General features: G+C 46.6%; 192 protein-coding genes and 2 pseudogenes (2 of these 194 only partly in view). 72 read left to right on the forward strand and 122 right to left on the reverse strand.

Going from position 1 to position 230,686, the window contains the following annotated elements:
* The 3 genes in view from ileS to murJ are tightly spaced (at most 53 nt apart) and all read right to left on the reverse strand, a layout consistent with a single transcriptional unit that may run on beyond the window.
* A protein-coding gene (ileS, locus tag OM978_RS16660; RefSeq protein WP_264343393.1) for an isoleucine--tRNA ligase crosses the window boundary here: on the reverse strand, window positions 1–2,725 show its 5' portion. The gene continues 104 nt to the left of window position 1, outside the view; only the first 2,725 of its 2,829 coding nucleotides appear in the window; its start codon is at window positions 2,723–2,725; the stop codon falls past the left edge of the window.
* Window positions 2,726–2,778: 53 nt separating this feature from the next.
* On the reverse strand, window positions 2,779–3,711 hold the full coding sequence (gene ribF / locus OM978_RS16665; RefSeq protein WP_264343395.1) for a bifunctional riboflavin kinase/FAD synthetase: 933 nt from the start codon (window positions 3,709–3,711) through the stop codon (window positions 2,779–2,781).
* A 51-nt stretch (window positions 3,712–3,762) separates the two neighbouring features.
* Complete coding sequence (gene murJ, locus OM978_RS16670) at window positions 3,763–5,337, reverse strand: murein biosynthesis integral membrane protein MurJ (protein WP_264343396.1); 1,575 nt, start codon at window positions 5,335–5,337, stop codon at window positions 3,763–3,765.
* 172 nt (window positions 5,338–5,509) lie between these two features.
* On the opposite strand from murJ, the gene rpsT reads away from it, so the two are divergent.
* Window positions 5,510–5,785, forward strand: a complete 276-nt coding sequence (rpsT, locus tag OM978_RS16675; protein WP_008900529.1) for a 30S ribosomal protein S20 — start codon at window positions 5,510–5,512, stop codon at window positions 5,783–5,785.
* 354 nt (window positions 5,786–6,139) lie between these two features.
* On the opposite strand, the gene OM978_RS16680 is transcribed toward rpsT, so the two are convergent.
* Window positions 6,140–6,439 carry an ArsR/SmtB family transcription factor gene (locus OM978_RS16680; protein WP_053425924.1) on the reverse strand — a complete coding sequence of 100 codons (300 nt, stop codon included), beginning with the start codon at window positions 6,437–6,439 and terminating at the stop codon, window positions 6,140–6,142.
* A 237-nt stretch (window positions 6,440–6,676) separates the two neighbouring features.
* Here OM978_RS16680 and OM978_RS16685 point away from each other — a divergent pair, with 237 nt between their 5' ends.
* Window positions 6,677–8,014: a M20/M25/M40 family metallo-hydrolase gene (locus OM978_RS16685; RefSeq protein ID WP_264343399.1), complete on the forward strand. Its 1,338-nt coding sequence runs from the start codon at window positions 6,677–6,679 to the stop codon at window positions 8,012–8,014.
* A 308-nt stretch (window positions 8,015–8,322) separates the two neighbouring features.
* Window positions 8,323–8,511 carry a hypothetical protein gene (locus OM978_RS16690; protein WP_264343400.1) on the forward strand — a complete coding sequence of 63 codons (189 nt, stop codon included), beginning with the start codon at window positions 8,323–8,325 and terminating at the stop codon, window positions 8,509–8,511.
* A gap of 14 nt (window positions 8,512–8,525) precedes the next feature.
* Here OM978_RS16690 and OM978_RS16695 read toward each other — a convergent pair whose 3' ends face one another.
* A complete protein-coding gene (locus OM978_RS16695) occupies window positions 8,526–8,885 on the reverse strand; it encodes a hypothetical protein (protein ID WP_264343401.1) in 360 nt (119 codons plus the stop codon).
* Window positions 8,886–9,128: 243 nt separating this feature from the next.
* Between OM978_RS16695 and smrA the strand changes: the two genes are divergently transcribed.
* On the forward strand, window positions 9,129–9,707 hold the full coding sequence (gene smrA / locus OM978_RS16700; RefSeq protein ID WP_264343403.1) for a DNA endonuclease SmrA: 579 nt from the start codon (window positions 9,129–9,131) through the stop codon (window positions 9,705–9,707).
* Window positions 9,708–9,743: 36 nt separating this feature from the next.
* Here smrA and OM978_RS16705 read toward each other — a convergent pair whose 3' ends face one another.
* The 3 genes from OM978_RS16705 to OM978_RS16715 form a co-directional block, all read right to left on the reverse strand.
* Complete coding sequence (locus OM978_RS16705; RefSeq protein WP_264343405.1) at window positions 9,744–9,887, reverse strand: hypothetical protein; 144 nt, start codon at window positions 9,885–9,887, stop codon at window positions 9,744–9,746.
* Window positions 9,888–10,074: 187 nt separating this feature from the next.
* Window positions 10,075–10,839, reverse strand: a complete 765-nt coding sequence (locus OM978_RS16710) for an enoyl-CoA hydratase-related protein (RefSeq protein WP_264343406.1) — start codon at window positions 10,837–10,839, stop codon at window positions 10,075–10,077.
* A complete protein-coding gene (locus OM978_RS16715; RefSeq protein ID WP_264343407.1) occupies window positions 10,839–11,759 on the reverse strand; it encodes a 2-hydroxyacid dehydrogenase in 921 nt (306 codons plus the stop codon). The genes OM978_RS16710 and OM978_RS16715 overlap by 1 nt, the downstream gene beginning before the upstream one ends.
* Before the next feature lie 102 nt (window positions 11,760–11,861).
* Between OM978_RS16715 and OM978_RS16720 the strand changes: the two genes are divergently transcribed.
* From OM978_RS16720 to OM978_RS16730, 3 genes are all read left to right on the forward strand, one after another.
* Entirely contained in the window at window positions 11,862–12,665 is an 804-nt protein-coding gene (locus OM978_RS16720) for a UDP-2,3-diacylglucosamine diphosphatase (protein WP_264343409.1), read from the forward strand.
* Between the two features lie 100 nt (window positions 12,666–12,765).
* Window positions 12,766–14,472 carry a lysophospholipid acyltransferase family protein gene (locus OM978_RS16725; protein ID WP_264343410.1) on the forward strand — a complete coding sequence of 569 codons (1,707 nt, stop codon included), beginning with the start codon at window positions 12,766–12,768 and terminating at the stop codon, window positions 14,470–14,472.
* Between the two features lie 190 nt (window positions 14,473–14,662).
* Complete coding sequence (locus OM978_RS16730) at window positions 14,663–15,364, forward strand: OmpW/AlkL family protein (RefSeq protein WP_264343411.1); 702 nt, start codon at window positions 14,663–14,665, stop codon at window positions 15,362–15,364.
* A 61-nt stretch (window positions 15,365–15,425) separates the two neighbouring features.
* On the opposite strand, the gene OM978_RS16735 is transcribed toward OM978_RS16730, so the two are convergent.
* Together OM978_RS16735 and purL are read right to left on the reverse strand one after the other, a co-directional pair.
* A complete protein-coding gene (locus OM978_RS16735) occupies window positions 15,426–16,088 on the reverse strand; it encodes a PilZ domain-containing protein (protein WP_264343412.1) in 663 nt (220 codons plus the stop codon).
* Between the two features lie 218 nt (window positions 16,089–16,306).
* Complete coding sequence (gene purL / locus OM978_RS16740) at window positions 16,307–20,200, reverse strand: phosphoribosylformylglycinamidine synthase (RefSeq protein ID WP_264343413.1); 3,894 nt, start codon at window positions 20,198–20,200, stop codon at window positions 16,307–16,309.
* A 151-nt stretch (window positions 20,201–20,351) separates the two neighbouring features.
* Between purL and mltF the strand changes: the two genes are divergently transcribed.
* Complete coding sequence (mltF, locus tag OM978_RS16745) at window positions 20,352–21,803, forward strand: membrane-bound lytic murein transglycosylase MltF (RefSeq protein WP_264343414.1); 1,452 nt, start codon at window positions 20,352–20,354, stop codon at window positions 21,801–21,803.
* A 56-nt stretch (window positions 21,804–21,859) separates the two neighbouring features.
* The gene (locus OM978_RS16750; RefSeq protein WP_264343415.1) at window positions 21,860–22,027 is read left to right on the forward strand and encodes a hypothetical protein; all 168 of its coding nucleotides are present in this window, start codon (window positions 21,860–21,862) and stop codon (window positions 22,025–22,027) included.
* Here the strand turns inward: OM978_RS16750 and tadA are convergent.
* Entirely contained in the window at window positions 22,017–22,538 is a 522-nt protein-coding gene (gene tadA, locus OM978_RS16755) for a tRNA adenosine(34) deaminase TadA (protein ID WP_264343416.1), read from the reverse strand. The two genes, OM978_RS16750 and tadA, sit on opposite strands and share 11 nt — an antisense overlap.
* A gap of 211 nt (window positions 22,539–22,749) precedes the next feature.
* Here tadA and OM978_RS16760 point away from each other — a divergent pair, with 211 nt between their 5' ends.
* On the forward strand, window positions 22,750–22,968 hold the full coding sequence (locus OM978_RS16760) for a hypothetical protein (protein WP_264343417.1): 219 nt from the start codon (window positions 22,750–22,752) through the stop codon (window positions 22,966–22,968).
* A 161-nt stretch (window positions 22,969–23,129) separates the two neighbouring features.
* Here the strand turns inward: OM978_RS16760 and guaA are convergent, their stop codons facing one another.
* Together guaA and guaB are read right to left on the reverse strand one after the other, a co-directional pair.
* Window positions 23,130–24,707: a glutamine-hydrolyzing GMP synthase gene (guaA, locus tag OM978_RS16765; RefSeq protein WP_264343418.1), complete on the reverse strand. Its 1,578-nt coding sequence runs from the start codon at window positions 24,705–24,707 to the stop codon at window positions 23,130–23,132.
* A 74-nt stretch (window positions 24,708–24,781) separates the two neighbouring features.
* Window positions 24,782–26,251: an IMP dehydrogenase gene (gene guaB, locus OM978_RS16770; protein WP_233081624.1), complete on the reverse strand. Its 1,470-nt coding sequence runs from the start codon at window positions 26,249–26,251 to the stop codon at window positions 24,782–24,784.
* Between the two features lie 255 nt (window positions 26,252–26,506).
* Between guaB and xseA the strand changes: the two genes are divergently transcribed.
* From xseA to OM978_RS16805, 7 genes are all read left to right on the forward strand, one after another.
* Window positions 26,507–27,859, forward strand: a complete 1,353-nt coding sequence (xseA, locus tag OM978_RS16775) for an exodeoxyribonuclease VII large subunit (protein ID WP_264343419.1) — start codon at window positions 26,507–26,509, stop codon at window positions 27,857–27,859.
* A complete protein-coding gene (locus tag OM978_RS16780) occupies window positions 27,846–28,298 on the forward strand; it encodes a hypothetical protein (protein ID WP_264343420.1) in 453 nt (150 codons plus the stop codon). Before xseA ends, OM978_RS16780 begins: the two co-directional genes overlap by 14 nt.
* A 148-nt stretch (window positions 28,299–28,446) precedes the next feature.
* Window positions 28,447–29,043, forward strand: coding sequence for a TetR/AcrR family transcriptional regulator (locus OM978_RS16785; protein ID WP_264343421.1), 597 nt, complete (start codon window positions 28,447–28,449; stop codon window positions 29,041–29,043).
* A 64-nt stretch (window positions 29,044–29,107) separates the two neighbouring features.
* Window positions 29,108–29,818: an SDR family oxidoreductase gene (locus OM978_RS16790; RefSeq protein ID WP_264343422.1), complete on the forward strand. Its 711-nt coding sequence runs from the start codon at window positions 29,108–29,110 to the stop codon at window positions 29,816–29,818.
* 107 nt (window positions 29,819–29,925) lie between these two features.
* Window positions 29,926–30,459, forward strand: coding sequence for a dihydrofolate reductase family protein (locus OM978_RS16795; RefSeq protein WP_264343423.1), 534 nt, complete (start codon window positions 29,926–29,928; stop codon window positions 30,457–30,459).
* A gap of 576 nt (window positions 30,460–31,035) precedes the next feature.
* Entirely contained in the window at window positions 31,036–31,392 is a 357-nt protein-coding gene (locus OM978_RS16800) for a hypothetical protein (protein ID WP_127025614.1), read from the forward strand.
* Between the two features lie 66 nt (window positions 31,393–31,458).
* The gene (locus tag OM978_RS16805) at window positions 31,459–32,232 is read left to right on the forward strand and encodes a hypothetical protein (protein WP_264343425.1); all 774 of its coding nucleotides are present in this window, start codon (window positions 31,459–31,461) and stop codon (window positions 32,230–32,232) included.
* 388 nt (window positions 32,233–32,620) lie between these two features.
* Here OM978_RS16805 and OM978_RS16810 read toward each other — a convergent pair whose 3' ends face one another.
* From OM978_RS16810 to trmJ, 19 genes are all read right to left on the reverse strand, one after another.
* The gene (locus tag OM978_RS16810; RefSeq protein WP_264343427.1) at window positions 32,621–33,025 is read right to left on the reverse strand and encodes a VOC family protein; all 405 of its coding nucleotides are present in this window, start codon (window positions 33,023–33,025) and stop codon (window positions 32,621–32,623) included.
* 157 nt (window positions 33,026–33,182) lie between these two features.
* Entirely contained in the window at window positions 33,183–34,655 is a 1,473-nt protein-coding gene (der, locus tag OM978_RS16815) for a ribosome biogenesis GTPase Der (RefSeq protein WP_264343428.1), read from the reverse strand.
* A gap of 185 nt (window positions 34,656–34,840) precedes the next feature.
* Window positions 34,841–36,025, reverse strand: coding sequence for an outer membrane protein assembly factor BamB (gene bamB, locus OM978_RS16820; protein ID WP_233008356.1), 1,185 nt, complete (start codon window positions 36,023–36,025; stop codon window positions 34,841–34,843).
* 9 nt (window positions 36,026–36,034) lie between these two features.
* Window positions 36,035–36,673, reverse strand: coding sequence for a YfgM family protein (locus tag OM978_RS16825; RefSeq protein WP_264343429.1), 639 nt, complete (start codon window positions 36,671–36,673; stop codon window positions 36,035–36,037).
* Between the two features lie 11 nt (window positions 36,674–36,684).
* Complete coding sequence (hisS, locus tag OM978_RS16830) at window positions 36,685–37,959, reverse strand: histidine--tRNA ligase (RefSeq protein ID WP_264343430.1); 1,275 nt, start codon at window positions 37,957–37,959, stop codon at window positions 36,685–36,687.
* A 44-nt stretch (window positions 37,960–38,003) separates the two neighbouring features.
* Entirely contained in the window at window positions 38,004–39,119 is a 1,116-nt protein-coding gene (ispG, locus tag OM978_RS16835) for a flavodoxin-dependent (E)-4-hydroxy-3-methylbut-2-enyl-diphosphate synthase (protein WP_264343431.1), read from the reverse strand.
* On the reverse strand, window positions 39,119–40,315 hold the full coding sequence (locus OM978_RS16840) for a RodZ domain-containing protein (RefSeq protein WP_264343432.1): 1,197 nt from the start codon (window positions 40,313–40,315) through the stop codon (window positions 39,119–39,121). Before OM978_RS16840 ends, ispG begins: the two co-directional genes overlap by 1 nt.
* A complete protein-coding gene (pilW, locus tag OM978_RS16845; RefSeq protein WP_264343433.1) occupies window positions 40,312–41,709 on the reverse strand; it encodes a type IV pilus biogenesis/stability protein PilW in 1,398 nt (465 codons plus the stop codon). Before pilW ends, OM978_RS16840 begins: the two co-directional genes overlap by 4 nt.
* A 23-nt stretch (window positions 41,710–41,732) precedes the next feature.
* Window positions 41,733–42,857, reverse strand: a complete 1,125-nt coding sequence (locus OM978_RS16850; RefSeq protein ID WP_233008350.1) for a bifunctional tRNA (adenosine(37)-C2)-methyltransferase TrmG/ribosomal RNA large subunit methyltransferase RlmN — start codon at window positions 42,855–42,857, stop codon at window positions 41,733–41,735.
* 162 nt (window positions 42,858–43,019) lie between these two features.
* Window positions 43,020–43,451 (reverse strand): nucleoside-diphosphate kinase, encoded by a 432-nt coding sequence (ndk, locus tag OM978_RS16855; RefSeq protein ID WP_233008349.1) that lies wholly within the window; start codon window positions 43,449–43,451, stop codon window positions 43,020–43,022.
* A gap of 181 nt (window positions 43,452–43,632) precedes the next feature.
* Window positions 43,633–43,971 (reverse strand): ISC system 2Fe-2S type ferredoxin, encoded by a 339-nt coding sequence (gene fdx, locus OM978_RS16860; protein WP_008900497.1) that lies wholly within the window; start codon window positions 43,969–43,971, stop codon window positions 43,633–43,635.
* A gap of 1 nt (window position 43,972) precedes the next feature.
* Window positions 43,973–45,829, reverse strand: a complete 1,857-nt coding sequence (gene hscA, locus OM978_RS16865; protein WP_264343436.1) for a Fe-S protein assembly chaperone HscA — start codon at window positions 45,827–45,829, stop codon at window positions 43,973–43,975.
* 8 nt (window positions 45,830–45,837) lie between these two features.
* Window positions 45,838–46,359, reverse strand: a complete 522-nt coding sequence (gene hscB, locus OM978_RS16870) for a co-chaperone HscB (RefSeq protein WP_264343437.1) — start codon at window positions 46,357–46,359, stop codon at window positions 45,838–45,840.
* A gap of 12 nt (window positions 46,360–46,371) precedes the next feature.
* Complete coding sequence (gene iscA, locus OM978_RS16875; RefSeq protein ID WP_264343438.1) at window positions 46,372–46,695, reverse strand: iron-sulfur cluster assembly protein IscA; 324 nt, start codon at window positions 46,693–46,695, stop codon at window positions 46,372–46,374.
* Window positions 46,696–46,698: 3 nt separating this feature from the next.
* Window positions 46,699–47,082, reverse strand: a complete 384-nt coding sequence (iscU, locus tag OM978_RS16880) for a Fe-S cluster assembly scaffold IscU (protein ID WP_264343439.1) — start codon at window positions 47,080–47,082, stop codon at window positions 46,699–46,701.
* A gap of 29 nt (window positions 47,083–47,111) precedes the next feature.
* Window positions 47,112–48,326, reverse strand: coding sequence for an IscS subfamily cysteine desulfurase (locus OM978_RS16885; protein WP_233008345.1), 1,215 nt, complete (start codon window positions 48,324–48,326; stop codon window positions 47,112–47,114).
* Between the two features lie 19 nt (window positions 48,327–48,345).
* Window positions 48,346–48,828 carry a Fe-S cluster assembly transcriptional regulator IscR gene (gene iscR, locus OM978_RS16890; protein WP_264343441.1) on the reverse strand — a complete coding sequence of 161 codons (483 nt, stop codon included), beginning with the start codon at window positions 48,826–48,828 and terminating at the stop codon, window positions 48,346–48,348.
* Between the two features lie 131 nt (window positions 48,829–48,959).
* Complete coding sequence (gene cysE, locus OM978_RS16895) at window positions 48,960–49,769, reverse strand: serine O-acetyltransferase (RefSeq protein WP_233008343.1); 810 nt, start codon at window positions 49,767–49,769, stop codon at window positions 48,960–48,962.
* Window positions 49,770–49,779: 10 nt separating this feature from the next.
* Window positions 49,780–50,502 carry a tRNA (cytosine(32)/uridine(32)-2'-O)-methyltransferase TrmJ gene (gene trmJ / locus OM978_RS16900; protein ID WP_264343442.1) on the reverse strand — a complete coding sequence of 241 codons (723 nt, stop codon included), beginning with the start codon at window positions 50,500–50,502 and terminating at the stop codon, window positions 49,780–49,782.
* Between the two features lie 262 nt (window positions 50,503–50,764).
* Between trmJ and OM978_RS16905 the strand changes: the two genes are divergently transcribed.
* From OM978_RS16905 to OM978_RS16915, 3 genes are all read left to right on the forward strand, one after another.
* Window positions 50,765–51,589 carry a class I SAM-dependent methyltransferase gene (locus OM978_RS16905; RefSeq protein WP_264343443.1) on the forward strand — a complete coding sequence of 275 codons (825 nt, stop codon included), beginning with the start codon at window positions 50,765–50,767 and terminating at the stop codon, window positions 51,587–51,589.
* A 74-nt stretch (window positions 51,590–51,663) separates the two neighbouring features.
* Complete coding sequence (gene purD / locus OM978_RS16910) at window positions 51,664–52,962, forward strand: phosphoribosylamine--glycine ligase (protein ID WP_264343444.1); 1,299 nt, start codon at window positions 51,664–51,666, stop codon at window positions 52,960–52,962.
* Window positions 52,963–53,246: 284 nt separating this feature from the next.
* Window positions 53,247–55,025 (forward strand): ExeM/NucH family extracellular endonuclease, encoded by a 1,779-nt coding sequence (locus OM978_RS16915; RefSeq protein ID WP_264343445.1) that lies wholly within the window; start codon window positions 53,247–53,249, stop codon window positions 55,023–55,025.
* Here OM978_RS16915 and OM978_RS16920 read toward each other — a convergent pair.
* A complete protein-coding gene (locus OM978_RS16920) occupies window positions 55,022–55,891 on the reverse strand; it encodes a hypothetical protein (RefSeq protein WP_264343446.1) in 870 nt (289 codons plus the stop codon). The two genes, OM978_RS16915 and OM978_RS16920, sit on opposite strands and share 4 nt — an antisense overlap.
* A gap of 108 nt (window positions 55,892–55,999) precedes the next feature.
* Between OM978_RS16920 and OM978_RS16925 the strand changes: the two genes are divergently transcribed.
* Window positions 56,000–56,893: a phosphoribulokinase gene (locus tag OM978_RS16925; RefSeq protein ID WP_233008337.1), complete on the forward strand. Its 894-nt coding sequence runs from the start codon at window positions 56,000–56,002 to the stop codon at window positions 56,891–56,893.
* A gap of 142 nt (window positions 56,894–57,035) precedes the next feature.
* Here the strand turns inward: OM978_RS16925 and speD are convergent, their stop codons facing one another.
* The 11 genes from speD to rpe form a co-directional block, all read right to left on the reverse strand.
* Window positions 57,036–57,842: an adenosylmethionine decarboxylase gene (speD, locus tag OM978_RS16930; protein WP_264343447.1), complete on the reverse strand. Its 807-nt coding sequence runs from the start codon at window positions 57,840–57,842 to the stop codon at window positions 57,036–57,038.
* A 64-nt stretch (window positions 57,843–57,906) separates the two neighbouring features.
* Complete coding sequence (locus OM978_RS16935) at window positions 57,907–58,335, reverse strand: OsmC family protein (protein ID WP_264343448.1); 429 nt, start codon at window positions 58,333–58,335, stop codon at window positions 57,907–57,909.
* 69 nt (window positions 58,336–58,404) lie between these two features.
* Entirely contained in the window at window positions 58,405–58,755 is a 351-nt protein-coding gene (locus tag OM978_RS16940) for a DUF3802 family protein (protein ID WP_233008334.1), read from the reverse strand.
* A gap of 174 nt (window positions 58,756–58,929) precedes the next feature.
* Window positions 58,930–60,402 (reverse strand): succinylglutamate-semialdehyde dehydrogenase, encoded by a 1,473-nt coding sequence (astD, locus tag OM978_RS16945; RefSeq protein ID WP_264343449.1) that lies wholly within the window; start codon window positions 60,400–60,402, stop codon window positions 58,930–58,932.
* Between the two features lie 19 nt (window positions 60,403–60,421).
* The gene (gene astA / locus OM978_RS16950; protein WP_264343450.1) at window positions 60,422–61,438 is read right to left on the reverse strand and encodes an arginine N-succinyltransferase; all 1,017 of its coding nucleotides are present in this window, start codon (window positions 61,436–61,438) and stop codon (window positions 60,422–60,424) included.
* A 103-nt stretch (window positions 61,439–61,541) separates the two neighbouring features.
* Window positions 61,542–62,759, reverse strand: a complete 1,218-nt coding sequence (locus tag OM978_RS16955) for an aspartate aminotransferase family protein (RefSeq protein ID WP_264343451.1) — start codon at window positions 62,757–62,759, stop codon at window positions 61,542–61,544.
* Window positions 62,760–63,081: 322 nt separating this feature from the next.
* Window positions 63,082–64,197, reverse strand: coding sequence for an HDOD domain-containing protein (locus OM978_RS16960; RefSeq protein ID WP_264343452.1), 1,116 nt, complete (start codon window positions 64,195–64,197; stop codon window positions 63,082–63,084).
* A 30-nt stretch (window positions 64,198–64,227) separates the two neighbouring features.
* On the reverse strand, window positions 64,228–64,824 hold the full coding sequence (locus tag OM978_RS16965) for an anthranilate synthase component II (protein ID WP_264343453.1): 597 nt from the start codon (window positions 64,822–64,824) through the stop codon (window positions 64,228–64,230).
* 31 nt (window positions 64,825–64,855) lie between these two features.
* On the reverse strand, window positions 64,856–65,887 hold the full coding sequence (gene trpS / locus OM978_RS16970; protein WP_264343454.1) for a tryptophan--tRNA ligase: 1,032 nt from the start codon (window positions 65,885–65,887) through the stop codon (window positions 64,856–64,858).
* Window positions 65,888–66,571, reverse strand: coding sequence for a phosphoglycolate phosphatase (locus OM978_RS16975; RefSeq protein WP_264343455.1), 684 nt, complete (start codon window positions 66,569–66,571; stop codon window positions 65,888–65,890).
* Window positions 66,571–67,245, reverse strand: a complete 675-nt coding sequence (gene rpe, locus OM978_RS16980; protein ID WP_264343456.1) for a ribulose-phosphate 3-epimerase — start codon at window positions 67,243–67,245, stop codon at window positions 66,571–66,573. The genes OM978_RS16975 and rpe overlap by 1 nt, the downstream gene beginning before the upstream one ends.
* 241 nt (window positions 67,246–67,486) lie before the next feature.
* On the opposite strand from rpe, the gene OM978_RS16985 reads away from it, so the two are divergent.
* The 3 genes from OM978_RS16985 (at window position 67,487) to OM978_RS21540 (ending at window position 68,870) form a co-directional block, all read left to right on the forward strand.
* Window positions 67,487–68,239: a TorF family putative porin gene (locus OM978_RS16985; RefSeq protein WP_264343458.1), complete on the forward strand. Its 753-nt coding sequence runs from the start codon at window positions 67,487–67,489 to the stop codon at window positions 68,237–68,239.
* 168 nt (window positions 68,240–68,407) lie between these two features.
* Window positions 68,408–68,674 carry a hypothetical protein gene (locus tag OM978_RS16990; RefSeq protein WP_264343460.1) on the forward strand — a complete coding sequence of 89 codons (267 nt, stop codon included), beginning with the start codon at window positions 68,408–68,410 and terminating at the stop codon, window positions 68,672–68,674.
* Window position 68,675: 1 nt separating this feature from the next.
* Entirely contained in the window at window positions 68,676–68,870 is a 195-nt protein-coding gene (locus tag OM978_RS21540) for a DUF2970 domain-containing protein (protein WP_413690726.1), read from the forward strand.
* On the opposite strand, the gene OM978_RS16995 is transcribed toward OM978_RS21540, so the two are convergent.
* The 9 genes from OM978_RS16995 to OM978_RS17035 form a co-directional block, all read right to left on the reverse strand.
* Entirely contained in the window at window positions 68,789–69,688 is a 900-nt protein-coding gene (locus OM978_RS16995) for a Dam family site-specific DNA-(adenine-N6)-methyltransferase (RefSeq protein ID WP_264343462.1), read from the reverse strand. The genes OM978_RS21540 and OM978_RS16995 overlap by 82 nt on opposite strands.
* Window positions 69,689–69,724: 36 nt before the next feature.
* Window positions 69,725–71,536, reverse strand: a complete 1,812-nt coding sequence (locus OM978_RS17000; RefSeq protein WP_264343464.1) for an SPOR domain-containing protein — start codon at window positions 71,534–71,536, stop codon at window positions 69,725–69,727.
* Window positions 71,533–72,600 carry a 3-dehydroquinate synthase gene (gene aroB / locus OM978_RS17005; RefSeq protein WP_264343466.1) on the reverse strand — a complete coding sequence of 356 codons (1,068 nt, stop codon included), beginning with the start codon at window positions 72,598–72,600 and terminating at the stop codon, window positions 71,533–71,535. The genes OM978_RS17000 and aroB overlap by 4 nt, the downstream gene beginning before the upstream one ends.
* Window positions 72,601–72,638: 38 nt before the next feature.
* Window positions 72,639–73,157, reverse strand: a complete 519-nt coding sequence (aroK, locus tag OM978_RS17010; protein WP_008900467.1) for a shikimate kinase AroK — start codon at window positions 73,155–73,157, stop codon at window positions 72,639–72,641.
* 158 nt (window positions 73,158–73,315) lie between these two features.
* Complete coding sequence (locus tag OM978_RS17015) at window positions 73,316–74,956, reverse strand: type IV pilus secretin PilQ (protein WP_264343468.1); 1,641 nt, start codon at window positions 74,954–74,956, stop codon at window positions 73,316–73,318.
* Between the two features lie 81 nt (window positions 74,957–75,037).
* Window positions 75,038–75,583 carry a pilus assembly protein PilP gene (locus tag OM978_RS17020; RefSeq protein ID WP_264343469.1) on the reverse strand — a complete coding sequence of 182 codons (546 nt, stop codon included), beginning with the start codon at window positions 75,581–75,583 and terminating at the stop codon, window positions 75,038–75,040.
* Window positions 75,580–76,179, reverse strand: a complete 600-nt coding sequence (locus OM978_RS17025) for a type 4a pilus biogenesis protein PilO (protein WP_233008318.1) — start codon at window positions 76,177–76,179, stop codon at window positions 75,580–75,582. The genes OM978_RS17020 and OM978_RS17025 overlap by 4 nt, the downstream gene beginning before the upstream one ends.
* Window positions 76,176–76,787, reverse strand: a complete 612-nt coding sequence (locus OM978_RS17030) for a PilN domain-containing protein (RefSeq protein ID WP_264343470.1) — start codon at window positions 76,785–76,787, stop codon at window positions 76,176–76,178. Before OM978_RS17030 ends, OM978_RS17025 begins: the two co-directional genes overlap by 4 nt.
* Window positions 76,775–77,854, reverse strand: a complete 1,080-nt coding sequence (locus tag OM978_RS17035) for a pilus assembly protein PilM (protein WP_264343471.1) — start codon at window positions 77,852–77,854, stop codon at window positions 76,775–76,777. Before OM978_RS17035 ends, OM978_RS17030 begins: the two co-directional genes overlap by 13 nt.
* A gap of 151 nt (window positions 77,855–78,005) precedes the next feature.
* Here OM978_RS17035 and OM978_RS17040 point away from each other — a divergent pair, with 151 nt between their 5' ends.
* The gene (locus OM978_RS17040) at window positions 78,006–80,630 is read left to right on the forward strand and encodes a penicillin-binding protein 1A (protein WP_264343472.1); all 2,625 of its coding nucleotides are present in this window, start codon (window positions 78,006–78,008) and stop codon (window positions 80,628–80,630) included.
* Window positions 80,631–80,701: 71 nt separating this feature from the next.
* On the opposite strand, the gene OM978_RS17045 is transcribed toward OM978_RS17040, so the two are convergent.
* The 4 genes from OM978_RS17045 to OM978_RS17060 all read right to left on the reverse strand — a co-directional run bounded on the left by OM978_RS17045 (window position 80,702) and on the right by OM978_RS17060 (window position 86,149).
* The gene (locus OM978_RS17045) at window positions 80,702–81,187 is read right to left on the reverse strand and encodes a RidA family protein (protein WP_264343474.1); all 486 of its coding nucleotides are present in this window, start codon (window positions 81,185–81,187) and stop codon (window positions 80,702–80,704) included.
* A 14-nt stretch (window positions 81,188–81,201) separates the two neighbouring features.
* A complete protein-coding gene (locus tag OM978_RS17050; RefSeq protein WP_264343476.1) occupies window positions 81,202–81,852 on the reverse strand; it encodes a c-type cytochrome in 651 nt (216 codons plus the stop codon).
* Entirely contained in the window at window positions 81,849–83,465 is a 1,617-nt protein-coding gene (locus OM978_RS17055; RefSeq protein ID WP_264343477.1) for a flavin monoamine oxidase family protein, read from the reverse strand. The genes OM978_RS17050 and OM978_RS17055 overlap by 4 nt, the downstream gene beginning before the upstream one ends.
* A gap of 110 nt (window positions 83,466–83,575) precedes the next feature.
* A complete protein-coding gene (locus OM978_RS17060; protein ID WP_264343479.1) occupies window positions 83,576–86,149 on the reverse strand; it encodes a TonB-dependent receptor plug domain-containing protein in 2,574 nt (857 codons plus the stop codon).
* Window positions 86,150–86,637: 488 nt separating this feature from the next.
* Here OM978_RS17060 and OM978_RS17065 point away from each other — a divergent pair, with 488 nt between their 5' ends.
* Window positions 86,638–87,336: a tellurite resistance TerB family protein gene (locus tag OM978_RS17065; protein ID WP_264343481.1), complete on the forward strand. Its 699-nt coding sequence runs from the start codon at window positions 86,638–86,640 to the stop codon at window positions 87,334–87,336.
* Between the two features lie 69 nt (window positions 87,337–87,405).
* Here the strand turns inward: OM978_RS17065 and argH are convergent, their stop codons facing one another.
* From argH to metB, 10 genes are all read right to left on the reverse strand, one after another.
* Window positions 87,406–88,785: an argininosuccinate lyase gene (gene argH, locus OM978_RS17070; RefSeq protein WP_264343482.1), complete on the reverse strand. Its 1,380-nt coding sequence runs from the start codon at window positions 88,783–88,785 to the stop codon at window positions 87,406–87,408.
* A gap of 69 nt (window positions 88,786–88,854) precedes the next feature.
* Window positions 88,855–90,069 carry an argininosuccinate synthase gene (locus OM978_RS17075; RefSeq protein ID WP_264343483.1) on the reverse strand — a complete coding sequence of 405 codons (1,215 nt, stop codon included), beginning with the start codon at window positions 90,067–90,069 and terminating at the stop codon, window positions 88,855–88,857.
* 2 nt (window positions 90,070–90,071) lie between these two features.
* The gene (locus OM978_RS17080) at window positions 90,072–90,986 is read right to left on the reverse strand and encodes an ornithine carbamoyltransferase (RefSeq protein ID WP_264343484.1); all 915 of its coding nucleotides are present in this window, start codon (window positions 90,984–90,986) and stop codon (window positions 90,072–90,074) included.
* A gap of 100 nt (window positions 90,987–91,086) precedes the next feature.
* Complete coding sequence (argB, locus tag OM978_RS17085; RefSeq protein WP_264343485.1) at window positions 91,087–91,857, reverse strand: acetylglutamate kinase; 771 nt, start codon at window positions 91,855–91,857, stop codon at window positions 91,087–91,089.
* Entirely contained in the window at window positions 91,854–92,894 is a 1,041-nt protein-coding gene (gene argC / locus OM978_RS17090; protein ID WP_264343486.1) for an N-acetyl-gamma-glutamyl-phosphate reductase, read from the reverse strand. The genes argB and argC overlap by 4 nt, the downstream gene beginning before the upstream one ends.
* Window positions 92,895–93,113: 219 nt before the next feature.
* Window positions 93,114–94,868 (reverse strand): C4-dicarboxylic acid transporter DauA, encoded by a 1,755-nt coding sequence (gene dauA, locus OM978_RS17095; protein WP_264343488.1) that lies wholly within the window; start codon window positions 94,866–94,868, stop codon window positions 93,114–93,116.
* Between the two features lie 77 nt (window positions 94,869–94,945).
* On the reverse strand, window positions 94,946–95,479 hold the full coding sequence (thpR, locus tag OM978_RS17100) for an RNA 2',3'-cyclic phosphodiesterase (protein WP_264343489.1): 534 nt from the start codon (window positions 95,477–95,479) through the stop codon (window positions 94,946–94,948).
* Window positions 95,480–95,492: 13 nt separating this feature from the next.
* Window positions 95,493–96,395, reverse strand: a complete 903-nt coding sequence (metF, locus tag OM978_RS17105) for a methylenetetrahydrofolate reductase (RefSeq protein ID WP_264343491.1) — start codon at window positions 96,393–96,395, stop codon at window positions 95,493–95,495.
* An 8-nt stretch (window positions 96,396–96,403) separates the two neighbouring features.
* Window positions 96,404–98,791: a bifunctional aspartate kinase/homoserine dehydrogenase II gene (gene metL, locus OM978_RS17110; protein WP_264343492.1), complete on the reverse strand. Its 2,388-nt coding sequence runs from the start codon at window positions 98,789–98,791 to the stop codon at window positions 96,404–96,406.
* Between the two features lie 13 nt (window positions 98,792–98,804).
* Window positions 98,805–100,079 (reverse strand): cystathionine gamma-synthase, encoded by a 1,275-nt coding sequence (metB, locus tag OM978_RS17115; RefSeq protein ID WP_264343493.1) that lies wholly within the window; start codon window positions 100,077–100,079, stop codon window positions 98,805–98,807.
* A 202-nt stretch (window positions 100,080–100,281) separates the two neighbouring features.
* On the opposite strand from metB, the gene metJ reads away from it, so the two are divergent.
* Window positions 100,282–100,617: a met regulon transcriptional regulator MetJ gene (gene metJ / locus OM978_RS17120; protein WP_008900448.1), complete on the forward strand. Its 336-nt coding sequence runs from the start codon at window positions 100,282–100,284 to the stop codon at window positions 100,615–100,617.
* A 65-nt stretch (window positions 100,618–100,682) separates the two neighbouring features.
* Here metJ and OM978_RS17125 read toward each other — a convergent pair whose 3' ends face one another.
* Window positions 100,683–101,924, reverse strand: a complete 1,242-nt coding sequence (locus OM978_RS17125; protein WP_264343494.1) for a malic enzyme-like NAD(P)-binding protein — start codon at window positions 101,922–101,924, stop codon at window positions 100,683–100,685.
* A 764-nt stretch (window positions 101,925–102,688) separates the two neighbouring features.
* Between OM978_RS17125 and ybaL the strand changes: the two genes are divergently transcribed.
* Window positions 102,689–104,401: a YbaL family putative K(+) efflux transporter gene (ybaL, locus tag OM978_RS17130; RefSeq protein WP_264343495.1), complete on the forward strand. Its 1,713-nt coding sequence runs from the start codon at window positions 102,689–102,691 to the stop codon at window positions 104,399–104,401.
* A gap of 70 nt (window positions 104,402–104,471) precedes the next feature.
* On the opposite strand, the gene secF is transcribed toward ybaL, so the two are convergent.
* From secF to queA, 5 genes are all read right to left on the reverse strand, one after another.
* Window positions 104,472–105,413 carry a protein translocase subunit SecF gene (secF, locus tag OM978_RS17135; protein ID WP_264346965.1) on the reverse strand — a complete coding sequence of 314 codons (942 nt, stop codon included), beginning with the start codon at window positions 105,411–105,413 and terminating at the stop codon, window positions 104,472–104,474.
* Window positions 105,414–105,422: 9 nt separating this feature from the next.
* Window positions 105,423–107,273, reverse strand: a complete 1,851-nt coding sequence (secD, locus tag OM978_RS17140; protein ID WP_264343496.1) for a protein translocase subunit SecD — start codon at window positions 107,271–107,273, stop codon at window positions 105,423–105,425.
* Window positions 107,274–107,285: 12 nt separating this feature from the next.
* A complete protein-coding gene (gene yajC / locus OM978_RS17145; protein WP_233081393.1) occupies window positions 107,286–107,624 on the reverse strand; it encodes a preprotein translocase subunit YajC in 339 nt (112 codons plus the stop codon).
* 36 nt (window positions 107,625–107,660) lie between these two features.
* Window positions 107,661–108,794 (reverse strand): tRNA guanosine(34) transglycosylase Tgt, encoded by a 1,134-nt coding sequence (gene tgt, locus OM978_RS17150; protein WP_264343497.1) that lies wholly within the window; start codon window positions 108,792–108,794, stop codon window positions 107,661–107,663.
* 271 nt (window positions 108,795–109,065) lie between these two features.
* Complete coding sequence (gene queA / locus OM978_RS17155; protein WP_264343498.1) at window positions 109,066–110,100, reverse strand: tRNA preQ1(34) S-adenosylmethionine ribosyltransferase-isomerase QueA; 1,035 nt, start codon at window positions 110,098–110,100, stop codon at window positions 109,066–109,068.
* 304 nt (window positions 110,101–110,404) lie between these two features.
* Here queA and OM978_RS17160 point away from each other — a divergent pair, with 304 nt between their 5' ends.
* Window positions 110,405–111,154, forward strand: coding sequence for a transporter substrate-binding domain-containing protein (locus tag OM978_RS17160; RefSeq protein ID WP_264343499.1), 750 nt, complete (start codon window positions 110,405–110,407; stop codon window positions 111,152–111,154).
* Window positions 111,155–111,157: 3 nt separating this feature from the next.
* On the opposite strand, the gene OM978_RS17165 is transcribed toward OM978_RS17160, so the two are convergent.
* The 8 genes and pseudogenes from OM978_RS17165 to OM978_RS17200 all read right to left on the reverse strand — a co-directional run bounded on the left by OM978_RS17165 (window position 111,158) and on the right by OM978_RS17200 (window position 121,090).
* Window positions 111,158–112,069, reverse strand: coding sequence for a hydrogen peroxide-inducible genes activator (locus OM978_RS17165; RefSeq protein ID WP_264343500.1), 912 nt, complete (start codon window positions 112,067–112,069; stop codon window positions 111,158–111,160).
* Window positions 112,070–112,198: 129 nt separating this feature from the next.
* Window positions 112,199–113,467: an inorganic phosphate transporter gene (locus OM978_RS17170; RefSeq protein WP_264343501.1), complete on the reverse strand. Its 1,269-nt coding sequence runs from the start codon at window positions 113,465–113,467 to the stop codon at window positions 112,199–112,201.
* A 19-nt stretch (window positions 113,468–113,486) separates the two neighbouring features.
* Window positions 113,487–114,161: a TIGR00153 family protein gene (locus OM978_RS17175; protein ID WP_264343502.1), complete on the reverse strand. Its 675-nt coding sequence runs from the start codon at window positions 114,159–114,161 to the stop codon at window positions 113,487–113,489.
* A 152-nt stretch (window positions 114,162–114,313) separates the two neighbouring features.
* Entirely contained in the window at window positions 114,314–115,024 is a 711-nt protein-coding gene (gene phoU, locus OM978_RS17180; protein WP_127025683.1) for a phosphate signaling complex protein PhoU, read from the reverse strand.
* A gap of 26 nt (window positions 115,025–115,050) precedes the next feature.
* Window positions 115,051–115,863 carry a phosphate ABC transporter ATP-binding protein PstB gene (pstB, locus tag OM978_RS17185; protein ID WP_233008289.1) on the reverse strand — a complete coding sequence of 271 codons (813 nt, stop codon included), beginning with the start codon at window positions 115,861–115,863 and terminating at the stop codon, window positions 115,051–115,053.
* 76 nt (window positions 115,864–115,939) lie between these two features.
* A pseudogene (pstA, locus tag OM978_RS17190) lies at window positions 115,940–117,618 on the reverse strand (phosphate ABC transporter permease PstA).
* Between the two features lie 15 nt (window positions 117,619–117,633).
* Window positions 117,634–119,922 carry an ABC transporter permease subunit gene (locus OM978_RS17195; RefSeq protein WP_264343504.1) on the reverse strand — a complete coding sequence of 763 codons (2,289 nt, stop codon included), beginning with the start codon at window positions 119,920–119,922 and terminating at the stop codon, window positions 117,634–117,636.
* 187 nt (window positions 119,923–120,109) lie between these two features.
* Window positions 120,110–121,090, reverse strand: a complete 981-nt coding sequence (locus OM978_RS17200) for a PstS family phosphate ABC transporter substrate-binding protein (RefSeq protein ID WP_264343505.1) — start codon at window positions 121,088–121,090, stop codon at window positions 120,110–120,112.
* Between the two features lie 398 nt (window positions 121,091–121,488).
* Here OM978_RS17200 and OM978_RS17205 point away from each other — a divergent pair, with 398 nt between their 5' ends.
* From OM978_RS17205 to OM978_RS17225, 5 genes are all read left to right on the forward strand, one after another.
* Window positions 121,489–121,989: a glycine cleavage system protein R gene (locus OM978_RS17205; RefSeq protein ID WP_233008285.1), complete on the forward strand. Its 501-nt coding sequence runs from the start codon at window positions 121,489–121,491 to the stop codon at window positions 121,987–121,989.
* Between the two features lie 109 nt (window positions 121,990–122,098).
* Window positions 122,099–124,219, forward strand: coding sequence for a polyphosphate kinase 1 (gene ppk1 / locus OM978_RS17210; RefSeq protein WP_264343506.1), 2,121 nt, complete (start codon window positions 122,099–122,101; stop codon window positions 124,217–124,219).
* Window positions 124,216–125,799, forward strand: a complete 1,584-nt coding sequence (locus OM978_RS17215) for an exopolyphosphatase (RefSeq protein ID WP_264343507.1) — start codon at window positions 124,216–124,218, stop codon at window positions 125,797–125,799. Before ppk1 ends, OM978_RS17215 begins: the two co-directional genes overlap by 4 nt.
* A 37-nt stretch (window positions 125,800–125,836) precedes the next feature.
* Window positions 125,837–126,934, forward strand: coding sequence for an AI-2E family transporter (locus tag OM978_RS17220; protein ID WP_264343508.1), 1,098 nt, complete (start codon window positions 125,837–125,839; stop codon window positions 126,932–126,934).
* Between the two features lie 90 nt (window positions 126,935–127,024).
* Window positions 127,025–128,335: an amidohydrolase gene (locus tag OM978_RS17225; protein ID WP_264343509.1), complete on the forward strand. Its 1,311-nt coding sequence runs from the start codon at window positions 127,025–127,027 to the stop codon at window positions 128,333–128,335.
* Here OM978_RS17225 and OM978_RS17230 read toward each other — a convergent pair.
* Window positions 128,304–129,263: a YeiH family protein gene (locus OM978_RS17230; RefSeq protein WP_264343510.1), complete on the reverse strand. Its 960-nt coding sequence runs from the start codon at window positions 129,261–129,263 to the stop codon at window positions 128,304–128,306. The two genes, OM978_RS17225 and OM978_RS17230, sit on opposite strands and share 32 nt — an antisense overlap.
* A 95-nt stretch (window positions 129,264–129,358) precedes the next feature.
* Here OM978_RS17230 and OM978_RS17235 point away from each other — a divergent pair, with 95 nt between their 5' ends.
* A complete protein-coding gene (locus OM978_RS17235) occupies window positions 129,359–130,231 on the forward strand; it encodes a LysR family transcriptional regulator (protein ID WP_264343511.1) in 873 nt (290 codons plus the stop codon).
* Here the strand turns inward: OM978_RS17235 and phoR are convergent.
* The gene (gene phoR, locus OM978_RS17240; protein ID WP_264343512.1) at window positions 130,218–131,537 is read right to left on the reverse strand and encodes a phosphate regulon sensor histidine kinase PhoR; all 1,320 of its coding nucleotides are present in this window, start codon (window positions 131,535–131,537) and stop codon (window positions 130,218–130,220) included. The genes OM978_RS17235 and phoR overlap by 14 nt on opposite strands.
* A gap of 120 nt (window positions 131,538–131,657) precedes the next feature.
* Window positions 131,658–132,344 (reverse strand): phosphate regulon transcriptional regulator PhoB, encoded by a 687-nt coding sequence (gene phoB, locus OM978_RS17245; protein ID WP_008900420.1) that lies wholly within the window; start codon window positions 132,342–132,344, stop codon window positions 131,658–131,660.
* 403 nt (window positions 132,345–132,747) lie between these two features.
* Here phoB and OM978_RS17250 point away from each other — a divergent pair, with 403 nt between their 5' ends.
* Window positions 132,748–135,420 (forward strand): hypothetical protein, encoded by a 2,673-nt coding sequence (locus tag OM978_RS17250; RefSeq protein WP_264343513.1) that lies wholly within the window; start codon window positions 132,748–132,750, stop codon window positions 135,418–135,420.
* Window positions 135,421–135,531: 111 nt separating this feature from the next.
* Window positions 135,532–138,183 carry a TonB-dependent receptor domain-containing protein gene (locus OM978_RS17255; protein WP_264343514.1) on the forward strand — a complete coding sequence of 884 codons (2,652 nt, stop codon included), beginning with the start codon at window positions 135,532–135,534 and terminating at the stop codon, window positions 138,181–138,183.
* A 60-nt stretch (window positions 138,184–138,243) separates the two neighbouring features.
* Here the strand turns inward: OM978_RS17255 and OM978_RS17260 are convergent, their stop codons facing one another.
* Entirely contained in the window at window positions 138,244–139,719 is a 1,476-nt protein-coding gene (locus tag OM978_RS17260; RefSeq protein ID WP_264343515.1) for a SulP family inorganic anion transporter, read from the reverse strand.
* A 280-nt stretch (window positions 139,720–139,999) separates the two neighbouring features.
* On the opposite strand from OM978_RS17260, the gene OM978_RS17265 reads away from it, so the two are divergent.
* Window positions 140,000–140,707: a glutathione S-transferase family protein gene (locus OM978_RS17265; protein ID WP_264343516.1), complete on the forward strand. Its 708-nt coding sequence runs from the start codon at window positions 140,000–140,002 to the stop codon at window positions 140,705–140,707.
* Here the strand turns inward: OM978_RS17265 and soxR are convergent.
* The gene (soxR, locus tag OM978_RS17270; RefSeq protein ID WP_264343518.1) at window positions 140,668–141,150 is read right to left on the reverse strand and encodes a redox-sensitive transcriptional activator SoxR; all 483 of its coding nucleotides are present in this window, start codon (window positions 141,148–141,150) and stop codon (window positions 140,668–140,670) included. The two genes, OM978_RS17265 and soxR, sit on opposite strands and share 40 nt — an antisense overlap.
* 71 nt (window positions 141,151–141,221) lie before the next feature.
* Between soxR and OM978_RS17275 the strand changes: the two genes are divergently transcribed.
* Window positions 141,222–141,632 carry a nuclear transport factor 2 family protein gene (locus tag OM978_RS17275; RefSeq protein WP_233008271.1) on the forward strand — a complete coding sequence of 137 codons (411 nt, stop codon included), beginning with the start codon at window positions 141,222–141,224 and terminating at the stop codon, window positions 141,630–141,632.
* On the opposite strand, the gene OM978_RS17280 is transcribed toward OM978_RS17275, so the two are convergent.
* The 3 genes from OM978_RS17280 to OM978_RS17290 form a co-directional block, all read right to left on the reverse strand.
* Complete coding sequence (locus OM978_RS17280) at window positions 141,629–142,366, reverse strand: substrate-binding periplasmic protein (RefSeq protein WP_264343520.1); 738 nt, start codon at window positions 142,364–142,366, stop codon at window positions 141,629–141,631. The two genes, OM978_RS17275 and OM978_RS17280, sit on opposite strands and share 4 nt — an antisense overlap.
* 161 nt (window positions 142,367–142,527) lie before the next feature.
* Complete coding sequence (locus tag OM978_RS17285; protein WP_264343521.1) at window positions 142,528–143,433, reverse strand: porin; 906 nt, start codon at window positions 143,431–143,433, stop codon at window positions 142,528–142,530.
* Between the two features lie 215 nt (window positions 143,434–143,648).
* Entirely contained in the window at window positions 143,649–145,379 is a 1,731-nt protein-coding gene (locus OM978_RS17290; RefSeq protein ID WP_264343522.1) for a phosphoethanolamine transferase, read from the reverse strand.
* A 338-nt stretch (window positions 145,380–145,717) separates the two neighbouring features.
* Between OM978_RS17290 and OM978_RS17295 the strand changes: the two genes are divergently transcribed.
* Window positions 145,718–148,315: a TonB-dependent receptor gene (locus OM978_RS17295; RefSeq protein WP_264343524.1), complete on the forward strand. Its 2,598-nt coding sequence runs from the start codon at window positions 145,718–145,720 to the stop codon at window positions 148,313–148,315.
* A gap of 56 nt (window positions 148,316–148,371) precedes the next feature.
* On the opposite strand, the gene OM978_RS17300 is transcribed toward OM978_RS17295, so the two are convergent.
* Window positions 148,372–149,307, reverse strand: coding sequence for a GGDEF domain-containing protein (locus OM978_RS17300; RefSeq protein ID WP_264343525.1), 936 nt, complete (start codon window positions 149,305–149,307; stop codon window positions 148,372–148,374).
* Window positions 149,308–149,449: 142 nt separating this feature from the next.
* Complete coding sequence (locus OM978_RS17305; RefSeq protein ID WP_264343526.1) at window positions 149,450–150,079, reverse strand: TetR/AcrR family transcriptional regulator; 630 nt, start codon at window positions 150,077–150,079, stop codon at window positions 149,450–149,452.
* Between the two features lie 452 nt (window positions 150,080–150,531).
* Between OM978_RS17305 and OM978_RS17310 the strand changes: the two genes are divergently transcribed.
* The 7 genes from OM978_RS17310 (at window position 150,532) to OM978_RS17340 (ending at window position 160,425) form a co-directional block, all read left to right on the forward strand.
* Window positions 150,532–151,791, forward strand: coding sequence for an efflux RND transporter periplasmic adaptor subunit (locus OM978_RS17310; RefSeq protein WP_264343528.1), 1,260 nt, complete (start codon window positions 150,532–150,534; stop codon window positions 151,789–151,791).
* A gap of 9 nt (window positions 151,792–151,800) precedes the next feature.
* Window positions 151,801–154,986 carry an efflux RND transporter permease subunit gene (locus tag OM978_RS17315; RefSeq protein ID WP_264343529.1) on the forward strand — a complete coding sequence of 1,062 codons (3,186 nt, stop codon included), beginning with the start codon at window positions 151,801–151,803 and terminating at the stop codon, window positions 154,984–154,986.
* Complete coding sequence (locus OM978_RS17320; protein WP_264343530.1) at window positions 154,979–156,403, forward strand: efflux transporter outer membrane subunit; 1,425 nt, start codon at window positions 154,979–154,981, stop codon at window positions 156,401–156,403. Before OM978_RS17315 ends, OM978_RS17320 begins: the two co-directional genes overlap by 8 nt.
* A gap of 225 nt (window positions 156,404–156,628) precedes the next feature.
* Window positions 156,629–157,546 (forward strand): subclass B3 metallo-beta-lactamase, encoded by a 918-nt coding sequence (bla, locus tag OM978_RS17325; RefSeq protein WP_264343531.1) that lies wholly within the window; start codon window positions 156,629–156,631, stop codon window positions 157,544–157,546.
* Window positions 157,547–157,666: 120 nt separating this feature from the next.
* A complete protein-coding gene (locus OM978_RS17330; RefSeq protein ID WP_264343532.1) occupies window positions 157,667–158,818 on the forward strand; it encodes a PepSY-associated TM helix domain-containing protein in 1,152 nt (383 codons plus the stop codon).
* A complete protein-coding gene (locus tag OM978_RS17335; RefSeq protein WP_264343533.1) occupies window positions 158,818–159,276 on the forward strand; it encodes a hypothetical protein in 459 nt (152 codons plus the stop codon). The genes OM978_RS17330 and OM978_RS17335 overlap by 1 nt, the downstream gene beginning before the upstream one ends.
* Before the next feature lie 135 nt (window positions 159,277–159,411).
* Window positions 159,412–160,425 (forward strand): alpha/beta hydrolase family protein, encoded by a 1,014-nt coding sequence (locus tag OM978_RS17340; protein WP_264343534.1) that lies wholly within the window; start codon window positions 159,412–159,414, stop codon window positions 160,423–160,425.
* On the opposite strand, the gene OM978_RS17345 is transcribed toward OM978_RS17340, so the two are convergent.
* Window positions 160,422–161,432, reverse strand: a complete 1,011-nt coding sequence (locus tag OM978_RS17345) for a sensor domain-containing diguanylate cyclase (protein ID WP_264343535.1) — start codon at window positions 161,430–161,432, stop codon at window positions 160,422–160,424. The genes OM978_RS17340 and OM978_RS17345 overlap by 4 nt on opposite strands.
* Window positions 161,433–161,612: 180 nt before the next feature.
* On the opposite strand from OM978_RS17345, the gene OM978_RS17350 reads away from it, so the two are divergent.
* Genes OM978_RS17350 through OM978_RS17365 form a run of 4 tightly spaced genes read left to right on the forward strand, consistent with a single transcriptional unit; the run spans window position 161,613 to window position 164,073 of the window.
* The gene (locus tag OM978_RS17350) at window positions 161,613–162,041 is read left to right on the forward strand and encodes a YybH family protein (protein ID WP_264343537.1); all 429 of its coding nucleotides are present in this window, start codon (window positions 161,613–161,615) and stop codon (window positions 162,039–162,041) included.
* A 26-nt stretch (window positions 162,042–162,067) separates the two neighbouring features.
* The gene (locus OM978_RS17355; RefSeq protein WP_233008255.1) at window positions 162,068–162,412 is read left to right on the forward strand and encodes a YciI family protein; all 345 of its coding nucleotides are present in this window, start codon (window positions 162,068–162,070) and stop codon (window positions 162,410–162,412) included.
* A gap of 1 nt (window position 162,413) precedes the next feature.
* Window positions 162,414–162,821 carry a YciI family protein gene (locus OM978_RS17360; protein WP_264343538.1) on the forward strand — a complete coding sequence of 136 codons (408 nt, stop codon included), beginning with the start codon at window positions 162,414–162,416 and terminating at the stop codon, window positions 162,819–162,821.
* Between the two features lie 4 nt (window positions 162,822–162,825).
* Window positions 162,826–164,073, forward strand: a complete 1,248-nt coding sequence (locus OM978_RS17365; protein ID WP_264343539.1) for an RNA polymerase sigma factor — start codon at window positions 162,826–162,828, stop codon at window positions 164,071–164,073.
* Window positions 164,074–164,131: 58 nt separating this feature from the next.
* Here OM978_RS17365 and OM978_RS17370 read toward each other — a convergent pair whose 3' ends face one another.
* Genes OM978_RS17370 through OM978_RS17380 form a run of 3 tightly spaced genes read right to left on the reverse strand, consistent with a single transcriptional unit; the run spans window position 164,132 to window position 165,982 of the window.
* Entirely contained in the window at window positions 164,132–164,776 is a 645-nt protein-coding gene (locus OM978_RS17370) for a reverse transcriptase domain-containing protein (protein WP_264343540.1), read from the reverse strand.
* 11 nt (window positions 164,777–164,787) lie between these two features.
* Window positions 164,788–165,072, reverse strand: a complete 285-nt coding sequence (locus tag OM978_RS17375; RefSeq protein WP_264343541.1) for a hypothetical protein — start codon at window positions 165,070–165,072, stop codon at window positions 164,788–164,790.
* Entirely contained in the window at window positions 165,062–165,982 is a 921-nt protein-coding gene (locus OM978_RS17380; RefSeq protein ID WP_264343542.1) for a retron St85 family effector protein, read from the reverse strand. The genes OM978_RS17375 and OM978_RS17380 overlap by 11 nt, the downstream gene beginning before the upstream one ends.
* A gap of 329 nt (window positions 165,983–166,311) precedes the next feature.
* Here OM978_RS17380 and OM978_RS17385 point away from each other — a divergent pair, with 329 nt between their 5' ends.
* From OM978_RS17385 to OM978_RS17405, 5 genes are all read left to right on the forward strand, one after another.
* Entirely contained in the window at window positions 166,312–167,520 is a 1,209-nt protein-coding gene (locus tag OM978_RS17385) for a DNA-processing protein DprA (protein ID WP_264343543.1), read from the forward strand.
* Window positions 167,521–167,608: 88 nt separating this feature from the next.
* The gene (locus OM978_RS17390; RefSeq protein WP_264343544.1) at window positions 167,609–169,093 is read left to right on the forward strand and encodes an NAD-dependent succinate-semialdehyde dehydrogenase; all 1,485 of its coding nucleotides are present in this window, start codon (window positions 167,609–167,611) and stop codon (window positions 169,091–169,093) included.
* A gap of 179 nt (window positions 169,094–169,272) precedes the next feature.
* Window positions 169,273–169,890 (forward strand): ECF-type sigma factor, encoded by a 618-nt coding sequence (locus OM978_RS17395; protein ID WP_264343545.1) that lies wholly within the window; start codon window positions 169,273–169,275, stop codon window positions 169,888–169,890.
* Window positions 169,891–169,896: 6 nt separating this feature from the next.
* Window positions 169,897–172,725: a serine/threonine-protein kinase gene (locus tag OM978_RS17400; protein ID WP_264343546.1), complete on the forward strand. Its 2,829-nt coding sequence runs from the start codon at window positions 169,897–169,899 to the stop codon at window positions 172,723–172,725.
* 168 nt (window positions 172,726–172,893) lie between these two features.
* Window positions 172,894–179,859, forward strand: a complete 6,966-nt coding sequence (locus OM978_RS17405) for a M36 family metallopeptidase (RefSeq protein ID WP_264343548.1) — start codon at window positions 172,894–172,896, stop codon at window positions 179,857–179,859.
* 75 nt (window positions 179,860–179,934) lie between these two features.
* On the opposite strand, the gene OM978_RS17410 is transcribed toward OM978_RS17405, so the two are convergent.
* The 13 genes from OM978_RS17410 to OM978_RS17470 all read right to left on the reverse strand — a co-directional run bounded on the left by OM978_RS17410 (window position 179,935) and on the right by OM978_RS17470 (window position 198,671).
* A complete protein-coding gene (locus OM978_RS17410; protein WP_264343550.1) occupies window positions 179,935–180,378 on the reverse strand; it encodes an anti-virulence regulator CigR family protein in 444 nt (147 codons plus the stop codon).
* A gap of 188 nt (window positions 180,379–180,566) precedes the next feature.
* On the reverse strand, window positions 180,567–181,373 hold the full coding sequence (locus OM978_RS17415) for a restriction endonuclease (RefSeq protein ID WP_264343552.1): 807 nt from the start codon (window positions 181,371–181,373) through the stop codon (window positions 180,567–180,569).
* 280 nt (window positions 181,374–181,653) lie between these two features.
* Entirely contained in the window at window positions 181,654–182,700 is a 1,047-nt protein-coding gene (locus tag OM978_RS17420) for a LacI family DNA-binding transcriptional regulator (protein ID WP_264343554.1), read from the reverse strand.
* A gap of 44 nt (window positions 182,701–182,744) precedes the next feature.
* Window positions 182,745–184,190, reverse strand: coding sequence for an MFS transporter (locus OM978_RS17425; RefSeq protein ID WP_264343556.1), 1,446 nt, complete (start codon window positions 184,188–184,190; stop codon window positions 182,745–182,747).
* Window positions 184,191–184,292: 102 nt separating this feature from the next.
* Complete coding sequence (locus OM978_RS17430) at window positions 184,293–186,896, reverse strand: glycoside hydrolase family 5 protein (RefSeq protein WP_264343557.1); 2,604 nt, start codon at window positions 186,894–186,896, stop codon at window positions 184,293–184,295.
* A gap of 2 nt (window positions 186,897–186,898) precedes the next feature.
* Entirely contained in the window at window positions 186,899–188,461 is a 1,563-nt protein-coding gene (locus OM978_RS17435) for a sodium/sugar symporter (protein WP_264343558.1), read from the reverse strand.
* Between the two features lie 96 nt (window positions 188,462–188,557).
* A complete protein-coding gene (locus tag OM978_RS17440; protein WP_264343559.1) occupies window positions 188,558–189,517 on the reverse strand; it encodes an aldose epimerase family protein in 960 nt (319 codons plus the stop codon).
* Window positions 189,514–190,668 (reverse strand): galactokinase, encoded by a 1,155-nt coding sequence (galK, locus tag OM978_RS17445; RefSeq protein WP_264343561.1) that lies wholly within the window; start codon window positions 190,666–190,668, stop codon window positions 189,514–189,516. Before galK ends, OM978_RS17440 begins: the two co-directional genes overlap by 4 nt.
* 5 nt (window positions 190,669–190,673) lie before the next feature.
* A complete protein-coding gene (locus OM978_RS17450; RefSeq protein ID WP_264343562.1) occupies window positions 190,674–191,753 on the reverse strand; it encodes a UDP-glucose--hexose-1-phosphate uridylyltransferase in 1,080 nt (359 codons plus the stop codon).
* A gap of 19 nt (window positions 191,754–191,772) precedes the next feature.
* Window positions 191,773–192,789 (reverse strand): UDP-glucose 4-epimerase GalE, encoded by a 1,017-nt coding sequence (gene galE / locus OM978_RS17455; protein WP_264343563.1) that lies wholly within the window; start codon window positions 192,787–192,789, stop codon window positions 191,773–191,775.
* A 4-nt stretch (window positions 192,790–192,793) separates the two neighbouring features.
* Window positions 192,794–195,163 (reverse strand): glycoside hydrolase family 2 protein, encoded by a 2,370-nt coding sequence (locus tag OM978_RS17460; RefSeq protein ID WP_264343564.1) that lies wholly within the window; start codon window positions 195,161–195,163, stop codon window positions 192,794–192,796.
* 41 nt (window positions 195,164–195,204) lie between these two features.
* A complete protein-coding gene (locus OM978_RS17465; RefSeq protein ID WP_264343565.1) occupies window positions 195,205–195,912 on the reverse strand; it encodes an SDR family NAD(P)-dependent oxidoreductase in 708 nt (235 codons plus the stop codon).
* Between the two features lie 80 nt (window positions 195,913–195,992).
* Window positions 195,993–198,671 carry a TonB-dependent receptor gene (locus OM978_RS17470; protein ID WP_264343566.1) on the reverse strand — a complete coding sequence of 893 codons (2,679 nt, stop codon included), beginning with the start codon at window positions 198,669–198,671 and terminating at the stop codon, window positions 195,993–195,995.
* Window positions 198,672–199,217: 546 nt separating this feature from the next.
* Here OM978_RS17470 and OM978_RS17475 point away from each other — a divergent pair.
* Window positions 199,218–201,578, forward strand: a complete 2,361-nt coding sequence (locus OM978_RS17475; RefSeq protein ID WP_264343567.1) for an EAL domain-containing protein — start codon at window positions 199,218–199,220, stop codon at window positions 201,576–201,578.
* On the opposite strand, the gene OM978_RS17480 is transcribed toward OM978_RS17475, so the two are convergent.
* The 5 genes from OM978_RS17480 to OM978_RS17500 form a co-directional block, all read right to left on the reverse strand.
* Complete coding sequence (locus OM978_RS17480; RefSeq protein WP_264343568.1) at window positions 201,544–202,857, reverse strand: ABC1 kinase family protein; 1,314 nt, start codon at window positions 202,855–202,857, stop codon at window positions 201,544–201,546. The two genes, OM978_RS17475 and OM978_RS17480, sit on opposite strands and share 35 nt — an antisense overlap.
* 217 nt (window positions 202,858–203,074) lie before the next feature.
* Window positions 203,075–203,284, reverse strand: a complete 210-nt coding sequence (locus tag OM978_RS17485) for a cold-shock protein (protein WP_008897616.1) — start codon at window positions 203,282–203,284, stop codon at window positions 203,075–203,077.
* 325 nt (window positions 203,285–203,609) lie between these two features.
* Window positions 203,610–203,942: a response regulator gene (locus tag OM978_RS17490; protein WP_413690727.1), complete on the reverse strand. Its 333-nt coding sequence runs from the start codon at window positions 203,940–203,942 to the stop codon at window positions 203,610–203,612.
* A gap of 200 nt (window positions 203,943–204,142) precedes the next feature.
* The gene (locus OM978_RS17495) at window positions 204,143–205,429 is read right to left on the reverse strand and encodes a protein kinase (protein WP_264343571.1); all 1,287 of its coding nucleotides are present in this window, start codon (window positions 205,427–205,429) and stop codon (window positions 204,143–204,145) included.
* Between the two features lie 66 nt (window positions 205,430–205,495).
* Complete coding sequence (locus OM978_RS17500) at window positions 205,496–205,942, reverse strand: glycine zipper 2TM domain-containing protein (RefSeq protein WP_264343572.1); 447 nt, start codon at window positions 205,940–205,942, stop codon at window positions 205,496–205,498.
* A 181-nt stretch (window positions 205,943–206,123) separates the two neighbouring features.
* Between OM978_RS17500 and yghU the strand changes: the two genes are divergently transcribed.
* Window positions 206,124–206,969 carry a glutathione-dependent disulfide-bond oxidoreductase gene (gene yghU / locus OM978_RS17505; RefSeq protein ID WP_264343573.1) on the forward strand — a complete coding sequence of 282 codons (846 nt, stop codon included), beginning with the start codon at window positions 206,124–206,126 and terminating at the stop codon, window positions 206,967–206,969.
* On the opposite strand, the gene OM978_RS17510 is transcribed toward yghU, so the two are convergent.
* The 5 genes from OM978_RS17510 to OM978_RS17530 all read right to left on the reverse strand — a co-directional run bounded on the left by OM978_RS17510 (window position 206,959) and on the right by OM978_RS17530 (window position 212,371).
* Window positions 206,959–208,134, reverse strand: coding sequence for a GNAT family N-acetyltransferase (locus OM978_RS17510; RefSeq protein ID WP_264343574.1), 1,176 nt, complete (start codon window positions 208,132–208,134; stop codon window positions 206,959–206,961). The two genes, yghU and OM978_RS17510, sit on opposite strands and share 11 nt — an antisense overlap.
* A 1-nt stretch (window position 208,135) precedes the next feature.
* Window positions 208,136–209,488: a ribonuclease J gene (locus tag OM978_RS17515; RefSeq protein WP_264343575.1), complete on the reverse strand. Its 1,353-nt coding sequence runs from the start codon at window positions 209,486–209,488 to the stop codon at window positions 208,136–208,138.
* Window positions 209,489–209,620: 132 nt separating this feature from the next.
* Window positions 209,621–210,112 carry a DUF962 domain-containing protein gene (locus tag OM978_RS17520; protein ID WP_264343576.1) on the reverse strand — a complete coding sequence of 164 codons (492 nt, stop codon included), beginning with the start codon at window positions 210,110–210,112 and terminating at the stop codon, window positions 209,621–209,623.
* Window positions 210,113–210,193: 81 nt separating this feature from the next.
* Window positions 210,194–210,880 (reverse strand): Crp/Fnr family transcriptional regulator, encoded by a 687-nt coding sequence (locus OM978_RS17525; protein ID WP_264343577.1) that lies wholly within the window; start codon window positions 210,878–210,880, stop codon window positions 210,194–210,196.
* A gap of 96 nt (window positions 210,881–210,976) precedes the next feature.
* Window positions 210,977–212,371, reverse strand: a complete 1,395-nt coding sequence (locus OM978_RS17530; RefSeq protein ID WP_264343579.1) for an ADP-ribosylglycohydrolase family protein — start codon at window positions 212,369–212,371, stop codon at window positions 210,977–210,979.
* 379 nt (window positions 212,372–212,750) lie between these two features.
* Here OM978_RS17530 and OM978_RS17535 point away from each other — a divergent pair, with 379 nt between their 5' ends.
* The 7 genes and pseudogenes from OM978_RS17535 to OM978_RS17565 all read left to right on the forward strand — a co-directional run bounded on the left by OM978_RS17535 (window position 212,751) and on the right by OM978_RS17565 (window position 220,075).
* Window positions 212,751–215,219, forward strand: coding sequence for a TonB-dependent receptor (locus OM978_RS17535; protein ID WP_264343580.1), 2,469 nt, complete (start codon window positions 212,751–212,753; stop codon window positions 215,217–215,219).
* Between the two features lie 63 nt (window positions 215,220–215,282).
* A complete protein-coding gene (locus OM978_RS17540) occupies window positions 215,283–216,863 on the forward strand; it encodes a tetratricopeptide repeat-containing sulfotransferase family protein (protein ID WP_264343581.1) in 1,581 nt (526 codons plus the stop codon).
* Between the two features lie 192 nt (window positions 216,864–217,055).
* Complete coding sequence (locus OM978_RS17545) at window positions 217,056–218,033, forward strand: sensor domain-containing diguanylate cyclase (protein ID WP_264343582.1); 978 nt, start codon at window positions 217,056–217,058, stop codon at window positions 218,031–218,033.
* Window positions 218,034–218,371: 338 nt separating this feature from the next.
* Window positions 218,372–218,623: a DUF2798 domain-containing protein gene (locus OM978_RS17550; RefSeq protein ID WP_264343583.1), complete on the forward strand. Its 252-nt coding sequence runs from the start codon at window positions 218,372–218,374 to the stop codon at window positions 218,621–218,623.
* A 15-nt stretch (window positions 218,624–218,638) separates the two neighbouring features.
* Window positions 218,639–218,971, forward strand: a pseudogene (locus OM978_RS17555) (DUF2938 family protein); the annotation flags it as partial.
* 22 nt (window positions 218,972–218,993) lie between these two features.
* On the forward strand, window positions 218,994–219,131 hold the full coding sequence (locus tag OM978_RS17560; protein ID WP_264346966.1) for a DUF2938 domain-containing protein: 138 nt from the start codon (window positions 218,994–218,996) through the stop codon (window positions 219,129–219,131).
* Window positions 219,116–220,075, forward strand: a complete 960-nt coding sequence (locus tag OM978_RS17565; RefSeq protein WP_413691241.1) for a LysR family transcriptional regulator — start codon at window positions 219,116–219,118, stop codon at window positions 220,073–220,075. Before OM978_RS17560 ends, OM978_RS17565 begins: the two co-directional genes overlap by 16 nt.
* Before the next feature lie 55 nt (window positions 220,076–220,130).
* Here the strand turns inward: OM978_RS17565 and OM978_RS17570 are convergent, their stop codons facing one another.
* Window positions 220,131–221,054, reverse strand: coding sequence for a LysR family transcriptional regulator (locus tag OM978_RS17570; protein WP_264343584.1), 924 nt, complete (start codon window positions 221,052–221,054; stop codon window positions 220,131–220,133).
* Window positions 221,055–221,287: 233 nt separating this feature from the next.
* Here OM978_RS17570 and OM978_RS17575 point away from each other — a divergent pair, with 233 nt between their 5' ends.
* The 4 genes from OM978_RS17575 (at window position 221,288) to OM978_RS17590 (ending at window position 224,436) form a co-directional block, all read left to right on the forward strand.
* A complete protein-coding gene (locus OM978_RS17575; protein ID WP_264343585.1) occupies window positions 221,288–222,322 on the forward strand; it encodes a quinone oxidoreductase family protein in 1,035 nt (344 codons plus the stop codon).
* Between the two features lie 39 nt (window positions 222,323–222,361).
* Window positions 222,362–222,568, forward strand: a complete 207-nt coding sequence (locus tag OM978_RS17580) for a tautomerase family protein (RefSeq protein ID WP_233008219.1) — start codon at window positions 222,362–222,364, stop codon at window positions 222,566–222,568.
* 75 nt (window positions 222,569–222,643) lie between these two features.
* A complete protein-coding gene (locus tag OM978_RS17585; protein WP_264343586.1) occupies window positions 222,644–223,306 on the forward strand; it encodes a DsbA family oxidoreductase in 663 nt (220 codons plus the stop codon).
* 74 nt (window positions 223,307–223,380) lie between these two features.
* Window positions 223,381–224,436 carry an NAD(P)H-dependent flavin oxidoreductase gene (locus tag OM978_RS17590; RefSeq protein ID WP_264343587.1) on the forward strand — a complete coding sequence of 352 codons (1,056 nt, stop codon included), beginning with the start codon at window positions 223,381–223,383 and terminating at the stop codon, window positions 224,434–224,436.
* A gap of 17 nt (window positions 224,437–224,453) precedes the next feature.
* On the opposite strand, the gene OM978_RS17595 is transcribed toward OM978_RS17590, so the two are convergent.
* On the reverse strand, window positions 224,454–225,986 hold the full coding sequence (locus tag OM978_RS17595) for an amidohydrolase family protein (RefSeq protein ID WP_264343588.1): 1,533 nt from the start codon (window positions 225,984–225,986) through the stop codon (window positions 224,454–224,456).
* Window positions 225,987–226,133: 147 nt separating this feature from the next.
* Here OM978_RS17595 and OM978_RS17600 point away from each other — a divergent pair, with 147 nt between their 5' ends.
* Window positions 226,134–227,195 carry an AraC family transcriptional regulator gene (locus OM978_RS17600; protein WP_264343589.1) on the forward strand — a complete coding sequence of 354 codons (1,062 nt, stop codon included), beginning with the start codon at window positions 226,134–226,136 and terminating at the stop codon, window positions 227,193–227,195.
* 259 nt (window positions 227,196–227,454) lie between these two features.
* On the forward strand, window positions 227,455–229,092 hold the full coding sequence (gene mqo / locus OM978_RS17605) for a malate dehydrogenase (quinone) (RefSeq protein WP_264343590.1): 1,638 nt from the start codon (window positions 227,455–227,457) through the stop codon (window positions 229,090–229,092).
* Window positions 229,093–229,182: 90 nt separating this feature from the next.
* On the opposite strand, the gene OM978_RS17610 is transcribed toward mqo, so the two are convergent.
* Complete coding sequence (locus OM978_RS17610) at window positions 229,183–229,635, reverse strand: DUF4826 family protein (RefSeq protein ID WP_264343591.1); 453 nt, start codon at window positions 229,633–229,635, stop codon at window positions 229,183–229,185.
* 109 nt (window positions 229,636–229,744) lie between these two features.
* On the opposite strand from OM978_RS17610, the gene OM978_RS17615 reads away from it, so the two are divergent.
* A complete protein-coding gene (locus OM978_RS17615) occupies window positions 229,745–230,413 on the forward strand; it encodes an RluA family pseudouridine synthase (RefSeq protein ID WP_264343592.1) in 669 nt (222 codons plus the stop codon).
* 13 nt (window positions 230,414–230,426) lie between these two features.
* On the opposite strand, the gene OM978_RS17620 is transcribed toward OM978_RS17615, so the two are convergent.
* Window positions 230,427–230,686, reverse strand: partial view of a helix-turn-helix domain-containing protein gene (locus OM978_RS17620; RefSeq protein WP_264343593.1) — the 3' portion only. 52 nt of this gene lie beyond the right edge of the window; only the last 260 of its 312 coding nucleotides appear in the window; its start codon lies beyond the right edge, outside the window — the gene reads right to left on this strand; it ends in the stop codon at window positions 230,427–230,429.

A 230,686-nucleotide genomic window follows, 5' to 3' on the forward strand; every position in this document is an offset into this window, starting at 1 on the left:
AGCAACGGTCACACTTAGGCGCAGTGGAAGCATTTAGCACCACAAACAGGTTATCCATTTCGGTCGCTACTGCATCAGCAGGAGCAGCTTCGGCGGATACCACAGCAGTGGAGGTTAACAAGGCAAAACGTAACTCATCACCGATAGAGGTCAGGTCTGTTGCCAGCTGGCCTTTAGCATACAACGTCACTTCAGCTTGTAATGACGCACCAATTTTGCCATCACGACGGCCTACTTCCAGCACCTTGTTGACTGCATCACGCACTTCCAGCAGTTGTTGCCAGAAGGCATCATCAAACTGACCTGCAGGCACTGTGTCTAAGCCCTGGTACCAGACTTCAGTAAAGACAAACTCACTGTGCTGACCTGGCATCACTTCCCAGATTTCCTGCGCAGTGAAGCTCATGATAGGCGCCATCCAGCGCACCATGGCCTGTACCACATGGAATAAAGCAGTCTGACAAGAACGACGGGCTAAACCATCGGTTTTTGCCGTGTACTGACGGTCTTTAATCACGTCTAAGTAGAAACTACCCAACTCCACGGTACAGAAATTCATTAACTTCTGGCTGACCTGATGGAACTGATAGTTTTCATAGGCATCGACAATTTCCTGCTGCAATTTGGCAGCACGTTGCACCAGCCATAAATCCAATTGCACCATCTCTTCAAATGGCACCAGTTGCGTCTCTGGTTCAAAACCTTTTAAGTTCGCCAAAAGGAAACGGGCTGTATTACGGATACGACGGTATTTGTCGGCAGCGCGGTTTAAGATTTCATCAGAGACTGTCATCTCTGAGGTGTAATCCGTAGTGGCAACCCATAAGCGCAGGATATCGGCGCCTAACTTGTTCATCACGTCCTGCGGCGACACCACATTGCCCAACGACTTGGACATTTTGCGGCCTTCACCGTCCACAGTAAAACCATGGGTCAGTACTTGTTTGTATGGGGCATGGTGTTTAATTGCCACACCAGTCATCAGGGACGACATAAACCAGCCACGGTGCTGATCCGAACCTTCTAAATACAGGTCGGCCTGAGTGGCACCATGGAATTCAGCGCGAGGCTCAATCACACAAGCGTGAGTCACACCTGAGTCAAACCAGACGTCCAGTGTGTCTGTTACTTTGACGTACTGAGCCGCATCAGCGCCCAACAAAGTTTCAGCTTCTAAATCAAACCAGGCCTGAATACCAGATTGCTCAACTAATTTTGCGACCTGCTCCATCAGTGCCTGAGTATTCGGGTGCAGAGCGCTGGTATCTTTATCAACAAACAGAGCAATAGGCACACCCCAGGTACGCTGACGGGAAATACACCAGTCCGGACGACCTGCCACCATGTTTTCAATACGCTGCTGACCCCAGTCCGGGATCCAGCGGGTTTTGCCAATCTCTTCTAAAGAAGTGCTGCGCAGCCCTTTTTGTTCCATGCTGATAAACCATTGCGGCGTAGCACGGAAAATAATAGGGGTTTTATGGCGCCAGCAATGTGGGTAGCTGTGCGTTAAGGCTTTATGCACTAAGAGCTTGCCTGCTTCTTTTAAAGCTTCAACCACAGAGTCGTTGGCTTTAAACACATGCTGACCAGCAAAAAGTGGTGTATCCGGCAGATAGACACCGTTCGCGCCTACAGGGTTAGCCACTTCTAAGTTGTAGAGCTTACCAACAGTAAAGTCTTCCGGACCATGGCCAGGCGCCGTATGCACAGCACCTGTACCAGAATCAGTCGTGACGTGATCACCTAAAATCACCGGCACTTCAAAGTCATACAGCGGGTGCTTTAACTTCACCAGCTCCAGTGCCTGACCTTTACAGAACCCTAAATTATGGTAATGCTCAACACCAGCACGGGCCATCACAGCAGTGACTAAATCTGTGGCTAAAATTAAACGCTCAGGGCCATTTGGACCTTGTTCGACTTGCACCAGGCTGTAATCGATTTTGGCGTTCAGTGCCACAGCGCGGTTAGCAGGAATAGTCCAGGGTGTGGTAGTCCAGATCACAACAGACACAGGGCCAGAACCTGTATGACCTTCAGGGTGATCGAATTTATTCACATCAGCTTCGTTCACCAGGGTGAAACGAACATCAATGGCTGGTGATACTTTATCCTGATATTCCACTTCAGCTTCAGCCAAAGCAGAACCACAGTCTGTACACCAGTGCACAGGCTTAAAGCCTTGCTGTAAATGACCGTTGTCGATGATACGACCTAAAGAGCGGATGATATTGGCTTCAGTGGTGAAATCCATAGTGCGGTATGGATTGTCCCAATCGCCTAAAACACCTAAACGGATAAAGTCGACTTTCTGTGCTTCGATTTGCGTCAATGCATAATCACGGCATTTTTGACGGAATTCAGCAGCGCTCAGCTTCACGCCTGGCTTGCCGTATTTCTTTTCAACGACCAGCTCAATAGGCAAGCCATGACAGTCCCAACCCGGCACATAAGGGGCATCGAAGTCAGACAAGGTCTTGGCTTTAACAATCATATCCTTGAGGATTTTATTGACCGCGTGACCAATGTGAATGTTACCGTTGGCGTATGGAGGGCCATCGTGCAGGATAAAGGTTTTTTTACCTTGTTTGGCCTGACGAATTTTCTGGTACAGATTTTTTTCTGTCCAGCTGGCTAACATCTGTGGCTCACGCTGCGCAAGGTTGGCGCGCATGGCAAAAGCCGTGTCCGGTAAATTCAAAGTCTGCTTGTAGTCAGTCATCCGTTGTTGTTCCGTCTTCTTTAAGTTTAAATTCGTGTCGCTTTGCAACTAGCTTAAGCGGGTGGCAAAGCAAAATAATCGCGCGCCTGCTGCGCATCTAATGCAATTTGTTGCTGCAACTGAGCAAGGCCGTCAAAACGTCGTTCCGGCCTGATTTTCTTTTTTAAAATCACTTCAATCTGCTGGCCGTATAAGTCGCCGTTAAAATCAAAAAAATGAGCTTCAAGCTGCTCTTTTTTACCCTGTAACGTCGGCCTGGAACCAATATTGGCAACGCCATGGTAACGCCCCATTTGGGTCACAGCTTCAATGGCATAAACACCATGCACAGGTAAATTTTTACGATAGAGCCAGACATTAGCAGTCGGAAACCCAAGCTGACGCCCAACTTTCTGACCGTGTCTAACCCGACCCATCAATGAAAATGGCCGGCCTAACATTTGTGCAGCCAGTTCTAACTGATCGTGCTCTAAGGCCTGCCGAATTAAAGTGCTGCTAACCCGCTGGTCATTTTGTTTCAGGCTGGCCGTACTACCCAAACCAAAACCATGCTTCGCTGCTGCTTGCTGTAACAAAGCAAAATTACCGGCACGGTTTTTACCAAAACAAAAATCATCACCGACAATCAGATGCTTGACGCCGAGTTTATTCAGCAATAAATCCTGAATAAACTGCTCTGGCTCCTGACCAGCAAACTCACGGGTAAAAGGCACACAGAGCATGCGATCCACACCTTGTTGTGCCAGCCAGTGGTATTTTTCCCGAAAACGGCATAAACGCGCAGGTGCACCTTCAGGGTTAAATAACTCCAGTGGCTGGGGTTCAAACACCATCACCACTGCAGGTAAATTTAACTCTGCCGCTATAGCTTTTAATTGCGTCAGTACCGCCTGATGCCCCAGATGTACGCCATCAAAATTGCCAATAGTTAAGACGCAGCCCTGATGTCTGGGTTGAATTGTATGTAAGCCGCGAATTAACTCCATTCGGTATTCTTACTCTGCTGCTGCAAAAAGAGCCTGATTATACCCATATAATCATTTGCTTTCAGCATTTGTCTGGCGTTTAAAATCGTTCAAACGCACACCAAACACAAAAAGTAAAACAAAGTAGGCCACAATAGCAAAGCCAAAATAGGCCAACAAATGCAGCACCTGGCCTGATAAACCTAAGGCTATCCAGCCTGTCAGATCCGGTATGACATAAAACAAAGAGCCCGCCATTAGCGCTGCGGCGATAAAAGCCTTAGCGATAAACCAGCTGGTTTTGCTGCTAAAACTATAGATATCGCGCTGCTTTAAACCGCGATACAGCAAATACGCATTTAAAGTACCGGATAAGGCTGTCGCTAATGCCAGACCGACATAACTTAAAAAAGGTGCCAGCATCAGGTTAAACACCATATTGGCGACCATAGCTATAATGGCGATCCGCACCGGAGTTTTTATATCCTGGCGCGCATAAAAAGCAGGGGCCAGCACTTTAATCAGCATCAGCGCCACCAAGCCAGTGTTATAAGCAATAAGGCTATGCGAAGTTTTTATCACATCATCCGCCGTGAATTCACCGCGCATAAAGACCGAAGCAATAATAGGTTCAGCCAGCACTATTAAACCCAGCATGGATGGAATACCAAACAAACAAATAAAACGCACAGCCCAATCGAGGGTGTATTTAAAAGCCTCTTCGCTGGCTGAGGCGTAATGACGTGACAAGCCTGGCAAAATCACAGTGGCAATAGCAATACCAAATAAACCTAAAGGAAACTCCAGTAAACGGTCAGAGTAATACAACCAGCTGACAGCGCCTGTCATTAAAAAAGACGCAATAATTGCATCCAGTAATAAGTTAATCTGACTGACTGAGACACCAAATAAAGCTGGGATCATTAAAGTGCGGATTTTCGTGACGTTTGGATCTTTCCAGCCCCAGCGTGGCATTACCAGTAATCCGGCTTTGGCTAAAAACGGCAACTGGAATAAAAACTGAATTAAACCACCTAAAAATACCCCCCAGGCAATGGCTTCAGCCGGGTCCTGCATTTGCGGTGCAAGATAAATAGCAGCCCCTATCATGGCGATATTTAAAAATACCGGTGTAAAAGCCGCGACCGCAAACTTGTTATAGGTATTCAGCACAGCACCAGATAAAGCGACAAAGGTGATAAACCACAAATAAGGAAAAGTGATTTTTAGCAAGAAACTGGCTTGCAGGTATTTATCACCTTCTGGTGCGCCGTCTAAATAAGCGCTAAACCAGCCGGCACCAAATAACATCATCAACACAGGAGAACCAATCACAGCGACTAAAGTGACGCCTGTGACAATAAAACCCAGAGTCCCTGCAGCTTTGGCAATCAGTTCACGTACTGCATCGTCGCCATGTTTTTCTTTTACTTCAGCCAGTACAGGCACAAAAGCTTGTGAAAAAGCCCCTTCAGCAAATAAACGTCGCAAAAAATTAGGAATACGGTTGGCCATAAAAAATACGTCGGCCATAGCACCTGCGCCCAATACGTTGGCGACAATCACATCCCGGACTAAGCCAAGTACCCGTGAAATAAGGGTCATAAAGCTTACGATCATGCCTGATTTTAATAATTTTCCTGACACAGACTGCTCCTGCAACGACATTTCTGCTATTTTCACCCGAGTCAGAGTGGATTACCAGCGAAGGGCTAATTTTATTCTGTAATCTGTCAAGGAAACCATTTGACAAGGGCCTACAAAATAGGCATATTATGCGGCCTTTAAAGGTCCCGGTTTAGTTTTTAGGAGTGTTACCTTGGCTAACATCAAGTCTGCTAAGAAGCGCGCTATTCAATCAGAAAAGCGTCGTCAGCAAAACGCAAGTCAGCGCTCAATGATGCGTACTTTCATGAAGAAAACATACGCTGCAGTGTTAACTGCTGATCTGGCTGCTTCACAAGAAGCGTTCAAAAAGATGGTTCCAATTTTGGATCGTATGGCAGACAAAGGTCTGATCCATAAGAACAAAGCTGCCCGTCATAAGTCACGCTTAAATGCACACGTTAAAGCTTTAGCTACTAAAGCAGCTTAATTTCAATTCGCTGTTGTTCGCAGCAGCTTATTGTGACAGTGCAATAAAAAAACCACCGCAAGGTGGTTTTTTTATTCGCCGTCATCCATGACGCTCACCCTTCGGGCCATCGTCGCTTCGCTCCAATGTTAACAATTGCTCCATGCAATTATTTATTCGTTACCATCCATGGTGCTCACCCTATCGGGCCAACGCGTTGCGTTGTTCAAAATTGCTCCTGGCAATTTTGTATTCGCCGTCATCCATGACGCTCACCCTCCGGGCCATCGTCGCTTTGCTCCGATGTTAAAAATCGTTCCTGACGATCTTTTATATTCGCTACCATCCGTGGAGCTAAAAACCTCAGACCGTCCTTTATTTCTTCTCACAATAGAGTTTATGCAGCAGTCCAATCAAAGCGACAGCTTCTTCACTATGAATACGATAAAACACGGTTTGAGCTTCTTTACGGGTTTTGACCAGTTTTTGCCGTCTAAGCACGGCTAAATGCTGAGACAAAGCAGACTGACTTAAACCTAACTTATCATTCATCTCTGTGACTGATAACTCAGACTCCAGCAAATAACACAAAATCAGCAAACGGCGTTCATTGGAAACCGCCTTCAGCAGCTTGGCTGCCTGCGCCGAATTCTTCAGCATTTCTTCCAATTTCATTTTGTTGCTTCTTACAGGTGAAAAAAAAGCATTATGCCGCTGGGTAGATGACTGAAACAATACGATCTATTCTCATCTGTCGTATTTCAGGCTGTACCTGACTCATAGAAGCAAAGTCGCATGCTTTCGACTCACAACTGACCTCCGGCTTTGGCTTTTTGTCGCAATCTAAAGATTTGCTTTGATGCAGGCATGCTACATTGGCCGCATTATTACAATACAGGGTGCATATTACAGATGAAGCTTTGGCAAAAAATCATTTCGGGCGCTTTATTTGCTCCAGCAGCATGGGCCGCCACTACTCCAGCTACTTTGGATCAGGATTTAGCTTATAAACTGGTGGAGTCTTTAACAGTGGAAGTGGGTCCGCGTATAGCAGGCAGCGAAGCAGACCGTCGCGCCGTGCAATGGGCTGTGGCTAATTTAAAACAGCTGGGTTATGACAAAGTCTGGACTGAAGAATTTGAAATGCCAGGTTGGACTCGTGGGCAGGCCAGCCTTGAAGTGATTAGCCCTTTCGCTCAACCTTTTGTATTAACCTCCTTAGGTGGTTCGGTGGGAACGCCAGCACAGGGCATTACAGCTGCTGTGGTGATGTTTGACAGCATTGAAGCTTTGGAAAAAGCCGATGCAGCCTCAGTCAAAGGCAAAATTGTTTTTATCAACAAACCTATGGCCAAAGACAAATCCGGATCTTTTTATGGCCAGGTGGTAGCAGCCCGCTCTCGGGGAGCTGTTGAGGCTGCCAGGTTAGGTGCTGTAGCTATAGTGATTCGCTCAGTTGGCACCAGTAACAACAGATTTGCTCATACAGGCACTATGAAGTACGACGAAGCCATCCCTAAAATTCCTGCCGTGGCTATTTCCGTACCTGATGCGCAGAACCTGGCAAAAATGCTGGAACGTTCACCAAAAGTAGAATTAAAACTACAAATGGATAACCAACTGCAAACTGCGACCAGCCATAACGTGATAGCGGAAATCACCGGCACAGAAAAGCCTGACGAAATTGTGCTGATCAGTGGTCACCTGGATTCATGGGATCAAGGCACTGGCGCTTTAGATGATGGTGCAGGCGTGGCTTTAGCTATGGCCACCGGCGCTTTAATTAAACAAAAAGGCAAACCTAAGCGCACAATCCGCGTTGTACTCTATGGCAACGAAGAAGGTGGATTGTTAGGAGCAAGGGCTTATGCCGCTAAGCACCATAAAGATTTAGGGAAACATATTTTAGCTGCTGAATCTGACTTTGGTGCAGGTCGTATCTGGCAAATTGAAAGTCGGTTTGGCGACAAAGCTCTGCCCTTTGCCAAAGAGTTACAACAGAAACTGGCACATCTGAATATTGCTTTAGGTGGCAATACAACTTACGGCGGTCCTGATGTTTCTGTATTGGCTCAGGCAGGTGTTCCAGTAGTGGCTTTATCACAGGATGGCACCGACTATTTTGACTATCACCACACGCCAAATGACACACTGGACAAAATAGACCCTGACTCCTTAAAACAAAACTTGCAAGCATGGCTCATCATGACCGAAACTGTTGCCAACAGCACAGTTAACTTACGTCACTAATGGCCAAACAAATCAAAAAGGCCTCGCTTTTAAGCGAGGCCGACAAACAAAAACTATTAAAAAAAGCCGGCAACAAAAAGCCACTGACTCAACCGCAAACAACAGCTACACCCACTTCGGTTACGCGGACGGTTTCACGTTCTGCAGCGCGGCTTACTCCTGCAGAAGAGCAGTCAAGCACTTCGACAGCCAAAACTATTAAACTATGGAGTGGCTTAGCCGCGTTTGTGCTCGCCGCTTTTATCATAGCCCCTACACCTCAATTGCTTGAATACCATAGCGCTGGTTTAACCACTCAAAGTGTATACATGCCAGGTTGGTTTGGAAAAGCAGGCACTATCCTGGACACCAATCAACGCGCAGTGCTGTCAGAAGAAGAGCAGACGTTGTATTTATGTTTTGAAGGCCAGAGCAATGAGCAGTGTGCTAAATACCAGTTGCGTAAACAACAGGGTTTGATTGCCGCAGCTATCTTCTGGTTTTCCTCACGCCCTTAACCCAGAGGCTGACTTCAGGACTGCCGGCGCCAGCAAATCCGGCACAACCAAAGTTGTATACCCAGCACCAGCAAAATCATCGCAGACGGATACAACAAAAAACTCTGCGCATAGCTAAACAACAAAACACCACTGCTCAGATAAATAAATGGCTGCAGTTCATAACACCAAAATGGCAAAGCGCCCTGCTCTTTAAATTTGATACCGTATGGGCTGCGGCGCTTGTCGGTGCGTATAACCCAGACCACAGCACCAACAAATATCAGTACGACACCAAATAATGTAGCAGTCCAATGCGGCAGCCATAACACGCTTTGTGAACCACTGATCACATAAAGGTAAGGTAAAGTTTCATAAAGCCGTTCGGGGATCATGATGCTCTCCTTGCAGGAATGAAAGTCACTTTAAGCATAGCTTAAGGTTAATTATTTGTTATAAATAATCACTTTTTGTATCAGAGCACAACCTAAATTATTGAGTTTGAAACAAAGTCTTTTTCGATGATTTGAGGTTACTGTCAAAGGCTGACGAAAAACCCGGATATCCCTACTGCGACTTCAAATAGGGCAGGTATATAATACGGCAATTCACGGTCAGCTTAAGCTGGAGTAGTACCAATGCATGACGATGAGCTGGACTTATTTTTACAGGAAATGGCTGGAGTAAAACGCTTAAATGCCGATGCGCTAGCCGATCCTAATGGAGAACATAACCCAAGCCTTGCGCAGCTGGCACGGCGTAAAGCTGCAGAGCAGGAAATGGAATACGATCCTAACTATCTGAGTATGGAGTACGTCGATTTGGTTGCACCTGACGATGAGATTGCTTATAAAAAAGATGGTGTACAGGACGGTGTCTACAAGAATCTGCGGCTGGGTAAATACCAGATGGATGCGACCCTGAATCTGCTTGGCAAAACCTTAATTGAAGCCAGGGCTGCTTTGTATAGTTTTATCGCAGATTGTCATCAGCGTGGTATCCGGACTTTATTGATCCACCACGGTATGGGGCGTGACAGTAAACCTCATCCGGCTATTTTAAAAAGTTACTGTTTCAAATGGTTACCACAAATGCCGGAAGTATTAGCTTGTCATACCGCCTTAAAACCTCATGGTGGTTATGCAGCCACTTATGTGCTTTTGCAGAAAAATGCAGAACAAAAACGGGAAAACCGCGAGCGGCATCAGAAGAAATAACAAATACCCCCACAAGGTGGGGGCATTTGATTCGAGCTATCCTTCGATGGATTGCTGTTCTTGTAAATAATGAGTCACTTGTGTAGCTTCAGCCTTCGTTAAAAAAGCCGACAATGCCATTAATAACACCAAAATGGCGATTGCAGTAAAGCCAAAACCGCGACTGGACGCTTTACGCATACAAAACCTCAGACTAAAAAATATTGTTATTGTTCTTGCTTTTTTGTGGATCTTGAGCAATCCAAAACCAGTGTAGACAACTTGTTGTTTAGTTACAAGATTTACAATCATTTACAGATGATTTTCTGATAAAGAGACAAGCAGAGTCACACAATGGCCTCTGCTTTTTGACTTTTAATGGCAAGTTTTAGCTTTTAGTCGCCAGTTTATGCTGCAAAGCGGCTATAGCCTGACGTGCGGCGTCCTGCTGCAAACTATAAAATTGTTGCTGATACTCAAACTCTACTGCCTGACTATGTTCTTTACAGTGCAATAGCTGACGCATTGAGCTTTTGGTCTGTCGCACTAATGCCGTAGGGACGGCGGCCAAATCAGCAGTCATCGCCAAAGCTCTTGGTAATAATTGATCAACAGCCAACACTTCTTTGACTAAACCATACTGCCAGGCCTGTTCGGCAGTTAAACGCTCACCACAAAACAACATCGCCATAGCTTGTTGCCAACCGATCAGTTGAGGCAGTAACCAGCCATGCCCTCCACCCGGATGCAAAGCCAGCTGGAAAAAACGACTGTCAAACCAGGCTTCTTTGCTGGCTAAACGAATATCACAGACCATCGCCAGATTCATGCCAGCCCCCACAGCTGGACCATTGACCAAGGCTATGGTCAGCAGTGGAGAATCTGCCACCTGACTAAAAGCCTGATACAGCTGTTTGAGCTCTGTACCATCGCCATCTGCCGCATGCTGCAATACATCCAAATCAGCGCCAGCGCAAAAAGCCCGCTCTGTGCCCATCACACACAACACTTTGAGTTCATCATCCAAACTCAATTGATGCACAGCTGCTGCAATTTGTAGCGCAATGTCAGGTGTTAACAAATTACGTTTTTCAGCCGCTGTCAGTTGTAATAGTGCAACATGACCATGTTTCTCAATGATAAAACCATCCATCAGTAGCCTCTTTCCCTGTTGACCAGATGCTTTAAAGGTAGCCCATTTAGCGTACGCTGATAGTTTTCAACAATCTGATGAATAGCAGTGTCCACATTGGTCACTGCTGAACAATGCGGAGTGACCAATACAGCCGGATGCTGCCAATATGGATCAGTCGCAGGCAGAGGCTCCTGACGGAATACATCCAGACAAGCAGCCTGTAAATGGCCAGAGTCCAAAGCCGCCAATAATGCGGCATCATCTACTATGGCACCACGGGCTACGTTAACGAGAATTGCGCCCGGTTTAAAAGCACTAAGACGCTCTGTATTTAAAAAGTTGTTGGTATCAGGTGTCAGAGGCAATAAACAAATCACCAGATCGGCATCAGAGACTGCCTCTTTAAAACCAGCGTCACCGGCGTAGCACTGGATAGCCTCCAGCTGTTTTAAGCTACGTGACCAGCCACTGACCCGGTAACCCTGCAGCTGAAAGTGATTCGCTGCCGCCTGTCCTAATTCACCTAAACCCAATACACAAATCTGTTTAATCGAGCGTGGGCTTTTCGGCTTCCACAGTTGTTGTTGCTGCTGACGCTGAAATAAATCCAGCCGTAACTGGTAATGCAGCACTATACCAGCCAGATAGTTGACCATAGAGGAGGCCAAAGCCGGATCAACAATGCGGCTTAACGGCAAGTCCGGCAAAGTTGGATCAGACACAATGCTGTCGACACCGGCACCAAAAGACTGCAGGCTTTTTAAATGACTTAACGCCGCTAACGAACCATGGGGCTGCTTCCAGACCACCGCCATCTGCACCTGTTCAGGTGCGCTGTAATCCGGCCATTGTTGGATTAAAACTCCAGGCAATAAGGCACTTAACTTTTCAACTAAAGCATCTAACTTACGATCGGGGATCACCAGGGCTATAGACATCTGTTCACCAAAGCTTCAAGTTTTCGTCATATCTCTGACATGGGTAAACCCCATTCTACCCGAGCCTGAAGAACCAAGGCCAACAATTCGCAGGAGCTTTGTATGCTGCATTGTCGAACGATCTTCTTGTCTGACATTCATTTAGGAAATAAAGACTGTCAGGCGACCTATCTGTTGAACTTCCTCAATCAAACCAAAGCTGACACCATTTACCTGCTGGGCGATATCCTCGACTTGTGGGCCATGCAAAAACAAGTGTGTTGGAGCCCGGAGCAAAACGCCGTGATCCAAAGCCTGCTGGCCAAAGCCGATCAGGGCACTGAAGTCATTTATATTCCGGGCAACCATGATGAAGAATTCCGCCACTGGGCAGGTCGCCAGTTTGGCACCATCAAATTACAATTACGCGGCTGCCATACTACGGCTTTAGGGAAAAAGCTGCTGTTATTGCACGGCGATGAGTTTGACAAAGAAGTGAACTTTGGTCGTTTTCACGCCTGGCTGGGTGACAATCTGTATGACTTCTTACTGTTTTTAAATCGCTGGAGCAATCGTATTCGCCGTGCTTTAGGTGGACGTTATTTCAGTTTGGCTGCCTTTATCAAAAGCAAAGTACCAGGTGCTCAGCAGGCGATTGCCCGCTACCGTGACGCAGCTGTGGCGAAAGCCAAACGTTCAGGTTTTGATGGTGTGGTCTGTGGCCATATTCATCATCCGGAAATCAGCCTGCAGGATGGTATTATTTACTGCAACGTCGGCGACTGGATTGATAACTGCACAGCCTTGATAGAGCAGCAGGATGGCTCATTAACGCTGTATCACTGGACAGAACAAAGCCATACGCTGGCTGCCATGCCGATGGCCGTGCTTAGCGAGGAACAACCTGCTCAGAGCAAAGTCGCCTGAGCAGGCTAAAATTTCCACAAAAAGCCATAAATCTGACGCATTTTTGTCATGTTAACCCCCTACTCTCTGCATAGACAGTGGCTCTTACAGAGGTATCGCTATGATCAGTGTTGACCAAATGATGCAAACGCATCTGCCAAAACTCGAACAAAAACCCTGGTTAGCCAAACCGGTCAAAGGCGCCTTACGCCATCTGCTACACGAACAGGAATTTATCGCCTTCGCCAAACGTTATCCGCATTTGCAGGGTATTGAATTTGTAGAACAAGTGCTGGATTACTTTAACTTCGCCTACGCAGTACGTGACAACGAAGTGGAGCGTATTCCAAGTACTGGCCGTGTCGTGATTATCGCCAACCACCCTATCGGATCTTTAGATGGTTTAGCTTTGATTAAACTGGTGCGGGATATACGTCCTGATGTCAAAGTGATCGCCAATCAGCTATTAATGGCCGTTGAACCTCTGCATTCTCTGTTGTTGCCTGTAAATAACATGAGTGGTGGTACTGAACGCAGTCGTATCGATCGTATCAGTGATCACTTAGCAGCCGAAGGTGCGCTGATTCTATTTCCAGCCGGTGAAGTATCACGCTTAAAACCCAATGGTATTCGTGATGGCAAATGGCATGGCGGTTTTTTACGTTTTGCGATGAATGCCAAAGCCCCTATTTTGCCTATTTATATAGACGGCCGTAACTCTGCGATGTTTTATGGCGCTTCGATGATTTACAAGCCACTGGCTACTATGTTGCTGGTGCAAGAGATGTTTAATCAGAAGCATAAAAACATCGCTATGCGAATTGGTGAACAAATTCCTTATGACAGCTTTGCTCATCTGCAATTAGAAACTCAGGCCAAAGTAAAACTATTTAAAAAACACTTGTATCGTCTGGCCAAAGACAAATCGCCGCTGTTTAAGACTCAAACTGCGATAGCGCATCCTGAAGACCGTATTTTGCTGAAAAAAGCAGTTGAAGCCTGCCCTCTGTTGGGTGAAACCAGCGATGGCAAACAAATTTATTTATATCAGTATCAGCAAAGCTCGCCTGTACTGCGCGAAATTGGCCGTTTACGTGAAATTGCCTTTCGGGCCGTAGGTGAAGGCAGCGGTCAGCGCCGTGATATCGATCAGTACGACAGCTACTACGAGCAACTGATTTTATGGGATAAAGACGATTTAGAAATAGTCGGAGCTTACCGTTTTGCTAACACAGCTAAAGTAATGGCGGAGAAAGGCCTTGCAGGCTTGTATACGGCATCTTTATTCCAGTTTAACCCTGCGATGACGCCCTATTTAGATCAGGGTCTTGAGCTGGGTCGCAGCTTTGTGCAACCCCGTTACTGGGGCAAACGTAGTCTGGATTATTTGTGGTACGGCATAGGGGCTTACTTAAAACAAAATCCGGATATCCGTTATTTATTTGGTGGTGTCAGCTTATCTAATAGCTACCCTAAAGCCGCACGGGATCTGATGGTGTATTTTTACAGCCTGTATTTCCGTTGCCCTGAACAAAGTGCTGTGCCAAATATTCCTTACGAATTGCCTATGGATACCTTAAGTCAGCTACAGCAACATTTTACCGGGGATAGCTACAGTCAGGACTTTGTCCAGTTAAAGCATTTATTGGCCAATATGGGCGTCAGCATCCCTACTTTGTATAAACAATACAGTGAACTGACCGAACCTGGTGGTGTGCGCTTTCTGGCTTTTGGTGTGGATCCTGATTTTGCTGACTGTGTAGATGGTTTAGTACTGGTGGATATGACCATGCTGAAAGAAAATAAAAAAGCCCGCTATATTTCCTGACATCTTATGAAGAGCAACCTGAATAGCTGTATTCCGGTTGCTTTTATTCCTTTCCCCTTCCATTTTTTGTTTTATATCAATAAAAACCTTAAAGAGACTAAGGGTTTATAGCAACTATTGATCTGGGGCAAAGTTTAACCACAGCAGAAGCGCAGAATGACGCCAGTTTCTCAAGCTAAGGATCATTCTGATGAAAACAAGTTACAAAACAATCGCTTCTTTATTGTTAGCCGCCTCTGCCGCTCCGGCTCTGGCTAACTGGTCAGTGAATGTTGGCGCCATTACTGTGGCACCTCAAGAGTCCAGCGGTCATTTGAATGTGGTCGAGACTGTGGCTGGCTTACCAGCAAATTCCACTGAAGTGGCGGTGGACAACAATACCCAATTGGGCATTACCATTGACTATCAACTGAATAAAAACTGGACCCTGGAGTTGATTGCTGCCACCCCATTTAAACATGATATGCAGGTCAAAGGTTCAGCCATTGATGGCTTAGCACTGGGCAGCAGTAAACAATTACCTCCCACCTTATTAGCCCAGTATCATTTTGATTTAGGTGACAGCAGATTCGACCCCTTTATCGGTTTAGGTCTGAATTACACTAACTTCTTTCAGGAAAAAGTCTCTGGCGAATTAGTCAGTACCTTGCAAGCACTGAATGTGGCAGATGCAGATGACAAAGTAGAACTGAAGTTAAAAGATTCATGGGGACTGGCTATGCAGGCAGGTGTTAATGTGAAACTGGCAGACAGCTGGGGTGTACATCTGATGCTAAGTAAAATGGATATAGATACCACTGGTCGTGTGCTGGTGAACAATAACACCATTCAGTCAGTCGATGTCAGTATCGATCCTTATGTATGGATGATTGGTGCCCGTTATTCGTTTTAATAGCCAATGCTTTAAAAGCGTCCTTCTGACTCAACGAATTGTCGGGTCAGAAGGGCTTTTCTCAGGAAGCAACCGCCAACTTATCCAGGTACAGCTGTGGCAGGTTAAACTGAATACCAATAGAGAGCCCACGTTCCTCTAGTCTGGAGTTACGTACTTCACCTTGAATTTGTTGATCAATACCTACTTTTTCACATTGGATATGCAGAACTATAGGCGCCAGATTGACCTTGCTGCCCTGATGAGAAGGGTCAAACAAAAAACGGCAACCACCGCTGGATACATCAATCACGTGGCCACGAAAACTGCGGGCACTTTGCACAACTTCCAGATTGAGCCGCACCGAAGCTGGGATAAAAATACTGTTACGTCTTTCGTTACGTAAAGCACGACGTTGTATCGCGGAAGGAAAGCTGATTACAGCCAATTTATCAGGAAAACGGATCAACTGCAGCAATTCAGATTTAAAAGCAAAACATTCGCCGACCGAATTTTCGACTAAAAACCGACAGACCACAGCCAAACCGTTAATAAAAAAGCGATCCGGCAGAGTGTCGTCTTCTACTCTGAACAATACATATTTACCAGCTTTGTAGCCAACCAGTTCGCAGCTACAGCGGCTTTTGCGTTGATCCAATAACTCAAGGTCAAAGCGCTGACCAATTTTAACATGGGACAGCCATTCTTTATTGTCAGGTTGTTCGGAGCTAACTACAACTTCCATACCTTATCCTTCAGGCCTCACCGACTTCATGTCGGACATCTCACTCAAACAGGTGAATAAACAGAGATGGAGCTAGTTTGTAAAAAAACCGAAGAAGGATCAAGGATAAAACGAAAATATCTGCAAATATAGTAAATTCACACACAAAATTTAAAATAAACGTTACATAAAATACAAAACCTGCCGAAGCAGGTCTTGTTTATATCACTTTTACGGTATTAACCTAACCAGACGCGAGCATTACGGAACATCCGCATCCATGGGCTGTCTTCCTGCCATTCATCCGGATGCCAGCTGTTTGCTACAGTGCGGAATACCCGCTCAGGGTGAGGCATCATAATGGTGACACGACCATCAGTGGTCGTTAACGAAGTAATACCCAGCGGTGAACCGTTTGGATTCGATGGGTATTGGGTCGTCACATTGCCGTAGTTATCGACAAAACGTAAGGCCACTGTACCGCTTTGATCAGCTGCCTGCAGTGCTGTTTGCGATGCAAACTCTGCATGACCTTCACCGTGTGATACAGCGATAGGCATACGGGATCCTGCCATACCTTTAAAGAATAAAGAGGCACTTTCCTGTACTTCCACCAGGCTGAAACGGGCTTCAAAACGCTCAGACTTGTTACGGACGAAACGTGGCCATAAATCAGCACCTGGGATCAGGCTCTTCAGATTCGACATCATCTGACAACCGTTACAGACCCCTAAACTGAAGGTGCTTTCACGTTCAAAAAACGCAGCAAATTCAGCGCGGGCTTTGTCGTTAAACAGCACAGACTTAGCCCAGCCTTCGCCGGCACCCAGTACGTCACCGTACGAGAAGCCACCACAAGCCACTAAGCCGTTAAATTCAGCCAATGAACGACGGCCTGACAGTATGTCGCTCATATGCACGTCAACCGCATTAAAGCCTGCTCTGTTGTAGGCAGCTGCCATTTCAACATGAGAGTTCACACCCTGCTCACGCAGAATAGCCACTTTAGGCTGTGCGCCTTTCAGGATATAAGGGGCAGCCACATCTTCGTTCAGGTCAAAGCTTAATTTTGCATTTAAGCCAGGGTCTGTGACATCAGCTTTAGCTACAAATTCCTGACGGGCTCCTTCAGGGTTATCACGCATCAACTGCATTTGATAGGTAGTTTCAGCCCAGATGGTACGTAAAGTAGTACGGCTGTTGCTATACACCAGCTGATCACCGTGACTGATCTGAATTTGATCGTCCGTGGTGACTTCACCTAATAAATGCGCCACAGCAGATAAATCATGCTGAGCCAAAATCGCTTGAACTACTGGTAAATCGCTGTTCGCCACTTGCAGCACTGCGCCTAACTCTTCACTGAACAGCACAGCCAGGTTATCCGTACCTAAGCTCTGGATATCCACTTTCACACCAGCTTTACCGGCAAATGCCATTTCAGCTAGTGTGACAAATAAGCCACCGTCAGAACGGTCGTGGTAGGCCAGTAATTTCTGCTGAGCCACTAAAGCCTGTACTGCCTGATAGAAGTTCATCAGTAATTCAGGGCTTTCCAGATCTGGTGCTGTCTGGCCTAACTGCTTATAGACCTGAGCTAAACAGGATGCGCCTAAACGATTGGCACCCTGACCTAAATCCAGCAGGATCAGGCTGCTTGCGCCTTTGTCAGTACGCAGCTGTGGTGTCACAGTACGACGCACATCTTCAACACGGGCAAAAGCTGTGATAATCAAAGATAAAGGTGAGGTGACTGTCTTCTGTTCACCATCCTGTTGCCAGCTGGTTTTCATCGACATCGAATCTTTACCTACAGGGATAGTTAAACCCATAGCAGGACATAACTCTTCACCTATGGCTTTGACTGCCTGATACAAACCAGCGTCTTCACCAGGGTGACCTGCAGCAGACATCCAGTTGGCCGACAGTTTGATATGTTTAATATCACCAATCTGAGTCGCCGCAATGTTAGTAATAGATTCAGCCACAGCCAAACGGGCCGAAGCAGCAAAGTCTAATAACGCGACAGGCGTACGTTCGCCCATCGACATGGCTTCACCATGGTAAGTGTCATACGAAGCTGCAGTCACACCGCAGTTCGCTACAGGCACCTGCCATGGACCCACCATCTGATCACGCGCCACTAAACCTGTGACTGTGCGATCGCCAATGGTGATCAGGAAAGTTTTTTCAGCAATGGTAGGTAAACGTAATAAACGCTCAGCGGCATCGGCCACTGTCACGCCGTTCAGGTCTAAAGCTTTGCCTTCTGTGACTTGAGTTTTCACATCACGGTGCATTTTAGGCGCTTTGCCCAGCAACACGTTCAGTGGCAGATCAATAGGTGTATTGCCAAAATGCTGGTCCGACAAGGTCAGGTGGTGTTCAGCAGTGGCTTCACCCACTACAGCATAAGGTGCACGTTCACGCTTACAAATTTCCTCAAACACTGGCATTTGATCGGCAGGAATGGCCATCACATAACGTTCCTGTGATTCGTTACACCAGATTTCCAGTGGCGACATGCCTGGCTCGTCGTTTGGCACGTTACGTAATTCGAACTTACCACCAACACCACCGTCGTTCACCAGCTCAGGGAAGGCGTTGGACAAACCACCAGCGCCTACGTCATGGATAAAACAAATAGGGTTTTTATCGCCCAGCTGCCAGCAGCGGTCGATCACTTCCTGACAACGGCGTTCAATTTCAGGGTTTTCACGTTGTACTGAGGCAAAATCTAAATCTTCAGCCGATTGGCCTGAAGCCATAGAAGAAGCAGCTCCGCCACCTAAACCAATGTTCATGGCCGGGCCACCCAGCACTACTAACTTGGCGCCAACAGGTAACAAACCTTTTTGTACGTGTTCAGCACGGATATTACCTAAACCACCGGCAATCATAATAGGCTTGTGGTAACCACGTACTTCTTCGCCATTGTGACTTGGTACTTTTTCTTCGTAGGTACGGAAGTAACCCAGAATATTTGGACGACCAAATTCGTTGTTAAAGGCGGCACCACCTAAAGGACCATCAGTCATGATGTCCAAAGCAGTCACTATACGGTCTGGTTTACCAAAGTCGGTTTCCCACGGTTGTTCAAAACCAGGAATACGTAAGTTGGATACAGAAAAACCTGACAAACCGGCTTTTGGCTTAGCGCCTACACCTGTAGCACCTTCGTCACGGATTTCACCACCAGAACCAGTAGCAGCACCAGGGAATGGAGAAATAGCTGTTGGGTGGTTATGAGTTTCCACTTTCATCAACACATGAATATCTTCATGGTTGTAGCCATATTCCTGAGTGTCAGCAGATGGGAAAAAACGACCGGCTTTAGAGCCTGTCATTACAGCAGCATTGTCTTTATATGCAGACAACACGTGTTCCGGTGTTTTTTCAAACGTATTTTTAATCATTTTAAACAGCGACTTCGGCTGTTGTTCGCCATCTATGGTCCAGTCGGCGTTAAAAATTTTATGACGGCAGTGCTCAGAGTTGGCCTGCGCAAACATATAGAGTTCGATATCATTTGGGTTACGACCCAACTGATTAAAATTCGTCACCAGATAATCGATTTCATCGTCGGCTAAGGCCAGACCCATGTCGATATTGGCTTTGACTAAAGCCTCGCGGCCACCAGCGATAATATCCACTGAACTTAAAGGTGCTGGTTCAGCTTTACGGAATAAGGCAGAAGCTTGTTCAAACTCGCTGAACACCACTTCCATCATGCGGTCGTGTACTAAGCCTTTTAACTGCTGCAGCTGAGTTTCAGTCAAAGTTGCTGTGGTCTGGATATAATAAGCCACACCACGCTCTAAACGTTTTACCTGACTCAGGCCACAGTTTTTGGCAATATCAGTCGCTTTAGACGACCAGGGAGAAATAGTGCCAGGGCGCGGCGTCACCACCAGCAATAAACCTTCTGGTGTATGGCTGACGATAGTAGGTCCGTAAGTCAGCAATTTGCTTAAAGTCGTCTGTTGTTCAGCCGACAGTTCGCTGCTTAAATCAGCAAAATGCATAAATTCGGCATAAACACCATTCACAGGCAAATTGGTTTTGACACAAAGATCGATGAACTTCTGAACTCTAAACTCGGACAGTGCAGGTGCACCACGCAGGATCAACATAGGTTTTTTTTCCGTTGGTTGAGCGACAATGGAACCCAAAATCAGGCGCCGCATTATAAAGAAAAAACCGCTGTAATGGTATGAATAAGATCTGACGACCAGCAGGAATTTTGGTATAAATGGCGCTCTTTGTGATGAAAGGCATAACCGGATGATTCGATTTGGTATTTTAGGAGCTGTATTAACAGCAGTAGTTTCTTGTACTCCGGTGCAGGAACCTGTTCAGCTTCATGAAATTTATCAAAGAGATAGCATTCGTGTTGGCATTTTAAACAGCCCTACCAGCTATTATGTCGGCGCTGATGGCCCAACGGGCTACGACTATGAACTGTCACTGGCATTAGCAGAAAAATTAGGTGTTGAACTGGAGTTATTCCCCAGTTATCAGCGTGAAGAATTACTGCAAAAGCTCGACTCCGGTCAGGTTGATTATATAGCGGGCGGTTTGGCTGTAACAGAAAGCCGGAAACAGAAGTATCGCATAGCGCCAGCTTATTTATGGCGTAACGAAGTGCTGGTGTACCGTAAGGGCCAGAAAAAGCCAAATAGCTTCAAAGATATCAAAGAACCAGTGCTGGTACCCAAAGACAGCTCTTTGGCAGAAACCTTAAGTGCTGTGCAAAAAGACCATCCACAGTTGCAGTGGCAGGAAAGTGAATCCGAAGATGCCGATGAACTGCTGCAACAGGTCGAAGACGGCAAAATTCCTTATACCCTGGTCGATTCCAACTTACTGGCCGTCAATCAGCGTTTTTTTCCTAACTTAACAGTCGCCTTTAAAGTGAAAGAACAACAGCCTGTGGCCTGGCTTTTGAGTAACAAAGCAGACGACTCATTCTGGGCCGTGTTGATTGAATTTTTTGGTCAGAATTATCAGTCCGGCGATTTATTAAGTCTGGAAGATAAATACTTTGGTCATATCCGCCGTTTTGATTACGTCGCGACTCTGGACTACATCAAAGCCATTGAAAAAGACTTACCCCGTTATCAGCCCTTATTTGAAAAGTATGCCGGTAACTTTGATTGGCGCCTACTGGCTGCTATTGGTTATCAGGAGTCGAATTGGCGCCCTGAAGCCCGCAGTTCGACTGGTGTGGTGGGAATGATGATGCTGACCGTCGGGACAGCGCAAATAATGGGCGTCAGCAGTCGCTTAGACCCGGCACAAAGCATCAAAGGCGGTAGTAAATATCTGCAACGCATGCTTGAGAGTATTCCTGAGCGAATTCAAATGCCGGACCGGCTTTGGTTTGCCATCGCCGCCTATAACATTGGCTGGGGTCATGTTGAAAGCGCCAGGGTGCTAACAGAACGGGATGGCGCGAACCCGGATCAATGGCATGAAGTCAAACAACGCTTACCTTTACTACAGCAAAAACGTTATTACCAGAACACCAGGCTGGGTTACGCCCGCGGTGCTCAGGCTGTTTATTATGTTGAAAACGTCCGTCGTTTCTACGATACGCTGTTATGGGTTGATGAAAAGAAAAAAACTGAGCAAAGGTTAGATCAGCAAAAACAGCGGCTTAACGAGCAGTTTGGCGATAAAGCCGTAAATTCAGCAGAAAAGTCAGGGAACATCGGCACTCCTAAGCAGTCTTAATCTTGTAACTGCATCGCTAAGCTTTTATATTAGCGAAAATAATTTGGAGTCATTGAATGTTAAAACGTAAAAAACCAACAATGCAGCGCAAGCGGCGATTAATGGATGTTGCATCCAGCAGAAGACGAGTGAGCCGTAATATGACAATGTTAAAGTTAAACAGACGTCGCCGCTCTTTCCAATCTATCCAGGATTTAGCCAGCGCCACTGAAGCTACTGCTTAAACTGCCCTTCCCTAACACTCTGTTGTTTTTCCAGCTGTTTTAATGCCTTTTGTTCTGCCCTGCGACGGCGGAAAAATTCAGAGAGTTTGTCTGCGCATTGCTGCGCCAAAGGACCATCCAGGACATCCAACTGGTGATTCAACACCGGATGCCGCACTATATCCAGCACAGAGCCCGCAGCGCCGGTTTTTGCATCTTTAGCGCCAAACACCAGGCGTTTTACTCTACTGTGCACTAAAAGACCAGCACACATAGCACAAGGCTCTAAAGTGACATACAAGGTGCAATCAATCAGGCGGTAATTGCCAATTTTTGCTGCAGCCTGCCGGATGGCGAGCATTTCAGCATGAGCAGATGGGTCATTCAGTTGAATCGACTGATTCCAGCCTTCCCCCAGCACCACACCGTCTTTAACCAGCACAGCACCTACCGGAATTTCACCACTTTGTTCAGCCTTATCAGCCAGCTGCAAGGCATACTGCATCCAGTGTAAATCGTCTTGTTCTGTCACCTTTTCTCCTTGCGCTGCTGTTGCATGTGGCTAATTTTACCAGCTCTGGTTAAGCTTTTGACTATCTTTTAGCAAGTTTGCTTAACGCTGCCTCTATAGAAATAGGTTAAGCATTTGAAAATAAACAAGATAGTAACTATGGTATAACACTTGCTGCTTGTTGTAGGCTTATTATTCAGTTTAGTTAATACAGACTTAGGGAAGGAAAATCATGGGACCATTTGAAATAGGTTTTGTCGCTGTTGTTGGCGCTTTTGGTTATGCTTTTTATGAAAACTACACCAAAACACAAATCAAACTAAAAAGCGCTGGTCAGTCGAGTGACGAAATAAAACAGCAATTAGATCAATTAAAAGAGCGGGTAGCCACTTTAGAAGCCATAGTGACGGATAAGTCCTACCAGCTGAAACACGAAATCAATAAGCTGTAAAAAGCGAAAGGGGCAGATTAAATCTGCCCCTTTTCTATCCAAAGTAATTGGAGTTGCAGCTAGGCAACAAGTGTTCGAGACCCAAGGAGCATAGTTGTCCTATGTGACTGGGGCAAGAACGCGCAGTCAACAAAGCTGCAGCTTCAAGTAAGAAGGATAAATTATTCCCACTCAATAGTTGCTGGTGGCTTACCGGAGATGTCGTAGACCACACGGGAAATACCGTTCACTTCATTGATAATGCGGTTAGACACCTGACCTAACAACTCGTATGGCAAATGCGCCCAATGTGCTGTCATAAAGTCGATGGTTTCTACGGCGCGGATCGACACAACCCAGTCGTATTTACGGCCATCGCCCATTACGCCCACAGATTTCACTGGCAGGAATACGGTAAAGGCCTGACTGACTTTGTCATACCAGCCTGAATTACGCAGCTCTTCGATAAAAATCGCGTCGGCTTTGCGTAATAAATCACAGTATTCTTTTTTCACTTCACCTAATACACGAACACCTAAACCAGGGCCTGGGAAAGGGTGACGGTACAGCATGTCGTAGGGCAAACCTAAAGCTAAACCCACTTTGCGCACTTCATCTTTAAAGAGTTCACGCAGTGGCTCGACTAAACCCATTTTCATATCAGCAGGTAAACCACCAACATTATGGTGCGACTTAATCACATGAGCTTTACCGGTTTTAGAAGCTGCTGATTCAATCACGTCAGGGTAAATAGTACCCTGAGCTAACCAGCGGGCATTGCTTAGTTTTTTCGCTTCTTCGTCAAATACTTCAACAAATACACGACCGATAATTTTACGTTTGGCTTCAGGTTCTGCTTCACCTTTTAAGGCGTCGAGGAAACGGTTTTCAGCTTTGACATGGATAATGTTCAGACCAAAATGGTCACCAAACATTTCCATCACTTGGGTGCCTTCGTTTAAACGTAATAAACCGTTATCGACAAAGACACAAGTCAGGTTTTTGCCGATAGCGCGGTGTAATAACATCGCCACTACGGAGGAGTCGACACCACCTGATAAACCTAAAATCACCTGATCATCACCGACCTGCTTTTTGATATTGGCAATAGCGTCATCAATAATGGTGGCCGGAGTCCAGAGTTTTTCACAACCACAGATATCGACCACAAACTGCTCTAACATGCGCAGGCCCTGACGGGTATGAGTTACTTCAGGGTGGAACTGTACGCCATAGAACTGACGGGCTTCATCAGCCATAGCAGCATGAGGGCAAGTTGGTGTTTGCGCTGTAGTGACAAAACCCTGTGGGATTTGCACTACTTTGTCGCCATGACTCATCCAGACATCCAGTAAACCGCGGCCTTGTTCGTTCAGATGATCTTCAATACCGGTGAACATGGCATTTTCTGCAATCAGTTCAACCTGAGCATAACCAAATTCACGGTGATCGGAGCTGGACACTTTACCGCCCAGTTGTTCAGCCATGGTCTGCATGCCGTAGCAAACACCCAGCACAGGCACACCGGCTTCAAATACATAAGATGGCGCACGAGGCGAGCCGGCTTCAGTCACACTTTCAGGACCACCAGATAAAATAATACCGGTTGGAGCAAATTCAGCGATTTGTTCAGCAGTAACGTCCCATGCCCACAGCTCACAATAAACGCCAATTTCACGCACACGACGGGCGATCAGCTGAGTGTATTGCGAACCGAAGTCGAGGATCAGAATTCGATGGAAGTGAATGTTTTTGCTCATAATCACCTTGTAGTAACAAATGTCGAATGGATAAAACACAGAGGCTGGCAAAACGCCAGCCTCTGATTAAGCGGTTAACCTAAGCGGTAGTTTGGTGCTTCTTTGGTGATTTGCACATCATGCACGTGCGATTCACCCATACCAGCAGAAGTTACTTTGACAAAGACCGGCTTAGTGCGGACTTCAGCAATAGTAGAGCAACCTGTTAAGCCCATAGAAGAGCGCAGGCCACCCATTTGCTGGTGAATAATAGTGCCGATTGGGCCTTTGTACGCTACACGGCCTTCAATACCTTCAGGCACTAACTTCTCAGCGTTGTTGCTGCCCTGGAAGTAACGGTCAGATGAACCATTACGTTGTGCCATAGCACCTAATGAACCCATACCACGGTAGGATTTGTAGTAACGGCCCTGATACAGCTCAACGTCGCCCGGCGCTTCTTCAGTACCAGCAAACATTGAACCTACCATCACGCAGTGCGCACCAGCCACTAAAGCTTTGGCGATGTCACCTGAGAAGCGGATACCGCCGTCAGCGATAATACAAACGTCCATACCCTGTACGCCATCTACTGCATCAGAGATAGCTGTCAGTTGCGGTACACCACAACCAGTGACAATACGGGTGGTACAAATAGAACCTGGGCCTATACCCACTTTCACAGCGTTGGCACCAGCCAGAGCTAAAGCTTTTGCGCCTTCAGCTGTGGCAACGTTACCGGCAACTATTTGTAAATCAGGGTATAAAGCACGGGTTTGACGCACGCGATCTAACACGCCTTCAGAGTGACCGTGTGAGGTATCTATTAATAAAATATCCACACCGGCCTCTACTAAAGCGGCAATACGTTCGTCGGTGCCTGGGCCTACGCCCACAGCAGCACCAACGCGTAAGCGACCAAATTCGTCTTTACAGGCGTTTGGTTTGCTGGCGGCTTTGTTGTAATCCTGTACTGTGATCAAACCTTTTAGCTTAAAGCCATTGTCGACCACTAATACTTTTTCGATACGGTGTTTGTGCATTAAAGCTAAAGCTTCAGCACGTGGGCCAGCTTCGTTCACTGTGACTAAACGCTCTTTTGGCGTCATCACAGAAGAAATAGCCAGTTGTGGGTTAGTTTCAACGTTCAGGTCACGACCTGTCACAATGCCAACCAGATTGTTGTCAGCATCTACTACAGGGAAACCAGAGAAACCATGCTGAGCTGCCAGTTGCTGCACTTCACGGATACTTTGTTCCGGACGTACAGTGACAGGGTCTGATACCACACCACTTTCGTATTTTTTTACTTTACGAACATTGGCTGCCTGCTCTTCGATGGTCATATTTTTGTGAATAAAACCTAAACCGCCTTCCTGTGCTAAAGCAATAGCTAAACGAGCCTCGGTGACAGTGTCCATAGACGCCGATACCATAGGAATATTTAACGTAATTTTGCTGGTCAATTGAGTCCGCAGGTCTGCGGTATGGGGTAACACAGTGGAGTGCGCCGGTACAAGTAACACGTCGTCAAATGTAATGGCTTCTTTCACGATCCTGAGCATTGCAACAATCTCGCTGTTAAAAAAAGAGGGGGGAATGTTGCGGCGCAATTTTATCCGCTTTTGCGCCTTGCCACAATCAATTTTTCGCTTTTGTGTTACATTAACCACAAAATACGCCCCAAAGTAATTGGAGTTGCAGCGCGACGACAAGTGCTCGAGACCCCAGGAGCATAGTTGTCCTATGTGACTGGGGCGAGAGAACGCAGTCAACAAAGCTGCGGCTTCAAGTAAGAAGGGGATTGAGGAATCCAAGCCATGTCGCAAGCTGATATCTACACTGTCTCCCGCTTAAACTCTGAAGTTCGCCTGACTCTTGAGCTGCAATTTCGTCAGCTTTGGTTAGTGGGTGAAGTGTCCAATTTTATCGCAGCTTCCTCCGGTCACTGGTACTTTTCGTTAAAAGATCAGGCCGCTCAGGTCAAAGTGGCGATGTTTAAACAAAGCAACAGATACGCCAGCTTGCAGCCAAAAAATGGTCAGCAAATTCTGATCCGCGCCCGTATCAGTGTGTATGAACCACGGGGTGAATATCAGTTACTCGCCGATATGCTGGAACCAGCCGGTGACGGCCTACTCAAGCAACAATACGAACAAATCAAAGCCACGCTGGCCGCTGAAGGTTTACTGGCGCCAGAGCGCAAAAAGCCGCTGCCGAAAAAAGTACAAAAAGTTGGGGTGGTCACCTCCCCTACCGGCGCTGCCATTCGCGATATCATCACAGTACTGCAACGCCGCGCTCCGGCCCTGGAAGTGATTATTTATCCTTGTTTAGTGCAAGGCACTCAGGCTCCGGCGCAAATTTACAATGCCATCCAAAAAGCTATATCCCGCAATGAAGTGGATGTATTGCTAATTGGCCGTGGTGGTGGTTCGCTGGAAGATTTATGGTGTTTTAACGATGAACAGGTGGCACGCTTAATAGCCCACTGCCCTATTCCAACCGTCAGCGCTGTAGGTCATGAAATTGACTTTACCATAGCCGACTTTGTCGCCGATGTGCGTGCAGCCACGCCATCTGCCGCAGCTGAGCTGGTATCTCCGGATCAGCAGCAACAACTGCAGTCAGTGCTATCAGCAGAGCAACGGCTGCAACGTTCGATGCAAAGCTATTTACGGCAGCAGCAACCTCGTTTAACAGCTTTAGTGCACAGATTGACCTTGCTTGACCCGGCAAGGCGTTTACAGCAACAGCAGCAGTATCTGGATGAACTGCAGATGAGGTTGCAAAATGCCTTGCTACGCCGTATCGACAAAGCGGCACAACAGCAGCAGTTTTTGCAACATCGCTTGCAACAGCTGACGCCACTGGTGCGGATTAAACAGCAGCAACAAAAGCTGGATCAGCACAACCATCAGTTACAGCAATCTATGCAGCAGTTGCTCAAGCAAAAGCAGCAGCAGTGGTTATTGCAAAGCAGCCGTTTGCATACCGTAAGCCCCTTAGCCACTTTAGAGCGCGGCTACAGCATTAGCTTTGACGAACAGCAACAAGTGATTACGGACGCGTCGAAGTTACAACCGGGCCAACAGGTGAAAACCCAACTGGCGAAGGGGTATTTTATCGCCCGTATAGAACAGATTTCTGCAAATTCTGATGCAACAAACTGATATCAAACAAGTCGCCACAGAATTAGTGCAACTGCTTGGGCCAACCGACTGGGCCATAGGCGGCAGCTTTTTACTGCAGTGTTATGGCATTGAGCCACAAGCCCGGGATTTAGATTTGGTCTGCACGCTTGAGCGCTTTGAACAGTTCAAAACCCTGCTAAGTCAGTATGCTCACACTGTGCCTGTATCACTCCACCCCATTTATCGCAGCAAGGGGTTTGCCCGTTTTAGCAAAAATGGCCTTGTGATCGAACTGATGGCGGGCATACAGGTGCTCAAAGACGACGGTTTGCAGGCGTTTGAGTTTCTGCCTGAAAAAACCAGCTGGCAACAGGATTTACCGCTGATGCAGTTAGCTGACTGGCTGGAGCTGTATCAGTTGTTTGAGCGGCCAAAGCGGGTGCTACAACTGCAGCACTACTTAAACTCAGACCGCTGAGTTATTATTTTTCCACTATAAACACAAACAGTTCAACGACTTAACTCTAACCGCCCTCAAATGTATAAATCTGTTCAAAAAAAGTACTTGCCAGCAGGCACAATTAAAAATATGATGATCATCATATAATCAACTGCAGGCCACTTTGATGACAGCTTTAAGTAAAAAAGAGATGACCCACCAGCGAATTCTGCAGACTGCTGCAAAAATTATTCGCAGAGATGGCTTTGACTCTTTGGCTGTCGCAGACGTGATGAAACAAGCGGGTTTAACTCATGGTGGCTTCTATGCGCATTTCTCCAACAGAGACGCATTGCTGGCCGAGGCTTTGGGTTATGCAGGCGCTGAATCTGCAGAATTGCTCAGGCAAAATCTGGCACAAAGTATCAGTGAAGGCGTTCAGCCACTCACCGCCTTTATCGAAACCTACTTGTCGGAGCAACACCTGAACAATTGCACTGAAGGTGCAGGTTGCCCTGTGGCAGCGCTTGGTTCAGATTTTTTCCGGCTGGACGCAACAACAAAAGCTGTAGCAGGCAAACTTATTGAAGCTTATGTAGAAAAAGTGCAGCAGCTAAGCAATCAGAAGCTAAACCGCGAGAGTGCGTTTTTACTGATCAGCACATTGATTGGTTCGCTTCAGCTGGCACGAGGTTTAAAAGGCACAGACCAGGCAAGCTTTTATTTAACAGCAAGCCGTGAAAATTTAGTTCGACGTTATTCAGAGAGCCAACAACACCAATAGCCGGGTTCGCCCGTTTTTTTAATTACAAATATGATGATCGTCATATTTTATAAAGGTAAATGATATGAAACTTGAAAATGCAGTGGTATTAGTGACAGGTGCTAACCGTGGTTTAGGTTTGGCTTTTGCAAAAGAAGCACTGGCCCGTGGCGCCCGCAAAGTATATGCCGCAGCACGCAACCCGGATAGCATCACACTGGAAGGTGTAATTCCGGTGAAGTTAGATGTGACTAACAAAGACGATATAGCAAAGCTGGTTGAACAATGTTCAGATCTGACCTTGTTAATCAATAACGCTGGTGTAGCAGAACTTGGCGCCATGCTGACCGAAGATGCTGAAAGCATGATGCGTCGCCAGCTGGAAACTAACCTTTATGGCCCACTGCGTTTAACTCAGAGTTTTGCCCCAGTACTGGCGAACAACGGCGGCGGTGGCATTATCAATGTGTTGTCTATTGCCAGCTGGATCACAGGCCCATTATTAGCCACCTACTCTGTAACTAAATCTGCAGCCTGGTCTATGACCAACGCAGTGCGTCAGGAGCTGGCAGCTCAGCAAACTCAGGTGTTGGGTTTGCACGTAGGTTTTATCGATACCGATTTAACCAAAGGTTTAGATGTACCTAAGGTATCAGCAGAGCAAGTGGTTAACCGTACTTTTGATGGTTTAGAGCAAGGTGCCGATCAAGTGCTGGCCGATGAACCTACCCAAATGATCCATCAGGCGCTGTCTTCAGCCCCACAAGTGTATTTACATGCCTTAGCAGGACATTAATGCTAACAAAGTCCTCCGGCTGAACTACAAGTTTTTACTGTTCGCCGGGGGTGTTTTCTGTTCTGATGGTTGCTGCTGTAACTTGTCATTTAAAGGGCGGAAGACCAATGAAAGTAAAAGTATTTATAGCCACCAGCCTGGACGGTTTTATCGCCAAAAAAGATGGTGACATCAGTTGGTTAACCTCGGCCACAGACTCAACAGACGACCATGGCTACAGTGCTTTTATGTCTGAGATTGATGTCATTTTAATGGGCAGGGCAACCTTCGAAAAAGTGCTGAGTTTTGGCATCGACTGGCCCTATCCGGTGAAAACTGTGGTGTTGAGTCATCAGCTAAGCTCCGCTGATTTAGCGCCTGAACTACAAGACAAAGTAGAAATCCGTCAGGGCGCTATGGTGGATATTCTTCATCAGCTTAAGCAGCAAGGTTACAAAGCTGTTTATCTGGATGGCGGTAACATTATCCAGCAAAGCCTGCGCCATAATCTGGTGGATGAACTGACGCTAACCCTTATTCCGGTGCTGATAGGTGAAGGTATACCGCTGTTTGGTACTTTAGCTGCGGATATAAAACTACAACATCTGGAAACCCGGGTGTACCAGAGTGGTTTTGTGCAGAGCAGGTATAGTTGCAAATAAGCTGAGGTTGAAATGCATCCGGAGTTACAGGCTATTTTTCTGGCCTGTGGTAGTTTCTGGTTACCTAATACTTATGTTTAAAGCGTTTCGCCTTTGGCGAGATACTTTCTTTTGCTTCGCCAAAAGAAAGCTATCCAAAGAAAAGGCGACCCCAGGTCGCAGCGAAAGCCCGGCCCAAAATCGCGCGTCCAAGGCGACTCGGCAACTCGTTCGTCGCTACCGCTCCTCGCTCAAACACTCCTCGTCTTAAAACCTTGGCCACCCAATTTTGTCCGGCTCGCGCCCTAATGGGGATTTGGTGCCAGTAGTTAGTATGGCCTTTGCTGATTGGCAGTTAAGAGCGAAAAGCGACATTAGGGCACATCACAAGACCTAACCCTAGCGTCCCTCTAGGGTCCATTCTGGCATGTATAAAGTTTGTGTGGCCCATTTTAGGCATTTTAGAAAAAGTTGTTGAAATAGAGGTATGTCAGCGTTAGTTTGGTATGAGTGAAAATCAGGAGATAAGGCTGGAAAAGTTCTGCGTGTTAGCAGGCTGCCTTTGAAAAATCATTGTTACAACTACATGGAGTAGCTATGCAAATTTGGAGTGCTTTGCTGTTAGTGCTTTTGCTGTCCGGATGTGCAACACCCGTGAGTCACACAAACATACCGCTTTCAACCTATGACAAAGATACCGAGTATGGTATAGAAAAAAGGGACGATGGATTCGCAATTACCGTTTTCTACTCACGCTATCAATTCATACCTGAAAGTGATGTTTTAGCAACAGCTTGCAAGAGCCAGCTAACCTCCATCGCTTGGGAACATGCAGATAACGAGGGGCGTGAAATTGAACCAGTCAACGAGCAAAGAATTCGCATTTCAATGGGCCGCAATGAGTTAACAGGTATAACCTCTTGCCAGGCCAATGCCATCGCTAAGTGGAAGTAGATTAAATTGAATCGCTGCGATCTCAATTTATCGGATAGTAGGGCTTGAACTTCGTTTGGAGGTACAGTGGGTTATTTCCCGAAAGTTCATTTTGAAAATGCTAGAGCTCTTTCTGAGAGTAAAGAAGATAGCCAACTTCGATATTGTTGCTTAGAGCTTCGCTACTGTATTGAAGCAATTGTATACAAGAAGTTATCTTCTTTTCGTGATATTCCAAACACTATTACAGAAACTTGGCAACCGCATAAAGCTATCAAAATGCTGAGTAAGATTGATGAGTTTGCAGACAAATACTGTAAAGTAGAAATAAATTTTTGTCAGTCAAATATTCCGCCGATAGATGGTTGGATCGCTCTGGGAGAACAAAAGATACCATCCGTACAATGGCTGACTAAAAATTACAGCAAGCTTGGAAATTTTCTGCACTTACCTAAGCCTAATGAGAGCGAGTCATTCAATACTGAAAAGATAAAAAAGTGTGTAATTGATGTACTTGACGGCATAGAACAATATGTAAACACGGATATTTGGATTAGGGCGTCTGGTATTGAACTTCAGGCTTGTCTAGAGTGCTCCGAAGATCTTATTTTTGATCGTAACCAACTTAAAGAAGGTGATGTTGTCGAGTGTGACTCATGCAAATTTCGCTATCGAGTAAAGTCGAAAGGTGGTAACAAACTTACCTTGTCATATACGGTGCATGACGTTAAATGTGGTCGGTGTGGTGAGATGCTACAAATTGATGACCAGAAAATCATGAAAAATCGTGAGTTCGTATGCGGGTTTTGTGGAGAAGATCATGTTGTTGTCCAAGCATATCGCCGCAGCTCTCAGACCTAAGCTACCAACTACTGGCACCAATCCCCCATTAGGGCGCGAGCCGGACAAAATTGGGTGGCCAAGGTTTTAAGGCTGGGAGTGTTTGAGTAAGGAGCGGTAGCGACGAGCGAGTTACCCAGCCGCCTTGGACGCACGATTTTGGGCCGGGATTTCGCTGCGACCTGGGGTCGCCTTTTTTTTGCGCCGCTTTCTTTTGGCGACGCAAAAGAAAGCGGCTCGCCACAGGCGAAAGCTTTAAAGTAAAACATGTAGCAATCAACGACAGTTACAACTACAGGCACTCCCTAGCAGTTACATTGTTGTACTGCCGCTGCGCGTCGAGTACAACCTACCGCACGGCGAGTGCAACCTACAACGCGGCATACACAAGCTACCGAATGCGTAACACTTATACCTGTTCAGCCCCATTAATCACAGCTTCAATATGATAGCCATCCGGGTCAATCACAAAAGCCGCATAATACTGATCACCATAATCTGGCCTCAGGCCCGCAGCACCATTGTCTTTGCCACCATGTTGCAATGCGGCTTTATGGAACTCATCCACAGCACTACGGCTTGGTGCAGCAAAGGCCAGATGAAAGCCAGGTACTGAGCCTGATAAAACTTGTGCTCTGAGTTTGATGGCAAACTTATCACCACCGTTGCTGTAGCCATAACCTACAGCACAATCCGGGTCATCATCGCTGATATCATCCCAAACGCGGACATAACCTAAAGCGGATAACACAGCATCGTAAAAAGCTGCTGAACGATAAATATCAGAAACACCAAAAGAAACATGATGCAGCATAAAACCTCAGAGTAAGGATGGTTGATTAAGGAATGGCGGTATATCACAACCCGCATATTGGACACTATTTAGCGGACAGGGACAAACCCTCCCCCTACATTCGAATCGACGAGAAGTCCACAAACAACAAGGCCAGCTTTCGCTGGCCTTGTAAAACTTACTTCTTATTCACCAGATTCGCTCTGGCTTTTAAGATGCGGTCACGTTTGTACTGCTGATTGGGTGTCAGCATACTACGTTTGCCGGCAAATGGGTTTTCGCCTTCGCGGAATTCAATCCGCACTGGTGTGCCCATCATTTGTAAAGATTTACGGAAATAGTTCATCAGATAACGTTTGTACGAATCTGGCAGGTCGTCTACCTGAGTACCGTGAATCACGATCAGAGGCGGATTGTAACCACCGGCGTGAGCATATTTCAGCTTCACACGACGGCCTCTCACCATAGGTGGCTGGTGATCTTCCACTGCCATTTTCATAATACGGGTTAAAAGCGCAGTGCTGACACGACGGGTGGCCGAGTCGAACGCTTCTTCTACCGATTCAAATAAGTTACCTACACCTGAGCCGTGTAATGCCGAGATAAAGTGCAGACGGGCAAAGTCGATAAAACCTAAGCGTCTATCCAGCTCACGTTTCACATCTTCTTTAACACGTTCGTCCAGGCCATCCCACTTGTTGACAGCCAGCACCAAAGAACGACCGGCATTTAACACAAAACCTAAAATGCTTAAGTCCTGGTCGGAAATACCTAAACGGGCGTCCAGCACTAAAATCACTACGTTGGCATCTTCAATAGCCTGCAGAGTTTTAATGACAGAAAACTTCTCAACCATATCGTCAATTTTGCCACGACGACGTACACCAGCTGTATCAATCAGGGTGTATTCGCGTTCACCACGGGTCATAGGGATATAAATTGAATCCCGTGTGGTGCCTGGCATGTCGAATACCACAACACGTTCTTCACCTAAAATACGGTTGGTTAAAGTAGATTTACCGACGTTTGGACGACCTACTATGGCCAGCTTGATATGCTGATCCTTTGCTTGAGTAATGTCCTCTTCGCTTTCTTCTTCCAGCTCTTCCGGTAATTCTTCGCCCTTTTCAATAGCGGCAATGCGCTGTTGTTGCTGTTCAGACAACATAGGCAATAACGCATGTTGCAGCAAAGACAACACACCACGACCATGCACAGCAGCTATAGGATAAACTTCACCCTGCGCCAGGCTATAGAAGTCTGCAGTGGCTGTATCTGCATCTAAACCATCAGTTTTGTTAGCGACTAAAAACACCTTTTTATTGATACGACGTAAGTGTTGCGCTATCGCATCATCGGCCACAGTAGCGCCAGCACGGGCGTCCACCATAAACAGCACTATGTCAGCTTCGTCTATCGCTTTGAGTGACTGTTCGGCCATTTCTACTTCAATGCCTTGCTCATTGCCGTCGATACCACCGGTATCCACCACAATAAATTCGTAACCTTCGTATTTGACTGAACCGTATTTACGGTCACGCGTCAGGCCCGGAAAATCCGCCACTAAGGCATCACGGGTGCGGGTCAAACGGTTAAATAATGTTGATTTTCCAACGTTGGCTCTGCCAACCAAAGCCACTACAGGTAACATGGTTTTACCTCAAATAAAATTACTATGTATCCTTGTGGATACCGCAGGCCAACTGGCCTTCTTACTCTGTGACGCCAAGCTTTTCAGCCATGACAGCTACATAAATCACTAAACTTTATTAAACAACAAGGCCGGAGGCGATGGTTTATCGGCTCCGACCTTGTCTTATTCCATACTCAGCTGGTTTAAGGTAAGCGTATTAAACTTAGCTCACCATCCCGGGTTTGGATCACTAATTCATCGGCTGAGCTGACGCCCTGCACGTAAAAACCAGAGCCGTACGATTCCTGCGCAACAAACTCACCGGTATTTTTATCTAACCAGAACAAGTTGCCTTCGACATCACCCACTGCCAGATAATCTTTGTAGACTGCAGGTCCTGTCAGGAAATGTTTGTGTAAGCCTAACTGTGCCCATTGCTCTAAGCCGTTACGACGGTCAATCGCAAAGATTTTACCTACGCTGTCGACCAGATAAATGGTATTACCTTCAACCACCATATCGCGGAAGCTGGCATATTCACGTTTCCACATCACACGGCCTGTACGCAGCTCAAGCGCCACTAACTCACCATTAAAGGCAATGGCGTAAATAGTGCCATCTACTACGATAGGAGTTGCATCCACATCGACCATACGGGACAAGTCGGTTGCACCTTTTGGCACAGCAATAGCCGCATCCCATGCCAATATGCCTTTATCGGCAATGACTACAGAGACTTTGCCTGCACCACTACCAAAAATAACACCACCATTGGCCATAACAGGCTCACTGGTACCACGTAAGCTTAACAATGCGCTTTCCTGCTCATGCATCCAGCGTTGTTCACCTGTATCCGGATGCAATGCAAACAAATAACCGGCTGAGGTATTCACCAGCACATAACCTTCGCCTGCAGCAGGACTGGCAATCACTTCACCTTTGACTTTAACGCGCCATACCAGCTCGCCGGTTTCAGGATTTAAAGCGACTACGTCGCCATTCTCAGTGCCGATAAAGATCTTATCGTAACCCTGGCTGATACCACCTGAAACACGGGCAGTTTCAGAACTCCAGAATTTCAGACCATCCAGAAAACTACCAGTGCCATCATCACGCACATCGAAAGTCCAAAGACGGTCGCCGCTTTCACGGTCAAAAGCCATCACTAAACCAGCGCGGCTGGCAGCAAAAACTTTGTCTTTATAAATTAATGGACGCAGCGCTGAATCATAATGTTCAACGCCATCACCGACAGACGCACTCCAAATTTCTTCGGGTTCAATTTTGTTGTTAATTTCCGGATAAACCAATTCTTCTTTGGAAGAACAAGCAGCCAAAGTCGTCAACAACACCAGCATTAAGCCGATACGGGACCTGAATAACTTCACTCTTACACCTTAAGCAGCAGTTACGTGCGCCAGTTCATCTAATTTCACTTTCAGAATTGGATTCTGAGCATCTTTTGTAGCGGCAACAGCAGCCTGATAAGCAGTTTTAGCTTTGGCCAGTTCACCTGAATTCAGCAGCACGTCACCTGTCAGCTCTTGCTGTTGTGCTTTAAATGCCTCAGGCACAGCCAAAGCTAATGTAGCTAAGGCAGCCGGATAATCTTTTTGTTCGTTTTGTACACGAGCCAGACGCAACTGCGCCAGAGCTTTGATTTCTGGTTGTTTAGCAGTAGTTACTACCCAGTTCAGCTGTTTGGCTGCACTAGCGTAATCTTCTTTTGCAACAGCTTCTTTGGCAGCTACAAAAGCAGCCAGCAGAGCGTAAGAAGAGTCACTGTTTTTATCAACAAAAGTTTGGAACTGCGCTAATAACTCAGGGTTATCTGCGGCTTTTTGTTGTTGTTCCAGCAATTGGGTATAAGCGCTTGAAGCGGCCATAGTGGTTTCCAGCTGCTGGTCCTGGAAATAACGCCAGCCGTACAAACCACCTAAACCTAACACTACACCAGCGATAATAGCGGTGCCGTTTTCTTTCCAAAAGCGCTTAATTGCTTCGACTTGTTGTTCTTCGCTGTTGTAAATTTCCATCTTCGATCCCTTTAAACCAGCTGCTTTATAAAAGCGCTTAATTCAGTCAATTTAATATTTTGTTGTGGCTTTTCTTCTCTGAGCCATTTCAGCGTAATTTCGCCTGCAGCCAGTTCAGTTTCACCTAATAACAGCCCAAGGCCAGCACCAGATTTATCCGCTTTTTTCAGTTGTTTCTTCAAATTGCCACCACCTGAATGCGTCATTAAACGCAAGTCAGGTAAATCATTCCGCAGGCCTTCGGCAATAGAAACTGCGGCAAGTTCCGCGCTCTCGCCTAAGGCCATCAGATAAATATCAGTTTGGGCCTGGGCTTGTGGCAATAAGTCTAAGGTTTGCAGCAATAATACCAGCCGCTCCATACCTAAGGCAAAACCAACTGCAGGAGTGGCTTTACCACCCAGCTGTTCCACTAAACCATCGTAGCGGCCACCGGCGCACACTGTGCCTTGTGAACCTAAGCTGCTGGTAACCCATTCGAATACAGTTTTGTTGTAATAATCCAGGCCACGCACTAAACGTGGGTTGATGACAAACTCTACGCCAGCGGCTTTTAAACGCTTTTGCAGACCATCAAAATCAGCTTTGGATTCATCATCTAAATAATCTAACAACTGTGGCGCTTTGCCCAGCATGTCTTGCATCACCGGATTTTTGCTATCCAGTACCCGCAGCGGATTGCTGTACATGCGGCGTAAGCTGTCTTCATCCAGCAGTTCTTTATGCAGCTCTAAATACGCCACTAAAGCAGCGCGGTAATCAGCACGAGCCTGATTCGAACCTAAAGAGTTCAGCTCCAGAGTCACATGAGCAGATAAACCTAATGTTTTCCACAAACGGGCACTGAGTAAAATCACCTCAGCATCAATGTCCGGACCTGCCATACCAAAAGCTTCTAAACCAAACTGGTGGAACTGGCGGTAGCGGCCTTTTTGCGGACGCTCATGGCGGAACATTGGGCCCATATACCACAGGCGTTGCTCCTGGTTATACAACAAACCATTTTGGTTGGCTGCACGCACGCAAACTGCAGTGCCTTCAGGGCGTAAGGTCAGGCTGTCACCATTGCGATCGGCAAAGGTATACATTTCTTTTTCAACGATGTCAGTCACTTCACCGATAGAACGCTTAAACAGTTCCGTCATTTCGACTATAGGAAAACGAATTTCTTCGTAACCATAGTTGCGCACTGTTTTACGTAAAATCTGTTCCACGTACTGCCACGCCGGGGTATCCGCAGGTAAGCAGTCGTTCATGCCACGAATGGCCTGGATATCTTTTGACACGGGTTTTATCTCTTTATCCTAAGCGGAGGATGCAGCGAGGCTGCTCAGTCCAGCTGTTTAATTTCAATCAGTCGTTTTTGCTCTTCCAGATACAAACGTATCTGAGCTTCCAGCTGTTCTGCGACAGTGTTGTTATCAATACGTAATTTCTGGCGCTGACCTTTGAGGTAAAAACCACTCATACGGTTCGCACCAGCTACACCTAAATCAGAAACTAAGGCTTCACCAGGACCATTCACTACACAACCAATGACGGATACAGTCACAGGGTCGATGATATCTTCCAGTCGCTGTTCCAGCTCGTTCATGGTTTTGATCACATCAAATTCCTGACGGGAACAGCTTGGGCAGGCAATAAAATTAACACCGCGGGAACGAATGCGTAGTGATTTTAAAATATCAAAACCCACTTTCACTTCTTCAACCGGATCAGCCGCCAGTGAAATACGTAAGGTATCGCCTATGCCTTCAGATAACAGCATACCAAGACCAATAGCAGATTTAACTGAACCAGCACGAGCACCGCCTGCTTCAGTAATACCCAAATGCAGCGGTTGTTTAATTTGTTTCGCCAGCAAACGGTATGCACCTACAGCTAAAAATACGTCTGATGCTTTGACACTGACTTTAAACTGGTCGAAGTTCAGACGGTCCAGAATTTCGACATGGCGCATTGCTGATTCCACCAAAGCTTCTGGTGTAGGTTCGCCGTATTTTTCCTGTAAATCTGCTTCAAGCGAGCCGCCATTCACACCAATACGGATAGGAATATTTTTATCGCGTGCCGCTTCAACCACAGAGCGGATACGGTCTTCACGGCCTATATTGCCCGGGTTGATACGTAAACAGTCGACACCGTATTCAGCCACTTTCAGCGCGATACGGTAATCAAAATGAATATCGGCCACCAACGGAATAGGCGATTGCTGTTTAATCAGCTTAAAGGCTTCTGCCGCTTCCATCGTAGGCACAGACACACGCACCAAATCAGCGCCCGCTTTGGCAATGGCATGAATTTGCGCCACTGTAGCTGCCACATCTGTGGTTTTGGTATTGGTCATTGACTGCACTGCAATAGGGGCATCACCACCTATCAGTACATTGCCTACTTTGATCTGGGTCGACTGGCGTCTTTTAATAGGATTTTCTGCGTAACTCATCAGTTTTGTCCGAGGGTTAACCGGGCGACCCGACCTGTTGGATAACCTGACAGGTCAATGGCTTCGCCATTAAAGCTAAGAGTGGCTGCGGCTGCGTTGCCTAATAAAACTTTGACTGGCGCAACACCACGTAAATTTAACTGTTCACCGGCCTGACGACTACCAAACACCAAACGTTTGCCCGTCGCATCAACCACATCCACCCAACACTCTGCATTCAGTGACAAATTGATAGTGGCATTAGCCGATGCATCAACAGCTGCTGCAGTCTGAGTTTCTGTAGCTGAGGATTCAGTTTGAGTCGTAGGCTGATCAGTTGCAGTATCAGCAGTTGCAACAACCGGAACGTCATTTGTTACCGGTACTGATGTCTGAGATTCGTTCTGAACCGGAGTGGTGACTGCAGGAATTGATTGCTGCAATTGTGGTTCACTCTGAACCGGTAATGTCACAGCATCTGCGTTAGTAGTTGCGGAATTTGAATCTGTTGTAGTCTGCGGCACTGTTGCAGCAGGTTGCGTCACTATGGCTTGTGACTGCGACGGTATCACAGTAGGAACATCTGCGTTTAAACTAGTTTGTGGCGCAGTGGTAAGAGCTGGTGTATCAGTCGCTGTTGGCGAATGATCCAACTGAGTGACAGGAATGCTGTTCTGTTGCGTCTGTGGCTGTTCGGTTGGCTGATACGACTGAGTTTCGACAGGCTTCGCCTCTTCACTGGCCAGCATAGTTTCATCCGTTTGTGCCATAGGCAAAGCAGAACCTGAAGCTGAGCCACCAAAACGACTTTGCCAGAAGCCTAACACTAACAACACAACAAAGACGGCAATAACAAAATAAGTCACCCACATAAAGCGGTTTTCTGTGGCTTCTTTGGCGGTGCGTTTAGAGAAACTCCGGGTCAGGCTTGGTACCTGATGTAAACCTTTGGAGTTACTGCTATAGGCATCCAATACTTGTTGGGCTGGTATTTTCAGTAATTTGGCATAAGAACGTAAATAGCCACGAACAAAAGTTGAGGACAGCTTGGCATCGACCTGATCCATTTCCAGATCGTCTATCAGGCTTTTACCTAAATTCAGTTGCTGTGCCACTTGCGCCACGGTCAGATTTTGTTGCTCTCTGGCCTGGCGTAGGATTTGGCCTGCGCTTAATGCTGTTGGTGCGCTGCTAGGCTGCGTTAATTCAGTCGTCATAATTCCAATTGTGCCGGATCTTTTAAGTAGATAAATTGCCCAGCCCGTATCGGGCTTTGCTCAGTTAAGTTGTTCCATTGCAGCAGGCTGGTTAGTTTCACCCTGTAACGCATCGAAATCCGGAATAAGGTGTCGCCATACTGGATTTGATAACGTTCTGGTACTTCAATTTGTGGTTCGATCTGCCGGGGTGCTTGTTGTCCAATCCAAAGGACCATGCCCCTGACTATAGGCTGATTATCACGCAAAGAGTTCCAGCTGATTATATCGCTAATAGTAACACTGTAACGCTCCGCTATGCCATACAAGGTTTCATCTTGTTGCACTTCGTGTTGCCGGACCTGCCCTTCTGACTCTGGTTGTGTCACTTCAGCCTGATTTTCTGCTACTGCAACAACTTCTGTTTCAGATAGATTCTCAGACAAGATGCGTGCTTCCGGTAAAGGTTCTGCAGCTGGTGCCGCGCTAAGCTGGGCTTGTTCTGTCGCCACAGCGGCTGGTGGCTTTTTACGGGTGATTTTGATTTTGGGCTGCACCACACCCGCTTTGACTTGTTCAGCAGGTTGTTGCAGCAACTGTTTTTTATAGTCTTGTCTGAGCAAGCTAAATTCGGACTCACTCAACTTGCCCTGACTAAACAACAAGGTTTCCTGGCTTTGCGGATAAGTGGTCAGCAATAACTGCTCTGCCGTTTGCATCCGACTGTAGTCTTGCAGCTCCTGAGCAATCAAATAACCCAGCAACACAGAACGGGGCGAAATTTGTGAGGCACTTTGCATTCGATCCAGCAGCACCTGCGCCGCTGGTAAATCTGCCATCGCGTAATTGACCGAAGCTAAGTTAAACAAAGCACTGGGACGGCTGGCATTGTGTTTAATGGATAAATCCAGGTAGGTTTTGGCCTGAATAAAGTCTTTTTGCTCTAGGCGGCACAAGGCGATATTTTCATAGCTGTCAGCAGCGCGGATATAACCAGGGCGGCTTATCGCTTGCAGCAATAATTGTTCGGCTTGATCATATTTGCCACGCTGACATAAAAAAGCGCCGTAGTTGTTGTAGGAGTCAGCGTTGTTGGGTTCGAGATCTATGGCTGTTTTGTAGGAGGTTTCGGCGGCTTCGAATTCTGCCACCTGCTGATAATAATAGGCCATAGCGTTATGCACTTCGGCCAGTTCAGGCGCTAAGCTTTTGGCTTTTTCCAGATTAAACTTGGCCTGCGCATTATCACCCCGTTGCAGGTAGTTAATGCCAAGCGCTATGCGGGTACGGGCAGCTTCCTTTTGATCCATCTTAGGACGAATTTGCCGGTCACTGCCCACTACTGTGGTTTCAGTGACGCAAGCTGCCAACTGTAAACTGAAAATAACACAAGCCAGGAGCCTGAGTTTTTGCATAGGGGTACCAGTTGAATGGAGTGTTACACCATTTTTACTGAAATCTCCTGACCTTTCATCTGTTTTTTTTCTAAACGCTTGGTACGGTCAATCACATCACCCACTAACTGACCACAAGCAGCGTCAATATCGTCGCCGCGGGTCTTACGCACCATCACTGTATAACCATGTTCCTGCAGCACTTTATTAAAGCGGTCGATGCGGGAATTGCTAGAACGTTTGTACGGTGAACCAGGGTATGGGTTAAATGGGATCAGGTTCACTTTAGATGGCGTACCTTTCAGGGCATGCGCCAGTTCATGGGCTTGTTCCATGCTGTCGTTAACACCATCCAGCATTACATATTCGACTGTGACTTTATCGTTGGCACGTGAATCTGTGACATAACGCTTCGCCGCAGCCAGGAATTCTTCCATAGGGTATTTTTTATTAACAGGCACTAACTCATCACGCAGGGTGTTATTCGGCGCGTGTAAAGAAATAGCCAAGGCCACATCGATACGCTCTTTCAGCATATCTAAAGCTGGTACTACACCTGAAGTACTTAAAGTGACGCGGCGTTTGGATAAACCAAAACCAAAGTCTTCCAGCATCAGCTCCATGGCAGGCACTACGTTGTTTAGATTCAGCAAAGGTTCGCCCATGCCCATCATTACCACGTTGGTGACTGGTTTTTCACCTGTATCGCCGTAGCTGCCGATGATTTGAGCTACACGCCAGACCTGACCAATAATTTCAGACACTTTCAAATTGCGGTTAAAACCCTGCTGGGCGGTAGAACAAAAGGTACATTCTAAAGCACAGCCAACTTGCGAAGACACACATAAAGTGCGGCGGTCTTTTTCCGGGATCCAGACAGTTTCAACTTCCTGACCACCCACCAAACCCATCACAAACTTGATAGTGCCATCGGCACTGTCCTGACGAGTCACCACAACTGGTGCTGCAATCACGGCTTTTTCTTTTAATTTGTCACGCAACTTCTTGTTGATGTTGGTCATTTTATCAAAGTCGTCGATGCAGAAATGGTAGATCCATTTCATCACCTGATCGGCTCTGAAGCCTGCTTCACCAATAGAGACAAAAAACTCCTTCATCTGGGTACGGGTCAGATCAAGCAGATTGACTTTGTTTTCTGTTTGGCTCATTTGGGCTTTTCCTCACAACATAGATAGATAAAAAATAGGACAGTTTAAATAGATAGAAAGGGAGCTAAGCTCCCTTTTCTTATTCATCGTCCTTGTAACGCATTCTAAACTTGTGTAATTGAAGCTGCAGATGCACTGCTGCTTCAAGAACGACAGTTTAAATTAACGAGTGCGTGAGCAAAGTTCCGCTTCAGTGAAGAAGAATGCGATTTCACGGGCAGCAGAAGCAGCAGCGTCTGAACCGTGAACAGCGTTTTCGTCAATACTTGCAGCGTAGTCAGCACGTAAAGTACCGGCAGCAGCGTCTTTAGGGTTAGTAGCACCCATGATTTCACGGTTTTTACGAACAGCGTCTTCGCCTTCTAACACCTGAACCATTACTGGGCCAGAGGTCATGAAAGATACTAAAGCTTTGAAAAATGGACGCTCTTTGTGCTCACCGTAGAAGCCTTCAGCCTGTTCCTGGCTTAAGTGCAACATTTTAGCTGCAACAATACGTAAACCTGCAGACTCAAAACGGTGGTAGATAGCGCCGATGTGGTTCTTTGCTACTGCATCTGGTTTCACGATTGAAAAAGTACGTTCTAAAGCCATGACAGACTCCTGTAATCAAAAGGGTGAATAAATTTAAGGCCGCGAATTATACGCTAAGCAAAATAAAAAACCTATTTTTTCTAAATACAGAGGATAAAGCATTTATTCTGTGATCAGAACCAGTGCTGCAACTAGTAAAAAAGCAGCCCGAAGCTGCTTTTTTTGTATCACCAGACCAGACTTAATGCCCTTCGCTGACCATATTGACTGTGTATTTCGGGATTTCGACTGTTAAATCTTCGTCCGCGATACGGGCCTGACAGCCTAAACGTGAGTCTGGCTCTAAACCCCAGGCTTTATCCAGCATATCGTCTTCCAGCTCATCGCTAGGATTCAGAGAGCGGAAGCCTTCACGAACTATGACGTGGCAGGTAGTACAGGCACAGGACTTTTCACAGGCATGTTCAATAGAGATACCACAACGTAAAGCGACATCCAGCACAGTTTCACCTGTTTGGGCTTCAACTGCGACACCTTCAGGACATAATTGTGCATGGGGTAAAAAGATGATTTGTGGCATATCAGACCTCGTCGACCTTATGACCTTGCAATGCCTTGCGGATAGAGATATCCATCCGGCGTGCTGCAAACTCATCCGTTATATGATTGGTATGTTCAATGGCAGCTTTAATAGCGGCCGTGTTGTCGCCTTGTTTGACTGTCGCAAGTTCAGCAAGGGCTTGTTCTACACTTAATTTTTCTTCTGCAGTTAAAAGTGCCGCATCGGCATTTAGGGCTACAGTGACAGCTTCAAGCACTCGCTCGGCTTCCACTTGTTGCTCTTTTAACAAACGTAGTTGCATATCCTGTTTGGCATACAACATAGAGCTTTGGATCATGGTCGCGACCTGATCGTCACTTAAACCGTATGAAGGTTTGACCTGAATACTGGCGCTGACCCCTGTCGATTTTTCCGCAGCTGTGACACTCAATAAACCGTCGGCATCGACCTGAAATGTCACCCGAATATGAGCTCCACCAGCGGCCATAGCAGGGATATTGGTCAGGTTAAAACGAGCCAGAGAACGACAAGCATCTACCAGTTCACGTTCACCTTGCAGCACATGAATAGCCATAGCGGTCTGGCCATCTTTAAAGGTGGTGAATTCCTGAGCTCGGGCCACAGGGATCACTGTGTTGCGTGGAATAATTTTTTCCACTAAGCCACCCATAGTCTCCAAACCTAAAGACAGCGGTATTACATCAAGCAGCAAAGTATCGTGATCAGATTTATTGCCGACCAGCACGTTGGCCTGAATAGCAGCACCTATGGCCACTACTTTATCCGGGTCTATAGACGTTAAAGGCTCTGCAGCAAAAAACTCCGCCACAGCGCTTCGCACTAATGGTACGCGGGTAGAACCACCGACCATTACGACTTGTTGAATTTCTTCGGTGTCTAAACCGGCATCACGCAGCACTTGTTTACAAGCGCGAATGGTCTTGCGTACTAAAGGCTGAATTAAAGCATCAAAGTCTGAGCGACTGATTTGGCCTTTAAATTCACCAGAGGCTAATGGCAGGACAAAATCCAGCTGCTCTGTTGCACTTAAGTTTTCTTTAATTTGACGGGCTGTGACCAGATACTGGCGCAGCTCTGAATGCGAAAGTGTGCTTTGGCCAGTTTGCTGCTGTAACCAGTTGACTAAAGTGTGATCAAAATCATCACCACCTAAAGCCGAGTCGCCACCTGTGGCCAGCACCTCAAACACACCACGCTTTAAACGCAGGATAGAGATATCAAAAGTGCCACCACCTAAATCGTAGACAGCAACCACGCCTTCCTGACCTGAATCCAGGCCATAAGCTAAAGCGGCTGCGGTAGGCTCGTTTAATAAACGTAATACAGTTAAACCAGCCAGCTTGGCGGCGTCTTTGGTCGCCTGACGTTGCGAGTCATCAAAATAAGCAGGCACAGTAATAACCACACCTGTCAGCTCGCCACCTAAGGTCTGGCTTGCTGTATCTGCTAAAGTCGCCAGAATTTCAGCTGAGACTTCAACCGGGTTTTTAATGCCCTGAATGGTGTTTATCGCCACTAAACCAGACTGGTCGACCAGCTCATACGGAATATGTTCTGCGTCGGCGTTGATTTCAGCAAAACCACGGCCCATCAGACGTTTGACTGACACTATAGTGTTGTGTGGATCCAGCACAGCATCCGCTGCTGCAGCATGGCCGACTATGACGTTGTCTGCGGTGTAACGCACCACAGAAGGCAACATGTCCTGGCCTGCTTTATTAAACAGAGTTTTGGCTTCGCCACTGCGAACAGTAGCAACCAGCGAATTGGTGGTACCGAGATCAATACCTGCGGCTAACTTGTGCTGATGTGGAGCCGCGCTTTGACCGGGCTCTGCAATTTGTAATAACGCCATGCTGCTCTTTAATCTTGTGTTTGTTCAATCAGCTCCAGCTCTTGCTGCAGCTTAAAGAAAAATTTGAGTTTGCGGATTATATCAGCCGCCTGATGATCGTGCTCAGGGTTGTTGGCGTCCAGTGCCGATTGCAACTGTCGTAATAAGGCTTTTTTCTGCTGCTGAATTTGCTGGTCGGCTTCATCAATTAACGCATCAGGATCCACTGCATCGCTAATCTCTGCCAGCAACTCACGTAATTCCATTTGCTGCATTAAAAAAGCAGGTTCCATAAAGCTACGCTGCTCGTTACTGATTTTTAAACCCCGTAACGCCAGTAAATGTTCAGCACGTAACAACGGCTGTTTTAAGCTGTGATACGCATCGTTGATATTGGCCGCCTGTTGCACCGCCATCAGCTTATCGCGCTCAGAGCCAGCTGCATGTTTATCCGGATGAAACTGACGCTGCAGTTCCAGATAACGTGTGCCTAATTCAGTCAAATCCAGCTCAAACTGAGCTGGCAGATGAAAAAGCTGAAAGTAATTCATCTGCGCCCTTCGTTAAACGGTGAAGCTTTCGCCACAACCACATTCGCCATTGACGTTTGGGTTGTTAAACTGGAACCCTTCGTTTAAACCTTCTTTGACAAAATCAAGCTGAGTGCCGTCTATATAGACCAGACTTTTACCGTCAACTATGAGTTTCAGATCGTTGTATTCAAACACCTGATCGTCAGCGTTTAACTCGTCAACAAACTCCAGCACATAAGCTAAACCTGAACAGCCTGTGGTTTTTACACCCACACGCAAGCCAAGGCCTTTGCCTCTGTTGGCCAGGAAGCTTCTGACGCGATCCGCTGCCGCTGGTGTCATTGAAATAGCCATAACTTAGTTCCCGTGACGTTGTTTGTAATCAGCAATGGCTGCTTTGATTGCATCTTCCGCCAGAATAGAGCAGTGAATTTTTACCGGAGGTAAAGCCAATTCCTGTGCTATATCGGTGTTTTTGATTAAAGCAGCTTCGTCGATGCTTTTGCCTTTAACCCATTCAGTCACTAATGAGCTGGATGCAATAGCACTGCCACAGCCATAGGTCTTGAACTTGGCATCTTCAATAATGCCCTCTGCGTTAATTTTTAACTGTAACTTCATCACGTCACCACAAGCCGGTGCGCCAACCATACCTGTAGCTATAGTTGGGTCGTCTTTAGCGAATGAACCGACGTTACGCGGATTTTCATAATGGTCTATGACTTTAGTACTGTATGCCATGATTCTAAGTCCCTAATTTGATTAATAACTTAGTGTGCAACCCAGGCTACGCTGCCTAAATCCACGCCGTCTTTGTACATTTCCCACAGAGGTGACATGTCGCGTAATTTACCAATGGCGTCATGCACAATCTTAATGGTGTGATCAATTTGCTCTTCCGTGGTGTAACGGCCGATGCTGAAACGAATAGAACTGTGTGCCAGCTCGTCGGTTAAACCTAAAGCACGTAAGACGTACGAAGGTTCCAGACTGGCTGAGGTACAAGCTGAACCTGAAGATACGGCGATGTCTTTTAACGCCATAATCAAGGACTCACCTTCAACATAGTTAAAGCTGACGTTGGTAATACCCGGCACACGTTGCACAGCATCACCATTTAAAAACACCTGTTCGATGTCTTTAATACCATCCAGCAGACGGTCACGTAACACCGCAACACGTTCACGCTCAGCGTGCATTTCTTCTTTGGCAATACGGAAAGCTTCACCCATAGCCACAATCTGGTGCGTGGCTAAAGTGCCTGAACGCATACCACGCTCATGACCACCACCGTGCGTCTGAGCTTCTAAACGAATACGTGGCTTACGACGCACATACAAAGCGCCAATACCTTTAGGACCATAAGTTTTATGACCAGAGAACGACATCAGATCTACTTTTAGCGTCTCTAAATCTATATCCACTTTGCCTGTAGCCTGAGCCGCATCAACATGGAAAATAATACCTTTGCTGCGGCACAACTCGCCGATAGCGGCGATATCCTGAATCACACCAATTTCGTTGTTGACGAACATGATGCTGATCACTGTGGTATCAGGGCGGATAGCGGCAGTTAACTTGTCTAAATCAACTAAACCACTGGCTTCCACGTCCAGATAAGTCACTTCAAAACCTTCACGTTCCAAAGAGCGCATGGTATCCAGCACAGCTTTGTGTTCGGTTTTGACGGTGATCAGGTGTTTACCTTTTTTATGGTAAAACTGCGCTGCGCCTTTGATAGCTAAGTTGTTTGATTCGGTCGCGCCCGAAGTGAATACAATTTCACGTGGGTCGGCGTTGACCAGTTCGGCAATTTGCGCACGGGCAATTTCTACCGCTTCTTCTGCCTGCCAGCCGAACTTGTGCGAACGTGACGCCGGATTACCAAAAGAACCATCCATAGTCAAAAATTGCATCAGTTTCTCGGCCACCCGCGGATCGACCGGGGTTGTGGCTGCATAATCTAGATAAATAGGTAGCTTCATTTTCTGCTCCGGCTTTTGCCTACAACTGGCAACTGACTTCGATTTCAGTTGCTGGATTTTTTAACACACGGCCATCTTGCCGTTTCGCCACTTTTTTCACTTCATTCTGGCGAACCAGTTCACCTAAAGTGATACCGGTGAGGAAGTCTTCGATACGATCGCTTAAGTCTGTCCACAAGGTGTGGGTTAAACATTTAGCGCCGCTTTGACAATCAGATTTACCCTGACAACGTGTTGCATCTACGGACTCATCGACCGCACTGATCACAGCAGACACCGATATTTGCATCGGATCTAACCCCAGTTGGTAACCACCACCTGGACCACGCACGCTGCTGACCAGACCTTGTTTGCGTAAACGGGCAAACAGCTGTTCAAGGTAAGACAGGGAAATACCCTGACGTTCAGAGATATCCGCCAATGATACCGGGCCAGATTGTGCATGTAATGCAACATCCAGCATAGCTGTCACAGCGTAACGGCCTTTTGAAGTTAAACGCATAACGGACTCCCTGAAACGAATGGCGCAAATTGTACATTCTTGACTGTTTTAGTCAAGTATTAATCCTACCGTTTTAGTCAGGTATTATCCGTTTAGGTTCAACTCTTTTTCCGATGATTCGCTCTGATTGCTTAAATAGTCGGATCAAAAGCATCTACAGCTTTTTTACGATGTTCAGCTGCTTCACGTTCGGCCTGAATAAAAGCCTCATCTTCAATAGCAATCTCCGGCACTATGTCGCAGACATTGCCACCAAGCTTGTTGACGCTTTGGCAGAGCTCCGTCACTTTGTTATCCAGAAAGTGCATATGATCCAGCATCCGGCCCATGGCATTAGCCACTGGATCCGGGTTATCGCTGGAGACAGCATACGCATCAAAACCAAACTTTTTCGCCATTTGCTGACGCTGTTCAGTCAGCGCCATATCTTGTTTAGCGACAATACGGCCAGGAATACCGACCACTGTTGCACCTGCCGGTACATCTTTGACGACGACAGCATTTGAACCAATACGGGCACATTCACCGACATACAAAGGCCCCAGTACTTTGGCACCAGCACCTATCACCACACCATTGCCTAAAGTTGGGTGACGTTTCCCAGGATTCCAGCTGGTACCGCCTAAGGTCACACCATGGTACAAAGTGACGTCATCACCTATTTCGGCGGTTTCACCTATCACTACACCCATACCATGGTCGATAAAAAAACGACGGCCAATTTTTGCGCCAGGATGAATTTCGACCCCAGTTAACCAACGGGCTATGGTGCTTAAAAAACGCGCCAGCCATTTCCAGTTCGCTTTCCATAGACGGTGATTCATCCGATGCCACCAGATGGCATGTAAACCAGGATAGTTAGTCAGTACTTCAAAAGCACTGCGCGCCGCTGGATCCCGCTCGAACACACTTTTAATGTCTTCTTTGATACCTGCAAACATCTTACAAATCCTATTGCTTGGTGGTGCGTTGAATCGAGGCCAGAATGCCACGCAAAATATTCAATTCTTGATCATCAGGTCTGGAACGGGCGAATAACCGGCGCAGACGAGCCATCACAATGCCTGGGTGCTGCTTAATAATAAAACCTGTGTCGCTCAGGGTTTGCTCCAGATGAACATAAAACTTCTCCATCTGGTCAATTTCCGGATACACAGTTAAATCTGTTTCCGGGGTTTTATCCTGCTGCGCTAAAAAGGCTACCCGAACTTCATAAGCGATAATTTGGACTGCCATAGCTAAATTCAAGGAGCTGTATTCAGGATTCGCCGGAATACAGACATGGTAGTTACACATTTGCAGCTCTTCATTGGTCAGGCCATTGTTTTCACGGCCAAATACCAATGCCACTGGTTTTTGTGTGGCTTCCAGCACAGCTTTTTCGCCACATTCACGTGGCTCCAGCATAGGCCAGGATAAAGTGCGGGAACGGGCACTGCTGCCCACCACTAAACCACAATCGAATATGGCCTGCTCTAAAGTGTCCACCACTTGCGCATTAGCTAAAATATCACTGGCTCCTGCAGATAATGCATAAGCCTGACCGTCTGGTAATTCTTTTGGTGAAACCAGCACCAGCTTGCTCAGACCCATAGTTTTCATGGCGCGGGCAACTGAACCTATGTTTCCGGTATGAGAAGTACCCACTAAGACAATACGGATATGCTCTAACATGCCCACTCCAGCTAATGCTTTGGCGATAAGGCTGCCGCTGTTCTGAAGTCATCTTCAGCAGGGCCGCCCAGCGTAAAAATTCAAGGGGCGGCATTTTATCACAGCGTAAAAATTTTGTTGATTGAAATTTGGCAGTCCAGCCATCTAAAATTAGGTGCTTTAGTCTGTCGTCCCACAAATATCGCCGCTGGTGATTTCTCACTGCAAAAGATGTTGTGCTTTGTTACACTAGCGCAGGTTTTTAACTCAGAAGGATCGTGTTATGAAGGCGTTATCGCAATTCGTTTTAGTATCCAGTTTAGTGCTTAGCCAGTTTTCTTTTGCAAACACCGATACCACAGCTTTACAGCAGGCGGTGCAAAACCCAGCCCGTACTGAAGCCAATAAAGCGCGAGACCCATACCGACACCCGGTTGAAACCTTAGCTTTTTTTGGGGTGACACCACAAAGTACACTAGTTGAAATATCCCCTGGCGGTGGCTGGTACACAGAAATTCTGGCTCCGTTACTCGCCAAAGAAGGCAAGTACTACGCGGCTCATTTTCCGGCCAACAGTACCTCAGAATACGCAACACGCAACCTCAAAGCATTTAAAGAGAAGCTGGCTGCCAGTGATGCTTACTCCCAGGTCGTAGTCACAGAATTCTCTCCGTTACCTAATCAACAAGTCGCTCCTGCTAACAGCGCTGATGTGGTTCTGACCTTCCGTAACCTGCACAACTGGTATATGCAAAAAGGTGAACAAGGCATGATCGATGCTTTTGCTTCCTTTTACGCAGCTTTAAAACCGGGTGGTGTATTAGGTGTAGTCGAACACCGTTTACCAGAAGATAAAAAGACAGCCGACTGGTTAAAATCAGGCTACTTCCCGCAAAGTCTTGCGGTTGAATTGGCACAAAAAGCTGGTTTTGTTTTAGAAGAGAGCAGCGAAATTAACGCCAATCCAAAAGATACAGCGGATCACCCGGGTGGGGTCTGGACTTTGCCTCCTACTCTGTCACAAAAAGAGCAGGATAAAGACAAGTATCTGGCCATTGGTGAAAGTGACCGTATGACTCTGAAATTCCGCAAACCAGCAGCCAAATAGGCTGCTGTTTGTTTTAGTAACACTGATTTTTTAGTTTTTGATATTTTTAGTTTTTGATTGAGGCGAGACTGACGATGAAAGTATTAGTGATAGGTGGTGGTGGTCGTGAACATGCTCTGGCATGGAAAGCAGCACAATCGGCTCATGTGACACAAGTCTTTGTAGCTCCGGGCAACGCAGGTACTGCGCTGGAAGCTAATCTGACCAACGTGGCTATTGCAGCAGACGATGTGCCTGCCCTGACCGCTTTTGCCAAAAGCGAAGGCATAGCTTTGACTATAGTGGGTCCTGAAGCACCACTGGCCAAAGGTGTGGTTGATACCTTCCGTCAGCAAGGCTTAGCTATTTTTGGCCCAACTCAGGCCTCTGCTCAGTTAGAAAGCTCAAAGGCTTTTGCCAAAGACTTTTTAGCCCGTCATAAAATCCCAACTGCGTCTTACGCTAACTTTACTGACGTAGAACCAGCTAAAGCTTATGTGAAAGCTTATATCGAAAAGCAGGGCACTCCTATAGTGATCAAGGCCGATGGTTTAGCTGCAGGCAAAGGCGTGATTATCGCCCAAACTGAAGCTGAAGCTTTTGCAGCCATTGACGATATGCTTGCTGGCAACAAGTTTGGTTCAGCTGGCAGCCGTGTGGTGATTGAAGAGTTTTTAACAGGTGAAGAAGCCTCCTTTATTGTGATGGTCGACGGAACTCATGCATTAGCTTTTGCTTCGTCTCAGGATCACAAAGCCCGTGATGATGGCGACAAAGGTCCAAATACCGGTGGTATGGGTGCTTATTCCCCGGCGCCAGTTGTGACTCCTGCTGTCCATGATTGGGTCATGCAAAATGTAATTTACCCAACAGTGAATGGAATGGCGTCTGAAGGTCATATCTACACAGGTTTCCTGTATGCAGGTTTGATGGTATCGCCTGATGGCACCTGTAAAGTGCTGGAATTTAACTGCCGTTTTGGTGACCCTGAAACTCAGCCTATCATGATGCGTTTACAGTCCGACTTAGTGGAACTGTGCCAGGCCGCTGTGGAAGGTAAATTAGCCCAGCAAGAAATTAAATTCGACAGCCGTGCCGCTGTAGGCGTTGTGCTTGCTGCTGGTGGTTATCCGGATGATTACCGCAAAGGTGATGTGATTTCAGGTTTACCTACAGAAGACAGCCGTGAAGCCAAAGTATTCCACGCTGGCACTGTATTAAAAGACGGTCAGGTGCTGACAGCCGGCGGTCGTGTATTGTGTGCCACAGCCTTAGGAGCGAACGTAACTGCTGCACAAAAAGCGGCGTACGAGCTAACTGATAAGGTGCAGTGGGAAGGCGTCTTCAGCCGCAGGGATATAGGCTATCGTGCCATAGCTCGCGAGAAAAATTAAATCCCCGTCGTACTTGAAGCCGCAGTGTTGTTGACTTCGCCTCTCGCCCCAGTCACATAGGACTACTATGCTCCTGGGGTCTCGCTGGCTTGTCGCCTAACTGCAACATCAATTACTTAGGGTATTATTTTATCTTTAAGGCGCCGTTTGGCGCCTTTATTCTTTTTGTTCCGCCGTTCACAGCAATTTCATACGAAATTCAACGATTTACCCTTGTAGATTTTTCTGACTGCCTTAGGCTGTACACATCTGTACTTATGTATTTGTACCCAAGGACGCTTTTAATGAAACTCTCTGTATTTACCTTACTGGTGCTTGCCACTGGTTCATTTGCTGTTTCTGCTGCATGTCAGACTGAAACCACTATTGCAGCAATTCAGGGCGATGTTAAACAAAGCCCGCTGTTAAATAACACTGTGTCTACATCAGGTGTAGTGACTGCCCTGCTTTATCCAGATAGCAAAGCAGCTGGTGTTTTGCTGCAAAGCCTGACTCCAGACAACAATCCCAAAACCAGCGAAGCTTTATTTATTGCTGATAAAGAGATAGCTCGAACCGCTAAACCAGGTCAGCAATTGCTAGTGAAAGGTAAAGTCGCTGAACTCAATGGCATGACAGCTTTGGTGGACGTAACCAGTTCGGTATGTGGCCAACAAGCCAAACCAACACCTGTGGTAGCTAAATTACCAGTGCAATCCAGGCAAGACTGGGAAGCTTTGGAAGGTCAGTATTTGTCTTTTCCTCAGCAGTTAGTCGTCAATGACAGTTACGGCTTGTCGCGGTATGGCGAGTTGTTGCTGGCCGATAAAAGACTCTGGGTTGCTACTGAATTATACCGACCAGGCCAAGCTGCCACAGCCTTTGAACAGCAGCAGCGTTTAAGCGAGCTAACGCTGGACGATGGTATTTTTAAACAAAATCCAGACCCTGTGATTTTCCCTGACGGCAATTTATCGGCCAAGAATACTGTACGGGTGGGTGACACAGTAAAAAACCTGCAGGGTTATCTGATTGAAACCAAACAAGGTTATCGATTAGTTGCGGCACAAGTGCCTGATTTTGAAGCCAGCAATGCAAGAACCGAAGCCCCTAAAGCCAAAGCTGCCGATCAAATCCGGGTTGCCAGTTTTAATGTGCTGAACTTTTTTACCGGTGAAACCGCAACCAATCCTTTCCCAACACGCCGTGGCGCTACAAATGCCAATGAGCTGCAGCGCCAGCAAGCAAAAATGATAGCGGCTTTATCCCGCATGGACGCTGACGTGATAGGTTTGCTGGAAGTAGAAAATAATGGTTTTGAAGAGCGCAGTGCTTTAGCCACTATAGTGCGCGAACTGAATAAAGCTTTAGGTGAAGAGCGGTATGCCTTTGTAAAACCAGAGGCTTCACAAGGCAATGATGCGATTAAAGTGGCTATTATCTATAACCAGCAAAAAGTGATTCAAGCAGGTAAAGCTGCGGTGACAGCGCAAGGGCCATTTGCTTATGGTTCACGTGCACCTTTAGCGCAGAGCTTTAAAGCCAAAACAGCTTCAACAACCTTTACCGTCAGTATTAATCACTTTAAATCCAAAGGCAGTTGCCCTGAACAGCACGCTAGCGCACTAGACAAGGCGAATAGTGATAACAAAGATGGCCAGGGCTGCTGGAATCAATCCCGTGTTGAGGCGGCTAAAGCCTTAACTGCCTGGTTGCAGACTCAGCCGACAGGCGTCAATACACCGCATCAGTTGGTGATTGGCGATTTAAATGCCTATCGTCAGGAAGACCCAGTGTATGCTCTGGAACAAGCAGGTTGGGTGCATTTAGCGCCAACAGGTGAAGCGGGCCATTATTCTTATGTCTACAAAGGTCGCACCGGTTCTTTAGACCATGCCCTTGCCAGCAAAAGCATGGCCAAACAGCTGACTCAATTCCAGCACTGGAATATCAATGCAGACGAGCCTGCCGTTTTGGATTACAACACAGAGTTTAAATCAAACACTCAGCAACAAAACTTGTATGCACCGGATCCGTTCCGCTCATCGGATCATGACCCTGTGCTGATCGACTTTAAGTTTTAAGCCTTACAAACAAAAGCCAGCTGGTTGCGCTCTTTATTGAGCGCAAAACGGCTGACTTCAGTGCCACAGTCTTTGGATAAATCTAGCCACAAAGTCCAGCCTTGTTTACCTGTGGCTTGCCACTGATAAATTTGCGGACCGGCAGACACCAGTAAAGTATCGGCCGACCACCAGACTAAATCTTGTCCTCCTGCCGGCAGTGCCAGTTCAATTTCAGTGGCTGTTTTCGTCTTTACATCATAAAAACTTAAATACAGCTGATTATCCTTTGCCTGAGTGTAATAAGCTTTTTGAGTGCCCGGCTGCCAGCTTAAAGCACGGCCTACACCTGTCGCCAGCGTCGTCAGCTTGCCGTTTTTATCCAGATAACGCACTGTATGGTTATCTTCTTTATCGCCCAGAATAAACAACAATAAATCCTGCTCGGGTCCCCATGCATGGTAACCCACCCCTTTGGGTTCAGCCTTGAGCAAGCTAGCGTTACCTTGCCAGTCCAGCTTCCATAATCGCTGCGTTTGATCCGCTTCCACTACCACCACAGAGACACCTGAACCATCAGGCAATAAAGTCGGTGAATATTCACTTAAGGCTGTTTTCGTCAGCACATCTTGTTTTTTATCCGCGATACGATAACGCCCAATATCGGTTTGCACCGCTGCATCTTTGCCCTGCTCTAGCGTAAAAAACAAGCTCTCCCCATCACCACTAAAAGCTGGCTGGTTGATATAAGTTGCAGTGCTATTAATCTTTACGGTGTTGGAAACAGACAAATCTTTTGATAAATCAGTCAGATATAAATTGTATTGCGGCAAGGCTGCTGCCACTGGCAAAGCCATAACAGCCAAAGCAAGAGAAAGTAGTCGCACTTGATAGTCCTTGTGGGTTAATGAGCAGCAGCTTCATCACTGTGCTTGCAGTGACCTTACTTTATCCTTTATGGTAGTCGGCTGACAATCAACACAACCTGGCTTTTTATGTCTCACAAAAACCCCATTATTGCGGTCACAGGTTCCTCAGGTGCTGGCACTACGACTACCATGAGTGCCTTTTCGCATATATTCCGCAGCCTTGGTATTGATGCAGGTTTTGTTACTGGCGACTGTTTTCACAAATACAGCAGACCAGAAATGGATCTGGAAGTACGTAAGGCTAAAGAGAAAGGCAAACATATCAGCTACTTTGGCGCCGAAGCCAATGACTTTGCCGCTTTAGAATCGCTGTTCTCAAGTTATGCCGAAACAGGCACAGGCAAAGTCCGACAGTATTTACATACCTTTGATGAAGCTGTGCCTTATAACCAACTGCCAGGTACTTTTACGCCATGGCAGGATTTAAGACCCAACACTGACTTGTTGTTTTATGAAGGTTTGCATGGCGGTGTGGTAACAGAACAAAACAATGTGGCTCAGCATGTGGATTTGCTGATCGGCATGGTGCCTATAGTTAACTTAGAGTGGATTCAGAAAATTATCCGCGACACATCAGAACGGGGCCATAGCCGCGAAGCTGTGATGTCTAGCATAGTGCGCAGTATGGATGACTACGTGAATCAAATAACACCGCAATTTTCCCGCACTCATATTAATTTTCAGCGTGTGCCTACTGTTGATACCTCCAACCCATTCAGTGCTAAAGATATTCCGTCTTTAGATGAAAGCTTTGTGGTGATCCGTTTTCGCGGCATTAAACATGTCGACTTCCCTTATTACCTGCAAATGATCAACGGCGCTTTTATGTCGCGCGTTAATACACTGGTGGTGCCAGGCGGGAAAATGAATTTAGCGATGGAGCTGATTTTAACGCCGCTGGTAGAGCAGCTGATTATTAAGCGTCGTCAGGCCAGGGGGCAAATTAACTGGCTAGAATAAATCCCCTTCGTACTTGAAGCTGCAGCTTTGTTGCCTGCCTGTTTCCGGCACTGGTTTGGCTTCGGAACGGGCGCGGATAAACCACGCCCCTACGTGCCGCCGATCTGCAACTCCAATTACTTTGGGTATAGCAGGGTCAGAGTTATTCCATTTCCGGTAAATTGCGGCCGTAAAAGATTTCCCGCATTTCGCGTTTCACTTTTTTGTTGATGGCTTTACGCTCACCATCATCCAGCTCGCCTACACCAGTACCAAACAGATAGTTGTTCAAGTCATACTCTTTGAGCATCATTTTGGTGTGGAACAGGTTTTCCTGATACACATTCACATCCACCATCTGGAAAGCATTTTTAGTCTGCTCGTCCATAAAATTCTGAATCGAATGAATAGGATGGTCTATGTAGTGTTTGACACCTTTCACATCACGGGTAAAACCACGCACCCGGTAATCTATGGTCACTATGTCTGATTCAAAGCTGTGGATCAGGAAGTTCAGCGCCTTCAGTGGCGAAATTAAACCACAAGTTGAGACCTCAATATCCGCACGGAAGGTACAGATGCCATCCTGTGGATGCACTTCAGGGTAGGTATGCACACAAATATGGCTTTTATCCAGGTGAGCCACCACAGAATCAGGTAATGGGCCCGGGTTTTCTGAGTTGTCCGGTGAACCTTCAATAGGTTCTTCACAAACCAGAATAGTTACGCTGGCGCCTTGTGGGTCGTAATCCTGCCGGGCAATATTTAAAATGTTAGCACCGATAATATCCACCACTTCACTCAGAATATCGGTCAGGCGGTCAGCATTGTATTGCTCGTCGATGTAGGAGATATACTCCTGACGGTGCTGCTCAGTCTGGGCATAACAGATATCGTAAATGCTGAAACTCAGGCTCTTGGTCAGGTTATTAAAACCATGCAGTCTTAGTTTTTCAAAAGGTTTAACCACGTCTTCTTTACCTCAATAGTCAGCGCTGTTGTTCAGTATAGAACAGCGCTGATGCAATCCTTATTCATTCAGCTGATGGCTGTACTTCGGATTGTTTCACGCTAAAAGAATGCGTCACTTCGACACTTTGTGACAACATAATAGACACTGAACAGTATTTCTCAGCCGACAGATTCACCGCTTTCTCCACATGCTTTTCGCTGACATCAAAACCTGTCACCACAAAATGCAGATGAATTTTACTGAATACACGAGGAATGGTTTCTACACGCTCGCCCGTTAAAATCACTTCACAATCCGTGACTTGCTGTCTGGCTTTTTGCAAAATACTGACCACGTCAACAGAAGAACAGGCACCAGCCGCCATCAGCACCATTTCCATAGGGCTTGGAGCAGCGCTGCCTTCTTTATGAGCATCAAACACCACATTGTGGCCACTGTCAGAACGACCAATAAAGGTCTGGTCACCGGCCCATTTTACGCTGGCTTGCATAGGAGATCCTGTTATCCGTAATAAAGAATAGTTATTTTACGGAAAACAGTCAGATGAGGCTAGTTAAGATTAATCCATCAGAGCTGCAATAGCGGTATCAAACAGGTTTTTGATCAACAATGATATTTCCTGGATCAGCTCAGTTTGTTGTGCTGTGGCGGGCTCTTCCAGCACAGAAGCCAAAACTTCCTGGAAGTCATACAAAATACCATCCACTTCACGCACTATCATGCTGCGATGGTTCATTTCCAGTTCGGTATGCTGAGTACAGAGCTGGATAATTTGTTCAGCGATGGACTCTTCCAGCACTTCACCCAGAGTTTTAGCTCCAGCGACGACAGGGCCACGTTGTTCGAACAGCGACAAATGCTCTGTCAAAAACTGGATCAGATGCTCATAGCCGGGTTTATCAGTTACCATACAAAAAGGACACCTATAGTGCACAAAACTGGATACTAGACTCTATCTGAGCATGGCACAAAAGCCCAGACAAGTTGTCGTTAAGTGAGTGTCATTTAAGCAAATTTTTTTTCATAAAACAAATCGGGGCTATGCCCCGATTGAAATAAAACTAAAAAACAGCTTTTGCCGGGATCAGAAGTGCAAACCCGGTGACAACTGCGCAGGAAGCTGTAATTGTTCCAGCTCCACAGAGGCGACCGGATAAGCACAATAATCAGCGGCGTAATAAGCGCTGGCTCTGTGATTGCCACTACCGCCTATGCCACCAAATGGAGCAGCAGAGCTCGCACCTGTGATAGGTCTGTTCCAGTTGACTATGCCTGCGCGGATTTTGCGGAAAAACAACTGATACAAGTCTTCATCATCCGACAATAAACCTGCAGACAAACCAAAGCTGGTGTTATTGGCCGCTTTGATTGCATCACTGAAATCAGCAAAACGGAATACTTTTAACAGCGGTCCGAAATGCTCTTCATCCGGCATATCATTTACCGTGCTGCAATCCAGAATACCAGGGCTTAACATAGCCGGGCTTTGAGCTTGTTGCTGCATAGACAACAACACTTGAGCACCACGTTCTATTAAATCCTGCTGCGCTTTGAGCATGCCTGAAGCGGCTTTTTCAGAAATTAATGTGCCCATAAATGGCTGATCAGCATCATCATACAAACCCACTTTCAACGCTTTAGTCACTTCCAGCAAACGGGCCAGTATTGCATCGCCTTCAGCACCTACAGGCAAATACAAACGGCGGGCGCAGGTACAGCGTTGACCGGCAGAAATAAAAGCTGACTGGATAATGTCATGCACAGCAGCATCGATATCTTTCACATTCTGCACTATCAGAGGGTTATTGCCGCCCATTTCCAGCGCCAGAATTTTATGTGGCTGACCGGCAAACTGCTGATGCAAATAATGACCAGTACCAGAGCTGCCGGTAAAAAATAAACCATCAATGCCCGGATGACTGGCAATGGCTTTGCCTGTGTCAATTTCCCCCTGCAGTAAATTCAGCACACCAGCAGGTAAACCTGCTTTTTGCCATAACTGCACAGTCAGCTCTGCCACTTTAGGTGTCAGCTCACTGGGTTTAAACACCACTGTGTTACCCGCCAATAAAGCAGGCACTATATGACCATTGGGTAAATGGCCTGGAAAGTTATAAGGACCAAACACAGCGACCACACCATGAGGTTTGTGGCGGATCCAGGCCTTGCCTTGTGGCATAGGGTTTTCTTTCACCCCTGTTCTTTCCTGGTAAGCACGGGCGGAAATGTCGATTTTGCCTATCATAGCCGCCACTTCTGTACGGGTTTCCCACAACGGCTTGCCCGTTTCTTCAGCGATACACAAAGCGAGCTGTTCTTTGTGCTCGGTCAGTTGCTCAGCAAAAGCACGGGCTATCTGTAAACGCTGATCAAAACTTAATTCGCTCCAATGTTCAAACGCTGCTCTGGCGGCTTCGATAGCACTGCTGACCTGAATGGAGTCAGCACTCTGGCCTTGCCATATAACCTGTTGTTTCGCCGGATTTGTTGATCTGAATAATGGGCCCGCACCTTGTTGCCACTGGCCATTGATAAATTGTACTGCGAGTTCTGTCATGATCCTGGTCCCTTAAAGATTAAATCCGGGCTAAACGCACCCAGTCGCCGTTACCCACCTGCAATAGTTGCGCACATTCAGCAGGTAAGATCACCTGGGTGCTGTCTTCTTCCAGTTGCAGATAAAGCCAGGTCGCTCTGAAGTCTTCCAGTTTGGTGTTTGACACCATATAGGATTGACCACCTGTGACAGTACCAATCTGAACTTGCAGCTTACGACTGCCCCGCACACTGCGGATATGCTCTACTTTGGCTTCAACTGTAGGGCCTGCATCAAAAATATCGACATAACCTGTATTGGAAAAACCTTCCGATTGCAGCAAGGCTAAAGCCGGACGGGTTTTTTCGTGCACTTTACCAATGACAGCCTGAGCTTCTTTACTTAATAAGGTGACGTAAATCGGATATTTTGGCATCAGTTCGGCAATGAATACCTTCTGGCCTATACCTGTCAGGTAGTCAGCTGTGGGGAAATCAACTGAGAAGAAGCTGTCCTGCAGCCATTTCCAAAACGGAGAGTGACCATCTTCATCCGACACGCCACGCATCTCAGCGATGACCCGGTCAGCAAAACGCGAACGGAATTCGGCGATAAACAAAAAGCGGAACTTCGATAGCAAACGACCATTGTTTTTCTTACGGCTCGACTCGCGTAAAAACAAAGTACAAAGCTCTGACACTCCGGTGTAGTCATTACACAACGTCAGAATATCTACCGGGTTGTAGACACCTAAAGCGCGGGACGTATGCACTACTTTACCTAAATGGTAATGATAAAACGCATCTTCCAGACCTACAGCAGCTTCGATAGCACTGGTGCCAACTACAGCGCCGGTTTCAGGGTCTTCCAGTACAAACAGATAGCCTTCATCACCTGGCTTCTCAACCTTTTTGGCAAAGGAGGCTTCGGATCGGCTGATCTTACGTTGTAACAACTCATCATTGACGGGCAACGAAGTAAAGCCATGACCTGATTCGACAGCAATGTCGTACAGTTCAGCATAATCTTCGGCTCGGATTGGGCGAATGACCATCATAGTCGCTTACTCCAGTTATTTTGCTTCAGAGCGCCCGATCGTAGCGGGCGCTTCATTTTTTGCTTTATTGTATTAGTAGTCACTCAGTGTACAGAGGCAAAAATTAGCCTTGTTTCACTTGTGCTACTGCTTTTTCAAAACGCTTAAAACCTTCGATAATGTCTGCTTCAGGGATCACTAACGAAGGGGCAAAACGAATAACATCCGGGCCTGCAACTAAAGCAAATAAGCCTTGATCAGCAGAGGCAAGGAAAAAGTCACGTGAACGGCCTTTAAACTCATCGTTTAATACAGCACCCAGCAACATACCCTGACCACGCACCGTACTGAATACATTGTGTTTTTCGTTGATAGCAGCCAGTTCACGGCGGAACAGTTTTTCCCGCTCCAGTACGCCATTTAAGACTTCAGGCTGGTTGATAGTATCCAAAGCGGCTTCGGCTACAGCACAAGCCAGCGGGTTGCCGCCATAGGTACTGCCATGAGTGCCTACTTTTAAATGACTGGCAATAGCAGTAGTGGTCAACATAGCGCCAATAGGGAAACCACCGCCTAAAGATTTAGCCGTGGTCAGAATGTCAGGCACTACATTGCTATGCATGTATGCATACAATTTACCGGTACGGCCTACACCAGATTGCACTTCATCGTAAATCATCAGTGCATTGAACTGATTACATAAATCACGCACGCCTTGCAGGAAAGCCGGGTCGCCCGGAATAATACCGCCTTCACCTTGCAGAGGCTCTAATATCACAGCACAAGTGTTGTCCGACATCAGCGCTTTTAAGCTTTCAAGGTTATTGTATTCGGCATGCTCAATTCCACCAGGTTTAGGACCAAAACCATCTGAATACGCAGCCTGTCCACCCACTGTCACAGTGAAAAAAGTACGGCCGTGGAAACTTTTGCCAAAAGAGATAATTTGCTGTTTTTGCGCACCAAAATTATCCAATGCCCAACGACGAGCCAGCTTTAAAGCGGCTTCGTTCGCTTCAGCACCAGAGTTGGCAAAATAGACTTTTTCAGCAAAGGTACTGTTGACTAACTTCTGTGCCAGACGCAAAGCCGGCTCGTTGGTCATGACATTGCTCAAATGCCATAACTTATCGGCTTGCTCTTTTAAGGCGGAAACTAACGCCGGATGGCAATGACCTAAGGCATTCACTGCTATACCACCTGCAAAATCAACGTATTCACGACCCGCCTGATCCCAGACACGAGAGCCCTGACCACGGACCGGAATAATAGGTGCCGGTGCATAGTTTGGAACCATCACTTCATCAAAAAGTGCACGGGTGACCTGAATATGTTCTGCCATTTTTTACCTCTGCTGCAATAAAAGTCCGCAGTTTGCTCTGGCTGATTTTTCAGCGAAAAAACGGCGGACGGAAAAAGATGCTTCACCGCATTATTGCAGATAAAAAATGAAAAGTCTTGCTGTCGAAACCTCTAAAAGCCTTGAAAAATAAGGCTTTCAGATAGTTTTGCATAGGATGTGAATAACTAGTTATTAGCTTCAGTGAGGAAACAGAGCAGAAAAACATCAAGCAACGAATAGCCCTGCTGATCTGCTTTGTTTTTTAGTGTGGCAGAAGTACTGTCGAAAAAAACTGCATGTTTATTGACTAATTTTTTTGAAATTATTCAAAAGACAGCTTTTTCAGGTCAATCTGAGACAACATTTTACGCATCTCATTGTGAACACCAGCCTCATTCAGCGCTTTATTCGCATCATCAACATCCATGCGTTGCTCCTGAATTAAAAACTTCACCTGCACATAGGTATTGGCTTGTTTAACAACACGGGTTAAATCCGTGCAGCTACTTAATGGAGTTTCATCAACAATTTGGTCCAGAATAGCAGCCAGCGGCATACGTTTCAGTTGCCAGCGGGCAATTAAATCGGCACTGATGATGCCAGCAAACTCTTCAATGCTGCTGGATAAGAAACCAGCGTCAGCGTCTAAAGCTTCCAGAGCATCCGTCAATTCATTATCGCGGGCATCACGGGCACGCAACAATTCCGTGCGTTTTACCTGAGCATAACTGCGCAGATAGTTACGGATCACCACCATATGACCCATGGTCTGGAACATAGCAGCACAAAAAGCCACAAAGCCATTCAAACCTTGGGAATCAGCAATAGCGCGCGCCGCCAAAGCAGTGGCTAAAGAGTAATCCCAGATTTTCACTTTAAACTGAACAAAAGGATCTGTTGAATGCGGAATGCAGTGACGAAACGCATAGACAGGCACCAAAGACTGCAGGGCTTCCACCCCTAAAAAACGCAATGCGGTTTTTATATCTTTAACCATATTGCCTGAGCTGGTTTTGTTGCGGTAGCGCGGCTGGTTGACTAAACGCAGTACATCTTCTTTCAGCCATTCTACATTGCTGATCAGCGGATCCAGCTGGTTTAACGTCACAGCCTTTGCACTTAAGGCGTCGATGAGTGCCGGAAAATTTGGCCCTAAATCAAACAAGGAACTGCTGACCACTTCAATGCTGCTCAGGCGCTGCATTAGCTCTTGGGCAACTTCATCATGCAAGTGAGCCTGAGTAAAATCGAGGAAGATTTTTTTCGCATTCTCACCGGACTGACGAGCTTCCAGTGCTTTACGTTCAACTTCCAGCATCTGACGACCATCAGTTTCTTGCTGCTGGTTTTTCAAATAACGTAAGCGTTTCTGATTAGGGTCAACACCAATCAGATTATCTATAAACAACTGCTCCAATGAGGAGGAAGACAAAGACATAACTACCCTTTACTCGTGTGTGTACACACCTTATTTATCATTATTGTTCAGACCTTTGCACAATGTCAGAAAATTCTGTAATAACTGATGTCCTTGCTCAGTTAAGATGGCTTCGGGATGAAATTGCACCCCATACACAGGCAATTTTTTATGCGACAACGCCATAATTTCCGATTCGTCTGCTGCAGTCCAGGCCTCGATATTAAAATCATCCGGAACTGACTCTTTATCGACCACCAAAGAGTGGTAACGTGTCACACTCAAGGGATTATTTAACCCTTTGAACAGGCCTTGATCCCGATGTTTAATCAGCGAGTTTTTGCCATGCATCACGGTTTTAGCCCGAACTACCTTGGCACCAAAGGCCTGAGCTATCGCCTGATGCCCCAGACAAACCCCCAATATAGGAATTTGCCCGGCAAAATGTTGAATAGCGGCCAGTGAAATACCAGCCTGGTCCGGACTACAAGGGCCTGGTGAGATCACCAGATACGAAGGCCGGATGGCGGCTATTTGCGTCAGGCTGATTTCATCATTACGACGCACCAGCACCTGCTCACCTAATTCAGCAAAATACTGAACTAAATTGTAGGTAAAAGAATCGTAATTATCTATCAATAAAATCATAACAATCCGGCTTTTACAGCACTATTATCAATTACGTTGGTAAAACAAAACCTACAGCGTCATACACTTTCTGCAGTGTGACAGAAGCACGGGCTCTTGCCTCTGCTGCACCTTGTTTTAATACCTGATTCATCAGGCTTTGATCCTGACGGATTTCATGGAATTTGGCCTGCACAGGTTCTAATAACGCAATCACAGCATCTGCCACGTCACCTTTTAAGTGACCGTACATTTTGCCTTCGTACTCAGCGACCAGGCTGTCAATTGGCTTACCCGTAACGCCACTTAAAATACTCAACAGGTTGGCTACACCTGCTTTGTTTTCCAGATCATAAGTGACACGAGGTGGATCTTCTGAGTCCGTCATAGCCTTTTTGAATTTCTTGCTGATCATCTTTGGATCTTCCAGCAAACCAACAAAATTCCATGGATTCTCATCCGACTTGGACATTTTTTTTGTTGGCTCCTGCAAACTCATCACGCGCGCCGCTACACCCGGGATATAAGGTTCTGGCACAGTAAAAATATCACCGTGCAGCGCGTTAAAACGTGTAGCAATGTCACGAGCCAGTTCCAGGTGTTGTTTCTGATCATGACCAACCGGAATTTGATGCGCGTTATACACCAGTATATCGGCCGCCATCAGCACAGGATAAGTAAATAAACCCGCATTGACGTTATTGCTGTGACGTTCAGATTTATCTTTAAACTGCGTCATACGGCTTAATTCACCAAACTGGGTGTAGCAATTTAAAATCCAGTTTAGCTGGCTGTGCTCCGGCACGTGAGATTGCATAAAGACGCTGGAGCGATTTGGATCTATACCACAGGCCAGATACAAGGCCAGACTATCCAGCGACGCATTACGCAGTGCCGCAGGGTCCTGACGCACAGTGATAGCGTGCAAATCCACGATACAGTACAAACAATCGTAGTCGTCCTGCATCCTGTCCCACTGGCGCAAAGCTCCCAGATAATTGCCTATGGTGAGCTGACCTGAAGGCTGAGCACCACTTAAGACTATAGGTTTTGCTTTTGGCGTAATGGATTTTGACTCTGACATCTATCTTTCCTGTTCTAAACTACAAATGGCATCTGGCAGCAGAGAAAAACACTCCAACACCAGATCCGGCTGACTATGCGTAATGGATTGGCCGTGATTATACCCGTAGCTCAGCGCAATAACAGGCATACCAGCGGCGCGGGCAGCAAATATATCGTTTTCGGAATCCCCTACCAGTAAAATATCCGCAGGTAACAGCTGTTGCTGCTTTGCCAGCGCAAGCAGCATATCGGGTTCAGGTTTGGCTTTAGCCACATCATCAGCACACCAGACGGCTTTAAAAAAGTGCCTGATACCCAAGTGCTGTAACAAAGGTTCTGTGAATTGCCGGGGTTTATTGGTGACCAGAGCGAGCGGATAAAGCCTGCTTAAGTGCTCTAACACTTCTGGAACCTGATCAAACAAGCGGGTCGCAGAGCCGTTGCTTTGTTGGTAAAAACCAATAAATAACTGCTGGGCCTGCTCAAACTGCATTGCATCCCATTGGGCCGGATGAAGCTCGCCTGTTAGTGCTCTTTTAATCAGTATGGCCATCCCATTGCCGAGCCAATGCTGAACCTGCGTCAGACTGACCTGCTCTTTACCGAGCTTTGCCATCATCTGATTTAAAGCGGGTAAAATATCGGGGGCACTGTCGACCAAAGTGCCATCTAAATCAAAAGCTAATAACTGAAAAGACCGCACTAACTGACTCCGGCCAGTTCTGCACGCATTTGATCTATGACTTTTTGATAGTCGCTCTGGCTGAAAATAGCAGAACCTGCCACAAAAGTATCAGCGCCTGCTTCTGCTATCTCGCGGATATTTTCAACCTTCACACCACCATCAATTTCCAGCCGGATGGGGAAACCACTTTGATCGATGATCTGTCGCGCCTGTTGCAACTTCTTTAAGGTAGCGGGAATAAATGACTGGCCGCCAAAACCCGGGTTTACCGACATCAACAGCACTAAGTCCACTTTATCCAGCACATAGTCTAAGTATGTGAGTGGCGTGGCCGGATTAAACACCAGACCTGCTTTACAGCCGTGTTGACGAATGAGCTGCAAGGTACGATCGACGTGTTTCGAGGCTTCAGGATGAAAACTGATCATAGAAGCACCAGCCTCTGCAAAAGCAGGCACCAGGCTGTCTACATTTTCTACCATCAGATGCACGTCCACCGGAGCTGTCACGCCATAATTGCGTAAGGCGCTGCAAATCATAGGGCCAAAAGTAAGATTCGGCACATAGTGATTGTCCATCACATCAAAATGCACTATGTCTGCGCCGGCTGTTAAAACACGGCTGACATCTTCCCCCAGACGGGCGAAATCTGCAGATAAAATTGACGGAGCAATCCAATTCGGTTGGCGCATCTAATCTCCAAAAAGCTGTTGTGATGAAGCAAGGCCCAGACTTTACTGAATCGTTAAGAAAAAATCACCTTTGTCGACAAGACCCACCTGCACAAAAAAAAGGCAACAACGCACCAACTTTGCGCATAAATCACAAAACCCTGTAATACTATTTAAACATCTAATTGATTTAATTGAAAATAATGCAATGGCACAAAAAATGGACTGTATTCACGGGAACTAATAGATAAGGGCAAATAAAATGACAAAAAAAGTAACACTGGGATCAAAAGCAACAAGTAAAACAATTCGCCGTAGCCTCGTAGCATTACTCATTGCGGGCAGCAGTTTCGGTGTTGGTGCCGCAAGCCTGACGGGTAACGTGGCCTTTACCTCTGATTATTTATTCCGCGGTATTTCTCAAACGGATGAAGGTCCTGCTGTGCAGGGTGGTTTTACCTTAAGCGGAGAATCTGGCTTTTATTTGTCTGGCTGGGGTTCCAATATCAAATTTGGTGAAGGCAGTATGGAGCTGGATATTTTAGCCGGCTGGACTGGTGCTTTAAACAACAGCTGGAATGTTGACGTCGGTGTGATGCAATACCGTTATCCAAAAGGCGACAATGCCGTTGATGAATTTAACTTCTACGAAGGTTATGCCAAGTTTTTTTATGACAGCTGGACTTTAGGTGTTGCCTACTCTCCGGACTACTTTGGCGCTGGTGTTGAAGACTATTACTACCTGTCTGCAGATTACAAATACAGCCTGGTGGAAAACATTGCATTAGATTTACACTTTGGCTACAACGCTTTTGAAGACGAAGCTGAGTTTGAAACTTTTTTAGCAGCTGGTCCTGTCGACAGCGATACTTACATTGACTGGAGCATTGGCTTTAGTACTGAAGTCTTAGGCGCTGGTGTATCACTGAAGTATGCAGACACCGACATCGACGGTTCAGCAGACTGTAACTTATGTGACGGTCGTGCAGTATTAACCTTAAGCAAAACCTTCTAAGCTTACTCTACAGGGCAAAACTCAGGTTTTGCCCTGACTATTCTGTGTATTTCCCCAAAATATTTGCTATGAAAGTGACTTTTGTCACTATCAGTTAAGGTTATAAACTTGTAACTTAGTCTCAACTTGAGTATCATCCAGCACATAATTCAACCAGTTGAGGTTCGTATGAAGCAACTAGCAAACCGCAAAATAATGTCCGCTCTGGCCATTTGTTTGTGTCTTGGTGTTTTTGCTCATCAACATAACTCTTCAAGCGCTGAATTATGTCAGGCTTCAGTACAAGCCGATCCAACCAAGCCATTAGCGATGAATTCCTTGTGTAAACCATCACAACAAAGCTGGTTTAGCTGGTTACAAGGTAATAGCCGTTCTACCCAATTTCATTTTGTTGATTTACTGGAATTACTGAACCGTTTTGACCGCAGAGGTTAAAATGACAAAAGCCCCTGGCTTTAAGCAAGTACTCAAAGCTGTATTCGGCGCTATTGTTGGAGTGCAGTCTGAACAACAACGTCAACAAGACTTTCAAACCACTACTATATGGCCCTACTTAGTTGCAGGTATCTTAGCTGTTGTTGCTTTTATTGTGCTATTGCTGCTATTAGTCAGTTGGGTAGTGCCAGGCTGATTGCTTGTTAGGTATAACGCAAAAAGCTCAGCGACTTTGCCACGTGTTGCCCCCTTCTGGCTAATGGAGCGTCCTACCTGAATAGAGGTAAGCTTCGCTTTTTCATACAACTTTCGGGTTAAGGTGGTGTCGTGATTACTGATCACTACACTCACACCACGGCTTTGGCAATTTTCCGCTAAATTAGCCAATTGCGCCTGATCATCTAAATCAAAACTGTTTTTCGCATAAGAGGTAAAACTGGCAGTGCGGCTCAGTGGTACATAAGGCGGATCACAATACACCACAGCTGGTGCATTGATTTGCTGCATCAGTTCGTTGTAATCCATACAAACGAACTTAGCTTTTTGTGCTTTTTCAGCAAAAAACCATAACTCAGCTTCCGGGAAGTACGGCTTTTTATAGCTGCCAAAAGGCACGTTAAATTTACCACTGCTGTTATAACGGCATAAACCGTTGTAGCCATGACGATTTAAATACAAAAACAACAAGGAGCGCTGATAGCTGTCTGTGCTTTGATTAAACTCTTCCCGAAATGACAGATAACTGCTTTTCTCATTGCTGCTTTGTACAAATAAATTTTGGGCATCCGCAATAAAATCAGCAGGTTTAGTTTGCAGCAACTGATAGAGGTTAATCAGATCCGCATTGATATCATTCAGCAGATAGTGCGGGTAATCGGTGTTTAAAAACACCGAACCAGCGCCGACAAAAGGCTCAACCAATAATGGCGCCTTAGGCAGTTGCAGAGAAATGGCATCCACTAAATTGTATTTGCCGCCAGCCCATTTCAGGAAGGCTCTGGACTTCTTTAGCATACGCCAGCCACCACAGCGCCCTTCAGCTTCATCACATCAGTTTGCATTGGCGGAACGGATCTCACGCTGAATATCGCTTAAAGGCTTCACGAATGGTGTTTGTTGCCTTAGCTCTTCCGGCAAAGACTTTACTTGCTGACGCGCTGCGCCACCATTGACATAAGAAGCCGAAACCACGACAAATTGCGTTTTCCCTTGCTGCTGACGCTTATAAAGCTGCAGATTTAAGCTGGAGTACTGCTGCAAAAACTTTTTCGCAGCCGCTTCCTGGGAGAACACACCTAACTGAATCGCCACAGTATCAGGCAACATCCCTAATAAAGTTGCAGCATCATGTCCGGCAGAAGCATCAGTTGCCGCAGGACTAGTAGTAGCCGGAGCCGCCTCAGGCAAAGTCTCTGGCACAGCTTCTGCTGCATCAGCTTCCATTTCCGCTACTAAGTCATTTTGTTCTGGTGCCGTTTCAACAGCTGCTGGTTTTACAGGAGTTTCAGCTACAGGCTCTGGATCAGTTGCCGCAACTTCTTCGCCTGCTGCTGGTAATGCAGGGATCACCGGCTGTTCGCGCATAGGCTCAGATTCAATAGTCATGGAGACAATTTGCTTCTGAGGCAAGCCGTTATCATCTTTCGCCACTTCTTGCTGAACCGTCATACTGGCGGTATCGGTGTTTTTTGCCAGCGCCATTTGTGGCATGCCCTGCTGCGCAGCGTCAGGCGTCGCTTCAGTAGTTTTGGCCGCAGTTTGAGTCACGGCACCAGAAGCTGTCTCTGCGGGAACTTCTTGTTTTATCTCTACTGTAGGTTCGAACTGGCGATCTTTTTGCAGACGGGATGCGGCACTTGTATCTGTGGATGATGGGTAATAAGGCACCATATCGTCAGCTATAGGCTGACGGAATTGCTGCTCAGTCCACAACCAGAACATCACTACAGCTGCAATCAAACCAAAACCCAGGCTCAACACTAAAAAGGGCGAAAAGAACTGACCTGAAGCCTGCTTTGCTGGTTTTTTCTGTTCAGCGCTGGCTGGACGATAATCGCTGCGTCGCTCTGTTTCTATTGAAAAGGATGGCTGCTCGTCTGCTGTGTCTATAGCGCGCAGACCTAAAGGATTGTCTTTGTTATTAAAATCAAAATGGCTATCCGCTGCACTGGCCACAAAAGCAGGAGCTTCAACCTCTTCACGGGCTGAAAATGCCAGAGGCGAGGCTGAAGTTTCAGCCTTTGGTTTTGCGATAACGGCGGCTTTACGAGGCGGGCTGACACTCAAACCATGCAGCAGTAAATGCAAATCACCGGCACAATCTTCAATACGTTCACGTTGTTCACGGCCAGCTAAATTATAGGGAGCCAATAATTCAGCGGCTTCGTCTTCGCTAAAGGCAGGAATATTCATCGCCAGACGAATATCACTTTTTGCTTTTAAGCTGCTGATAAACACACTGACAGGCAATTGTTGAATGAGTTGCCAACTGGTTTCATTCAGTTGGTCTGCATCATCAACCAATAACAGGTATTGCTCTGTTTTACTCAGCTGAGCCACAAACTCAGTCAGAGTGCGGGGCATAGATGCTGAGCCAATCCATTGTTGCTGCAGTACTTTTAATACATCCACAGGTGCCAGACCCGCATCAGCCTGCAACAAAGCCACATTAAACTGCTCAGAACAAATTTCAGCTAAAGTCAGGATCAGTGTTGATTTTCCGCTGCCGCTTGAACCTACCAGTTGTAAACGATCTGGCTGGTTAAACTCCAGTTGCAGCAATAAACGTTGCAATAACTGACGCTGAGAGGCTAAAAGGCCTGAATATTGGGTTAAACGCTGTTGCAGAGCTTGTTTACTCATATGCTGAAGAGAGCCATTAGTTCTTGTTCGGTCACGTCATCGACTATTGCACTTTGTCCCAAGGCGGTAGGGACGATAAAGCGCATTTTGCCGGCCTGTACTTTCTTATCTGTTTTCATATAGGGCATAAAATCCGCAATGCTCATTTGCACCGGAGGCGCCACAGGCAAATCAAAAGCAGACAATAAACCAATAATACGTTGTAATTCTTCTTTGCTGACATCACCACGGCTGACCGCCAGTTGTGTTGCCATCACCATGCCCACTGCTACAGCTTCACCGTGTAACCATTGGCCATAGCCTAAAAAGGCTTCAATAGCATGACCAAAGGTATGGCCTAAATTTAATAAAGCCCGCTCGCCCTGCTCTGTCTCATCGCGGCTGACAATGTCGGCTTTCATCTGGCAACAATGACGGATCATTTCACCTAACACAGCAGGTTGCAGTTCACGGATAGCCTGTTGATTTTGCTCCAGCCAATTGAAAAATGCCAGATCGCTTATCAGCGCATACTTGATGACTTCCGCCATACCGGCTGCGAATTCAGAGGCAGGCAAAGAGCTTAAAACAGAGGTATTAATAAGCACCAGATCGGGTTGCTTAAAAGCACCTATCATATTTTTACCCAACGGATGATTGACCGCTGTTTTACCGCCAACAGAAGAATCCACCTGAGATAATAAAGTGGTCGGCAGTTGAATAAAACGCACACCACGCTGGTAACAAGCTGCAACAAAGCCGGTCAGATCGCCTATCACTCCGCCACCTAAAGCCACCAGCAATACATCACGGTTGATTTTGTGCTCAAGCAAAAAGGACATCACCTGTTCAAAAGAATTGAGAGTCTTGTAGGCTTCACCATCTGGTAAAATAAAGGAGTGCACAACAGAGTCGGGAAATAATGCAGTGACAGCAGGCAAATAAAGCCCTGCAACCACTGGATTAGAAACGATCACCACCTGACGGGCTTGAGGTAAAAACTCCGTCAGAGGTTGGGTAAATAACTGGGGACTGATCAGGATAGGGTAGCTGCGCTCTCCAAGTTGTACTGCAACTTTTTGCATCAACAGCTCTCCTTATATCCCTGAAAAGTTATCTCAAACTAGAAACCAAGTTGTTCAACGATTTGATTCGCCACTGAACGGGCACTTTGCTCGTCTGTACGTACGGTAAAATCAGCGATCTCTTCATACAGAGGATTACGCTCAGCCGCCAGACGTTCCAGCACCTCTTTTGGTGCCTCTTCGGTTTGTAACAACGGACGTCTTTTGTCACGTTGAGTACGAGCCACTTGTTTCTCTATAGGGGTTTCTAAATAAACCACTATGCCACGCGCGGATAAACGGTTGCGGGTTTCTTTGCTCAGCACTGAGCCACCGCCAGTCGCCAGTACTATGCCTTGTAATTCTGTTAAGTCCGAGATCACGTTTTCTTCGCGAACACGGAATCCCTCTTCGCCTTCCAGATCAAATACCCAGGCTATATCTGCACCAGTGCGGCGTTCAATTTCCTGATCTGAGTCGTAGAATTCGAGATGAAGCATGTCTGCTAAATGACGGCCAATTGTACTTTTGCCTGCACCCATTGGGCCTACCAGGAAGATATTGCGTTTTTCTGCCATAGTTCGTAATGCTGCTGCGCTAACTTAGAAGGTTAATTTCAGGACCCGAAAGCTCCCACGAAAATTTGAAGCGGTGAATTATGTCAGCAATAGGCTTGGCTTGGCAAGCGAATTTTCTGCCGGAGCCTGCGTCAGCTCCGGCCTTGCTTTGGATCCTGCTACAAGCTTTCAGTCAGAATTTTTGGTGTGACAAAAATCAGTAATTCGGTTTTTTCATTAAAGTCATTACGGCGTTTAAATAAATTCCCTAAATACGGAATGTCGCCAAAAACCGGCACTTTTGAGGTGGTGTTGGTCATCTGCTGCTGATAGATGCCCCCCAAGACTACTGTAGCGCCATTATCGACCAGCACCTGGGTCTGGATGCGCTGAGTGTCTATCGCCTGTGCAGGGCCATTGCCTGTCGATACAGTTTCACCCCTTGTGTCCTGCGTGATCTCTAAATCCAGAATGATTTTATTGTCAGGTGTAATTTGGGGCGTCACTTCAAGGCTTAATACCGCCTTTTTAAAGGTGACTGTGGTAGCTCCACTGCTGGATGCTTCCAGGTAAGGAATTTCAGTGCCCTGCTCTATCCGGGCTTTTTTCTGATTGGCTGTAGTAATACGTGGGCTGGCAATAATTTCACCTTTATTTTCCTGCTCGAGTGCAGACAACTCCAAATCCAGCAAGGTGCCATCGGCAAATTTAGTTACATGAAAAGCTATACTACCGGCAGGATTCGCTACAGGTAAATTCACATTCCATCTGTCATTCAGCGCTGGTACTGTGCCGCCTGCCAGATCATTGGCACCAGGTGCATTGCCAGACCAGGCTCTGTCATTTTGCTGATCACTAAAACCCCAGCGTAAACCTATCTCGTCCCGCACATTGTCTTTGACTGTCACCATGCGGGATTCAATCAGCACTTGTTTCACCGGCACATCCAGCCGTCTTAATAAACGCCGAACGTTTTCAATAGTGGTCGCTGTATCTTTCACCAATAAGGTATTGGTTCTGTCATCCACTGCCACATTGCCACGGGCAGATAATAAGGTCGCTTCTTTATTGTTGAGTAAAGCAGCTATATCCGCCGCTTTGGCGTAATTAATAGGTAGAAACTCGGACATTAAAGGCTCCAGTTGCTCTACCTGTTGCTGAGCCTGCAGCTCTTTGGCTTCACGCGCGGCGAGCTCATCGGACGGCGCTATCATCAGAATATTGCCGTCCATACGTTTATCCAGTCCACGCACTTTCAGCACTATATCCAGCGCCTGATCCCAGGGTGTGCCGTCCAGCCGTAAAGTGATATTGCCTGTCACTGAGTCGCTGGTCACCAGATTAAAGCCGTTGTAATCCGCAATGATCTGCAGCACGGTGCGGACCGGAATATCCTGGAAATTTAGAGAAATAGCCCGACCGACATACTGGCCTGCTGCAGCTGTTTTGGTTTGTTCTGCAGATTTTTTCTGCACGACCAGATGAAATACCTCGTCAATTTGCTGGTAGCTGTAGGTAAAAGCGTCCAGGGTTTCAATCACTAACCTGGCTTTGTTGCCTTCGCGGAAAGTTTCAATGCCTTTGACCACAGTGGCAAAATCCAGCACATCCAGTTGGTACAACAGCTCATCGCTGATTTTAGTGTCATGGAAATCCAGCTGAATTTGGCCATTTTGCTCAACAACATCCACAGCAGCCGAGTTTTGTTGCAGGAACACCAGTACCTTGCCTTCGCCTTGTTCACCACGGCGAAAATCTATCGAATCAATTTCATTAATAAAGTCTTTGCTGTCTTGCTGTGCGAAAGCCCAAGCCGTCACAAACAGGCAAAGCAAACACAGGGCTTTACTAAAGCGGAGGAGCCTGCAGCTTGTTTTAATTTTTATCATCATTCAGCTCGCTCAGTTAGTTTCGGCTGCATCGACGGACGCATCCAACAATTGCAATTTGCTGTTTCTCTGCACAGTGCAACCACTGCCATCAGGAATAAATTCAGTGATCTCAATATAGTCTGGCTTTACAGCTATCACCTTGCCATGAAACAAACCCAGCCGATCGTTGATACTGATCCTATGCATGCTTTGATCAGATGCCTCAATCAAAGCCCACAACTGATCGGCATGTCCCAAAGTGCCGCGCATTTTCAGGTTATCTATAGCGTATTGTTCCAGTGCTTGTTTTTCGCGTTGATTATCCAGTTGAATACAACCGGGCTGATGCAGGGGCTGCTGATTGTAAGCCTCCGGCGACGGCACACTAAAAGGGCTACGCAACTCTGAGCTGGTGTAAGGTAAATGTTCAAAGGCTTTGACAGGAGGCAGAGGAGGAATTTTTGCATTAGAATTTGCTTTCACATCCGCCATAAACTGCTGAATATCAGTGGTGTCATCAAAACATCCAGTGAGCATTAGCAATGCGAGAATAACCACAACAGGAGTCCGTTTCATTTTTTCAGCTCCTTGTACCTGTAGGTTTTAGCAATAACACTAAAACTCTGATTACCCTCTTCTCTGCTTTGGATCACAAAATCATGCAAACTGACAATACGGGGTAATTTGGCGATTTCACTGACAAAGTTACCAATCTGGTGATAATCCCCTATGACTTCAATTTGAATTGGCAGCTCGGTGTAGAACTCTTTTTCAATTTCAGGCATCCAGTTAATACGGACAAAAGTAAGCCCTACTGAAGTGCCGGCAAAAGTAATATCATCTAACATGCCCGGCGTTTCATGGGTTGCTGGCAACTGTTTTAATAACACCGAAAAGGTTTTTTCCATTTCCAGCATTTGTTGCTGGTACAACTCCAGATTGATTGCCATCACATATTTTTTTTGGTAATCAACCCGCAGATCCAACTCTTTTTGTTGTGCTGTTTCGAGGTTCGTCACCTGAGTTTCAATCAGGAAAAAGTAACTCAGCAACATGACGGTTACGGCGACCACCAAAGCCAGCCCTACTTTTCCGGCCTTAGGCCAGGCGCCCATGTTATTAAAATCAATTTCAGATAAATCTATATCGGACAAGTTAATGTTCAGGCTCATTTGCTTGCTCCGGTTTTATTAGCAGCACCAGCCTTGCCTTTAGGTTCTGGCGGCGGTGGTGGAGCTTCTGCGCCCACTAAACCTAAGTGCATTTTGAAATCACTCAATAACCCACTGTCATCTTTGCTGGCCTGAATAAACTCCAGTACAGGCTGAGTAAGTAAAGGAGACTGCTCAATCACCCGCAGTAAACTGGATAATCTGTTGTTCGATTCACTTTTCCCTGTAACCAGTAATCTGTTAAATTTTTTATCCAAAGACACCAGATAAACGCCTGCTGGTACAGTTTTAGCCACTTCATCCATAATCTGAGTGCCCAGATTTCTGCTGCGCTGCAACTGCTCTATCAATGACATGCGTTGCTGCAAACCGGCTTTTTGTTTTTCCAGCGCCCTGATTTGAGCGATGCGCTGGTCCAACACCTGAATTTCTGTCTCAAGCAATGCATTACGACTGATTTGCCCTTCGACCCGAGCCTGATACAACCAGTAGACAAAAAACATCAGCACAAAAGCCAACACCGCAACTTGCGCTAACACTGTCAGATAATTCAGTTGTTGTTGTTTGCGCGCGGCTTCACGCCATGGCAGCAGGTTTATTGATGCCATGAGTTAAAACTCCGCAGTGCCAGCCCGGTCGCAATCATTAAATAGGGCGCTTTTTCGGTCAGCTCCTGACGATTGACTGTCGCAGCAGATTCCATATAACGAAATGGATTGGCAATCACAGTCTGGATCGCGAGCTCATCGCTGATCAGTTTATCTATGCCATCCAGCAAGCTGGTGCCGCCACTGACCAGTAAATAATCCACCTGCTCTTTGCCACTGGTGGTCAGGTACATTTGAATTGCACGGCGAATTTGTTGTAATAACATGGTCTGAAAAGGCGCCAGCACTTCAAAGCTGTAGCTCGGAGGCAAGTCAGCCAGGATTTTCGCCTGCTCCGCTTCTTCGTAGGTTTTATTGTAGTAATTCATAATGCTGCGGCTGTAATGCTCGCCACCAAAGGCAATATCTCTGGTATAGAGGTTTTTATCCCCTTCCACTATGCTCAGCAAGGTCATAGTGGCACCTATATCCAACACGGCCACCACTTTTTGTGCGGCATCTTCAGGCAATTGATCCAGGCATAATTCGGCAGCGCGACTTAAGGCTGAACTTTCAACATCTATGACTTTGGCGGTAAATCCAGCGGACTCCAGCGCAGTCACTCTTGCCTGTACGCTTTCGGTGCGGGCGGCACTCAAGAGCACATTGACTTTACTTGGGTCGGTTTCATTGGCTTCGAGCCGTTCAAAATCTAAACTGACTTCGTTTAGCGGGTAAGGAATTAAACTATCGGCTTCTAATTCAATCTGACGGGCTAATTCAGTGTCTGTTAAACTGGCATCCATAAAAATTACTTTACTGATCACCAAAGAACCTGACACGGCAGCTGCAGCATACTTGATTGATTTATCTATTTTTTTCCTGATATTTAATAAAGCATGGGCAACAGCTTCGATATCCTGAATTTCACGATCCACCATTGTGCCTTTCAGCATAGGTTCTATTGCAAAGGCTTCTACTTTATAATGCTGGTTGTGTTGGCTCAATAACACAGCTTTCACAGCATGTGAGCCAATATCGACCCCTAACATCAAAGTTTTTTTTGTTTGAAACAGCTGTTTTAGCATAGCGTCCCGTGCACAGGTCAATGATTTATATTGATCTTCTGTCAAGAGCTTAGTCGTTTCATACAAGATTGCGTAGGGTAGGCAAAAAGCTTTTTAAAAAAAATAGACTAGCATTCCCGCTAGATCCGAAAATATACATTGAGGTTAATCAGTGTCGTGGTTTAAAAAACTAATCATTCTGGTGATTGCAGGTGCTTTTTCCGTTGTAGCTTTGGTTGCAGCAAGTTACTGGTACGTCAAAGATGACCTGCCAAGTGTAGCCACATTAAAAGATGTGAAGCTGCAAACACCTATGCGTGTCTTTAGTCAGGACGGCGAGCTTATTTCACAATTTGGTGAAAAGCGCCGTATTCCATTAAAACTGGAAGAAATGCCTGATTTATTGATTAAAGCTGTGCTCGCAACCGAAGATAACCGCTTTTATGAACACCCTGGCATTGATGTGATAGGTATGTTCCGCGCTGCGACCGTAGTGGCATTCAGTGGTGAAGCCAAACAAGGCGCCAGTACTATTACTCAGCAGTTGGCCCGGGTGTTTTTCCTGACCCGCGAGAAAAAACTGATCCGTAAAATTAAAGAAATCTTTTTAGCTTTACGTATTGAACAAGAGCTGACGAAAGACGAAATTCTGGAACTGTATTTAAACAAAATCGAGTTAGGCCAGCGCTCTTTTGGTGTTGGTGCTGCAGCCCAGGTCTATTTTGGTAAAAACATTCAGGACTTAACTTTATCTGAAATCGCTATTATTGCCGGTTTGCCACAAGGCCCTTCGGTACTGAACCCTGTACGTTCACCAAGCCGTGCCCGCGCCCGTCGTAATATAGTCTTGGGTCGTATGCTGAATGAAGGCTATATCACTCAGGCCCAGTACGATGAAGCATTGCAGGAACCTATTTTATCCAAACTGCACGGCGCACAAATCACAGCTTCTGCACCTTATATTGCAGAAATGGTTCGTCAGGAAGTGGTCGATAAATACGGCGAAGAAGAAGCCTATTCCAAAGGTTTTCAGGTATTTACCACTGTAGATTCCAGATTACAGGGCAAAGCCGTCGCTGCGGTGCAAAAAAATGTTGTAGGTTATGACGAACGTCACGGCTACCGTGGTCCTGTTGCAACCTTATGGCAAGCCACAGCAGAGCCACAACAAGATGGATCTGTGAAGTTCGCTGAAAAAGATCGTCTGAGCGATGAAGCCATTTTGGCTTATCTGGATACACAAGATGGCTTAGAGGATTTAATCCCAGCCGTGATCACTGAAGTAGCAGGTCAACAGGCTGAAGCCATTTTATCCGGTGGTCGTAAAATTACTCTGCCATGGCAAGGTTTGAACTGGGCCCGTGCTTTTATCAGCCACGACAGACAAAGCCACGCCCCTAAAGCCGCAGCTGATGTATTAGCACCAGGTATGCATGTGCTGGTGCGCCCTGCAGCAGGCGAATGGCGTTTAGGCCAAATTCCTGGGGTCAGTGGCGCTATTGTGGCTATTAATCCAAAAGATGGCGCTGTACAGGCCTTAGTAGGTGGTTACAGTTTTGCCATGACACAGTTTAACCGCGCCACTCAGGCGAATCGTCAGGTCGGTTCAAACATTAAACCTTTTATTTATTCGGCGGCTTTGGAATCCAATCTGACGCTGGCGACTTTAATGAACGATGCGCCTATTCATGAATGGGATGAAGGGTCAAATCAGGCATGGCGGCCTAAAAACTCACCTGAAGTTTATGACGGTGCTATCCGTATTCGTGAGGCGTTAGCCAAATCGAAAAACGTGGTAGCGGTGCGCTTATTGCGCGCTGTGGGTATAGAGAAAACCCGCCAGCATCTGACGAAGTTTGGTTTCAGAGACAAAGACTTACCTCACAGCGAAACTCTGGCTTTAGGTTCTGCGTCACTGACTCCGCTTGAACTGGCGACAGGTTATGCCGTATTCGCGAACGGCGGCTATTTAGTGAAGCCTTATGTCATTACCAAAATTCTGGATGATCAAAACAACCTGATATTCGAGCATGTGCCTGTGCCTGTATGTTCCGACTGCGAACAACAAGACTTAGCAGCCAAAGCGGCTGCAGAACAAGCGGCAAAAGAAGCCGCCGCTTTGGCTGAAACGGCCGATCCTGAAGCTCAGTTGGAGGCTACCTTTGCAGAGCAAACCGCAGCCACTGAACAAGCGGCTGTTGCTGAAGCTCCGGCTTATGCTCCACGGGTTTTATCAGCGCAAAATTCCTTTTTAATTGCTGACGCGCTAAAAAGCTCGATTTGGGGTGGCGGTGACTGGAAAGCTGGTACTGGCTGGAACGGCACAGCCTATAAGTTAAAAGAGTTAAAACGTCAGGATTTATCCGGTAAAACCGGTACCACCAATGATGTGAAAGATGCCTGGTTCTCTGGTTTTTCACCTGATTTAGTGGTGACATCCTGGGTCGGTTTTGATGATGCTGAAAGCCGCTTAGGCAAAACAGCCTGGAATAATAATCTGGGTAAAGATCAGATCGCTGGCGGTGAGTCAGGTGCGAAAACCGCATTACCGGCCTGGCAGGAATTTGTTGGTTTTGCCTTAAAAGACAAACCTCAGGTTTTTGTACAACCCCCTGTAGGTATTACCTCAGTGCGCATTGATTTGAAAACTGGTTTGCTGACTCAGGCAACAGATAACAGCAGTGGTTTTGAGTTTTTTATTCAGGGCACAGAACCTAAAACTTATATCAATTCGTCAGTACAGCAGCTGCCTACACAAAATAATCAGCAACAGCAGGAAGAAATCGAGTTGTTCTGATGGCTGACACCAGCTAAAAAACAGGCCGCTTTTGCGGCCTTTTTGTCACCAATACTGTATACCCATAGGGATTAAGGTCTGGCGGCGATCACTTCTATCTCAACCAACATCCCCTCTGCCACTAAACCTGCGATTTGAACCGCAGAGCGGGCTGGTAAAGCAGGTTGCTCTTTAGTACCAAAATATTGGGTATAGCCTTTCATAAAACCGGCAAAATCCATTTTTCCACCCAAAGCCGGGTCACCCACCAGAAAGACAGTCATTTTAATCACATCGCCCATACCCAAACCTTTTTGCTTTAAGGAGCTTTCAATCTGGCTCAGCACACTTAAGGTTTGCTCTTCCGTATTGCCCCAAAACTCCACACTACCCTTGGCAGCTTTTGGATCTTTAGGCGCTGGCACCTTGCCACTTTCAAACACCAGTTTGTTCACTTCCACCGCATTGGCTATAGGAAAGGTACTGTTGTCAGGTAAAGGATAACGTTTTACTTCAGCCAGCAGGCTGCCGCTTGCAACACAAAGTGATAACAAAGCTAATTTGGTCAGGCTTTTCATTCGGTAGTTTCCTCTTATTTTTTACTATCCGTGGTTTGAATTTTTGTGGTTTGCATGTCGGTGTTTGGCAGGCTCAGCGTATTGATATAAGCCACAAGATCATTCAGATCCTGTTCCTGTTGCAGCGTCGCTGCGATTTGTTTCATCACAGCGCCACGGGCATCTTTTTCGTCAGTCCCCCGCTGTCCGCTGCGGTATGCTTGTAACTGACGTACTAAATACCAGCTGTATTGACCAGCCAGAGGCGGAGCGCCCATCGGCTGATTCCCTTGCGCTGCAGCACCATGGCAAGCGGCGCAAGTCTGAAACAGCTGCTTACCATGACTGATATCTCCAGCTACAGTTTCAACCGCTTTGCTGGCCTGAAAGCCCGTGATAAAACCAATAGCACGTTTTACGTCCTCCGCACTCATACTTTTAGCCACTGCCATCATTTCTTTGCTGTAGGTATCTGTTGTTTGATGACCCCGCCAACCAGATTGAAAAGCCTGTAGCTGAGCGGATAAATACCAGTCAGGTAAAATAGCCAGATTCGGTGCACTGATGGCTTCGTTGCCTTGTGCATTGCTGCCATGACAGACCAGGCAGTACTGCGCATCCTGATGAAAAGTCTCAGCCTGAACAGAAGCACAAATCAACATACAACCTAAGATCCAGTCCTTCATACAGACACCTGCTGCTGTTTTTGTTGCTCTTGCTGCTGAATACTTTCCATCGCATACCAGGCAGAGCGCACGGCCCCTTCCTGCCAGCCAGGGTGATAACTGACCTGATCACCGACCATATAATGCCTTCCTACAGGAGCTTGTAAGGTGGCAAAACTGGTTTTCAGCAAATCTTCCGACCAGACAGCGCCACAACCCAGCATATGATTCATACGTTGCCAGCAAATGCTATTACCCTGCTCTATGTATTTGCCATAATCCGGATGCAGTTTCGAGCCCTGACTGATAGCTGCGGCTATACGTTCTTGATTGGTCATCGCAGAAAAACGATCCGATATGGCCGGGTCCCAACTATAAGCTCCCAGTAAAATACCTTTGGTTTTAAACATGCCATGTGACGGATACCAGATTTGAGTGATGTCCTGATTGGTCCAACTGATGCCGGAATAAATCTGCTCTTTCTCCCAAAACCGTTCTTTGGCCTGCAGGGCTATTTTCGATAACTTTCCACGCTGTAACTGACGCATCACGCCGACATAATCAGCCGGGAAATTGTTTTCTATGCCTGCCATCAACTGAGCAGGAATGCAGTTCAGGCAATAATCGGCCTGCTCCACCTGCAACTGCCCATCCAACCAATAGCTGACTTCAACCCCTTGTGGCAGCAGCTGCACTTTCTGTACCTGAGCTTTTAACTGTACCTTGCCAGCTAAGCGACTTAAAAAAGCATCAACAATTTTGTCCATACCACCAACAGGCGTCATCAATGCAGCAGACTGATCCGATATTTCGCCAAAATGCATAGCACCAGCCCAGAAATTACTTTGCAGTAAATCAGCAAAAGCTCTCGGTTTTTTCAGCACACCAGGCGATAAAATACCTCCAGACTGATAACCGGCTCTTTCGCTGCCTTCATAAGTAAAATCACTGGATAAATCGCCGTAAGCACGACAAAATTCAATCAGTTTTTGTTTGTCGATATCATCAAAAGGAGCATCCAGTTTGGTTTGTGCCTGAATAGATTTCGCCATCAGTTCACTGAAAAAACCACGGGTATCCGCTTCGTATTCACGAATACGCACAGGTTTTCCGGCAAAGGCATTGTCATCCTGGGTGTAGCAGTTTTTGTTGTAGTTGCAAAACATCTGCATCTCAACAGCAAACTCGCGACAGTAATGCAAAATCGCAGTGTGATGGGCCGGAATACGGGCTGGACCTGCATTAAAATACAGATCGGGGTCTTTATCAAAGTTACAAAATTGCGGGGTTCCTAGCTCATCGATAAAATCGCCATGACGAATGGTGAAGTTTCGGCCACCAGCCCTGTGAGACGCTTCAAGGATTTTGCACTGGTACCCTGCTTTGCCCAGTTCATAAGCAGCCACCAGACCGCTGATGCCAGCTCCGAGTATCAGAACAGTTTTACGCCCTGTGGTCAGAGGTTTCAGCTTTACCAGTTCAGGTTGAGCCGCAACTGGTGCTGTCGCAAGTAAGCCAAATAAACCTGCTGCCTGTAACATGGCGGCTGAACCACCGACTTTCCCTATCCACAGCAAGGCTTCTCTTCGGCTTAAGCCTTTATTATTTATATGTTTTTGTTCTGGATTTGTCATAGGCTTTGTTACCTCAACATCCTGCAAAAAGCAGACGGGTCAACATGAAAGAAAACAGAACTCAGGTTGTGGTATCCCTGATGCAGCCTGAGCTCTGTCCTACTGCTAAATCAGAAGGTGTAAACGCCACGGAAGTAGTAATAACCGCCGTTAAAACCATAAGGCGAAGTGACAGGGTATTTAGCCCCTACAGAATCACCGTACGGGTTCAATCCCGGATATTCATCAAAGGCATTTTGTGCACCCACTATCAGTTCTATGTTGTTGCTGAGCATGTAACCCAATTCAAGATCAACCAGAAATGCTGAACCTTCTGACATGCCCTGAGTGGCGTCGTAGGTATCGTCCACTTCCCAGAAAGAACCAAAGTAGTTCACCCTTGCCAGCGCACGCCAGTTGTCTTCAGAGTGATTAAAGCTGATGCTACCGCGGGTTTTAGGTAAGTTCTCTTCCAGAGTGCGGATTTTGACGTCGTCAATATTGGTGGTCAGTGGATCAACAGTAACTTCAGTTTTGTTCCAGTTCATCACAAAACTTAATTTGGACGCACCTGATCCCAAATCCAGATCCTGGCTGACGACTAAGTCTGCGCCTGTGGTTTCAGTATCAAAGTCGTTGGTGAAAAAGGTAATAGTGGAATAACTGGTGGCATCGTTAATGCCCATCGCCAGCAACGCAGCCACATCCTCTGCTGTCAGTTCCAGCGCAGAGGTTTGGCTTAATCTGTCTTCCACATCAATACGGTACATGTCTAACGAAACATGGGTAGAACCAAACTCACCCACCAGACCAAAGGAGACGTTTTCCGACTCTTCCGGTGTTAAAGGTTTACCGCCTTTTTGGATAGAAATAGGGTTATCAGGCGGCAAAGTGGCCTGATCCACCAAACCGTTTGGACCAAAAAGTGTACTGACGTTCACTACTTTACTTTGACCTATAGTAGGAGCACGGAAGCCTGTACCAGCTGCTGCACGAACTGACAGACTGTCGGTCATTTTAAATAAACCTGATACCTTCCAGTTGGTGGTATTGCCAAAGTCGGAGTAGTCTTCATAACGCACAGCAGCGTTGAGCATCAGGCTCTCAGAAACCCAGCTGGACGCATCGGTATAAAAAGATAAATTGTGACGACTGAACACCCCAGCAGTTTCAGGTTTAAAGCCCGGAAAACCGTTAGAACCAATACCAAAACCCTGGTCAGCTAACACACCCACAGAATAAGAGGCGACATCACCGGCCTTCACTTCAAAGGTGTCTTCACGCCATTCCATACCACCGGCCAGCACCAGCGCATCGTAGAGGCCCACTTCAAACTCGCGGAACAAATCCATATTTAACCCGAGTTCACTTTGTACATAAGTACCAGGACTAAAACTGGTCGGCGAATTGGCACCTAAAGACGCGTTCACTGTGTTATTGATTTTAAACTCAGCCTCGTTACGGCCGTAAGATGCACTTAAGTCAAAAAACACTTCATCAACCAGCTCGCCCTTCACGCCACCGGCTATCGCGCTGTCGGTGACTGTGCCGCCAAATCTTGGTGTAAAACCACCAGGGAACATTTCAACAAAAGACCAGCAATTCGGATCTGCAGTGACGGCGGCCAAGTCGGAAGCAATAGGAATACCGTTGGCATCCAGACGCAATGGACCACAGCTGTTGCCATCATCCGGCGTCATATCGCCGACCAATACCGAATCGTAATCGACCCCATCCACAGTGACTTCGGGACCAGCATAAACCCCGCCTCTGGTATTGGGGTTACGGTAATAAAAACCACCATCCACATCACGCGAAGCGTGGTTACCAAAAGCGTAAGCTTCTTTACCGTTCTTTAAATCAAGTTCCAGATTGGCGAAAAGTTTGTAGTCGTCTTTGATTTCCGGTGAACCCCAGACCTGAGCTGGATTTTGCACTGCGGTATTGCCGGCTTCAATCAAAGCGGCTGCATCAGAGCGCTGCACACTGCGATCGGTTGGATCGGCGTTTTTGTATTCAAAACTGAAGTTGGCAGACCCTGTATCTGTTAAAGGTAAACCTATATTACCGGCCAGGGTTTCACTGGCACCGTCGCCTTCATAATGCTGGCCCCACTTGGCTTCCAGCACACCACCTTCATTATCATTTTTTAGCTGGAAGTTCAGTACACCAGCTATCGCATCAGAGCCATACTGAGCGGCAGCACCATCGCGCAGCACTTCGACTTGTCGTATCGCCACCGCAGGGATCACAGAGATATCCGGGCCCTGAGCGCCGTCAGAAATACCACCACCAGCAAAGGCAATAACAGAGGCTCTGTGCCGTCTTTTGCCATTCACTAACACTAGCGTTTGATCAGGACCCAGACCACGTAAATTGGCGGGGCGGATTAAGGTTGCGGCATCGCTGATAGACTGGGCATTGATGTTAAAGCTTGGAACCAGGGTACTCAGCATATTGAGCATATCCGGGTTGCCCTGATTAGCAAACTCTTCAGCCCCTATAATATCAATAGGCACAGGAGACTCACCGACAGAACGTGGCGCAGCACGGGAACCGACCACCGCAATTTTCTCTACATTTTCTTTCTCTTTGGCAGCATCATCTTCTTCGGCCGCCAAAGCCAAACCACTATAGCCCAGTAAAACAGCACCTTGTAATGCGGCACCTATCTGCAGACATAACGTACTTTTTTTTATTTTCATAGTTTTTATCCAGGGTGAGAGGTATGATGTTCCTGCACTACGCGACAAAAACTGCAACGCCGCCTGCTGATTTTCCATTCACTTAATCAACATATAAATACAGTCCTACTTAGTTCCACTCACGTCAATTGAATAAAAATTAACCATCAGATGAAAATTAGTATTTTATATAACACGATGTTTACAGTGAGTTTTTACTGAAAATAACAAAGAATAATTGCTGCACCACAATAAAACAGCGACAGAAGCACCTCGTTACCAAAATGAATATAAATGCACCACTGCGGTTCATTAATTTGCGCTTTGCTCTTCTTAGTGCAGCCTGCTCAACCCTATTTAGTGCATATTTTTCAAGCAGAACATCTGTATTAAAAATAGCTATTTTTAGCCCGTCATCCGTCAGCCCTGATACATTCACTTACACAAGCCAATGAATTTTTTAAGAAAACAGCGGTCAGACCTATTAATACAATTCAGGATGATAAAAGATGATAAATACAAAAGGTTTGTTAGAGCAGTTGTTAAAAGCTGGCTCTGATGTGGTACAGAAAAAAACGTCGGGCACCTCGGGTGCTAAAACTGCGGATTTATCCTCTGTCAGTAGTTTACTGTCAGGTTTTGGTGGAGGAGCTTTGTCAGGCGGCGCTTTAGCTATGTTACTTGGCTCAAAAAAAGGCCGTAGTATGGGTGGTAAAGTCATTACTTATGGTGGTCTGGCGGCTTTGGGTGTGCTGGCTTATAAAGCCTATGGTAACTGGCAACAGCAAAACAAAGGCAAAGTTGATCAACACGAACCGCAGACTGTGGATCGCTTACCGGCTCCAGAGGCAGAGCTGCACAGTAACGCTATTTTAAAAGCGCTGATTGGTGCAGCTAAAGCTGATGGTCATATTGATCAACAGGAACGCGAATTGATCGACAGCGAAATAGCAAAATTGACGTCGGATTTAAGCCTGCAGCGCTGGTTTGATCAGGAGCTGGCCAAAGCTTTAGACCCTGCCGATATCGCAAGTGCGGCTACTACACAGGAAATGGCTGCTGAGATGTATCTGGCGAGCCTGCTGGTGATCAACGAGCAAAACTATATGGAAGGTGCTTATCTGCAGGAACTGGCACGTCAGCTTCAATTGCCGGTTGAACTGAAAGCTGAGCTGGATTTTCAGGCTAAGCAGGCGTTAGCCGCTTAACTTTTGGCTACGGTAAAAAGCAAAAGAGCCGGATAAAAAATCCGGCTCTTTTCGTTGGAACAGATTAATTCAGAGTGCTTCGAACCATACTTTGGTTGCATCCAGCGCTTCTTTAACTCTATCAGGACTGGTACCGGCTAAAGAAGCACGTTTCGCCAGACCTGCTTCAATGGTCAGGGCGGCAAAAACATCATCGCTGATTAAAGGCGATACCTGCTGCATTTCAGCTAAAGCTAAAGCTTCCAGTGGTTTTTGCTGTTTCGAAGCCACCAGCACCAGCTCACCTGATAACTCATGAGCATCACGGAAAGCGATGCCTTTACCGACCAGATAGTCAGCCAGATCTGTGGCATTGCTGTAGCCCAACTCTGCAGCTAAACGGCAACGTTCCACATTAACCGATAAATGCGGCAGCACTGTCGCCAGCACCAGCAAACATTGTTGCCAGCTTGCCACTAAATCAAAAAAGCCTTGTTTGTCTTCCTGCATATCTTTGTTGTATGCCAAAGGCAAACCTTTAAGTACATGCAAAATAGCCACTAAATGACCCAGCACCCGGCCGGTTTTGCCACGTAATAACTCAAACACATCAGGGTTTTTCTTCTGTGGCATCAAGGACGAGCCGCTACTAATCGCATCACCCAGCTTAAAGAAAGCCGCTTCGCCTGAGCAGAAGAAGATCACGTCTTCAGATAAACGCGATAAATGTGTCATACACAAAGAGGCAGTGGCAGATAACTCCACCACATAATCCCGGTCCGACACTGCATCTAAGCTATTGAGCGCAGCTGATTTAAAACCTAAACGCTGGGCTAAAGCTGTGCGGTCGATTTGAATACCAGTACCAGCTAAAGCACCACAGCCTAAGGGGCAGACGTCCATCCGCTCTAAAGCATCGTCAATACGGCTTAAATCCCGTTTAAACATTTCGATGTAAGCCAAAGCCCAGTGACTGACCAGCACAGGTTGAGCCCGTTGCAGGTGAGTAAAGCCCGGCATCACAGCACCAAAATGCGCATCAGCAAAAGTAATAAGGGCACCAATGGCGGTGATTAAAGTGCTGCGAACCTGACTGGCATTCAGTTTGGTCCACAAGCGTAAGTCGGTCGCCACTAAGTCGTTACGGCTGCGGCCTGTGTGCAGCTTTTTCGCCACCGCACCAATTTTTTGCTGCAACTGAGCTTCCACCCAGCTATGAATATCTTCTTCCTGTGTCTGCAACGGCAGCTTAGGATTAGATTCCAAAGCTAAAGCTAAATCAGCCAAGGCATGATCCAGTTGCTCTGCTTCGGCAGCGCTAATAATGCCGGCTTCAAGCAAACCTATGGTCCAGGCACGGGAGGCCTGAATATCCTGTTGCGCCAGCTGATAATCAAAACTTAATGAGTCATTAAATTCACTGAACTCGGCCAGACTGGCTTCGGTAAACCGACCACCCCACATCGCCATGATAAATACCTCTTATCCAAATAGAATGGGCGGCTTGATAGCCGCCCTAATAATCATCAAACCCAAAGATTACTGGCCGGCTTTAGTGTGCAAAGCACGAATACGGCTGGCTAAGCTATACAGGCGGATAAAACCTGCAGCATCTTTTTGGTTGTACACTTCATCGCCTTCAAAAGTCGCGAAGGCTTCAGAGTACAGGCTGTTTGGTGAACGGCGTTGCGTCACAGTTACGTTGCCTTTGTACAGTTTGACGACTATGTCACCTGTCAGTTGGTCGGCTAAAGAAGTCGCAGCGGCTAACAAGGCATCTTTTAACGGCGTGAACCAGCGACCATCGTACACCAGCTGAGCAAACTCTAAGCCCACTTCTTCACGGTATTTCAGTGAAGTACGGTCATACACCAGCGATTCCAGTGCACGTAAGGCCGCCACTAAAATAGTGCCGCCAGGAGTTTCGTAACAACCACGGGATTTCATGCCCACTAAACGGTTTTCAACGATGTCGATACGGCCTATGCCATGCTCTGAACCAATAGCGTTCAGCACTTCAATGGCTTTGACCGGAGCTACAGCTTCACCGTTTAATTGGGTCAGTTCGCCTTTTTCAAAACTTAACTGAATATGTTCGGCTTTATCCGGCGCCTGCTCTGGTGATTTAGTCCACATCCAGATTTGGTCTGATGGCTCATTCCACGGGTTTTCAATCTCACCACCTTCGTGCGAGATATGCCATAAGTTGGCATCACGGCTGTAAATTTTGGTGGCAGAAGCTGTGGTTGGCACATTTTTCTCAGCCAGGTAATTCAGCAGCGACTGACGTGAGTTAAATTGCCATTCACGCCATGGCGCTATCACTTTTAACTGCGGTGCTAAGGCGGCAAAAGCACCTTCAAAACGCACCTGATCATTACCTTTACCGGTACAACCGTGGCATAAAGCATCAGCACCTAATTTCAGCGCCAACTCAACCTGAGCACGGGCAATCACAGGGCGTGCCATAGAAGTACCCAGCAAATACTGGCCTTCATACACTGCACCTGTTTTTAAGGTGGGGTAAATCACTTCTTTGACTAACTCTTCGCGCAAGTCGACCACGTAGCAAGAGCTGGCACCTGACTTAATAGCTTTTTCTTCCACACCAGCCAGTTCTTCATCGCCCTGACCTACGTTGGCAACAAAAGCTATCACTTCACAGTCATAGTTATCTTTTAACCAAGGCACAATGGCTGATGTGTCTAAACCACCTGAATACGCTAACACTACTTTTTTGATACTCATGTCCAACCTCAACTAAATAAACTGACTAATACGGCATTCTGAGCGTGCATACGGTTTTCTGCCTGTTGCAACACTAACGAATTATCGCTGTCCAGCACTTCGCTGGTCACTTCATGCCCACGGTGTGCAGGCAGGCAGTGCATAAAATGTTTGATGGCTAAACGCTGCATCACTGCAGTATTGATCTGATAAGGCGCAAACAGGTTCTCGACCAGTTTAGGGTCGGCCTTCGCGCCCATCGACAACCAGGTGTCGGTGTAAATAGCATCCGCACCAGCAGCAGCTGACACATGCTGACTTAAGGTCAGTTTAGCGCCACTTTTTTCTGCTATCGCCTGAGCTTTTAACAATACATGAGCATCAGGACCAAAACCTTGTGGTGTGACCACAGTCAGCGTCATGCCCATAATGGCAGCGCCTAACATCAGCGAGTGGCAGACATTGTTACCGTCGCCAACAAAAGCCAGATGCACCTGACTTAAATCGCCATAATGCTCTTTTAATGTCAACAAATCGGCCAGCGCCTGACAAGGATGGTACAAATCGCTCAGTGCGTTAATCACTGGTTTTTTGCTGCTTTGCGACAGTTGCACTAATGTTTTCTGAGAATAAACCCGCGCCACTATGGCATCACACCAACAGGCCAGATTACTGCCAAAATCTTCCACTGATTCGCGTACGCCCATAGCTCCGTTTTGCTGATCCAGATACACACTGTGACCACCCAATTTATTGATCCCTACATCAAAGCTGACGCGGGTTCGCAAAGAAGGTTTTTCAAACAACAAGGCAATGCTTTTACCTTTGAGCGCAGAGCTGTAGTGCTCTGGATTTTGTTTGATCTGAAGTGCAAGCTCCAGCAGGTCGGATAATTGGGTCTGGTCTAATTCAGCTAAACATAAAAGCTGGGTTAATTTACTCATAAAAACACACTGCATGTCCGCTAGGCGGCATCCTTATCGTTACAACAGGCTCAGCTTCTGTTGGAGTCAACAGGGTATCAGGCGCTGTTTTGTTTCGGGATCAATACACGATGCAAGTACCTACTGCTTCTTGTTGCATCAACTTTAATAAATCGTCCGGATGCTGCCATCCTGCCACTGTAATATTACGTTTCAGTGCTTGGGCAGTTTCGAGCGCAGCATCCAGTTTTACTTTCATGCCACCTTTAATCACGCCATCAAGCACCAGTTGCTGGGCTTCTTCGGCAGTTAAGGTGGGGATAAGCTGCATATTGGCATCGAGAATTCCTGGCACATCGGTCAGCAATACCAGTTGGCCTTGTACCAGCTGACAAATAGCAGCAGCTGCGATATCGGCATTCACATTCAGTAGCTGACCATCGGCACTTAAACCAATAGAGCTGAATACAGGAGTAAAGCCCTGAGCCAATAAGGTATTCAGCAGTAGTGGATTATTAGGTTTGGCAATACCAACAGCGCCTAATTTATGATTAATATCAAAAGCTAAACTACCACCTGCTGCCAGACTTAAACCCACTGGATTTAAACCCTGTAATGTCGCCCGAGCCACCATATCAGCGTTGACTGCTCCATCTAAAGCACCTGTGATCACTGGCATTTGTTCAGCTGGAGATACCCGTTGGCCATCAATTTTTTCAGTGGTAAACCCAAATTTAGCCAGCCACTGATCCACCTGATCGCCACCGCCATGCACCAACACTATTGGATACTGAGTTTTTAACTGGGCACAGACTTTTAATAAGGCATCTAAAGCGGTCTGATCCTGTAATAAACGGCCACCCATTTTAAGTACTAAAGGTGTCTGGCTCATTCTGCTGCTCCTGCAAATAAACCTGCGGTTTCAGGAGCACCAAATTTGATATTGGCCGCCTGCATCGCCTGTGCAGCAGCACCTTTGAGTAAGTTATCAATAGCGGACACAATCACCAGTTGCTCACCATCCTGTTGCCAGTGGATATCACAAAATGGCGTGCCTGCCACATCAGCCACATTGGGCGAATGTTTGACTAAACGTACTAATGGCTTAGCTGCATAAGCCTGCTGGAAAGCGGCAGCCACTTGCTCTGCAGTAACGCCAGACTTTAAAGTCACCACGCTGGTGGCCAAAATGCCACGTTTAAAGTTGCCTAAATGTGGCGTAAACACCACTTTTCGGCCTAAATTCTGCTCAATTTCAGGTCTGTGTCTGTGTTTAAAGAAGCCATAAGCATTCAGGCCCACTTCGCAAAATGATGTACTTAATGCTGCTTTACGGCCCGCACCTGACACACCGCTGGTGGCGTTGATCACAGGAATACAGCCATCGGCCACTAAACCTGCTTTTAACAAAGGCAATAACGCCAGCGAACAGGCAGTTGGGTAACAACCAGGCACAGACACCAGCTGTGGCAACGGCTTATCCAGCCATTCCATCAGTGAATACACAGCTTGATCCAGTAATTCCGGATGCTGATGCTCATAGCCATAATATTTAGGATACAAAGCCGGGTCTTTTAAACGGAAAGCGCCGGATAAATCAAACACGGCTATGCCTTTGGCCAATAACAAAGGCGTGACAGCTTCACTGACTTCATGTGGTAAAGCTAAAAAAGCCACATCCAGTTTGCCTGCTAACTCTTCCACTAAATCATCAGTCCACGGCTGTACCACTACATCCACAACGTTTTGATAACGTGGATATAAATTCGAAAAAGGTTCAACAGCACGGCCAGCGGAAGCAAAAGCGTAACTCAACTCAAAATACGGATTCCGTGCCAACATAACGGCCAATTCGGCGCCGCTATAGCCGGCAGCACCTAATACAGCGCTGCGCAGTTTGGTGGTAGGGGAAGTGGATTGAGTGGACATAGATCGCTGAGTCTCCGAAAACAAAAATAATAAATTAAGGCCACGCCAAAAAAGTGTGGCCAGTGTAGTGGCTTCGCCATGCAGTTTCAAGAATTATTATGCTGAATTAGTGAATTTTTATTTTATTTAATTCATAAATTCAAACAAGCACCAGATCCACTGCAGAAAGACCACAGCTTAGACCAAAATGGCCCAAGGCAGAAGTCAAACAGACTTAAATCAAAGACCCACTGCTTCACCTTGAGGATCGATGTTCTGGCCTGGCAGGCTGTTTAGCGCATCAGCTAAGGTTGAATAAAAACTCAAAATACCAGGCAAAGGTTGCACCTTAGCTTTTGCCAGAGTTTTTAGCGGTTGAAAGGTTAAGTCTGTCACCAATAAATGAGTGCCCTGCTTTTCAGCCAGACTGACCAGTTTGGTAAAAGCTGAGAGTCCACCTGCATCCATCAGCGTCACGGCATCCATCACTAAAATAGCGCCTTGCTGTTGCTTGAGTTTGACCGATAGCTCACCAAAAACCCGGTCTGCTGCAGCAAAAAACAAAGGACCACTGACCCGAAATGCTTTCCAGCCTTCGGGCAAAGGCTCCGTCAGGTATTTTCTGTTATGACTGATATCCGCCACGCGAGTCATATCAGCCACTTGTTTAACAAAGAAGAAGGCCGCTATGACCATGCCACAGCTGATGGCGATGACCATATCAAACAGCACTGTAAAGCCAAAACAAATCAGGAAAATAATGATGTCGTTACGGGGCGCTGTTTTTAACAGATGCACAGCTTTAGGCGCTTCACTCATATTCCAGGCGACAACCAACAGTAAAGCTGCCATAGCCGCCATAGGCAGATAGGCCAATACAGGCGCCAGTACCAGCAAGGCCAATAACACCACCAGCGCATGGATCATGCCGGCTATGGGCGATTGAGCACCAGCACGCACATTGGCAGCAGAGCGGGCTAAAGCAGCTGTTGCAGTAAAACCGCCTAAAAATGGCGCCACTATATTGCCAATGCCCTGGCCTAATAATTCGCTATTCGCGCTGTGCCTGCGCCCTGTCATACCGTCCAAAACTACCGCGCACAGTAAGGATTCAATAGCGCCTAACATCGCCATTGCAAAAGCTGCTGCCAATAAGTCTTTCACCATTTGAGTACTGAACTCTAAGGCTTGCCCGCCAGGGCCTGCCTGCAACCAGGGCCAGGTCAGTTCGGGTAATACAGCAGGTATGCCCTGCCCTTGCGAGCCATCAGGCAATAGATAACTAAATCGACTACCTATGGTATCCAGCTCCAGCCCAAACTGAGCCAACGCTAAGGCCAAAGCTGTTGCAATCACTATGGCGGGTAAATGGGGTGGTAAAGGCAATTTGAGTTTAGGCCAGAGCCACATCACAACTAAAGTGACAACAGCCACCAGCAAGGATGGCCAGTGCAGATCGGGTAAAGCAAAAGACAGTTGCTGTAATTTCTCTAAATAGTGCTCAGACAGCTTGTCTATCGGCAAACCAAAGACGTCTTTAATTTGCAAAGTCGCAATCACCACAGCAATACCGCTGGTAAAACCTAAGGTGACAGCTTCGGGAATATATTCGATAAAACGGCCAAAACGCATAGCGGCCATGATGATCAACATCACACCAGACAAAATGGTCGCAAGCAGCAAGCCCGCCAGACCATAACTTTGGGCAACAGGGTATAAAATAACCACAAAAGCCGCGGTAGGCCCGCTAATGCTGTAACGTGAGCCACCGGTCAGGGCTATCAGAAAACCTGCGATAACTGCTGTATACAAACCGTATTGCGGCGGTACACCACTGGCAATAGCCAGCGCCATCGCCAGAGGAATGGCGATAATACCGACAGTGATACCGGCCATTAGATCCAGCTTAAAAGCGCCAAAGCTATAACCTTCAGCCAGACACTCCCGCAGCGCATGACCCATACGCAAAGAAAATAAATATGAGCGGTGCGACATCTGAATCCGTCCAGTGGCAAAACACAAGCTGAGTGTAACTAAGTCTAGCTGCTAAGGTGTTGATCTAGTGTAAAGATTCAGCTCTTTGGGACTAAAGTATAAGTTTCGACACTCTGATAGCTCACGCCCTGCTCAGTGCTGATGGAGTGATACAAAGCCACTTCTGTACAAAGCAGGCGTAATGGCTGAACAGATAAAGGAAAAGCGTCTGCAGACTGAAACTTACGCGCCAGGGTGACATGAGGTACGAAAATTTCCGGCACTGGCGCATTCAGAAAAGGCAACGCCAGCTGTTGCAGCTGTTGTTGTAAGGCCATCAGAGCTTCGGGTGGTTGAGAGATACCGAGATATAGCACTTGGGCCTGCCTAAACTGATTCAGCTGGTCAAAACAAAGTTCAAAAGGATGTAGCTCGTGAAGCACTTCCAGGCTTTGTAACCATAACTGCTGTTGCACAGCTAAAGCTTGCTGACCTAAAAATACCAATGTCAGATGCAGGTTGTTGGCTGGGTGCCATTTAGCATCCTGACAAAAAGCCGGCTGCTGATAAGCATGCAACAGCCGCTGTTGTTCTGGGCTGAACTTCAGACTGAGGAAACATCTGTCGTTCATGCTATGCATGACGTCAGGCAATGGCACTCTGCGGCCGCACGCCTAACAAGTGGCAGATGGCATAACTCAATTCGCAGCGGTTTAAAGTGTAGAAGTGGAAATGATTCACCCCTTCACGGCTTAACACTTTGACCATATCCATAGCGATGTTAGCTGCCACCAAATTACGGGTGGTGGCGTCTTGATCCAGGCCTTCATAGGCTTTATTCATCCAGCCTGGTATAGCTACGTTAGTCATGTTGGCGAATTTAGTCAGTTGCTGAAAGTTCGTCACAGGCAAAATGCCCGGTACTATTTCGACATCTATCCCAATAGCGGCGCAACGGTCGCGGTAGCGTAAGTATTTTTCCGGTTCAAAAAAGAACTGGGTAATAGCACGGGAAGCACCGGCATCCACTTTGCGTTTTAAGTTCAGTAAATCAAACTGAGCGTTTGGTGATTCAGGGTGTACTTCAGGGTAAGCCGCCACTGAAATATCAAAGTCGGCCACTGAACGTAAAATTTCTACTAAATCTGCTGCATACAAAGCTGGTTTTTCTTTGTTGCCCGGCGGTAAATCACCACGCAAAGCGACAATATGACGAATGCCATTGTCCCAGTAGTCTTTGGCAATACGCTCAAGTTCAGCACGGCTGGCATCAACGCAGGTTAAATGCGGTGCAGCTATTAAGCCGGTGCGCTGTTTAATCGACTTAATAATGTCATGGGTACGGTCACGCTCACCTGAATTCGCACCATAAGTCACAGAGACAAAAGAAGGTGCCAAAGGCGCTAAACGTTCAATCGATTGCCATAAGGTGTTTTCCATCTGCTCGGTTTTTGGTGGGAAAAACTCAAAGCTGACGTTGACCTTGCCTGCCACATCCTGCAGGTTGCGGTTAATAGACTCTAGATACTGTGCGCTGACAAAAGACATATTATTTCTCACTTCACCCAGGCTGCGGCCTGAGCCTGACTATGTTTAGCTGCTTTGGCAGCGGCAATTTTTTGTTTGGCTAAAATGGCTAAGTCGGCATGAACACCACCAGCCGTCACCTGACGACCAGCGCCAGGGCCTTTTAACACCAATGGATTCTGTTGATACCAGTCGGACTCAATGACAAAAATATTGTCACAAGGCAAAATGGCCGCCAGCGGATCAGTCTGCTCTACAGCCACTAAAGACACCTGCGCCTTGGCTTTGCCTGCTGCTATCTTTAAATCGGCGACATAACGTAAGACTTTACCCGCAGCCTGAGCTTGTTGCTGTAGCTTAGCTAATTCCTGATCAAGCACTTCACGCCCTGCCCAAAAGTCATCAATGCTGCCACCGCTTAACGAAGCGGGTAATAAAGGCTCCAATTCAATCTGATCAATATCCAAATCTAAATCCAGCTCACGGGCCAGCACCAGCAATTTACGTTGTACGTCTTTACCCGATAAATCATCGCGTGGATCAGGTTCAGTTAAACCTAGTTGCTGCGCTTCTGAGACAAAGTCGGAAAAGGCTTTGCTGCCGTCAAATTTTGCCAGTAACCAGGACAAGGTACCGGAGAAAATACCGCTGATCCTATGTACTGTATCGCCGCTGCTTTTTAATTCCTGCAATAAACGCTGTACCGGTAAACCTGCACCTACAGTGGTATTACTCAGCCACTGCACCTGCTGCTGTTCAGCCGCTTGTTTAATCTGCTGATACTGCGCCAGTGGCAAGGTCACACCTTGTTTATTGGCACTGATTAAATCTAAACCTGCGTTGATAAACTGCGGATAACGTTCAGCAAAAGCCCGGCTTGGCGTTAAATCCACCAGCACTTTAGGTTCAGGCAACTGCTGCAGTGCCAGCTCCAACTGAGCTTCAGTATAAGCAGGAGCCAAAGACAGCGCCTGCTGCCAGTTGTGAATATCAATTTTTTCGGCAAAAAGCGCCTGACGGGAATTCAATAAACCCGCCAGCTTTAAATTGATCTGACCAGCAAAGGCTTGCTGCTGCTTCGCCAATAAAGCTAAAAACTCAGCGCCGACATTGCCTGTGCCCGCCACGACTATATTCAGCTGCACTTGAGTTGGCAGTAATAGCTGATGCAGCTCTGTCAGCTCCAAAGAGGTTAAAGCGCTTTGGAATAACCATAAAGCCAGCTGTTCGTCTTCAAAACTAAAAGCTGCTTGCTGACGGTCTAACCAACGCCCTGCTGCTGCATTAACTTGTTTTTGCTGACGGGCTGCAGGTTTCACCCAGACCACCGCATGAAATGCCTGAGGATTCACCCGTGCAAATACTTGCTGACCAGCCAGATAACTTAATAAGCTATCCACCTGATTGCTGGCCACTATCCACTGATCCGCAGCTTTAGGTGCTGCAAAGACAGTAATTTGTAAGGCGGAAGCCACAGCTGCAGCAGTTAATTTGCAACTTGCAGGCACAGTCACTAATGCAGCTTGTGTTAAGTCAGTTAAAAACTGCACTTCAATAGCGGCTTGTTGGCTGACTTTGCAGCCAGGGTGATTCGGTTCAAAACTGCTGCGTACTATTAAATCGGCTGGAGCATCCAATAAAGGACTTAAAGTTTTGGCGTGTAACACCGGATTACCAAGCTGAGCCAAAGTTAAAGCCTGTTGCCATGGCACCTGACGGTAAGCCCGGGCTGAAGGCACTTTACGTGGGTCGGCGCTGTAAATTGCATCCACATCAGTCCAGATATGAATAGCCTGAGCCTTCACTAAACGGCCCACTATAGTGGCTGAATAGTCACTGCCATTACGGCCTAAGGTGATGCTGTTGCCTTGTAAATCACGGGCTATATACCCAGTCACCACTTTAATGCCTGTGCTTTCAAAAGGAGCCAGCCATGAAGAGGACACTTCGTATTGCACTTCGCTGCCATCTAAACGTAAAAAATCACGGGCATCAATAGCAGTGGCGGTCAGACCTTGTTGATTCAGTAAAGCCGCCAATAACTGGCTGGATAAACGCTCACCTATCGCCAGCACATCGTTAAACTGAGCACTAGCTAAAAAGCCCGGCACTTCAGCGAACCAGCTTTGCACTTTGCTGATAAGCGCAGCCGCGTTTTGTTCATTTAAAGTGCGCTGAATAAGTAAACCCAGCTTTTCCGCCAGTTGCTGTAACAGTACAGCAAAAAGCTCTGGTTGTTCGCGGCTGTCGATTAAAGCTAATAACTCATCAGTGGTGTCGCCAGGTGCTGATACCACCACCCAGGCTTCTGGCTCTTTTGCCACAATAGCGGCGACCGCAGAAAAACGCTCAGCACTGGCTAAGCTGCTGCCGCCAAATTTATGCACTGTGTTTTTATGATTTAATGGACTACTCATCACTCACCACTACTTACCACAACACGCTAAGCGCTGGGTTTAATCTGAATTGCTGTTGTTCGTCTTTTGCTTTGTCTGCGGTTGCAGGCTCTGACAGAACCTTTTGTGTTTTAGTGTTTTGTTTTACCGCCGCATCTACAGCAGCAAAAGCCTGCGCCAGATCGGCTATTAAATCTTGTGCTTCTTCAATACCCACAGATAAACGAATTAAAGTCGGGCCTATACCAGCGGCTTTTTGTGTGGCTGCATCTAAAGAGGCATGAGTCATAGAACCAGGGTGACAAATTAAGCTTTCAATGCCACCTAAAGACTGAGCCAAAGTGAAACACTGCAGGGCTTCAAAAAATACTGCTAAATAGACTTCATCGGCGGCTAAATCAAAACTCAGCATGGAACCAAAACCGTGCTGCTGTGCTTTGGCAATGGCATGACCCGGATGATCTTTTAAACCAGGGTAATAGACGCGGCCCACCAGTGGCTGTTTTTGCAGGAAATCCACCACCAGTTGTGCATTGTGCTGATGTTGTTTAATACGGGGTAATAAAGTGCGCAGGCCACGTAAAGTCTGATACGCATCAAAAGCGCCACCAGTGACACCTAAACAATTCGCCCACCATTTCAGCTCATCACCCACTGCAGCGTCTTTGGCAATTAAAGCTCCACCTATGATATCGCTGTGGCCATTAATAAATTTGGTCGTGGAATGAATCACTATATCAGCGCCCAAAGCTATCGGGTTTTGCAAAGCCGGTGATAAGAAAGTGTTGTCTACCACCAAAATCGCATTCAGTGTTTTTGCCAGCTCTGCAGCGGCTTTGACATCAGTAATTTGCAGCAATGGGTTACTTGGGGTTTCAACCCAAATCATTTTTGGCTGCGCCGCTTTAATTTGTTCAGCCCAGTCGGCTTGCTGGAAATTTACCACTACCAGCTTAAAGGCTTTTTTACGAGTGGCTAAATTCAGGAATAAACGATAACTGCCACCGTAACAATCATGAGGAATGACTAAAGTATCTTCCGGGCCAATCAATTGCAGCGCCAGCAGACAAGCTGACATGCCAGTGCCGGTAATTAAGCCTTTAGCACCACCTTCCAGCTCTGCCAACGCATCGCCTAACAAATCCCGCGTTGGGTTATTCGAGCGTGAATAATCGTATTTGCCCGGTTGTCTAAAAGCTTTGAGTTCATAAGTTGAGGTTAAATACAAAGGCGGCGTAACAGCACCATATGCAGAGTCCTGCGCTATTCCGGCGCGGGCAGCTACTGTGGCTGAGTGTTGTTTGCTCATAAAAAACCTCAAATTTAGATGTTTAGACGTCTAAAAGTATACCCAGAAAAAATAAGAAGTCAAAACATTTAGACGTCTGTACTATTAAATCTTGCGCAGAGTTTGTACTCGGGAGTATAAAGAAGTAAAATTTCGTCCAATTACGTGCGCAACGTAGCAAAGGTCAGCAGACCATATAACTAAATTCAATCAAGGTATCCCTATGGCAAAGTGGAATGGTGAGTATGTTCACCCTTATGCGGAACACGGAAAGAAGTCCGAACAGGTGAAAAAGATTACAGTCTCTATCCCGTTGAACGTATTGAAAGTGTTAACAGATGAAAGAACCCGCCGCCAGGTCAACAACCTGCGTCATGCCACCAACAGCGAATTATTATGTGAAGCTTTTTTGCATGCGTTCACTGGCCAGCCTTTGCCTGCAGATGAAGATTTACGCAAAGACAATCCACATCAAATTCCAGTGGAAGTGCGTAACATTTTAACCAGTATGGGTAAGCCAATTCCTGTGATCCAGGAAGCGGATTCAGACGAAGAGTAAGCTGAATAATTGGGGTCAGAGTAAAATTAAATCAAAGATTTAATTTTACTCTGACCCCTTTCTATTTACTGCATATAGTTTTCTGGTAATGGCAAACGCGCCACTCCTGATGCCACAGCAGCTTCTGCCACAGCTCGGGCAACACGGGATAATAAACGTGGGTCCATTGGCTTTGGAATAATATACTGTGCACCAAACTCCAGCGACTCAACCTGAGCAGCTGTCAAAACTGCCTGCGACACCTGCTCTTTGGCGATAGCGCGAATGGCATGCACTGCTGCCAGTTTCATCTCATCGTTAATGACCTTGGCACGCACGTCCAAAGCACCACGGAAAATAAATGGGAAACATAAGACGTTGTTGACCTGGTTCGGGTAATCCGAACGGCCTGTCGCCATAATTAGATCGCTACGCTGGGCATGCGCCAGTTCAGGTTTAATTTCCGGATCCGGGTTCGAGCAGGCAAAAATCACCGGCTTGTCCGCCATCAGTTTTAAGGCTTCGGCTGGCAAAGCATCAGGTCCAGACACACCGACAAATACGTCAGCGCCATCCATTGCATCTTCCAGCGTGCGCTTGTCGGTATTATTGGCAAATAGCTCTTTGTATTTATTTAAATCATTACGGCGGGTGTGGATCACACCTTTGGTGTCGAGCATATAAATATGTTCGCGTTTCGCACCACATTTGATCAACAGTTCCATACAGGCAATAGCAGCTGCACCAGCACCTAAACAGACAATCACCACTTTACTGATGTCTTTGCCCTGAATTTCAAGCGCATTCAATAAACCTGCAGCAGTAACAATAGCTGTGCCGTGCTGATCATCATGAAAAACCGGAATATTGCAGCGTCTGATCAGCTCTTTTTCGATTTCAAAACATTCAGGCGATTTAATATCTTCAAGGTTAATACCACCAAAGGTATCGGCGATATTGGCCACTGTATCGATAAACTCTTCTGTAGTGCGATGAGTCACTTCGATATCAATAGAATCCAGGCCAGCAAAACGTTTAAACAACAAAGCTTTGCCTTCCATTACGGGTTTAGACGCCATAGGGCCTAAGTTACCTAAACCTAAAATAGCAGTACCATTGCTGATCACAGCCACCAGATTGCCTTTGCCTGTGTACTTGTATACATCATCTATATTGTTGGCAATTTCGCGCACTGGTTCAGCCACACCCGGGCTGTATGCCAAAGCAAGATCTCTGACGGTTTCAGCTGGTTTACTGATTTCAATACTGATTTTGCCCGGTTTAGGCTCGGCGTGATACTTCAGCGCCTGTTCTCGAAAATCTGACATAGGTAAGAGGTTCCATGAGTAAGTATGCCCTGTGGGCTATAGTGTTTTATTTGCTATGAGCTGTGGTGCAACCCAAAAGGTGGCTCATTCTAAAGAGCAAGCCTGTTCTTTAGAACCACTAATTTTCAGATCGTACCAGTGAGCAAGCTTACATTTTCAGACTCTGTTCTGATGTTTTCTCTGCTCCGTCAGGCATTTTTGTAGGGTGTGCCAGTACGGTTCAGACTGCTGAAAACTTCAACAATAGAGCTCTGCACGTCTGTTATAACAAGTTTAACTCAGAGCGCCAAGGGCTAAACCCACACTGGACAGACCTCTTTAGGCTAAATTTCACAGCTATGCAGTTTTTCGGCATCTTTAAGCAGATAAAGATGCAGACTCTTTGGCTCTTTATGCATAAAGTTCAGCTGACGATTTAAATTATCTATTAATTTCAAACAGATGAAATAAAAAAGCACAAATATCAACCAATCAGCTTATGCAGATAATAAAAATTTCAATATCAATAAACTCTCTTCACACAACTGCTAATCTCTTTATGGAATAAAAAAACATATACATATAACTATTGACGATTAGCAGTTCGGCAGGCAGAATAAAATTTATACGCAATTTCTGTCTCTTTACCACGCACTGTGGTGACAGAAGCATTTCTTCCAACTCAAGTCTTATCACACCTGAGTCGCTGTGAATTAGTGTACGAAAACACTATCAGTTTTATAGTTTCAGGTCCCTGCAACAGGCTTATTACTTGAGGGCTCTGCATGGAACATAATGTCTCCTTAATTACCACTATTGCCGCCGCTTTTGGCTTGGCACTTATTTTAGGTGTAATAGCTGCGCGCCTGAAACTGCCCGCTTTGGTCGGCTATTTGTTGGCCGGTATCATCATAGGCCCGGCAACCCCTGGTTATGTTGCTGATCTGCATATAGCTTCACAATTGTCTGAAATTGGTGTGATGCTGCTGATGTTTGGCGTTGGCTTACATTTTTCTGTCAAAGATCTGATGTCGGTAAAAAATATCGCTGTGCCGGGCGCCATAGTGCAAATGGGTTTGGCCACTTTGCTTGGCTTTTTTGTCGCTCAATCCTGGGGCTGGACCTTTGGTGAAGCCCTGGTCTTTGGTTTGTGTTTATCCTGCGCCAGTACAGTGGTGCTGTTAAAAGCACTGGAAGCTAAAGGTGTGCTGGAGAGCAGAAATGGTCAAATTGCCGTCGGCTGGCTGGTGGTGGAAGATTTAGCCACAGTGTTAGTGCTGGTGTTGCTACCGCCTTTAGCCACCTTGTTGGGTGGCACTGCAACAGTAGAGACAGAAACTGGTCCTTTATGGTGGACCATCAGCCAAACCTTGTTGCAAGTTGTGGCTTTTGTGGTCTTGATGCTGGTGGTAGGACGCAGAGTTTTCCCCTGGCTGTTATGGCAGGTTGCCAGCACAGGTTCACGCGAACTTTTTACGTTGGCTGTGATAGCCGGAGCTATCAGTATTGCTTATGGCGCGGCAGAACTCTTTCATGTGTCTTTTGCTTTAGGTGCATTTTTTGCCGGCATGGTGATGCGGGAATCGGAATTCAGCCACAGAGCAGCTGAAGAGTCTTTGCCGCTGCGTGATGCCTTTTCCGTGCTGTTTTTTGCCGCTGTGGGTATGTTGTTTGAGCCAGCGATTTTAGTAGAGCAACCTTTGCATGTACTGATAGTACTGGCCATTATTGTATTGGGTAAGTTTTTTGCCGCCTTTGTGCTGGTGTTGCTGTTCCGCTACCCGCTGAATTCAGCACTGACAGTGGCTGCAAGTCTGGCTCAGATAGGTGAATTCTCCTTTATTCTGGCTGGTCTTGGTATGACGCTGGGTTTATTGCCGCAGGAAGGCATGAGCTTAATTCTGGCCGGTGCCTTATTGTCTATAGCACTGAACCCCTTGCTGTTTGCTATGGTGTCACCGTTAAATACATGGGTATTAAAACGCTCAGCCTTGGCGCGTAAGTTGGATAGCAGAGCTGACCCTTTCAGTGAATTGCCTATGGATACGGATAGAAAATATCTGGAAAATCAGGTGGTACTGGTTGGTTATGGCCGGGTAGGTCGCAGGATAGCTGCAGGTCTGTCAGCACAAAATATTCCTTTTGTCGTTGCCGACAAAAATCATGACAGAGTGGAGCAGTTGCGACAGCAAGGAATTCCGGCCGTGTTTGGGGATGCCACTGAAGTAGAAGTGCTGATCCAGGCGCATATTCTGCACGCAGCAGTACTGGTGATTGCCACACCTGAAACCATAGATGTGCGTAAAACGGTGCACAGCGCCCGACTGGTCAACCCTGACATTCAGGTGATACTGCGCACACACAATGAAGATGAAGTAGAGCTGCTAAAACAAGACCAATTGGGACAGGTTTTTTTAGGTGAGGATGAGCTGGCACAGAGTATGACTCTTGCTACTCTGACTTATTTCGAAACCTCGGTAAAAACAGCCAGTCATTAAAGTTCTACTTTTCTTGAGCTATAAAAAATGGGAGTGCAGTGCACTCCCATTTTTTTAACGCAAAACACCCTTAAAGCGAAGGAGTATTCTCGCCTTCTTTTTCAATCACTTCAGGCAATAAATCCTCACGGCTTGCGCCCAGGAATACTGCGATTGAACTCGCGACGAAAATGGACGAATAAGTACCTACAGCAATACCAAACAATAAAGCTGCGGCAAAACCGTGCAGCAGCGGACCGCCCATATAAAACAAGGCAACCAGTGATAATGCAGTAGTACCGGAAGTAATAGTGGTACGGCTTAAAGTAGAGGTAATAGCGTCGTTGACCGTTTCTTCCACTGTAGCATCCCGTAACTTACGGAACATTTCACGGATACGGTCAAATACTACTATGGTGTCGTTAATGGAGTAACCCACTAATGCCAGTAAGGCTGCCAGCACCGTCAGGTCAAATTCCATCCCAGTGATAGCAAACAAGCCCATAGTGACAATAACGTCATGTACCAAAGCCATGACAGCACCCACTGAATAACGCCATTCAAAGCGGAAGGCGACATACATCATGATACCGATAAAGGACGCCAATAACGCCAGCATACCGTCATCTTTTAGTTCATCACCTACTGAAGCACTCACGTTTTCAACGCGACGCTTGGTTACCTCACCCTCTTCCACTTTCTGGATGACTTCAATGATTTGATTGCCTACCACAGCCTGGTCAATATCTGCACGAGGTGCAATACGGATCATCACTTCAGTCGTAGTGCCGAAGTACTGCACTATAGCGTCAGGGAAACCATTGCCAGCTAAAGCATCACGAATTTTATTCAGGTCCGCCTGCTTTTCAAAACCAGCTTCAACCACTATACCGCCGGTGAAATCCAGACCAAAGTTAATGCCTTTAGTGAATACAGCAAACAATGAGCCTAATACCAATAAGGTAGAAAAGGCGAGTGCCGGCCACTTAAAGCGCATAAAGTTGAGTGGTTCTTTAAAATGAAGAAGTCTCATCATAATTCCTTATATAGGTAACTTATCAACTTTACGACCACCCCAGATCAGATTGACAAACAATCTCGACACTGTGACTGCGGTAAAAATAGAAGTGATAATACCCAAGGCCAAAGTCACGGCAAAACCTTTGACCGGACCAGAACCTAAACCAAACAGTATTAACGCGACCAGGAAGGTTGTGATATTCGAGTCGGTAATAGTGGCAAATGCCCTGTTATAACCTTCATGTATAGCTTGCTGCACCGAACGGCCTGCTTCAAGCTCTTCACGAATACGCTCGTTAATCAACACGTTGGCATCAATGGCCATACCTATGGTCAACAGGATACCCGCCATACCAGGTAACGTCAGAGTAGCGCCAGGCACCATAGACAATACGCCGATCAGCAACACCACGTTACTGGCCAACGCCAGGTTGCCCACCATACCTACGCCTTTGTAGTAAATGCCCATAAACACTACAGTCAGGATCATACCCCACATAATGGCGTTAGTACCCAGCTCAATGTTTTCCTGACCCAGACTTGGACCTATGGTACGTTCTTCTACAATCTGGATAGGAGCAATCAAAGCACCAGCACGTAATAACAGCGCCAGGTTTTGTGCTTCAGCCGGACTGTCTACCCCTGTGATACGGAAGCTACGACCTAAACGTGCCTGAATAGTGGCGACGTTAATCACTTCTTCTTTTTTCTCAAGAATAGTGCGGCCCTGCGCATCTTTTTTATCTGTAGGTTTGTATTCAATGAACACGGTCGCCATTGATTTACCAATAGCTTCTTTAGTGGCTTGCGAGAAGGTATTACCCCCTTTCGCATCCAAATCGATATTCACCTGAGGACGGCTGTATTCGTCGTAGCTGCTGTTGGCACCGATAATATGGTTACCCGTCAGCATCACACGTTTTTGCAACAGTACAGGGCGACCCTGACGGTCTTTGTACAACTGAGCATTCGGAGGTACACGGCCATCAATAGCACTTTGTAAATCGCCTGCCTCATCCACCATACGGAATTCAAGAGTCGCTGTTGCACCTAAAATTTCTTTGGCACGGGCCGTATCCTGCACACCTGGCAATTGAACCACAATACGTTCAGCGCCCTGGCGCTGCACTAAAGGTTCTGCCACACCAATGGCATTTACGCGATTACGGATGATAGTGATGTTTTGTGCCACCGCATCTTCACGTAAAGCTTTGATTTTTATTTCGCTAAAAGCTGCGATCAGTGTCAGATCATCAGCTTCAGTAAAAGTCATATCACGGTCTTTTGCACTTAATAAAGTTTTAGCTGCGGCTAAATCTTCAGCAGTACGGAAACTCAGATTGACACGTAAATTTGGTACATCGGCGGTCACGGCACGGTAACGTACTTTGCCTTCACGTAAATCTGAACGATAAGCCTGCACTAAATCGTTGACGTTTTTTTCCATCGCAGTTTTCATGTCCACTTCCATCAGGAAATGCACACCACCACGTAAGTCCAGACCCAGCTTCATTGGGGCTGCACCTATAGCATCCAGCCATGCCGGAGTTGCCGGAGCCAGATTTAATGCGGTTACAAAGTTATCACCCAAAGTTTTGGTTGCCACTTCACGGGCAGCCAACTGGTCTTCTGTATTTAAAAAACGAACCAGCACCTGGCCTTTTTCCAATACAGCTGATTTAGGTGTTAAACCTTGTTCAGTAAAAGATTTTTGCAGCTGATCCACAGTTTGCTGAGTAACATCAGCACCACGTGTCGCACTGATTTGTAAGGACGGATCATTGGGATACAAATTCGGTAGGGCGTACAGCATGCTGACGCCCATCACGATGATCACCAATAAATACCGCCAGATGGAGTTCTGGTTTAACACATTAAAATCCTTTTACAGTGATTTCATCGTGCCTTTCGGCAGTACGGCAGCGATAGCAGATTTCTGCACTGTCACTTCAGTGGTATCGTTTAATGCGATAGCAACAAAGTCTTTATCGTCAGCAATTTTAGCGATACGGCCAACTAAACCACCTTGTGTTAATACTTCATCGCCTTTGCCTAAAGCAGACATCAGGTTTTTATGCTCTTTTACGCGTTTAGCTTGTGGGCGGTAGATCAGGAAATAGAAGATCAGACCAAAGGCCACCAGCATAATCAGTAAATCCCAGCCACCACCAGCAGGTGCTGCAGCTGGTGCGTTGGCGTATGCATTAGAAATAAATAAACTCATAACATGTCCCCTAAAGTTTTAATTGAAAATGAAATCTTATTGTTCTGTAAGGCTAGCTTCCAGCGAAGGTACTTCCATACCCCGTTTCTGGTAAAACTCAGCCACAAACTCTTCCAGCTTTTGTTCAGCTATAGCTGCACGTAAGCCCTGCATTAATTTCTGATAATGATGCAAGTTGTGCATGGTATTCAAGCGAGCGCCCAAAATCTCATTGCATCTGTCCAGATGGTGTAGATATGACCGAGAATAATTTTTACAAGTGTAGCAATCACATTCTGCATCTAAAGTAGATGGATCATCTTTGTGTTTGGCGTTGCGGATCTTAATCACACCAGTGCTGACAAACAAATGACCATTACGGGCATTACGGGTTGGCATCACACAGTCAAACATATCAATACCACGGCGCACCGCTTCAACTATGTCTTCAGGTTTACCCACACCCATTAAATACCGTGGCTTGTGTTGCGGCATCTGGCCTGTGGTGTGATTAAGAATTTTAATCATATCCTCTTTCGGCTCACCAACGGATAAACCGCCAATGGCATAACCATCAAAGCCAATCTCTTCAAGGCCCTGTAAAGAGATATCACGCAGCTGCGGGTACATACCGCCCTGAATAATACCAAAGAGCGCAGACGGGTTATCACCATGCTCATCTTTGCTGCGTTTAGCCCAGCGCAGTGACATTTCCATCGACTTTTTCGCTTGCTGCTCTGTCGCAGGGTACGGCGTACATTCGTCAAAAATCATTACGATGTCTGAGCCTAAATCACGTTGCACCTGCATAGAACGCTCAGGAGTTAACATGATTTTTTCACCATTTAGCGGCGAGCGGAAGGTCACACCTTCTTCTTTAATTTTGCGCAGTTCACCTAAACTGAACACCTGAAAACCACCAGAGTCGGTCAAAATAGGTTTGTGCCAGTTCATAAAGTCATGCAAATCACCATGTTTTTTGATGATTTCAGTGCCTGGACGCAGCATTAAATGGAAGGTATTGCCTAAGCAGATCTGTGCACCTGTAGCGTCCAGCTCTTCAGGTGTCATACCTTTGACTGTGCCATAAGTGCCCACTGGCATAAATGCAGGAGTTTCAACAATGCCGCGCTCGAATACAAGACGGCCACGACGGGCTTTACCGTCGGTTTTTAATAATTCAAATTTCACGTTCTACCTCAGTATCTGCCAGAAAAACAGTCCGGCTTTTTTCGCGCCCGATTGTAGCAGAAGCAAAGGCCAAACCCCACCCTTAAAGCGGTATAGCCTTTGTACTTGACGCTACATCGAAATGGGCGCGGCCAAACCGCGTGAGATTGAATTGCAATTGGAGGTCGGAGGGTTTGCAGGGGTTGCGGCTTGCCCCAACCCGCCGATGGACATCGCGGTATTAATAGACGGGCGGGTACAAGACCCGCCCCTACGATCGATTGAGAAAAATTTACAGGATCAGCATCGCATCGCCGTAGGAATAAAAGCGATATTCTTGTTCTATGGCAGTTTGATAGGCCTGCATCACATAGTCTTTTTGACTAAAGGCGCTGACCAGCATAATCAGAGTAGATTCAGGTAAATGGAAGTTAGTGACTAAACCATCAATGACCTGGAACTGGTAACCAGGATATATAAAGATTTTGGTATCGCCGCTGTATGGCTGTAAGTTCTTGCCTTGCTGTAATGCGATTTGAGCAGCAGATTCCAGTGAACGCACCGACGTAGTGCCTACCGCAACTACCCTGTTACCACGGGTTTTACAGGCGTGAATCGCATCAACCACAGCCTGATCCACTTCGATGTATTCAGCATGCATCTGGTGGTCCAGCACATTGTCCACCCGCACCGGCTGAAAAGTACCAGCCCCAACATGCAAAGTGACATAAGCAAACTCAACACCTTTGTTTTTTAACGCCGCCAATAAAGGCTCATCAAAATGTAAACCCGCAGTGGGTGCAGCTACAGCACCAGGTTTCTGGTTATACACCGTCTGATAACGTTGTTTGTCTTCGTCGCTGTCTGGTCTGTCTATGTAAGGAGGCAGCGGCATATGCCCCAACCTGTCCAGCATCCCAAGCAAAGGTTCTTCGCCTAACAGCTCCAGCTCAAACAAAGTATCGTGACGCTGCAGCATTTTCAGCTTTGTGTTGTCATCGACCAGAATAATAGTATCTGGTTTAGGCGCTTTACTGGCGCGCACATGAGCTAAAAAGCGCTGGCTATCAAGTACCCGCTCAACCAGAATTTCAACTTTGCCACCTGACTCTTTTTGGCCAAATAAACGGGCCGGTATCACGCGGGTATTATTAAATACCAATAGATCGCCACTATTGAGTTCAGCCAATAAATCAGTGAACACCAGATGGGATAACTCACCAGTCTGGCGCTGCATTTTTAATAAACGACTGCTGGAACGTTCAGCCTTAGGGAAACTTGCGATCAGCTGCTCTGGCAGCTCGAAGGAAAAATCTTTTACTTGCATATGTCTAGTCCGCTTTACCGACAAACTGTTTACCCTTCGTACTTGAAACCGCAGCTTTGTTGACTAAGCTCTCTCGCCCCAGTCACATAGGACAACTATGCTCTAGGGGACTCTTTCACTTGTCGCCGCACTGCAATTCCAATTACTTTGGGTACTAAACCGGCATTGATGCCGATACCAAAAGCGCTTTGATAGCGCGGCGGCAGTCTACAAAGATGTTTTTTTCAACACAAGCTATTTTTCCGCCAGACTACGCTATGCAGAATTTCAGCTAAGCTTTAGAAAAGCCCAGAGACATTACCGGATGATTTACCGCTTCTATTTACTCTGTTGTTTTTTAGCCTTCCAACCTGCTTTTGCTGAGCAAAGAGTCCCTGCTGAACTTCAGATCAGCACACCTATCTGGCCTGGTTTTACCAATGCGGATGGTAGTGGTGCTTATGTGGATTTGTTCCAGTTCGTTTATCCAAAAGATCAGGTACAACTGGTATGGAATTTTAGTAATTACAGCCGGGCTATCGCTCTGGTGCAACAAGGTAAACACCATATGGTACCTGGCTTGTCAGCTCATGAGTCCATCAGTCAGCGCGAGATATTACTACTCTCTACCCACCCTTTTGATTTTGATTTAATAGTGGCTATTTATCATCCGGAACACACAGCGCCACCCAGGTTGGAACAGTTAAAACAACATAAATTGGCTTGGGATCTGGCCTACGATTTACATTTATTGCTGGATCTGCCGGCAAAAGGTTATGAGGTGCTGGACATTAAACAAGGGCTGGAATTAGTGAAGAATCGTCGGGTTGATATTTATCTGGCAGAAAAAAGTGAGCTGTTGCAATACCTGCAAGGTGAAACGCCAGTCAAGTTACAACCTCTGCACTACAAAGAATTGCTACGGGACCCAATTTATCTGGCCTTTGCTAATAATGAAGCTGGACAGGCATTTAAAGAAATTTGGGATCGACGTTTTATCGATTTATATAAAACAGGTCAGTTGAAACAGTTTTATCGTCACTATCCGCAACTGACCTTACCCACACTAGATTAATCTTTAGTCACTGCATTTTTGCTGCAATACTTCTGTGATTAACTGTGCCATCTGACGGTAACTACGTAATTTACTGGACGTAGGACGCCATGCGATACCTATATCCCGGTAGGCCTGACCTGAACTTGGTTTCTGCGCTACTAATTCAGTGCCGCGCAATAAACCACTGTTGATCGCCATCTGAGGCATAAAAGTTACGCCCAGCTTGTTGTTTACCATCTGACTTAAGGTATGCAAACTGGTAGCAAAAAACGGATTTACCTTACGACTGTCATCCAACTCACAGGCTTTTACCGCATGACCTGTCATGCAGTGCTCCCGCTCTAACAGGAAGATACTTTCATCTGGCCACTGACTGATATCCTGCTGAAAACCCCGGTCAAGCCAGTCTTTATGCAGCACCAGCTTAAAGGCGTCCTGGGCCAGTACTTCGGCATGCAAAGTGCCGGTATCATAAGGCAGAGCTAACAACACTAAATCCAGGCGGCCTTCACTCAATGACTGTAAGGAGTTTTCCGTCGTATCTTCCCGCAGCAATAATTGCAGTTCAGGAAAACGCTCACGGGTCAGCGCCATCACTTCACTCAATACAAAAGGTGCAATGGTTGGAATACAACCTAAACGCAGCGGCCCCGCCATTGGCTTGCCCTGAGATTTGGCAAATTCAGTTAGCTCTTCACATTGCTCCACTATGTACCGCGCCTGACGCACCACATCTTCGCCCAGCGGGGTAAAAATAAAAGTCTTATGATCGCGCTCCAACAACTGCGCATCCATAGTTTCTTCTAAGTTGGCAATGGCAGCGCTTAAAGTGGACTGGCCTATATAACAAGCTTCAGCAGCACGGCCAAAATGCTGATGTTCATGCAAGGCCAGCAAATACTGCAGCTGTTTGATACTGGGAACTCGTTTCATCTTTAATTCCGATGACTAAACTTGATTAAAACCAATTTAAGCGAATAGCTCCAAAAAGCAAAGTGACATTTAAAATAATAAAAAAATCCCGGCATCAAGCCGGGATTTTTTATCAAACTACAGATGGCATCAAGCGCCAAAAATTGCTTTGATGATATAGAAAAATACGATAGCTAAACCAGCGCCTACAGGCAAAGTAACAACCCATGAAATAAAGATGTTACGGATAACTCCAAGGTTCAGTGCAGCTATACCACGAGCCATGCCGACACCTAAAACCGCCCCCACTAAAGTTTGAGTGGTAGAAATAGGTAAACCTATACCAGAGGCAATCACCACTGTACTGGCAGCTGCAATTTCAGCAGCAAAACCGCGGCTTGGCGTCAGGTGAGTAATGTTTTCACCAATGGTGCGTATTACTTTAGCACCTAAAGTTGCTAAACCCAGCACTATACCGACAGCGCCTAAAGGCAGGATCCACCAGTCTAATGCGACTTTATCCAGGATTTGACCACCGGACTGAATGATACCCACCACAGCAGCCAAAGGACCTATAGCATTGGCTACATCGTTTGAACCATGAGCAAAAGCCATACAACAAGCAGTGAAAATCATCAGAATACCGAAGATACGCTCTACGTTATTGAAATGCATTTCCTTGTCAGCTTCAGGGTCTATTTTCAGACGACTAATGGCAATTTTACCAATGATACCCACCACTAAGGCGATGGCTACACACAACATGAAACCTTCAGTGGACGTCAGGTTCAGGCCTACATGCTTTAAGCCTTTGCTGACGGTGACAAAAGCCATCATAAAAGCAGCGAACACCATGTAGAAAGGCACATATTTTTTCGCAGCTTCGAGTGGATTATCTGTATCAAAAATCAGGCGCTGCGCACTCATAAAGATCAGATATGCCAGAATACCAGCCAACACAGGAGTCACAACCCAGCTGCCTACTATGCTGCTGACTTCATCCCAGCGCACATATTCCATACCCACGCCAACCGAAGCGAAGCCAATGATAGCGCCAACAATAGAGTGAGTGGTAGAAACAGGCCAGCCAAAATGAGTTGCCACTAATAACCAGGTACCAGCAGCTAATAAAGATGCAATCATGCCGTACACCAGCAATTCAGGCACAGCTTTAAAAGCTTCAGCATCAACTATGCCGCTGCGGATAGTTGAAGTCACTTCACCACCAGCCAACCAGGCACCGGCGGCTTCAAAAATGGCAGCAATAATTAAGGCTTGTTTCAGAGTTAAAGCTTTAGAGCCAACTGAAGTCCCCATAGCGTTGGCAACGTCATTCGCCCCCACACCATAGGCCATAATAAAGCCGAATACAGCGGCAATAATAATCAGCAATAAGCCGTATTGAGAAATAATTTCCATCGTTGAATTACCTTAAGAATTAACGGGCTAACATGATTTCGAGTCGAGAACCTACTTTTAAAGCTGAATCAGCTAAATCGCCAACCCACTCTAAAGTGCGGTACAGGAACATCACATCAACCGGATTCATTTCGGCTTCAGCTTTGCGTACATACTTGCGCAGACTGATTTGCAGTTGGTCAGTGTCGTGTTCAATTTCGTCGATACGTTCAACCATTTTGATGACTAACTCGACTTCACGACCACGGAAACCAGTTTCCAGCAGTTCGTCCAGCTCGTTGATCGCTTCACAGGCTAATTCAACGGCGTCGATACAACGCTGTAAATACGCCTTAAATTCCACCTGAATAGGCAGAGGAATTTCTAACTCACGACCTAACACACGGCCGGTGATGTCTTTGGCTTTGTTAGCAATTTTATCTTGCTGAGAAACCAGCTCTAACAAGTCCGTTCTGTCTACAGGTAAAAACAATCCACGTGGTAAATGCACACGGATATCACGCTTTAATTTGTCAGCATCCTTTTCTAACGCTACAAGTGCCTTACGAACTTCAGCCGCCTGTTCCCAATCCTTTAAAAATACTGCGTCAAAAAACGGCAGTAATAACAGACTGGCATCAAATACCTTCTTGATGTGTTCTTCTAAAGGCTTGATTGGTGATTTCGCAAAAACCGCCAAAAAGTGATTTGGCATAAGTGTGCCTCTTGCTGTTGAGTTAATGAAAACCGGCGCGCATTGTACTGCAATCAAAGTGTAATAAAAACTTCTTAAAAGCCAGTAATAAAAAAAGCCTGATAAAACATAGGTTTTATCAGGCTTTTATGACAACTTTATGGGTAAGTTTTTTAACTGCGCGCGTCTTGCTCCAATTTTTCATCATCAGCATGGCGCACATCTTTACCTTTCACCAGAAAGACGATGTATTCAGCGACGTTTTTACAACGATCGCCAATACGTTCCATCGAACGGGCTGACCACAATACGTTCATGATCTTAGGAATAGAGCGTGGGTCTTCCATCATATAAGTCATCAGCTGACGGGTGATAGCTTCGTATTCACGGTCTACTTTTTTATCTTCACGGTGCACAGCTAAAGCCGCTTCCACATCCATACGGGCAAAAGCATCTAATACATCGTGCAGCATCTGCGCGACATGGCGGCCCATATTATCCAGATTGACCAGCAAGTCCTGCTGCGCACTGTTAAAGGACTCCAGTGCCACTTTAGCAATACGTTCAGCTTCGTCGCCAATACGCTCTAAATCAGAAATCGTTTTGATAATAGCCATAATCAAACGTAAATCGCTTGCAGCAGGTTGACGCTTTGCAATAATACGGGTGCACTCGTGGTCAATTTTGATTTCCCAGTCGTTTACCTTTAAATCGTTAGCAATCACCTGACGAGCTAAGTCAGCATCACTGCTGGCAATAGCATTCAGTGCATCAGCCAGTTGCTGCTCAATTAAGCCGCCCATCGCCATCACATGGTTGCGAACCTGTTCAATTTCTTCATTAAACTGGCTGGAAATGTGTTTAGTTAAATTCATTTTGTCCATCGCTTTCTCCTCCTGGGGCTAATCCGTTAACCAAAACGGCCTGTGATGTAATCTTCAGTTTGTTGCTGCGATGGATTGGTAAACATCTTATTAGTGGCATCAAACTCAATTAAATCACCCATATACATAAAAGCAGTATAGTCGGATACACGGGCGGCCTGTTGCATATTGTGGGTAACAATCACAATAGTGTATTTATCTTTGAGCTCATAAATCAGCTCTTCAATTTTCAGCGTGGAAATTGGATCCAAAGCTGAAGCTGGTTCATCAAGCAATAACACTTCTGGTTCAATGGCAATAGCACGGGCAATCACCAAACGTTGCTGCTGACCACCTGATAAACCAAAGGCATTGTCGTGCAAACGGTCTTTTACTTCGTTCCACAAGGCCGCACCTTTTAATGAAGTTTCTACCACTTCATCCAGAATACGTTTGTCTTTGACGCCTTGTAAGCGCAGGCCATAAGCCACGTTTTCATAAATACTTTTTGGAAAAGGGTTAGGTTTCTGGAATACCATACCGACCTGACGGCGCAGCTCAGCCACGTCAATTTTCGGGTCATAAATATTCTGGCCATCCATTAAAATCTGGCCTTCAATACGGCAGATATCTACTAAGTCGTTCATCCGGTTAAAGCAGCGCAATAAGGTAGATTTACCACAACCTGAAGGGCCGATAAAAGCAGTTACGCGTTTTTCCGGGATCGTCATATTGACGCTTTTTAATGCCAGCGCATCACCGTAGTACAGCTTCAGATCATTGACCTGAAGTTTGATTTTTTCATCCGACAGTTTCAATTCGGTTTCTACTGGTGGAGCTGTTAATTTATCTTGATTCATCTTCATTACCATTCTATGAAATTGGTCTGCGAAATTGGGTTAGCATAAAAGGCCTGCCATGCAGGCCAGTCGCTTTCTAATCTGTATCGCTGCGGTATTTCTCACGTAATCTGTTACGCATATAAATAGCCGCCATATTCAGCACCACAATCAATAACACCAGCACCAGTGCTGTGGCATAGAGTAAAGGACGCGAGGCTTCAACGTTTGGACTCTGGAAACCCACATCAAACACATGGAAACCTAAGTGCATAATTTTTTGGTCTAAGTGAACAAAAGGGAAGTTGCCATCTATAGGTAAAGTAGGAGCTAACTTCACCACCCCTACCAGCATCAGTGGCGCGACTTCACCTGCAGCTCGGGCCACAGCCAGAATTAAGCCAGTCATCATAGCCGGAGTAGCCAGTGGCACTACGACTTTCCATAAGGTTTCAGATTTAGTGGCGCCCAACGCCAGGCTACCCATACGAATAGTACTTGGAATACGGGATAAACCTTCTTCTGTGGATACAATCACCACCGGAAGCGTAAGCAGCGCCAGCGTTAATGAAGCCCAGAACAGACCCGGAGTACCAAAAGTCGGGCTTGGTAAAGCTTCAGGGTAAAACAACTGATCGATGCTGCCACCCATAATGTAAACAAAGAAACCTAAACCAAAGACACCATAAACGATTGAAGGTACACCAGCCAGGTTGTATACCGAAATCCGGATGATCTTCAACAGTGGACCTTGTTTGGCATATTCACGCAGGTAAATAGCTGCCAGCACACCAAAAGGCGTCACGATAATGGCCATTAAGATAACCATAGTGACAGTACCAAAAATGGCCGGAAAAATACCGCCTTCGGTATTGGCTTCACGTGGCTCTTCAGTCAGGAAGTTACCAATGCCTTTGACATAGTGTTTGGTTTTCTGCCAGACCGACATATCGTTGGGTGCATAAGCATGAACAATATTAGCCAGTGAAACTGTCACTTCACGGCCTTCCGCAGAACGAACTACTAAGCTGTCACGATTAGATTCAGCACGCAGTTGATCCAGCTTTTGCTGGATCACTTCGTATTCATCACTCAGTATTTTGTTTTCTGCAGCGGCCTGAGCTTTAAACTCTGCCATTTCAGCGTCAGACACTTTATCCAACACCAGCCGACGTTCAGCTAAACGTAGCTCTTCAATCTGGTTGTTGATGCGGCTGATGTCATTTTTTTCGATATCTTTCATCTGCTGGAAAATAGCGTTGGCGCGTTCAACCCGCTGCAACAGCTCTGGCCACATGGCCACACCTTCAGCAATCAGTTTGTCGCCTTCAGTTAATTTCAGCGGAAAACCATAAAAGTTACCACGCTCACGACGCTCCAACGCAATAGCACCTTCAGGCACAGACCAACCGCTAATTTCATAATCCATATACCAGGAGAAATCACGGCCATATACATCGCGGTTGCCTACTTTCACCAAATAACGGGTGACCGCCTCCAGCTCTGCTGGCACTGTAGCGCCCGACTCACGCAACATCACAGCTGACACTGTTTCAGCGCGCACCAGTTCACCCAGAATAACTTTTTTTGACCGGATTCAGGTGCCCACTCGGTCTGCTGTAAATCCGCAGGCCAGAAATGACTGCCACCACGCACCACAATCAAACCTAACACGCCCACCACCATCACCAGACACAAGGCGATGGCACCGGCGTTTAACCAAATCCAGGGAGTCCCTGATCTGAACCAGGCTCTTACGCCAAATAAAGATTTCATCAAAGTGCCCCTTAATTACAGATTGCTGAAGCGTTGACGTAAACGCTGCCGTATCACTTCGGCGAGAGTATTAAATACAAAGGTAAATACAAAGAGCACCAGCGCTGCCAGGAACAACACACGGAAGTGAGTGCTGCCTACCGCAGTTTCAGGAAGCTCAACCGCAATATTGGCGGATAAAGTACGCATACCTTCGAAGATATTAAAGTTCACTACAGGGCTGTTACCTGTTGCCATCAGCACGATCATGGTTTCACCCACAGCGCGGCCAAAACCCACCATGACCGCAGCGAACACACCTGGACTTGCGGTTGGCAATACCACACCAACCATGGTTTGCCATGGTGTGGCGCCCAAAGCTAAAGAGCCCTGAGTTAAGTGGCGAGGCACGTTAAAAATGGCATCTTCAGCAATAGAGAAGATATTCGGAATAACAGCAAAGCCCATAGCTATACCTACAATCAATGCATTACGCTGGTCGTAGTTAATGCCATTGTCGGTAAACCACTGACGTAAGCTGCCATCAAAGAAAGTGTTGTCAATCATTGGGCTGGCACTGATAGCCAGGTAACCAAACAGAATAATTACAGGTACTAAAAACGCTGCTTCCCAGCCTAAACCAAAACGGTTACGGATAGATTCCGGCATATACCGCCATAAGTAGGCAGCTGCAAGCATCATAAATGGCATCAGGAACAGGATGGCAAATACAGCGCTTAAATACTCTTCAATAAAAGGCGCCAGCCATAAACCAGCCAGGAACCCCAAAATAACTGTAGGTAAAGCCGCCATAATTTCGATGGTAGGTTTTACCTTACCACGCAGCACTGGCGTCATAAAATAAGCCACGTAAATCGCGCTCATAATCGCCAGCGGAGTGGCAAATAACATGGCAAAAAAGGCGGCTTTTAAAGTACCAATAGCCAGCGGCACCATGCTCATTTTCGCTTCAAATTCATCCGAACCTGCCGAGGCCTGCCAAATGTATTTAGCTTCATCACGGCCTTCGTACCATACCTCGTTCCACAGTGCTTTATAAGATACGTCAGGATGAGCATTTTCCAGCTCAAACTTATGCATCTGACCTTTATCATCCAGCATCAGGAAATTGGTATTGATAGGCGATATAGCAATTTGTTTTGCGATCAGACTATCGTCAAAGGCTTCTAAAAATAAAGTGCGGGCTGAAGTACCGTAATGAATGCCTAAATGACCTTTATCATCGATAGCCATAAAGCCTTTACGGGAATATTCAGATTCAATTTGAGTGATAGCGCCTGGGTGCTGCTCAAAGTCACGGATTTGTTTTAAGTCGAAGTTGTTGTGCTGATCGCGCACTAAAAACCACTGACTCAATTCACCTTTAGAGGACCCCACCACCAAAGACACAGTACCCACCAGAAACTCCATAGCGGTAATTTGTGCGCTTGATGCAACTGCATTCACACTTTGTACTAAGCGCGCTTCTTGTGGGTTATTGATGGCGTAATAATGAATGTGACCTGTTTTATCAGAGACAAATAAATTCTGGAAGGTGTTATCGATCAGTATTTTAGTCGCAGACGCTGGTGCATCTGGCAAACTGTAATCGGTGCGAACTACTGTAGTTTCACCGGTCAGGAATACAGTTTCAGCCACCATATTCGACAGCACTAAACGACCGTCAGCCGTGTAGGCGCTCAACATGCGGTTTTCGTCTTTTTCCTGAATAGCAACAGCCAATAAAGCCTGGCCCTGAGCATCGACCTGCACAGGATTTTCACCTAAAGGAAAACTAATCTTAGGATTGACCTGGCGCTGGTCGTTTGGGTAACTCAACAGGTATTCGTGCTTGGCAATTAAAGCCTGACCGTTGGATAAACCTAAAATGATGGTACCAGTACGAGGGTCTGCTTTACCAAAAGCTGTGACTGTCACACCAGCAGGCAAAGCCAGCTGAACCTGTTGCTTTAGCTCACCTGTATCTGCATTAAAAAATTGCAACTTCGCATCAGAGGTAATGGTTAAACCCACTTCACCGTAACGCTCAATATTGCTGTGCAAAGGTTGTGCGCTTGGGCTTTGGTAGCTGGTTTTCTGTTCGACTGAAGCGGAGGAGAATAAAGGCCCTACTTCAGAAAACAGATAAACAAATATAGTAGCAAAAGCCAGCACCACACTGATGCCGGCAAAGCTGATGCCATATTTGGAGATTTTATCTTTAATAGCACGCCAGCGCCGTAAGCGGGCCCGACGTTCACCAGTTGGCAGCAAAGAACGCGGTGAATCACCGGCTGACTGCTGACTTGGATGGGTTGAGTGCATAGTTGCGATACCACCAGTTACTTTAAGATGCTGGCAACTATAGTAGAGTTTTATGACGGAAATATTACAGAGTGGTTTTTTGTCATATAAATGACACAAATCAAGTCAGGCAGAAAAAATCAAACATTTGTTTTTAATAGAAAAAAACAAGGCACCTTTCGGCGCCTTGTTTTCGTATCGTTCAGACTTATTTGATACCTAAGTCAGCCAGAGCTTTTGCAGCTACTGTTGCTGGTACTGGCACATAACCGTCATGAGCTACTACGTCCTGGCCATTTTTTGACAGTACGAAGCGAACAAATTCACGCTCTAAAGGCAGCATTTCTTTGTTTGGGTGCTTGTTGATGTAAACGTACAGGAAACGGGATAACGGGTATTTACCATCTAAAGCGTGATCCGCATTTGGTGCATAAAACGGTTCGCCTTCTTTTTTCGCTAAAGGTAAAGCACGCACGCTTGATGTGATATAGCCGATACCTGAGTAACCGATACCGTTAATAGACTCACTGATACCCTGCACTACAGAAGCAGAACCTGGCTGTTCGTTGATGCTGGATTTAAAGTCACCGCCACATAAAGCAACATCTTTAAAGTAACCATAAGTACCAGATACAGCATTACGGCTGTATACAGTGAAATCACGGTTCGCCCACGCGCCTTCCATGCCTAACTGGCCCCAACGTGTCACGTCTTCTTTGTAACCACATTTACGGGTTGCAGAGAAAATAGCATCCACCTGAGCAATAGTCAGACCTTTTAACGGGTTGTCTTTGTTCACGTATACAGCTAACAAGTCGATAGCGACCGGAATAGCCATTGGTTTATAGCCGTACTTGGCTTCGAAATCCTGAACTTCTGATGGCTTCATCGCACGGCTCATTGGGCCAAAGTTCGATGTACCTTCAGTTAAAGCTGTAGGAGCAGTAGAAGAACCAGCACCCTGGATTTGGATGTTCACGTTCGGGTATTGCTTACGGAACTCTTCTGCCCATTTGGTCATCAGGTTGTTTAACGTATCAGAACCGATGCTGGAAATGTTGCCTGAAACACCAGTGGATTTTACATAGGCTGGTAATTTAGGGTCGGCTTCGATAATGGCTGCCTGAGCTGTCAGGCCTAAAGTGGCTGCGATCAGACTTAATGAAGTTAATAACTTTGCTACTTTCACGTTGCTCTCCTCACAACAGACAGATGCCTGTTCGTGGTTCAGGTTGTTTTCTGGGACTCATCATAAGAAAGAAATATGACACTAATATGACGAAATAAAAGAACTCCAACCTAAACTCATTGAAGTTGTAGCAAAGCATCCATTTAGTCATAACAGCGAAGCTGGTTTTGATAAGGTACGAAAGTACATTCGTGAACACAGGCAAGAGTATCAACCAACACGCATAAAGCTGAGCTAGATCATTTTTTTTTAATTTGTCAGGAGAATTGCGACGACTTGACTGTCAAAAACTGGCCAGAGGTCTACAATGGGGTAAGCCAAATCTGGCTAACCCACTGTTTTTCAAAAGGTGTTTTGCATTTTTATCAGTTTTCCGCCGTTTCCGGGAGTAAGGTTGTATGAAGCAGTTGATTTTAACCGTTATAGGTCAGGATAAAGCAGGTTTAGTAGAACAACTCGCCACAGTCATTGCCAGTCATCAAGGCAACTGGATGGCCAGTAACTTAAGTCACTTGGGTGGCTACTTTGCGGGTATATTGCAACTGGAAGTCCCTGAAGAACATCTGTTTGCACTGACAACAGAACTGGAACGTATGGCTGATCTGGATATTAAAATTCAGCAAGGCCTACATTCTGAAGTTCATCTGGATAAACAGCTGCAATTTGTCATCACAGGGAACGACAGACCCGGCATAGTGCGCGAGCTGTCCAGCGTGATCAAACACAAAGGTGCCAATATTATTCACTTCGAAAGCTCTAAACAAAGCGCACCCAACTGGGGAGTACCTTTGTTTCATGCGATAGCTACAGTAGAACTGCCTGCAGGTCTGAATAAAGATGAAGTAGTGAAAGCTCTTGAGGCTATAGCATCTGACGTAGTGGTTGATATTGAACACTAAATTCTCTGAAAAAAATATTTCTGTAATAGAGGATCAAGCCCTTGATCCTTTCATCAGTCTGTCATAAAACTGCCATAGAGTAGCTCCAGAACCCGATCAGGAGCGCGTTATGGTCATTACAGAGCTAATACATACTGTGAGCGATACGAATTATTTTCCCCGCGAATTAAGCTGGCTGTCATTTAATGGCCGTGTACTGCAGGAAGCAGCTGACGAACGTAACCCTTTAATTGAACGTTTACGTTTTCTAGGTATTTATTCTAATAACATGGATGAGTTTTTCCGGGTCCGGGTAGCGGATGTGAAACGCCGTATCCTGCTGAAAAAATACCATGCCAATGAACAGGAAGATGCTGAGCAGTTATTACACGATATTCAGAATATCGTGCTGCACATGGGCGAGCGCTTTAATAAAATTTATGACGATTTACAGCAGGAACTGCGTAAACACAATATTGAACTGATAGATAACTTTAAGCTGACAGACGCTCAGGCACAGTGGGCCAGAAGCTATTATCGCAGTGAAATACAGCGGCATTTATCGCCTATTATCCTTTCGGCCGAAGAAGTGAAACTGGCCAAGCATTTAGAAGACAACGCCACCTACCTGATGGTGGAAATGACCGGCTCTAATAAAGCTGAATACGCCATAGTGCAAGTACCTACTGGTGTGATGTCACGTTTTGTTGAACTGCCGCTGCATTTAAATAAAAGCAAAAAGAAAGGCCGCTACCGCCGACAGATTATTTTGCTCGACGACATCATAGTGCACTGTTTAAAAGACTTGTTTAACGGCTTTTTTGACTTCTGCGAAATTCAGGCCTTTTCACTGAAACTGACCCGTGACGCCGAATACAATATCAGCGATACGCTGGACCAGTCCCTGATCGACAAAATGTCCAAAGGCATCAAACAGCGCTTAAAATCTGAGCCAGTGCGTATGGTGTACGACAGCCATATGCCTGAGCATATGCTGAAAATGCTGAAAAAATTACTCGGCTACAGCTCTTATGACTCCTTAATTCCTGGCGGTAAGTACCGTAACTTTAAAGACTTTATTGGTTTTCCAAATATTGGCCATCCGTCTTTAGAATTCCCAGCCATGCCGGTATTAAAAAGTCCGGAATTTGAGCGTCATACCACCAGCTTTGAAGCAATACGCACCTGCGACATTCTGCTGTATTACCCTTATCACAGCTTTGGCTATTTTACCGAGTGGGTGCGTCAGGCCTCCTTTGACCCTAAAGTCACCACTATCAAAATGACCATGTACCGTGTCGCAAAAAATTCACGGGTCATTCGCTCCTTGCTGGATGCTGTGCGTAACGGCAAACAAGTGACAGTAGTGGTTGAGTTAAAAGCCCGTTTTGATGAAGAAAATAACATCAACTGGGCGCGGCGCATGACCGAAGCCGGTATTGAAGTGATCTTTGGCCTGCAAACCTTAAAAATTCACTCAAAACTCTGTTTAATCACGCGGCAGGAAAAAGGCAAAACAGTGAAGTTTGCCCATATAGGCACAGGTAACTTTAACGAAAAAACCGCCCGTATTTACACCGACATGAGCTTATTCACCTGCCACAGTGAAATTTGTGACGAAGTGGATCAGGTGTTTGAATTTATTCAGTACAGCTATAAGCCGTTCCAGTTTAACCATTTGATTGTCTCCCCAACCTGGAGCCGGCCTAAACTCAGTGCCTTGATAGAGCGGGAAACCAGTTTTGCCACTTCTGGCCGAAAAGCTGAAATCACGCTAAAAATCAATAATCTGGTCGACAACCAAATCATTGATTTGCTGTATAAAGCCAGCATGGCAGGCGTTAAAGTCCGTATTATGGTACGGGGTATGTGTTCGCTAATTCCTGGAGTCAAAGGCCGTAGTGACAATATCCACGTATTAAGTGTGCTGGACAGATACCTTGAACACGCCAGGGTTTATGTATTTAACAATGGCGGTGAAACGGATTTATATATCTCATCAGCCGACTGGATGACCCGTAACCTGGATCAGCGGGTAGAAGTAGGTGTGCCTATTTATGATGCGGCTATTAAGCAGCAAATCATGACCACACTGGATATTCAGTGGCACGACAACGTCAAAGCCCGGATTATTGATAAAGATCAAAGCAACCACTATGTAAAAAGAGGCAATAAGCGTAGCATTCGCTCCCAACAGGAAATCTACGATTATTTTGCTCAGTTGCAGCAATCCACTCAGGCCGGAACATGACCCACTGGACCAGCGCAGACGCTACTACAGATACACAAAAAGCCGCTTCTTATATGGCGGCTGTTGATTTAGGCTCGAACAGCTTTCACATGGTGATAGCTCGTGTGGTAGACGGTGCATTACAACTGCTACACCGCGAAAAACAAAAAGTGCAGCTGGCCGAAGGTTTAACAGAAGATTTATTGCTCACCGAAGAAGCCATGTTACGTGGTCTGGCCGTGCTGGCTCAGTTTGCTGATACCTTAAAACCTGTACCGACACAATCGGTGCGGGTTATTGCTACTTACACCTTAAGACGGGCGAAAAATAGTGCTATGTTTTTACGTCGCGCTCAAGCCGTATTTCCCTTCCCTATTGAAGTGATTTCGGGTCAGGAAGAAGCACGTTTTATTTATCAGGGTGTGGCCCATTTTGAACATTATCAGGGCCGTCGACTGGTAATGGATATTGGGGGCGGCAGCACTGAGTTTGCTATAGGAGAAGGTTTCCAGCCGCTCAAACTGGCAAGCCGTAATATGGGCTGCGTCAGTTATGCTCAGTTTCATTTCCCCAATGGCCGCATCAGTGCCAAGAAGTTTGAACGCGCCATTTTACAGGCTGAACAGGAACTTGAACCTATAGTCTCAGCTTACCGTGAAACCGGCTGGCAACAGGCGGTCGGTACTTCAGGCACAATAAAAACCATTCGCGACATTATTGTCGGTTTAGGTTGGCATCCGGTTTGTATTGAACTCGAACACCTACTGCAATTAAGAGACCTGCTGATAGCGCAGGAAAATAGCCTGCAGCTTGACTTACCAGGTTTAGCTGACGATCGGAAATTACTGATCTGCTCCGGTTTAGCTATTCTGATTGCGGCTTTTAATATGCTTGGCATTTCACAAATGTATTATGTGGATGCGGCACTGCGTGAAGGCGTACTCTATGAAATGAGTGACCGCCTGCACCACCATGATATTCGTGAACATACCATTCAAAGTCTGATTAAAAGATACAGCATAGATACAGCTCAGGCCGACAGAGTGCGTCGCACAGCGCTGGAGTTATTTGCTCAGCTAAGGGCGAACTGGCAGTTGACGGATGAAATGGCAGATTTATTAAGTTGGGCAGCCACTGTGTATGAAATTGGCCTGCATATCAATTCGTCCAGTGTGCAGCGGCACTCGTCTTACATCTTAAAAAATGCCAATTTGCCTGGTTTTAACCAGGAACAGCAACAGCTTATCGCCACCCTGGTGCGCTCACATCGTCGTAAAATTAAAAGCGAAGATTTGTCACAGTTTTATTTGTATAGCTCAAGTCAGGTGGTGTCTTTATTGGTATTGCTGCGCATGGCGGTGTTACTCAATCAAAAACGCCGTGACGACTTTTTGCCTGAACTTAAAGCCCAAGGCCAAAATCAGCACCTTAGTCTGCACCTGCCTAAAGAATGGCTGGAACAACAGCCTTTATTGGTTGCTGATCTCCAGCAGGAGCAATTGCATCTGAAAAAGATTGCCTTTGTGCTCGACTGCCCCTATTTAGTAGAGTGCAGTTTGCAAAGTCCGGGTTTTGATCCATCCAGTTTGGATGAGGAGTAATCACATAACGCCCAACAGGCAAAAGGAAAAGTTACAGATGCCACAGATTTTTAGTAACGACGCTATTAGCAGAGCTTTATTGTTAGTGATCCTCTGTGCCGGCGTATTCTTTTTTATCGGCTTTCTGGTTCCTGTACTGGCTGCTTTGATTATTTGTTTTGCCAGTTGGCCTTTGTACCGTCATTTGCTGAACTACTGCCACAATAACTCAGCCTTAGCAGCCAGCGTCGCTATTATCGCCATTTTGCTTGGTCTGGTGATCCCGCTTGCTTTGGTATTCAGTTATGCAATGGAGGAAATACGCGCCTGGATTGAGTGGTTGAAGTATGCCAACGAACACGGTGCTGCTGTGCCAGACTGGCTCAAAGCATTGCCTGGAGTTGGGGAAACCTTAGCAGCTTATTGGCAAACCTACTTAGGCGAACCTCATCAGTTAGGCCAGGTGGTCAGTTTAGTCAGCGGCGAGCAAATAGGTGGTATATCCAAGTGGGTGCTGAATTTTGGCTGGACCACGGCAGGCTTTATGCTGACCTTGTTGTTTATGCTGATCACCTTGTTTTTTCTGTACAAAGACGGAGAAAGGCTGGCCTGGCAACTGGATACTGTTGGCGAACGTATTTTGCCTGATCGCTGGAACCGCTTTTCCCGTGTTGTGCCTGCCACCGTCAGCTCGACTGTGATAGGTATGACCATTATCGCTATAGGCGAAGGTGTGGTGCTGGGCATAGCGTATTGGATAGCTGGTGTGCCCTCCCCTGTAGCTTTTGGTGTGCTGACAGGTTTTATGGCGCTTATTCCGGGTGGTGCGCCTTTGTCTTTTAGTTTAATTTCTATTTATCTGATTGGCACAGGCGATTTAACAGCTGGGGTTGGCCTATTTTTATGGGGCAGCATTGAGCTTTTTATTGTCGATAAAACCATCAGGCCTAATCTGGTGGGCGGTCCTGTTAAACTACCGTTTTTACCCACCTTTTTTGGTTTAATAGGTGGTGTTAAAACTATGGGCATGGTCGGTTTATTTGTTGGCCCTGTACTGATGGCGCTGTTAGTGGCGATTTGGCGCGAATGGCTCAGAGAACCCAAAATAATAGTTGAAGCCGCAGAGGCAACAGCCGCACCCACTAAGCACGAATAATAGTGAGGTTGTCGAGCTAACAGCTTCTGACGCTTTGCTTTTTTTACCACAAGCAGTATGGTAAGGCTCAAAGACTTTAAGGACCTTACCATGCTCAGAACTTTAGTTTCATTGCTGGTTGCCAGTGCGTTTTCAGCCCAGGCAGCCATTGATTTAAAACCTCAAACCGAATCCGCTATTAAGACGATTCAGCCACAGATGCTGGAATGGCGCCGTCATTTCCATCAGCACCCTGAATTATCTAACCGAGAAGTCAATACAGCCAAAAAAGTAGCTGACCACTTAAAAGCCCTTGGTCTGGAAGTGCAAACCGGCATTGCCCATCATGGTGTGGTGGGTGTATTAAAAGGCGCTAAACCTGGCCCTACGGTGGCTTTAAGGGCGGATATGGATGCCTTACCTGTCACTGAGCAGGTCGACTTACCTTTTGCGTCTAAAGTGCGCAGTACCTTTAATGGTCAGGATGTAGGTGTGATGCATGCCTGTGGTCATGATGCCCATACTGCGATGTTGATGGCGACAGCCTCAGTGCTGACAAAGCTGAAAGCTGACCTTGCCGGCACCATTTTGTTTGTATTTCAACCCGCAGAAGAAGGCCCGCCTGCAGGTGAAGAAGGTGGAGCCAAGTTAATGCTCAAAGAAGGGGTGTTTGCTAAATACAAACCCGATGCCATTTTTGGTCTGCATGTCTGGCCAGGCCCGGCAGGACAATTACAAGTTAAAAGCGAAGGCATCATGGCCGCAGCTGACAGTTTTAATATCACAGTCAAAGGCAAGCAGGTGCATGGCTCCAGCCCGTGGCGTGGTGTTGACCCTATAGCGGTCACAGGTCAGCTCATCACCGCCTTACATCAAATTCCAGCCCGTCAGCTGGATGTGACTCAGGCTCCGGCTGTGTTATCTGTAGGTCAGGTGCATGGTGGCGTGCGCTGGAACATTATTCCGGATGAAGTAAAACTTGAAGGCACTATACGGACTTTTGATCCTGTTATGCGTGAGCAGTTACTACAAAAAATGCAGCACACCTCAGAGCATATAGCGGCGGCCAGTGGCGCTACCGCAGAATTTCATAACCATGGTTTTGCCGCTGTGACCTGGAATGATGCCAAACTAACAGAATGGGCTATGCCGAGCCTAGAATGGGCAGCAGGCAAAGCTGGTGTGGCACCAATCAAACCTATCACCGCCTCTGAAGACTTTTCATTTTTCCAGCAAGAAGTACCAGGCGTATTTTTCTTTTTGGGCATAGCGCCAGACAATACTCCGGTCGACAAAACCGCACCTAACCATTCACCATTTTTTCAGGTGAATGAACAAGCGTTGGAAAATGGTGTTCGGGCTTTAACTGGCCTGGCTTTAGATTATTTGGCTAACCCGGCAAAAACAGATAAGAAAAGCTAAAGAGTAAAACCATCACCACAGCGGCAAAGCCAAACACTTTGCCGCTGCATTGCATTAAATCCTGCCAGCTGGTTAAAAGCCCTGTGACTAACATCGCAAAAATCAGGCAACTTTGTGATAGCACAACAGCGCTCTGACTGAACCAGACAGGCACGGCAAAGCCGATATTGATCAGCACCACCACAATAAAACCAAGTACAAACCACGGAAAAACAAAGCCCTCTTTATCTTTGCTGTTAAAACTTAGCAAAAGTAAAAAAGGCACCAGTAAACAAACCCGGAATAATTTAGCAATCACAGCTTGTGGCGCTGCATCGCCTAACTGACTGCCTGCAGCCACAGCTTGTGACACTTCAGGTGCCGTGCTGCCAATCAGCCAGGCCAGTTGTACGTCAGGTAAAAAACCTGCGTGCATCAGCAATGAATACCCCAGCAAAGCCAGCAAGCCCATCAACAAAACCATAGCCAGGCTTTGAGTTAACGTAGCTTCGTCACTTTTGCGCACAGACCAGGTGGCAAAAATGGCCGAAGTTCCACAAAAACTTAAACCACAACTGACTAAAAGTACCAGCTCTTTGGGCAATTTAAACACTTTAACCCCAAGCCATAATGCAGTGGCCAGCACCAACAACACCAAGGCTGCCAGCTGCAATAAAGCCAGCGGGCTGGTTTGCAGCACCAGTTCAGAATCGACACTAAAAGCAAATAAAACGATGCCAAAACGCAGTGCTTTTTGCTGAAACAGCGCCAGTTTATCCAGTTGTGAAGCCAGCAGCTCACGAGGTTGAATCGAACACAAAGGCAATACAAAAGCAGCTGACAATCCCAGCAGCAAAGCAACAAACACAGGACTGACCCATTGATGCAGTACAGGCGCTGCCAGATAACAGAGTTGTAACAGAAGACTAAGCAGAAGTAATACCAACATAATGATGTCATCTTTGTTGTATAAACGACGCTATTGTAATGCGTGATAAAAATAAGAATAATGGATTTATCTTATTACTCAGATTAGATAAACAAATGAATTACCCCAGCCCACGCCATTGGTTGTTATTGGATGCCATTTGCCGTCAGCACAGCCTGACCAAAGCCGCGGATCTTTTAGCATTAAGTCAGTCAGCAGCGAGTCAGGCCTTAAAAGAGCTGGAACAACGCCTGGGCCAGCCGTTATTTTTACGTCAGGGCCGACAGCTAATCCCTACCCAACATACACTGGATCTATTACCCAAACTGCAGGTGTTTCTTGAGTTGCAGCAAGAATTGGTGAATTCAGAGCCTGACAAAGGCGAACTTAGGCTGGTGGCCAGTGAAACTGTAGGCTGCTATTTGTTGCCCGGCTTACTGGCTCAATTTACTGCTCTTTATCCACAAATTGATTTTAAATTAAGGCTTTGCAACAGCAGCGAAGTACTGCATCTGATGCACCAGCAACAGGCTCAGCTGGGTTTTATCGAAGGCCCGGTACTGAGCGCTGAGTTTCATATTCAGCATTGGCGACAGGATCTGACCGTACTATTTGGCAGCCCTAAGCTGCATCAGAATTTATCGACAGAACAGTTATTGACACAACGTTGGATAGTGCGGGAACAAGGCTCAGGCACCCGGGCTGTATTGGAGCATGAACTGGCACGACTACAGTGGGCCCCCAACAATCTGTTGGAGTTGGAGCGACCTGAAGCTATTAAACAAGCTGTTAAACAAGGCCTGGGTATTGGTTGTTTGCCTTTGCTGGCAGTGCAGGATGAAATTAATGCAGGTCAGTTGGTGTTGCTGCAAAGCCCTTTGCAGCTTCAGCGGCATTTCAGATTGGTGCAACATAAAAACTATCAGCCGCCGCTGCTGCAAAAATTTTTGCAATTTCTGCAGCAGGAGGCGCCCGTTAACGGACTTTAATAGTTTTACGTTTGGGTTGAGATTCAGCAGGCAAGCTAAAAGAAAAACTGCTGCCTTTTTTCGGCTCACTGAAAATCATCAGTTTGCTGTTATGGCGTTGCAGCACGTGTTTTACAATAGCTAAACCAAGACCTGTGCCACCTGTAGCACGGGCTCTGGCCTGATCAACACGGTAAAAACGTTCTGTCAGCCGTTTCACATGCTGCGGCGCTATACCTTCACCATTATCGCTGACACTGAACACAGCTTTCTGATGTTGGCGTACCCAGCTCACCTGAATTTCGCCGCCATTCGGAGTGTATTTAATCGCATTGGTGATCAGGTTAGAAAAGGCACTGCGCAGCTCTTCGCGAATACCGGATACCACCAGATCAGGCTCAACTGAAAAGCTGATCTGATGATGTTTATCACGATTTAAGGTTTGAGATTCTTGCTCCAACATCGCCAACATCGCAGGCACATCGATATGATCTTCAAACTGCACTTTAGCTGCAGCTTCAATGCGTGACAAAGTTAACAGTTGCTGCACCAGCGCATCCATACGTTTGGTTTGCTCCAGCATCACAGTGTGAGCTTTTAGCCAGATACCGGCGTTGGGGAGATTATCCGCATCCATCACTTCCAGATATCCCTGCAGTACAGTTAAAGGAGTACGCAGCTCATGTGAAACGTTAGCGACAAAGTCTTTGCGCACCTGCTCCAGCAGTTTCAGTTGAGTGACATCCCGCACGATCAGCAAATGCTGGTCGTCACCGTATTGCAGCATGCGGTATTCCAGCACCAAATCTTCGTTCACCGGAGAGGATAGTTCCAATGGCTGATCAAATTGCTTCTGTTGAATATAAGTCTGAAATTCCGGGTTACGTATCAGGTTATCAATACGCTGACGTTCATCCTGGGGCCAGCGCAAACCAACCAACTGCTGCGCCAGTTTATTGCACCAGATAATGGTCCAGTCGCTGTTCAACACGACTATGGCATCAGGCAATGCTTCGGCACCATCGCGAAAACGCCGGATCAGCCCACGCAATTCTTTATTCTTTTTACGGGCTTTGCGCAAGCGGTAATAAATACCGTCAAACACCTGCTGCCAGCTGCCATCACCGGCCGGAGGCGTCAGCTTTTTATCGCGCCACAACCATTTGTCCAATATAAAAATATGCCGGTAATTCCAGCCAAGCAGTACTAAAGAAGTGGCAAATAATGCAGGAAATAGCAGGTCAAACAACCAGCCTATTAATGCAACGACAAAAAACAAAAGGAAGATTTTGCTGAAAATCTTCCTCTTCGACAATAACAAACGCATAGCACCTACTTATTACCCGTCGTTCCTGAAGCCGCAGCGTTGTTGGCTGCCCTCTCTCGGTTGCCGCCTCGCCGCAACTCCAATTACTTAGGGTAAATCACCAAAGTAACCGGAGATAAGTTATTTCGCTGAAAACCTATAACCTGAACCACGTACAGTTTGCACTAAACGGTCATGCCCGGCCAGTGAAATGGCTTTGCGTAAACGGCGGATATGCACGTCAACTGTTCTGTCTTCGACATACACATTGGTACCCCAGACATGATCCAGCAATTGTTCACGGCTATAAACACGTTCCGGGTGCGTCATAAAAAAGTGCAGTAAGCGGAATTCTGTAGGTCCCATATCCACGGCTTGCTCAGCAGCAGTCACACGGTGAGACACAGGGTCGAGCTTTAAGCCCTGTACTTCAATCACATCATCTAAGCTGGTTGGCGCCACACGGCGGATCACAGCTTTAATACGAGCCATCAGTTCTTTTGGTGAAAAAGGTTTGGTTACATAGTCATCAGCACCTACTTCGAGGCCCCGTACTTTGTCTTCTTCTTCACCACGTGCCGTGATCATAATGATAGGAATAGTACGGGTCAGCTCATGCCCTTTCATTTTTTTGGCAAACTGAATACCGCTGCCACCAGGCAACATCCAGTCCAGCAATACTAAATCAGGGTAAGGTTCTACCAGCATATTGACGGCAGAATCAAAATCTTCCGCAGTGCTGGCCTGATAACCATTTTGTTCAAGCACAAAACACAACATGTCACGGATCGGTGCTTCGTCTTCTACCACCAGGATTTTTCTAGACATAACCCTCTACCAATTCAAGCTAATTTATTGATTCTGACCAGTATGGCGTTAGTTTATGACAGTTTTATGAAAGCAAAACAAGCATTCTGACCTCTAATGACCAGACGCAATGCCCCATCAATACCTTCAACCACAAAACTGCTGCAGCATTTCGGTTTTTTGCCAGTTCAAAATTAAAAACTCTCAATCTGCTTACATTTTTCTAATAAATGAAGAAGTCCAGTAGATGACACTTTAGTGAACCTTTTTTGACAACACCGCCGCTACACCACGTCAGACGCGGCCCTCATTTTAAGTTCAATTTTCCTCACCCTCACTGTAATAAAACAGTCATTAAGCCTGAGTATGGTTGGCCGAGCTTTTTTATAACAACAGCATTCATGTGATTATTGGAGATTAAGTGATGGCTTTACGTAACTTCTTAAAATTGAGCGCAATTGCCTCAGCTTTAGTATTAGCTGGTTGTGGCGGTGGTGATATCAACATTGATACAGGCAATGGCGACAACGGTGGTGTTACACCGCCTCCAACAAGTGCTTGCCCAGCCTTCGCAACTGCAGCATCTGCCTTAGCCGGCGTAACCACTCCTGTTTGTGAAATCAAAGGCACTATTACCAGTGATGTGACTTTAACAGCAGATATCGCTTGGGCTTTATCAGGCAAAGTGACTGTAGGTAATGATAATGCCAACAGCGCAACTTTAAGCATTCAGCCTGGCACTAAAGTCTTTGGTAAAAGTGGTGCCGACTACTTAGTTATTGCTCGTGGTTCAAAAATTCAGGCAGTAGGTACTGCAACAAACCCTATCGTCATGACCTCAGTCAATGACATGTTAGGTTTATCTGATGAAGAATCAGCGGCTGAATGGGGTGGTTTAGTTTTATTAGGTAAAGCGCCTACTAACAAATGTGATCAGGCCAATTTAGCAAACTGCCAGGTTCAGGCTGAAGGTGAAGCCGGTCCTTACGGTGGTGCAAATCCAGACGATAACAGCGGTGCATTAAAATACGTACAAGTACGTTACGCTGGTTTTGAAGTTATTCCTGACAACGAATTAAACGGTATCACTTTTGCCGGTGTAGGCCGTGGCACTACAGTGGAATACATTCAGGTGCATAACAACCTGGATGACGGTGTAGAGTTTTTTGGTGGTACTGTTGATTTAAAACATGTGGTATTAACAGGTAACCGTGATGACTCTTTAGATTGGGCTGACGGTTGGACCGGCCGTATGCAACACGTATTAATTCGTCATAATCCAAATGATACGAAAGCCAACCGTGGTATTGAAGCAGACAACCAGTCTTCAAATTTCACAGCAACACCTATCAGTAAACCTCGTATTTCTAACCTGACTATTGTTGGTAATAACTTTGACGGTGATGAAGACTCAGAAGGCATTTTATTACGTGCCGGTACTTCTGCAGAGTTATACAACACTATAGTCACTGGTCCTGAAAAAATGGGTGAGTGTTTTGAAATCAACACCACTGAGACGGCTGACTTTGCCAATAGCGGCGATTTAGTGTTCCGCAACTCCATCATCGACTGCGCTGAACCTTTTGCCAATATTAAAGATGCCAATGACAACGTTACTTTTGACGCTAATGCCTGGTTTACAGCTCAGCCAAACAACTTAGTGGGTGATGCTTTATTAGGTGGTTATATCCCAGCCCCTAACTCTCCTGCTTTAGCAAATGGTTTTGACATTGGCAATATCGATGGCTGGTTTGATGATGTGGACTACATAGGTGCTTTTGATGGCACAACAGACTGGACTAAAGGCTGGACCATCAGCCTGCACCCTGAAACTGGTGCTGGTTTAGATACATGCCCAACTGGTACTACAGAAGTAGCAAGCTTAACAGGTAAATTAAACTGCCAGTTAACTGGTGATATCACCACTAACGTGACCTTAGCAGCTGGCGCTGACTATGTATTAAGTGGTCGTGTTCGTATTGGCTCTGACAATACAAATAATGCCACATTAACAGTACAACCAGGCGTAACTATCTACGGTAAATCAGGTGCTGATTTCTTAGTGGTAACCCGAGGTTCAAAGATTAACGCTGAAGGTACTGCTGCTAACCCTATCACTTTTACCTCAGTACAGGACGTGATTGGCTCACCTACAGCCGAAGGTCAATGGGGTGGTTTAGTGTTGCTGGGTAACGCACCAAGCAACAAGTGTGCTGATGTGAATAACTGTGGTATCGAGGCTGAAGGTGATGCTGGTTTATATGGCGGTCCAACTGCAACAGACAGCAGCGGTTCTCTGAACTACGTCATAGTGAAACACGCAGGTTACGAAGTTATTCCGGATAACGAATTAAACGGTATTGGCTTCTTCGGCGTAGGTTCTGGCACTAAATGTTCAAATATTCAGGTACACCAGAACCTGGATGACGGTATCGAAATGTTTGGTGGTAGCGTTAGCTGTAAAAACGTGGTGTTAACATCTAATGGTGACGACTCTGTAGACTGGACTGACGGCTGGAACGGCAAACTGCAGTTCGTACTGGTAAAACATGCAGCTGATAACTCGAAAGCTAACCGTGGTATTGAAGCAGATAACCAGTCAACCAATCAGACTGCAACGCCGGTCTCAAACCCAACTATCGCCAACATGACCATTATTGGTAACACCTTTAATGGTACAGACGACTCAGAAGGCGTGTTACTGCGCGCAGGTACAAATGCTCAGTTGCATAACTTCCTTATCACCGGTCCTGAAGGCATGGGCGAGTGTTTCGAACTGGATTCAACCCCAACTAAAAACTTCGCTTTAAGCGGTGAATTAAAATTCACTCACTCAGTGATCGCATGTTCTGAAATAACAGAAGCAGGTAAAGAAGTGTCTGCAGGTGTATCACAGACTGATTGGTTCCTGGCTCAGGAAGGCAACACAACTGCGGCAAATCAGGCTGCTGTCTTAAACGGCATCTTCACCATCGACGCTACTCCAGCAAAAGATATGAAACCTGTTGATGCCTTCTTTGACACTGTGACCTTCACTGGTGCTGTATCACAAAGCAACAACTGGACTGCTGGTTGGGCTGTAGGTCTGGACGACTAAGCAACCATAAACTGCCAGCTTGCTGGCAGTTTTGCATTCACTTAGTGCCGGGCCTCCTTTGGATAAGCCCGGCACATTGATATACGAATTAGCTGATAGGACCAAGTTCAAATGAGCAGCAAGCAACATTTTAAAATCAGTCAGGTTGGCCGTGGCGTATTGCTGGCGTTAGCCGCAACAGCCAGCATGATGCCCGCATTAGCCCAGGAAGCGCCTGCGAAGCCTGCAGCAAAAGAGCAGGAAGTAGAGCGCATTGAAGTTTCTGGCCGTCTGATGAGTTCAGCCGCTTCAGCTGCAGCAGAGCGTCGTGAACAACCATATGTCGCAGAATTATTAGGCATGGAGCAAATCTCCAGAGCAGGCGACAGCAACGCAGCAACGGCTTTACGCCGGGTGACTGGTTTAACTTTAGTCAAAGACAAATTTATTTATGTGCGTGGTTTAGGGGAACGTTATTCCAGTACCCTGTTAAACGGCGCTATGGTGCCAAGCCCGGATCCAACACGGAACGTAATCCCACTGGATATGTTCCCAGCCGGCATCATTGAAAGTTTAGTAGTACAAAAAGCCTATTCACCTGAACTGCCAGCCGCTTTTGGTGGGGGTAGCGTTAATATCCGCACTTCGTCTATTCCATTGCAGCGTACCTTTAACCTGTCTGTTGGTACTGGTTTTAGCAGCTTGAATACTGACGATGCTTACACCTACAACGGTGGTGGTGATGACTGGAAAGGCAGCGACGATGGCACTCGCTCTATGTCGCCTGAACTACGTGCGGCTTTGGACCAATACGGCACCATCAGCCAAATCAATATCGCTGAAGCTTTAGGTGGCATCAATCAGGGCAACCTGGCTCAGGCTGCAACTATAGTGCGGGAACTAGGTTTAAACTTTAACCGTGATATCGACGTGCAGCGTGAAAACATCAAACCTGACTTTGATGGCAGCGTGTCTTTTGGCGATAAGTTTGATGTTGGTTCCTCTGTTTTTGGTGTGATGGCTGGCGTCAGCTACGACAGATCAACGCAAAATATCGAAGAGCAGGAACGTTACTTCTCTGTCTCCGGTGACGATTTAGTGCCTTTAAATATTTATGATGATATTAAAGGTACAGAACATCAGGTGAAACTGTCTGGCATGCTGAACTTTGGTTTAGAGCTGAATGAAAACCACCGTTTTGAGACTGCATCTATTTATCTGCGTGATACTAAAGATGAAATTAAAGTCAAAAATGGTGACAGTATCGAGACAGTGAACGAAACTGATCGTTTTAATACAGACACCTCTATTCGTTACGAAGAACGCTCTATGTTCAGTAACCAACTTCGTGGTCGCCACAATTTGCCATGGTTGTACGACATCAGTGTGGATTGGCAATACACAGATGCCAAAGCAGAGCGTGATGCTCCGGGTGAAATCGAATACCGTTACGTCAACGAACTTCAGCCTGACGGCTCTTTCAGCTCTTTCTTGCGTCGTAACCAGAATGCTGTGAACTACAGTTTCGGTAAGATGGAAGATGACACTGAAAACGGTAGCTGGAATGCCAAATTGCCTTTTACCTTAGGCAAAGCTGAAATGGCATTAAACGGTGGTTATTCTTACTTTGAACGTCAACGTGAGTCTGAAACCAACCTGTTTAACTTCAATACTGTCGGCTACAGCCTGGATCAGCTGAGTCAGAAGTTTTCAGATATATTCTCAGATGAAAGCATTCTTAATACGGCTAATGGTTTCCAGATTTCAAACGTCACCACTCAGGCTGATGATTACATAGCCGCACAAATGATCGATGCCGCATATGTCGGCATGGAAATGAACTACGACTATCTGTACCGCTTGAACTTTGGTGTACGTTACGAAGATTTCCGTCAGATTTCTGTGCCGTTAAATGCGGATGGTGAAGTCAGCGGCAATATCGAAGAGTTCCCATTGCAGGAAGATGGTTTTTATCCATCTATGTCTTTCACCTGGTTTGTTAGTGAAGAGTTGCAAGCGCGTTTTGGCTACAGCAGCACTGTGGTTCGCCCGGACTTACGTGAAGTAACGCCAGTACTCTTTATCGACCCACTGACGGACTTTAAAGTCACAGGTTTCTCTGGTCTGCAAAGCACAGATGTCACCAGCTACGATGCCCGTTTAGAATGGTATTACGACGAAAGTAACTACAGTGTAGGCGTGTTCTATAAAGATTTGGATAAACCAATCGAATCCATTGAACTGTCAGGCTCAGACGGTAACTTATTGATGTCATTCCGTAATGGCGACAAAGGTGAAGTGTACGGTGTAGAAGCTGAATTCCTGCAACAACTGAATATGTTTGAAGGCGAAAGCTACAAATGGATGGATAACTTCTTTGTAGCCGGTAACTTCACGTACAGTGAATCTGAAATTACTATTCAGCAATTTGCTGGTACCAACCTGACGAACCTGAAGCGTCCGTTAAGTGGTCACTCTAAACATGTAGTCAACTTCCAGTTGGGTTTCGATTCGGACAACGACGAGCATAATGCGACTCTGACGTATAACGTCTTCGGTAAACGCATCGCCTTTGCTGGTGTAAACGATAAAGATGATGCTTATGAGCAGCCGTTTAACTCGTTAGATTTTGTCTACTCGTACACACCGTTTGAATCCACTTCAGTCAAGCTGTCGATGAAAAACCTGCTGGACGAAGATGTTGAAATTATGCAACAAGGCGAGTTGTTACAACGCCGTGTTGAAGGCCAAAGCTACGGTTTAAGCTTCAGCTACAAATACTAAGTTAGTGTTTTTATGCAGGGGTCAGAACTTCAGTTCTGACCCCTTTTTAATGAGCTTCAATTAGTGCATCAGCTGTTCTATAGCTTCCGGCTTATTATGAATGGCGAACTTATCCACCAAAGTTGCACTGGCATGATTTAGTCCTATCACTTCTGCTTCCACCCCCGCCTTTCGGAATTTTAAAATCACTTTATCCAACGAGCTTACTGCTGTGATATCCCAGAAATGCGCATGAGTTAAATCAATCTGCACAGCACGAAGTGGTTCCTTAAAATCAAAAGCCGCAACAAAAGGCTCAGCAGAGGTAAAAAATACCTGACCTGTCACCAGATAACGGCGACTACTGCCATCGGCAGATAATTCAGACTGTATCGCCAATAACTGCCCTACTTTGTTCGCAAAAAATAACGCACTCATCAGTACGCCCACAAAAACGCCGTATGCCAGATTGTGAGTAAAAACAACCACCAGCACGGTAATAATCATCACCAGACTGGAGCTTTTAGGGTTGCTGGCTAAATCCCGCACCGACTGCCAGTTAAAGGTACCAATGGATACCATAATCATAACAGCGACCAAAGCGGCCATAGGGATCATGCCGACCCATTCGCCTAAAAACACTGCAAAAATAAGCAGCAAAATACCTGCCAGCAGGGTAGACAAACGAGTACGACCACCGGATTTGACGTTAATCACCGACTGACCAATCATGGCACATCCTGCCATGCCGCCCAATAAACCCGAACCTATATTAGCTATACCCTGCCCTATACATTCGCGGTTTTTATTGCTGTTGGTATCTGTCATATCATCGACAATAGTGGCCGTCATTAATGACTCCAGAATACCGACTAAAGCCAGACCTAGAGCATAAGGAAAAATAATTTGCAGAGTGTCCATAGTCAGAGGCACATCAGGCCATAAGAAGATTGGCAGGCTATCAGGCAAAGCGCCCATATCCGACACAGTACGAACATCAATTTGGAAATACAGCGCGATGGAGGTTAATACCACAATACACACCAAGGGCGAAGGCACTGTTTTTGTGACATAAGGAAACAAATAAATAATAGCTAAACCCGCAGCTGTCATGGCGTAGACATGCCAGGTCACATTGGTCAGCTCAGGCAGCTGCGCCATAAATATCAGAATAGCCAAGGCATTCACAAAACCTGTTACCACAGAGCGCGAAACAAAACGCATCAGCTCGCCGAGTTTGCATAAACCAAACAGAATTTGCAGTACACCGGTTAATAAAGTAGCCAATAACAAATACTGCAAACCATGCTCTTTCACTAAGGTGATCATCAACAGCGCCATAGCGCCTGTGGCAGCAGAAATCATAGCAGGACGGCCACCGGCAAAAGCAGTAATCACGGCAATAGCAAAGGATGCGTACAAACCCACTTTAGGGTCAACACCAGCAATAATAGAAAAGGCGATGGCTTCCGGGATTAGTGCAAGAGCCACCACTATGGCGGATAAAACATCGCCACGAATATTAGACAGCCAGTGCTGTCGTATCGATTGAAACATCAGGATTTCCTTTGTAGCAGAGTATATAAACGCATTTTTTCAGGCATAAAAGTTGTAACGCCCCAAATCGCGTTTTCACTTTTATAGATGGAAAAACGGTTTAAACACTACATCGGCGACAAAGTTCCTTGCAACAATAAGGGGAATGAAAGTCGAAAACGAGATGGAGTATAACGCAAAAGTGGGGCTGGAAAAACCACAGACACCAGATCCGGTTTCTCTGATACAGTAGTTCTGTTCTGATCCTGATCACTAATTTTCCACAGCACCGGAGGCTTTGATGTATCAACTTTATATCGCCAATAAAAACTACTCGTCCTGGTCGTTGCGGCCCTGGGTGTTGATGCACACTTTGGCCATTCCTTTTGAAGAAAAGCAGGTGCAGTTTCAGTCCAATGACAACAGTGCGCAATTTAAGGCTTTTGCACCCAATGCTAAAGTACCTTGCCTGCATCATGACAACTGGGTGGTCTGGGATTCACTGGCTATTGTTGAATATTTGGCGGAGCGTCATGCCGGTGTATGGCCAGAAGACAATAAAGAACGCAGCTGGGCCCGTTCTGCGTCAGCGGAAATGCATTCAGGCTTTAGCGCACTTCGAAGCTACTGCCCTTTTCACGCCGGTGGTCGTTTTGATAAAACACCATTGCCCGATGCGGTCCTGACTGATTTAAAACGTCTTGAGCAGCTGTGGCAGGAAGGACTACAACGTTTTGGCGGGCCTTATCTGGCAGGAGCGTATTTTAGTGCAGTCGATGCATTTTATGCCCCGGTATTATTTCGTATTCAAAGTTACCAGTTGCCTGTGGCCGCAACTGTTTCACCTTATATCGAGCTGATGATGAATTTGCCTGCAATGCAATTGTGGTATCAGCAAGCCTTAGCAGAACCATTTTGGGACGACGAACATGAAATTGCAGCTCTGGGGTCTGGCAAACTGATTGCCGATCACAGATCCGGTTCAGCTAACTCGTCCGATGTAGGATAAAAATGCGCACCAGCGCCTTTTTCTGCCAGCTTATCCTGTGGGTTACGTAAGGGGCAATGCGCCATAGATAAACAACCACAACCTATACACATGCTCAATTGATCCCGCAGATCCGTCAGTTGAGCAATTCGTAAATCCAACTCCACTTTCCATTGTTCAGACATCTGCTGCCAATGCTGCTGATCGGCATTTTGCCCTGGCGGCAATACCGACAAAGCTTTGCCTATTTGTTCCAGTGGAATACCGGTGCGCTGCGCCACTTTAATAATAGCCACCCGTCGTAACACATCCCGCGAATAACGACGCTGATTACCAGCATTACGCTGACTGTAGATCAGACCCTTTTGCTCATAAAAGTGCAAAGTAGCCACAGAGACACCGCTGCGTTTCGCCACTTCCCCCACGGACAACACTGCTTTTTTTGCATCGTATTTTAAAGACATAAAAAACACTTGACCTTAACCTTACTTGAGGTTTTAGCATAACTGCAATTTCATCCACAGGGGAAGTTTTTATGTTGGAACATGCGGTATATGCGATAGACCTGGGTTGTAAGTCTGATCAGGACTGTGCACAGCAGTTATTAAATCGTTTGCAGCGCGCTATTAATCAACGCAATTGGTCATTATTCAGTGAATGTTTTACCCGGGATGTGCTGATGGTCAATATACTGGGTCAACGCCTGACAGGAGCTGCTGAACTTAGGTCTTATCTGCAACAGCTGATGGAATTACATCAGGACAGAGTCTGGGTTTATCAATTACTGCATTTACAACAACTGGATCTGGATACTTTTTTAATCAACGCGGAGCAGCGCTGGCAACACAAGGAACGGCAGCACAAAGTGGGTCTGTGCAGCACTCCGCTTTATGTGGTGAAACGACAAGGCAGTCAGTGGCAGATATGTGCGGGAAATATGCTTTAGATAGACGTATGAGCCCAGCGCTTCAGCGCTTTTTCCACTATTCCTTGCTGCTGCATCAGGCCTAGCTGTTTTTGGATTTGTTCGACCAGCAGTGAGTTGTGTGGATTCAGCGCACAATAAACTTCAGCTGGCTCGGCCCAGAGTGGATCAACAGCCAGCTTAGAGCTATCAAAATGTTGCTGGTAATGACCGTAACTTAAATCAACCGTCATGACTAAATCGACCCGGCCTTGCTCAAGACGCTGAATGTTTTTTTCCAATGACTCAGCGTCATCACGCACTGCCGCTTTGCTTTCAAATAACGGCTGTAATTCAGGGTATGAAAAACCTCTGGTGGTGCCTATACGTTTACGGAACAGATCCTGATTAGATCGCACCGGACTATCTTCAGAGCGGCGCACTATATATTGACGAGTATGAAATAACACAGGAGTCCAGCTTAGTTTATAGGTAGCAGGCACCCACTGTGGGTTTAAAAAACAACTGATATCGGCTTTATCTGTCACCAGCCACTCAACCACCCGGCCCCGCGGTAAATCCAGATACTCTACCGACCTGTTTAGTCTGACAGAGAGGGCATCCAGTAGTTCTTTGGCGATGCCGCCTGATAAGCGCTGCTGTTGATCAAAGATGGCGTAAGGTGCTGTATTGGTTTGGCTGACCACAGCACGTAAAGGCTCAGCCGACAGGATCAGATTAGGAAACAGCAACAGCAAGGACCACCACTTCCACATCAGACGTTACTCTAGGTTGTGCTACGGTTTTGTATTTATCATAACTAAGCATTTACAATTTAAATAGTCACTTAACGCTTAAAGTAGGGTTTTTATCTCAGCTGTTATTTCAGCTAAGAAAAAGGCAGCCATAAGGCTGCCTGTTTTACACAACTTGAGGATCAGAACTTATGTTCTATACCCACAGCAACATAATCACTGTCGACTTTGCTATCAAAGTCGAAGCTGCTGTACCAACCAAATAATTTGGTATTTTTGCCTAACTTGTAATCTGCACCAGCGGAAATGCCGTTGTCATCTTCTAAAGTCTGGTACTGGGCTTTTAACTCCCACTTGTTCAGTGGATAAGCAATATTTGCCATATAACCATCTGACTTTTCGCCTGTTTCCACTTCTTCCTGCTGCTGTACCATAGCGCCTAATTTAAAATCAGCGACTTTAAACTGCACAGTTGCACGGCTGGCGTCATAACCATTCATTTCACTGTCCATGGCGATTGATGCATACCAGTCAGATTCTTTTAAGCTCTCATCACCGTAAACTACAGCATAAGACTGAGCACTTTTTGCGTCCGCTTCGTCTTCCATCACATGAGTCAGCAGCAACTTAAAACCCTGGAAAGAAGGTGAGCTATAAGCAACAGAATCACTCATACGGTTTTCACCTTTCCACAAACTTTTCAGATCCGCTTCATAATCGTTAAACAGGTCCAGTTTACCCTGAGACAGTTTTAACGCTGTGTCGTGGCGACCAGCAGTCACTGTACCGAATACACCTTGCAAACCAATAAACTGGTTACGGGATTTGATATTTTTCTCATTCGCCTCATCAGACGGGTCAACTTCCCACTCCAGTTGGTAAATCAGAGTCAAACCTTCTTCCAGAGCATAATCGCCCTGAATACCAAACCGGGAGGCATTACTTTTTAATTCGCCGAACGATCCTTCGCCCTCATCAGACTGTTGTGCTGAAACGTTAATTTTTCCGTAGATTTCCCAGTCTTTGGCCTGGGCCGTTGCAACACAACTTAAAGCCAATGCAATACTTATTAAAGTTTTTGCAAACATGATTTTTTCCTTTCGTAGTAGGAGATTTGGGCTAACAAATACTGTTTAGCTAATGAACAACAACTGCATGCGGGAAGCTCAGCATCCAGCATCAATTTAATGACCATCTGTCGCTGAGCTATTGATATGTGACAATAAAGCTTCCGTAACATGACGATTCGGAGGCTATTTTATGACTGAATAATGACAATATTATGACAATGAAAAAGTAATGATTATGGCGCCTTTAGTTCCTGACACTCCCCCACTCTTTGGGCTTTATCAAAATCCAGCCCCTGTTGCAGGATGCGTGGGGATGGACGCCAGTCCGGACTGACCCAACTTTTGCTAAGCTTTTGATCCGGATATTGAATAGCCGCCAGGTCAAGCACAGTGTGAAAGATGCTGCTGGTCATCAGTGGTTGTTCGCGACGTTGTTCAGCCAGCGTTTTTTTCTGAGGGTATTGCAGATTGTAAGTCTCTGAGGTCCACAGAATAGATGCTACTCTATAGTCACGTTCTGTATTGTGACCATGGCCACTTTTGCCACATTGGCCATCAAAAATATTTTCGCCATGATCCGACACGTACAGCAAACTGCTGATACTTTGGGTCTGCTCCAGTTGTTTAATCAGGTTAAACAAAAAGAAGTCGGTGTACGCCACACTGTTATCGTAAGCATTGTTTAGCAAGGTTTTCGATTTTTGATCATGCATACTGACCAGCTGTCCCTTGCCTGAAGGGGTAAACAAGTCAAACGCATCCGGATAGCGGTCGGCATAGCTAAAATGACTACCCAAGGTATGCAACACAATCAATTGTTTAGGTTCGTTCTGTTGCAGTACACGCTCAAAAGCTGGCAGTAAAATATCGTCGTAAAACCCCTCTTTCTTATAACCTACAGGATTTAAATACTGTACCTGATCGGCTTCACTGGCGTGTAAAGCGATGGAAGAGTCGTGCACGCCGAGTGGACTTTGTGTGGAAAGCCAACTTGTGCTGAAACCAGCCTCTTTAAAGGCCGCAACCAAAGAAGTTTCAGTGGGGAAATAACGCTGATCGGTGGCATTTTTGCGCGACAGGATCACGGGTACCGACATCCGTGTCCAGGCCCAGGGGCTGACCATATTAGTAAAACTAATCACATTTTTGGTACCAGCCAAACGGGGAGTGGTTGCTCTGTTGTAACCATTTAACTGCAAACGATCCGGCCTTAAGGTCTCCCCTATCACCAGCACAAAAACTTGCCGTTGTGCTGGTACATCGGCCTGACGGGCAGAGAACTTAAACAAAGCTGTACTTTCTACAACCTCTGCCACAGCTTGTTTCTGCTTTACAAATTCATTGATGGCTAACAGCATATTCAGCGGATAAGTTGCATGAAACTTCTCATAGCTGTAAGGCAATGGCCGCTGCACAAATACGTTCTCTTCCGGGTTGCTGCGCTGCTTGGCTTTATTGATCTGCTGATACTGCCATTCGTTCCAACTCAAGCTTGCTAATACTCCGATACAAATAAGCCAAATGACTGGTCGTATACCGGTCTCCCACTGCCAGTGACGCTGCCAGGCGCTACGCACCAGATACCACCAGAGCACAACAATGGCCACTACCGCCAAAGCTAAAAACACGCCAATACCAGTCAGGTAACCCAAGGCTTCGGTCAGATCGGTTTCTGCCACTATAGCTATGGCGTGAGCATCGGTATTTTTTTGATAGGTCAAAAGGTAAAACACTTCTTGCGGCACCAGCAAAGCAGCAGGTAACAACAACACCAAACCTGGCCATAAGGAACGGAATAACGACAACACCAGCATATAACACCAGACTGCTGCTATAAGTTTCCATTGCAGGTAGGGGACCAGATCCTGTTCTGGCCACTGCACCAGTACAGGAGATAACAACAACAAGCCAAAGACAACTAATCCGAAGACACGACACAACGAATGCACTACTGACTGATTCACCAAAAAGCCTCCGGGCTCAAAAATCAAAATACGCTTGGTCTGAAAAATTGGGATTCTGAGCGCATTTTGTAGTTTTTACCAGAACTGTTGTAAAGGAAAAAGCTGTGAACATAGCTGAAAAAAAAGAGAAACAAAAACCGTCGCGACGGCTAGGTGAAAGATAGCCCCACGTTCAAAGAAGTTTGTTACAAACTTCTGTATTTTATACTGCTTTTGTACGAAAAACCCATTTACAAAAGGTCTGTATTTGTACTATATCTAAGGCTCCTGTTTTAACAGGTACTACTAATACTTATAAAGAATGCAACAACAAAAATCCAGCTAGGAAGCAAGAAAACATGAATAATAACAAAATAATACAATTAAGCCGCTGCGCTATAGCCGTCAGTGCCGTGCTGTTGAGCGGACAAAGTTTTGCTCAGCAAGCTGATGACGGTAAAGAAGTTGAACGTATTGCAATCACCGGTTCTCATATTAAAAGAACAGATCTTGAAGGCCCTTCACCTGTCACTATTATTAGCCGCGATGACATCGACAAGTCAGGCTTTGATAACCTGCAACAATTACTGGAGCGTTTACCAGCTGCAGGTTCAGGTACATTCTCAACACGGGGTAATAGCCAGGATTCGACAGCCAATGGTGCAGCAGCAGTCAGCTTAAGAGGTTTCGGTGCTGATGCAACGCTGGTACTGATTAATGGTCGCCGTGTAGCCAGCAGTCCTTTTGCCGAAGGCATAGTGAATAGTTTTGTTGATATCAACAGTATTCCAATGGCCGCCATTGAACGTATCGATATCTTAAAAGATGGCGCGTCTGCCATTTATGGTTCTGATGCAGTCGCAGGTGTAGTGAACATTATCCTGCGTAAAGATTTTACCGGCACGGATGTCACTGCAGGTTTTGGTGGCGCGACAGGCCCGAATTATGACGAAAAAACCTTCTCAACAGTCTGGGGCACGGGTGACGATAAAAGTAATGCCACGTTAATCCTGGATTATTTTAACAACTCTCAAATCGACAACTATGAATTAGGTCGTTTTGGTACTTCGGATCAAACCCCTTATGGCGGCCAGGATTTCCGGTCATCACGGGGCTATCCAGGTCGCTTTATTGTAGATGGCGTGGTCACTATTGACCCGGGTTGTCCTGCAGATCAGACAGCCGGTGCCACCTGTTTATACGACTACGGCCCGTCCTCTATTGCAGTTCCTGAAGCAGAGCGTATAGGTGCAATCCTCAGCATGAACCGCGACGTCAATGACACTGTAGAGTTGTTTGCCGAAATTGCAGCGCAACACAACACCTCTAACGCTGGTGGTGCTGCGACACCTTTAGATGAAGGTGCCGGTTTAACTGTGCCAGGAACACATCCAAACAACCCATTTGGTCAGGATGTTGAAATCAGCCGTTACCGCACAGTAGATGCAGGCAACAGACGTTGGGATATCACCTCTGATACTTTACGTGTGTTGGCGGGATTACGCGGTAACATCAATAACTGGGACTGGGAAACCGCAGTACAAAAAGGCCGTAGTGCTTCGTCTCAAACTGGCGATAAATCACAAGGTTGGGTACGCACTGACTTCCTGCAACAAGAAATCAATGCAGGCCGTTACAACCCATTTGGTGGCGTGCAAAACCCACAGTCTGTCATTGATGCTATTACCACCAGCTTAGTGCGTCGTGGTAAATCACATATGACCTCAGCTGATGCCCGTATCAGTGGTGAACTGTTCGAAGTCAGTCATGGTGCAGTGTCGTTAGCTGCTGGTGTTGAATACCGTAAGGAAGACGCCACAGATACCCCGGATGATCAGTTCCAACGCGGTTTAATTTTTGGTACTGAATCTGTATCAGCTGCAGCCAGTCGTTCACAAAAAGCCGCCTATGTTGAAATTTCAGTGCCTCTGTTAGAGAATCTGGAAATGCAATTGGCTGAGCGTTATGACCATTACAGTGATTTTGGCGGTACAGCCAATCCTAAAGTTGCCTTCCACTTTACACCAACTGATGAATGGTCACTGCGTGCTTCCTGGAGTCAGGGCTTCCGTGCTCCTTCATTGGCACAAGTTGGCTTAGGCCCCTCACAGGAATCACAATTTTTTATCGACACATTCCGCTGCCCTACTCCTGACGCAGGAAATCCGGCTTGTGCTTCTACCGACTACACCATCGTCTTTGCAGGTAACCCGAACTTAGAAGCGGAAGAGTCTGAAAGCTGGAACGTCGGAGCAATCTGGCAAGTGACAGACGATTTGGATTTCAGCGTCGACGTCTGGAGTATCACTCAGGACAATAAAATTGACGAAGTGCCATTTGGCGATGTCTACGCTGCAGAATGTGGTAACCAAAACAGTACCATCTGTGTGCGCCGGGCACCTCTGCCAGGCCAGACTTTGGGTGAACTGGACAGGATCAACAACACCTTCTTTAACGTCAGCTCTCAGGAAGCGGACGGTATCGACTTATCCAGCCATTATAAAATGGATTTAGAAGGTATGGGTAAACTGAAATTTAACCTGGAATATACCTACCTGAACAACTTCGAAAAAGATGGCCAGGATTACACAGGTGAATACCGCTACCCACAAAACCGCTGGACAGGTACTGCAGACTGGACGTTAAACGACTGGGGTGCAGCAACAGTACTGACCTACGTAGGAGAGTTTGAAGATACTCCGGACATCGATTTTGATGGAGCTTTGGACTTCGAAGAAAACGAATCCCGTAAGGTTAAAGCTCAGGTGCTGGTGGATGTTCAGGGTTATTACAACCTGAACGAAAAAACCAAACTCACTATTGGTATCAATAACCTGTTTGATGAAGATCCACCATTTGCTGTAGGCGATGGTGATGGTGATTTATATGGTTATGTCACCAGCATGTACAACCCTCGTGGTCAGTATGTATATGGCAAAGTGAACTATAAGTTCTGATGCCATAATAAAGCAAAGGCCAGCTAAATTAGCTGGCCTTTTTCAGTAATAAACAGCTATTCTTCCGCCAACAAAGCAAACAACTCAGCCCTGTTCCGGCCATTACGTTTAGCCATATAAAGCGCCGAGTCAGCCTGCAAATACAACTCTTCAAAGTTACTTTCGCCATGAGTTAAAGCAATGCCAATAGAGGTAGTCACGCATAACTCGGCAACACCAGCTTTAATTGGATAATCCGCCAGAATCACCCTCACTCGTTCCGCCACATGCAAAGCCGTTGAAGGGTCCGTTTCAGATAAAAATACCGCAAATTCCTCACCGCCAATACGGCCAAAAATATCGTATTCACGCAGTGCTTTTTTGATTCGGTTGGCTGTGGCTTTGAGCACTTCATCACCAGCCTGATGACCATAGGTGTCGTTGACTGATTTAAAAAAATCCAAATCCAGCAACAGCAAAGCTGCAGGTTTATCCGAGCGTTGACAACGGGCCAGCTCAGCTTCGACAGAATCGACAAAACAACGGCGATTAGCCACTTTGGTTAACTCGTCTGTTAGCGCTAACTCACTTAAGCTTTCAACTTTGCTGTACAACTGATGCTCCAGCACCTTCTGCTTGGTAATTTCTTTGGCCTGGATCAGCATTTCACCGGATGGAAGAATTTGTTCAGACATTAAAAACCAGCGGCCGTCGGTTAAATCTACTTCAAATAAACGGAACGGATTTTGCCGTCTTTTTTGCTGAGCTTGCGCCAGCCAGTCTTCAATACTGTCCGCTTCAAAACGCACCCCTTTGCCCTCACGATAAGACAAACGCATTAAATCGTCGAAGGAGATATCCTGAATAGTTCGCTGGTCCTGATAAAAAATATCGCAAAAGGCCTGATTGCAACCAAGCATTTTGTCATCTGCGCTTAAAATGGCATAACCATCGTTACAGACTTCAATAAATTCAAGTAGTTTTTGCTGAAACATCAGCTGAGAGAATGGCATAACAACCTCTGCCGCAACCGCTATGGTTAAACACTAGCAGAGGGAATTAAGAGTGCCAGAGAAGATTGTAAACTTAAGCTTGATCAGAGGTTTAAATAAAAAAAGGGACAATGAATTGTCCCTTTTAATTAACGAAAATCCATCAAAGTTCAGGCCGTTTGCCAGGCCATGCACTCAATACGGTTTCTGCAACCTGCTTTAACTCTGCGCAATTCGCACCACTGGTGGCCTGCACAGCCATGCCCTGCATTACGGCGAGTATATAACGAGCTAAAGCAGCCGGGTCCGAATTCTGTGGTAAATCGCCGTCTGCTTTGGCTTGTTCCAGACGAGTGCATAAAGCAGTTTCTCCGGCACGACGTTTGGCAATCAACGCTTCTTTCACAAAAGTGGCCGACTCGCTGCAGGCAAGAGCGCCCTGCACTATGACACAACCCGGTGGATTGTCCGGGTCAGCATTAGTACTGGCTGCACCACAGAGCATATGTTTGACCACTTCAAAGGAAGTAGTCAGCTCTAACGCTGGATAAAAAAACGCACAAGGACGGTTTTCATACAGCTCAATAGCTTTCAAAAACAGTTGTTCTTTATTACCAAAAGCGGCATACAAACTAGGTTTGTTGATGCCCATAGCCTCACATAAATCAGGCAAGGATGCGCCTTCGTAACCTTTACGCCAGAAGACTTCCAATGCTTTTTGCAAGGCCTTTTCCATGTCAAAAGCGCGCGGGCGTCCCACTGTTGGCGCTGCTGTTACCGCTGATGCTGACATTTCAGACTCCGGATTAAAAACGATGCCCTAGCATAAACTGCTTGGCAACACATGTCCAGAAAGGAATATTTACCAACTGGTACATTATTGTATATAATAGCAACTTATCTTGACAGACCAGTTGCTAGCCCTGCTTTTGACTCTGTAACCCAGAAATAGTTTTAGGCAATGCAAAGCGGTTTTTAGATATTCAGTAAAAACACAGCGCATTTTATGCTGTATCCCGTTAACAGACCTTCCTGCAGTAGCTGCTGCTAACCCAGAAACTTCGGCTTATAACCAAAGTTTTCTCGCTAGTTCAAAAGACTCTACAGTTATTTACCGTTCGGTACAAAATAATGATTGACTCTTGGTTGAACTTCTATATATTTACCGAGCGGTACAAAACTAACAGATGAAAACAGTTTGTACAACAAAAGTTGAATTTAAATTTACTGAATGAGGAAAATGTCATGAGCAGCAACAGCACTATTCGTACCTTTGTATTGGGAAGCATCGCCGCCTTAGTGTTATCCGCTTGTGGCACTCCGGAAGCCGCAGCACCGGGCGCTATGGCAGCACCGGAAATTAATGTGGCTACAGTAGTAAACGAAAAAATCACTGAATGGGATGAGTTTACCGGTCGTTTACAGGCGCCGGAAACTGTCACTTTGGTGCCACGTGTATCAGGTTATATCGAGCAGGTATTTTTCACTGAAGGTGCTTTAGTCAAACAAGGCGACTTGTTATTCCAGATTGATGCCCGCCCTTTTGCTGCTGAAGTCGCGCGCTTAAGAGCAGAGCTAACCAATGCTGAAACAGCACAAAAACTGGCAGATAACGATTACCGTCGTGCCGCAGCACTGAAAAAACAACGTGCTATCTCTGAAGAAGTATTAGACACCCGTCAAACCCGTAAGCTGCAATCAGCGGCCACTGTAGCTTCTGTGAAAGCTGCATTGCAACGTGCTGAACTGGACTTGTCTTTTACGCAAGTCAAAGCGCCTATTTCAGGTCGTGTTTCTTACGCTCAAATCACAGCAGGTAACTTTGTTCAGGCTGGTAGCAGCCAACTGACGACCTTAGTCAGCACCAGCAAAATGTATGCGTACTTTGATGCTGATGAACAAACTTATCTGAAGTATGTGCAGCTGGCTACAGCAGGCAACAGAGCTGAACAGCGCACAGCCCACAATACTGTCTATATGGCTTTGGCTGGTGACAGCGAATTTGGTTATGTCGGTAGCATCGACTTTATCGACAACAGCATCAATGCACAGACCGGTACTATCCGTGCCCGCGCTACCTTTGAAAATGTCGATAACAAATTAATCCCAGGTTTATTCGCCCGCTTAAAACTGGTTGGCAGCAATGCGTATCAAGGCATTCTGATCGACGACAAAGCCATAGGCACAGACTTAAACAACAAGTTTGTACTGGTGGTGAATAACGAAAACCAACTGGAATACCGCCCTGTCACTTTAGGTGAGAAGGTTAACGGCCTGCGCATCATAAGCTCTGGTTTAAATGCTTCGGATCGTATTGTGGTGAACGGCCTGCAACGTGTTCGTCCATCCATGACAATCCAGCCTAAACTGGTAGAGATGGCAACAAGCCAGCAATTAACAAGCTTAAAAGCTGAACAACAGCAGTTGGAAGCGGACAGCAAGCAGGAACTTACTGCTGCTGCTGAACAAGCGGCTTCTGTGCAAGCAACGGCTAATCAGGGTTAAGGAACGGATATGTTATCGCAATTTTTTATCAAAAGACCTATTTTTGCCGCCGTGCTGTCGCTGCTGATTTTTATCGGCGGCGCCATAGCCGTCTGGCAATTACCTATCACTGAATACCCTGAAGTGGTGCCACCTACAGTAGTAGTGACGGCTAACTATCCGGGTGCTAACCCTAAAGTCATAGCTGACACCGTTGCTTCGCCTTTAGAGCAGGAAATTAACGGCGTCGAAGACATGTTGTATATGTCTTCACAGGCTACGTCTGATGGCCGTATGACCTTGACTATCACCTTCGCTATAGGTACTGACGTTGACCGTGCTCAAACTCAGGTGCAAAGCCGGGTTGACCGCGCTAAGCCTCGCCTGCCGCAGGAAGTACAACGTTTAGGTGTGGTGACTGAGAAATCATCGCCGGATTTAACCATGGTGGTGCATTTAACTTCACCGGATGACAGATACGATATGCTGTATTTGTCGAACTATGCGGCGCTGAACGTTAAAGACGAATTAGCCCGTATTGAAGGTGTAGGTGCTGTGCGTTTATTTGGTGCCAGCGAATACAGCTTACGTATCTGGCTGGATCCGAATAAAGTCTCAGCTGTAGGTTTATCACCAGCGCAAATCCTGGCTTCTATTCGTGAGCAAAACCAACAGGCAGCTGCTGGTTCTTTAGGCGCTCAACCTGCGGGTGACAGCGACTTCCAAATTCTGATTAACGTCAAAGGCCGTTTAACCACAGAGCAGGAATTTGCTGACATTATCGTTAAAGTCGGTGAAGACGGCGAAGTCACACGTATCCGTGATATTGGCCGGGTGGAGTTAGGTGCTCAGTCTTATGCACTGCGTTCATTACTGAATAACAAAGATGCTGTGGCTATTCCTATTTTCCAGGCTTCAGGCTCAAACGCCATTCAGATTTCTGATGATGTGCGCGCCACTATGGCAGAACTGTCGAAAGGTTTCCCTGAAGGTTTAACTTACGACATCGTCTACGACCCTACCGTATTCGTTAGGGGCTCTATTGAAGCAGTCATCAAAACCTTGCTGGAAGCCATATTACTGGTGGTTCTGGTGGTGGTGTTATTCCTGCAAACCTGGCGTGCTTCTATTATTCCTTTAGTGGCTGTGCCTGTATCTCTGATTGGTACCTTTGCCTTTATGCATCTGCTGGGCTTTTCATTAAACGCTTTATCCTTATTTGGTCTGGTATTGGCCATAGGTATAGTGGTGGATGACGCCATAGTGGTGGTAGAAAACGTGGAGCGTAATATCGCTGATGGCTTATCTCCTATGGCCGCCACACAAAAAGCCATGAAAGAAGTAACAGGCCCTATTGTCGCGACCACTTTAGTACTGGCAGCTGTATTTATCCCTACCGCTTTTATGTCAGGTTTAACAGGCCAGTTTTATAAGCAGTTCGCTTTAACTATCACTATTTCTACCTTTATCTCGGCGTTGAACTCGTTAACCTTGAGCCCAGCTTTGGCTGCGCTGTTGTTAAAACCTCATGGTTCAAAACCTGATGCTTTAACCCGTGTACTGAACAAAGCCTTTGGCAGCTGGTTATTTGATCCATTTAACCGCCTGTTTAGCAAAGCGTCCAAAGGTTATGGCCTGATGGTACGTAAAGTGATTCGGTTTGGTGGCATTATCGGTATTCTGTACATTGGTTTAGTTGGCTTAACTGCAGTGCAGTTCCAGCAAACCCCTACAGGTTATGTGCCTGGTCAGGATAAACAGTACTTAGTGGCTTTTGCTCAGTTACCGGACGCTTCTTCTTTAGACAGAACCGAAGCTGTGATTAAAGAAATGTCCCGTATCGCAGCAGAACATCCTGGTGTAGCGAACTCTATCTCCTTTCCAGGTTTGTCCATCAACGGTTTTACCAACAGCCCAAGCGCAGGCATTGTGTTTGTAGGTTTGGATGACTTTAGCGAACGTGGTTCACCTGAATTATCAGGCAATGCTATAGCAGCAGCGTTAAACCAGAAATTCGCCGGTATTCAGGACGCCTTTATCGCCATATTCCCGCCGCCGCCAGTACAAGGTTTAGGCACCATAGGTGGATTCCGTCTGCAAATTCAGGACAGAGCCAACCTGGGGTATGAAGAGCTGGCAGCTGTGTCTATGCAAGTGATGCAAAAAGCCTGGGCAACGCCTGAACTAGCTGGTGTGTTCTCAAGTTATCAGGTGAATGTACCGCAACTGGATTTAGACGTAGACCGTACCAAAGCTAAACAACAAGGCGTCAATCTGGATGAGATATTCCAGACGCTGCAGGTGTATATGGGTTCGGCTTATGTCAACGACTTCAACCAGTTTGGTCGGACTTATCAGGTGAATGTGCAAGCGGACGAGCAATTCCGTCAGGATCCTGAGCAAATTCGTCAGCTTAAAGTGCGCAACAACGCAGGTGAAATGATCCCGCTGGGTTCCTTCATCAACGTGAAACATTCAGCTGGCCCTGACCGCGTCATGCACTACAACGGTTACACCACAGCAGAAATTAACGGTGGCCCTGCCCCTGGTTACAGTACAGGCGAAGCTCAGGCTGCTATCGAAAAAATTCTGGCTGAAACTTTACCGCAAGGTATGACCTATGAGTGGACAGAGCTGACTTATCAGCAAATCCTGGCTGGTAGCGCAGAGTTGTTCATATTCCCGCTGGTGATACTGCTGGTGTTTATGGTGTTGGCTGCTCAGTACGAAAGCTTAACTTTACCGCTGGCTATCATCCTGATTGTGCCTATGACCTTGTTGTCAGCCATGACAGGTGTGTGGATCTACGGTGGGGATAACAACATCTTCACTCAGATTGGCTTGATAGTGCTGGTAGGGCTCGCGACGAAAAACGCTATCTTAATAGTCGAATTTGCTAAAGAGCTGCAGGACCATGGCATGAAAACGATGGATGCGATTTTGGAAGCTGCTCGCTTACGTCTGCGTCCAATTTTAATGACCTCCATCGCCTTTATTATGGGTGTGGTGCCTATGGTGTTCTCGACCGGTGCAGGTGCAGAAATGCGTCAAGCCATGGGTGTAGCTGTATTCGCCGGTATGATTGGCGTCACTATCTTCGGTCTGATTTTAACACCACTGTTTTACTACACTCTGGCCAAACGCCGTGACCGTCAACTGGCACAGGCCTCAGACACTGTAAACGCAACGAAAACTGAGGAAACTCATCATGCGTAAAACCATTCGTTTAACCGCTATCAGTATGGCATTAGCATCACTGTTGTTTGGTTGTGCTTCAGTAGGACCAAGCTATGCGGCTCCGGTAGCAGCCAATCAGGTGCAACTGCCGGTTGAATACAGAGCTGCAGATAAAGCTCAAAACTGGTGGCAACAGTTTAATGACCCGGTATTAAACCAACTGATAGAAAAGGCCTTGCTGAATAACCAGACCTTAGCTGCAGCAGAAGCCAACGTAAAACGTGCTTATGCCGCTTTTGAAGACAGCGACAATGATGGTCTGCCTCGTATGGACGTCACCGCCAGTCAACAAAACAACCAGGTGCCGGACAGCGCTGCACAAAACGCAGGACAAATTCAGCGTCAGGCAAGCCTGGGTGGTGCTTTAAGCTGGGATTTAGATTTGTTTGGCAAATTACGCCGCGCAGCTGAAGCCGCAAATGCCAGAGCACAAGGTGCTGAACTGGCATGGCAGGAAGCTAAAGTGCAATTGTTAGCTCAGGTCGCCGCCAGTTATGGCGACTACCGTGGTGCTGAACTGCGCCTCTCTGTAGCAGAGCAAAACCTCGGTAATTTACGTCGCACCAAACAGATTATTCTGGCGCGCCGTGATGCGGGTTTCGCATCGGATCTGGAAATTAGCCGTATCGACGCACAGATTTATCAGTTGCAAAGTACTCTGCCGCAGTTTGCCTTTGCCAAAGCTCAGGCCAACGCGACAATAGCGGCTTTAGTAGCACAACCTGCAGAGCAATTTGTGGTTGCCACTAAAGCAGAAGCTTTGCCTGAACTGAACAAACCTTTGTCTTTTGCTAATCAGCACAACTACTTAAAGTTCAGAACTGACGTAGCTGTAGCCGAACGTGAACTGGCAGCCAGCACTGCAGATATAGGTGTGGCCACAGCAGAGCTATACCCGGAAGTGTCTGTAAGCGGGTTTTTAGGTTTTATTTCAAGCCCTGGTCTGAGCTTGGGTTCACAAAATGAAGCCTGGAGCATAGCGCCTAGTTTACGCTGGCAAGCCACAGAGCTGAGCTCGATTCAGGCCCGTATCCGCGGCGCAGAAGCAGAACAGCAAATGGCCTTTGCCCGCTTCCAGCAAACAGTGTTTGATGCGCTGGCGCAAATGCAGACCTCACTGCAAGGTTACAGAACCAGCCGTGAGCAGCAGTTAAGCGCACAGCAACAAGTTGCAGCCACTGAACAGGCCGTGCAGCTGACACGAGCTCAATACGAAGCTGGCACCACTGAGTTTTTGGACTTGCTGGACGCTGAACGTGAATGGTTAGCAGCCCGGGATCAGCAGGCTGTGCTTTCTGCTCAAAGCTTCCAGCGTTTAGTCTCTATCTACCGTGCGTTTTCGGGTGGTATAGAACTAGACCAAGGCACTCAACAATTGGCATTAGTGAAAGAGTAAGACAAAGAGTCAGAGTATTCACTCTGACTCAACGATTCACCTTTGGGCGTCCGCTTAGTCCCATTCCCAACGGACGCCCTTTTTTAACTTCCGACCACTCCGCTTCGACCTCCCACTGGATTTCCGTCACGACAAAAAGCAATGTAATTCAAGCAACCTTTGGTATAAGCTCTGTGAAATCAAACGCATGCATATTGTCTGGCCTGCGTCACTATGGAGTTCTACATGAAACAACATTCGGCGGCACTGGTGCTTCTTGCTGCATTATCTGCTTGTTCAGCACAAAACCTCACTGCCCCTGTCGCTACTGCAACTGTGCCGCAACCCACAGCTCCTATCCTCTGTGCAGATAATGCCAGTTGGAACGCCCCTGCAACACCACGACAGATTTTTGGTAATAGCTGGTATGTCGGTACTTGTGGCATCAGCGCTATTTTAATCACATCGCCACAAGGCCATATACTCATTGACAGTGGCACTGAAAAAGCTGCACCACAGGTTGCGGCCAACATCGAAGCTCTCGGCTTTAAAGTACAGGATGTGCGTCTGTTATTAATGTCCCATGAGCACCATGATCACAGTGGCGGACTGGCCTATCTGCAACAGGTGACAACAGCACCGCTGTATGCCAGAGCCCCGGCAGATGCTGTGATGCGTAGCGGTAAAAATAGCAGGATCGACCCACAATTTTTAGAATTATCGGCAATGCAACCAGTGGCAAAGGTGACCACTATTCGAAACGATCAGAAGGTGATTTCAGGCTCGCTGCAAATACAGGCTTTGGCTACACCCGGACATACCCCAGGCAGCACCAGTTGGACCTGGACTTCATGTGACGAAAAGCAATGCCGCAACATGGCCTATATTGACAGCCTGACCGCTATTTCAGACGACCAATACCGCTATAGCGACGACAACAGCCATCCAGGTTACCTGGCCTCGTTTCGCACTGCACTGAAGCAGATCAGTCAGTTGCCTTGTGACATTTTGCTAACGCCTCATCCGGGTGCCAGCGCGATGTGGCAGCGGCTTGATGCTAATCCAAGCCAAGCTTTAGTCAACCCAAACGGCTGTCGTGACTACGCGGCCAATGCCAGTCTAAAGCTGGATAAGCGTCTGGCAGAGGAAAGTTCAGCTCACTAATATCCGCCTTAGTGCCCGCTTTGACAGGGGCACTCTAACCAATCTTCTATTGATAACTATTCTTATCCGCATTATTATTAAGCCAATTTTAATAGCTTGCTGAATAAGGCTGAGTATCCGGTGTTTAAACTAAAACAACGCTTCTGGTTTTTATTACATGGCTGGGTAGGTTTACCTGTCTGGTTAATTTTTTGCGCTGTGTGTTTAACGGGCACCATTGCTGTTTTTAGTCATGAACTGACCTGGCTGACCAACCCCAATGCCAGAGCAGAAAACCCACAAAACCTGCCGGTTAAACCTGCCACTGAATTGATTGCAGCCGTCAAAGCTGAAGTGCCAGACGCTGAAATTGGCACTGTGCTGGTGATGGAACCTTATCTGGTGAATGCCATTGTCTTCTCCACAGCTAAAGCCCCTTTTGGCATAGCTTATGTCAATCAATACACAGGCGCAGTGCAAGAGCTGAACTACGGCCTGAACTTTATTACCTTTATGCGTTCGTTACACGGCTGGTTATTATTCCCCTGGGAAAGTAGTTACAGCGTGGGTTATTACCTGGTCAGCGGTATGGCCATACTGATGCTGGTGTCTTTAATCACAGGTTTAGTGATTTATAAAAATTTCTGGAAGTCCTTTACCCAACCTAAAGTGCGGTTGAATCAAGGCCGTAAAACGCTGCTGACTGACTTACACCGTTTAGCCGGTGTCTGGTCAATTTGGTTTTTAGTGGTGATGAGTCTGACGGGGTTGTGGTATCTGGTGCAGGCTATTTTATGGCACAACGACATTGATTTTTATCACGAACCTAAAATTCTGACGGCAACTGAAGTACCAGCAGCTGGCCAAAAACACACGCCACCTTATTCACTGGAAGATGCGTTAGTTATTGCCAAGCAAACCTTGCCAGAGTTGCAACCTGCTTACATCATGATGCCAGAGCATAACCGTGATTTATATCGTATTTCAGGTTCAGGTGATTCCATATTCTTTGATCAGTACTCTTATTCAGTATTAGTCAATCCGTGGACAGGTGCAGTGACAGATGTGCATACACCGGCTCAAATGGGTGGCCTTGAAGTGCTGAGCCATATTGCCGATCCGCTGCATTACGGCACTTTAGGTGGTATCTGGACCAAAATAATCTGGTTCCTGTTTGGCTTACTGTTATCCGGTATGTCTATTACAGGTTTTATGATCTGGGGCAGTCGCACCATCAAAGCGGCCCGTGCAGAACCTGCAACCAGTTACACAACTTCAGAGGTAAATTCCTGATGGCACAACGCTCAGATACGTGGTGGCAACGTAACAAGTTTAAACTAAATGCTTTAGTGCTGATTTTGCCATTCTGGTTTTTGTATGAAGCGATGAATCCTGTGTTTCCACCTTCATGGCCTACTCAGAAAATTGGCGCTTTTGAAGTCACCCCAACTCCTCTGACGTTGGATGCACCTTATCAGCACCATGGTGATTGGGTAAAAGATTTCAGCCTGCAATTCTGTGAAGGCTGCGTGGCCAATATACGTCAGGCTTACATGGCGATAGCAGCAGAGCAACCAGCGATCGAAGACTTCGCCGAAGCCGACCTGAGTATCCTGCATGGCAGCTCTTTTGCTCAGCATGTGCACGCCAAAGCCACAGCACAACCTAAAGCCGGTGATAAAGTCTGGTTACTGATTGAAGACTGGCAAGGCAAGTTGCATGTAGGTTCATGGGATTGGCCACAGTCTTAATATTAAGGGTCAGAGTAAAATTAAGCACTGAAGCTTAATTTTACTCTGACCCGAATTAACTTTTGTTACAAAACCAAGCACAAATTAACCCGCCAAAGCGTTACACTCAGACAGCGAATATTCACGGGGTTGGCTATGAGACTGTTTTGGTTGGTGCTGCTGTTTTCTTATCAAGGCCACGCCCTGGCCCACAGCTGGCCCGGTTTTGCTAAACAACAATCTTGCCTCGAGCTTTATCCTGATTATCAGCAACTGGTCGATGACATTCGCCAACAAACGCCCTGGTACAAGCTGGACCACTGGCTCGCCCCCTGGTTATTGCCTGAACAACAGTTCGAAACCACCCAACAACAGTTGGATTGCGCTCAGCTGGAATACCAGTCTGACAATTTTTTAGTGCAAGCCTGGGGTTTACAACCTAAAACCTCTCAGACAAAAAAATGGCCTGTGATTATTTACAACAGAGGCGGTAATTCGGCTTTAGGCCGGTTGGATTTTGTTTCAGTATTGCGCCAATTAAGCCCTTTGGCTCAACAAGGTTTTATTGTACTGGCCAGTCAATACCGTGGTTCAGTGCCACAAGATCAACAAACTTATGGTAAAGATCAGTTTGGTGGCGCTGACGTCAATGACATTCACCAGCTAATTGAACTGGCGAAAAAGCTGCCGGCAGCAGACGCAGATAATATCTTTTTATACGGCATCAGCAGAGGTGGCATGATGAGTTACCTGACTGCGCGCCAACGTGATGATATTCGCGCTATGGCCATCACCGGAGCGCCAACAGACTTAATTACAGAACTACCACGTCTGCCAGAGATGGAGATTATTTTCCGCAGCCTGATCCCCAATTACGATCAAAACAAACAGCAAGAACTGCAACAGCGTTCAGTGTTGTATTGGGCAGAAGAGTTACCTGAGAGCTTACCTATTCTATTAATCTATGGTGGTGAAGACCAAAGAGTGCACCCGGACAATTCAAAACGACTGGCAGCCAAACTGACAGAGCTGCATCGCCCGGTAAAACTGATTGAATTTGCCGATGCTGATCACCTGTTAACTGACTACAAAGAGCAGGAACGCCAGGCTATGTTGCACTGGTTTCGTCAGCACCAGCACAGCAGCCAAAAACCTGTGGCAGCGCCCTAACCCGCCAGCTCAACCCTGTCCCGCCCAAGCTCTTTCGCTTTATACAAGGCCTGATCAGCACGTTGCAACAGCTGATCCAAAGCACTTTCCACTGTACTTGCGATACCTATACTTAAACTGCTTTCTAAACCAGATTGCTGCATCTGCTGTTTAAACTGCTGCTGCACCCTTGTGGCCAGATGCAATAAGCCTTCAGCTGTGGTATCCGCTGCAGCCAACACAAATTCATCACCGCCTAAACGACAGGCTATATCACTTTGCCTTGCCACAGCAGCCAACACAGACCCCAGTTGTTGTAAGGCTAAATCACCGGTTTCATGCCCATGCTGGTCATTCAGCTGTTTAAACTCGTCAATATCAATCATCATCAAGGCTAAAGGTGTGCCTTGCGTTTCTGACTGAAGCTGGTACTGCTCAAATTTAGTCTGAAAAGCTCTGCGGTTATCCAGACCAGTCAACTCATCGGTATGGGCTAAATTTTCCATTTGCTGCGCTTGTTGATACAGCTTATCTATAGTTTTTTCCGCTACTTTGGCCTTCTTGTGTTGCAGCTGCATCTGTTGGTCCAGTGCCATCTGGTATGCAAGGGCATCGGCAATCAACTTTAAACTGCTGAAGATATGCTCTGAGATCAACACTGCTTCAGTACTGGCGCCACATAAAGTGCCAATGGTTTTACCTTCGGATAAAACAGGCAAAGCAAAAAAGCTTTGCATGCCCAAAGCAGCACTAGCCGAAGTTGGAAACAACGCTGGCACAGCATCAGACTGCTGCAGATTTGCATCAAATAACAAACGGCACATCGAATCAGACCAGTTCACCACAGCCCCTTCCTGCACCGGTACAGTCAATTGCCCTTCAACTAACACCACTTGTTGAGTCAGTGCCTTCCAGTCAATGCGGGTTAAAAATGTGGTGTCCAGCCCTGTCAAATGCTGCACCAATTGCAACAAAGGCCTGGCTGCTTGCTCAAGAGCTACACTGGTATAACTGTGACGTTGTGGCATAACGACTCTGATGGGCTGCAGGATTGAATATCCCTTTTAGCACTATTTCCTGCTGAATGTTTATGTTGTACGTAGCTTTTAGCCAGTGAGAGCAAATAAATACCAATTATTTTTCGAAGCTTGTCGAAACAACCCACCCGGTATCGACTAATAAAGGAATCAACCCAAGGAGAACTTAACATGACTCAATCCATTCAACAGTTAGCAGCACAATGGGCAACAGCAGTCGCCAGTCAGAATATGGAACAAATCATGGCTTTTTATGCCGATGAACTGATTGCCTATGACGCCGTTGCTCAACTGCAGTTTATTGGTAAATCAGCCTACAAAGCGCATTGGCAAAAATGCATGGAATTCTGCGCCGGAGGCCATTCGAAGTTTGAACTGCGCGATTTAAAGATCCAGCAAAACGACCCAATCGCCTTTAGTCATGCTTTAGTCTACTGCGAGGGTAGCAATGAAAAAGGCGAAACTCAGGGTTGCTGGATGCGTCTGACTCAAGGCTGGCAAAAGCAACAAGGCCAATGGCGTATTATTCATGACCATTTTTCTGTGCCTTTTGATATGGTATCCGGCGCCGTATTATTTGAACTGACACCAGACGCTTAACAAGGGCCGGAAGAAGGAAAACTGCCATGAAATATTTATGCTTAGTCTACAGCGATGAAAAGCTGCTGCATTCACTGCCCGAAAGCCCAAAAGACGAAGAATGTTTTGCTTACGCAGCCAGTGTGCAAAACAGTGGCCGTATGCTGGCCGCCGAAGCGCTTCAACCTATAGACACAGCCACCACTGTAAGGGTTCGCGCTGGAAAAACTTTGTTAACCGATGGCCCTTTTGCCGAGACCAAAGAACAACTGGCTGGTTTTTATCTGGTGGAAGCCAAAGATTTAAACGAAGCGATACAGCTTGCTGCCGGTATTCCGGCTGCTCGTGTTGGTTCTGTTGAAGTACGGCCTATACGGCAACTGGAGGTGTAACATGAGATTTATGCTACTGATGATCCCTAAAGGTTATGAAAGCGCAGCACCAGGCGCTATGCCAGAAGCTGCAGCTGTAGAAGTGATGATGGACTACAACAGAAAGCTGCAGGAAGCAGGTATTTTGATGAGCTGTGAAGGCTTGCATCCGCCGTCTATGGGAGCTCGAGTCAGCTTTACCGCAGGCAAGCCATTGGTCACAGACGGGCCTTTTACTGAAACCAAAGAAGTATTAGGTGGTTTTTGGATGATCAAAGTAAATTCCAGAGCCGAAGCTATTCACTGGGCCAGTTTATGTCCGGCTGGTGATAACGAAGTAATAGAGGTGCGGCAAATTCAGGACATGGAAGATTTTCCTGAAGATATTCAGCAAATTGCTGCCGACTTCGCCAGCATGCAAAGCTCTTGAACTTTTGAACCAGGTTGTCACAGCCGAAACTATTTCGGCTTTATACCAACAAGAAAGCCGCAGGGTGCTGGCCACCCTGATCCGGCTTTTGGGTGATTTTGAACTGGCCGAAGAAGCCCTGCAAGACGCCTTTGCCTGTGCTTTACAACAATGGCCAGTCGATGGGTTACCGGAACAACCCAGAGCCTGGTTAGTATCCACAGGGCGATTTAAAGCCATAGATAAAATCCGGCACTACAAAACCCAGCGTAACTATCAGCAGCAATGGCTTGCCGAACAAGGTGAAGATATAGAAGCTTTTCAGGCTGATGAAGCAGATCATCAAAACTGGCAAGACGATGAGTTGCGACTGATATTTACCTGCTGTCACCCGGCTTTATCCACCGAAGCCCAAATTGCGCTCACCTTACGCGAAATTTGTGGCCTGACGACAGAGCAAATTGCCAAAGCTTTTCTCACCAGCCCGGTCACCATAGCCCAACGTATAGTGCGGGCGAAAAACAAAATCCGGGACGCCGCTATTCCTTACGAAATCCCCACTCCAGAGCAATTACCAGAGCGGCTGGATGTTGTGCTTAAGGTGATTTATCTGCTGTTTAACGAAGGCTATAGCCAAAGTTCGGGCGATCAGTTGCTGTGTGCAGAGCTGTCAGCTCAGGCCATACGACTTGGTTTTTTATTGCTGGAGTTACGACCCGACTCTGAAACTATGGGCTTATTGGCTTTGTTACTGTTGCAGGAATCACGGCGTCATGCCCGCATCGATCAAAAAGGCGATCTGATATTACTGGCCGATCAAGACAGAAGCTTATGGGACCAGTCCCTGATCCAACAAGGAGTTCAGCTGGTAGAACGCTCTTTAACAGGCCGTCGTATTGGTCCTTATGGTTTGCAGGCAGCTATTGCCGCACTTCATGCCGAAAGCCCGGATGCAGCAAGTACCGACTGGCCACAAATTGTCGCTTTGTACGATGTGCTGTATCGCTTCGAAGCCTCACCTGTGGTGCTGTTAAACCGCGCTGTAGCCATCAGCATGGCGCAAGGCCCGGCTGCTGCATTACCGCCATTACTGGCACTGGAACAAAGTGGCGAACTAGCACAGTATCACCTGCTCGACGCTGCTTTAGCAGACCTGCACCAAAAACTCGGCCTGACCCAACAAGCCCGCTTTTATTACCAGCAAGCGCTTAACAAAACCACACAACAGGCGGAACAGCGCTTTTTGCAAAAGCGTTTGGAGAGTCTTAGTTAGCCTTGATATTTAATCAGTGCTTTCTTTGAATTCTAAAACGAACGACATCTCGTCAGAATCAAGCTTCAGCCAGCTCTTTTTTAATTGCTCGAATCTCTCTAAAAAACCTCTCAGAGACTCTGGTAAAAAAACTAGGGTCGACATTCCTTGCAAATGAGATAAGTCCGATAGTTCTCTCGTAATCTGAACGACGTAAACGCCCTTTCGAGTAAAGAGACAACAGAAGCCGAATTTCGTCTTTCTGTTTTTTAGTTATAGTGAGGTGATTCGGGCATATCTTTATACCAGTAACTATCGCACTACCACCGGAACTGCTACCTGAAGTTGTTTTATCTGGATTTATTGATATTTTTGGTGATTTATTCGCAGTAATTAACTTTTGAATTAACTTAAATACTTCATGTGTCCTACCCGGTAAATTTGTCGAAAAAATCATATCGTCAGCATATCTGGTATAGGTAACCTCTACACCGAAAGATGACTCCAGAGCAGACATAACAGTCTCATCAAAGTTAAGCATCGCGATGTTGCTCAAAATCGGGGAGGTTGGGTACCCAATAGGTAAAATATCTCCTTTGAAAAAACAGACAGTTCTTATTAGTTCAAACAGCTCCTTGTCAGGTGGCAAAGAATCAATTTGCTCCCAATTCTTTATCAATGCACCTTTAACATCTTCAAAAGTGACGGATGGAAAAAAATTCAATAGATCAATTTTTAAAAAAATCTGTTGTTCTGGTGACGTTCTGCATTTTTAAGAATGGAGCAACCTTGTGAGAATGCCATGGATGAAGGATGGCTTTTCACCTTTTCGAAAATATTTTTGAGTAACCAGTACTGGATAGTTTTGGTTTTCGCTGCCGCCTGATAAATAGTCCGGTCATCGCCATTTTTTTTGGGAATTTTAAACTGATATACAGCTCTTCTGGCATTAGATACAGAGCTATCAAAGAGCGTTTCAGGAATTTGTAAGTCTTTACATATTCGACTCTTAAGATCCATAGAGCCGCCTTGAATGGTACTTCATAGTATGATTGCGGAAAGTCGCAATGACTTTATCCAGATCAAACTTGTAAGAGAAATACAACGAGTTGACTGCGCTTTTATATCGATCGTTATCGTCTTTGGAAACAGATCCAAATGCTTTAAGCACGGCGATAATATGAACCACGTATTTATGGTTTCTTACACCAAAAATTAACTTAACCGCCTCTATAAGCTCTTTATGAGTAACTGGCCCCAGAATGTAAATTAAATCATGAATGAATAGCACTGATTTCTTGTCAAAGACAAGCGAAGGATCCAAGGTGTGAATGTTTATAGCACTATCTTTTACAGCTACAGGTTTCGACAGCAGGTCGTACAACTCAGGATAGATATCCCCGATTGAATCTCTAACATTTATTCCGTTCGAATTCATACGATAATGGATAACACGTTCTGTTCCTGAATTCTCTTCAACCGCAGCAATAGGGCCAAGATTGATAAAGCTCTCAGATGTTCTGTATTGTTCGTCATTGATGATTATTAGCTTGTCTCTAAGTTGCGGATTAGCAAATGCCCCTAACTCAGCGAATGCACTGGGACTCTCCAAAATTATAATTATGAAGTCAGAAAACTTAGATATTAGATCCTCAACATCGAGTATGTTCCCTTTGTGTCCCTCTATCTTTAGGGTTTTAAACATTTCTTCAGCTAGCAAGACTTTTGTATTGGGAAGCTGTTTTCTTGCGAAGTCAATAACAGCCGTTCTTCGCTCAGAGACCTCAGAAGTGGCTTTATTAGCCCCACATAGAAATACGAATTTATACCGTGAACTGGAATCAGGGAGTTGTATCTTAGAATGCCTGAGACATTTAGATATTTGTCCAAGAGCATTTACTATATTCTTATTATTTTTGTCTATCAGCATATCCATTCGCCATTTATTGTACCTACTTGGAGCGGCCGAAACATCCGCTCGCGGATACGCTGACGAGCGTATACGTGATCGGATGTTTCGAGAGAAAACTAAAAATTCTAGGCAGAACATGACTCATGTCCCGATGCGGCAAAACCACATATGCTAGGTACAAGATTAAATTAGCATGCACATCGACGATAATTCAATACAATAAAATCATGTGCGATGGATATAGTGGACTCAGGCTGGACACTGACAGTGATCGCAGCATTACTCAGACAACACGGCTGCGGGCCTGTTTACCCGGCAGCCTTAGCTTCGACTTCGGTACATGATTAATGAATTTATCCAGTGCAGCCCAGGCTATTTTGTTGCTCACTTGCTACTTTGGCAAAGCCAGCAATGAAAGTATAAAACCATTAAGTAATGGTGAATGGGGCCGTTTTGCCTTATGGCTAAAAGACAAAATGCTATCGCCCGCCGACTTATTGGTAGCAAACCCACAGCCCTTGTTAACAAGCTGGAATGATAACCGCATCACCACCGAACGTATTTTGTTGTTATTAGGCAGAGGTCATAGCCTGGCGCTGGCGATGGAAAAATGGCACAGAGCAGGTTTATGGGTGGTAACACGTTCTGACTCTGATTATCCCAAACGCCTCAAAACTAAACTAAAAAATGATTGCCCACCCGTGCTGTTTGGCTGCGGCAATAAAGAGTTACTTCATAGCGGTGGCTTAGCTGTAGTGGGTTCACGTAATGCGGTGGAAGCCGACCTGCTATTTACCCAACAGCTTGCAGCCAAAGCTGCTGCAGAAGCTGTTACTGTGGTATCTGGTGGTGCACGTGGTGTGGATGAAGCAGCTATGCTCGGCGCCATCAAACAAGGTGGTCAAGTCGTTGGTGTGATGGCGGACAGCTTACTTCAGTCGGCAACCAGTGCAAAATGGCGTCAGGCTCTGATGGATGGTCAACTGGTTCTGGTTTCACCTTTTTATCCTGAAGCGGGCTTTAATGCCGGCAATGCAATGGCACGGAATAAGTATATCTATTGTCTGGCCGATGCTGCTTTAGTTGTCCATTCAGGGCCAAAAGGCGGAACCTTAAATGGTGCCGAAGAAAACCTGAAACACCAGTGGGTGCCGCTTTGGGTGAAACCAAGCGCCGACCCAGAATCTACAAATTCACTATTAGTGGCCAAAGGTGGCCATTGGTACCCAGCGGATATCCAGGCCTTTACTACTGAGATGCTGTTCTCTGCACCAGTATCTGCAGCTATGGAACACAGAGTTTCGGAAGAACAGCAGCAATTATTTGCCCCTGCTGATACAACGGAACAACTTGCTGTCACTGATTTTTATAAGTTTTTTGTGATTTCGTTATCAAAACTGGCAGCAAAGCCTGTCACTGCAGAAGAGCTGTCCGCTCGAACCTTATTGCATCCATCTCAGCTTAACGAATGGTTAAAACGAGCAGTTAAAGACAAACAACTGATACAGCTACAACAGCAGCCAGTGCGCTATCAGTATCTGAAAAACAGCAAATAATTGGAACCTCAATACTATGGGGACCTGATGCCTGAGCCCCTTTTTCAGGCTACACTGGCAAAACCAGACCTACTCCGGAGCTAAGCCCATGACAAGCCAAACAAATAGCGTTTTCGCTCTGCTTAAAGACAGCACTTTGGTGCATCACAGCAGCTATATTGCAGGGCAGTTCCAGAGTGGCCGCAATGGTCATTTCGCTGTGCATAATCCTGCTGATGGCAGTTTGCTGGCGTTAGTGGCTGAAGCAGGAAGCGCAGAAGCAGAACAAGCGGTCACAGCTGCTACTGCTGCTTTTCCTGGCTGGTCTGGTCTTACTGCTGGTGAACGCTCTGCAAAGCTTATGCGCTGGAATCAGTTGATGCTGGAGCATCAACACGACTTAGCCCGTATTTTAACCCTGGAGCAAGGCAAACCCTTAGACGAAGCAGCAGGTGAAATAAGCTACGGCGCCTCTTTTGTCAGTTGGTTTGCTGAAGAAGCCAAACGTATGAATGGCGATATTATTCCGGCACCTAAGGCCAACCAGCAAATTCTGGTGCTAAAACAAGCCATAGGTGTAGTGGCCGCTATTACGCCGTGGAATTTCCCGAATGCAATGATTTTACGTAAAGCGGCTGCGGCTTTGGCTGCGGGTTGTACTTTTGTAGTCAAACCTGCAGAGTTGACGCCTTTATCGGCTTTAGCCTTGGCTGAACTGGCCAGCCGTGCCGGTATTCCCGCAGGTGTTTTTAATGTAGTCACAGGCACAGATGCTAAAGCTATAGGTCAGGTGCTGACCAAAGACTGCCGTGTAGCAAAATTTAGCTTTACCGGTTCCACCCCAGTCGGCAAAACCTTGTTAGCGCAGTGTGCTTCTACAGTAAAAAAAGTCTCGATGGAACTGGGTGGCAACGCACCATTTATTGTATTTGATGATGCCGATTTAGCCACTGCAGTACAGGGTTTGCTGGCCGCTAAATTCCGTAACGCTGGCCAAACCTGCGTTTGTGTCAATCGTGTTTTTGTCCAGCGCCCTGTGTACGATGCTTTTTTAGCTCAGTTGATTAAAGCCACAGCACCTTTAAAACTGGCTTCTGGTTTAGAGGCTGGTTGCCAGATAGGCCCGCTGATTAACCAGGCCGCTGTGGATAAAATAGCCCGGTTATTGGATCAGGCGCTCGATCAAGGCGCTGAACTGCTGTTAGGCGGCGCTATTGATGCCGATCTGGGCCCGTTGTTTTTCCAGCCAACCATAGTCACAGACGTCACAGCCGATATGCAAATAAGCCAAACCGAAATTTTTGGCCCTGTGCTTTGTGTCAGTGTGTTTGACACTGAGCAAGAAGCGATAGAGCTCTCCAACAATACACCAACAGGCCTAGCCAGCTATTTTTACAGCCGAGATATAGGCCGGATTTTCCGTGTTGCTAAAGCGTTGGACTACGGCATGATAGGCATCAATGAAGGTTTAATTTCCAATGCAGCGGCCCCTTTTGGTGGTGTCAAAGAATCAGGTTTAGGCCGGGAAGGCTCCAGCTATGGCTTGGATGATTTTACTGAATTGAAGTATTTGTGCTTAGGTGGATTGGGCTAAGTTCAGCCTGCGTCATCAGCGTTCCTGCTATCGAAAATTACAATTTTTCACAGTTGAAAGTTATTCATCTTATAGATTAGATAGCTGAATTAAGTCACTCTGTTTGCTCAAACTCAATCGCCTGAACTTTAATCAGCTCGGGCATTTTGGCGCAGTATCTTAAGAGAGAGGTGTTGTTTATGTTACAACTTGCAGCTAACCATCATCCGTCGGAACAGGTCAAACAGCCAGTTGTAGCACGCAGCAAAGGTGACATCACCCAGTTACTGGCTAAGTTAGATCCCGAAAAAAACACCAGCTTCGATCAGCTGTTTTCTACTGTCTACGCTGAGCTGAACAAACTGGCCCGCTGCCGCCTTGCCCGTGAATCGACCTTAACTCAACTAGACGCGCCAGGTTTAGTACACGAAGTCTATTTGCGTTTATTACAACGTGATGCACTTTGTGGTATGAACAGAAACAGCTTTTTTTCTTACGCCTCCACAGTGATGCGCTCTGTCGTTGTGGATTATGTGCGCCAGCGCCAGGCAAAAAAACGTGGTGGAGTGGCAAGTCCTGTCACTTTACATACAGAACAAATTGCACAACAGCCGTTAAGCCCTGACGTGGAAGCCTTAGACAATGCAATGCAGCAATTGCAGCATATTGATGAGCGCTGCTGTCAGATTGTCGAAATGCGTTATTTTGGCGGCCTGTCTTTGGATGAAATAGCAGAAGTGCTACAGATATCCCCTGTCACCGCATGGCGTAGCTGGGAGAAAGCCCGCATCTTTTTGTATCAGGCTATCCAGTTATAACCCCGGATGACCACAGCAGATCTTCAACTCAGCAGCAGCCAGTGGGCAGAAATACTGGAGGTGTACGCTCAGTTATTTGAATTACCTGCTGCAGAAAGAATTCAGGCGTTAGCAGCCTGGCATTTTACGGATGAACAGTTACGGCCTGAAGTGACCAGACTGTTGCACAACGCCAAAGCCATGCGCTCGCAAAGTTTTATGACAGGCCAAGCCCGTGATTTGATTAATAATGCGGGCTGGAATGATACCGAACGTAAAGCTGGTTTTTTATTTGGTAAATACCGGCTGAAACGCCTGTTGGGTGTAGGGGGGATGGGAGAAGTCTGGCTCGCTGACAGAGCAGACGGTCATTACCTGGGACAGGTGGCGTTAAAAATCCTGCACTCCCATTTAAATCAACAAGGTATACGTGAACGATTCTCCCGCGAAGGTAGTTTTTTAGCACGTTTATCCCACGCCAATATTGCTCATTTGTTAGATGCCGGCATCTCCGATCAAGGCGAACTTTACCTTGTGCTGGAATATGTGGCTGGTGAGCGGCTGGATGACTGGTGTGATGCCAGAGATCTGAGCTTAAACGCCAGGCTACAACTGATACTGCAAGTCTGTGACACCATAGCTTATGCTCACACCCAACTGATAGTGCACCGGGATTTAAAACCCTCCAATATTCTGGTCACTGCACACAACGACATTAAGCTACTGGATTTTGGTATCGCCAAACTGGTGGAAGCCGATAAACAACAGCTGGATCCGGACGAATTGGCGCAAGCGCTGACACCTCAATACGCTGCGCCTGAGCAAATCAATGGTCAGGAAGTCAGCACCTCTTGTGATGTCTATACGCTGGGTGTGTTGATTTATCGCCTGCTGACCGGTTCTATGCCTTATGGCAAACCTGATCTGACAGCACTTGGCTGGAAACAGGAAGTTTTACACACGACGCCTTTATTGATGAGTGAGCAATTACTGCACGCACCAGAAGCCGAAAGCATAGCTGCAGCACGCTCCTGCCCTGCCCCTCAGCTGGCCAGGCAACTGCGGGGTGATCTGGACGTTATAGTAGCTAAAGCCTTGGCAAAAACGCCGGAAGACCGATATCTGACTGTGACAGCTCTTGCTGACGATATCAGAAGGTATCTCGGCTTTTTCCCTATCAAAGCCCGCCCTCTGACTGCCAGATTACAAATGGGTAAATTTGTCCGGCGTAACAGATGGATAGTCGCCAGTGCTTTTATAGCTCTGCTTTTCTTAACAGCTGGTGTAACCGGCCTGGTCTGGCAAACAGAAGCAGCCCAACAGGCCGCGCTTCAGGCTGAATTGCAACGCAGCAAAGCAGAAAACGTGAAAAACTTCCTGATTTCGGTTTTTGCTGAACTGGATCCACTCAACAGGCAGTTGCCAGAACAACGTACAGCGCAGCAGTTAGTTCAACGCGCCGTCAGCAGGCTGGATGAAGAACTAAAAGCAGAACCCGAACTCAGAGCCGAATTGCTGGGTGAACTCGGTGAAATCCAGTTTAATCTCGGCGATTTCAGTGCAGGTCTTTTGGCTTTGCAACAGGCATTGACACAACAGGAATTATTGTTTGGTAAACAAAGCATTGAAGTGGCTCGTACCTTATACCGACTGGCCGCTGCTGAGTTTGCCAACGATCACAGGGATATTGCCGAAACGCGCCTGCATCAGGCGCTGGATATTTTGTACAGATCAGGTCGGCAGCACAGCCTGGAGTCTGCGCAGGTAAAAGCAAGATTGGCCTATTTTATGGCCGGACGCCAAGGCGTGCAGCCAGAATCATTGCAACTGATTGAAAGTGCAGTGCAAGATGCTGAAACTCAGCTGGGAAACACCGCAACAAAAACCACGGATATCTTGTCTTTGTACGGCAATTTGTTATGGCGGGGCCGTTATACAGAGCAAGCTCAAACTGTGCTGACGGAAGCCATCAGACGCTACGAGCAAGAACTGGGGCCTCGTGCCATCCGTTTATGGCAACCTTTATCCGATTTAGGTGTGCTGTATTCCAGTGCTGGTCAGTTTGATCTGGCCATGCAGCAGCTGCAAAGAGCCATAGATATTTTAACCCCTCATGTGCCGCCCAAAAACCGCCAGATTGCGGCTCTGCTGATCCAGCAAGGCAATGTGCAGCAGCGTATGTTGCATTTTGCTCAAGCAGAACTATCTTATCAGCGGGCGCAACAAGCTATTCCAGAAGGAGCTGAAGATGTGCAGCGCAATCTGTATGGTGAATTAGCTATTTTGTATATGCAAACGGGTGATGACGTGCAGTCAGAGCGTTATGCCCGGCTAGTGTATGAATTAAAGCTGCAATCTTTAGGCGAAAACAATTTTTCCGTCCATGTAGCGGCAGCAGAATGGGGAAGAACATTAAGCCGGCTGAAACGCTATGATCAGGCTGAACAGCTGCAACGACAGGCATTAGCAAAAATCACAGCACTGGAAGGACCGGATGCTTACCATAACGGCCCTGTGCTTGATGCGCTGGCTCAGACTTTGGTTGATCAACAGCGGTATCAGGAAGCAGCTGAGTTGCAGCGCAGAGCTTTGCGTTTAACAGAGCAACGTTACAATTCAAACCATAAAGTCTGGGCAGAACGGTCCTGGTTGCTGGTCAGCAGTCTGGCTGCTTTAACCACAGAGTCTGCTATAACCGAAGCGCGCCCTTTGCTGGCTCAAAGTATCAAAGTGCTGAGCGCACTGAACCCTGATGACGAACGTTTACCTTATATGCATGAAGTAGCCACGCTACTCCATTCCGGCAGGGCTGCTGATGCTTTTAAAATTTCCGAGCAGCCCGATACAAGCAATTGATTTTCAGACCCTTTCCAATCACTCATAGTTTTATTTCAATTGAATTGAAAAATAATTTCATTTTAGTGAAGGATTTTCAGACTGCTTTACGTCTTGGTAATTGACGGATAAAAGCGGGCCAAAAACAGAGCCTGTTACCGAAAATTCACTTAATCCATGGACTACAGTATGAAAAAACTAGCATTAGCAGTACAAGCAGCGCTGTTTTCGGCATCAGCTCTGGCCGCAGGCGCGCATCCGGCCGCCAACTATGATCAGTTTCTGACACAACATGCAGAACTGGCGAAGCAACAGCAAAGCCCAACCAAAACACAACTTAAAACACAGTTGCTGCAAAACCAGCAGCACGCCCTGCAAGGTTATAAAGGCCAGACCGACGCCCAGCTGGGAGCTGCTACTTTTGTGTTCGCAAGCCCTGCGGATCAGCAAGCTTCTGCCTCAGGCGGTGCTGCCCGGCAAGGTATTAAATCCAATCTTGCAGCTCCAGCACCAGCGCAAAAAGCAGTCTCTGTGCTGGAGCCTAAACTGGCTGCAGACGCTCAGGCCCGTCAGTTTCTACGAGGTAAAACCGGCACTATGAGCCTGGATATCGACAGCATCGATACGGCAAAACTGCACGAGTACCACGACACGGGCAAAGGCCCGGTCATCATCAGATATAAACAACAAATGAATGGCATAGAAGTCTATGGCCGTCAGGTAGCTGTGGTACTGAACCGTCAGTTACAACCTGTAGCTGCTTCTGGTTATTTTGCTAAAGTGCCGACCAGTCAAAACAGCTCAGTCTATACATCAAGCGCACTGTCCCCCACAAATCAGCTACAAAACAACACCGCCTTAACAGCACAAAAAGCTTTGTCTCTGGCTTGGCAGGATGCGGGCGGAGCTTTAGATAGCTCGGCCTTTGTCAGTGATGGCAGCAATAATGTATTTCAGAGTTTTACCGTCTCAGGTAAACAGTCATCTGAGCTAAAAGCCCGTTCTGGTCAGCATGTACGTAAAATCTGGTATCCAAAAGCGGACGGCAGTTTAGCTTTGGCCTATCAGGTGATTATCAGTGGTGAATCCGCTGATGGCGCCAATCAAATAGGTTACGGCTATATCATTGATGCCAAAGACGGTTCAGTGCTGGTGCGTAATAATCTGGTCGCTAACCACAGTCATGGCGACACCTTCACTTATAAAGTCTATGCCAATGAGCAAGGCCCATTAGATGGCCCTTTAGGCAATGATATTCAGCCCGTCTCCTCAGGCCCAACAGGCCCCTTCCCACGAGTGGGAGCTGCCATGAGCGAAGTCAATTTAATGCATGGCCCTATCAGCACACAGGACCCATGGTTAGTTAAAGGCGCCACTGAGACCAAAGGCAATAACGTCGATGCTTATGCCGATTTAGACGGTTTCACTGATGCCGAAGGCTACGATGGTCCGAATGACGGTTTTACCGAAGGTGGAACAGATTTCAGAGCCCAAACTAATGGCAGCAATAGCTTTGTTTATGACCATGTAGTTGATGCCGACCCAGACACAGATCAGGCTCGCCACTCCGCTATCGTCAACCTGTTTTATTTAAACAACTGGCTGCATGACTATTGGTATGACCATGGTTTTGATGAAACCGCAGGCAACGCTCAGGCTGATAACTATGAACGTGGTGGTGTAGAGGGCGATGTGTTGCTGGCTGAAGCCCAGGATGCCAGCGGTCAGAACAATGCCAATATGCTGACCCCGCCAGACGGCATCAGCCCTCGGATGCAAATGTATATATTCCGCGCTCCAGTGATTGGTGAAGTGAGTTTTGCAGGTATAGGGGCTACAGAGTTTTCCGTCGCCAACTTTGGTCCGCAGAACTTTGATCTGACTGGTGATGTGGTATTTTTTATTAACAACGCCGATGAAGACGACGACGATGCACCAGGGGATGCTTGTGTCGAAGTTGAAGAGCCAGAACTGTATCAGGACAAAATTGTCATGTTATGGCGTGGTAGTTGTGACTTTACCACCAAAGTAGCCAACATGCAGGATGCCGGAGCCAAAGGCGTCATCATTATGAACTCCTTCGGCCCTCTGGTCAGTATGAGTGGCGAAAATCCTGATATCACTATTCCAGTGGTACTGATCCAGATGGATCTGGAAGCCAAAGTGCGCCTGCAACTAATCAGAGGCAATACAGTGACTACGACACTCAAACGCACCGCAACAGACAATCGCGACGGTACTTTTGATAACGCCATTATTGCTCATGAGTTTTTCCACTATGTCAGCGGCCGGCTGGTCGGTGATGGTATGGGCCTGAGTAATGAGCAAGGTCGTGGTTTGGGTGAAGGCTGGAGTGATTTTGCCTCAATGCTGCTATTAGTGCGCCCTGAAGACAAATTACTGGCTTTTAATAATCAATACCAAGGTCCCTATGGCACTGTCAGCTATGTCGATGACAACCAGTATTTTGGTATTCGCCGTTACCCATACAGTACCAATTTACTGATTAACCCCCTGACCTTCCGCTACCTGGAAAGTGGTATCAATCTGCCACAAGGTATCCCGGTGAATACTTCATTAGATGGTGCAAATAATCCAGAAGTGCACGCTATGGGTGAAATCTGGGCCAATACCTTATGGGAAGTCTACGCTGCTTTGCTCAACGATGGCAGATACAGCTTTCAGCAAGCTCAGGAGCGGATGAAAGATTATGTGATTGCAGGTTTAAAACTGACCCCGGCTCAACCTACTTTTCTGGAAGCCCGTGATGCTTTGCTTGCTGCAGCGGCCGCTACAGACGCTCAGGATTTTAAGCTGATGGCCTACGCTTTTGCCAAAAGAGGCATGGGCATGGGAGCTGTAGCAGCGCCTCGCGAGAGTGTTTATATGGAGGGTGTCAGTGAAAGCTTTACCGCTTTAGCAGGCAACTTAGCAGTAGAAACTGCAAGGCTGTCATTTACTTATGAAGATGGTACTCAAGGCTGGATTGATAATGACGGTGTATTGGATCCGGGTGAAACTGCTGAACTCACAGTGACTCTGCGCAATACAGGCACTGAAGATGTGACTACCGCATTTAAAGCAAAATTCAGTTCAGAGGCTGACGTATCTTATCCGCAAGGCGATGAAATCAACTTTGAGCCTGTGGCTATGGGTGACACAGTCACAGCGACTTTATTGGTCAAGCTTGAATCTGCGGTTAAAACAGGTGAAGCCATGCAAGTGTCTATCGAGTTCCCTCAGACAGACAATACCAATCCAAATGCAGTGATTGAACCCGAAGTGCAGACAGGCGTATTTTTTGTTAATTACGACCTGCTAAACAACCAGCGTAGCATGGAGAATCTGGATAATCCGGCCACCTTAGCTTACGACTGGAGCACAGAACTGACTGGAGGTGTAGGTTCTGCAGCAGCGCCAAATGCTTACTTTAATTGGGGAGCAGATAGCAGCGCTGACAGTATTTTTGGCACCGGAACTTTATGGTGGGGCCTGGCCGCTGATAGCTTCTCCTCTTCATCCCTGATCACACCTGAAGTGACAGTAACTGAAGATACTTTTGCACTGAACTTTGAGCATTGGTATAGCTTCCAGTGGATAAGCGCAGATGGCATGGTCTACGACGACGAAGGCAATCCGCTGGTAGCAGGTGTAGATGCAGGCGTGATTGAAATCAGCATAGATGGTGCAGAGTGGCAGGATGTGACAGCTGCTGGCGGTGAGTTTGAACAAGGTGGTTATAACGGTGTGGCTTACTCGCTGACCGATATGAATGGCGTACCACCTTTTGATACCTGGCCTGCTGGTTTTGTGAATGACGCCAGTTTTGACCTGATACTACAACCTGTCCGTTTAAGTTTTGGCAATCAGCTACAAGGTGAAAAAGTACAGTTCCGTTTCCGTATCTCCACTAACTTCTCTGTGGGTTCACCAGGTTGGCTGATTGACCATATCAGTTTTGATGGTGTGGCAGAAAAACCGTTCAGCTCAGTGATCACTGAAGACGGAGTGGCAGATAACAGGCCGACTCATATCAGCACCACAGCACAAAGTGTGGATGAAACAGATGCCAGCGGTAAAGCCACCACTGTCAGCTTAACAGCTGAGGTCAAAGATCCGGATGGAGTGGATACATTGATTTATCAATGGGTTCAGGTTGCAGGCCCGGCCGTGACATTAACCAATGCCACCAGCCTGACTGCTTCTTTCGTCGCACCTGATGTGACGGCAGATCAAAGCTTAGGTTTTGAGCTAACGGCTACAGACAGAGATCAAAACACAAAAGCAACCACTGAAGTAACAGTGAAATACAAAGCTGCTGTCGTTTTACCTCCTGAAGCCCAACCTGGTAAAAAATCCAGTGGGTCAGTATCGCCACTTTGGTTACTGGCGTTATTAGGTGCAGCAGGTCGTTTACGCCCGGCACGCCAACAACAACGGAATTCAGTTATGTCAACCACAACTCAAAACTCGTTAAAAACTAAAGTATCTGTGCTGGCATCTGCTTTAGCTGCAGCCATCGCCTTGCCTGCACAAAGCTCAGAGCAAAGCACTACTGCAGATATCAGCCCAGTTGTTGCAGAACAACTGGCGAAGTCCCCACTTAGCTTTGAAAAGAATCAGGGCCAGATGGACGAAGAGGTAAAGTTCCTGCTCAGAGGCAAAGGTTACCAGCTGTTTCTGGCAGAGCAGGAAACTGTATTGTCTTTGCACGACCCAAAACAAAAAAACGGAGCTGTATTACGTTCCAGCTTAGTGGGCGCTGCGAAAACCTCAGCGATTGTTGGTGAAAACATAAAAACTGCGAAGTCGAACTACTTCATCGGCAAAGATAAAAAGCAGTGGCAACAGCAAGTCCCTAACTACGCTCAGGTGCGTTACAACGAAGTGTATCCTGGTATAGATCTGGTGTATTACGGCAAACAAAATATGCTGGAATACGACTTTGTGCTGGAGCCAAACATTGATTACAAACAAATTCAGATGCTCTACAAAGGCGCTGAGCAAGCTAAGGTAGATACTGACGGCGCTCTGGTATTAACTTTAGGTGACAAGGAAGTCCGGCTACAGGCACCGGTGGTGTATCAAGAGTTGGCTGGCAATAAGCACATGGTGAAAAGCAGTTACACCCTTGCCAAAAACAATCAAGGCTGGCTGGTTGGTTTTGAGTTGGATAACTATGACCAAAGCAAGCAACTGGTGATCGACCCTATTCTGGATTACAGCAGCTATCTGGGAGGAAACGATTACGAGACACCTGGCGATATTGAAATTGCAGCCAACGGTGACATTGTTGTTACAGGTGTCACACAGTCTGCCAATTTTCCTTCTACTGAAGGAGTTTACGACGCCGAAGTCTGGGTCGGCGACGGCGATTTTATTATGGATGGTTTTATCAGCCGCTTTTCAGCGGATGGTAAAGAGCTGATTTACTCCACTTTTATAGGGGGTGAACGGGGAGAGTTTTTTAAAGGTCTGGCACTGGACAGTGAAGATAACGCTTATATCACAGGTGAAACGTGCTCAACAGAATACCCTTTGGTCAACCCTTTTCAGTTTCCAATGGCAGATACCTGTAGTGTCATTATCAGTAAGATAAGTAACGACGGTAGTCAGTTGTTGTTTTCAACCTTATACAGCAGCTGGTCTGAATTTATGGGTATTTTTGCTAACGATATTTATGTCGATGCAACCCGCAAGGTGACTATAGTAGGCGGCACATCGTCAGGTGATTTACCGTTGAAAAACCCATTGCTAGATACCAAAAGCCCGGATTATACCGAAGGTTTTATCGCTAAATTTTCAGCAGCAGGTAACCAATTACTCTTTGCCAGCTATATAGGGGGTTTAAGCGGTAATGATGAAGTGATGTCCATTACTATGGATAAAGAGGAAAAACATTATTTTATAGCTGGTGAAACACGTTCTGTTGATTTCCCGGTGAAAAATGCAGCCCAGGCAGAAATTAACAGAGCGAATGAAGAGTTCGGTAACAGCATTGCTGCAGACGCTTTTGTGATGAAGCTAAAAGCTGATGGTTCAGATATTAGTTACTCCAGCTATTTTGGCGGTAATCACAGCGAGTATGTTGCATCAGTTGATGTGGATGACGCAGGTAACGCCTATATTGCCGGTATGACAGGCTCCTGGGTTGAGTTTCCTTATCTGCACAGTATAAAAACCACCATGGATGCCTTTGGAGATATGTATGTCACCAAATTCAGTCCTGAGGGTGAAATAATCTATGCCACCACATTAGGTGGTGACAATGGAGGTAATGGTGACTTACTGCCAGTACCAGAAGAGTTATGGGATATGAAAGCGGATGGAGCAGGCAATGTGTATTTGGCTGGCTCGGCTATGTGGGCAAACTTTCCTTTAGTGAATCCACCCGCCGGTATGCAAGTCAGCAAAGCGGCAGATGCGGTCGTTGTAAAGCTGGGGCCAGTTGATAATAACAAACCTACAGTTCCTGCTATTGTCTGGTCTGGTCGCCATGGTGGTGAAGGTTTTGACTTTGCGCGCAATATTGCTATTTCAGACGAAGGGATCTGGGTGTTAGGAAGCACTGAATCTGCTGATATCCCAGTTACTGAAGGCGCTTTTCAACCAACCTTAGGTGGATCATTAGACTTGTTTTTGCTGCATATCAACCAAACTGATCCGGCGACTGATAGCTTACAATTTGCTCAGGCCGAGCTAGACGTCGACAGCAGCGCCACTTTTGTTGAAGTGCAAATCAGCAGATCTGGCAACCATAGCGGCGTGTTAACCCTGCCATGGAGTACTGTGGATGATACAGCCAAAGCGGGCACTGACTATCAGCAACAATCCGGTGTATTGCAATGGGCTGCCAATGATACTGAACCTAAATATATTCAGATCAATCTATTAGCCAAAACAGCAGGCACCCAGTTTAAGCTGAAGCTGGAACAACCCACATCAAGCTTGTACCAGGTGGCTTTAGGTGGAAATGCTGAACTGACGTTAAAGTTTAAAGCAGCAGAACAACCAGCAACAGCACCAGTGACTGCACCACCAGCTCAGGGAGCGACACCACCAGCAGCGGCTAAACCTGAAAGCAGCAGCGGTGGAGCCATAGGCTGGTTCAGCCTGCTGTTACTGCCACTGTGCTTAAGACGTCGTAAAGTGTAACAAACAAAACAACACTGCCTCATCCTTGCGTGTTGTTTTGCCCCCGGCCGGAGCCTGAAAACTCCGGCTTTTTTGTCAGTGAAAAACATCCACCAGCACATCAGCAATCACAGCAGTGGCTATAGAAACCAATATCAGATCTGTGCCAACCATTTGCCATTCATAACCCTGATGCTGCGGCAGCTCCGCGATCATAGCCGCAGGGGCGGACTTTTTGGCGATCCCCGGAGGCAGAGGTTTACCTTTAGCCAGATTTTTACGAATACCAGACGGTAATGCTGTATGACCCGTTAAATTATAACGTTCAGCTACAGTGCGGGCGTCTGTCAGACTGATACCTGCACTAACAGTCATATGAGCCGGATTGATTTCAGTGATCTTTTGTTTGCTCTGATGCTTTAACTGCTTTTCAGCGGCCTTAGCTTTATGGTCATGATCTTTGTCAGCATCAGCCGCTATCACTTGCTGCGTTAATAAGGGGGCAATTAAAGCCACCCACAATGTAGTTCGTGCATTCATGTTGTTTAGCCTTTCTATCCAGTTGTGCTTTAGCATAGCCAACAAAACTGGATACCGGCTGAATGGAGTGAGTATGGGGCACAGTCTTAGTGGGAGTTTAGTGCTAGTAGTTGGATAGTGGGTCGCAAAGAGCAAAAACGGAAATGACGCACACCACAACCTGACCCTACAAGTTCCTAGATCGATTGTTATGTATTATTTACTAAGTCAGTAACCGAACCATCTTTGTGAAGATAGTGGCAGTTATTATCTACGATATCTTCAATTACGGCTTGAGCAGAATGGGGAGACTCCACAGTACTTTCTATTGGTCGACACTGAGAATAACTAACATCTACAGCTATAGAGTCCAGTTGCACCAAACCTACTCCTTCAACATCAAGGTGTAGATGAGGGCACGCGACAACGTTATGACCTTCACTTAAAGAGAAGCTGTTAATGATGGAATTAATTGTACCAGCATTCTTCCCATTACTATCTAACAGTGGATGTTCTCCCGAGTAAGTATAAGTCATCTCAAACTTGTCCAAGTTGTTTCGTTCTAGGGCTGCTTTGGCACTTTCTCGGTTAAAGTTGAATTCTAAATTGTCAAAATGTGTCTGCATAGAGAAAATCTTGAAGCAAACAGACGTAATTAGGTTGTTAACTAAGACCAACCTAATGTTATTTGCTTGCGCGAGCAACTTAGCGCCTTTTTGGTATGACGAGGTAGTTGCGATAATACCGTTGGCATTTCCAATATCTCGTAAAATTTCAGCAAAAGCAGCAACTTGTGATTTTTTAATTGCAGTCTTGTAGTTTTTGCATTCAACGCATGTCCTATAAGTTACCCCTGCCAACTTAAATTCCCAATAAACATCTATTTGATGTGTAGCACCACTCTTCCCTGTAATTGTAACGTTGTGTTCCACCGAGATGTTCTCAACACCATCAAACTTAAGCATTCCTTGGTGTATTTGGACTACAAGTAACTCATATTCAGTATTTTGATTCACAGCTGCCTACCTATCACAATCCAAATTGTAGCCTTCAGGAGCGGGACAAGGCGCAAAACCTGACATTATTTTTTTCCACCAAATTTCGTTACATAAACATTTAACCCTTTGTAACTAAAGTAAAAGTCTATATTTCAATGAAACTCGGTGGTTCAGACTAATCAAACACATTTCTGCGATTGCACCAACGTGAAACTCGGTCTAAGCGGACTATGCAACGAATCGCCGGTAAAACAGGCATGCAGCGCATTGTCATCTAGATACCAAATTGGTGCTGCATTCAGTATCTTGAGTTATCCAGCTCCTGCCAATTCCCCTTTCCCCCGGGCGCATCCGCCACTGAATCCCGTTCTACCAGCTGGGGTATAAACAAGTGCGTTCTGCTTTCTGGCTCTATGCTGGTATCACTGAGTTGTATCGCCAGCTTAGTGGCGTAGCTGGCCATTTCTTCGACCGGATAATGCATAGTGGTTAAACGTGGGCGACAGGCGCGGCTGACGATTAAATCGTCAAAACCTATCACAGATACATCTTCCGGTACGCGCAGGCCTGCGGCAAACAAGGCGTGAATAGCGCCTATCGCCATTAAGTCGTTGTAGGCCAAGAGCGCGGTGAATTTAATGCCTTTATCCAGCAAGGCCTGAACCGCCTGTTCGCCACCTTCCATATTGGCGGTGGATTCTTCAATAGCAGCTTCAGCAAGCTGCAAGCCCGCCAGCTTGAGCGATTCACGAATCCCCTGCAGCCGAAAACCCGGATCACCGTTTTGATAAATACTGGTGATCACTGCAAAGTTTGTATGGCCTCTATCGATTAAGTAGTCCGTCGCCTGACGGGCACCTGCCACGTTATCCAGCCAAACACAGCGGTTGGCTATAGCAGGCATATAGCGGTTGATCAGCACCAGCCCAGGGATTTCTTTTGCCAACTTCAGCAAGGTTTTTTCATCTGAGTATTCGCTGTGTAGGATAATGGCCTGACAGTTATGATCCCGCAGTGAATCAATAGCTTCCTGCTCCGACTTGGTCTCGTACAGAGAGTTACTCATCAGCAGTTTATAGTTGTTTTCACGTGCGCCTTTTTCAACACCACTGGCCAGACTGCCAAAAAATGGCATCGACAGTTTAGGTGTCACTACCCCCAGCGTATTGGTTGTTTTACTGACCAGAGCACGGGCATTGCTGTTCGGTCTGTAACCTAATTCAGCAATGACCTTTTTCACCCGTGCGCGGCAGGCTTCGCCCACCTGATGACCATCGTGGATCACCCGGGACACTGTAGCTATAGACACACCAGCTACTTTTGCGACATCTTTGATTGTTACCATAATTTCTGCTTTTTCTTTTTTATTGTTTGCGTATCAACAACAAATTAAATGGATTCGGAGCCATGATTTTTTGTTTTAGCCAATGCCAAACTGATCTGCTGACTGCCTTGCGCATCCAAATGGTAGCCACGCACTATCAGCAATGAACACAAGGCAAAGACCATAGTGCCTAGTGCTAAAATAACCCGCATAGCGAGAATACTATCAGGGTTTTGGGCTGCAGAGAGCTGAGCATCAAAACCAATCAAATTCAGCGATAAACCGGCCAGCAATAAAGCCAGAGCGGCACTTAAACTGGTGACCCAGCTATGAATAGCGACAAAAACTCCTTCGCGGCGCTGGCCATGCTTTAATTCATCTTCATCACATAAATCCGCCATCATAGAGGGGATCAACATGGTCATAGCAGTCCAGGCTGCGGTGCAGAATAATGCATCCAGCCAAATCCAGCCGTAGCCTTGGGGTGTAAAAATAAACCACTTGCAGGCTCCGCCCACTAAGGTCACGACATAAATCAGCTGCAAAGCTTTAATTTTTCCCATACGGGAGGACAACCTGGCGATCAGCGGCACAGTCAGAAAACCAAAAGCAGCATAAGCCATCGATAACCAGCCTTTAAAAATTGCGCCCTGAGCTATATCACCTTCGGCAATAAAATACACCAACAGGTAATAATCCATACTGGCGGTAAAAGCGCCCCCCGCCATCTGCAACACAGTTAACAGCAACAACACCCGCAAACCTTTGTTAGCTTTCAGCGTTTTTAAGCTTTGTCGTAAAGTAACAGGCGGAAAAGCCACAGAAGAACGTTGGACTATTTCTTTACTGTAACAAGCAGCTAAAGTACCCAGCAGGCCAAAAATAAACAAGGCGACGCCCCAGCCAACATAACGTATACCCACAAAGACCGAACTGAATATCGCCAGCTGCGCCAGCGGAAATAACCACTGATACAACAAGGACCCCAACTTCAGAAAATAAGTGGTAAAACCCATAATTTCGGTGCGCTGATGATAATCCGGGCTCATTTCATAAGATAAACAGGTCATAGGCACAGACATAAAAGTCGCGGCAACATAAAACAGCAGAGAGAAAATAACAAAATACAATAGATGCGCCAGTTCACCCCAGCCTGTGGGTACCATCCAAATCAAACCAAAAAACAGACAACAGGCCCAACTGGCGACCAGAATAAAAGGCCGTCTGCGGCCAAAGCGGCTTTGATGATGATCAGATAAATGCCCAACCCAAGGGCCTAATAAAGTACCAAGCAACAGCGGTAAAGTCAGAGCCAGCCCCAGTAAAAACGGGTCTACCCCTAAGGTCATCTGATAAAAAGGAATAGCCAGTACGCTGACACTTTGCTGAGCAAAAAACATAGCAAAAAAGCCGGCGCCAAGCGCCAGCTTTTGGGTTCCTGACACCGCAGTCAGTTTTAATGTCGAAGCAGAAGTATCAGACGTTGTGCTTTGGTGCAGTGGCTTTGCCATAGCACTCCTGTGCTGAGGATGAAATGCAAAAGATTATATACACAAAACGTAGGGGCGGGGTTTATCCCCACCCGTCTATGATTTAATCCAATGCCCGAACCATCATGGCTTTTGGATCAAACTCACTTCCGCAAGTTCTACTCCATGCCAGCCTTTCGCCTCTGCCGCGCTGTAGGCGCTCTGATTAAACATCAGCTGTACACCTTGCAACTGCCTCAGCTCATTCAGCTTCAGGCCTGAACCAGCTGCAACGCTTGGTGCCCCTCTTGGCGCAGTACTTGGTGCAAAGACGGGCATAAACATAGGGTATGCCTGAGTCAGCAAGGTGTCGGTTTGCTTTAACTTATGCAGCGGAACTAACAGATACTGCCAGTCAGTGCCCACTTTCAGCTCTGTGCCGTAAGCTATGCCGTCTTTATCCAGCACTGCGAACTTCAACTGTTCCGGTTGTTTGACCGCACGGATCTTCAGCGCCACTGTGTCATAACCTTTCAGGTTACGTTTTAGCAGGCTGTTATCGGCAGACAAAGTGGTTTTAAGGATAGCTGCCGCTTTAGCTGTTTCCAAAGAATCCACACCTAGTTGCAAAGCTAAACCTGCACCTGAACTGTCGGCCACAAAACGCTGAGTCACAGTGGTATCTTTTGGATACAGGCTGTTTTGTCTGTCCAGTGTTGCATCAAATAACGCTACAGGCTGGCCTTGTGGTTTTAGAGCCACCGTCCAGTAAGGTGCTTTGCTGACAAAATCCCAGTCCTGTGGCGAGCCCGCAGCAGCACCAGGGAAAGTCACAGCTTTGCCATTTGCAGTCACCACAAAGCCATATTCCAACAAACCCGTCTGAGTCCAGTCCGCTGGCATAGCGAGCTGGTAACGACTGCTGACATCAGGGCTTGGTTGCATATCAAAAGCAGTAAACTTGCTCTCGCCCAGATAACGCAACATCAATTGCACTTTCTGCGGTTTAACCAAAGCACCAATATCAACTTCAAAACTAAAGGGGTCGCCCAAGTGGGTTTGACGCTGATTCTGATGCACCAAAGCAAGTTCTGTTGATTGCTGTTTTGGCAGATAAAAATCTGTCTCGACTTTATTGGCATACTGCTGTGCCAACGCTGCTTTGGCAGTCAGTAAGTACACACCGGGGCGCACTGTCACTTCGCCATCAGCGGCAGATGCAGTTGCTGTATTACCGCTATTCAAACCTTTCAGCTGATAGCTTTTGCCCAAATCAGCAAGCGTCAGTTTTAATTGCTGAGCAGCAGGATATAAACGCCCTGTTTCACGGCTTAAACTGGAATTCTGATAAGGGTCCTGCAGTGTCAGTAAGTCAGGATAGACTTCCAGTCGCCAGACGCCATCTGCTACTTTATCGAGGAAATAAGCACCAGAGCCGCTGTATTTGGCCACAGAAGACGAGCCAACACCTGCAATACTGCTTAGTTTAGCTGCAGCTTTTGGTTGTGTTTGGGTGCTGTTGCTGTAGAAGAACTGCGTTGGAGTGTTAAGCACAGATAAATTCTGCTGATAATCCAGAGTCACAGCAGCAAAGCTATTGCTGGCCGGATAATCCGCTACTTTTTCAGCACGCTTTTGCGTACGGAACACTTCAGCTGCAATTTTTAAGCTGATGGCTTTTGAAGGCGTATACAACAGGTTCAGATGGTGAGTGTTGTATTCAGAGTTGGTATGAGCCACAGCCGCAGCATCATAAGCAAACTGCGTTGCCCACTGAAAACCAGCTTCACGAAAACTTCGCGCCATAGCAGGGTACATCACAGAGCTTGCTACATCGGCCGCATCAAACTCGTACACCATTTTGGCTTTAGTGGCACATTGGCTGATGCCCGCAAAAGGATTGGTGTAATGCGCTACCGCAGGCAACATATTCGCCAGAATAGTACTGCCTTTGACCAAGCCTGTTGGATACCACTGATAAGACACGCCATCTATGCTGGTATTGCATAAGGCTTTGGCAAAAGGCTGATCGTCCCCCTGCTCGCTGGTGTTGTAAAACAAAGGTTTAGTCACACCAGCTGCACGAATGGTACTGATTAAGTCTTCAATATAAGCCGCACTTTGCTCTGGTTTGATCTCGTGTTTAGGTTCGTTAAAGATCTCAAAAGCAATAATGTTGTCGTCCTGCTGATAGCTTTTGCCGGTCAGCGGGTTGACGTGCTTAAACAGCTGAGTCAGATAGTTTTTCTGCGCAGCAATGGCATCTGGCGACTGGTTCATCTGGCTTTTACTGAAAAAAGTAGAGAAACCATATTCCACCGGATCCGGCTCAGGGTAACCACTGCCCCACCAGCCGATAGGGGTAATAATCACCTTGATGCCTTTTTCTTTTAAGCGCAGCAGCAGGTAATCAAATAACTGCAGGTGAATATTGTCCTGCAAATTTCCGTCTTTATCGGCCAGCAATCTGTCCCATAAATGTACGCGGTAAGCATCCAACCCTAAGCGGGCAATATGGTCCACATCCATGTCAATGGCAGCGCGGTGATCAACACCCAGACGTTCAATAGAGCGATAACCGTAAGCAAAAGGCGCACTGTAATTCACACCAAAAAGTGCAACTTCAGAACCGTCTTGCCACTGCATTACACCGTCTTTTACAGAAACCGGATTGGCCGTAGTAGCGGCGCTAAAAAGCGCTGCTACTGTTGTGCAAAGAAAGGCCTTAGAAGAAAAAGTCCGCTTCATTGTTACCACCAGGTAATATAAAAGGCAGCGACAATCAAAGTGATCAACACTGAATACAAGTTAAAACTTGGACGGGTTTCAAAGCTGATATCACGCAGTTCTACCGCCTGTGGATGTTTGCCCTGACGCTGGAACAAAGTCACCAGCACAGCTAAGGCTAAACAGCTCAGGAAAACTAAACCTACACGGTCCATAAATGGCATCTCTGGCAGAGCCACTTTGAAAATCCAGCTCAGTACAGCTGAGCTGATAGCCGCCACTAATGCAGCTGTTGCTGTAGTGCGAGCCCAGAACATACCTAATAAGAACAGCACCACAATGCCTGGTGTGAAGAAGCCGGTAAATTCCTGAATATACTGGAAGGCCTGGTCGAATTCGCCGAGCAGTGGCTTAGCAGTAAAGACTGCAATCACCAAAGCCACAAGGCTGACAATGCGGCCTACTTTGACGTAATGCTGCTGGCTTTGATCTTTCTTAAACTGAGAGTAAATATCCATAGTGAAAATGGTCGCGACGCTGTTGGTCATCGACGCCAGGCTCGATAAAATAGCTGCCACTAAAGCTGCAAAAATTAAACCTTTAATACCAGATGGCATCATGCTCAGCAGCTGTGGATACGCCTGATCCGGCTTGCTTAAATCTGGTAACAGCAAGACTGCGGCTATACCAGGCAGAACCACGATCACAGGCATTAACACTTTCAGGAAGGCCGCAAATACAATACCTTTTTGCGCTTCGGCTAAGTCTTTTGCCGCTAAAGTGCGCTGAATAATATATTGGTTAAAACCCCAGTAGCTCAGGTTCATAATCCACATACCACCTAACAGCACAGACAAGCCAGGTAAGCTGACATAATGGGGGCTGTCCGGCGTTAAAATCATATCGAATTTGTCTGGCACTTCAGTTAATAAGCGGTCAAAACCAGCCCATAAACCGTTGCCTGCACCTAACATATCCAACGACATAAAGGACAGGAACAAACCACCGCCGACCAGCAATACCACCTGGATAATGTCGGTGTAAGCCACAGCTTTTAAGCCGCCATATAAAGAGTAAGCTACAGATAAAGTGGCCAGTAACAACATGCTGGTGGTCATATCCACACCAGTAACTGTATTAATAGCTAAAGCACCTAACCACAACACTGCAGTTAAGTTGACGAAGACATAAACCGCCATCCAGAACAGCGCCATAGTGGTGCGCACTCTGTTGTCAAAACGCTGCTGCAAGAACTGCGGCATGGTATAAATTTTACGCTTCAGGAAAATTGGCAGGAAAAACTTACCAACTAATAACAGCGTAATAGCTGCCATCCATTCGTAAGCCGCTATCGCCATACCTATGGCATAACCAGAACCCGACATCCCAATAATTTGTTCAGCCGAAATATTCGCGGCGATCAAGGACGCACCAATAGCCCACCAGGGTAAGGTATTGCCGGCCAGAAAATAGTCGTTGGTGTCTTTGTTATGTCCCTTTTCTTCCCGGGAGATGTAATACGCCAGACCCAGCAGGCCCAGCACATAAATGGCGAGAATCACCAAATCTAAATTACTTAAGGTCATTTTTATCCTTACCCTGTTTTACCCGTCGCTTTTGTTGCTGCGCTGCAACACCAGAACAGCCGGGCATGTCTTGTTGTTATGGTTACCAGTTTTTAGCTAACTGAATTTATACACTATTTGTTGCTGATACAACTCACCTGCTTTGAGCAGAGTGCTAGGGAAGCCAAGTTGATTAACAGCATCAGGCCAACCTTGAGCTTCCAGACAAATCCCCAGTCGTGAAACAAAAGGTGAGGCCAGAAAGTTACCTGTATAGAGCTGTAAACCGGGCTGAGTACTGAATACCTCAAGCTGACGGCCACTTTGCTCAGAACTTAACAGCGCCATCAGTTTTAACTCTGCAGCATCAGCACCTTGCCAGATAAAACAGTGATCAAAGCCATTCGCCAGTGCAAGCTGAGGGTCCTGCAGTTTAAGCGCAGGCCCCACTAATTTAGCCTGACTAAAGTCAAAGGTAGTGCCCGCCACAGCACGGCGCTCTCCGGTTGGAATAGCATGCTCATCTGTCGGCAAATAATGGGTTGCTGTCAGCTGCAACTGATGGTTTTCGATAGATGTACCGTCGTTATTCAAGTTGAAATAACAATGATTGGTTAAATTCAGCACTGTGTCTTTGTTGGACAAAGCTAAGAAGGATAACTCCAGCTGTTGATCGACAATACGAAACTGCTGCCATACCTGCAAAGCGCCAGGATAACCCTGATCGCCATCGGCAGAGCGCAGATACAATTGCACCGAATCAGGCTGTTGTTTTAGCACTTGCCAAAGTTGACGGTTAAAACCAGTCACACCCCCATGCAAATGATTCAGGCCATTGTTACAGTCCAATTGATAGGCGACGCCATTGAGCTCAAACCGGCCTTTGGCAATACGATTGGCAACCCGGCCCGCGGTAGCACCCAGGTAAAACTCGTCTGTTTGGTAATCCGCCACTTGCGGATAATTCAGCGTCAGCTCCTGGCCAAACAGGCGGATAGAGCGGATTGTTGCCCCAAAAGGCAACAACTCCACTTCTAAACCTGTGCCTTTATTTAAGGCTATTGGGCCGAGGTTCATGCCAAAATCTGCTCTGCGCCCTGGCTGGCGGTGCAGACAAAAATACCAGCGGTTAAGCCTGTTTGTGCCGGGTACTCACGGTTTACCAAAGCACGAATGTCCTCCACCCGGCCTTGCGGCACTAAAGCCACCACACAACCACCAAAACCACCACCTGTCATACGGACGCCACCTGTATCACCCAGCATGTTGCCAATCATTTCGACCAGCGCATCTATAGCAGGCACTGTGATTTCAAAGTCGTTTTTCATCGACAAATGAGATTCAGCCATTAAACGACTTAACAGTTTAATATCGTGATCGGCCAAAGCTTTGGCAGCTAATTCAGTTCTATCGTTTTCGGTAATGACATGACGGGCACGCTTGGCAACTAATGGATCCAGTTCGCTCTGCTTAGCAGCAAACGTATTCCAACTGACATCCCGTAAGGCTTTGACGCCAAAAATGGCTGCAGCTTCTTCACACTGACGGCGGCGGGTATTGTATTCGCTGTCGACCAGGCCACGTTTTACATTGGAGTTGATAATCATCACAGCCATATCTGTGGGCACTGATACAGGCGTGCTGTCGAGGCTGCGGCAATCAATCAATAAAGCGTGAGCGACTTTGCCTTGCGCAGAAATCAGCTGATCCATAATGCCGCAGTTACAACCGACAAAGTTGTTTTCTGCATGCTGACCATTCAGTGCATTGTCACGGCTGGATAATTCAACGCCCGCCAAAGTGCTGTAGGTCAGGCCCAGAGCGACTTCTAATGAAGCTGAAGAGCTTAAACCTACACCTTGTGGCACATTGCCGCTGATAGCTAAATCACAACCGACCAGGTTAAAGCCTTTTTGCATCAGGCTGTTGGCCACGCCACGGACATAGTTTGCCCACTGGTACTCTGGATGTTTCTCCAGCGGAAACGTCAGTTCAAACTCATCGACTTGCTGCTGATAATCCAGCGCCAGCACACGAACTTTGTTGTCATTACGTGGTGTTGCCACTACTACAGTGTCGTAGTTAATAGCACATGGCAATACAAAACCATCGTTGTAATCTGTGTGTTCGCCAATCAGATTAACCCGGCCCGGCGCTCTGAAAGCAAATTCGCCCTGAGTTTGATAATGTTCGGCAAATGCCTGCTGTACTTGTTCTACTAATTGCATCTGTATTAAACCTTGCTCTGCTGTTTGTAATGCACAGGGCTTTGCTGTTTTAAGCGTTCAGCGGCCTGTTCAGGAGTCATATCTCGTTGGGTTTCGGCCAGCATTTCGTAGCCAACCATAAACTTTTTAATGGTGGCAGAGCGTAATAACGGCGGATAAAAATGGCCATGCAGCTGCCAGTGGTCGATGCTTTCTACCGTCTCAGCGCCAGCATCGCCGCGTTCATTCTGATAAGGCGCACTATGCCAGCCCATTGAATAAGGGAATGAACACTGGAACAGATTGTCGTAGCGAATGGTGATTTGCTGCAGAATATCGGCCAAAGCAGCTTGCTGCTCTGGGGTTAAGTCTTCCATCCGGCGTACATGGGCTTTTGGCAATACCAGGGTTTCAAATGGCCAGCTGGCCCAGAATGGCACCACAACTATCCAGTGATCGTTTTCAACCACTGTACGCTCGCCACTTTGTTGTTCCAGAGAGGCATAATTCAGTAACAGGTTTTTGCCATGTTTAGCTAAATACTCACGCTGCTCTGTGTCGGCTTTGGCTGGCAAGGTAGGCACTGTGCTGTTGGCCCAAATCTGGCCATGAGGATGCGGATTGGAGCAGCCGTTAATAGCGCCTTTGTTTTCAAACACCTGCACCCAGTTGTAGGTTTTGGATAAGTCTTTGTACTGACGGATCCATTCTTCCACTATGTTCTGAATATCAGTAACACTCAGCTCTGGCATGGTCAGGCTGTGATCCGGTGAATAACAAATCACCCTGCTGGTACCGCGTTCAGCTTTTAATACAAATAAATCATCATCTGAGCGCTGATAAAAAGGTGTATCTGCAGTTAAAGCGGCAAAGTCATTGGTAAAGACATAAGGCTTTTTATAGTCAGGATTCAGATCACCGGAAATACGGGTGTTGGTTGGACATAAAAAACAGCTGTGGTCATAAGATGGATTCTGCTCTGTGGCTGCAGTTTCAATCTGACCTTGCCATGGTCTTTTTGCTCTGTGTGGCGACACCAACACCCAATCTCCCGTCAACGGGTTGTATCTGCGGTGCGGATGATCTTTTGCATTAAATTCAGACATTTACTATTCCAACCTTTTCTTAATTCTTCGGATAACCTGAAGGATTCATTTTTTGCCAGTTCCAGCTATCCGCCACCATCTGATCCAAACCACGTTCCGCTTTCCAGTTAAGTTTTTCAGCCGCTAAAGACGGGTCACCGTAATAACAGCCGATATCGCCAGGACGACGTGGCGTTACCTGATACGCAATCAACTGACCAGAAATACGACGGTAAGCGTCGACCATTTCCAGCACAGAAACGCCCTGACCAGTGCCTAAGTTAAACACATGAAAACCCGCATTCTGATGCAGAGTTTCTAAAGCTTTGACATGACCTGAAGCTAAATCACAGACATGGATATAATCCCGCACACCGGTACCGTCAGGCGTGTCGTAATCATCACCAAATACTGATAAATGCGGTCTGCGGCCTATGGCCACCTGATTGATAAAAGGCATCAGGTTATTTGGAATACCATTTGGATCTTCACCAATCAAGCCCGACTCATGTGCGCCTACAGGGTTAAAGTAACGCAGCACTATGGCACTGAAATCACTTTGAGCCACCACCAGGTCAGACATCATCTGTTCAACCATCAGCTTAGAACGGCCATAAGGACTTTCAGGATGCACCGCAAAATCTTCCCGTATTGGTGAAGACACAGGTTCGCCGTACACTGTGGCAGAGGAGCTGAACACTAGTGTTTTGACCTGGTGTGCCAACATCACCTGCATCAGTAAGCCTGAAGCGCTGACATTGTTTTCATAATAAAACAGTGGTTTAGCGACAGATTCGCCAACAGCTTTAGAACCGGCAAAGTGAATGACTGCATCCACTTTTTCAGCGGCAAAAATAGCAGAAAGCGCGTTTTCATCACGGATATCAGCCTGATAGAACTGGACGCTCTGGCCTGTCAGCTGCTCGACCCGCTTTAGCGCTTCAACACTACTGTTGCTCAGGTTGTCGACCACCACCACCTGATGGCCAGAATTCAGTAACTCCAGGCAAGTATGAGAGCCTATATAACCTGCGCCACCCGTGACTAAAATACGCATACAGTTACTCCTTGACGTTAAAAACTAAGACTTCACTTTGAATAGCCAATACTTTTGAACTGGCTTCCAGCTTAGCTTTGCTAAATTCAGCACCTAGTTTCACTAAGACTGCGGCTTTGCCTTGTTCAGTAAAAGCAGGTTCAGGGTTGATCACTTCAATATCACCACTGGCTTTAAATTCAATGATCTGATTGTTTAACGGCACTAGCTGGCCGTTTTTATCCAGCACTTGTGCATACACAAAGACTAAATCACCAGCCACAGGCGCCACACCACTGGTGTCGACTGTCAGCTTTAAGCTGGCAGCAGCTTCAGGAGTCGTCACCTGATGAGTCGCCACTTCTTTACCTGCGATATAAGCTTTTGCCACTAACTGCCCGGCCTTGAACTCTTTTAAGTCAAATTCAAAAGGCGGATGCGGTAAATGGGTAGAAAACTTATCTGTAGATGGCTTATTCCGGCTGACTAACACACCGTTTAAATACAGTTCCACTTCTTCAGCATTACTGAATACCCGCACTTTGGCGCTGGAACCCAGTTGCCATTCACTGGCAATAAATACCATAGGGCCAGACTGATACTTGTCAGACAGTTCTGAAGCCGCGCGCTGGCTCTGGTAAAAGTAGTAACTGTATTTAGGCAAACGGTAAATGCTCATGATACCGGATGCTTCCAGATCATTGGCATAACCTCTGTTGTAATCAAACATCACCCAGTAGCCATCGCCATAAGCAGGAGTCGTCAGGTTGTCGTTATGCGCTTCCTGTAAATTGCGGGCTTGCTGTAATAAACGTGCTTCACCATGGCTTAATAACTGACGGCTGGTACGGGCTTCTTCTTTTAAATCACCCCAGCTGTCCTGATTGAAACCGGCATTTTGCGCATAATATTCCCAGTCGCCGTATTCAGACACATTGTAAGGTACAGTTGGCGTTTCATAGTGCATCTGACGGTGTTGACGCGCTTGCAGGTACATGTCGTAGCCATGCTGCCAACCCGCAGAATAAGCTCCCGGGAACTCTTGTTTGACTGTGTTATGCAAGGTCGCAACAAATTCTTCCGGCATAGCAGATTCATTCAGTGAACATTCCCAGGCCAATACGCTGGCGTGGTTGCGGTCACGGCGGATTAAATCACGGCAACTCTGAACAGTCTGAGCACGGAAAGCTTCGGTTGGCTGATAATACTGCCAGCCTAAAATGGCATTCATCAGTACTAAACCCAGTTCATCCGCCGCTTGCATAAAAGCTTTGGAATGTGGGTAATGTGATAAACGGACGTAATCAAAACCAGCAGATTTAATTTTTACTGCGTCACGGTAATCGGCCTGAGGTGAAGTGGCATACCCCACATGAGGGTATTCCTGATGGCGGTTTACACCGCGTAAAAAGGTCAGCTCGCCATTGATCAGCAACTGATGTTTGTCGTTAAAGGCAAAACTGCGGATACCTATCTGTTGCTGCTGACGCTCAATCACTTCGCCATTTTGTTTCAGTACCGTGTGTAACTGGTATAAAAACGGACTGGCTGGACTCCACAGATTTGGTTTGGTTACAGTCAATTGTGCCTGTAGATCCAGTTTAGCTCCAGCCGCCAGTTGAATTAAGCCTGAGCTGACTTCTGTGACTAATTGCTCACCGGCAAACAGCTGCTGTACCAGTTCCAGATCCGCGCTTGCCGCTGAGGTGTTCGCCAGTTGAGTTTTTACTGCTATAACAGATTCTGTTTTATCCACTTTTGGATAAGTGACAAAAATACCGCCGCCAGCAACTTCATTCGCCAACATTTCATCTGTGATATGCACAGGGTTTTTAATCAGTAAACGTACGTCGCGGTATAAACCACCGTAGGTATTAAAATCCAGCTGAGCCAAAGGTTTAGGCCCTGTGACTTCGTTGTCTCTGTTATCCAGTTTTACTGTCAGTTGATAAGTCTGACCCGAAGTGACATAAGGCGTTAAATCAATAGTAAAAGGCAAATAGCCGCCCAGATGCTCACCAATCTGTTTATCGCCTAACCAGACTTGTGCATGGTTCATCGCTGCTTCAAAACGGATCAGCAGCTGTTTGTTTTGCCACTCTGGCGCTATGGTCAGAGACTTTTGGTACCAGGCGAACCCCTGCCATTGGTTGTTCACCAGCAAAGGCTCAATCTGTGGCGTATGAGGTAAATTGACCTGCTGCCAGTCTTCTGGTTGGGCCTTTAAATCAGTGGACTGACTTTTATAAAACAACCAGCCTGCATTTAAATTCTGCTCTGTTGCTACTGCAACTTTCGGTGACTGCTCGTCTTTTGATGAGAGGGTGACTGGGCTGCACGCAAACTGTAGCAGCAAGACCAACACAGCCAGAGATTGTATTAAGTACTTCAACACTGGAGAATTCCTTTTAATACGCCTGTTTTACGACACAGGACTTAGCAAAAATTAGTCTCAATCGCAGGCCTGACGACCAGCTCGTGGATATGAGCTTTGGCAGAGCTTGCCAGCATCAGCAGAATGGCGTCCGCCACGTCTTCTGCAGACAAATAATCCGGTCTGCTGGCAACACGAAATTCGGTATCTACCCCACCCGGATACACAGACAACACCTTCACACCAGTGCCGTTTAGCTCTTTACGCAGCACTTTGCTGTAGCTATCAAGAGCGGCTTTACTGGCGCTGTAGGCGGAAATACCAGGGTTGGAAAATAAACAGACGGTCGAAAGTACATTCAGCACCATGCCTTTACCTTGCTGTTGCATAGCGGGCACCAATTGCTGGATAAAATGCAGCGGCGCATAAAAGTTCAGCTGCATCATCTGATCTATCGCAGACCAATCCGGCTCTGTCGCTGCACTACGACTGCTATTGCCACCAGCGCAATTAATCAGTACATCCACGTCGCCCAATTGCTGCTTCGCCTGTTGGCAAAACTTATTGATGGCGGCTGGTTCTATCACTGAAAAAGACTCGCTGAACACTGTTGTGCCCTGTGGCAATAAAGCTAAGGTCTGAGCTAATTTGGCCGGATCACGACCACATAAACTTAAGCGGTGACCTTGAGCCGCTAAAGCAACAGCTAAAGCTCGGCCTATGCCCGATGAGGCACCGGTCAGCAGAATATGAGAGGGAGATAACGACATCAGTATGGCTTCCGTGAAGATGGTTTTCTTCAAAAAGCCCGGCCCAAAGGCCGGGTTTTATATGCTGAATCACAAGCCACTTACATAGAGTAAGAGAAACCTAACAGGAAACGACGGCCCCACTCAGTGAAGTTAGCCGGACGGCTTGGGTCGTTATCGAAATAGGTCACAGCTTCTTCATTGGTCAGGTTTTGCCCTTGCAGCATGACCTTAAAGGCTTCAGTGACTTCATAAGACAAACTGGCATCTACAGTACGCTCAGCTTGAGCTCTGGTGATTTCAGTAGGTTCCCAGCTACCCACACGAGTGTTCGCACTGCGGTAGTTGTAAGACACCTTGGCATCAAAGCCAGCTTTGTAGTACCACAAGGTCAGGTTACCGACGTGACGGGATAAACCACCTAAAGGCATTGGATTATCTTCCGGCACAAACTCAGTGACGTTGCTGTCAGTTAATGAGTAGTTAGCGTAAAAACCTAAACCATCAAATGGTTCTGGCAACATAGTCAGAGCTTGTTGATACATCAGCTCTAAACCTTTGATTTGACCGCCATCACCGTTGATAGGGCGACTGTAGTCATAAGAAATACCATCCATAACCACTACATCTGTGGTGGTGCCTATATGAGTTTTTAAGTCTTTAAAGAAGGTAGAAATCGTCATAGCACGATCGCTGGCCCAGTAGTACTCAAAACCTAAGTCGATTTGATCAGCAACAAATGGATCCAATGTAGGGTTACCGCTTGACGCCGTATTCACTGTCGTCGAGGTATTAAACTGATAACCGGTACGCATCTCAATTAATGGCGGACGTGAAATAGCACGTGACAAGCCAAAACGCACCTGAGCTTCTTCTGTCAGGCTAAACACCATATTCAGTGAAGGTAATACTTCGGTGTAATCGTGATCCATTGAAATTGGAGAGGCCACACCATTCAGCAACTGATAACCAGAGGACGTTGAATCGGTTTGTACTACACGCACACCTACGTTACCTGTGTAAGGTAAATCTCCAAGCTCACCCGACATTTTTAACATGGCATAAAGGGCAGTATTGGTTTCTTCCACTCGCCAGTTATCTGCTAAATCCGTAGCACTTTTTGTGTGTTCACTGCGTTCATCAATACCTCCAAAGGCTTGATTTACCACTGAACCCCAATCTTTCATACCATAGAGGTTAGGAGCAATAAAATCACCACCAATGGCGTAGCTGTAACCATAACCACTAACAGAGCTATCTACAGGCAATTGTGACCAGCTCAGGACATCGTTGTTTTTATCACGGTCACTATAACGAGCGCCCAGCACTAAAGTCTCAAAAGTGCCCCAGTCGACACTGCGTTCAAAGTCGGTTTTCAAGGTGACCATTTCATCTGTTAAATCACGATCACCGTCAACATTCATTCTCGAAGGGTTATCAGGGTTCTCAATTGCATCCTGAATACGATAAAACTCTGGATTGCCCACATTTGGACCAGCGTTAACCGCCAAACGACCGCCAACATTAGCCCAGCTGATATCCAAAGGTGTAGGTCCAACATAATTAGACACAATATTGACCCAACGGGATTCAATACTGGCTTCGGAATAACCTACATCATAAGTGGAAGTCCAGACATCACCAGTGACTGTGGTTTTTAAGCCAGTGCTTAACAGATCATTTTGCTGGAACCAGGTAGCATTATTGGCAGTATGAGCGCCCCATAACACACCACCGCCAGTCAGTTGCTGCGAGCCATCAGGACGGGTCACAATAGTTGGTGTAGTGGCAGAGTTGTTGTAACCCCAGGTACTTGCGTCCTGATAGTTACCCCAGCCATCAAACATAAACTGGTCTTCACGTTCTTCAATATCAAACTTGGAGTAGAACAAATCGTATTTCAGGTTCACTGTATCAACAGGTTCCCACTCAAGGATCATCAGGCTGCCTACACGTTCGTTGTTACCTGATTTAGTACCGGCTTTACCACCCCATGGAGCAGCTTCTTTGATACCGTCACCATTCACATCACCTTGTTCGGCAGGGTTTTTATTGTAGGAATAAAACGCCGTTTCACGCTGAACTGAAGGTTGGTCCTGATAAGTTAAACCGAAGACCACACCAAAGTTATCTGCCCATTGATCAACATAAGAAAAACTGGCTTTTTCACCTGAACCATCAGCACCCGGAATATCATCAGCTAACTGATAATCCATCATATGGCCGCTGATATTGATCATACGTTTGTCTTTCGCCAAAGGACTGATGAAGTTCATATTCACCAAACCAGCAATACCACCTTCGATATTATTGGCCATTGGGCTTTTGTACACTTCAACTGAGTTAATCAGTTCGGCAGGAAATTGTTCGTAACGTACGTCACGGCTTGGTTCAGCGCTGACAATTTCGCGGCCATTCATGGTGGCAGCGTTTAAACGAGCACCTAAACCACGGATAGAAATACTGCTGGCATTACCCCGATCACGCTCTGCCGTTACACCAGGCAAGCGGCCTAAGGAATCAGCGATAGTCACGTCAGGTAATTGGCCTAAGTCATCGGTAGAGATAATTTCTACCGTTGATTCTGAAAACTTTTTCTGCATTAAAGACTTGCTCAGCGTGGCACCAAAACCTTTAACGACAATGGTTTCAATCTGCTGTTCAGCTTCTTTTGCTTTTTGTTGAGTGGTATTTTCTTCGCTTTGCGCTTGTGCATGCTGCATAGCAAAAATTTGCGTTATAGCTAAAGCTACAACGGTCAATTTGAATTTGCCTGTCATTTCCTACCCCTGTCGGTATCAATTGTTATTTTTTTATGCGCTAGGCTGATTTTTTTGTGCGGGATCAGCAGTGCACGGTGCATTTATAACACTCAAGGTAAACGTTTACCAAAACTTTTTCACAGACAGCAAATGAATAAATATCAATGCATTGAATTTATTAGAAATATAATCAGGTAATCGATTTCTAAAATTAGGTAAAATCACGCTTAAAAGTTACATTCAGAGCTCTAATTCAGCATTAGCTTAAGTTTGCAGCTGTTGTTTCAGATAAAGATCCAAAGTCGTGTAAAGCACTAGCATGGCCTTTTATTTCTTTGAAAAAGGAACACCTATACGTATGGAGTCGTCACAGAGCCTTGCCCCCTTTGTCATCTGGCCAGACCTTGCACAGGTGTTGCAAAAAAAACTAATGTGCTGTAAGTCTCAAACTTCGGTGCAACAGACAGCGAGCCTGATGCGGCATCATAACATCAGCTGCATTCTGGTTAAAAAAGGCGAGCTTATTCTTGAGATCTGAACTGAGTCGGACTGTAAAAACTGGATTTGGCTGATACGGCATTAGTACAGCAGCCAATATCCTTGGTGATGAGCTGCCCTGTACTTTCTGTGCCCGATCAAAGCACCACCAGTGACGCTGCAGCTCTGATGAAGCAAAAAGGCGTCAGACGTTTACTGGTCACAGACTCAGCACACAAAGCCGTTGGCATAGTGACGCAAACCGACCTTATTCATCAGCAGCCGCTGGAGCATTATTTAATGCTACGCGACATCAGCTCTATTCTGGTGGAGTTACCTTTATTGCTTCAGGCGGATCTAACAGTAGCGCAAGCCGCCATTCTGATGCAGCAAACTCAGCGTGACGCCGCCATAGTCAAGTTTGATCAGGATCTGCTTGCAGACGCGGAATACGGCATAATCACAGAACGTGATCTGGTGCACTTTGTCGCGACAGAACGCACCCTTTGTACTTTAGCTGAAGTCGCAACCCGCCCTTTACTGACTCTGCCATTACACAGCAGTTTATTACAGGCTGTGCGACTGTTACGTGAGCTGGGTTTTCGCCATCTTGGTGTCACCGACTCTTATGGTAAGCCTGTAGGTTTGTTGTCCCACAATCACATACTGCTGAATATGGAACATTTGTATATCAGTGAGTTAAAAGCTGCATTGCAGGCCAGAGACAAGGCTCTGCGTTCCTCTGAAAGCAGTTTGCGTCTGGCGTACAAAGTCATTGAAGCCTCACACGACGCTGTGATGATCACCGATGCCAACGGTATTATTCAATCGGTCAATCCAAGCTTTTGTAAGCTGACGGGTTACAGCATGACGGAAGCCATAGGTCAGACTCCACGGCTGTTAAGCTCAGGCGAACACGACGATAACTTTTACCAGCTGATGTGGCAACGACTGCAGCAGCAAGGTTATTGGCAGGGCGAAATCTGGAATAAACGTAAAAATGGCGAAATTTACCCTGAATGGCTGTCTATCAGCGCTGTACGGGGTGAAAACGGCGCTATTAATCAATACGCCGCTATTTTTTCCGATATTACAGAGCGCAAAAAACGTGAGCAAAAAATTCATGAACTGGCTTACTTTGATGAACTGACTGGCCTTGCTAACCGCCGTTTATTTCAGGACAGACTGGAACAGGCGCTGGCGAATGCCAAACGCCACAATCATCAGTTGGCTGTGCTCTTTCTCGACCTGGATTTATTTAAGCGGATTAACGACACTTTAGGTCATCAGGCAGGAGATGAAGCTTTGCGTCAGGTCGCAAGGCGCCTGCAAAAAGTCAGCAGAGCCGGTGAATCTGTCGCCCGCCTGGGTGGTGACGAATTTACTATGCTTGTGCCTGAATGCGACGGCCTGGAAGAAGTCGAAAAGCTGGCACAACGTATAGTGGCTCAGTTTGATCTGCCTTTTCAGATCCAACACAACGAACTGACCTTGACCACCAGCGTCGGCATCAGTATTTATCCACAGCACGGCAATACGGCAAACGAACTATTGAAATGTGCTGACGCGGCCATGTACCAGGCAAAAGAGTCAGGCCGCAATAAATACAGTCTTTACACCAAGAGTGTTGGTCAGCGTAATGATCAGGCTTTGCAGCTGGAACAAGCGCTGCGCAAGGCGTTGTCACAGCAATTATTAGAAGTACACTACCAGCCTAAAGTGGATTTAAAAACAGGGCAATTACACAGCCTGGAAGCACTGGTGCGCTGGCAAGACCAGGAGCTAGGTTACATAGCTCCAGAGCGTTTTATTGGCATGGCAGAAACCTTAGGACTGATCCACCAATTGGGCCAGCACGTGCTGCGACAAGTCTGTTATCAGCTACAACTCTGGTCCACACTGGCTGTGCCTGTCGCTGTCAACATCTCCGCGAAAGAGCTGGCAGATCCGCTTTTTCTGCCTCAGTTAAAACAGATCCTTGCTGAAACTGATGTGGATCCCCAGCTGCTGGAACTGGAAATTACTGAAAGTTGCCTGTTGCCTGAGCGGGCTGCTGAAACCCAGCAGATGCTGCAAAAGCTGCGTCAGCTTGGCATCCGTCTGGCCATAGATGATTTTGGCACTGGTTATTCTTCGTTGTCTTATTTACGGCATTTACCTATTAATAGTCTGAAAATAGATCGTAGTTTTATCAAGACCTTACCTGAAAATACCAGCGATCGTCAGATCACCAGTGCAATTATTGCTATGGCCAATGCGCTGGGGCTGGATCTAGTTGCAGAAGGGGTGGAAACCCAGGCGCAACAGGAGTTTTTACTCTCTGCTGGCTGCCAGTTTGGTCAGGGCTACTGGTTTGGCAAAGCACAAGATCCTGTGACCACCTTGCAACTGCTGAAAAATGCCAGACAATCACTTATCCAGCCAGATAAGGATCCAATAACTGCCTGACATTCACATGCGCTCTAAGCCTTGCGGCAAGCAGGTATAAACCCGCCATTTTGCGATGCAAAAATATGGCGGCAACCGGCGGTGTATGCCAGTAATTCTGCTGCATACTCAACGCAGTCCCTGCCTTGCGCACTCGTTGTGCTAAATCAGTCTGGCCAAACGCATAAGCAGTGCTGTGCTGAACAGGTTCAGAAATCAGCTGGATCAAAGCCAATATGGCGTGTTTTTGTTCAGGTAAAATATCCTGACTAAAAAAGCCAATCTGCCGCATTGCTTGTTCCATGCCAGGCAGATCATTCTGAACTGCTGCGCCAAGTAGCTGACGATAACCCTGACTGATCCCCTCCGGATAATCCCTGCAGGCGCCAAAATCCAGCAGCACCAGTTTCGCAGACTCAGGCTGATACAGGTAGTTGGCAAAATTGGGATCGGTTTGTACCAGCTTAAACTCAAAAATTTCCCGAAATAACAAAGCAAAAAGCTGCGTCATTGCCTTGTCACGCACTGGCTGCGGATAATGCTCCAGCGCTTCTACCGGCACACCTTCAACAAAACTCATGGTCATCAGTTGTGACGTACAAAGTTCTGGATACAACTGCGGCAGTACGAATTGGTTATCGTCAGCAAGTAAAACCCGGTAACGCTGCAAATAGGCCGCCTCTTGCAGATAATCAGCTTCCTGATGCAGTTGTAGTTTTGCTTCCTCAAGTACAGAACGATAGTCGATACCATCAGGCACCAGACCACTGAGCTTGAGTAGCAAGGCGACATTATCCACATCGCTGTCGATACTCTGCCGAACACCGGGATACTGTACTTTTACAGCCAGTTTGTGACCATTGTCGTGATGCGCCAGATGCACCTGGCCAATAGAAGCAGCAGCTAACGGAACAAAGGTAAATTGCGAGAAATGCTGCTGCCACTGCTCACCCAATTCTGCTCGCAGCACCAGCCCCAGCTCTTTGGGTAACATAGGATTGGCATTCGAGCGCAGCCTGGCCAGTATCTCTGTCAGTTCAGCCGGCAATAGATCGCCTGCATCCATCGACAATAACTGCCCTACTTTCATCGCAGCACCGCGCAGTTGCGCCAGTTTGTCACTCACCCGCATCAGGTTAGCAGGCGTTAATAACAAGTCTCTGGCTTTTGGACTTTGCCCCTGAACCAACTGCTTAGCCCCATTTACCAGTACAGAGCCGGCAATACGACCAGCCAGAGAAGCTAATCCTCCTAAACGAGCCAGAGGTTGACGGGGTAATTTAGCGGATTTATCGCTCATAAGAGTCCGATAGAACATGTAATGTAGTTACTATACGAACTTAAACAGCATTTAGCCCAGCTGTACTGACAGTTTGGCAAAGCTGTCCGAGCGCATCTGACTCCGACCGCTGAATAGCGCCCATAAAAAAAGGCAGCTGCGATGCAGTTGCCTTTTTTTGTGTTGTGACCGGTGGGATCAGATTAAATCTGTTAACTCCGGTAACTGTAATTAGAAATTACAGAACAACGATTTTCTCAGCCTGTGGGCCTTTTTGACCTTGTGTTACAGTGAACTGTACACGTTGGCCTTCTTGCAGAGTTTTGAAACCCGTGCTAGAGATTTCGCTGAAGTGAGCGAAAACGTCTGGACCTGAAGCTTGTTCGATGAAACCGAAACCTTTAGTTTCGTTGAACCATTTTACTGTGCCGGTAGTTGTATTAGACATGGTATATACCTGTATTTAATTAAATTAATAAGCCTGGTTTCAGGCGGTGGTGCTGTAAGAGATGTTTTAACTTATGAATACAGGACGTACTAAAACAACAGTAACATTCGTTGTGGTGCATAAATAATGAACAGACTAACAAAGCAAGGCCAGTGTATAGGTTTTCAGAGCAGTGTCAAAGCTTATTTCACTAAGTTATTAAAATAAGCTCTTTTATATACCCAAAGTAATTGGAGTTACGGCGAGGCGACAAGCGAGCGAGACCCCAGGAGCATAGTAGTCCTATGTGACTGGGGCTAGTAGCGCGGTCAACAAAGCTGTGGCTTCAAGTACAAAGAGTATAACGTTCAATATCGTTCACAAACTGTTGTATCACATCAGGTTTAGCGGGTTTTCGGTAATAGTTAATATTGTCGCTGATCGCCTGATCTTCGACATAATTCATGATATTGGAGGTTAATAAACCAATAAAACACTGCTGATCACGGCTTCGGATCCATCGGGCCAGCTCCAGACCATTACGACCTGGCAAGTTATAGTCCAGCGAATAGGCATCAAAGTGGTGTAGTTCTATCAATGCCATAGCTTCTTCGGCGCTGTCTGCCGTTGAACAACTCCAGTCCGGCCTGAATGACTGCAGATAACCTCTGGTCAACATTAAGCACACCTGACTATCGTCTACTATCAAGATCTTAAAAGGCATAAGTCTGTTTCAACCTCTTCCATGTTACCCAAACAGAAAAAACTCCATGGCCTTTTACTGTAGCCAGAACTTATCCAATACTCCAGTTCTGTAACAAGATGATTTAGTTTTCGAAACCACTAGAAGGTTCGGTTCAGAGTCTGATGCTAAAAAGCTCAGAGTTCATTTAACAAAACCTGTAACTGCCGAAACCCGGGGCGGCTACTGACCTTCTGTTGCATACATAACTGCACTACAGCTGCAAATCTTTGCTCAAATTCCGACGACTCATCAACAGACAGCACAGTTTGCATATCCAGCAACCAATAGCCAAAAGCCCGCACTTCCAGCGCACAGAAGTTCTGTTGCTGATGTTGCGGCAAAGAATGCAACGCAGTAGCGGCACCAAAGTCGCCCAGATACAACTGCTGTTCTTCATTCACCAGCATATTGTGGGCATACAAATCGCCATGAACTATCTGCTTTTGATGCAAATGTGCCATCACGTTGACTACCTGCTCAGCCAGCTGTTTCAGCTGCAACAGCGTCAGGTTTTGGCCTTGGGTAAAAGTATCTCGGGTGCAGGTGTCAAAAGAAGGGGGTTGCCCCAGTACAGAAAAAGACGCTGGCACCAGCTCCATCACTAAACCAGGTAAATCGCAGTCTGTTAGTTTTGCTTTGACGGCTATTAGATTTGGATGCTCACCTGCGTTCAGGTAATTATTCATCTCATCTTTGGGGCAACCATCACTGGTGATCCAGCCTTTAAACTGCTTTAACGCGACCAGCTCGTTATCTTGCGCAAAACGCGCCTGATAAATAACACCGGAAGCGCCTTCCCCTAGTTTTTCTAACAACTGATAATCAGGCAAACTATGAGCAGTCATATCCAGAGCTTCAGGCACAGGACAAGCAGGATTTGCACCCAGCGCCAGCCAGGCTAATTTTGGCAACTCAAATAACCAGTCAGGGAAAGACTCAAACTGATTCAGCGACAATCGTAATAAACCCAAATCATGACACTGCTGCATTGAATCAGGTAACGAAGATAGTTGATTGCCAGCCATCGCTACTTTACGCAGTTTCGTATAACGACCGAAGTCATTCGGTAGTTGTGTAAGCTGATTGTCTGTCAAAATTAACCATTCCAGCTGTTCCGGCAGAGAACTTTCAGCAAATTGCGTTAACTGATTGCCTTTAAAACTTACCATAACTAAAGCAGGGCAAAGGCTTAATACAGCAGGAATATGGCTGAACTTATTACTTGTTAAAAACAACCGTTTCAGCTTTTGAAAACGGTGCAAATCAGCAGGTAGATCCGACAACTGATTACCGGATAAATCCAGAACTTCCAGACTGTCAGCAAAACGGTATAACTCAGCAGGAAACTCACTCAGGCCAGCAGAGAGATTGATACGGCTTAATGGCGCTGTAGTTTGCGCTAAAGTTTCAAGGCTAAACATCTGATCCCAACCTGCTGAAAAATGCGAATTGTACAGATGGAGCCTTGATGCAACAAGTTCCGGCCTTTACAGCTGATAGATTTGTGAACCTGCAACCCGTACTCTGTCACCACGGCGTAAATCGCCAATCTGCTGATAATCAAAGATTTGAGTGCGGCCGTTGTCAAAATCCACAGTCACACGATAAATTTCCTCTGCCGTTTTATTGTTTTTCTCAACCTGATTACCAGCCATAGCACCACCGACCACTCCAACTCCTGTTGCTATGCTTCGGCCTGAACCACTGCCAAATTGATTGCCAATAACACCACCTAATACAGCACCCAGCACAGCTCCCCCACCTGAATTGCGGTTGTCCAACGCAATAATTTCAATGGATCGGACGCTGCCAATTTGCTCTGCAGGTTCAACGCTTTGTTGTACATTCTGACGAGGGGAGCTACAGCCAGTCAAAGGGGCAAGGCTCAACACAGCCAGAGTTAAAGAAGACAAAAAAAGTGTGAAGTTTTTCATAGCAATATCCAGCTAACCACAAGGATATTCAGCCTGGACTTTGAACACTGCTTCGTCTGTACGACAGAACACGCACCAGCGTTAAAACAAAAACGAATACCCTTGCAATACGACTCAAGCAAACCAATATCTAACAACAGCTGTACTGAATTTCACTATTGATTGCCCACTAGGAGATGCTATGAGCAACACTTATACCCCACCAAAAGTCTGGACATGGGAGCAGCCAAATGGTGGCGCTTTTGCCAGTGTGAACAGACCCGTCTCTGGCGCCACCCATGACAAAACCTTGCCTGTTGGCGAACACGATTTACAGCTGTATTCAATGGCCACTCCCAACGGTGTCAAAGTGACTTTAATGTTGGAGGAGTTACTGGAGGCTGGCCATCAAGCTGCTGATTACGACGCCTGGTTGATCAGTATTCGTGATGGCGACCAGTTCGGCAGTGGTTTTGTTGCAGTGAACCCGAACAGTAAAATTCCGGCTTTATTTGATCGTAGCACTGGCATCAGGGTGTTTGAGTCGGGTTCCATTTTGCTTTATCTGGCTGAAAAGTTTGGTGCGTTTCTACCAAAAGAGGTAGCCAAACGTACTGAAGTGATGAACTGGTTATTCTGGCAAATGGGCAGCGCACCTTTTGTCGGTGGTGGCTTTGGTCATTTTTATGCCTATGCTCCGGAAAAATACGAATACCCAATCAATCGTTATGCGATGGAAGCAAAACGTCAGTTGGATGTGTTGGATCAACAACTGGCTAAACATCAATTTGTCGCAGGCGATGAATACAGCATTGCCGACATGGCGATTTGGTCCTGGTACGGCGGTTTAGCTTTAGGCCGGTTGTACAATGCAGCTGAGTTTCTGGATGTGCAAAGTTATAAACACCTGCAGCGCTGGGCCAAACAAATTGATGCACGCCCTGCAGCAAAACGCGCGGTGAAGGTGAATCGCAACTGGGGTGAAGCCCACGAGCAGCTGCCGGAACGTCATAGCGCAGCGGATTTTGATTCTATCCCTAAAGCTTAATATCGGTCCGGTTGGCAAAAGGCAGGCTGTCTTGTGCTTCCTGCTGATACAACACTAAAGCCCGTTGCTCCTGCTGGCAGTAACGGGCTATAGCTTCGTTGATCGCTTTATGCTCTGCTTTTTCAGTAAATCGATAAAAACCATGCCGCAGTACTGGTGCAAAACCACGTTGCAGCTTATGTTCGCCCTGAGCTCCGGCATCAAAAAATTGCAGTCCCTGTTTGATGCAATACTCTATACCGCTGTAATAACAGCATTCAAAATGCAGGAAGCTAAAGTCCTGTTTGCAGCCCCAATAGCGGCCATACAAGCTGGTATCTGACTGGAAACACAAAGAAGCTGCCACCATCTGGTCATTGACAAAAGCAGCAAATATAACTATTTGATTTGCCATAGTCTGACCCCAACGCCAGAAGGTGTCCGCAGTTAAATAGCCATTATGGCGGGAACGCTTTTGGTAGGTGTCGCAGTAAAATCCATAAAACTGCTGCCAGAATGCTAAATCCAAATCGGCGCCGCTTAAGGTTTTTAGCACAACCCCCTGCTCTGCTACCGCAGATCTTTCCTTACGCATTTGTTTACGTTTGCGTGCAGTAAGCACTGCCAGAAAATCGTCAAAGTGTTGAAAGTTCTGATTGGACCATAAAAATTGCACATCAAAACGTTCGATAAAACCTGCTTCACGAAAAGCCTGCTGATCGTCAGGTGAGGCATACAAGCATTGCAGATGGCTTAATGGCAACGCCAGGTTCAGTTGACCGACACCCTGCTGCAGCCATTGCAACACTTGTGCTTTATCCACACCGGCAGCTAGCCCCAAACGTGGCCCTTCAGCCGGAGTAAAAGGGATAGCCAGCAATAACTTAGGATAATACTCCAGGCCATAGTTTTGATAAGCTTCGGCAAAAGACCAGTCAAACAGGTATTCGCCATAGGAATGCAATTTGATATAAGCAGGCACAGCGGCAATCAGTTTATCCTCTTGCCAAACGACAAAGTGCCGCACCAGCCAGCCGGTTTCTCTGCCTGAACTGCTACCAACACTGCCACCCAGCTCCAGCGCCTGTAAAAACTCATAACGGCTAAAAGGATAGTCAGCCGGGAATAAAGCATTCCAGTCCGCTGCTTTGACTTTACTAATGGAATCAAGCCACTGCAGCTGCATATCAGGACCTTAATAAGGCAATGCGGCCAGTTTTAACCACTTGTTTATAAATACGAGGTTCAGGTGCGAGCACATACAAATCGCCATTTAAGCCTGTCAGCTGAATCGGCACTCCGGCTTGATGTGCGACTTGAGCATTAGCTTCAATATGCGCCGCTTCGCCATGCACTGGCACAGCGATTTGCGGTTTGACCCAGCTGTACAATAATTCCAGCTCACCGCGGCATGGATGCCCTGAAACGTGAATGGGTAAGTCTGTGTCGTGGCTTTGTAAGGTTTGAATGTCACGTTGCTGAAATTGTTGCACCAGCTTTTCGATAAAAGCTTCATTGCCCGGAATAATAATGGAGCTAAAGATCACTAAATCACCACTTTCCAGCGACAGCTCACGCTGCATATCAGCGGCTAACCGACTTAAAGTGGCTTTAGGTTCGCCCTGACTGCCGGTCGCGACCACTAATACTTCGGCTTTGGGTAAATAGCCTAAATCATTGGCGTCAATCAGATGAAGATCCTCTGGCCAGTGCCCTGTAGCCCGTGCAGCACCCACCATATTTTGTAAAGAGCGGCCGAGTAGCGCCATATAGCGGCCTGTTTTATTCGCCACCCGACCAAGCGCTATTAAACGCCCGACATTGCTGCTAAAACCACTGACCACCACCCGGCCCTGCGCCTGGCTTATCACCTGCAACAAAGCCTGGTAACAGTCGTTTTCCGACACTGAAAAGCCTTCCCGCAACGCATTAGTCGAATCACAGACCATAGCTGTGACATTTTCCTGAGCTAAACGCTGAAACACACGAGGTTTAAAAGCTTTCCCTGTCATAGGTGTTGCATCTATTTTCCAGTCAGCGGTATGAAACACAGAACCAGCTTCAGTGCGGATCATCAGGCAATGCGGTTCAGGAATGGAATGGGTGATAGCCAGAAACTGTACCGCAAAAGGGCCTATATGTTTAGTGTCACCGGTTTTGACTTCAATGATAGGTACTTTATCTAAAAGCCCAACTTCGGCGAGCTTACGACGCAGAATTTCAGCAGTAAAAGCTGTGGCATAAACAGGGCATTTAAAACGAGGCCAAAGTGCTGGCAAAGCACCTATATGATCTTCGTGGGCATGGGTAATAATGATGCCAGCCAGATTCTCCGGCTGTCTGGCAATAAAAGCCGGATCGGCAGCCACTACATCGGCTTTGCTTAAACTATTGGGCTGCAATGGACTATTAAAAGTCACACCACAATCCACCATCAGCCATAAACCGGCATGACCATATAAATTCAGGTTCATGCCAATTTCGCCTGTGCCACCCAAAGGTAAAAACCACAAATCAGCGCGGCCCGGTATTAAATCCACAATCACAACTTCCTGCGCTTTACATAACCACTATTCACAATACGGCTAGTGTAAGCCCATTGGCCCAGTCAGCCTAGTAATAAAGGCAGCCTGGCAATAAAGGTAGCCTAACAATAAAGGTGGAATAGGTACTTAATGCACAGGTCCGGCGCTTTGATCAATTTGCTGTTGCAGTGATTTGGTAAACCCCAGCAAAAACAACAGCTCTGCCATCACAAACAAAGGTCCTATCAATAACCCCACCAGATCATCGACAAAAGCTGGCTTTTTACCTTCAAAATAGTGCCCGATAAACTGCAGCGCCCAACCCAACACAAATACTGCAACAGAGCTACCTAACCAGGCTGTGGTGCTGTTCAGTGCAACCAGTTGCAGCGCCAGAGCATAACAGCTCAGGCTAAACACCAGCATCACCAGCCCCATACTCAAACTTAAACGGAAATAAAATAGCAAAGAGCCAACCAGCAACAGATGAGTGGCTGTGATACCAGCGACTATCTCAAACGACAATAAGCTAAACAAGGCAATCACAATCAGCGGGATACCAGCAAAGTGGGTGTAAATATTACGTTGGTCTCGGTGGTAATGGGCATACTGAATTAAATGTTCTGATAAGGTTTTCATAGGGTTCTCCTCAGTGAAAAAAACACTCTAAGGCAAAACCGGGCGGAACACTGTCGGGCAGCCGACAATCTTAAGCAGTCGCTAAACGGTTATCTCTGCCGCTTGTTTTAACAGCTTCAAATCTAATACTTCAATTTCGCCATAGCTGGTCTGAATCACGCCGCTTGCTACCAACTGTTGCAATAATTGATTAATGGTCTGACGCGATAAAGACAATAATTGTCCAAGCTGCTCCTGCTGCACCGGGATTAGATAACGCTCATCCTGCTGATGCAAACGACATAACATCACTAAACGCCTGGCCAGACGCACTGAAGCAGGCAATAAACTCATATCTTCCAGCGCCTGAAACACCAGCCGCATTTTTTCAGTCAATAACTGGCCAAAACGTTGCCACCAGAGCGGGTCTTGTTGCACTAATTGCTGTAACGCTGAGTTATTCAGCTGTAACAACTGACAAGCCACACTGGCGGTGGCGTCATGAGTGCGGGCTTTGCGGTCAAACAAAGCAATTTCACCTATCCAGTCACCGGCCTCCACTATGGTCAGCAAAGCTTCGCGGCCTGAGCTGTGTACACCAGCAATCAGCAAAGCGCCGGACAACAGCACATAAATGCCATCAAACTCATCGCCACGACTGAATAAACGTTGCCCTGCCCCAAGTTGCACCAGTCTGGCATGAGCTATCAACTGCTGCTGTTGAGTGGCTGACAAAGCCACAAACCAGTGGCTGTGCTCCCGAAGCTGTATCGCAAAATGGTCGGACATAACTAAACCTGAGCTTATCAAGCTGAATAATTCAAACTGTGCACAAGGTAGGAGATCCGGATAAAATCAGCAAGCTGTGATCTGGGTTTAGCCAGATTACAAAGGGCTGACAGCTGGCGCTACAAAAGCAGGAATATGCCAGCACCCGGCGACTGGTATTATTGTCGTTTTCACAGCCATATGCTGAGCCACCACCTGATCAACAATAGCTGTTGCCATCAGCGCCATCTGATCAAAGTTATCTATGCCGTTATTGGCGAAACCTTTGCGGGTGCGATGAATATTAAACTTGTCGGAGAAGCTGCGACCAAAAGCCTGTTCCACTCCGGTTTTTCCCAATATAAAACCATAGAGTCCACCCCAGGTTGCGGCCGGATTATCCGAATCCCAACCCGCCAGCACCGCTATTTTAATGGTGTTTTGCATATCGCCTTCACCATAAAATAAGCTGACTAAACTGGCAGCAAAATTAATACCTGCGGCAAAACAGCCATTGCAATACAGCTTCTTGCCGGTAATTTCATAACCATCTTTAGCTTCCACCTGATATCGCTGATACAACTTGTCTCTGGCTGCTTCCCATGGAATACCGGACTGATACAAAGACCAGACATAATCAAACATCCTGGCCGGGTACTGATTTGAAGGTAATTCAGCACGGGCCTGTGTTGCGATTTGCAGTAATTGAGGTTGTATAGCTTTGGCTGGATCTACGCCTGCGGCCAGCGCATGCATCACCACATAAAAATTGGCGATATCGGCAGCTTCGCCATAAGCAGTGGTGCGTATAGGTAAATAGGCTAGTTTGGAGGCTATATCAGCCCGAAAGGGTGCCAGAATACCAAAGAGCTCAGTGGTGAGCTGGGCATCAATCATATCGTAGTGCGGGTTATAAGCTGGCATACCAGTAAAGGGCGGCAGAATATTTTGCTGCATTAAATCAAAAGCTTGCTGATTCGACACCCACAAGAAGTTTTCTGGTTTGCCTTCGGCGGTTTTAAAGGGCGTTTCTGAGTCTTTGTAAATATGTGCCAGCCAGCCATCGCGGATTTGTTCTGCGCTAAGCAAAGGCTTTTTGCTGTCGTACATCAGTTTCAGATAAATATATTCAATATCGCTGTCATCATCCGAACCCCAGACTTCATCTTTGTCTGCCAGCACCCAATCAATAGTGTCAGATAAATTGCTTGGAATACCCTGACCCCAGATACTGGGTTGGTCTTTTGTTTGCCAGTCTTTGCGGGTATAAAACTGTCCTGCTGGCCCCTCGCCACCAATTTTATCCATCTCTGTCACCAAGCCTGTCCAGTTAGCAATACTCAAACCCAGCCAGAAACCATGTACCTTATCGGCATACAGTTTTTTATCCAGTGTATGAGTACCTTCAACTGCAGCCTTGCAGAATGAGGCAGGTTGTTGCTGAGCCACTGCAGTAGAAAGCATTCCGACAGTAACAAACAGCAGGCCGGTAAAAATACTCGTTGATCTCATCCTTTCCTCTCAATGAAAGCACTTACATACCCCAGTTATCCGATGCTCACCCCGTACTGTCAAGCAACACAAAAAAACTGTGCTTTCATGCACAAAAATTACTCACTTATTGAATAAAAATAAATCACCTATACTTTATTTGCATAAATATGATTTTAAAATAACTTCAATTTGCTACCATCCGCGACTACAAAAACCTCAAGACACAGATAAACAAAGAGCTGTAGCAAAAGTTAAGCAAAAACAGGCAAATGAATTTAATTTGTTAATTATTGAATTAAAATTCACCAAACAGTTTGTTTAACTATTGTTTTATGGTTTTTTCTATGTTCACATCGGATGAAACACCAGAAAAGCACGACCAATAGAGGTAATTTATATGCGTTTCCAGCCTAGCCTGTTATCGCTGGCCATTGCTTCAGTGTTATCCGTACCAGCAGGTACAGTGGTAGCTGAAGATCTGGCAGCAAAAGAACAAGAAATTGAGGTGATTAACGTCACCGCAACCCGCCGTAGCGGAACAGTGCAGGAAGCACCTCTGAATATCACAGCGCTGGACAATGATGTCATTGCCCAGCAAAACATTAGCGAGTTGTCGGATATTGCCCGTTGGGTTCCAGGTTTAACTGTGACCGATCAAGGTGGCCGTGAAGCCTCTCCTATTATTGTGCGAGGTTTAAATACCAACTCGTCTGGCCCTGGCTCAGATGGCGGCACAGTGTCCACTTACATAGGTGAACTGCCAGCTGCAGTGGATCTGAAACTAGTGGATGTAGAGCGGGTTGAAGTATTGATAGGGCCGCAAGGCACCTTGTATGGCGCAGGCACTTTAGGCGGCGCTATCCGTTATATTTTGAATAAACCAGAAACGGACGTCACCAGCGCCAGCATTTTCGGCGATTTATCGTCTACCGCGGAAAGTGACAGTCTGGGTAAACAAGGTGGTTTTATTTTTAACCTGCCGCTGATTGACGACACGCTAGCCTTACGTGCTTCACTGAACTATCTGAACGATCCGGGTTATATAGATTACAACTACCTGGTGCGTGAACCAGGTGTATCACTGACCGATCCGGATTGGAGCGACAACGCTGAAGTCGCCGACAATATCTATCGTAAAGCCGATGCCAATGGTGAAAAAACAACAACGGGCCGTATCGCTTTGCGCTGGACTCCAAACGACTGGTTAGACAGCACTTTGAATTACTACTTCCAGAACGAAGAAATTGAAGGCCGTGGCATTACCCACTACGACGCTTTAGGTGAAGCTAACCCGCTGAAACCGTTGGTAGGTAAATACGAATCAGCTTATCGGTATGAAGAACCAAACGACATTGATAACTCGCTGTTAAGTCTGGAAGTCACTGCCGATTTAGGTTTTGCCGAGCTGGTGTCAGCGACAGGTTTAGCCAACACAGAAGAACATGGCCAGCGCGACCAAACTGACTTATTAATGCGTCTGGATTTTGGCTACGAAGAATTTCCGGCATTCTCCGCTTTTACCCGCGAAGATGAAGAAGAAGAGATCTTCACACAGGAATTACGTTTAGTGTCTTCAGGTGACAGCGACTGGAACTGGATTGTAGGCGCTTTTTATAATAAATCAGATTTTGAAGGCTACAGCAGAGAATTCACACCGGGTTTTGATCAATATGTTCTGACCGAATGGGCGACCGAAGAGGAGCCCCTTGGTAACCCTCGCCCTGACGCGCTGGAATACATTTCTGTGGATGACACCACTGTGACTGAAAAAGCGCTGTTTGGTGAACTGGGTTATCAGTTTAATGAACAGTTGGCTTTTACAGTGGGTGCTCGTTTTTACGATTACGATGTGAAATCGAAATCAGCATACGACTTACCCTTGTATAACTCGGTTTTTGAAGGTGCCCCATCCGACGCTATTAATCTGGTTTTCGAACCAGCAGATGCAGATGACAGCGGTAACTTACTGAAATTTAATACTAACTATAAATTTACTTCGGATGTCATGGGGTACTTTACCGTTAGTGAAGGCTTCCGTATTGGAGGTACCAACGGCGTAGCGCTCTGTGATGATCCACTACCAGATGACAAACAAGTGGTATGCGCTTTACCAAACGAGCGTATTTTCACACCAGACACCACCACTAACTATGAGTTAGGTTTTAAAACCACCTGGTTTAAAAACAAACTGCACTTTAATGCAGCTGTGTTTAATGTTGACTGGGACGATGCACAGGTTTCGGGTGCGACAGTCAATGGTCAGCAACCTATCATTACCAATGCTGCGTCTGCGAACTCCAAAGGTGTGGAAATATCGGCCCGGGCTATTTTACCTAATGGTATCAGCACCTACGCAACTTACGCCTACACCAGAGCACAGCTGACCAGCGATGCGCCTTTCCTGTTTGCGGTAGTGGACGATCAAGGCACCCAATTGCAGGACTATTACGATGGTAAAGATGGCGATCGTCTGCCGGGTTCACCTGAACATCAGTTCTCTTTGGGCCTGAATTACCAAACCGAAATTCTGGATGGTAAACAGCTGGATCTGACCTATGGTTTAACCTATCAAAGTGATGTGATTTCCAAAGTGGGTTTACGTGCTGATGGTGAAACCTTACCAGCCTACGCCTTAAGTAATATTGCAGCCAAACTGGCAGAAGAAGGCTGGTCTGTCACCTTTTACGTTGATAACCTGTTTGATAAATATGCTTTTACTTCAGTACGGCGTGATAAAGGGGATATTGGTCTGGCGACTTATCCTGATATGAATGTGAACGACCCAGCGTTACAACGTAACTACGGCCATTACATTTTAACCCCACGTACTTTAGGCTTGAAGTTTAACTATCAGTTTGAGATTTAAATTCTGCTGTAGTAAAACTGTTTTTTTGAAGGGCACTCTGGTGCCCTTATTATTAAGAGCGATATGACACAGATCCTGACCCCGGCCTTAGCCAGACAACATCAACAAGCTTTGCAACTTATCCAGCAACGCCGTTTAAAAGAAGCACATGCCTGCCTTGCTCAGTTGCTTGAACATCAGCCGGACCACGCAGACAGCTACTTTTTATTGGGTGTGATCAACCTCGAATATGGTCAGGTGCATAAATCTATTCGTTTAATGGAAAAAGCCGTCAGCCTGCATGCAAAAGATGAGTATCTGGCGCATTTAGCCAAATGCTACAGTCTGACCGGCGATTTAGAAAAAGCCAAAAGCATAGCCCAGGCTTTACCTGCAGAGGACATTCAACAGGCTTTGACTTTAGATACCTTAGGGGTAGCCTTAAGCCGTGTCGGTTTACATCAACTGGCGTTAAGTTATTTTCAGCGGGCCGTCGCTCTGCAATCTAACAAAGCCAGCTATTTTTATAACCTTGGTGTATCCCTGAAGTTTATTGGCGACTTCCCAGCCGCCAAAGCAGCCTTTGAGCAAGCTTTGCAGCTGGAACCAGATTATTATCAAGCCCATTACGCCTACAGTGATTTAGCGATGACTAGCGATGTATCAAGCCGCATCAGTCAACTGCAGCAAGTGAAAAGCAGATTACAATCGCCCGATGCCCTACTGCATATAGGTCACGCGCTGGCGAAAGAATATGAAGCCGTCAGTGATTATCCATCTGCTATGGCAGAGCTACATCAGGCCAAACGCATCAAGTCGCAGGCCTTAACTTATCAGGTAGAAGAAGATTTACCGCTCTTTGCTACTGCCATTCAAAACGCGTCTATACCTGTCGATGTCGCAGCCGGACACCCAAGTGCTGAGCCGATTTTTATTTTGGGTATGCCCCGTTCAGGTACCACCTTAGTAGAACGTATTCTAAGCAGCCATACAGCAGTGTTGTCCGCTGGTGAATTGCAGGATTTTGGTTTAGCCGTGAAAGAACTGACAGCAACTACCAGCGCCAAAGTGCTGGATACTGACACCTTAGCTGCGGCTTCAGAACTGGATTTTCATGCCTTAGGCCAACGTTATCTGGAACGAAGCAGAGTCATCACTGGCAACAAAGAGCGTTTTATCGATAAATTGCCGTTTAACTTTTTTTATATAGACTTGATTCGCCGTGCTTTGCCGAATGCCAAAATTATCTGCATGATGCGCCATCCGGTAGACACTTGCCTCGGCAACTACAGAGCCTTGTTTTCGCTCGGCAGCCCTTATTATCGTTATGCCTTTCAGTTAAAACACACAGCACGTTTTTATGCCGCATTTCATCAACTGGCATTGTTCTGGCAACAGCAAAATTTGCCGAATTTCCGGCTACAAAGTTATGAAGACCTGGTGCAGAACCCGAAGCAGCAGATCACTGAATTGCTTGAGTTTTGTGATTTGAGTTGGCAAGAAGCATGCCTGCACAGCGAGCAGAATCAGGCGCCCGTATCTACCGCATCTAAAGTACAGGTGCGGCAAGCGATTAACACTAAATCAGTAGGACGCTGGCAGAAATACCAGCCAATGCTTGAGCCTTTGCTGCAACAACTCAGGGCTGAAGGGATAGACTGCTAAGGCAAGTCAGATCTGTCAGAAGATAAAATAAGCGCCTTTCCGTAGTTTACCTGCCAGCCACATTCGACTGCTCCTTTCATCTGTGAAAGAGATAATCCCAAGTCTGACAGAGCTATGCTAGAGTTAAATCAACGGCTTAATCATTTTTCTTTACAGGTGTTCTGAAAAGTGGCGTAGACATCGGGGGAATATATGGCTTTTAGTTTAGCTGCAACAACTTTGACCGATACCGCAGTAAAAGAACCTGCAACTACTGGCCAAAGCCTACGGGATATTATCCAGTTAGCCAGCTACATTTGTGACGCCCCAGTGGCTATGGTTACAAAGGCTGACGACTCTGAGCTTAATCTCATCGCAAAACTTGGGTTTGATGGTGAGTCTATTTTGCGTAAAGAGTCTTTTTGCGGCTACGCCATGGAAGCTAGGGATGCTGTGATGGTGATACCTGACACAACTTTAGACAGTAGATTCAACACCCATTCTATGGTTGCGAAAGGGCCAAAATACAGATTCTATGCCGGCTCGCCTTTGATTGATCCCGACGGCTATGTCATAGGCACAATTTGTGTGTTTGATTATCAGCCTAAGCAACTGAACCAGAGACAAATTGACTCTTTACAAGCACTTTCCAGGCAAGTCATCGCCATGTTGGAGCTGACAAAACTGAGTGAACAACTGCACCAAACCAGTATGACGGACGCACTGACAGGGGTAAATAACAGAAGAGCTTTTGATCAGAGGTTTGAAGCTGAGTTTGCCCGCTGGCAAAGAACAGGTCAGCCTTTTACGCTGGCACTGATAGATATTGATCATTTTAAAAGCTTTAATGATAGTTTTGGTCATGCTGCAGGCGATCAGGCCCTGAGCGAAGTAGCCAAGCTGTTTCAGCGCCATTGCAGAAACTATGACTTTTTTGCCCGTTATGGCGGGGAAGAATTTGTGTTGATTTTACCTGGCACAGACAGAGTATCGGCTTACAAAACACTGGAAAAGTTAAGACTGGTGGTCGCCAATCATGAATGGCCACTGCGTCAGTTAACCGTCAGTATAGGTTTGGCCAGCGCTGAAAAGTTCAGTGATAAAAAACAATTACTCGAAGCTGCAGATCAGGTGCTCTATAAAGCTAAAACTCAGGGCCGCAATCAGACCGGTGTGTTCTCCGACAGCTGAACCCTTTGTCTGTTCATTGCAGAATCATAGCCGTCAATATGTTATCGGATACTACTCTGTGAGTGTGCTCCTGCCCTCCCATTAAAAAACACAAAGAGTAGTGGATGCAGGTTTTACCCTAAGCTGATAAAGCGCATGCAGACAACAATCCAAACTCTAAAGTAAATGATCATAGCTACAGGCTCTGGCTGTTCGGCCTGCCCTTCTTTTAAGACCTCAGAAAAACTGAGGTCTCCCTTCCAAAGATGCAATTGGATCAGAAATCAGAGTCAGAGCAGACTGTGTCTTGTCCGGTGCTTTACAAAAGCACCTAAACCTTAAACACATACTGGAAGCTGATGATAATGATCCCAAGCCGCTTTAGCCCTTACGTATTTTCATTTTTTATGTCGTTACTGATGTCCGGTGTGATGTCGTTTTGTATCACAACGCTGAATCTGGGTTGGGTGAATAACCTGCTATTGCTGTGGCTTCAAGCCTGGTCTGCCGCTTTTGTCATTGCCTTTCCGACCATAGTGCTGGTGACACCACTGGTACGCAAACTGGTTACTTTGGTGATTAGCACGCCTAAGCAAAACGGCCTGGTCTGACGGGAGCACTAGATCATGATTGAACTGCAACAACTGACAGCCGCGATACTGATTGGCACTGGAGCCACTTTAGTGATGGATTTATGGGTCTGGCTGCTAAGCACTGTGTTTAAAGTGCCTTCGATGAGTTTTTGTCTGGTCGGCCGCTGGATTGGCCATATGAGATCTGGAGTGTTCCGGCATCAGAGCATTGGCAAAGCTACACCCCAAACTGCAGAATGCCTGATGGGCTGGGTGAGTCATTACGTCATTGGTATTCTGTTTGCGCTGCTGCTGATTTTACCTAACGATGGTTTATGGCTGCAAAATCCCAGCTTGTGGATGGCACTGTTGGTGGGCGTGGCTACTTTGGTATTTCCTTTTTTCCCTGATGCAACCCGCCTTAGGTTCTGGCATAGCAGCATCCAAAACACCTTCACCGGCAAAAGCCCGCTTGAAAAGTCTGCTGACTCACAGCGTTTTTGGCCTTGGCTTGTATTTGTCCGGTCTGTTATTCGTTATGCTATAAACTTGTGTGTTCTGCCTTTTGGAGTCTGGTGTGTGGATATTTATCAGCTAAAAACCTTTGTCACAGTAGCGGCCGAAGGCAGTATCACTAAAGCTTCTGAACTGCTGTTTTTAAGTCAGCCTGCTGTCAGCGCCCATATTAAAGCGCTGGAGGATGAACTAGGATTGCAGCTATTTAACCGCACCGCCAAAGGCATGAGCCTGAGTGCTCAGGGTTTGGCCTTATTAACCAAAGCCGAACAACTGCTGCAACTGCAAAAGGAATTGCTGCTGGATGCCAAACGCTTAAAAGGCGAATTACATGGTTGTGTCCGGCTGGGATCCAACAGAGGATCCAGTGCGAAATTACTGGGGCAGCTGTTGAATCAGCTTTCAACGCTTTACCCGCAGTTAGATATCCGCATGCACTACGGCAGCTCAGCAGAAATACAGCAAGCTATAACGCAAGGCAAAGTCGACGCCGGTTTTTATACCAGCATCAAGCCTGATCAAGCGCTGCATCATATCGAAGTGGACAGCTATGGTATTTATATTGCTGCACCACCTGCCTGGGTGAATAAAGACACCCAGCCTGACTGGCAACAACTGGCCCAGTTGCCCTGGGTCTTACCAGAACCGGACACATGCTGTGGCCGTGCTGCGGCAGGGCTTTTCGCAAGCCATGCTTTTTATCCGGAAAAAGTCATTAAAGTGGATCAGGAACAGATGACCAGAGCTCTGATAGCCGGTGCTGTGGGCATAGGTTTATTGCATGCTGGCAGTGCTTTGGATGCTGAACTAAAAGGCGAAGTGCAGTTGCTTGGCCAAACCGATCAGCAGGTCAAACTATGGTTTTCCTGCCAACCAGACCGAATGCAGCAGCCTCAACTTAAAGCTGTGATTGAATTAGTCCAACAGCTGGTTGTTCAGCCCATTGAGTGCGATACACCATCAGAAAATCGATAAAAATTTATTAAGTCGCCCACACAGCGCGGTACTCCATCAGGAAATCGATAAAAATTTATTGAGTCGCCCAGACAGCGCGATACTCCATCAGGAAATCGATAAAAGCTCTTAGTCGCAGCGGTATATGCCTGTTGTGCGGGTACAACAAAGTAAAAGGTCGGGATCGGCCCTGATAAGGCGTCAGCACCTGCACCAGCTCGCCACTTTGCAGCTCTTTTTCAACAACAAATCTATAGGTCTGAAATAAGCCGGCGCCATTTTTAGCCAAAGTCACACCACCTAACACATCTTCCGACAGGCAATAGCCACCTTGCGCCAGAATTTCCAGTTCTTTGTCTTGATCCAGAAATAACCAGGGAATACGACGGCCACTGCTTGGCAATTCAAACTGAATGCAGTCATGCAAAGCTAAATCATCCAGGGTGACCGGAGTGCCTTTTGCCGCCAGATAAGACTTGGTTGCCACCACCACCAAAGCAGCGTCTTCCAGATGACGGGCAATCAGGCCTGAATCCGGCAAAGCTCTGACCCGAATAGCCATATCATAACCTTCGCTGACAAAATCAATGTTTCTGTTACTTAAGTGAATATCCACTTTGACATCAGGATGGCGGGCACGAAACAACGGCAATAAAGGCAAAATGCGATGATGACCATAAGTCGTGGGCAAACTGAGCCTTAAAGTTCCTGCCGCCTGACTTTGTTTCCCCATCGCCTCCCGCTCAGCTTCTATCAGCTGTGTCAGGGCCTGACGGCATTGCTCAAAATAAGCTCTGCCCGCTTCGGTCAGCCGGATACTGCGGGTAGTACGGACAAAAAGCCGCACAGCCAGACGTTCTTCCAGTCTGGAGATAGATCGGCTGACAGCAGCAGGCGTTACCCCTGCCTCCAGTGCTGCAGCACTAAAGCTGCCCGCTTCAGCTGCCAAACAAAACAATTCAATGCTTCCCAGCTGAATATCATCAAAGTGTCGTTTCATGATTTGTTACCCCATTTATTACACCACTTGTTATGGCATTCATTACACAACGTATCAACTGAAGTGATTGGAACCCTATTTTTGTAACTCTACATCACAAATATAGTAGTCGTCATCAGCTGTGGCGAAGACGATGTGTCAAACCACTACTGCAATAGCTTGGCTCCTTGTTCATCAGAACAGCATGGGAACAAGCCTAGCCCATTAGCAAAGTCCTCTATGGAGATGACGATATGAAAGCAGCAGTAATAAATAAATTTGGCGGCCCTGAAGTGCTTGAACTGATGGAACTGCCAACCCCTGTGCCGGCTCCGGGACAAGTTCTGATCAAAGTGCTGGCCGCTACGGTGAACAGACTGGATCACTATATCCGCGAAGGCAGTGTGAACCCGGCTTTGTCTTTCCCTCATGTGTTGGGTATGGACGCAGCGGGCGAAATTGCAGGCTTGGGTCAGGGTGTCACTGGTTTTAAAACCGGAGACAGAGTGATAGCTATGCCGGGTTATGCCAAAGACCCAGCTGATGCAGCTATACGTCCTGCCACAGCCGCAGCAAGTTACTCCTTGCCTGGCCTGCATCTGACCGGCACTTATGCCCAGTACATCACAGTACCTGCAGCCTGGGTGGTGCATGACACCAGCGGCTTACCACCAGAACAGTCGGTGTCTTTGCCTGTCACTTTGCTGACCGCTGTACGCGCCGTTCAAATTGTCGGTGAAGTGAAAGCCGGTCAAACCGTATTAGTACATGCAGGTGCATCCAGCACTGGCTTGATGAGCATTCAGGTCGCCAAAGCTTTAGGTGCCAAAGTGGCCACTACAGTGCGCACTCAAGAGTCCGCCGACGTCGTCAAAGCCCTTGGAGTGGACCTTTTGATCAACACCAAAGATGAAGACTTTAATGAAGCCATAAGCCGCTGGACTAATGGCGCTGGTGTCGATGTCGCCATCGACAGCATTGGCGGTGACGGCTTCAGCAACACCATAGCTGCAGTCAAACCTTTTGGCATAGTGGTCGCCATGGGTTTTATGGCCGGAACCGAAGTGAAGTTTGATATCCGTAACTTCTTTTTCAGCCAAAAACAAATTCGCGGCACCCTGATGGCTGACATTGAAGATTTGCAGGTCTGGCTGGAGCAGGTGCGGGCCGGTGTGATTAAACCCGTAGTCGACACAGTGTTACCACTGAGTGAAGCCGCAAAAGCTCACGAGCTGGTTGCCACAAACAAAGCCAAAGGCGCAGTTGTGCTGATGCCTTGGGCTTATTAATAAGCCACCTAACCCACAGCATTCATAGAGGAAAATACGATGCCTTTTATTAACTTACGTATTACCAAAGACAGCGTTACACGCGAGCAAAAAGCTCAGGTAATAGCCGAAATGACAGAAACACTGCAGCGGGTGATGGCGAAAAAGCCAGAACTGACTCACATAGTGATTGAAGAAGTAGATACAGATAACTGGGGGTACGCCGGTCTTACCACCACCGAATACCGTCGCCAGAATCCGGGTTAATACCTTCACCAGACGAAACCCGGCTTTAAAGGCCGGGTTGATCCGCAACCCCTATTACAACAGGAAAACTTTACAATGAAACCACTACAAATTGATTTTATCTCGGATCTGGTATGCCCTTGGTGTGTTATAGGCCTTTATGCATTGCAGCACGCCATAGAGGAGCTGAAGCAGGAAACAAATCAGCAGTTTGATGCCCAAATTCACTTTTTACCTTTTGAACTGAATCCGGACGCTCCGCCAGCTGGGTTAGAAAAATTTGCTCATGTCGCCGCCAAATATGGTCTGAGCAAAGCACAAGTGCTGGTCAATCAGCAAAATATCACCCAAAGAGGCCTGGAACTTGGCTTTGAATTTAATATGGAAAAACGCAGTCACTACTATAATACCTTTGACGGTCACAGGCTGATGTATTGGGCACAACTGTCGGGCCAGCAGTTGGAACTGAAACAGGCGTTGTTTACCGCCTATTTTACCGAAGGTAAAAATCTGAGTGATCATAAGGTGTTAACAGAAGCGGCTGTCTCTGCAGGTTTTGATGCCACTGAAGTATCGGCTTTTTTAGCCTCCGATCACTGTAAACCCCAGGTGCGTGCACATCAGCTCCAAGTGCGCAAATGGGGTATTCAGTCGGTGCCCGCCATGTTTGTCAACCAGCAATACCTGATCAGCGGCAGTCAGAGTGTGGCAGCTTATAAAAAGGCATTAAAGGATATTGCTAACAGTACGCAGCTTTAAACCACAGAAGCTGTCCGGTACCATGTGTTAGTAACATAAGTGCCCAGACAGCAGCATATAGGCAGGAGAGCAGCATGAACAATGAGTTTTGCCAACGATTAGGCATCCGCTATCCCATTATTCAGGCGCCTATGGCCGGTGTTTCGACACCAGAGCTGGCGGCAGCAGTCTCGAATGCCGGTGCTTTGGGCTCTATTGCTATTGGTGCCAGTAGCTGTGAACAGGCAAGAGCCATGATCCGCGCCACCAGGCTGCTTACCAGTCACTCCTTTAACGTCAATGTATTTTGTCATCAGCCTGCTGTTGCAAAATCTGACGTTGAGCAGCAATGGCTGGCGCATCTGGCTCCCTTTTTCGCCCGTTTTGCTGCATCAACACCTACAGCACTGCAAGAGATTTATTTAAGTTTTCTGGGCGCTACAGATGTACTACAGATGCTGCTGGAAGAAAAACCTGCAGTGGTCAGTTTTCACTTTGGCGTGCCAGACGCAGCTACAGTACAAGCCTTGCAACAAGCCGGTATTTACACTTTGGCTTGTGTGACTAATCCTGATGAATTACAGCAGGCTGAAGCTGCTGGCGTGGATGCCATAGTGGCTCAGGGCATAGAAGCGGGCGGTCACAGAGGGGTGTTTAATCCAAAGCAACCCGACTCACAACTTGATACTTTAACGCTACTGCAAACACTGAGCGGGCTCACTACTAAACCGCTGATTGCCGCTGGTGGCATTATGCATGGCAAAGCTATTAAACAGACGCTGGCCGCAGGTGCCAGTGCGGTGCAGCTGGGCACTGCCTTTTTACTCTGCCCTGAATCTGCCACTAACGCGCTGTACAGTGCGAAGCTGAAAAGCCCTTTGGCTAGCCAAACCCGCTTTACCAGCGTCATCTCAGGCCGAGCAGCCCGGGGTTTGCCTAATAGTTTTTATCAGGAAGTCGAAGTCAATGCACCGCCACTGCCCGACTACCCTATAACCTACGACGCAGCCAAAGCCCTGGTTGCTGCCGCAGCTAAACATGGCAGCGAGGATTTTACAGTGCAATGGGCCGGACAAGCTGCAGCTTTAGCGCGGGAGCTTCCGGCCGCAGCACTGATTGCCACGCTGGTGAAAGAGTGGCAACAGGCTTAGGTTTCTGCTGCAGGCTTTTATTGCTGTTGAGCCGCAGACAACTCAGCACGTTGCAGTGGTTTGCCTTTGAGGATCACCAGCTCTATTTGATCATAAGCAGTAACAGTCTGCAGCGGGTTGCTGCCAAGCAATAACAAATCGGCATCCAGCCCTGCTTTTACAAAACCAATCTCGCCTTCCATGCCTAAAGCTTTGGCATTACCACTGGTCATGGCGCTGAACAGCTGCGATAAACTCAAACCAGTTTCCAGCCAGCGATCCATTTCCCAACGACCATTGATGCCAGGAAACTGACTATAAAAAGGACCACTTGGCGTGTCGCTGCCAAACTGCAACACAGCTCCTCTTTGGTTTAAATCTGCCGTCATCTGGCGCACTGTCATCAGAGGTTGCTGATAAGCCTGTTTGATCTGCTGATACAGCTCTGCCGGATTTTGTGCTGGTGCAAAGTTGTCAGCCAGCTCCCTGTTCATCCACTGCCCTGCTTCAGTTTGATACCACTGGCTCAGTTGTTTTGGTATGGCATGCTGCACTTGTGGGTTTTGAAAAAATGCCGGATTCAGTAATTCCTGCTCACCATAAAGCACCTGAATGGTAGGCTGGACCGCTATATTGGCTTTCACCAGTAAATCGGCAATACGATTCAGTTTGCTGTGATTATGCTCTGGCTCTGCACCTTTATGGGTATGCCATAAACCATGCACTAGCGTATTTACTTTTGTGTCGAGCGCAAACTCATAAGCAGCCTGCGAATTGCCATGCAAAAACACGGGCAGTCCTTGTTGTTTAGCCTGTGTCACTACAGCTTCCATTAGCTTCACAGAAGGCACTGGTAAGTTACGTTGTGCACCAAAACCTGTTTCATAAAATACCTTGATACAACGGGCGCCCTGTTGTTTGGCTAAAGCCACCACAGCTTCTGGGCTATGATCTTCCTTGTTAAAACTGGCCGGATACACATCAGGCTGAACCGGGTCATACAACATGTATTGACTGCCCGTCAGTTGAAACTGGCCTTCTTTACCAAAAAACACCGCCGGATACCCATTAGGGATCACCACCGGGGCACAAAAATAGGCTTTGGGGCCTGCAGGTACGCTGTTCCAGTTGGCAATAAAATTCGCATCGCCAGTTAAATCCAGCACAGTGGTAAAACCAAAATAAGCATAACTGCGTGGCATCTGGGTTCTGGCTTGTTGCAGCATAGATTCATCTTTTGCATCATGGCCCTTGTAGCCAGGCACGCCATCTAAGTGCACATGGCTGTCAATCAACCCTGGGATCAGATACTTACCACTGGCATCAATCTGCTTGTCAGCCAGCCCAAGCTTTGTGCCAATAGCCTGAATTTTTCCGTTATTAATCAGCACATCCTGCGCAGCAGAAGCTTGTGGATTATTGCCAGTGCTGTCGCCACTGATGCCGTCACTAATAATGCTGACATTACGGATCAGCAAAGACTCGGCCAACACAGGGGCAGTAGCCATCAGCAAGCTCAAAACACTGAGACTGACAAAACGGCTTTTGGTAGAAATGAAAGAGTGGCGCATAAAAGTTTCCTGTTGTGATGAACTGCCAGCAACTTTGTGCTTTTCTGCAACGACGCTCGACTCAAAACAGGATCGAGGTCTTAAAAAACAGGTTTCAGGTCGTCTTAGTCAGGGCTATGATGAGGCATAATTTAAAAGGCAGATCAGATGCTTAGTTACATTACTTATATTCAGTCCGCTAATACTTTGCTTTGCCTGCTGTTAGCAGCGCAATTCTTGTTTATGACAGCACTAAGGCCCTGGCCTAAACGTCTGCTTGGCTTTAGCTATCTACTGTATGCCCATCAAAGTATTATGTTGATTGCTGTGCTGCATGGACAAGCCGGTGCCTTAGGCTTGCTGCGTCCTTTGGTGGCAATGTGGCTTGGGCCTTTGTTGTATCTGTATTTTTGCCTGGTGCAAAAACCCGATGCGCAACTGCGCTGGTCTGATGCTTTGCACTTTGTCGCCGGAACGCTGGTGTTTGTAATACTGCTCAGCAGCTCACTACTGATGGACTTCATAGACTTCGCCATCATGGCCAGTTTTATTTTGTACTTCCTGTTAATCGCTTTTCGGATGCGACAAGGAAAACAGGCCTTGCACCATCTGGGCACTTTGGCCTCCCCTGCGTATCGCTGGTTAGCTTGTCTGATGCTGATTGCCCTGATCAATATTGGCTGTGAAATAGCGGTGGTTCAGGAAATTCAGGCAGGTGTGAAACTGCAGGACTCGGTAGCCCTTTTTGTTTCGGGTTGCGCCTTTTTCCTGCTGAATATTGCCACCTTGCTGGCCGCTTTACAGCGCAGTAACTGGCTGGAATGGATGTATCTGCTTGGCTTACAACCTGAACAAAAAAGCTTAACTGCAGAAGAACAACAACGCGCCGCTGACATCATGCAACGTTTTGCACAGCTGGTAAGCAAAGAGCAGCTGTATAAACAGGAATTTGGTATTACCTTGCCGCAGGCTGCTAAAAAGTTACAGCTGCCAGCCCGCCAGTTATCCACTGCCATTAATCAACTGTACGGCCAGAGTTATTCGGTCTACCTGAATGATCAGCGCATCCATGAGGCCAAACGTTTATTGCTGGCTGAACCTGAGATGCCTGTGATTGAAGTGATGCAACAAGCCGGGTTCAGCAGTAAATCCAACTTTAATAAAGAGTTTTTGCGAGTGGTAGGTTTGTCACCTTCGGCCTTCAGACAAAGCAGCTCACAAGGCCAATAGCGCCGAATTAAGGGGCTTTATCCCGCTATGCTGGCATTCTGCCCCCTGAATTGCCTTGTATTTTGAGCTCTGCGCTACAATAGTGCTTGTCAGGCAGCGTTGATGTCTTCCAGCGTTCGCACGGGGAGTTTTCTACAGCGAATGTTTCAGCACTGCCTTAAGACATCTCAATCAAGCTCTACATGTTGTCCGGCTGCGCAGCAAGACGCTTTATTACAGAGCGGCATGTGGCTTACTTTTTAGCTAGTGGAGAACACCCATGGTAAATAAGACACGCACTGTGCTGTTAAGTCTGGTGATGACAGTCACTATGCTGCAGGCTCAGGCTGCAGAAACGAAAAAGGTCGATGTACTGCTGGTTGGCGGTGGCATTATGAGTGCAAGCCTCGGGATCTGGTTAAATGAACTGGAACCAGGCTGGTCGATGGAAATGGTTGAACGTCTCGACAATGTCGCTGAAGAAAGCTCAAACGGCTGGAATAACGCAGGTACTGGTCACTCAGCTTTGGCTGAACTGAATTACACACCTGAAGATAAAGATGGCAAGGTTAATATCAGCAAAGCCATTGAAATCAATGAAGCCTTTCAGGTGTCACGCCAGTTCTGGGCCTGGCAGGTGAAAAACAATGTACTGAAAAACCCAGAGTCTTTTATCAACTCCACCCCTCATATGAGTTTTGTTTGGGGTGATGACAATATTAAATTCCTGAAAAAACGTTATGACGCACTGAAAGCCAGCCCGCTGTTCAGCGGCATGATGTATTCAGAAGATCCAGAGCAAATTAAGCAATGGGTGCCGCTGATGATGGCTGGCCGTGATCCACAACAAAAACTGGCAGCCACCTGGAGCAGCTTAGGCACAGACGTGAACTTTGGCGAAATTACCCGCCAGTTTGTCAGCTATCTGCAAACTAAGTCTGAATTCTCGTTAAAACTATCAAGCGAAGTGCAGGAAATCAGCCGTAACGCCGATGGCAGCTGGCATGTGGAATATGAAAACCTAAAAGACGGCACAGTGACTGAAGTAAACGCTAAGTTCGTTTTTGTTGGTGCAGGTGGCGGTGCATTAAAACTGCTGCAAAAATCCGGTATTCCTGAAGCTGACGAATACGCAGGTTTCCCTGTCGGTGGTTCTTTCCTTGTGACTGAAAACGCCACTGTGGCACAACAACATATGGCCAAAGCTTATGGTATTGCTTCTGTTGGCGCTCCACCTATGTCAGTGCCACACCTGGATACCCGGGTGCTGGATGGCAAACGTGTGATTTTGTTTGGCCCCTTCGCGACCTTTTCTACCAAGTTTTTAAAAGAAGGCTCGTACTTTGACTTGCTGAGCAGCGTCACAACCCACAATATCTGGCCTATGACCAAAGTAGGTGTTGATCAGTATCCGTTAGTCGAATACTTGGCAGGCCAACTGATGCAGTCTGATGACGATCGTTTTGCCGCTTTACAGCAGTATTTCCCAGAAGCGAAAAAGCAAGACTGGCGTTTATGGCAGGCAGGTCAGCGCGTACAAATTATCAAACGTGATGAAGAAAAAGGTGGTGTATTAAAGCTGGGCACTGAAATTGTCGTCTCGGCAGATGCCAGTATTGCAGGCCTGCTTGGGGCATCGCCCGGTGCTTCTACTGCAGCACCTATCATGCTGACTGTCTTAGAAAAAGCCTTTAAAGATAAAGTAGCAACACCAGAGTGGCAGGCGAAAATCCGTCAAATAGTGCCAAGTTACGGCACTAAACTGAACGACTCACCTGAGCAGGTACAACAAAGCTGGAACTACACAGCAGAAGTTTTACAGCTGACACCACCTCCAGTGATTAATGCCGCCGCTATTCCGGCAGCAGTAAAAGACAAACCACTGGAAAGCAAAGCTGCCAGAGATATGGTGCTGTAATAGCACTTTATTAATGCTGGTCACGGGATTAGGTAGAAAAAAGGTCTCATTGCTGAGACCTTTTTTATTTAACCGGAGCTGACTTTTTGCTTAGTCTTCGTCCCACATATCATCGTCACTGGCCCAAAGCTTTAACAGCTCCGCCTGCCGGGCTAACTGCGTTGCTTGTTGTGGCAAATCCCCATTGAGTACCGGACTGCCAGTCCAGGCTGTGCCTTTCGCTGCAGCTGCTGCCAAAGCAGCCCATTTTTTGGCAAAGGCAGCTAAAGCTTCACGAGGCTCAGCACCATCTTCTGCACTTAAATAATCAAAAGCCACAGGCTGTGGCTGAACGCCAGTCGTATCACCGGCTAAAATCCAGTGCCCAACAAAACCCGGATCAGCCGGATCTTCCACTGCCCACAAACCAACATAAGGTGCGGCATACCATTCAGGCCAGTCACAAATGACACCATGTTGGATATTCTGCGCTTTTACATAAGCTTCAATAGCGGCAAACTGCGCATCACACCAGGCCCAGTCCTCTGCTTCATCCAAATTCATCGTCAAACGCTCTTGCTGGCTGAAAACAGCTATTTTCACCAAGTTAAAGCAAGGCAGCAAGCTTTGATTTCAAGTACACTCTGCGCCAGATTTAGTTGGGATACCCAAGATGACGGTTATAGATAATTTTGTTGCCCCAGCCTGTCATCAGCCTATTGAAACGCTGTATCAGGACCAACATATTCTGCTGATCAACAAACCGAGCGGCTTGTTAAGTTTGTCCGGTAAAAACCCGCTGAACCTCGACTCTGTGCACTACCGTTTAGCTCAAATTTATCCGCAAATCACCTTAATACACCGACTCGACTTGGGTACTTCAGGCGTTATGCTGCTGGCGTTAGATAAAACCACCAACTCTTTGTTAAGCCAGCAGTTTCAAGCCCGCACTGTAATAAAACGCTACCAAAGCATAGTGGCTGGCCATATAAAACAAGATAGCGGCATCATTGAAGCACCTATCAGTAAGGACAAAGCCTTATTTCCACGCTTAAAAGTTTGTTTTGACCAAGGCCAAAAAGCGCTTAGCCATTTTCAGGTGCTGGAACGATTAACCACGCCAGACCGAACCCGGCTGTTATTTACACCAGAAACAGGCCGCACTCACCAGCTTCGTATTCATAGCCAGTATCTGGGTCACCCTATGTTGGGCTGTGATTTATACGGCAACGACGAAACACAAGCTATGGCGCCACGGCTGTTGTTGCATGCGTCAGCATTGGAGTTTGATCATCCGGTAACAAGGCAGCGTATGACGATCAGCTGCCCTTGTCCGTTTTAGGTAAAGCCACAGACTAACTTAATAAACTAAGTAAAAATGCACCACAAAGTACTCCGGCCAAAAAAGTAGCGCAGAGTAACCACAAGGGGATAGGCTTTTTGCTGATATCAGAGCTAGCAACAGAAAGACCGACCTCACTCAACAGTGACTCTCTGTTGACCTCAAAGGCAGCAGCCAGTGCTTTACTGGTTTCCAACGAGGCTATGCCCTGCACTTCCACCCGCTGAATAGTTCGCAGGCTCAGATCACAAATGTCTGCCAGATGCTGCTGGG

This window comes from Rheinheimera sp. MM224, from assembly GCF_947090785.1.
GTDB lineage: Bacteria > Pseudomonadota > Gammaproteobacteria > Enterobacterales > Alteromonadaceae > Pararheinheimera.

Excerpts from the sequence above, each read along its gene's own strand:
- ribF (WP_264343395.1), bottom strand. The coding sequence starts at position 3,711 with ATGGAGTTAATTCGCGGCTTACATACAATTCAACCCAGACATCAGGGC.
- OM978_RS16680 (WP_053425924.1), bottom strand. The coding sequence starts at position 6,439 with ATGAAATTGGAAGAAATGCTGAAGAATTCGGCGCAGGCAGCCAAGCTG.
- OM978_RS16685 (WP_264343399.1), top strand. The coding sequence starts at position 6,677 with ATGAAGCTTTGGCAAAAAATCATTTCGGGCGCTTTATTTGCTCCAGCA.
- OM978_RS16690 (WP_264343400.1), top strand. The coding sequence starts at position 8,323 with ATGCCAGGTTGGTTTGGAAAAGCAGGCACTATCCTGGACACCAATCAA.
- OM978_RS16695 (WP_264343401.1), bottom strand. The coding sequence starts at position 8,885 with ATGATCCCCGAACGGCTTTATGAAACTTTACCTTACCTTTATGTGATC.
- smrA (WP_264343403.1), top strand. The coding sequence starts at position 9,129 with ATGCATGACGATGAGCTGGACTTATTTTTACAGGAAATGGCTGGAGTA.
- OM978_RS16705 (WP_264343405.1), bottom strand. The coding sequence starts at position 9,887 with ATGCGTAAAGCGTCCAGTCGCGGTTTTGGCTTTACTGCAATCGCCATT.
- OM978_RS16710 (WP_264343406.1), bottom strand. The coding sequence starts at position 10,839 with ATGGATGGTTTTATCATTGAGAAACATGGTCATGTTGCACTATTACAA.
- OM978_RS16715 (WP_264343407.1), bottom strand. The coding sequence starts at position 11,759 with ATGTCTATAGCCCTGGTGATCCCCGATCGTAAGTTAGATGCTTTAGTT.
- OM978_RS16720 (WP_264343409.1), top strand. The coding sequence starts at position 11,862 with ATGCTGCATTGTCGAACGATCTTCTTGTCTGACATTCATTTAGGAAAT.
- OM978_RS16725 (WP_264343410.1), top strand. The coding sequence starts at position 12,766 with ATGATCAGTGTTGACCAAATGATGCAAACGCATCTGCCAAAACTCGAA.
- OM978_RS16730 (WP_264343411.1), top strand. The coding sequence starts at position 14,663 with ATGAAAACAAGTTACAAAACAATCGCTTCTTTATTGTTAGCCGCCTCT.
- OM978_RS16735 (WP_264343412.1), bottom strand. The coding sequence starts at position 16,088 with ATGGAAGTTGTAGTTAGCTCCGAACAACCTGACAATAAAGAATGGCTG.
- purL (WP_264343413.1), bottom strand. The coding sequence starts at position 20,200 with ATGTTGATCCTGCGTGGTGCACCTGCACTGTCCGAGTTTAGAGTTCAG.
- mltF (WP_264343414.1), top strand. The coding sequence starts at position 20,352 with ATGATTCGATTTGGTATTTTAGGAGCTGTATTAACAGCAGTAGTTTCT.
- OM978_RS16750 (WP_264343415.1), top strand. The coding sequence starts at position 21,860 with ATGTTAAAACGTAAAAAACCAACAATGCAGCGCAAGCGGCGATTAATG.
- OM978_RS16760 (WP_264343417.1), top strand. The coding sequence starts at position 22,750 with ATGGGACCATTTGAAATAGGTTTTGTCGCTGTTGTTGGCGCTTTTGGT.
- guaA (WP_264343418.1), bottom strand. The coding sequence starts at position 24,707 with ATGAGCAAAAACATTCACTTCCATCGAATTCTGATCCTCGACTTCGGT.
- guaB (WP_233081624.1), bottom strand. The coding sequence starts at position 26,251 with ATGCTCAGGATCGTGAAAGAAGCCATTACATTTGACGACGTGTTACTT.
- xseA (WP_264343419.1), top strand. The coding sequence starts at position 26,507 with ATGTCGCAAGCTGATATCTACACTGTCTCCCGCTTAAACTCTGAAGTT.
- OM978_RS16780 (WP_264343420.1), top strand. The coding sequence starts at position 27,846 with ATGCAACAAACTGATATCAAACAAGTCGCCACAGAATTAGTGCAACTG.
- OM978_RS16785 (WP_264343421.1), top strand. The coding sequence starts at position 28,447 with ATGACAGCTTTAAGTAAAAAAGAGATGACCCACCAGCGAATTCTGCAG.
- OM978_RS16790 (WP_264343422.1), top strand. The coding sequence starts at position 29,108 with ATGAAACTTGAAAATGCAGTGGTATTAGTGACAGGTGCTAACCGTGGT.
- OM978_RS16795 (WP_264343423.1), top strand. The coding sequence starts at position 29,926 with ATGAAAGTAAAAGTATTTATAGCCACCAGCCTGGACGGTTTTATCGCC.
- OM978_RS16800 (WP_127025614.1), top strand. The coding sequence starts at position 31,036 with ATGCAAATTTGGAGTGCTTTGCTGTTAGTGCTTTTGCTGTCCGGATGT.
- OM978_RS16810 (WP_264343427.1), bottom strand. The coding sequence starts at position 33,025 with ATGCTGCATCATGTTTCTTTTGGTGTTTCTGATATTTATCGTTCAGCA.
- der (WP_264343428.1), bottom strand. The coding sequence starts at position 34,655 with ATGTTACCTGTAGTGGCTTTGGTTGGCAGAGCCAACGTTGGAAAATCA.
- OM978_RS16825 (WP_264343429.1), bottom strand. The coding sequence starts at position 36,673 with ATGGAAATTTACAACAGCGAAGAACAACAAGTCGAAGCAATTAAGCGC.
- ispG (WP_264343431.1), bottom strand. The coding sequence starts at position 39,119 with ATGAGTTACGCAGAAAATCCTATTAAAAGACGCCAGTCGACCCAGATC.
- OM978_RS16840 (WP_264343432.1), bottom strand. The coding sequence starts at position 40,315 with ATGACGACTGAATTAACGCAGCCTAGCAGCGCACCAACAGCATTAAGC.
- pilW (WP_264343433.1), bottom strand. The coding sequence starts at position 41,709 with ATGCAAAAACTCAGGCTCCTGGCTTGTGTTATTTTCAGTTTACAGTTG.
- OM978_RS16850 (WP_233008350.1), bottom strand. The coding sequence starts at position 42,857 with ATGAGCCAAACAGAAAACAAAGTCAATCTGCTTGATCTGACCCGTACC.
- ndk (WP_233008349.1), bottom strand. The coding sequence starts at position 43,451 with ATGGCTTTAGAACGTACTTTTTCAATCGTGAAACCAGATGCAGTAGCA.
- fdx (WP_008900497.1), bottom strand. The coding sequence starts at position 43,971 with ATGCCACAAATCATCTTTTTACCCCATGCACAATTATGTCCTGAAGGT.
- hscA (WP_264343436.1), bottom strand. The coding sequence starts at position 45,829 with ATGGCGTTATTACAAATTGCAGAGCCCGGTCAAAGCGCGGCTCCACAT.
- hscB (WP_264343437.1), bottom strand. The coding sequence starts at position 46,359 with ATGAATTACTTTCAGCTTTTTCATCTGCCAGCTCAGTTTGAGCTGGAT.
- iscA (WP_264343438.1), bottom strand. The coding sequence starts at position 46,695 with ATGGCTATTTCAATGACACCAGCGGCAGCGGATCGCGTCAGAAGCTTC.
- iscU (WP_264343439.1), bottom strand. The coding sequence starts at position 47,082 with ATGGCATACAGTACTAAAGTCATAGACCATTATGAAAATCCGCGTAAC.
- OM978_RS16885 (WP_233008345.1), bottom strand. The coding sequence starts at position 48,326 with ATGAAGCTACCTATTTATCTAGATTATGCAGCCACAACCCCGGTCGAT.
- iscR (WP_264343441.1), bottom strand. The coding sequence starts at position 48,828 with ATGCGTTTAACTTCAAAAGGCCGTTACGCTGTGACAGCTATGCTGGAT.
- cysE (WP_233008343.1), bottom strand. The coding sequence starts at position 49,769 with ATGTTTGCAGGTATCAAAGAAGACATTAAAAGTGTGTTCGAGCGGGAT.
- trmJ (WP_264343442.1), bottom strand. The coding sequence starts at position 50,502 with ATGTTAGAGCATATCCGTATTGTCTTAGTGGGTACTTCTCATACCGGA.
- OM978_RS16905 (WP_264343443.1), top strand. The coding sequence starts at position 50,765 with ATGAAGGCGTTATCGCAATTCGTTTTAGTATCCAGTTTAGTGCTTAGC.
- purD (WP_264343444.1), top strand. The coding sequence starts at position 51,664 with ATGAAAGTATTAGTGATAGGTGGTGGTGGTCGTGAACATGCTCTGGCA.
- OM978_RS16915 (WP_264343445.1), top strand. The coding sequence starts at position 53,247 with ATGAAACTCTCTGTATTTACCTTACTGGTGCTTGCCACTGGTTCATTT.
- OM978_RS16925 (WP_233008337.1), top strand. The coding sequence starts at position 56,000 with ATGTCTCACAAAAACCCCATTATTGCGGTCACAGGTTCCTCAGGTGCT.
- OM978_RS16935 (WP_264343448.1), bottom strand. The coding sequence starts at position 58,335 with ATGCAAGCCAGCGTAAAATGGGCCGGTGACCAGACCTTTATTGGTCGT.
- OM978_RS16940 (WP_233008334.1), bottom strand. The coding sequence starts at position 58,755 with ATGGTAACTGATAAACCCGGCTATGAGCATCTGATCCAGTTTTTGACA.
- astD (WP_264343449.1), bottom strand. The coding sequence starts at position 60,402 with ATGACAGAACTCGCAGTACAATTTATCAATGGCCAGTGGCAACAAGGT.
- astA (WP_264343450.1), bottom strand. The coding sequence starts at position 61,438 with ATGATGGTCATTCGCCCAATCCGAGCCGAAGATTATGCTGAACTGTAC.
- OM978_RS16955 (WP_264343451.1), bottom strand. The coding sequence starts at position 62,759 with ATGGCAGAACATATTCAGGTCACCCGTGCACTTTTTGATGAAGTGATG.
- OM978_RS16960 (WP_264343452.1), bottom strand. The coding sequence starts at position 64,197 with ATGTCTTTGTCTTCCTCCTCATTGGAGCAGTTGTTTATAGATAATCTG.
- OM978_RS16965 (WP_264343453.1), bottom strand. The coding sequence starts at position 64,824 with ATGATTTTATTGATAGATAATTACGATTCTTTTACCTACAATTTAGTT.
- trpS (WP_264343454.1), bottom strand. The coding sequence starts at position 65,887 with ATGTCAGAGTCAAAATCCATTACGCCAAAAGCAAAACCTATAGTCTTA.
- rpe (WP_264343456.1), bottom strand. The coding sequence starts at position 67,245 with ATGCGCCAACCGAATTGGATTGCTCCGTCAATTTTATCTGCAGATTTC.
- OM978_RS16985 (WP_264343458.1), top strand. The coding sequence starts at position 67,487 with ATGACAAAAAAAGTAACACTGGGATCAAAAGCAACAAGTAAAACAATT.
- OM978_RS16990 (WP_264343460.1), top strand. The coding sequence starts at position 68,408 with ATGAAGCAACTAGCAAACCGCAAAATAATGTCCGCTCTGGCCATTTGT.
- OM978_RS21540 (WP_413690726.1), top strand. The coding sequence starts at position 68,676 with ATGACAAAAGCCCCTGGCTTTAAGCAAGTACTCAAAGCTGTATTCGGC.
- OM978_RS16995 (WP_264343462.1), bottom strand. The coding sequence starts at position 69,688 with ATGCTAAAGAAGTCCAGAGCCTTCCTGAAATGGGCTGGCGGCAAATAC.
- OM978_RS17000 (WP_264343464.1), bottom strand. The coding sequence starts at position 71,536 with ATGAGTAAACAAGCTCTGCAACAGCGTTTAACCCAATATTCAGGCCTT.
- aroB (WP_264343466.1), bottom strand. The coding sequence starts at position 72,600 with ATGCAAAAAGTTGCAGTACAACTTGGAGAGCGCAGCTACCCTATCCTG.
- aroK (WP_008900467.1), bottom strand. The coding sequence starts at position 73,157 with ATGGCAGAAAAACGCAATATCTTCCTGGTAGGCCCAATGGGTGCAGGC.
- OM978_RS17020 (WP_264343469.1), bottom strand. The coding sequence starts at position 75,583 with ATGAAACGGACTCCTGTTGTGGTTATTCTCGCATTGCTAATGCTCACT.
- OM978_RS17025 (WP_233008318.1), bottom strand. The coding sequence starts at position 76,179 with ATGAGCCTGAACATTAACTTGTCCGATATAGATTTATCTGAAATTGAT.
- OM978_RS17030 (WP_264343470.1), bottom strand. The coding sequence starts at position 76,787 with ATGGCATCAATAAACCTGCTGCCATGGCGTGAAGCCGCGCGCAAACAA.
- OM978_RS17035 (WP_264343471.1), bottom strand. The coding sequence starts at position 77,854 with ATGCTAAAACAGCTGTTTCAAACAAAAAAAACTTTGATGTTAGGGGTC.
- OM978_RS17045 (WP_264343474.1), bottom strand. The coding sequence starts at position 81,187 with ATGAAAAGCCTGACCAAATTAGCTTTGTTATCACTTTGTGTTGCAAGC.
- OM978_RS17050 (WP_264343476.1), bottom strand. The coding sequence starts at position 81,852 with ATGAAGGACTGGATCTTAGGTTGTATGTTGATTTGTGCTTCTGTTCAG.
- OM978_RS17055 (WP_264343477.1), bottom strand. The coding sequence starts at position 83,465 with ATGACAAATCCAGAACAAAAACATATAAATAATAAAGGCTTAAGCCGA.
- OM978_RS17060 (WP_264343479.1), bottom strand. The coding sequence starts at position 86,149 with ATGAAAATAAAAAAAAGTACGTTATGTCTGCAGATAGGTGCCGCATTA.
- OM978_RS17065 (WP_264343481.1), top strand. The coding sequence starts at position 86,638 with ATGATAAATACAAAAGGTTTGTTAGAGCAGTTGTTAAAAGCTGGCTCT.
- argH (WP_264343482.1), bottom strand. The coding sequence starts at position 88,785 with ATGGCGATGTGGGGTGGTCGGTTTACCGAAGCCAGTCTGGCCGAGTTC.
- OM978_RS17080 (WP_264343484.1), bottom strand. The coding sequence starts at position 90,986 with ATGAGTAAATTAACCCAGCTTTTATGTTTAGCTGAATTAGACCAGACC.
- argB (WP_264343485.1), bottom strand. The coding sequence starts at position 91,857 with ATGAGCCAGACACCTTTAGTACTTAAAATGGGTGGCCGTTTATTACAG.
- argC (WP_264343486.1), bottom strand. The coding sequence starts at position 92,894 with ATGTCCACTCAATCCACTTCCCCTACCACCAAACTGCGCAGCGCTGTA.
- dauA (WP_264343488.1), bottom strand. The coding sequence starts at position 94,868 with ATGTCGCACCGCTCATATTTATTTTCTTTGCGTATGGGTCATGCGCTG.
- thpR (WP_264343489.1), bottom strand. The coding sequence starts at position 95,479 with ATGAACGACAGATGTTTCCTCAGTCTGAAGTTCAGCCCAGAACAACAG.
- metF (WP_264343491.1), bottom strand. The coding sequence starts at position 96,395 with ATGTCTTTTGTCAGCGCACAGTATCTAGAGTCTATTAACCGCAACCTG.
- metL (WP_264343492.1), bottom strand. The coding sequence starts at position 98,791 with ATGAGTAGTCCATTAAATCATAAAAACACAGTGCATAAATTTGGCGGC.
- metB (WP_264343493.1), bottom strand. The coding sequence starts at position 100,079 with ATGAGCAAACAACACTCAGCCACAGTAGCTGCCCGCGCCGGAATAGCG.
- metJ (WP_008900448.1), top strand. The coding sequence starts at position 100,282 with ATGGCAAAGTGGAATGGTGAGTATGTTCACCCTTATGCGGAACACGGA.
- OM978_RS17125 (WP_264343494.1), bottom strand. The coding sequence starts at position 101,924 with ATGTCAGATTTTCGAGAACAGGCGCTGAAGTATCACGCCGAGCCTAAA.
- ybaL (WP_264343495.1), top strand. The coding sequence starts at position 102,689 with ATGGAACATAATGTCTCCTTAATTACCACTATTGCCGCCGCTTTTGGC.
- secF (WP_264346965.1), bottom strand. The coding sequence starts at position 105,413 with ATGAGACTTCTTCATTTTAAAGAACCACTCAACTTTATGCGCTTTAAG.
- yajC (WP_233081393.1), bottom strand. The coding sequence starts at position 107,624 with ATGAGTTTATTTATTTCTAATGCATACGCCAACGCACCAGCTGCAGCA.
- queA (WP_264343498.1), bottom strand. The coding sequence starts at position 110,100 with ATGCAAGTAAAAGATTTTTCCTTCGAGCTGCCAGAGCAGCTGATCGCA.
- OM978_RS17160 (WP_264343499.1), top strand. The coding sequence starts at position 110,405 with ATGATTTACCGCTTCTATTTACTCTGTTGTTTTTTAGCCTTCCAACCT.
- OM978_RS17165 (WP_264343500.1), bottom strand. The coding sequence starts at position 112,069 with ATGAAACGAGTTCCCAGTATCAAACAGCTGCAGTATTTGCTGGCCTTG.
- OM978_RS17170 (WP_264343501.1), bottom strand. The coding sequence starts at position 113,467 with ATGGAAATTATTTCTCAATACGGCTTATTGCTGATTATTATTGCCGCT.
- OM978_RS17175 (WP_264343502.1), bottom strand. The coding sequence starts at position 114,161 with ATGCCAAATCACTTTTTGGCGGTTTTTGCGAAATCACCAATCAAGCCT.
- phoU (WP_127025683.1), bottom strand. The coding sequence starts at position 115,024 with ATGGACAAAATGAATTTAACTAAACACATTTCCAGCCAGTTTAATGAA.
- pstB (WP_233008289.1), bottom strand. The coding sequence starts at position 115,863 with ATGAATCAAGATAAATTAACAGCTCCACCAGTAGAAACCGAATTGAAA.
- OM978_RS17195 (WP_264343504.1), bottom strand. The coding sequence starts at position 119,922 with ATGCACTCAACCCATCCAAGTCAGCAGTCAGCCGGTGATTCACCGCGT.
- OM978_RS17205 (WP_233008285.1), top strand. The coding sequence starts at position 121,489 with ATGAAGCAGTTGATTTTAACCGTTATAGGTCAGGATAAAGCAGGTTTA.
- ppk1 (WP_264343506.1), top strand. The coding sequence starts at position 122,099 with ATGGTCATTACAGAGCTAATACATACTGTGAGCGATACGAATTATTTT.
- OM978_RS17215 (WP_264343507.1), top strand. The coding sequence starts at position 124,216 with ATGACCCACTGGACCAGCGCAGACGCTACTACAGATACACAAAAAGCC.
- OM978_RS17220 (WP_264343508.1), top strand. The coding sequence starts at position 125,837 with ATGCCACAGATTTTTAGTAACGACGCTATTAGCAGAGCTTTATTGTTA.
- OM978_RS17225 (WP_264343509.1), top strand. The coding sequence starts at position 127,025 with ATGCTCAGAACTTTAGTTTCATTGCTGGTTGCCAGTGCGTTTTCAGCC.
- OM978_RS17230 (WP_264343510.1), bottom strand. The coding sequence starts at position 129,263 with ATGTTGGTATTACTTCTGCTTAGTCTTCTGTTACAACTCTGTTATCTG.
- OM978_RS17235 (WP_264343511.1), top strand. The coding sequence starts at position 129,359 with ATGAATTACCCCAGCCCACGCCATTGGTTGTTATTGGATGCCATTTGC.
- phoR (WP_264343512.1), bottom strand. The coding sequence starts at position 131,537 with ATGCGTTTGTTATTGTCGAAGAGGAAGATTTTCAGCAAAATCTTCCTT.
- phoB (WP_008900420.1), bottom strand. The coding sequence starts at position 132,344 with ATGTCTAGAAAAATCCTGGTGGTAGAAGACGAAGCACCGATCCGTGAC.
- OM978_RS17250 (WP_264343513.1), top strand. The coding sequence starts at position 132,748 with ATGGCTTTACGTAACTTCTTAAAATTGAGCGCAATTGCCTCAGCTTTA.
- OM978_RS17255 (WP_264343514.1), top strand. The coding sequence starts at position 135,532 with ATGAGCAGCAAGCAACATTTTAAAATCAGTCAGGTTGGCCGTGGCGTA.
- OM978_RS17260 (WP_264343515.1), bottom strand. The coding sequence starts at position 139,719 with ATGTTTCAATCGATACGACAGCACTGGCTGTCTAATATTCGTGGCGAT.
- OM978_RS17265 (WP_264343516.1), top strand. The coding sequence starts at position 140,000 with ATGTATCAACTTTATATCGCCAATAAAAACTACTCGTCCTGGTCGTTG.
- soxR (WP_264343518.1), bottom strand. The coding sequence starts at position 141,150 with ATGTCTTTAAAATACGATGCAAAAAAAGCAGTGTTGTCCGTGGGGGAA.
- OM978_RS17275 (WP_233008271.1), top strand. The coding sequence starts at position 141,222 with ATGTTGGAACATGCGGTATATGCGATAGACCTGGGTTGTAAGTCTGAT.
- OM978_RS17280 (WP_264343520.1), bottom strand. The coding sequence starts at position 142,366 with ATGTGGAAGTGGTGGTCCTTGCTGTTGCTGTTTCCTAATCTGATCCTG.
- OM978_RS17285 (WP_264343521.1), bottom strand. The coding sequence starts at position 143,433 with ATGTTTGCAAAAACTTTAATAAGTATTGCATTGGCTTTAAGTTGTGTT.
- OM978_RS17295 (WP_264343524.1), top strand. The coding sequence starts at position 145,718 with ATGAATAATAACAAAATAATACAATTAAGCCGCTGCGCTATAGCCGTC.
- OM978_RS17300 (WP_264343525.1), bottom strand. The coding sequence starts at position 149,307 with ATGCCATTCTCTCAGCTGATGTTTCAGCAAAAACTACTTGAATTTATT.
- OM978_RS17305 (WP_264343526.1), bottom strand. The coding sequence starts at position 150,079 with ATGTCAGCATCAGCGGTAACAGCAGCGCCAACAGTGGGACGCCCGCGC.
- OM978_RS17310 (WP_264343528.1), top strand. The coding sequence starts at position 150,532 with ATGAGCAGCAACAGCACTATTCGTACCTTTGTATTGGGAAGCATCGCC.
- OM978_RS17315 (WP_264343529.1), top strand. The coding sequence starts at position 151,801 with ATGTTATCGCAATTTTTTATCAAAAGACCTATTTTTGCCGCCGTGCTG.
- OM978_RS17320 (WP_264343530.1), top strand. The coding sequence starts at position 154,979 with ATGCGTAAAACCATTCGTTTAACCGCTATCAGTATGGCATTAGCATCA.
- bla (WP_264343531.1), top strand. The coding sequence starts at position 156,629 with ATGAAACAACATTCGGCGGCACTGGTGCTTCTTGCTGCATTATCTGCT.
- OM978_RS17335 (WP_264343533.1), top strand. The coding sequence starts at position 158,818 with ATGGCACAACGCTCAGATACGTGGTGGCAACGTAACAAGTTTAAACTA.
- OM978_RS17340 (WP_264343534.1), top strand. The coding sequence starts at position 159,412 with ATGAGACTGTTTTGGTTGGTGCTGCTGTTTTCTTATCAAGGCCACGCC.
- OM978_RS17345 (WP_264343535.1), bottom strand. The coding sequence starts at position 161,432 with ATGCCACAACGTCACAGTTATACCAGTGTAGCTCTTGAGCAAGCAGCC.
- OM978_RS17350 (WP_264343537.1), top strand. The coding sequence starts at position 161,613 with ATGACTCAATCCATTCAACAGTTAGCAGCACAATGGGCAACAGCAGTC.
- OM978_RS17355 (WP_233008255.1), top strand. The coding sequence starts at position 162,068 with ATGAAATATTTATGCTTAGTCTACAGCGATGAAAAGCTGCTGCATTCA.
- OM978_RS17360 (WP_264343538.1), top strand. The coding sequence starts at position 162,414 with ATGAGATTTATGCTACTGATGATCCCTAAAGGTTATGAAAGCGCAGCA.
- OM978_RS17375 (WP_264343541.1), bottom strand. The coding sequence starts at position 165,072 with ATGGATCTTAAGAGTCGAATATGTAAAGACTTACAAATTCCTGAAACG.
- OM978_RS17380 (WP_264343542.1), bottom strand. The coding sequence starts at position 165,982 with ATGCTGATAGACAAAAATAATAAGAATATAGTAAATGCTCTTGGACAA.
- OM978_RS17385 (WP_264343543.1), top strand. The coding sequence starts at position 166,312 with ATGAATTTATCCAGTGCAGCCCAGGCTATTTTGTTGCTCACTTGCTAC.
- OM978_RS17390 (WP_264343544.1), top strand. The coding sequence starts at position 167,609 with ATGACAAGCCAAACAAATAGCGTTTTCGCTCTGCTTAAAGACAGCACT.
- OM978_RS17395 (WP_264343545.1), top strand. The coding sequence starts at position 169,273 with ATGTTACAACTTGCAGCTAACCATCATCCGTCGGAACAGGTCAAACAG.
- OM978_RS17400 (WP_264343546.1), top strand. The coding sequence starts at position 169,897 with ATGACCACAGCAGATCTTCAACTCAGCAGCAGCCAGTGGGCAGAAATA.
- OM978_RS17405 (WP_264343548.1), top strand. The coding sequence starts at position 172,894 with ATGAAAAAACTAGCATTAGCAGTACAAGCAGCGCTGTTTTCGGCATCA.
- OM978_RS17410 (WP_264343550.1), bottom strand. The coding sequence starts at position 180,378 with ATGAATGCACGAACTACATTGTGGGTGGCTTTAATTGCCCCCTTATTA.
- OM978_RS17420 (WP_264343554.1), bottom strand. The coding sequence starts at position 182,700 with ATGGTAACAATCAAAGATGTCGCAAAAGTAGCTGGTGTGTCTATAGCT.
- OM978_RS17425 (WP_264343556.1), bottom strand. The coding sequence starts at position 184,190 with ATGGCAAAGCCACTGCACCAAAGCACAACGTCTGATACTTCTGCTTCG.
- OM978_RS17430 (WP_264343557.1), bottom strand. The coding sequence starts at position 186,896 with ATGAAGCGGACTTTTTCTTCTAAGGCCTTTCTTTGCACAACAGTAGCA.
- OM978_RS17435 (WP_264343558.1), bottom strand. The coding sequence starts at position 188,461 with ATGACCTTAAGTAATTTAGATTTGGTGATTCTCGCCATTTATGTGCTG.
- OM978_RS17440 (WP_264343559.1), bottom strand. The coding sequence starts at position 189,517 with ATGAACCTCGGCCCAATAGCCTTAAATAAAGGCACAGGTTTAGAAGTG.
- galK (WP_264343561.1), bottom strand. The coding sequence starts at position 190,668 with ATGCAATTAGTAGAACAAGTACAGCAGGCATTTGCCGAACATTATCAA.
- OM978_RS17450 (WP_264343562.1), bottom strand. The coding sequence starts at position 191,753 with ATGTCTGAATTTAATGCAAAAGATCATCCGCACCGCAGATACAACCCG.
- galE (WP_264343563.1), bottom strand. The coding sequence starts at position 192,789 with ATGCGTATTTTAGTCACGGGTGGCGCAGGTTATATAGGCTCTCATACT.
- OM978_RS17465 (WP_264343565.1), bottom strand. The coding sequence starts at position 195,912 with ATGTCGTTATCTCCCTCTCATATTCTGCTGACCGGTGCCTCATCGGGC.
- OM978_RS17470 (WP_264343566.1), bottom strand. The coding sequence starts at position 198,671 with ATGACAGGCAAATTCAAATTGACCGTTGTAGCTTTAGCTATAACGCAA.
- OM978_RS17480 (WP_264343568.1), bottom strand. The coding sequence starts at position 202,857 with ATGAGCGATAAATCCGCTAAATTACCCCGTCAACCTCTGGCTCGTTTA.
- OM978_RS17485 (WP_008897616.1), bottom strand. The coding sequence starts at position 203,284 with ATGTCTAATACAACTACCGGCACAGTAAAATGGTTCAACGAAACTAAA.
- OM978_RS17490 (WP_413690727.1), bottom strand. The coding sequence starts at position 203,942 with ATGTTGACCAGAGGTTATCTGCAGTCATTCAGGCCGGACTGGAGTTGT.
- OM978_RS17495 (WP_264343571.1), bottom strand. The coding sequence starts at position 205,429 with ATGTTTAGCCTTGAAACTTTAGCGCAAACTACAGCGCCATTAAGCCGT.
- OM978_RS17500 (WP_264343572.1), bottom strand. The coding sequence starts at position 205,942 with ATGAAAAACTTCACACTTTTTTTGTCTTCTTTAACTCTGGCTGTGTTG.
- yghU (WP_264343573.1), top strand. The coding sequence starts at position 206,124 with ATGAGCAACACTTATACCCCACCAAAAGTCTGGACATGGGAGCAGCCA.
- OM978_RS17510 (WP_264343574.1), bottom strand. The coding sequence starts at position 208,134 with ATGCAGCTGCAGTGGCTTGATTCCATTAGTAAAGTCAAAGCAGCGGAC.
- OM978_RS17520 (WP_264343576.1), bottom strand. The coding sequence starts at position 210,112 with ATGAAAACCTTATCAGAACATTTAATTCAGTATGCCCATTACCACCGA.
- OM978_RS17525 (WP_264343577.1), bottom strand. The coding sequence starts at position 210,880 with ATGTCCGACCATTTTGCGATACAGCTTCGGGAGCACAGCCACTGGTTT.
- OM978_RS17530 (WP_264343579.1), bottom strand. The coding sequence starts at position 212,371 with ATGAGATCAACGAGTATTTTTACCGGCCTGCTGTTTGTTACTGTCGGA.
- OM978_RS17535 (WP_264343580.1), top strand. The coding sequence starts at position 212,751 with ATGCGTTTCCAGCCTAGCCTGTTATCGCTGGCCATTGCTTCAGTGTTA.
- OM978_RS17540 (WP_264343581.1), top strand. The coding sequence starts at position 215,283 with ATGACACAGATCCTGACCCCGGCCTTAGCCAGACAACATCAACAAGCT.
- OM978_RS17545 (WP_264343582.1), top strand. The coding sequence starts at position 217,056 with ATGGCTTTTAGTTTAGCTGCAACAACTTTGACCGATACCGCAGTAAAA.
- OM978_RS17550 (WP_264343583.1), top strand. The coding sequence starts at position 218,372 with ATGATAATGATCCCAAGCCGCTTTAGCCCTTACGTATTTTCATTTTTT.
- OM978_RS17560 (WP_264346966.1), top strand. The coding sequence starts at position 218,994 with ATGCAACCCGCCTTAGGTTCTGGCATAGCAGCATCCAAAACACCTTCA.
- OM978_RS17570 (WP_264343584.1), bottom strand. The coding sequence starts at position 221,054 with ATGAAACGACACTTTGATGATATTCAGCTGGGAAGCATTGAATTGTTT.
- OM978_RS17575 (WP_264343585.1), top strand. The coding sequence starts at position 221,288 with ATGAAAGCAGCAGTAATAAATAAATTTGGCGGCCCTGAAGTGCTTGAA.
- OM978_RS17580 (WP_233008219.1), top strand. The coding sequence starts at position 222,362 with ATGCCTTTTATTAACTTACGTATTACCAAAGACAGCGTTACACGCGAG.
- OM978_RS17585 (WP_264343586.1), top strand. The coding sequence starts at position 222,644 with ATGAAACCACTACAAATTGATTTTATCTCGGATCTGGTATGCCCTTGG.
- OM978_RS17590 (WP_264343587.1), top strand. The coding sequence starts at position 223,381 with ATGAACAATGAGTTTTGCCAACGATTAGGCATCCGCTATCCCATTATT.
- OM978_RS17595 (WP_264343588.1), bottom strand. The coding sequence starts at position 225,986 with ATGCGCCACTCTTTCATTTCTACCAAAAGCCGTTTTGTCAGTCTCAGT.
- OM978_RS17600 (WP_264343589.1), top strand. The coding sequence starts at position 226,134 with ATGCTTAGTTACATTACTTATATTCAGTCCGCTAATACTTTGCTTTGC.
- mqo (WP_264343590.1), top strand. The coding sequence starts at position 227,455 with ATGGTAAATAAGACACGCACTGTGCTGTTAAGTCTGGTGATGACAGTC.
- OM978_RS17610 (WP_264343591.1), bottom strand. The coding sequence starts at position 229,635 with ATGAATTTGGATGAAGCAGAGGACTGGGCCTGGTGTGATGCGCAGTTT.
- OM978_RS17615 (WP_264343592.1), top strand. The coding sequence starts at position 229,745 with ATGACGGTTATAGATAATTTTGTTGCCCCAGCCTGTCATCAGCCTATT.